This is a genomic window from Allobosea sp. BK604 (assembly GCF_004341515.1).
Lineage (GTDB): Bacteria > Pseudomonadota > Alphaproteobacteria > Rhizobiales > Beijerinckiaceae > Allobosea.
This window is the reverse complement of sequence record NZ_SLZF01000001.1, coordinates 273866-504551: the sequence shown is the minus strand read 5'-3', so window position 1 is coordinate 504551 and position 230686 is coordinate 273866. Positions and strand designations below refer to the sequence as shown.

Below are 230686 nucleotides of genomic sequence, written 5' to 3'. Positions count from 1 at the left end.
ATGCGGATGCCGAGTTGCGGCAATCCGAAGAAGATCATGAAGAGCTGCACCAGGAAGGGCGTGTTGCGCATCAGCTCGACATAGGCGTCGACGACATAGCCGGCCCAGCTGCCCGCCAGGCTGCGGAATGCCGTGAGCAGGATCGCCAGGGCGAGGCCGAGCACGATCGCGCCGAAGGACAGCGCTATGGTCAGCATGACCCCGTTCAGGATCATCGGCCATTTCGAAAGGACTTCTTGGAACAGCAATGGCGCGCTCCTTCGGCCTCAGGGACCGCGTGATACGTTTTGCTGGCGAGGCCGTCTGAGGCGACCGCCCGCGCTTCCAGTGCTTGCGTACCGAAATACGCTCGGCTCCGGTTCTCAGCGGCCGCGCCAGCCAGCTCGCGCCGGCGACATCTCAAACGGTCTCTGAGAGGTCGAGGATGGCCGGCGCGCTGCAACGCGCCGGTCTCCAGGCTACGCGATCAGAAGGTGGGCAGCTGCGGCAGCGGGCTGCCGACCCACTTCTGCGAGATCGCGTCGAGCTCGCCGTTCTGCTTGACGTAGTAGATGAAATTGTTGAGCCACTGGCGCAGCTCATAGGCGTCCTTGCGCATGGTCATCGAGTTCGGCTGCATGCCGAAGACGAACTTGAGTTCGGTCTCGGTCTCGCCGCGCGCCTTCATGGCGGCGTTGGCCTGGGCGTCCGGGCCGGCGATCGCCTCAACCTGGCCGGAGAACAGCGCCTGCATGGTGGTGGCGTCGTCCTCGAAGCGCAGGATGGTGAGGTTCAGCTCCTTCTCGCGGTTGGTGAACTCGCGCTCGACGCTTGAGCCGCGGTTGACGCCGACCTTGCGACCCTTGAGGTCTTCCCAGGTTTTGATGTTGACGTTCTTCTTGGCGTAGATGCCGGTCTGGAAGGCGCTGTAGGGGATCGAGAACATCACGGCCTTGGCGCGCTCGGGCGTCGGGGCCAGCGTGGCGACGAGGAAGTCGACCTTGTTGGCTTCCAGCGCCGGGATACGGGCCGGCGGGGTGAGCTGGACCATGTCGACCTTGACGCCGAGATACTTGCCGATCAGCGCGATGACGTCGGCATCGTAGCCGATGGCGTTACCCTGCGAGTCGACGGAGCCATAGGGCGGGGCGCCGATCAGCACTCCGATGCGGACCGAGCCGCGCTTGATGATGTCGGTGATCGTCTGGGCCGAGGCCTGGCCGGCGCCGGCGATGAGGCTGCCGCCGAGCGCGAGAACGGCCGCGGCGGTCTTGAGATGCTTGAACAGTTTCATGGGTCGTTCCTTGTTTCCCGGCTCATCTTGATTATGGCCCGGCTTCGTGCGTCCGGTTCTGGAGAGCGTCAAGGCGCGATGCGGCCCTGACGCACAACATTCACGCAATCTAATCCTTTTAGACGACGTCCGACGTTGTCGGCGATGGTCTGCTGGCGGCGGCGGATGGTGCCCGTGGTCCAGCCCGACATGTGCGGCGTCATCACCAGATTCGACAGCTCGTGGAAGGGCAGGGCGGAGGGCTGCGGATTGGCGCGGCCCGGCCCCGGATACTGGTACCAGGTGTCGATGATGGCGCCGCCGATCTTGTCCTGCTTCAGGGCGTCGTAGAGCGCGGCCTCGTCGATGGTCGGGCCGCGGCCGACATTGATGACCACGGCGTTCTTGCGCATCCCGGCGAAGGCGTCGGCGCCGACGATGCCCTTGGTCTCGTCGGTGAAGGGCACGGAGACGACGATGGCGTCGGCCGAGCCCCAGAACGCGTCGAGCTGGTCGAGCGTGAAGCTTTGATCGACCAGTTCTGAGGTCGCGACCTTGCTGCGGTTGGCAACGACGACCTTCATCTCGAAGGCTTTCGCGCGAGCGGCGATCGCCTTGCCGATATGTCCGAAGCCGAGCAGGCCGATCGTCGTGCCGGCGATCTCGCCATGGACGCGCTCGGGCGCGCCCGCCCACCAGGTCCACTGGCCCTTGCGCAGGTCGGCATCGGCGGCAGCGAGCGGGATGTTGCGGGCGAGCAGGGCGCTCATCACGTATTCGGCGATGGCCTGCTCGTGGCCGAAGCAGTTGCAGACCGTGGTGGCCGGCGGCAGCGCCGCGAGATCGACCGCGTCGTAACCGGCGCCGGGCACGTGGAATAGCTTCAGCCCGGCCGGCACCGGCAGGCTGGCGTCGAACTTGGTGGCGACGATGACATCGGCCTGCGCGTAGGTCGCGCGGCCAGCGTCCGAGAGCACGTCCGGCAGGACGCTGATCTCGGCCGGGGCTTCGAGCAGCTCGGCGAAGCCGTGGCTGAAGGAGGCGGCGTTCTCGCCGTGGAATACGATACGCATGATGTCAGCAGACTTTCCGCGGGTCAGGCGCCGAGCAGGGGCTCGACGCTACAATCCAAAAGAGCAGGGTCGATCCGGGCCTCCATCGTCTCGAACATGCCGTCGACGAAGGTGATGAGCGCGTCGGAGGCCGCGACGGCGCGATCGACATGGCGATTGGCGACGGCGTTCAGCACCGCGATATGGCAGTCGGTGGTGCCGTCGAGATTGTCGTCGCCCGAGGTGAAGCTGTGGTGGATGAAGCCGATCCGCCGGAAGATCGTGTGCAGCGGCCGCAGCGTATGCTCGAGGAAGGGCTCGCTCGCCGCGGCCAGGATCATGCGGTCGATCTGACGGTCAAGCGCATTGAACTCGGCGAGCGTGAGCCTGTCCTTCTTCTCGCGCAGCAGGCGCTCCATATGCAGCATCTGGTTGCGATGCGACTGGCTGGCGCGCTCGGCCGCGAGCTGGATGACGAAGCGCTCGATGTCACGGCGCAGGCGCAGCAGCATGCGTTCGCGGGCCAAGTCGATCGGTGCGATCTGCAGGCCGTGACGCGGGCGAATGCGGATCAGCGTATCGGCGGCAAGCCGGTTGACGGCGTGGTGGACCGGCGTGCGGCCGAAACCGGTCGCGTCCTGCAGGTCCTGCATCGTGAGGTAGCGCCCCGGCCGAAGCTCGCAGCGCACCAGCATCTCCTCGAGCTTCTGATAGGCGAGCTCGAAGAAATTGATCCGGTTACGGCGCTTGGGGGCAGCGGCTTCGCCGATCTCGACCAGCTGAAGCTGGCTCCGTCCTTTGGCCATGTCACGCTTCCTCTGCGGCTGGGCTCATTGTCCGGCCCGGCTCTTGGCGGGACAATAATCGTATTGTGATATTTTACAAGCGCCCTTATGGTCGTCCCTGTCCGGGCCGCGATTGTCGGCCGATCGGGGCAGCATGACAGAAAACCGAAGCGTCCACAGCCTCAGCTCCGCTGACGAAGGATGCGCGCCGCCAGGGAGGCAGGCATGAAGATCACCGCGATCGAGACGCTGCGAACCGAGGAGTTCGCCAATGTGCTCTGGGTGCGCGTTCACACCGATGCCGGCGTGATCGGCCTTGGCGAGACCTTCTATGGCGCAGGCGCCGTGGAATCGCATCTGCATGACACGCTGGCGATGCGCCTGCTCGGCAAGAACCCGCTGCATATCGAGGCGCTGCATCGCGAGATGACCAACCTGCCGATGGCGCAGGCCTCGACCGGGGTCGAGTCGCGGGCGACCTCGGCGGTCGACATCGCGCTCTGGGACCTGTTCGGCAAGGTCTGCGGCCAGCCGGTGCACCAGATGCTCGGCGGGCTCTGCCGCGACAAGCAGCGCATCTACAATACCTGTGCCGGCTACAAATATGTGCGCTCGCACAATATCAAGCCGGTCTCGACCTGGAATCTCGGCGAGGCGACCGGGCCCTATGAGGACCTGGACGGCTTCATGAACCGGGCCGATGCGGTGGCCGAGAGCCTGCTCGAAAGCGGCATCACGGCGATGAAGATCTGGCCGTTCGACCCGCCGGCGATCGAGAACCAGGGGCTCTACATCACGCCCGAGCAGATGAAGAAGGCGATCGAGCCCTTCGAGAAGATCCGCAAGGCAGTCGGCGACAAGATCGAGATCATGGTCGAGTTCCACTCGCTCTGGAACCTGCCCACCGCGATCAAGATCGCCAAGGCGCTCGAGCCCTACAGCCCGACCTGGTACGAGGATCCGATCCGGATGACCTCGCCGCAGGTGCTGGCGGAATATGCGCGCTCGACCACGGTCTCGGTCTGCGCCAGCGAGACACTGGGCTCGCGCTTTCCGTACAAGGACATGCTCGACCGCGACGCGATGCATGTCGTGATGGTCGACCTGTGCTGGACCGGCGGCCTGACCGAGGGGCGCAAGATCGCCTCGATGGCCGAGACCTATCACCGTCCCTTCGCGCCGCATGACTGCATCGGCCCGGTCGGCTTCGCTGCGGCCGTCCACGCCTCGTTCAGCCAGCCCAATACGCTGATCCAGGAATCGGTGCGCGCCTTCTATACCGGCTGGTACAAGGAACTGGTCACCGAGATCCCGGTGATGAAGGATGGCTTCGTCTTTCCGATGGAAGGGCCGGGCCTTGGCACCGAACTGCTCCCCGCCGTCTTCGAGCGCCCGGACCTGACGGTCCGCCGCACGTCTCTGTGAGGTTTCGCCAATGACCAATCCGCTTTTCGACCTCACCGGCCGCACCGCGCTGATCACCGGCTCCTCGCGCGGCCTCGGCCGGGCCATGGCCGAGGGTCTCGCCAAGGCCGGCGCCAAGGTCCTGATCAACGGGACCGACCCGACGCGCGTCGCGGCGGCCGTCGAGGAGTTCCGCGCCGCGGGACATCAGGCCGATGCGGTTGCCTTCAACGTGACCTCGGAGGCCGATGTCGTGCGCGCGTTCGACGAGTTGGACTCGGCCGGCGTCGCCGTCGACATCCTCGTCAACAATGCCGGAATCCAGTTCCGCAAGCCGATGGTCGAGCTCGACACGGCCGACTGGCAGCGCGTGCTCGACACCAACCTGACCAGCGCCTTCGTCATCGGGCGCGAGGCGGCCAAGCGCATGATCGGCCGTGGCTACGGCAAGATCATCAATATCGGTTCGCTGACCTCGGCGCTCGCCCGCGCCACTGTCGCGCCCTATACCGTCTCGAAGGGCGGCATCAAGCTGCTGACCCAGGCCATGGCGGCGGAATGGGCGGCGAGCGGCATCCAGGCCAATGCGATCGGCCCCGGCTACATGATCACCGACATGAACCAGGCGCTGATCGACAACCCCGATTTCGATGCCTGGGTGAAGGGCCGCACGCCGTCCAGGCGCTGGGGCAAGCCGGAGGAGCTGATCGGCGCAGCCGTCTTCCTGGCCTCGCCGGCTTCCGACTATGTCAACGGCCAGATCATCTATGTCGATGGCGGCATGCTGGCAGTGCTGTAGCGCCGCAAGCCGCGTTAGCTGTTGCTAGAATTGACCCTGTCCCAAGGATGGCCTGTTGCGCCGTGGGCTGCTGATCGCTAACGCGAAAAAGCAGCCTCACGCCGGAGCCACAGGCCATGGCCCTGTTCGAGAACACATTGATCCTGGTGCTGGTGGCGATCGTGCTGCTCCAGGTCTCGCGCCGGCTCGCCATCCCCTATCCGACCATGCTGGCGCTAGCCGGCGTGCTGGTCGCGGCGCTGCCCTGGGCGCCGGATATCGCCATCGATCCGCATCTTGCGCTGGCGCTGTTCATCGCACCGGCGCTGCTCGACGCCGCCTATGATTTCGCGCCGCGCGAGGCGCGCCGCTTCTGGCTGCCTCTCTTCGCGCTCGCCGCGGTCGCGGTGGTGCTGACCACCGCCGCCGTCGCCTGGGCCGGGGTGGCGATCGCCGGGCTGCCGCTCGCGGCTGCGATCGCGCTTGGCGCTCTCGTCGCGCCGCCGGACGCCGCGGCGGCGACGGCGATGCTCGGCCGCTTCTCACTGCCGCGCCGCACCGTGACCGTGCTCAAGGGCGAGAGCCTGTTCAACGACGCGGTCGCGCTGCTGATCTTCAGTGCGGCGGTCGTGGCCGCGACCTCGACGGAGACCTCGACGGTGCAGATGCTCGGTATTGCCGTCGCGGTCCCCGGCGGTATCGCGTTCGGCATCCTGCTCGCGGGCATCTACCTGATCATCGCGCCGTACCTCGCCGGCACGCTCGGCGGCAGGTTGTTCGAGTTCGTCGGCAGCTTCGGAACCTGGATCATCGCCGAGCGCCTGCATCTCTCGGCGGTCATGACGATGGTCGCCTTCGCCATGACTCTGGCGCGCTATGGGCCGGAGCGGCAATCGCCGCATGACCGGATTCATTCCTATGCGATCTGGGAGGCCGTGGTCTTCCTGCTCAACGTGCTTGCCTTCCTGCTGATGGGGCTGCAGGCGCGTGCCATCGTCCTCCGGCACAATCTCGACGACCTCTGGCCGGCGCTGAGCTTCGCCGGCCTCGTACTGTTGATCGCCATCGTTGTCCGGCTGGCCTGGGTCCTCTGCTACAACAGGGTGGTGAATTACTGGCCGCGGCTGGTCGGGCCGCTGACGCCGCCGACCTTGGCGCAAGGCATCCTGGTCGGCTGGTGCGGCATGCGTGGCGTCTTGACGCTCGCCGCGGCGCTGGCCCTGCCCATGGGCTTTCCCGGCCGCGATCTCATCCTGCTCTGCGCGCTCGCCGTGGTGCTGGGCACGCTGATCCTGCAAGGATTGACGCTCGGGCCGCTGATCACGCTGCTGAATTTCGAGCTGGACGAATCCTTCGACGAATCCGTGACCAAGACGCGGCTCGCGCTGCTCGACGCTGCAATCGGCGACCTCGCCGGCAACGAGACTGACGCGGCGCAGAACCTGCGCGCGCTTTACCAGGCCGATCGTGCCACGGTCGAGAAAGGACTGCACCCGCGCGCCGTCGGTGAGATCAACGACCTGCGCCGGGACGGGATTGCCGCCAAACGGGCCAAGCTCGCGGCGATGCGGCGCAATGGCGAGATCGACGACGACGTCTTCCACGCGGTCGAGGAGGAGCTCGACTGGATCGAGCTCGCCGCCTCGCCGCCGGACTGGGTCGAGATCGAGGAGGCTTGACGCCAACCTGTCACTTGCCCCGTCATTGCCAGCGCAGCCTCAGACCCGCGTGCCGCCATCGGCCATGATCACCGAGGCGGTCATGAAGGAAGCTTCGTCCGAGGCGAGCCAGAGGATCGGCCAGGCGACCTCCTTCGGATCGGCCCAGCGGCGCTGGATGTTGTGGTCGACCTTCTCGGTGCGCAGGTCATGCTCGGTCTTGCCGGTCGCGGCGAAGCGGCGGACATGGAACGGCGTCAGCGTCAGGCCGGGGCAGACCGCGTTGACGCGCACGCCGCGATCGGCCTCCTCGAAGGCGAGCGTCTTGGTCAGCGAGATGATGCCGGCCTTGGCGACGTCATATTGCCCCATGCCGGCGCGCGGGTTGTAGGCATGGGTCGAGGAGATATTGACCATCGAGCCCTTGCCCGACTGGCGGAGCGCGGGGAGCGCCTCGCGGGCGAGATATGCGTAGCTCAGCAGGTTGACCGAGAGGATCTTCTGCCAGGTTTCGGCCTTGGCCTCGTCGAGCGGCTCGTAGGAACGGATGCCGGCATTGTTGACCAGCACGTCGAGCTTGCCGAAGGCATCCAGCGTCTCCTTGACGATCTCGGCAGCGGATTGCTCCTTGCCGACGTCGCGCGCGATCTCCAGCACCTGCGCGCTCGGAACCTGCTTGCGGATGGAAGCGGCGACTTCGGCCAGCGCGCCGGCATCGATATCGACCAGCGCGACCTTGGCGCCTTCCGAGGCGAAGACTTCGCCCGTCGCCGCGCCGATGCCGCCGGCGCCGCCGGTGATGATCGCGGTCTTGCCGCTCAGACGTGCCATGTCTTTCGATCCTTCAGTCAGACGATATAACTCTTTGTTTTAGCATCTGAATTTGCCAAAAACCGCAATCCACTTTTCGGGCCCATGCTCTAGCCGATCAGCGTCGCGGTCGTTTCCAGCCCGGACTTGCCGCGGATCACCCGCCAGAGCCAGACGAGGCTGTAGAGCGCCATCAGCGCCCCGCAGAGCGGGATGGCGGCATACCACCAGCCCTTGTCGAGCCGCAGGAAGGGTGTGGTCTCGCCAGACAGCTGCATGAATTCCCAGCCATAGAAGGCGAGGATGAGTGCGAAGGCGAGCATGGCGAGGTTGATCAGGATCTCGAGCGCGCGCTGTGCCTGTGGCGCCAGCAGGTCCTCGAAGATCACGACGCGATAGAGCGCGCCCTCCCGCCAGAGCGCGAGCGAGGTCAGCATCACGATCCAGATGAAGAGCAGTTCGACGATCTCGTCATAGCCCTGGATCGTGAAGAGCGGCGCGAGGCGCAGGATAATGGCCGAGCCGAGCAGGACGAACAGCGCCAGGAAGCAGATGATCGCCACATATTTGCAGAAGAGGGCAACGAAGCGGTCGGCAGCCCTGAGCAGGTCGAGGATCATCGCGCCACTCCGTAGCCAAGGAGGTTGGGCAGCCAGAGCGAGATGGCCGGGATATAGGTGATCAGCATGAGCACGCCGACCAGGGCCAGCACGTAGGGCCAGATCTCGCGGGTGAGGTCGGCGATCGAGACCTTGGCGATCCCGGCAACGACGTAAAGGCACAGACCCACAGGCGGCGTCACCAGGCCGATCATGATGTTGAGCACCAGGATGACGCCGAAATGGACCGGGTCGACGCCGATCTTCAGGATGATCGGCAGAAGCACCGGATAGGCGATGATCATGATGGCGATGCCTTCGATGAACATGCCGAGCAGCAGCAGCACCGCGTTGATGATCAGCAGGATCACCCAGGGCTCGGAGGACATCGAGAGGAAGGCATTGAGGATCGCGTTCGGGATCTGCTGCTGGATCAGCACCCAGCCGAAAGGAGCCGAAACGGCGATGATGAACATCACCTGGGCCGTCTGGCGGGCGGTGTCCCAGAGCACCTCGATGGTCGCGGCCCAATCGAGCTCGCGATAGACGAAGCGGCCGAGCATGAACGCGTAGGCGGCAGCGACGACCGCGGCTTCGGTCGGCGTCGCGATGCCGGTGAAGATCACGAGCAGGATCGTCGGCGGCAGCAGCAGCGCCGGGCCGGCCTTGCCGATGATGCCCGCCGCCTCGCGGAAGGGCGGCAGGGCGTCGCCTCGCGGCAGGTTCATCTGCTTGGCAACGGCCGCGATGACCGCCATCAGCGCCACCGCCATCAGCAGGCCCGGGATGATGCCGGCGAGGAACAGCGCTCCGACCGAGACATTGGCGAGGCTGCCATAGATGACGAAGGGAATGCTCGGCGGGATGATCGGGCCGATGGTGGAGGAGACCGCGGTGATCGTCGCGGCGAAGCGGCCGGAATAGCCGGCCTTGGTCATGGCGCGGTGCTCGATCACGCCCATGCCGGCAGCGTCGGCCACGGCCGAGCCCGACATGCCGGCAAAGATGACGCTGCCGATGACGTTCACATGGGCGAGCCCGCCGCGGATGCGGCCGACACAGAGCTGCGCCACCTGGAAGATGCGCTCGGTGGTGCCGCCGACATTCATCAGGTTGCCGGCGAGGACGAAGAAGGGGATCGCGAGCAGGGGGAACGAGGTTGTGCCGGCATAGGTGCGCTGGATGAAGATGATCAGCAGGTCGGGGCCGACCGTCACCACCATGGTCACCGCAGCGATAAGCCCGAGCGCCACTGCGATCGGAATGCCGAGCAGGATGACGATGCAGACAGAGAGCAGGATCGAGGTGATCAGCATCGGGTGGGCAGGCTCGCGCTAAAGAGCAGGCCGGCGCCGCTCGGGCGCCGGTGGAAAGGCGTGTCTGTTCGCGGGCCTCAGGCGCGGGCGGCCGTGACCAGCTTGGTCCAGGCGTTCCAGGTATCCTCGCCCAGCGCCTTGCGGAGCTGGTCATAGGCCGGGCCCATCTTGTCGCGGAACGGGCCGACATCCGGCCGGGTGATCTCGACGCCGGTCTTCTGCATCGCGGCGAGATTGGCCTCCTCGTTGTCGCGCACGCCCTTGCGGGCGGCGGCGCCGGCCTTGGCGCCTTCCTCGCTGACGATCTTGCGCTGCTCCTCGCTGAGGCGGTTCGACCAGACGCGCGGGTTCGAGCAGAACATGATCGAGGCGTAGATGTGCCGGGTCAGCGCGAGATGCTTCTGCGCCTCGAAGAATTTTGCGGCGAAGGTGGTGCCGACCGGATTGTCCTGGCCGTCCACGACCTTGTTGGCGAGCGCAAGGTAGACTTCCTGGAAGGCGATGGTCTGGGTGCTGGCGCCGAGCGCCTCGAAGGCGGCCTTGATCGCCAGCTCGGGCGGGACGCGGATCTTCAGCCCCTGCACGTCGGCGGGCTGGTTGATCGGCCGGCGGCTATTGGTGACGGCGCGGAAGCCCCATTCGAAATTGGCGATCCAGGTGAAGCCGGCGGCCTTGAGCTGCTCGGCGATCCAGTCGCGCCCGGTGACGTCGAGCGTCTTGTGGGCGTGCTCGTAGCTGTCGAACTGGTAGGGGATGTTGATGACGCCGATCGTCTTCGACAGCGCTTCGATATTGGCCGGGTTGAGCAGCATCATGTCGATGGCGCCGAGCCGGGTCTGCTGCGCGGCTTCGACCGGCGAGCCCAGCGCGTTGTTCGGGAAGATCGTGATCTTCACCTCGTTATTGGTGCGCTCGGCGATGCGCTTCACCATCGCCTCGGCCTCTGTATGCACCGGGTGGGTGACATCGGCCGGGTGGGTCAGGCGCAGCTCGACCGCCGCGCGCGCCGGAATGATGCTCGGCGCGTAGACCGCGAGCGCGGCGCCCGCGCCGATGACGGATCGGCGCGTCAGATTGCTGCTTGAAGCCATGGTTCCCTCCCGTGTCCGCCGCGTTTCGGCGGCTTGTCGCCGCCTGGGCCTCAAGGCCGGCGGCGTCGCGTTCCCTCGCGGCCCGGTTGTACGGGCTCAGCGGGCCGTCTCATGCGGCCTCGGTCAAATCTTGCATGCAAGAAAAGCGGCGGTCAATCCTTTTGAGAGGCGTCGGTGCCGTTCGCGGTCTGCAGGGAGGTGACGAGGCTGGAGAGGCCGTTGCGGACATGCTCGCGCATGGTGCGCGCGAGACGCTCGCCGTCGCGGGTACTGAGCGCGTCGAGGATGAGCTGGTGCTCCTGGATCGCTGTCTTCCAGCGCGTCGGCCAGCGGTTGGAGGAGAAGCGGGCGCGGTCGACCCGGAGCGCCAGAAGCTCCCAGACCCAGACCAGGATCGAGTTGTGCGAGAGCTCGACGATCTTGCGGTGGAAAGCCTTGTTGGCCTCGAAATAGCCGGGCAGCTCGTCGCGGGTGTGGTGCAGCAGCATCTGGTAATGCAGCAGGCCGATCTCGGCGACGTCCTCGTCGGTGACATGGGCGATGGCGAGCTCGCCGGCCAGGCCCTCGATGACCGTGACGACGTCGATCAGCGAGTTGAGTTCGTCCGGGTCGAGCTCCGAGACCACGGCGGAATAGTTGGGCAGCGAGCGCAGCAACCCGTCCTGCGTCAAGGTCTTGATCGCCTCGCGAACCGGAGTGCGGGAGACGCTGAGCTGCTCGCAAAGCTCGCGCTCGTTCAGTCGCGTGCCTGGTGCCAGCACGCCCGTGACGATCATGTTGCGCAATACGGCGACGGTGGTGCTGTGCAGCTTGCCCTTGCGTCGTCCTGGCTCAGGCTCGGGCAAATGCGCCAGCAGGGAAGCCAGCGGCGTGGTGTCGTTGCTCTCGGTCATGGCGATCCCGACGGGTAGATCGCCTATTTGAGCGCCAAAACTCTTGCATGCAAGATGGCGGTGTTGTCGCGGTGCCGCGTGGGCGGGCGATGGACCATTCCGTCATGCTCGGTCTTGTGCCGAGCATCCGCGCCTTGCGACGCTGGGGCCCGGCCTCAAGGTGGCAAAGACGTGGATGGTCGGGACGAGCCCGACCATGACGATTGAGGCCTGAAGCCCGGTCCTCAGCCGCGCCCGGCCCTGAGGATGTCGTCGACCAGGCGCTGCGAGGTCAGTGCTTCCTCGCCGGTCACGATCGGCTCGCGACCCGTCTCGATCGCGTCGAGGAAGTCCGCGATCACGGCGCGGTGGGCATCGTGCGGGAAGTCCATGATGTTGGCGCCGCTGCCGGTGCTGCCTTCCGCCTCGACGACCTCGTTCCTGCCGTCGAGCAAGTCGAGCTGGAGCCGTCCGCCGACCAACGCGGCATGGCCCTTGCTGCCGATGATCTCGATGCGTTCGGGATGGCCGGGATAGGCGGCGGTCGTCGTCATCAGCGTCGCCGGAGCGCCATTGCCGATTTCGAGCAGAGCCGAGACGTAGTCCTCGGTCTCCATCTTGTGCAGGCCGGTGGTGCGGACCTGGGCAGCCACGACCTTGCGGACGCCGACAAGCGAGCGGAACAGGTCGAGCGAATGGATGGCTTGCGTCAGCAGCACGCCACCGCCGTCGCGTGCCATCGTGCCGCGACCGGGCTCGTCGTAATAGGTTTGCGGGCGCCACCAGGGCACGGTGATCGAGGCCGCCTCCAGCGTGCCGAGCTCGCCGTCATCGAGTGCCGCCTTGAGGCGCAGGCTCGCCGGGCGGAAGCGGTGCTGCAAGGTGACGGCGAAGACCTTGCCGGACTTGCGGGCATTGGCGACGAGCTGCTCGCCGCGCGCCACGGTCAGCTCCAGCGGCTTCTCGACCAGGACATGCTTGCCCGCCTCGAGACATTGGGTCGAGGCTTCGAGATGGCTGCTCGGCGGCGTCAGCACGATCGCGGCATCGACCGCGGGATCGGCCAGCGCGGCGGCAATGTCGGTCGTGGTCGGGAAGGGGAACTGCTTGGCATAGGCCGCGGTGCGTTCCTGCGAGCGGCTTACCGCCCAGCGAACGTCGACGCGGTCCTTGAGATCGATCAGGCTCTTGGAATGCGGCAGCGAGGCCGGGCCGAGACCGACGATGATGACTCCGAGCTTGCGTGTCACGTCAAGGTTTCCTCTAGAGCATTTTCGAGCGAAGTGGATACCGGTTCGCGTGAAGAAAATGTGTCAAAACAAAGGGATAGAGAATTTCCGAGATTCGGAGAAGCGCGGAAATGCTCTAGGATGTCTTGCTTCGTCGCTCAGCCGGCCTTGGGCACGCGGACCGCATTGGCCTGCGCTTCCAGCGCGAGACGGCAGACGGTGAAGACGTGCTGCTGCGCCATGGCCGTCTCGGTGCGGTCAGCGATATCGGCCACGAGATTGCGGAAATAGGTGAGCGGCTCCTTCGACGCGTCGATATGCCGGGTGCCGGAACCGTCGACCAGGAAGACATGGTCGGTGCCGGGGCGGCCGGCGATGTCGACATATTTTCGCAGTTCGATCGTGCCCTTGGTGCCCAGGATGGTCAGGCGGCCGTCGCCCCAGGTCGGCAGGCCGTCGGCGGTGAACCAGTCGACGCGGATATAGCCGTTGGCCCGGTCGCTACGCAGCAGGACCTCGCCGAAATCCTCGAAATCCGGGAAATCCGGATCGCCGAAATGGCCGACGCTGGAGGTGACGATCTCCGCATCGTTCGACCCGGTGAAATGCAGGAATTGGTCGATCTGGTGCGAGGCGATGTCGGTCAGGATGCCGCCATAATACTGGCTGTCGAAGAACCAGGGCGGGCGGATCGCCCGGTTGAAACGATGCGGGCCGACGCCGAGCGTCTGCACGACGCGGCCAATGGCGCCGTCGGCGATCAGCTTGCCGGCGACGATCGTGGCCGGGACGATGAAGCGCTCGGAGAAGCAGACCGAGAAGATGCGCCCGGTCTCCTTCACCGTGGCCTCGATCGCGGCGAGCTGCTCGAAGCTCGTGACGCCGGGCTTGTCGACCATGACGTCCTTGCCGGCTTTCATGGCGCGGATGGCGACGGCGGCGCGCTCGGACGGAATCGAGGCACAGGCGATGAGGTCGATCGAGGGGTCGTCGAGCAGCTTGTCGGCATCGACCGGCTTCAGCTCGGGAAAGCGCTCCCTGAAGCCGGTGACCACGCGCTCGTCGCTGGTCACAGGATCGAAGCCGACGCAGGTCGCGCCGGCGGCGATGAGATCGCCGACCATATGGAAGATATGGCGGTGGTCGAGTCCTACTGCAGCGAAGCGCATGTCAGAGCGTGACCGCGAAATGGAAAAGACCTTCGGACGCGCTCATGCGCCAACTCCTTCACTCACAGGCAAGTGGCGGCCGGGCCCGAAGGCCCGGCCGGGCAAGGCTCATTGCGGCGCGTTGTGGCCGACGCCGATTTCCTGGTCCCAGCGGCGGAAGGCGGCGACGAGACGCTCGGGCGTCAGCGGTGGCTTGGTCGGCAGCTTGGTGATCAGCTCGTCATAATGCGGACGGCCGTATTCCTTGAGCACGTCGCGGCTTTCTTGCGAGGCCATGGAGAGCGGCACGTTCTTCACGGCCGGGCCGGGGTAGAAATAGCCCTTGTCATAGGTCGCGGCCTGCGCCTCGGGCGTCAGCATGAAGGACATCAGCGCGAGCAGGACGGCGACCTTGTCGTTCGGCACGCCCTTGGGAATGCACATGAACTGGGTGTCGGGAATCCAGTGCGTGTTGTCGATGACGAAGGTCTGCGCCTCCTTCGGCACGATGCCGAGCACGCGCGGGTTGATGTCCCAGCCCAGCGTCGAGACGATGACGTCGCGAGTGCCTTCGCCGAGTTCCTTCATGGTCGCGGCGGTACCGGCCGGATAGTAGTCGACGCCGCTGCCGAGTTCCTTGAGATAGGCCCAGGTCTTGTCCCAGCCCTTCATCGGGTCGCTCGGGTCGGTATCGCCGAGGATGTAGGGCATGCCCTGCAGGAAGGTCCAGCCGGGGCCGGAATTCACGGGGCGTGCATAGGTGAAGCGCTTCGGGTTCTGCTTGACGTAATCGAGGAATTCCTGCGCGTTCTTCGGCACCTTCTTCAGGCGCTCGGGGGCATATTCGAAGAGAGGGCCGGACGGCGAATAGGCGACGGCGACGCCTTCGTTCTGGCCGAAATTGCGCTGCATCATCAGCGCCTGCTCATGGTAGACCGCTTCCGCCTTGGGCAGCTTGTCGGCATGCGACTTCCAGACGTCGATCCACAGGCCCTGCTGGATGCCGTCGGACATGGCGCCCGGGCCGGTCAGCACGAGGTCGATATCGACACGGTTGGCCTGCTGCTGCGCCTTGATCTTGGCCGGCAGCTCGGGCGAGGGCGCGCGCGAGAAGTTCAGGCGCGAGACCAGCTTCGGATTCTCCTTGGCGAAGCGCTCGAGCGAGACCTGGGTGAGCTGGAGATTGCCGGCGACGTCGATGATGTTGAGCGCGACCGGGCTGGAGGGAAGCTGCACGCCCTGGGCGAAAGCGCCGGCTGCTTGCAGCGCGGCGAGGCTGGACGCGCCAGCAATCACGCCGCGGCGGGTAATATCGACCATGATCTCTCCCTAACGTTAGCCCCTCTTACTTTGCGTCAGCGCGTTGGGGCGTTGCATGCATACTAGTACACCACTCTTTGCCGCGCTAGCCGGGCAGGCTCTGCCCGAGAGGCGATTTTTGAGGCGGCATGCGACGGAAGGCTGAGGCGCCGATGTGGTGATCCCTCAGATTCTGAGTTGCGCACCTCATGAATTCGGTGCCATCATCGCGACATGGGTGTCGATGGGCTGCGCATGACTCTGGTCGATGTCGCAAGGGAGGCTGGTGTCTCGCTCGCGACCGTCGATCGCGTGCTGAATGGCCGGCCGGGCGTGCGCGAGCCGACGGTGACCCGGGTCAGAGCCGTGATCGAGAAGCTCGGCTACCGGCCGGACCCGATCGCCTCGCGCCTTGCCCATGGCGGCAGCTATCGCTTCTGCTTCATCCTGCCGACCGGCTCCAACACCTTCATGACCAATCTCGGCGAGGCGGTGCTGGAGGCGGCGAACCTCATCGCCGGGCAGCGCGCCTTCATCGACATCCGGCGCATCGACGTATTCGATCCGGACGCCTTGGCGACGGCGCTCGAGACCATCGAGAGCCACTATCACGGCGTCTCCGTCGTGGCGCTCGACCATCCGCGCGTCAGGGCGGCGATCGACGATCTCGTGGCCCGCGGCATCGCCGTGGCGACTCTCGTCTCCGATGTGCCGACGAGCCGGCGGCAATGGTATGTTGGCATCGACCACACCGCCGCCGGGCGCACGGCCGGAACGCTGATGGGCCGCTTCGCCGGGGCGCGCTCAGGCCCGGTCGGCGTCATCGCCGGCTCGCTCAGCCTGCGCGACCATGTCGAGCGCCAGTTCGGCTTCGGCCAGATCGTCGGCGACGAATATCCGCAGCTGCGCATCCTGCCGACGCGGGTCGGCCGTGACGACCGCGAGCGCACGCGCCTCGCCGCGCAGGCGATCCTCGCCGAGCACCCCGATCTCGTCGGCATCTACAATATCGGCGCGGGCAATCAGGGCATCGCCGATGCGCTCGAAGAGGTCGGCCGGACGCGGGAGGTCATCCTGATCGGCCATGACCTCACCGTTCACACCCGGCGGCTGCTGCTGCTAGGGGCGATGGACGCGATCATCAATCAGGACCCTGGCCATCAGGCCCGCTCGGCGGCGCGGCTGCTGGTGGCGCATTGTACCGGCGAGCCGGTGTTCGCGGCCCAGGAACGCATCCGCATCGACATATTCCTGCGGGACAATCTCCCGTAGCGGCGGCGCCAACGAGCGACCGCCGGACCAAACGACAACAGATTTGAGGAAACGCTGGGAGGATTTCGAATGCCGACGAATGTGAAGGGCCCGGCCATTTTCCTGGCCCAGTTCGCGGGCGATGCCGCGCCGTTCAACTCATGGGATGCGATCTGCCGCTGGGCGGCCGGCCATGGCTACAAGGGCGTGCAAGTGCCGAGCTGGGACGGGCGTCTGTTCGACCTCGCCAAGGCGGCGTCGTCCAAGGGATATTGCGACGAGATCGCCGGTGTCGCCAGGAGCCATGGCCTCGCGATCACCGAGCTTTCGACGCATCTGCAGGGCCAGCTCGTCGCGGTCAATCCGGCCTATGATTCCGCCTTCGACGCCTTCGCGCCGGCAGCGGTCCATGGCAAGCCGAAGGAGCGGCAGGCCTGGGCGGTCGAGCAGATGAAGCATGCGGCCAAGGCCTCGCGCCATCTCGGGCTCGATGCCCATGTCACCTTCTCCGGCGCGCTGGCCTGGCCTTATGTCTACCCCTGGCCGCAGCGGCCGGCAGGGCTGATCGAGGCGGCCTTCGCCGAGCTCGGCAAGCGTTGGACGCCCATCCTCGACGCATTCGACGAGGTCGGCGTCGATGTCTGTTACGAGATCCATCCCGGCGAGGACATCTTCGACGGCGCGACCTTCGAGATGTTCGTCGATGCGGTCGGAGGCCACAAGCGGGCGGCGATCAATTACGATCCCAGCCATTTCGTGCTGCAGCAGCTCGATTATCTCGCTTTCATCGACATCTACCACGAGCGGATCAAGGCGTTCCACGTCAAGGATGCCGAGTTCAATCCGGATGGGCGGCAGGGCGTCTATTCCGGCTACCAGCCCTGGATCTCGCGGGCCGGGCGCTTCCGTTCGCTCGGCGACGGGCAGGTCGATTTCGGCTCGGTCTTCTCGAAAATGGCGCAGTACGGCTACGATTCCTGGGCCGTGCTCGAATGGGAATGCGCCCTGAAGCATCCCGAGGACGGCGCGCGCGAAGGCGCGGAATTCATCCGCAGCCACCTGATCCGCGTCACCGAGAAGGCCTTCGACGATTTCGCCGGCGGCGAGACGGACACCAAGCAGATCAACGCGATGCTCGGCCTCTGAGGCCGGGACAGCGCGACCATAAGAACGACGATACGGCGGGAGGCCGCGATGGCAAGGAAGGGGCGCAAGGCGCCGACGGGACGAATCCGCCTCGGCATGGTCGGGGGCGGCGAGGGCGCCTTCATCGGCGCGGTGCATCGCATCGCATCGCGGCTCGACGATCGCTACGAGTTGGTCGCGGGCGCGCTGTCCTCGACGCCGGACAAGGCGCGACGCTCCGGCGAGGCGCTGGGGCTGGCGGCGGACCGGATCTATGACGACTTCGCCAGCATGGCCAAGCGCGAGGCCGCGCGGGAGGACGGGGTCGAGGCAGTCGCAATCGTCACGCCGAACCATGTCCATGCCGCCGCCGCGAGCGCCTTCCTGAAGGCCGGCATCCATGTGATCTGCGACAAGCCGCTGACCACCACGCTGAAGGATGCGCTCAAGCTGAAGGCGCTCGCCGAGGAAAGCGGCCGCGTCTTCATGGTGACGCATAACTATTCGGGCTACCCGATGGTGCGCCAGGCGCGCGCCATGGTCGCCGCCGGGGAGATCGGCGAGGTCCGTGTCGTCCAGGTCGAATACGCGCAGGACTGGCTGACCGAGAAGCTCGAGGATAGCGGGCAGAAGCAAGCCGACTGGCGGGTCGACCCGGCGCGTTCGGGCGCGGGCGGCTGCGTCGGCGATATCGGCACGCACGCGCATCATCTCGCCGGTTTTATCACAGGGCTGGAGGTCAAGGAGCTCTGTGCCGAACTGACGACCTTCGTGCCGGGGCGGCGGCTCGACGACAATGTCCAGATCCTGCTGCGCTACGGCAATGGCGCGCGCGGCATGCTCTGGGCGAGCCAGGTCGCGCCCGGCAACGAGAACGCGCTGAAGCTGCGCGTCTACGGGACCAAGGGGGGCCTGGAATGGCGCCAGGAGCATCCGAACCAGCTCGTTTTCTCGCCGCTGGGCAAGCCGGTGCAGACGCTCTCGCGCGGCATGGGCTATGCTGACGGCGCCGCATCGCGGGTAACGCGTATCCCGTCCGGCCATCCGGAAGGTTATCTCGAGGCTTTCGCGACGCTCTACAGCGAGGCGGCGGCGGCGATCCAGGCGGCGCGGACCGGCAAGAAGCCCGACAAGGCGGTGATGTTCCCGGGCGTCGATGACGGCGTCGCCGGCGTCGCCTTCATCGAGGCGGCGGTGAGATCCTCAGGCAAGGGCGCTGCCTGGGTGAAGCTCAAGAGCGCAGGCTGAGCCATGAGTTCCGTCCTCGAAGCCCGCGAGATCGGCAAGTCGTTCGGCCCCGTCGAGGTGCTGCGCGGCATTCCGCTCGCGCTCCAGGCGGGCGAGGTCCATGCCGTGATCGGCGAGAACGGCGCCGGCAAGTCGACGCTGATGCGGATCCTCTCCGGCCATCTCCAGCCGAGCGCCGGCTCGCTGGCGATGGATGGCCAGCCGCTGGTCTTCACCGGCCCGGTCGATGCGGAGAAGCGCGGCATCGTGCTGGTGCATCAGGAGATCCTGCTCGCGCCCGACCTGACGATCGCCCAGAACCTGTTCCTCGGCCGCGAGATGCGGCGCGGGCTCTTCGTCGACGATGCCGCGATGAACCGTATCGCCGCGGCCAAGATGGCCGAGCTCGGCGCGCGGCTCGATCCGCGCATGCCGGTGCGGGAACTCTCGATCGCGCAGCGCCAGCTCGTGCAGATCGCCCGGGCATTGCTGGCGCCGCATCGTGTCGTGATCTTCGACGAGCCGACAGCGACCTTGTCCGGCGTCGAGGCCGAGGCGCTTTTCCTGGCGATCCACCAGTTGAAGGCCAAGGGCGTCGCGGTGCTCTACATCTCGCACCGGCTGCCGGAGGTGAAGGCGATCGCCGATCGCGTCACCGTGCTGCGCGACGGCCGCCATGTCACGACGCGCGACATGGCGGAGCTCGACCCCGCCGGCATGGCACGGCTGATGGTCGGGCGCGACATGGCCAATCTCTATCCGCCGCGCACGCCGGCGCCTGTGGCCGAGCCAGTGCTGGAGGCGCGCGACATCGCCGTGCCCGGCTATGTCGAGACCGCCTCCTTCGCCTTGCAGAAGGGCGAGATCCTCGGCTTCGCCGGGCTGATCGGGGCAGGGCGGACCGAGCTGTTCGAGGCGATCGTCGGCCTCAGGCCGCATCGCGGCGAGGTGCGGCTCGAGGGCAGGCCCGTCGCTTTCCGCGACGCGGCCCGGAGCATGGCGGCGGGCATCGTCTATCTGAGCGAGGACCGGAAGGGGAAGGGCCTGCTGCTGCAGCAGGATCTGCGGGTGAACCTGACGCTGGCCGCGCTTTCGCGCTTTGCCAGGAGCGGTCTCGTGGCGGAGAGCCAGGAATGGGCCGAGCTCGACAAGGCGATCGCCGGCTTCGACATCCGCGCCAGGCGCAAGGAGATGCTCGCCGGCCAGCTCTCGGGCGGCAACCAGCAGAAGCTGCTGCTCGCCAAGATGATGCTGCTGGAGCCGCGCATCGTGATCATCGACGAGCCGACGCGCGGCATCGATATCGGCACCAAGGAGCAGATCTATCGCTTCATTGCCGAGCTCGCCGCGCAGGGCCGCTCCATCGTCGTGATCTCGTCTGAGATGCCGGAGCTGATCGGGCTCTGCCACCGCGTCATCGTGATGAGGGCCGGCCGCATCGCCGGCGAGGTCACCGGAGACGACATCGCCGAGGATCCGATCATGTTCCTCGCCACCGGAGTCCATGAGGAGGAGGTGGCCGAAATGGCTGCCGGCGCGCCATGACCGAGAATGCCGCAACCACGAGCCCGGTGCCCGAGCGGCGCCGCTTCGCCTTCGACCTCAAGGCGGCCTCGCCCTTCATCGCGCTCGCTGCGCTGATCCTGCTTGGCGCCGTGGTCAATCCTGACTTCCTGACGGTCTCGAACCTGACCAATGTGGTGACACGCTCGGCCTTCATCGCGATCATCGCGGTCGGCGCGACCTTCGTCATTGCCAGCGGCGGGCTCGACCTCTCGGTCGGCTCGATGGCAGCTTTCACCGCCGGGCTGATGATCCTGACGCTGAACAAGCTCGGCGGGGCCGAAACCTCGACGCTGCTGATGGCGATGGGCGTTGCGCTGATGGTCGCCGCCGCCTGCGGGCTGTTCAACGGGCTCGTGGTGACGGTGGGCAAAATCGAGCCCTTCATCGTCACGCTCGGCACGATGGGCATCTTCCGTTCGCTGGTGATCTTCCTGGCAGCGGGCGGCACGATCACGCTGCGCGATTCCGGCATGCGCGAGATGTACCGGCCGCTCTATTTCGGCTCGGTCATGGGCATCCCGATCCCGGTCATCGCCATCCTGCTGGTGGCAGGGCTTGGCGCGTTGCTGCTCTACAAGACGCCGTTCGGCCGGCATGTCGTCGCCGTCGGCTCGAACGAGGATGTCGCGCGCTATTCCGGCGTGCCGGTCAGCCGCGTCAGGCTCCTGACCTATGTCATCCAGGGCATCTGCGTCGGCATCGCCGTGCTGATCTATGTGCCGCGGCTGGGCTCGGCGACGCCGACCACCGGCCTGCTCTGGGAGCTGCAGGCGATCACCGCGGTGGTCATCGGCGGCACCGCCCTGCGCGGCGGCGTCGGACGGATCTGGGGCACGGTCGCCGGCGCCGTGATCCTCGAACTCGTCGCCAACATCATGGTGTTCTCGAACTTCGTCTCCGAATACCTCGTCGGCGCGGTTCAGGGCTCCATCATCATCATCGCCATGCTCGTGCAGCGGAGCCTGCAGAGGGCGCGGTGAGTAGACCCGGGGCAGAGCCACCCGGAAACGGCTGATGGCTCACGCAAAACAATGGAGGGAGAAACGATGAAACATACGATGCTGAAGTCGCTGGCAATCGCCGGCCTCGCGGTCGGGCTCGCCGGTGCGGCGCACGCGCAGGAGAAGAAGAACGTCACGATCGCGGTCTCGATCCCGGCCGCGACCCATGGCTGGACCGGCGGCGCCGTCTATCATGCCGAGGAGGCGGCGAAGCGCCTGCAGCAGACCCATCCCGGCCTCAAGGTCATCGTCAAGACCTCGCCGGACGGCGCCTCGCAGGCCAATGCGCTCGACGACCTGATGGCGCAGAAGATCGACGCGCTGGTCGTGCTGCCCTTCAACTCGGACGAACTGACCAACCCGGTCCGCGAGGTCAAGAAGCGCGGCACCTTCATCACGGTAGTTGACCGCGGCCTGAAGGACGCTTCGATCCAGGACATCTACGTCGCCGGCAACAATCCTGAATTCGGCCGCGTCGCCGGCAAGTACTTCGCCGACACCCTGAAGCAGGGCAATGTCGTGGTGCTGCGCGGTATCCCGACCGTGATCGACGACGAGCGCGTCACCAATTTCGAGAAGGCGCTCGAAGGCTCGGGCGTCAAGGTGATCGACAAGCAATATGCCAACTGGAACCGCGACGACGCTTTCCGGGTGATGCAGGACTATCTCTCCAAGCATCCGAAGATCGACGCAGTCTGGGCCTCGGACGACGACATGGCGCTCGGCGTGCTGGAGGCGATCCGCCAGGCCAAGCGCGAGGATATCAAGTTCGTGCTCGGCGGCGCCGGCATGAAGGAGATGGTCAAGCGGGTGATGGACGGCGACAAGATGATCCCGGTCAACGTCTCCTATCCGCCGGCGCTCGTCGCCACCGCGATGAACGTCACCGCGGCGCATTTCTATGGCAACGCCCCAGCGCGCGGAACCTACGTGCTCAACGCCGAACTGATCACCAAGGACAACGCCAAGAACTACTATTTCCCCGACTCGCCGTTCTGATCGACGGCGCCGCGCCCGGACCCCGGGCGCCATGGCTTCGGCCGCCGAGCGTGCCCTGGGCGATCTCGGCGGCCGTTCCGTTTGGAGCGACGCCAGCCGAGGGAAACGGGGCGTCTGTGGATAAAAATTTTTCCGACGTGTGAGTGCTGCGAGAATTCATTGAACCGGTTCAATCGGTGAATGAAATCTTGGGTGCGGCTGATCTCCGGTCATTGCGCGGGCGCGCCATGGGAGGGTGACGCAGTATCGGTCCAGTATGCGAATGAAGAAGCCGGGCGAGATCTGTTGTGTCGTCCCGCGTTCAATCGCCGTAGTGGAGCCAAATAGTCTATACTTTTGGCTCGATGGCGAAGTCAGCTTGAGCCTTGTCTCACTTCATCATGACAGGGGTTCGAACGGCCGGCTAAGGTGCAATTTAGCCGGCATATCACACCTGAAGCTGCGTCACGCGACCGTCATTTGCCGCTCCTACCGAGGCCTCGTTTTCGAGCGAGGCAGGCATGACACGTCGCAACGTCCTACTCATCGTCGTCGATCAGTGGCGGGCCGATTTCATCCCGCATCTGATGCGGGCCGAGGGTCGCGAAGCCTTCCTGAAGACGCCGAACCTGGACCGGATCTGCCGGGAAGGCGTGACCTTCCGCAACCATGTCACGGCCTGCGTGCCCTGCGGCCCAGCCCGCGTCAGCCTGCTCACCGGCCTCTACCTGATGAATCACCGCGCCGTGCAGAACACGGTGCCGCTCGACCAGCGCCATTTCAACCTCGGCAAGGCGCTGCGCACGATCGGTTACGATCCGGCGCTGATCGGCTACACCACGACGACGCCCGATCCGCGCACGACCTCCAAGAACGACCCGCGCTTCCTCGTGCTCGGCGACCTGATGGACGGGTTCCGCTCCGTCGGTGCCTTCGAGCCCAACATGGACGGCTATTTCGGCTGGGTGGCACAGAACGGCTTCGAGCTGCCTGAGAAGCGCGAGGATATCTGGCTGCCCGAGGGCGAGGATTCCGTGCCGGGCGCGACCGACAAGCCCTCGCGCATCCCGAAGGAATTCTCGGATTCGACCTTCTTCACCGAGCGGGCGCTGACCTATCTCAAGGGTCGCGCCGGCAAGCCCTTCTTCCTGCATCTCGGCTATTACCGGCCGCATCCGCCCTTCGTCGCGCCGGCGCCTTATCACGCGATGTATCGGCCGGAGGATATGCCGGCGCTGGTGCGCGCGGAGTCGCCCGAGGCCGAGGCGGCGCAGCATCCGCTGACCAAGTTCTACATCGACTCGATCAAGCGCGGCTCGTTCTTCCATGGCGCCGAGGGCTCGGGCGCGACGATGGATGCGGCCGAGATCGCCCAGATGCGCGCGACCTATTGCGGCCTGATCACCGAGATCGACGACTGCCTCGGCCGGGTCTTCGCCTATCTCGACGAGACCGGGCAATGGGACGACACGCTGATCGTCTTCACCAGCGACCATGGCGAGCAGCTCGGCGACCATCACCTGCTCGGCAAGATCGGCTTCAACGACGAGAGCTTCCGCATCCCGCTGGTGGTGAAAGACCCGCGCGGCGCAGAGGAGCGCCGCGGCGCGATCGAGGAATCGTTCACCGAGAGCGTCGACGTGATGCCGACCATCCTCGACTGGCTCGGCGGCGAGGCACCGCGCGCCTGCGACGGCCGTTCGGTCATGCCGTTCCTGAGCGAGGGCCGTCCTGCGGGTTGGCGGACGGAACTGCACTACGAATACGACTTCCGCGACGTGCATTACTCGCAGCCGGAGCAGGTGCTCGGCCTGCATATGGACCAGTCCAGCCTTTGCGTGATCCAGGACGAGACCTACAAATACGTCCATTTCGCCGCGCTGCCGCCGCTGTTCTTCGACCTGACGAAGGATCCGCACCAGTTCGTCAACCTGGCTGACGATCCCGCCTATGCCGCGCTGGTGCGCGACTACGCCCAGAAGGCCCTGTCCTGGCGGCTGACCCATGCCGACCGGACGCTGACCCATTACCGCTCCAGCCCGCGCGGGCTGGAGGAGCGCGACCCCAACGCCACCCCATCTGGAGACGAAGAATGGTCGGTTCCCTCACGCGTCGCAGCGCAATAGCGCTCGGCGGCTCCGCCCTCATCCTGCCTCGCTTCGCGATCGCCCAGGCCGACAACCGGCCCTCGATCACGATCGCGGTGCAGAAGATCGCCAATTCCAACCAGCTCGACGTGCTGCGCGAGCAGTCCAATGTCGGCGAGCGCATCTTCTTCTCGTCGCTCTGGGAGGGCCTGATCGGCCGCAACTGGCTCGGCGGCCTGGGCGCCGTGCCGGGCCTCGCCACCGAGTGGAAGCGCATCGACGACAAGACCGTCGAGCTGAAGCTGCGCCAGGGCGTGAAGTTCCACAATGGCGATGAGCTGACGGCCGAGGACGTCGCCTTCAGCTTCAGCAAGCAGCGCATGTTCGGCAATACCGAGCCGGTCGTGGGCAAGACGATCTCGGCCGACTTCGTCGTCGGCGGCGGCCGCGCCAACAAGGAGCTGCCGGCGGAGGTGCCTGCGGTGGCGCGCCGCTCGTGGCCGGCCCTGCTCGGCATCGAGATCGTCGACAAGTACACGGTGCGCTTCGTCAACGGCACCTCGGACGTGACGATCGAGGGGCGCATCTCGCGCTATGGCAGCGAGATCATGAACCGGCGCGCCTTCGACGAAGCCGCGACCTACAACGACTGGGCGATGAAGCCGGTCACGACCGGCCCCTACAAGGTCGCCGAGTATCGCCCGGACGTCTCGCTGCTGCTGGAAGCGCATGACGAGTACTGGGGCGGCCGTCCGCCGCTGAAATCGATCCGCTTCGTCGAGGTGCCGGAAGTCGCCTCGCGCATCAACGGCCTGCTCTCCGGCCAGTACACTTTCGCCTGCGACATCCCGCCGGACCAGATCAGCCAGATCGAGCAGAACCCGGCCTTCGAGGTCCAGGGCGGCACGATCCTGAATCACCGCCTGACCGTGTTCGACAAGAACCACGCCCAGCTGCAGAACCCGCTGGTGCGCCGCGCGATGACCCACGCGATCGACCGGCAGACGATCGTCGACTCGCTCTGGGCCGGCCGCACCGTCGTGCCGAAGGGGCTGCAATGGCCCTACTACGCCGACATGTTCATCGAGGACTGGTCGGTCCCGGCCTTCGATCTCAAGCTGGCGCGCGACCTCGTCAAGCAGTCCGGCTACAAGGGCGACCCGATCCCCTACCGCCTGCTCAACAACTACTACACCAACCAGACCCCGACCGCGCAGATCCTGGTCGAGATGTGGAAGGAAGCCGGGCTCAATGTCGAGATCCGGATGGTCGAGAACTGGCAGCAGATCCTCGAGCGCACGCCGACCCGCGCGGTGCGTGACTGGTCGAACTCGGCCCCGTTCAACGATCCGGTCTCCTCGATCGTCGCCCAGCACGGCCCGAACGGCCAGCAGCAGCAGGCCGGCGAATGGACCAATGCCGAGATGAACACGCTCTCGGTCGAGCTGGAGACGTCGACCGACCGCGCCCGCCGCAAGGCCGCCTTCCGCCGCATGCTGGAAATCGCCGAGCGCGAGGACCCGGCCTACACGGTGCTGCACCAGAACGCGACCTTCACTGCCAAGCCGAAATCGATCGCCTGGAAAGCCTCCCCGGCCTTCGCGATGGATTTCCGCGCCGGCAACTGGGGTCGGCAGAGCTGAACCCGACCATCGCGGCGCGTCCCTCGAGGGGCGCGCCGCATTCGCTTTGACGCCGACTCTTGCCTCGACGCCACCAGGAGGGTTCGATGACTGGACTCACACGCCGCCATACGCTCGCTCTCGGTGCAGCCTCCGCCGGCAGCCTGATCCTGCCGCGCTTTGCCATCGGCCAGGCTGACAACCGGCCCTCGATCACGATCGCGGTCCAGAAGATCGCCAATTCCAACACGCTGGAGACGCTGCGCGAGCAGTCCAATGTCGGCACGCGCACCTTCTACAGCTATGCCGAGCCGCTGATCGACACCGACTGGATCGGTGATCTTTCGCTCAAGCCGGGCCTCGCCACCTCCTGGCGGCGGATCGACGACCGGACGGTCGAGATGGTGCTGCGCCCGGGCGTCAAGTTCCACAATGGCGATGTGATGACCGCCGAGGACGTCGCCTTTTCCTATGGCGTCGACCGGATGTGGGGCGGATCGGCCCAGGCCGGCCAGAGCGGGCTGTTCGGTTCGGTCACCGGTGGCGCGGTCGGCAAGCAACCGCCGGCCGAAGTGGTCGCGGTCGCCAAGCGCGCCTTCCCGAGCTTCGAAAAGATCGAGATCGTCGATCCGCAGACCATCCGCTTCGTCAACAAGACGCCGGATGTGACGCTGGAAGGGCGCATCTCGCGCAATGTCGGCATCATCATGTCGCGCCGCGCCTTCGCCGAGACCGCCTCCTGGCTCGACTGGGCCCGCAAGCCGGTGGGTACCGGCCCCTACAAGATCGCCGAGTTTCGTCCCGACCAGTCCCTCATCCTCGTCGCCCATGACGAATATTGGGGCGGCCGGCCGCCGCTGAAGCAGATCCGCTTCGTCGAGGTGCCCGAGACGGCTTCGCGCATCAACGGCCTGAACTCGGGCGAGTATGATTTCGCCTGCGACATCCCGCCGGACCAGATCAGCGAGATCGAGAAGAACCCGCGCGCCGAGGTCTTGGGCGGGCTGATCGGCAACCATCGCCAGACCGTGTTCGACAAGACGCATCCGCAGCTCTCGGATCCGTTGGTGCGCCGGGCGATGACCCACGCGATCGACCGCCAGAGCATCGTCGATGCGCTCTGGAGCGGGCGCACCCGCGTGCCGAAGGGCCTGCAATGGGAATTCTACGGCGACATGTTCATCGCCGACTGGAGCGTGCCGGCCTATGACATGGAAGAGGCCCGGCGGCTGGTGAAGCAGTCGAGCTACAAGGGCGATCCGATCCCCTATCGCCTCCTCAACAACTACTACACCAACCAGGTCGCGACGGCGCAGGTGTTGGTCGAGAGCTGGCGCGAGATCGGCCTCAACGTCCAGATCGAGTCGAAGGAGAATTTCCCTCAGGTGCTCGCCAAGGGCCCGACGCGGGCGGTGCGCGACTGGTCGAACAGCGCCTCCTTCAACGATCCGGTCTCCTCGATCACCTCCAGCCACGGCCCGACCGGCCAGCAATGGCAGGTCGGCGAATGGACCAATGCCGAGATGGGCAAGCTCTCGGACGTCCTGGAAAGCTCGACCGACCGGGCCCAGCGCAAGGCCGCCTTCCGCCGCATGCTCGAAATCTGCGAGCGCGAGGACCCGGCCTATACCGTGCTGCACCAGACGGCGAACTTCACCGCCAAGCGCAAGGACATCCAGTGGAAGGCGGCGCAGTCCTTCGTGATGGATTTCAGCGCGCGTAACTGGGGCGGTATCCGCTCGTGAGCGAGAGACTGGACAGGTTCGGCAGCGTCGAGAGCCCGCTGGTCGATATCCGCGGGCTGACCGTCGCCTTCGATGGGGTGAAAGTGCTGCACGGCATCGACCTCTCGATCGCGGCGGGCGAGGCGGTCGGTCTCGTCGGCGAATCCGGTTGCGGCAAGTCGGTGACCTGGCTCGCGGCGCTCGGCCTGCTGCCGAAGAAAGCCGATATCACCGGCAGCGTCAGGCTCGACAGCACCGAGCTGATCGAGGAGAAGGCCGAGGTGCTCGACAAGGTTCGTGGCGGACGCATCGCCATGATCTTCCAGGACCCGGCAAGCGCGCTCAATCCGGTGATCCGGCTGGGCAAGCAGGTCGGCGAGGCGCTGGCCTTGCATCGCGGGCTTTCGGGCGGCGCGATCAAGGCCGAGGCCAAGCGCCTGTTCGATCTCGTCGGCATCCCCGATGCGGCGCGCCGGCTCGACGCCTTCCCGCATGAACTTTCCGGCGGCCAGAACCAGCGCGTGATGATCGCGATGGCGCTCGCCGGGCAGCCCGACCTGCTCGTCGCCGACGAGCCGACGACGGCGCTCGACGCGACGATCCAGGCGCAGATCCTCGAGCTGCTGACGTTGATCCGTCAGGAGACCGGCATGGCGCTGGTGCTGATCAGCCACGATCTCGGCGTGATCTCGCAAACCTGCGAGCGGGTCTGCGTGATGTATGCCGGCCGGATCATCGAGAGCGCGGATGCTGTCGAGCTGTTCCAGCAGCCGTTGCACCCGTACACGCAAGGACTGATCGCGGCACTGCCGCCGCTCGAGGGCGTGCGCCGCAGGCTCGATCCGATCGAGGGCAATGTGCCCGAGCCCTGGAACCTGCCGCCGGGATGTGCCTTCGCGCCGCGCTGCCCGCGCCATAGCGAGGCCTGCGATGCCGGCGTGCCGCCGCTGGCGATGAAGGCGCAGGGCCGTTTCGCCGCCTGCATCAAGACGCCTCAGGTCCAGTCCACGCGTGCCTCGGAGTTCATCTTCGCATGAACGCGCCCTTGCTTCAGGTCCGCAACGTGGCGCGGCGCTATACGATGCGCCGCGGCTTGCTGGGGCGTCCGGTCGAGGTTCGCGCCGTCGACGGCGTCTCGCTCACGGTCGAGCGCGGCAAGACACTCGGGGTCGTCGGCGAATCCGGCTCGGGCAAATCGACCACCGGCCGGCTCGCGCTCGGGCTGGAACAGCCCGATGCCGGCGACGTGCTGTTCCAGGGCGCGGCCCTGCCGGCGCTCGGCACCGCCGACTGGCGCAAGATCCGGGCGCGGATGCAGATGATCTACCAGGATCCGCTGGGCGCGCTCGACCGGCGGCTCTCGATCCTCGAACAGGTGCGCGAGCCATACGATGTGCACGGCATCGGCGATCCGAAGGAGCGCGACGGCCTGACGTTGAAGCTGCTGCAATCGGTTGGCCTGCGGGCCGATCAGGGCGCGCGCTATCCGCATGAACTCTCCGGCGGCCAGCGCCAGCGGGCGGTGATCGCACGGGCTCTCGCGACCAAGCCGGACCTGCTGGTCTGCGACGAACCGGTCTCGGCGCTCGACGTCTCCATCCAGGCGCAGGTGATCAACCTGCTGGTCGACATCCAGCAGGAACTCGGACTCGGCCTGCTCTTCATCAGCCACGATCTCAAGGTCATCCGGCAGGTCAGCCACCGCGTTGCGGTGATGTATCTCGGCCGGATCGTCGAGGAAGGCGAGGCCGACCTGCTGCTGCAGGCGCCGGCACATCCCTATACCGAGGCGCTGGTCTCGGCCGCGCCCGTGCCGGGCCGCCGCGGCCGGCCGCGCATCGTCTTGCAGGGCGATCCGCCCAATCCCGCGGCGCGTCCCTCGGGTTGCGCCTTCCATCCGCGCTGCCATGCCGCGCGCGATCGTTGCAAGGTCGAGAGCCCGGCGCTGCTGCCGCTGCCGGATGGGCGCCTGACCGCCTGCCATGTCGCGCATGACCAGGCCAATTTCCTGAAGGCGGCAAGCTGATGCTGCGTTTCTTCCTGATCAGGCTTGCCCGTGCGCTGCTCACGGTCGCGCTCGTCGTCACCTTCGCCTTCGTGGTGCTCAGGCTCTCCGGCGATCCGGCCCTGATCATTATGAGTGTCGATGCGCCACCCGAGGCTATCGCGGCCTTCCGCAAGGCCTGGGGCCTCGATGATCCGATCTGGCTGCAATATCTGCGCTATTTCAGCGCGATCGGGCAGGGCGAGCTCGGCCAGTCGATGCGCGACGGCCGTCCGGCGATCCAGCTCGTGGCCGAGCGCATTCCGGCGACGCTGGCGCTGACCTTGCCGGCGCTGGCGCTGAAACTCGGCATCGGCATTCCTTCCGGCATTTACGCGGCGCTGAACCGCGACAGCCTGACCGATCGCATCGTCATGATCACGGCGGTCGCCGGCTTCACCATTCCGAGCTTCGTGCTCGGCCTCGTGCTGGTGCTGATCTTCTCGGTGCAACTCGGCTGGCTGCCCTCGGGCGGGCAAGAGAGCTGGCGCCACGCCATCCTGCCGGTGGTGACGCTCGGCATCGGCGGCGCGGCGGTGCTGGCGCGCTTCACCCGCAGCGCCATGCTGGAGGTGCTCGGCCAGTCCTATATCCGCACGGCCAGCGCCAAGGGCGTGCCCTGGGCCGCCGTCGTGCGTGGACATGCCCTGCCGAATGCGGCGGTGCCGACCGTCACCGTCGTCGGCTTCATGGTCGGCAGCCTGATTGCCGGTGCGGTCGTGGTCGAGAGCGTGTTCTCCTGGCCCGGCGTCGGTCGGTTGCTGGTCGTCGCCGTCTCGAACCGCGATCTCGCCGTAGTGCAATGCATCCTCCTGCTGGTCGCGATCACCATGGTCAGCGCCAATCTGATCGTCGATCTGCTCTATGGCGTGCTCGATCCGCGCCTGCGCAGCGGCGCCAAGGCGGGAGGGCACTGAGATGGCCGATATCACAGCCTCCACCGCCCCGGTCGTCGCCAGCAAGGCCGCGCCCAAACCGAAGAAGCGCATCCCGCTGCTGGTCTGGTTCGGCATCATCTGGATCGGCTTCATTATCATCGTGGCGTTGAGCGCGGACTGGATCACGCCCTATCGCTTCACCGCCTACGACCTGCGCAACCGGCTCTCGCTGCCCTTCCACCCGCTGCACTGGCTCGGCACCGACGAGCTCGGCCGCGACGTGCTCTCGCGGCTGATCATCTCGATCCGGATCTCGCTGCTGGTCGCCTTCGGCGCGACGGTGATCTCGGCGGTGTTCGGCACGCTCATGGGTTTCCTCGCCGCGCATTTCCGCGGGTTGGTCGAACAGTTCGTGCTGATGCTGGCCGATTTCCAGGCGGCGATGCCCTTCCTGATCCTGGCGCTGTCGGTGCTCGCCTTCTTCGGCAATTCGCTGCCGCTCTTCATTTGCCTGATGGGGCTCTATGGCTGGGAGCGCTATGCCCGGATCGCACGCGGCCTCGCCATCTCGGCCGGCGCGCAGGGCTATGCCGGCGCGGTCAGGCAGATCGGCGCCAGCCCCTCACGGGTCTATCTGCGCCATATCCTGCCGAACATCGCCTCGACGCTGATCGTCTCGATGACGCTGACCTTCCCCGAGGTGATCCTGCTGGAAAGCGGGCTCTCCTTCCTGGGGCTCGGCGTGCAGCCGCCGATGACTTCGCTCGGCAACATGGTCGGCTATGGCCGCGAATATCTCACTCGCGCGCCCTGGATCATGCTGGCCCCGGCCTGCACCATCGTCATGACCACGCTGGCCGTCAGCCTGGTCGGCGACTGGCTGCGCGACCGGCTCGACCCGACTCTCCGCTGAGGATCTGCCTATGAACGCCCCAACCAAGCCAGCAGCCGACAAGGTCGTCGTCTGCGTCTTCGACGGCCTGCGCCCCGACTTCATCACGCCGGAGCAGACGCCGAACCTTGCCCGCTTCGCCGGGCAGGGCACCTGGTTCCGCGAGGCGCGCAGCGTCTTCCCGTCGATGACCCGCGTCGCCACGACCTCGATCGCCACCGGTGCGCCGCCGCGCGTGCACGGCGTCATGGGCAACGCCTTCCTGTTCCCAGAGGTCACGCGCGAGCATGTGCTCGATCTCAGCCGGGCCGACGATATCGCTCTCGCGGAGGTGAAGACCGGCGGCCGTTTCGTCGAGGCCGAGAGCTTCGGCGACGTGCTGGCCAAGGCCGGCAAGAGCCTCGCAGTCGTCCATACCGGCTCGGCCGGCTCGGCCTATCTGATCAACCCGCGCGCCAAGGCCAATGGCCACTGGACCTTCTCGATCTTCGGGCGCGAGCATACGCAGACGCCGGAGGCTGTCGACGAGGTGGTCGCGCGCTTCGGCCCGCTGCCGCCGCGCAACCTGCCGCGCTTCGAGGAGACCGACTATGCCGAGCAGGTGCTGCGCGAGCATGTGCTGGAGGTGATGAAGCCGGATGTGGCGCTGGTCTGGTTCAACGAGCCCGACACCTCCTTCCACTATCGCTTCCTGGGTTCGCAGGAGACGCTGAGCGTCCTGAAGCATGTCGACGCCGCCTTCGGGCGCATCCTCGACTGGGTCGCGGCGCAGCCGGATGCCGAGCGTTATGTGGTGATCGCCGCCTCCGACCACGGCCAGATTTCGAGCCGCGATGCGCTCGATCTCGTCGGCCTGCTCGGCGCGCAGGGCCATGCCGGACGCCGCGCCGCCGAGCGCACGCTCGAGGGCGCGAGCTTCTCGATGACCGGCGGTAATATGGGTGAGATCCGCATCCTCGAAGGCGGGGTCGAGAAGCGCGACGCGATCGCGGCCTGGCTGCGCGAGCAGGATCTGCTCGGCATGCTGTTCTCCAAGGCGCGCAACGAGGTCGAGGGCGAGGTCGAAGGCAGCTTCGCGCTGCCGCTGGTCGATCTCGGCCATCGGCGTGAGCCCGATCTCGTTTATGTGCTGCGCTCAGGCAACGAGGTCGACGCTTACGGCAATCCCGGCCTCGGGCTGATCACCAAGGGCGATGTGCCGGTCGGTGGCGGCATGCATGGCGGCCTCAACCACTACGAGCTGAATACCGTGTTGATGGTGCAGGCGGAGGGTTTTGCGCCTGGTCATGTCGAGCATGGCCCGAGCGGCATCATCGATATCGCTCCGACGGTGCTCGGCCTGCTCGGCCTCGCGCCGGCAGCGAGCATGGTCGGCCATTCGCTGGCCGGCGCGAATGGGCTCGAGCCGAGTGCGCGCAGCTTCGAGACCGGCGCGGGCGGTTTCCGTCAGATGGTCGAGATCGTCGATCGCGGTGGCGCCCGCTTCGTCAGGCAGGGTGGGCGCGCGAGCATCTGATCTCGCGACCCTCCGACCTCAGCCCTTGCTTCTGGACGCCGCTTCGCGGCTCCTCAGGACAAGGGCTGAGCTTTTCCAGGATTATCGGGTCTATTGTGGCTGCGCTGCCGCCGCGGCGGCAGCCGCGCGGGCCTGGTCGAGACATTGCGCCATCTCGGGCGAGCCGACCAACATGCCGCGTCCCTGGCATTGCTGGCTCGAGGCGACGAGATCGCCGGTCGGCCGCCGGTCGGGTGCCGATGACGAGGAGAACATGGACGAGACGGTGGAGCAGCCGCCCAGGCAGAGAACTGCAACCGCCGCAACAATCAAACGCATCAATCAGTCCCCATGAGCAAATGGCTTCCCCGCAGCCATGGTGCGGAATCGCGGGCGCAGTTTCAATGCATAGCCGTCCATGACGCAACTGGGCCGAGGAATGAAAAAGCCGGCGCCCCGGGGCGCCGGCTTCTTTCGTTTCGGACCTGCCGCCTCAGCGCTTGGCGCGGGCGACGATCTGCGTCGGGTTGACGAAGCGCAGTGCGATCACCAGCCAGATCAGCGTCGTCACCATGTAGACCACCGCCATGGCGTCGATCGACTGCACGGCGCGCACGCCGGCGGCGAAGACCGCGTAGTAGAGCGCGACGACCAGCGTCTGGCTGGTCGGGCCGGCCGTGAGGAAGGTCAGCTCGAACATCGCGATGGTGCGCACCAGCACCAGCAGCAGCGCTGCCAGGATGCCGGGCATGAGCAGCGGCAGCAATACGTGGATGAAGAGCTTGAAGGTGTTGGCGCCGAAGACGCGGGCCGCCGCCTCGATCTTGGTGTCGATCTGCTCGATGAACGGGATCATCACCAGGATGACGAAGGGCACGGTCGGCACGAGATTGGCGAGCACGACGCCCGACATCGAGCCGGCGAGGTTGAGCCGGTAGAGCACCGTCGCCAGCGGGATGCCGAAGGTGATCGGCGGCACCAGCAGCGGCAGCAGGAAGAGCAGCATGACGAGCTTCTTGCCCGGGAAGTCGCGGCGAGCCAGCGCGTAGGCGGCGGGCACGCCGATCAGCCCGGAGAAGAGCACCACCAGAAAGACGATCTGGAAGGTGACGAAGAGCACGTCATGGAGCTGGAACTCGGCCCAGGCGGCGGAGTACCAGCGTGTCGTCCAACCAGCCGGCAGCCAGGTGCCGAGCCAGCGCGTGGCGAAGGAACTCGTTACCACCGCCGCGATCATCGCGAGGAGGTTGAGCAGGAAGAAGCCGATCAGGAACCAGTTGGCGAAGGCCCAGAGCTTCGTTGAGAGACGCTTGTCTTCGACCATGGCTCAGCCCTTTCCGCCGCCGGCAGGGCCACGATAGAGCAGGCCGCGTGCGGCCAGCACGGCGACGACGATCGCGAGCTGAACCATGCCCATGATCATCGCGATCGCTGAGGCCATCGAGTAATCGTATTCCTCGAAGGCCGCCTGATAGGCCGCGATCGAAATGACGCGGGTCGGGCCCGCCGGGGCGCCGAGCAGCACCGCCGATGGGAAGACCGAGAAGGCCTGCACGAAGCTCAGGCAGAAGGTGATCGCCAGTCCCGGCAGCAGCAGCGGGAAGAGGATGTGCTTGAAGCGCTCCCAGGGGCCGGCTCCCAACGTCGCACCCGCCTGTTCCAGCGCCGGATCGATGCCGGTCAGGTAGGAGAGCGTCAGCAGGAAGGTGAAGGGGAAGCCGGTGATGACCAGCGAGAGCATCACGCCCCAGTAGTTATGGAGCAGCTTGATCGGCGTCGAGATGAGCCCGAAGGTCATCAGCGTGCGGTTGAACCAGCCCTGCGGTCCCAGATAATTCAGCAGGCCCTCGGCGACGAGCACGGTGCCGAGCGTGATCGGGATCACCAGCAGCGTCGTCAGCAGGCGCTGGCGCTTCAGCAGCCGGACGCGGAAGGCAATCGGCACCGCGAGCACGAGCGTCGCGATGGTGACGGGCAGCGCCAGCCAGAGCGTCGTCGCGATCGTGCCGTAGAGGAACGAGTCGGAGAAGAACTTGGCGTAGTTGGCGAATGTCCCGCCTTCCTTCGGCGTGAAGGAGAGGAACAGCCCGTAGAGGAACGGGTAGATGAACAGCGCCAGCACGAAGAAGACCGCCGGCAGGACCAGCATGGTCAACCCGTCGAGCCCGCGCGCGGCGAGCCGCTGCTTCAGGGGAATCTCGACCGCGCTCATGCCTTGCCTCCGGCGAAGACGAGCACGCGGTCGGGATCGGCGCCGAGTGTGACGGTCGCGCCGGGCTGGAGCTTCTCTTCCGCGAGGAAGGAAAGGCTGGTGCCGTCCTCCATCTTGGCGAAGCCGACGAACTCGCGGCCACGGAACTCGGTCGAGACCACCTTGGCCGTGAGGCCGCTCTGACCGGTCGCGTTCGGGTGCAGATCCTCCGGCCGGATCGCGACCCAGCCGCTCTGCCCGACAGCAACGTTCTCGCGGACGCGACCGGTCACGGTCGCGGTGCCCACGGCGATCTGCGCCGTGCCGCCGTTGACGGCGGTGACCTTGCCGGCGACCGTGTTGCGGAAACCCATGAACTCGGCGACGTCGAGATGGTCCGGTCGGGAGAACAGGTCCTCCGGCGTGCCGACCTGGCGGACCACACCCTCGCGCAGCACGACGATGCGGTCGGCGAGCGAGAGCGCCTCTTCCTGGTCGTGGGTGACATAGATCGTGGTGGCGCCGAGCGTGTTGTGGATGCGGCGGATTTCGGCGCGCATCTCGAGGCGCAGCTTGGCGTCGAGGTTGGAGAGCGGCTCGTCCATCAGGACCAGCGGCGGCTCGACGACGATGGCGCGGGCGATGGCGACGCGTTGCTGCTGGCCGCCGGAGAGCTGGCCGGGCAACTTCTCGGTCTGGCCCTGGAGATGGACAAGGGCGGCGGCCTCTGCGACGCGTCGGTCGATCTCGGACTTGCCGACACCGCGCATCTTCAGGCCGAAGCCGATATTCTTGTTCACGGTCATATGCGGGAACAGCGCATAGTTCTGGAAGACCATGCCGAAGCCGCGCTCTTCCGGCCGGAGCTGGTCGATGCGCTTGTCGTCAAGCCAGATGCCGCCGCCGGTCGCCGGCAAGAGCCCGGCGATCAGGTTCAGCGTCGTCGACTTGCCGCAGCCGGAAGGGCCGAGCAGGGCGATGAACTCACCTTTTGTGATCGTCAGCGAGACTTCTTTGAGCGCGTTGAAGGCGCCGAAATCGCGACTGAGTTTGTCGAGCCTGAGCTCGCGGAAATTCGCTGCATGAATCGTCATGGGGCCACGTGGTTGGAACGGTTATTGATGACGTGCCGGGCTGGCGAAGAGGGGCAGGCCGGTCAGGGCCAGCCAGAAGCTAGCTATATAGCCGAGTCAGCGGAGCCTGGCGCGGCCGATCTCTCCGCTTGAACGGCGCGGCCGGGCAGGCGTGACCAGACGGTCTATGGTCGGCTTCTGGGCCATGGTTTCTCCCCTCCTGGCGATCGACGCCGCCTTTTCGGTTCTCGGCCGAGGACAGTCGCAGCGATGCCCTGCCGCGCCGGTCTCGGAAGTGATCCACACCACGACGGTTGACGGCGTGATGTGCTGATAAGTATGCTAGTATACTAGTGAACGAGAGCCTTGCAATGGCCATTTCCACCGCTCGCCAGGGCACCGACCAGATCTACCGCGCCCTGCGCGCCGACATATTGAACGCGGCGCTGCTTCCGGGCGAGGCCATGTCCGAGGCGCGCATGGCCGTGCAGTTCGGCGTCAGCCGCACGCCGGTGCGCGAGGCTTTCAAGCGTCTGGTCGAGGAGGGATTCCTCGTCGTCGTGCCGCAGGTCGGCACCTTCGTCGCGCCGATCGACCTCGCCGCCGTCTATGACAGCCAGTTCGTGCGCGAAACCCTGGAATGCCGCACGGTCTCGCTGGCGGCCGAGCGAATCGACGCAGAAGGCAAGGCGGCGCTCGATGGCCTGATCGCGCAGCAGCGCATGGCGCTCAAGGCCGGCGACCGGCCGAATTTCTTCCGGCTCGACGAAGCTTTCCACACCGAATTGTCGCGCCTCTCCGGCCATCCGCTGGTCTGGAGCCTGATCGAGAGCGTCAAGGCGCAGCTCGACCGGGTGCGCTGCCTATCGCTGGAGACGCCCTCCTGGTCGGACATGATCATGAGCCAGCACGAGGAGATCGCGGCCTGCGTCGGCGCCGGCGACGCGGCTGGCGCCGAGCGGGCGATGCGGGCGCATCTGCGCACCGTCTTCGATGCGATCGAGGCGATTGCCCGCAACCATGTCGACGCTTTCGACAAGGGCGCGGGCGGCGCGAAACACTAGAGCATTTCCGCGTTTCTTCGAATCGCGAAAATGCTCTATCTATTTGTTTTGACGCATTTTCTTCACGCGAACCGGCATCCACTTCGCTCGAAAATGCTCTAGCCTCTCCGCCATTACGAGGAGGCGCAGCCGAGGAAGCAATCCAGCAGGACTGGGTGCCCGGCGGCCCCTGGATTGCTTCGCGGAGCCTGTACTCGGGCTTGCCGAAGGCAAGACCCGGGTGCTCGCAATGACGTTTAGCGCCTCCGGCTCGTCTCGATATGTCGGCTCCAGCGCGAGAGTGCGAAGCAGATCAGCCAGTAGATCGTGCCCGAGAAGGCATAGGCCTCCATATTCATGCCGACCCAGTTGGGATCGGCGAGCGAGGCCTGGGCGATGCCGAGCAGGTCGAGGATCGAGACGACGAGGACGAGCGTGGTGTTCTTCACCAGCGCGATGAACTCGTTGGTCATCGCCGGCAGCGAGATGCGCAGCGCCTGCGGCAGGACGATCAGGCCCGTCGCCTTCCAATAGTTGAGGCCGAGCGCGGTCGCGGCTTCGCGCTGGCCGGCGGGGAGGGCCTGCAGGCCGCCGCGCACGGCCTCCGCCATATAGGCGGCGATGACGAAGCCGAGCCCGATGACGGCGCGCGCCAGCCGGTCGATGCCGATGCCGCCCGGCAGGATCAGCGGCAAGAGCAGCGAGGCGAGGAAGATCACGGCGATGATCGGCACGCCGCGCCAGAACTCGATGAAGATCACGCTGATCAGCCGGATGACCGGCAGCTCGGACTGGCGCCCGAGCGCGAAGGCGATGCCGAGCGGGATCGCGATCAGGCTGGCATAGATCGAGATGAACACGGTCAGCATCAGCCCGCCCCATTCGCGGGTCTCGACCGGCCTGAGGCCGAGGCCGCCGGCGAGCAGCCAGATGCCGAGCAGGGGCAGGGCGACGAGCGCGGCGAGGCCGAGCCGGAGACGCAGGCGCTGCGGCGCGAAGGCGATGGCCGCGCCCGCGACGACGAAGAGGATGGCGGCGAGATTGACGCGCCAGCGCTCGTCCGGCGGGTAGAACCCATACATGAACTGGCCGAAGCGGGCGCGGACGAAGACCCAGCAAGCGCCACCCGGCGCGCAATCGTTGCGTGTCGTTCCGACCCAGGTGGCGTCGATCAGGGCCCAGCGGATCAGCGGGATCGCGACCCAGGCGAGGCAGAACGCGAGCGCGAGCGTGACGAGACCGGTGAGCGGCGAGCCGAACAGGCGCTGGCGCCAGAGCGTGAGGGCAGGGGCGGCCGGGCTCATCGCGTCACCAGCGCGATCCTGGCATTGTACCAGTTCATGAACGCGGAGACGGCAAGCCCGATCACCAGATAGACGGCCAGCGTCATGGCGATGATCTCGATCGCCTGGCCGGTATTGTTCAGCGCCGAGCCCATGAACAGGCTGACGACGTCGGGATAGGCGATCGCCGCGCCGAAGGACGAGTTCTTCAGCACGTTGAGATATTGGTTCGTCATCGGCGGGATCATGATCCGCATCGCCTGAGGGATGGTGACAAGACGCAGGATCGGGCCGGGACGCAGCCCGAGCGCCGAGGCGGCCTCAGTCTGGCCGTGCGGTATCGCCTGAATGCCGCCGCGAACGATCTCGGCGATGAAGCCCGCGGTATAAGTGACGAGCGCCGCGAGCAGCGCGACGAACTCGGGAATGACGACGAAACCGCCGCGATAATTGAAGCCGCGCAGCGCCGGCACATCCCAGCGCGTGGTCAGGCTGGCATAGGTCACGACCAGGATCGGCACGAGGATGACGAGCACGAGCCCGATCGTGAAGACGGGCGCGTCACGGCCGGTCCGCTCCTTGCGGCGCCGCGCCCAGCGCGCCACGACCCATTGCGCCAGCCAGGAGACGAGGATCGCCAGCAGCGCCCAGCGGAAATTCGCGGGGGCGTCGGGCAGCGGGATGGTCAGCCCGCGATTGTTGAGGAAAGCGACGCCGAACAGGCTGATCGAGGCGCGCGGCGCCGGCAGTGCGGCAATCACGCCAAAGTACCAGAACAGCACGAAGAACAGCAGCGGGATGTTGCGGACGAACTCGATATAGGCGCCGGCAAGGGTCGAGAGCAGCCAGTGCGAGGAGAGCCTGGCGATGCCGACGACGAAGCCGAGCAGGGTCGCGAGCACGATCGCGATGACCGTGACCAGCATGGTGTTGGCGACGCCCGCCCAGAACAGGGCGAGGATGTCGTCCTGCTGGGTATAGCCAGTGAGGACGAACGGCACCTCGATGCCGGAGGTTCGCCAGAGGAAATCGAAGCCCGAGGCGATGCCGGCCTTCATCATGTTCTCGGACGCGTTGCGCACGAAATACACGATCAGGCCGACGAGCCCGAGCAGCACCGCGGCCTGGTAGATCACGCCGCGGACGCGCTTGTCGTTGAAGAAGGAGAGGGCTCTGGTCACTGGCGCGCCGTTCGGCTCTCCGCGTCATTCCCGGGCGCGGTCAGGCCGCGACCCGAGAATCACGCGAATGCTGGTTTCCGAGATCGTCGGGTCAAGCCCGACCTCGACGAAACGCTCTCATTGGAACGGCGGGGTGAAGAGCAGGCCGCCCTTGGTCCAGAGCTGGTTCTGGCCGCGCTCCATCTTGAGCGGCGAACCCATGCCGACCGTGCGCTCGAAGCTCTCGCCGTAATTGCCGACCTGCTTGATCGCCTTGTACATCCAGTCGTCCGGCAGGCCCATCATGGCGCCGAAGCCGCCCTCGGCGCCAAGCAGGCGGCGCACTTCCGAGTTCTTCGAATTGGCCTTCATCTCGTCGACATTGGCGGAGGTGACGCCGAGCGCCTCGGCGGCGATCATGCCGTTCAGCACCCAGCGCACGATCAGCTGCCAGCGCTCGTCGCCCCAGCGCGTGACCGGGCCCTGCGGATCGTTCGAGATCGGCTGGGTCAGGATGATGTGGTCGCCGGGGACCTTGAGCTTGACGCGCTGGCCGGCGAGCGCGCCGACGCCGGCGGTATAGGCGTCGCAGCGCCCCGAATCATAGGCGGCGATGGCGTCGTCATTCTTCTGGAAATTGGTGATGGTGACCTTGAGATTGCGCTCGCGGAACCAGTCGGCGGCGTTCTTCTCCTCGGTCGAGCCGGCGGCGACGCAGACCGAGGCGCCGTCGAGATCGGCCGCCGTCTTGGCGTTGGTCGACTTGCGGACGATGAAGGTCTGGCCTTCGTAGAAATTGATGCCCTGGAAGTTCAGGCCGAGCGTCGCATTGCGCGAGAAGGTGATGGTCGAGTTGCGCGAGAGCACGTCGACCTGGCCCGATTGCAGGATCGGCCAGCGCTGCTGCACCGAGGTCGGGGTATACTTGACCTTGTTGGCGTCGCCGAGCACGGCGGCGGCGAGCGCACGGCAGTAATCGACGTCGATGCCGCTCCATTCGCCCTTGTCATTGGCGAAGGAGAAGCCGGGCAGGCCGAGATGCACGCCACATTCGAGATTGCCGCGCGCCTTGACGGCATCGAGGGTCGGGCTGGGCGCGAGCTGTTGCGCCATGGCGGCCGATGCGCCGCCGGCGACGATCAGCGCTGCGAGCAGGTATTTCATGGTGGATTCCCCGGTTCTTCTGATGCGCTTTTGTGCGCCTTCGCGGCGCGACTATGCAACAGACAGGCCGAGGCCGGTAGCAGGCCTAAAGCAGCATTGCGGGGAGAGGCCTGCTGCGCCGCGTGGCGCCCGCAGCCGGTGCCGGCTGCGGGCCAAGCCGGGTCAGGCTACGGACATGTCGAGCGGCGGCTTCACCTCGACGGGGAGCGGCGAGACATAGCCTTCCGCGCCGACGCGGGCCTTGAGATCGGCCTTGGCGGCTTCCATCAGCGCGGGGTCGGCGAGCACGGCGGCGCCGGTCGCGGCCATCGCCTTGGCGACCTGGACCATGGCCTTGTGCGCGGCGGGCGACTTGCCCTGCGCCACAACCTGCCAGGTGTGGAAGGGCGTGCCGATCGCGACCGTCGGCGCATGGGCCTGCACGGTCGGCACGACCCAGCTGACATCGCCGACATCGGTCGAGCCGATCATCGGATTGCGCGGCGCGTCGAGCGGCACGGTGAAATCGGCCAGCGGCGCGTCGCTCTGCGCGAGACCGATCGAGCGCCAGGACGAGGCGATCTCCTGCGGGGACAGCGTCGAGCGGATCTGGCGGGCGAAATCCTTGTCGGCATCGTCGAAATGCGGCGGGCCGAGCTCCTCGAGGATCGTGTGCATCGCCTGTTCGAGCGGCGTGTTGCCGACGACGTTGGAGACGGCGCTGACGATGCGCATCTCCATCTTGGTCTCGGTCATCAGGGCCGCGCCCTCGGCGATCTTGCGGACGCGCTGGACCAGTTCGAGCATGCCCGGAAGGTCGCGGGCGCGAATCGAATAACGCACGCGGGCATGGGCCTGCACGACGTTCGGCGCGATGCCACCGGTGTCGAGCAGGGCGTAGTGCACGCGCGCATCGCTCGGCATGTGCTCGCGCATGTAGTTGACGCCGACATTCATCAATTCGACGGCGTCGAGCGCGCTGCGGCCAAGATGCGGCGAGGCCGCGGCGTGGGCGGCGCGGCCGGTGAAGACGAAATCGGCGCGGGTATTGGCGAGCGAGAGCGGCGGGGTGACCTCCCAGAAGCTCGACGGATGCCAGGAGATCGCGACATCGGCATCCTTAAAGGCGCCGGCGCGGACCATGAAGGCCTTGGCGGCGCCGCCTTCCTCGGCCGGGCAGCCATAATAGCGCACGCGGCCCGGGATCTTGTTCTCGGCGAGCCAGTCCTTCATCGCGGTCGCGGCGAGCAGTGCCGCGGAACCGAGCAGGTTGTGGCCGCAGCCATGGCCGTGGCCGCCATCCTCGATCGGCGAATGCTGGGCGACACCCGCCTCCTGGCTCAAGCCCGGCAGCGCGTCGTATTCGCCGAGGAAGGCGATGACCGGGCCGCCTTCGCCGGCCTCGCCGATCACGGCTGTGGGAATCTCGGCGACGTTCTCGGTGACACGGAAGCCCTGGTGGCGCAATTCGGCGACATGCTCGGCAACCGAGCGGGCCTCGGTGTAGCAGACCTCGGGCATGCCCCAGACCCGCTCACTGAGCGCGATGAAGCGTTCCTTGCTGGCATCGACATGGCGCCAGAGATCGTTTCGATTGTCCATCTTGGTCTCACGATGATGATGATCGCGCCATTTGAGCAATTGGTGTGCCAGTCGTCCAGCGACCGGGAGGCGTAGCGCCCAAGCGTCATGCTGCGGGATTGACGCATTGATTGGCACATGCCTTGCTCTCGGCCCTCGGGGAAAAAAGAGGGCCGAAGCCCTCGCGAGCAAATTTGGTTTTGAGGACCAGCGGAGGGTTCCATGAACGAGCAGAAGCTGCAGAAGCTGATCGAGGACGTGAAGGACGGCGCGCTGTCGCGGCGCTCCTTCATCAAAAAGGCGGTGGCGGCGGGCATGGCCGCGCCGATCGCCAGTCAGCTCCTGGTGTGGAACGGCGTCGCCATGGCGCAGACCAAGGAAGACTACAAGCCGACCAAGGCCGGCGGCGGCGGGCCGCTGAAGATCCTCTACTGGCAGGCGCCGACGCTGCTGAATCCGCATTTCGCCAGCGGCACCAAGGACCAGGACGCCTCGAACATCTTCTACGAGCCGCTGGCCGGCTGGGATGCCGAGGGCAACCTGGTGCCGAAGCTCGCCGCCGAGATCCCGACCAAGCAGAATGGCGGGCTCTCTGCCGATGGCACGACCGTGACCTGGAAGCTGAAGCCCGGCGTCAAATGGCATGACGGCAAGCCCTTCACCGCCGACGACGTCGTCTTCAACTGGGAATACGCTTCCGACCCGGCGACGGCCGCCTACACCACCGGCTCCTATACGGGCATCAAGGTCGAGAAGGCCGACGACCTCACCGTCAAGGTGATCTACCCTCAGCCGCAGCCCTTCTGGGCCGATCCTTTCGTCGGCGTCGCCGGCATGATCATCCCCAAGCATCTCTTCCAGGACTACAAGGGCGCCAAGTCGCGCGAGGCGCCGGCCAACCTGAAGCCGGTGGGCACCGGTCCCTACAAGTTCGCCGATTTCAAGCCGGGCGACATCCTGACCGGCGAGCGCTTCGCCGATTACCACGTGAAGAACCAGCCGCATTTCGACACGATCGAGATCAAGGGCGGCGGCGACGCTGTCTCGGCGGCGCGCGCGGTGCTGCAGACCGGCGAGTTCGACTATGCCTGGAACATGCAGGTCGAGGACGAGGTGCTGAAGCGCATGGAGACCGGCGGCCGCGGCCGCGTGCTGACCGTGCCGAGCGGCAATATCGAGTTCATCATCCTCAACACCACCGATCCCTGGACCGAGGTCGACGGTGAGCGCTCCTCCGTCAAGACCAAGCACCCGACGCTCTCCGATCCGAAGGTGCGCCAGGCGATGAACCTGCTGCTCGATCGTGATTCGGTGCAGAAATTCATCTACGGGCGCGGCGGCACGGCGACGGCGAGCTTCGTCAACAATCCGAAGATGTTCAAATCGCCGAACCTCAAATACGAGTTCAGCATCGACAAGGCGAACAAGATCCTCGACGACGCCGGCTACAAGCGCGGTGCCGACGGCATCCGCGAGAAGGACGGCAAGAAGCTCAAATACGTCTTCCAGACCTCGATCAACGCGCCGCGCCAGAAGACCCAGGCCATCATCAAGCAAGCCTGCCAGCGGGCGGGTATCGACCTCGAGCTGAAATCGGTGACCGCGTCGGTGTTCTTCTCCTCCGACGTCGCCAATCCCGACACCTATACCAAGCTCTATGTCGACATGGAGATGTACACCACGACGCAATCCTCGCCGGATCCGGAGCGCTTCCTCAACCAGTTCGTCTCCTGGGAGATCGCCACCAAGGAGAACAAGTGGCTGGGTCGCAATGTCTCGCGCTATTCGGACCCGGAGGCGGACAAGGCCTACAAGGCGGCCCAGAAGGAGCTCGATCCCGAGAAGCGGGCGGACCTGCTGATCAAGGTCAACGAGATCTTCTGCGAGGCCAACGTCATCCTGCCGCTGCTCTCGCGCAACCGCGTCGCGGTCGCGGCCAATAACCTGGTCCCGAACTACAGCGGCTGGGACAGCGACACCTGGAGCGTGGCGAGCTGGTATCGCAGCTGAGCGCGGCCCGCCCGCGCTCGCGATGCGCAGGTCGCGTCGCGAAGGCGGGTGGCTTCATGGGCGATTCGGCGAAGCCGGATCGCCGCGGGCGGCGGATCCCGCCGCCCGGATACCTGCCGAAGCCTGCGGCGCTTGCCCAACAATAAAGAGATATCTCCATGGCGACCTATCTCATCCGGCGATTGCTCATCGCCATACCCAGCCTTCTGGCGATCAGCCTGATCCTGTTCACGGTTCTGGCGCTGGCGCCGGGCGATCCGTTCGAGGAGCTTGCGACCAACCCCAATGTGCCGCCTGAAGTGCGGATGGCCCTGCGCGCCAAGTTCGGCATCGATGACCCGGTGATGGTGCGCTATGTGCGCTGGCTCGGCGCGATGGCCCAGGGCGACTGGGGCTTCTCCTTCGCCAGCCGCATCAATGTCGACGACCTCATCATGCAGCGCGTGCCGACGACGCTCTTCGTGGTCGGCTCCTCGCAGTTGCTGGCGCTGGCGATCGCGCTCCCGGTCGGCATCTACGCCGCGACCCGGCCCTATTCGATCTTCGACCAGATCGCCAACACGCTCGCCTTCGTCGGCTTCTCGCTGCCGACCTTCTTCACCGGCCTGCTCTTCATCCTGATCTTCTCGATCAAGCTTGACTGGCTGCCCTTCGTCTATCGCTCCGACATCGCGGCCACCGGGTGGCGCTGGTACTGGGAGATGCTGCGGCAGGCGATCATGCCGATCACGGTGCTCGGCCTGTTCCAGGCGGCCTCCTACACGCGCTATGTGCGCTCGGCCGTGCTCGACGTGGTCAGGCTCGACTATGTCACGACCGCGCGGGCCAAGGGCCTCAGCGAGAAGCGGGTCACGATCCGCCATGTCGCGCGCAACGCCCTGATCCCGGTCGTCACTCTCGTCGCGCTGCAGATGCCGGCCGTGTTCGGCGGCGCCATCGTCACCGAGCAGATCTTCCGGGTGCCCGGCATCGGCTCGCTGCTGATCAGCGCCATCCTCTCCAACGACACGCCGGTGGTGATGGCGGTGACCTTCGTCTTCGCCTGCCTCGTCGTCCTGTTCAACCTCATCGCGGACCTGCTCTATGGCTGGCTCGACCCTCGCATCTCCTTCCGCTGAGCCGATCGTGGCCGTGGCTGCGCCCGCCGTCTCGGTCTCGCCGGGGCGCGAGACCTGGCGCCGCTTCCGCCGACATCGCCTGGCGATGATCAGCGCGATCGTGCTGGCGCTGCTCATCCTCGCCGTCGTCGCCGGACCTTGGGTCTGGACCGTACCGATCAACGAGATCGATTTCTCGGCGCAGCTCGAAGGCCCGTCCTGGGCCCATCCGCTCGGCACCGACGATCTCGGCCAGGATATCCTGGCGCGCATGCTCTATGGCGGGCGCATCTCGCTCGCCGTCGGCCTCGCCGCCATGGTGGTGGCGACCGTGGTCGGCGTCATCGTCGGCGCGCTCGCTGGCATGTCGCGGCGCTGGCTCGACCCGTTCCTGATGTGGGTGACTGACCTGTTCCTGTCGCTGCCGCAGCTGCCTCTGCTGCTGCTGGTGATCTACCTGTTCCGCGAGCAACTCAAGGCGCTGTTCGGGCTGGAGGGCGGCGTCTTCGTCCTGATCGTCATCGTCATCGGCGGCCTGCGCTGGATGCCGGTGGCGCGGCTCGTCAGGGCGCAATTCTTCTCGCTGCGCGAGAAGGAATTCGTCGAGGCTGCCCGCGCCTCGGGCGCGACGCGTTTCCGGCAGATGGTCCATCACATCCTGCCGAACGCGATCGGCCCGGTCATCGTCGCCTCGACGATCGAGGTCTCCTCCGCGATCATCGCGGAATCGACCCTCTCCTTCCTTGGCCTCGGCTTTCCGCCGGATATCCCGACCTGGGGGCGGCTGCTATTCGATGCCAAGGACCAGCTGGATGCCGCTCCGCACTGGGCCCTGTTCCCAGGCGCGGCAATCTTCCTTACGGTGCTCTCCATCAACTTCATCGGCGACGGTCTGCGCGATGCGCTCGACCCCCGCCGCGTGATCTGAACCTGAAACGACCGGAAACCCCGCATGACCAGTCCGATCCTCTCCGTTTCCAACCTGACCACGTCCTTCCGCGTCGAGGGATTGTGGCGCCCGGTCGTCAAGGGCATCTCGTTCGACATCAAGCCGAAGGAGACGGTCGCCGTCGTCGGCGAATCCGGCTCGGGCAAGAGCGTGACCGCGCTTTCGATCATGCGCCTGACCCCGCCCGGCTCCAGCAAGATCGAGGGTTCGATCAAGCTCTCCGGCAAGGAACTCCTGACCCTGCCCGAGGCCGATATGCGCCATATCCGCGGCAACGAGGTCGCGATGATCTTCCAGGAGCCGATGACCTCGCTCAATCCGGTGTTGACCATCGGTTTCCAGATCGCCGAGGCGCTGATCCTGCATCGTGGCCTGTCGCGCTCGGAGGCCGAGGCCGAGACGATCCGGCTGCTGGAGAAGGTGCGTATCCCGGCGGCGAAGTCGCGCTTCCACGAATACCCCCACCGTTTCTCGGGCGGCATGCGCCAGCGCGTGATGATCGCGATGGCGCTGGCCTGCAAGCCGAAGCTGCTGATCGCCGACGAGCCGACCACCGCGCTCGACGTGACGATCCAGGCGCAGATCCTGGAGCTGATCAAGGTGCTGCAGGACGAGGAGGGCATGTCTGTCCTCTTCATCACGCACGACATGGGCGTGGTCGCCGAGATCGCCGATCGCACGGTCGTCATGTACAATGGTCAGGCGGTCGAGACCGGGCCGACCGAGGATATCTTCCACCGTCCGACGCACCCCTATACCCGCGCGCTGCTTTCGGCCGTGCCGAAGCTCGGCTCGATGGAAGGCCATAAGCGGCCGATGCGCTTCCCGGTGGTCGACCGCACGACCGGCCTTTCGGACGTGCCGACGGAGACCTCCGATACGGTGGCGGCGGCCGAGCGCCCGGTGCTCGAGGTCAGCAACCTGACCACGCGCTTCGAGATCCGTTCCGGCCTGCTCGGCGGGGTGAAGGGCCGGGTGCATGCGGTCGAGAACGTCTCGTTCAGCCTGCAATCGGGCGAGACGCTGGCGCTGGTCGGCGAATCCGGCTGCGGCAAGTCGACGACCGGCCGCTCGGTGATGCGCCTGATCGAGCCGCTCTCCGGCTCAGTGCTGCTCGATGGCGAGGACGTGCTGAAGCTCGATCAGCGCACGCTGCGCGACCGGCGCAAGCGCATGCAGATGATCTTCCAGGATCCCTTCGCCTCGCTCAACCCGCGCATGAACGTGGGCGCGGCGATCGCCGAGCCGCTGATCATCAACAACCTCGCCACCCGCTCGCAGGCCCGCGACAAGGTCGCCGAGCTGCTGCGCCGCGTCGGCCTGCAGCCGGACATGGCGAGCCGCTTCCCGCACGAGTTCTCGGGCGGCCAGCGCCAGCGCATCTGCATCGCACGTGCGCTTGCGGTCGAGCCGCGGCTGATCGTGGCCGACGAGTCGGTCTCGGCGCTCGACGTCTCCGTGAAGGCACAAGTCATCAACCTGATGCTCGAGCTGCAGGAGCGGATGAAGCTCGCTTATCTCTTCATCTCGCACGATATGGCGGTGGTCGAGCGCGTCAGCCATCGCGTCGCCGTGATGTATCTCGGCGAGATCGTCGAGATCGGTCCGCGCGAGGCGGTGTTCGGCAATCCGCAGCACCCCTATACCAAGCGCCTGCTGGCGGCCGTGCCGGTGCCGGATCCGGCGCGCCGGCTGGAGAAGCGCCCGGTCTCCAACGACGAGATCAAGAGCCCGGTGCGGGCGCCGGACTATGTCCCGCCGGTGCGCCAGTTCCGCGAGGTCTCGCCGGGCCATGCCGTGATGATCTGGGGCGAGGAGTGGGAAAAGAAGGACGAGCCAGCCGTCGCCAAGGTGGCGTGAGCAGCGCATCCCTTCAAGGGAGCCAGATATTTCGACCCGGCACGATCAGTTCGTGCCGGGTTTTCATTTGGCAGATGCTCGCCTTTGCCAATCAGGTCGTTCAGGACGGCTCGTAGCGCGGCCGCACCGGCAATTCGGCTCCGCGCAGCAGCGCCGCGATCTGACTTTGCTGGCGCATGCCGGTCTTCTGGAAGATACGGGCGAGATGCGTGCGGGCGGTCGAGATGCGCACATGCTGTTCCGCCGCAGCCTCGGCCAGCGACAGGCCCGAAGCGAGGGCCGAGGCGAATTTCGCCTCGGTCTCGGTAAGGCCAAAGAGCTGCTGGGCGGCGAGGACGAGATCGGCCGCGGCCTGCAGCGGCCGGATCGCGATCATCGCGCAAGGCGAGGCGCTGGGCAGGCCGTAGCTCGGTGGCACCGGCAGCAGGCAGAGCGAGAGATTGCAGCCTTCGGCCCCGGCTGCCCGGGCGAGCAGATGGATGCGGCCGGAGCCCGCCTCGTGAATGGGGACGAGCGCCTGCACGATCAGGCGCTTCAGCGCGGCCTGGTCCTGCGCGTTGCGTGCGAAGACCCGGCCGGTGCGCAGGCCAAGCGCGCTCTCCGGCTCGGCCAGGAGCTGGCCTGCGATCTCGTTGGCATAGACCAGCCGCAGCTGCGGATCGACGATAGCGATACCGACCGTCAGCCGGTCGAGCGCGGCTCGAGCCATGTCGCGCTGCATGGTCAGGAAGCCGATATGGCGGCGCAATTCGGCAACGCGCGTCATGATCGGCGCCAGTCGTTCGAGCAGCGCGGTGTCCTCGGCGTCGAAAGCCTCTTGATTGCGCCCCCGCTGCACATCGAAGAACCAGAAAGACGGACCGGCCTCGGCCAGCCGGCTGCCGAGCCCGCAATACATGTCCTGCGGCGCCATCCATTCCCGCCAGAACCGGCTGGAGCGCAGCCGGTCCGAGCCGAAGAACTCACGGTCGATATAGGCCTTGCCGACCGGGAGCCGGGAAAGCTCCTGGCTGAAGGCGCTGAACTCTTCGCCGAGATCGCTGCAGAAGCGCTGCTGCATCGTCGCGTCGGGATTGGTGGCGACGGCGTCATTCGGCCCGAGATCCGGGCCCACTCGCGCGAAACAGGCTTTCGAGCCATCGAAGAGCTGCCGCATCCGCTCGATCGCCGCCGGCATCTGATCGGCGTCGTAGGCGGCGAGAAGCAGGCTGTCGATCGTCGCGACGACCGCGTCGAGATTCGCTCGCGCCATAGCCAACTCCAGGGCCGCCGGTCGTGTCACGGCACCCCGCGCGGCTCGCCCTTGCCACGCGGTTTCACCGCTCTCGCCCCGGGTGTGGCCGGGCCGAAGCCTATCGTTAGCGTGACGGCGCTGCCGCGGAAAGTCCAAAAACAATCCAATCGCTGCCAGGCTCCGCTATGCGTGTGCGGCAAGGAAGTCCTGCAACTCAGCGGCGGTCGGAAGCGCCTCGAAGACACCGATACGGCTCGCCACAAGGGCGCCGCAGGCGGCGGCGCGACGTAGCGCTTCGGACAGGGGGAGGCCCGTGACGAGGCTCGCGCTCAGCCCGGCGGCGAAAGCATCGCCGGCGCCAATGCTGTCGCGCGCCTCGATGGCGAAGGCCGCCTGCACGAGCGGCGGCTCGTCCCGCTGAAAGGCGACGGCGCCCTGGGGGCCGCGGGTGACGATCAGCGTGTCCGGGCCGCCTTGCTGGATCGCCTGTGCGAGCTCGTCTTCGGTGATGGCGCCGGAACCGGTTCGGCTGGCCGGCGACAGCGTTTCGGCAAGAGCGAGGGCCTCGCCGGCATTGACGACGAGAATCGAGGTATTGGCCAGGATCTCCGGCTTGATCGAACGGTACGGCGAGGGGTTGAGCAAGGTTCTGACGCCTGCCTGCCGCGCCAGCCGGAAGGCTTCGGCGATCGGCGCATCGTCGATCTCGAACTGCGCCAGCACGAGCTGTGCCTGTTCGATCCTGTCCGCGGCGGCAGCGACATCCTGCGCCGAGAGCAGGAAATTCGCGCCGGGATGAACGGCCAGGCAATTCTCGCCGGTTGCGTCGGTGAAGGCGACGCCGCCGCCTGTCGCGCCGGGAAGGCGTTTCAGCATCGTCAGCGGCAAGCCGGCCTTGCTCAGGGCCGGCGCGGCGAAGGAGGAGAGGAGATCATCACCGATGGCCATCAGCCCGTCGACCGAGGCGCCGAGCCGGGCCGCGCCTACGGCAAGGTTGAAGCCCTTGCCTCCCGGCTCTACCGTCAACATATCGGCGCGAAGCGACTCACCTGCAACCGGGAAGCGTGATACCGTAACCGAGCAGGCAACAACAAAACTGCCTAGAACGAAAATCCTGCCAACCATATCGGCCTAACCCTAACCCGACTGATCCCTTCCAGTGCCGCGCAGAAGCACGCGAATGCAGCCCGACACCGATCGAGCGACTGCCCCGGCGGCAAGGCCCTCCTTGCCGAACCTGATCGCGTTGCGTGACGATACCGCGAAGCCGCTCTACCAGCAGCTCGAGGATCAGCTGACGCATCTGATCGGCGAAGGCGTCCTCCCGGCCGGGACGACGCTGCCGGCGGAACGGCAACTGGCGGAGAAGCTGAAGATCAGCCGCGCCACCGTGCAGCGATGCTACAACATCCTGCGCCAGCGCAAGCTACTCAGCGCGCATGGCCGCCTGGGCTCGATCGTACAGGGCCTGGGCTCGCGGCTTCATCCCGGCATGGACCGGCTGAAGGGCTTCACCGAGGAGATGTACGAACTCGGGCGGGTGCCGTCCTCACGCATCATGGAGCGGTCCGTCGTGTCGGACCGCTCGATTGCCTCGATCTTCGGCCTGTCCTCGCATGCACTGTTCCTCAAGCTCGTGCGCATCCGCAGTGGCGACGACGTGCCGATGTCGCGCGAGGTCGCCTGGTACAATCTCCAGGTCGTGCCGGACCTGCCGCAGGCCGATCTTACGCAATCGGTCTATGCTGTCCTGCAGACCTTGGGAGCGCCGCTCGCCTTCTGTGAGCAGACCATCGAGGCAGCGGCGCCGACGCAGGAGGAATGCGCCGTGTTCGGCTTCGAGCAGCCGGTCCCCTGCCTGCTGATCAAGCGCCGCAGCTATGGCCGCGATGGCGGCATGGTCGAATATGTCGAGGGCCTGTTCCGCGGCGACGCCTATACCTACAAGCTCTCGCTGCGGGCCTGAGCACCGGGTGTTTGGCCAATAATCCCCTTCATGCGGACGGGGCCATGAACCCGGCCGCTTCGTATCAGGTGCTGCGGACCGACTCGCCCGCAAGCGTGCTGCCTCTTCAAGACGAAACCTTATGTGAACTACGTCATAGAGCGCGGGCGCTGGCTGGCCGAGTTGTAGCGCAGGGGCGACGGAAGGTCGTCCCTGAAGGGCAGCCCTGGTCGGACCGATCCTGAGCGATGCCCGCAGACCAGCCGAGGCGTGCTCCCATGACCAAGCAAGGTGTCCAGCAAAAAAATTTCGCGATCGATGAAACCAGATGCCGATCCCGTGAAACCAACCAGTGCAGACTGGATCACGGACACGGACAATGACACTCGCGATCGATTTCCGGCCTCAGCCCGGACCCTGCTTCACAACCATCCGCCCGGGGCGCCACAGCAATGACGATGCCATCAGCGATGGCACGGCGCTGTTCCTGGTCACCGAGGATCTGCGCATCCTCTCGCGCAATCGCGACGCCAGCCGGCTGGTCGGCGAAGGCGTCGTCCAGGACGACCGCTTCAGCACACGCAGCTCCGCCTTCAACGCGCGGCTGCAGGGCTGGATGCGCCGCCATAAATCCGCGGCGGAGATGCCGGAATTGCGGATGGCGCTGGAGACGCGCGGCGAGCGCGCCCTTGCGGTCAGCGTGACGCCGATCGGCTCTCCTGTCGCGGAGACCCAGTCGATCTTCGCCATCGTGGTCCGCGATCATGACCGGGAGATCCGTTCCAGCATCGCCGCGATCAAGGCCTTCCACGGCCTCACGCCCAGCGAGGCCAGGATGCTCGACCTTGTCTGCAAGGGGCTCGACACGATCGCGGCCAGCGAGCGGCTCGGCATCGCCAAGACGACGGCGCGCACGCATCTGCAGCGGCTCTTCGCCAAGACGGGCACGACGCGCCAGAGCGAGCTGGTCCATTTCGTGGTCAGCTTCGTGCCGGGGGCGGAATAGAGCGGGACTGCAATTCCAGCGGGAATCGTCCTGATTTGAGCGTGCCAGGAAACGGCATGTTCAGGTTCCCGCGTTAATTGACGTGGATTGGAGACCGGGCTCGCTACATGCCTCACGCCAAGGCCGCGCCGAGACTATCGCGCTTGCAGAATGAAATTCTCGAGGCGATCGCCCGCGGCGAAGCGCTCCGTGACGTGACCGAGCGGCTTTGCCGGCGCGTCCAGGAGATCACGCCGAGCGCGATCTGCTCCGTGATCGGCGTCGACGGCGAGCGCCGTCTTCGTCCCCTGGCCGCTCCCGATCTGCCGGAGCATTACTCGCAGGCGCTCGACGGCATCGAGATCAGCGCCTGCTGCGGATCCTGCGGCACGGCCGCCTATCGTGGCGAAGAGGTCATCGTCACCGATATCGCGAGCGACCCGCTTTGGGCGCCCTTCAAGGAACTACCTCTGCCGCTCGGCCTGCGCGCCTGCTGGTCGAGCCCGATCAAGGCGCGCGACGGCCGCGTCGTCGGCACCTTTGCCTTCTATTACCGCGATTGCCGTGGCCCGAGCGAGCTGGAGCTCGCCATCGTGCAGACCTGCGTCCATCTATGCGCGGTGGCGATCGAGCATGCGGAAATGCAGTCGCGTGCGCATCGGCTCGCCTATTTCGACACGCTGACCGGCCTCGCCAACAGGGCGCAGTTCGGCGCCGCGTTCGAGCGGATGATCGTAGCAGAGAAGCCCTGCTTCGGCCTGCTGCTGATCGATATCGACCAGCTCAAGCTGACCAATGACACAATGGGGCATGCGGTCGGCGATGCGCTGATCGCGACGGTCGGGCGTCGGCTGCGCCGGCTCGCGATCGGCGGGCTGCCCTGCCGCATCGGCGGGGACGAATTCGCGATCCTGCTCGAAGGCTGCTCGGAGGCCGCGGCACTGCGTGATGCCGCCCATGCGGTGTTGAGCGCCATGGTGACGCCGTTTCAGCATGACGGCCACACCGTCACGCCGCGCGTCACGATCGGCGGCGTGCTCTCCGGCGAGGATGGGCGCGACGCGGTCACGCTCAGGCAGAATGCCGATTTCGCGCTCTATCACGCCAAGGAGCAGAAGCGCGGCGGCTATATCCGCTTCAAGAGCGGCCTGCGCACCTCGATCATGCAGAGGATCCAGACCGTCCGCAGGGTAGACGAGGCTTTATCCGAGGAGCGGATCGCGCCCTATTATCAGCCGGTGGTGCGGCTCGACACGGCCGAGATCATCGGCCTCGAGGCCCTCGCGCGGATGCGCTCGAGGGACGGGCGGATGATCGCGGCAGGCGAATTCCAGGAGGCGCTGACCGATCCCAAGGTCGCCTACCGGCTGACCGGCCAGATGATCGCGGCCGTCGCGGCGGATATGCGGGCCTGGCTCGATGGCGGCTTTCATTTCCAGCAGGTCGGGCTCAATGTCACCTCGGCGGATTTCCAGAAGGGCGATCTTGCCGCCCGCATCGTCAAGGCCTTCGAGAAGGTCGAGGTGCCGCTGCGTCATCTCGTGGTCGAGGTCACGGAATCGGTCTTCCTGGCCGAGCGCAACCAGTCGGTCGCCCGCAATGTCCGCGAACTGCGCAGCCGCGGCGCGCTGATCGCGCTCGACGATTTCGGCACAGGCTATGCCTCGCTGACACACCTGCTGCAATTCCCGGTCGATGTCATCAAGGTCGACCGTTCCTTCGTCGAGAGGGTTCAGACCGACAAGCAGAGCAGCGCGATCGTCGAGGCTTTGATCCTGATCGCCGACCGGCTCGGCATGAAGATCATCGCCGAGGGGATCGAGACCGGCGCGCAGGCCGAGCATGTGCTCGCCATGGGCTGCCGGCTGGGGCAGGGCTATCACTATTCCAAGCCGGTCCCGAAACATCTTGCGTCCGACCTGCTGCGCCGTTTCGGCCAGCGCCCGGGCTCGCGGCGCATCGTGCCGGCACTGCCTTTCGAGGCCTCTGCCGCCTGAGGCCCGGTTCCCCGGTCAGAGGCCCAGGCCGAAGCGCTCGCCCCACAGCCCGAGATTGACGATGCGCCACAGGGTGAAGTCGACCGGCCGTCTGCCGTCGAGCATCTCGGCCGTGAGCGCGCGGACGCCCGGCGCGTTCAGGAGGTCCGGATAGCGCTTGAGCGTGGCCTCGACGCCGTCCTGCATCAGCCCGCGCAACGGACCTCGAAACCAGCTCTGCTCCGGCGTGGCGAAGCCGAGTTTGTCGGAGCGCTGACGCACCGCCTCTGGCAGGATGCCTGCCATGCCGTGGCGCAGGATCCGCTTGGTCTCAGCGCCGACGATCTTATGGTCGTTTCCGAGCGCGAGCGTGAACTCCACCAGCGGATGGTCGAGGAAGGGCACCCGCGCCTCGATGCCATGCGCCATCGCGTTGCGGTCCTGCCAGTGCAAGAGCATGCCGAGATTGAAACCATAGGTCAGCGACAGGCAGAGGCTGCGGATATCGCTGGCCGGGGGTAGGCCGAGCACCTCGTTTGCCAGAGCCTGGGCGCCCCTGGGATTGCCGCGCGTGCGGATCGCCTCGGAGTTCAACCAGTCATGCTGAGTCAGTGCCCGGTGCTGCTGGCGCACGCGCTGGCCGAGCGGGGCGGGCAGGAGCGGAATGAGCGCCTGCGCGAGCTGGCGGCCGATCGGCGCGCCGTGATCGCGCTTGCGGTCCAGGATCGTGCCGACGACCTGGCGGAGCGCGCCCCGCCGCATCAGCCCAGCGAGGTAATAGGGGAAGCTGCCATGATAGCCGGCGAGCTGCTCGTCGGCGCCCTGGCCGTCGAGCATGACCTTGACGCCGGCGCGCTTCGCTTCGGCGAAGACACACCATTGCGCGAAGATCGAGGTCGAGCCGAACGGCTCGTCCTGATGCCAGGTGATGTCGGAGGCGTGCTGGAAGACATCTTCGGCCTTCGGAAAAACGAAATGCGGCAGCGTGCCGGCATGGGCGATGACGGCATCCATGAAGGGCTTTTCGTCGACGCTCTTCTCGGCATAGCAGGCGGAGACGGTGTTGACCTTCGCGTCCGAGCCCAGCATCTGCGCCATCAGGCAGACGATCGCCGAGGAATCGAGACCGCCCGACAGGCAGGAGCCGACAGGAACATCCGAGCGCAGATGCAGCCGGACGGACTCCGTCAGCAGCTCGCGGAATTGCTCGGCGGCTTCGTCTTCGCTCAGCCTGAGGTGGCCCGCACCGGCCGGATACCAGCGCTCCGTCCTGATCTGGAGGGCGGGCCGCGAGGCGTCGACGAGAACCCATTCGCCGGCCCGGACCTGCGCGACGCCATCGAACATCGTCTCGGCCGTATGGTCGGCGATCCCGGAAGCCAGAAAGTCGTGAATACGCGGCAGGTTCATCCGGCCGCTGAGGCCGGGCAGTCCGAGCAACTGCTTGATCTCGGAGCCGACGGCGACGCCGCGCGGCAGAGCTGCCAGATAGAGCGGCTTGATGCCATAGCGATCGCGGGCCGCGAAGAGGCGCTTGTCATGGTCGTCCCAGATCAGGAAGGCGAACATGCCGCGCAGGCGTGTGAGTGCGGCAGGACCCCAGAGCAGATAGGCCCGCAGCAGGATCTCGGTATCGCTGTCGCCAACGAAGACCTCGCCCTTGGCCCGCATCTCCTCGCGCAGCTCGAGATAATTGTAGATCTCGCCGTTGAAGACGAGGTGATAGCGGCCGGACGCATCCGCCATCGGCTGCAGCCCGGCCTCGGAGACATCGATGATCGCCAGCCGCCGATGTCCGAGCGCGACGGGACCGGCCGCGCTGGTGAACTCGCGCCAGCCGCGCCCGTCGGGCCCACGATGGGCGACGATGTCTATGCGCGACGGCTCCGGCTCAAATCCGATCGATCCGAACAGACCGCACATCGCCTGCCTCTACGCGGAAGCCGGAACGCGGCCGTCGCGGCGCGGGCGAGGCTCGCAGGTGCAGGCGATGCCGGCGCGCATCAGCGGGCATGAGCGGCGAAGACGCCGCGCACAACCGCGACCGTATCGGTCACCCGGTAGCGCCAGTCGAACTCGGTCTCCACGGCCCTGCGGCCGTTGCGCCCCATGTCGTCGGCGAGGTGAGCATCGCCGACCAGCGTCCTGACCGCTCCGGCCAGCGCGGCGGGATCGGCCGGCGGGATGACGAGGCCGCATTGATGGGCGCGGACCAGCTCGGCCTGGAAGGGCAGATCGGTGGCGATCACGGGCCGCCCGGAGGCCATGCCTTCGAACAGTTTCAATGGCGCGACGCCGCCGAGATTGCGCGAGCCATGGTTGTCGATCGGGCAGAGGATGACGAAGGCACGCGCGGCCAGGCCGGCAAGCTCGCTGCTCGGCAGATAGCCCGGCGCGATCAGACGCGTCTCGTGCCTGGCTGCCGCACGAACCTCCGGCCCGCCAGGCCCATCGCCGGCGATGACCAGCTTGATGCCCTCTGGCCAATCCTGGTGACGCAGTGCCGCCAGCATGGTGTCGATGCCGTGCCAGGCGACGAGGCCGCCGAAGAACAGGGCATATTGGCCTTCGATCACGGGGCCGCCGGTCGCGGCAGGGTGAAACCGCTTTCCATCGGCGCCGTTCGGCACGAGATGGAGCTTGGCGTCGCTGCCAAGCAGCGAGGCCAACCAATCCTGCAGGCCGGGCGTCACCGCGATGAGCCCGGCCGCCCAGCGATACTGGACGATCTGGAGCGCGTTGAGCAGCTGCGTCACCCCTTTCGGCAGGCGATAGGTGACGCCGATATCCTCCGTGCGGCCGTTGACCTCGTGGATGACGGGCTTGCCGCGCAGGCGGGCGATCAGAGAGAAGACGATCGCGGCCGGATGGGCGCGCAAATAGGCGATATCGGCGTCGTTGAGGGCGCGCAGAGCGCGCCAGGTCAGGTTGACATAGCTCGCCAGCCGCCCCAGCCGCGAGCGCGATGGCTGCTCTGCCCCCGCCTTGACGGCAACCAGGCGGGTCGGCACGCCCTCGGCTTCGAGGCCCCCGGCGATAACGTGGACGTGGGTATAGGAGGCTTGGCTCGGGCGCAGCCGTTCCAGGCTGAAATAGACGACGCGCGGTGCCCGCCCTGGCGAGCGCGCCGGAGCCTCGTGCGAACCGGAAAGCTGGTCGGGCCTTGCGTCCATCAAGCCGCCGCAGCTTTGCCTGTCAGCGCCGAGCGCGCCGCCTCGATGATGTAGGCCTGTGTCGCCTCGTCGAGATAGGCATGCATCGGCAGCGACACCACCTCCTGCGAGACGCGCTCGGAGATCGGCAGGCCGTTGCCGGCCACCGGAAAACCCTTGTAGGCGGTCTGTTGGTGCAGGGATTTGGGGTAGTAGATCGCAGTCGGGATGCCCTTCTCCTTCAGCGCCGCGACGAAGCCGGAGCGCCGCGGCGCGGCGACCCGCAGCGTATATTGCGCCCAGGTCGAGAGGCGGTCCGGAGCGATATAGGGAGTCACCGCGACATCCTTCAGCCCGTCGCTATAGCGCCGCGCCACCGCCTGCCGCGCTTCGAATTCCTCGGCGAAGACGGCAAGCTTCAGGAGCAGCACTGCCGCCTGGATCGTGTCGAGGCGCGAGTTCATGCCGATCCGGACATTGTCGTACTTGTCCTCGCCCTTGCCGTGGACATGCAGCGACCGGATGATCGCGAGATGCTCCTCATTGTGGGTCAGGACCGCGCCGCCATCGCCGTAGCAGCCGAGAGGCTTGGCCGGAAAGAAGCTGGTGGTGGCGAAATGGCCGATCGACCCGGTGATCCTGCCCTTATAGTGCGCGCCGAAACCCTGCGCGGTGTCGGCGATGAGCGTGAGCCCGTTCTCGGCGCAGAAGGCCTCGATCGGATCGTAATCCGCGGGCTGCCCGAAGAGATCGACGGCGATGACGGCGCGCGGCACGAGGCCGTTCTTCCTGGCCGTGTCGAGCGCCGCGCCGAGCCCGGCAGGGTCGAGGTTATAAGTCGCCTCGTCGATCTCGGCGAAGACAGGCGTGGCGCGGATACCGGCCACGACCTCGGCCGTCGCGGCGAAGGTGAAGCTCGGGCAGATCACCGCGTCGCCCGGGCCGATCCCGAGCGCGAGCAGGCAAAGCGTGATCGCATCGGTGCCGTTGGCGCAGCCGATTGCATGCCTGGCGCCGCAGAAGGTGGCGAGCTTGGTCTCGAACTGCCCGACCTGCGGACCGAGGATGTACTGGCCGCCATGAACCGCGGCGAGGATGGCTTCGTCCATGGCGGGGCCGATGCGCCGGCGCTGGGCCTTGAGATCGATGAAGTCGATCGGTCCAGGCGGATTCATCAGACGACCTCCTCCAGCGTGTCCGGCCCGCTCTCACGATAGGTCCGGCCCGTTTCCGGACAAACGAGATCGGGCCCAAGTTTGACGCCAGCATGGCCGACCCAGCCGATTCGCACAGCAGGGACGCCCGCCATCAGAGCAAATGCCGGCACATCCCTGGTGACGACGGCGCCAGCCGCGATGAAGCAATAGCTGCCGAGTTCATGGCCGCAGACGATCGTGGCATTGGCGCCGATCGTCGCCCCGCGCTTGACCAGGGTCTTGCGGAACTGGTGCTTGCGCGAAATCTCGGCGCGCGGGGTGTTGACGTTGGTGAAGACGCAGGAGGGGCCGCAGAAGACGCCGTCCTCCAGCTCCACGCCCTCGTAGATCGAGACGTTGTTCTGGATCTTGACACCGTCACCGATCGTGACCCGTGGTCCGATGGCGACGTTCTGGCCGATATTGCAGTTCCTGCCGAGCGAAACCTCGTCGAGGATATGGCTGAAATGCCAGATCCTGGTGCCCGGGCCGATACTGACACCGGCATCGACATAGGCCGATTCATGGATCGTCACGCCGGGATAGGACGGCGCTTCCGGAGAGCCGGCTGCGGTCCCGTCCTCGGAAAGTCGGCTTTTCATGTCGCCTGTGGCGCGCTCCAGCACCGAGAGCACGGCAAGCGCCTCATGCCCATCGGTGCGCGGGGACGTGCCGTTGGCGATGGCCTCGAGGAAGTGCCGGCATTCCTCCATCAGCGGGTTGCCGGAGCCATAGGGCAGCGGGGCGCCATCGCCCTTCAAGGTCTTCGGGACCCCGTTCGTCCACGCGATCTTGTGATCGTAGAAGCGCAGCTTGCCGGCTGGATCGGCGGCGCTGTCCTCGAACACCGCCATGCCACGCTCGCCGACGACCACGAGGCGCTGCTCCTTGAACGGGTGCAGCCATGAGCAGAAAACATGGCCTTTGATGCCATTGGCGAAAGCGAGCTGGAGCTGCACGACATCGCCAATGCCGGGATGCAGTGTCGGCGCCGAAAAGGCCGCGACCTGCTCGGGAGCTTCGCCGGCAAGCGCGAGGATCATCGAGATGTCATGCGGCGCGAAGGACCAGAGCACGTCCTCCTCATGCCGCAGGGCGCCCAGCGAGAGGCGGTTGGAATAGACATAACTCAGCTTGCCGAGCGCGTCGGAGGCGACGAATTCCTTCAGGGCGAGGAAGGCCGGGTGATAGTGCAGGAGATGCCCGACCATCAGGCATCGCCCCGCCTGCTCTGCCAGCGCGACCAGTTCCTCGCCATCCTCGACCGACAGGGCGAGCGGCTTCTCGACAAAGACATGCTTGCCTGCTGCGAGCGCGCGCTTGGCCAGCGGGTGATGGAGCGCGGCCGGGGCCGCGATGACGATACCGTCGATGGACGGGTCGGCCAGGGCCTCGTCGAGCCCGAGCGCGCGGCAGCCATGGGCGGCTGCCAGGGCGGCGCTGACTGCAGGGTCGACCTCGACGATCGCTTCCAGCGCGCCGAGCGCCTTGAAGTCACGCGCCAGATTCCTGCCCCAGCGACCGCAGCCGACCACGGCCACGCGCGGGACCGCTTCCGTCGTCATTCCGTACCCTTCAGGCGCGACTCGCATCACGCCTTGAATATATGCGATCCCTGCAAGCCGCGATGCGCACAGGCGTTGCGGGTGTCGACCACCAGCTTGGAATTCTCCGTCAGCAGGGCGTAGTCGACATCGTCGTGATCAGTAGCGATCAGCACGGCGTCGAAATCGGCGAGCTGCTCCCTGGTCAGGGGCACGCTCTTGCGGCCGGCGAGCTCGGGATGGTTCCGGGTCGAGGGCATCACCGGGATATGGGGATCGTGAAAGGCCACCTGCGCGCCGCGCTGCTCGATGAGCTCGATCAGCTTGAGCGAGGGGCTCTCGCGCATGTCGTCGATATTCTTCTTGTAGGCGATCCCGATCAGCAGGATGCGCGAGGAGCTGAGGCTTTTGCGCAGCACGGTGTCGACGAGCTCCGCCAGCCGGTTCGCCACGAGATAGGGCATGCCGGAATTGATCTGCCCGGCGAGCTCGATGAAACGGGTGGTGATGTCGTATTCGCGGGCCTTCCAGGTCAGGTAGAACGGGTCGATCGGGATGCAATGCCCGCCGAGACCCGGACCCGGATAGAATGGCATGAAGCCGAAAGGCTTCGTCTTGGCGGCGTCGATCACCTCCCAGATATCGATGCCCATGGCGGCGTAGACGGTCTTGAGCTCGTTCACGAGCGCGATATTGACGGCGCGGAAGATGTTCTCGGTCAGCTTGACCGCCTCGGCCGTCGCGGTCGAGGAGACCGGGACGGTCTTGACCACGAAGGTCGAATAGAGCGCGTCGGCCATGGCCAGCGCGTCGGGCCCATCGCCGCCGACGATCTTGGGAATGGTCGAGGTGCCGAAATGCTGATTGCCGGGGTCCTCGCGCTCAGGCGAGAAAGCCAGGAAGAAATCCCGGCCACTGACGAGCCCGCTCGCCTGTTCCAGGATCGGCCGCATGACATCGTCGGTGGTGCCTGGATAGGTCGTCGATTCCAGCACCACGAGCTGGCCCTCGCGCAGGCAGGCCGCGATCGCCTCGGTCGTCTTGACGACATAGGAGAGATTGGGCTCGCGCTGCTTGGTCAGCGGTGTCGGCACCGCGATCAACAGGGCATCGGGCTCACTGAGCCTGCTGAAATCGCTGGTCGCGATAAACATGCCGGATTGCACGCCGGCCACGAGCTCATCGGTCGGGATGTGCTTGATCGCGCTGCGGCCGGAGTTGAGGTCATCGACACGCGGCTGGCTGATGTCGAAGCCGATGACCTTGATGCCCTGGCGCAGGACAGCGAGCGCGAGTGGCAGCCCGACATAGCCGAGGCCGATAATACCGACTGTGACGGAGCGGTCGCGAACGCGATCGATGAAATTCCGCGCTGCGTCCGATGTCACGAAGCCACCCTGAGCTCTCGGCGACCGAGGCCGCCCTTTCCGGGAGCGTCGCTTTTTCCAGAGATGGCCGAGCCCGTCAACACGAGGACGGGCCGGCGCTCAGGGCGGCCAATTGCCGCTATTGCGCTTCGATCTTGATCGAGGCCTTGGCCGCGACATCCTTCCAGCGCGCGATATCCGCGGCCAGGAAATCCCGGAACTCGGCGGGCGAATTGCACACGGTCTCCCCGCCGAGAACCGCGAGTTTCTCCTGCACTTCCTTGTCGGCGCAGGCCTTCACGACTTCGGCATGCAGCCTGTCGATGATCGGCTGGGGCACGCCTTTCGGTCCGAGCAGGCCGAACCAGGCGACGGTCTCGAAACCCTTCACGCCGGACTCGTCGACGGTGGGAACATCAGGGAGTGCCGGCGCCCGCTTCATGGTGGTGACGGCGAGCGGCTTGATCTGCCCGCCCTTCACCAGCCCGATCGCCGGCGGCAGGTTCACGGCCATGAACTCGACCTGGCCGGAGACGATGTCGTTGAGCGCCGGGCCGGCGCCGCGATAGGGCACATGCGTCGCTTCGATGCCGGTGAGCATCTTGAGATATTCGCTGCTCATATGGGCCGAGGAGCCGGCGCCGCCCGAGGCGAAGCTGAGCTTGCCGGGATTGGCCTTCGCGTAGGCCACAAGCTCCTTCATGTTCGCGACCGGCAGCTTCGGGCTCGCGACGAAGATGTTCGGCGAGCGGTAGATCAGCGAGACCGGCGTGAAATCGTTGAGCGCGTCATAGGGGATGTTGACGTAGATCGCCGGGTTGATGCCGTGCGAACCGGCATTGGCCATGATGAAGGTGTAGCCGTCCGGCGCCGCCTTGGCCGCCGCGGTCGAGCCGACCACGCCGCCGGCCCCGAGCCGGTTCTCGACGACGAAGCCCTGGCCCAGCGCATGCCGCAGCTTCTCGCCGATCAGCCGCGCCGCGATGTCGGAGCCGTCGCCCGGCGCGCTTGGCACGATGATCGTGACCGGCCGCTCCGGCCAGGCCTGAGCCAAGCCTGGCCCCGTCAGCGCGAGAGTCGCCGCAGCCGCGCGGAGAAGGCGGCATCCCCAGTCCCATAGTTTCACGCTTATTCTCCCATATGATCAAATCAGAGAATATTTTTCGTTGACACCAGTCATTATAGTAGGTCTTTGATCAAATCAATGAGGCGAATCCGCGCTGACACCGTCAAGGACCAGATTCGGGGAGAGATCATCTCCGGCGCGCTCGCCTTCGGCGCGCGCTTGCGCATCGACGAACTGGCGAGCCGCTATGGCGCCAGCCACATGCCGATCCGCGAGGCGCTGAGGAGCCTTGCCGGCGAGGGGCTGGTGGTCACTGAGGCGAACAAGGGCGCACGCGTCGTGACGATCGACGAGCGTCATGTCGCGCATCTCTTCAGCGTGCGCATTGCGCTGGAGGTGACGCTGGCGCGCGAGGCTGTCGCGACTATTGCCGAAGCGGATCTCGCCGAGATCGAGACGCTCGAACGCGAGCGCCTGGCGCTGGCCGACGAGGGCCGCTTCGGCGAGGCCGTCGAGACCAACCAGCGCTTCCATCGCCGCATCTACGAAATCCCGGGCAATGCCGAGGCGCTCTCGGTGCTCGACCGGCACTGGTTGCTGCTGGCCGCGCTCTGGTCGCGCTTCGGCTATCGGCCGGAACGGCTTGGCGGCGTTGCCAGCGACCACGACCACATCATCCGCGCCCTGCGCCAGCACGATGCCGAGGCGTGCGGCGCCCTGACGGCGGCCCATGTCACCAAGACGCGGCAGGACCTGATCGCGCAAATGGCCCTCGCAACGAAAGCGCAAGCATGACGATCAGCGCAGACGATCCGATCCTCCGCGTCCGGCTGCAACTCGCCAGGATCAGCCCCAAGACGGTCTGGGCCTTTCTGCGTGTCGGCTACGCGTCCGGCATCGAGGGTATCGGCGAAGCGAGTCTCAATGGTCGCGAACGGGCGCTGATCGACGTCGCCACGCAGCATCTGCCGCGCTGGATCGAACGCGGCGTCGGTGACGAGCCGCTTGCCGGCCTGGCGCTGCCCGTCGCGGCGCTGCGCACTGCCTTCGACGTCGCCTGCCAGGACGCCGCCGCCAGGCGGGCCGGCACGACTCTCGCTGTCATGCTTGGCGGCAACGGCGCTGCCGCGATCCCACTCTACGCCAATATCAATCGCCGCACGGCCGATCGCTCGCCCGAGGGCTTTGCCGCCAGTGCGGCACATGCCGTCGCGCGTGGTTTCGAAGCCTTCAAGATCGCCCCGTTCGACGAGGTCACGCGCGAGCGCTGCGCTGCGGGCGAGGGCAGGGCCGCGATGCAGGCGGGACTTGCGCGCATCGCAGCGACGCGGGAGGCGATCGGCCCGCAGCGCCGGCTGATGGTCGATTGCCATTGGCGCTTCGACGAGGCCATGGCGAGCGAGCTGGTCGAGGCCGTCGCACCTTTCGGCCTGCACTGGCTGGAATGCCCGATCCTCGAGAACCAGGACACGATGCCGGCGCTGCGCGCCCTGCGCTCGCGCCTGAATGCGCGCGGTACGCGCCTCGCGGGATTGGAGGAATTTGTCGGGGCCGAGGCCTTCCTCGCCTTCGCGCGGGCTGGTGCCTATGACGTGATGATGCCGGACATGAAATATGTTGGCGGTGTCGACGAGATGCTACGGACGGCCGAGGCGCTGCAGGCGCTCGGCGTCGAAGTCTCACCTCACAATCCGACCGGGCCGATCTGCCATGCCGCGAGCCTGCAGGTCTGCGCGGCGCTGCCCGGCTTCACCATGCTGGAAATGCAGCTCGACGAGACGCCGTTGTTCTGGGAGTTGGCCACGCCAGCCCTGCCTGACGTGGCCGGCGGCCGCTCGGCCGTGCCGGGCGGTTCGGGGCTGGGCGTCGCGCTGGACGATGCCCGCCTCGCCGCGCTGCTTTGCGTCGACCTGACGATCCCGGTCTTCGCGGCGGCCTAGAAGCCACAGCCCCGGGGGCTGTGGTATCCCGAGCGGGCTACCGCTTTACTTCCAGTTCGGCCGCCAGGCGGCAAAGGCAGCCTTGGTCGCCTCGTTGGCGGGATAGAGGCCGAAGATCGAGTCGCCGGCGCGCACGCGCTCCTCGACATAATCCTCGTAGGCGGTCTGCTCATAGGCCTCTTCCGCGACCTCGTTGGCGAGGTGGGCAGGGACGACGCAGACGCCTTCACCGTCGCCGACGATGATGTCGCCGGGATAGACCGCGACATCGCCGCAGGCGATCGGCAGGTTGAGATCAACAGCGTGATGCCGGATCAGGTTGGTCGGGGCGCTCGGGCGATTGTGATAGGACGGGAAGGGCAGGGCGCCGATATCCGGCGAATCGCGGAAGCCGCCATCGGTGACGATGCCGGCGACGCCGCGCTGCATCAGCCGCGTCACCAATATCGCGCCTGCCGAAGCCGCGCGCGGGTCCTTGCGGCTGTCGATCACCATGACATGGCCAGGCGGGCAATCCTCGACGCCCTTGCGCTGCGGATGCTCCACGTCGGCGAAGACGCCGAGATGGTCGAGATCCTCGCGCGCCGGGATGTAGCGCAGCGTATAGGCCTCGCCGACCATGCGCGGAGCGTTCGCTCCGACCGGCCTGACATCCTGGATGAAGGCGTTGCGGAAGCCGCGCTTGAACAGGGCGGTGGTCAATGTCGCCGTTGAGACGCGCTTGAGCTTCTCGCGGTTCTCGGGGGTCAGGGCGGTCATAGGCTCTTCATCTCCATACGGCTCGCATCGTCACGCCGCGCTATTTCGGAACGCGTCATCCCGGACAAGCGGCGCAGCCGCGCCGTTCCGGGATCCATCATAGAGCGGAGAGCCATACGATGGATCCCGGCGCTCCGCTTCGCTACGGCCGGGATGACGGCGCAGGAAACGGGTCTCGTCGTGCGCTCACTCGATCTTCACGTTGGCCTTCTGCGCGACCGCGGCCCAGCGCTTGGTCTCGTTGGCGATATGCGCCGTGAACTCTTCGCTGGTCGAGCCGACCGGGTCGACGCCGAGCTTCTTGAGCTGGTCGATCACAGCCTGCTCGCGCATGATGGCCTGCGTCTCGGTCGAAAGCCGGGCCACGATATCCTTCGGCACGCCCGACGGCGCGAAGAAACCGTGCCAGGAGCTCGCATCATAGCCGGGGATGAACTCGGACAAGGCCGGCATGTCCTTGGCGACCTCGAGCCGCTTCGGCGTCGCCGTCGCCAGCGCCCGGATCTTGCCGGCCTCGACATGCGGCCAGGCGATGGTGATGTTGTCGAAAGTCAGCTGGATCTGGCCGGAGAGCAGGTCCTGCGTCACCTGTCCGCTTGAGCGGTAGGGGACGTGGACCATATCGGTCCCGGTCTCGACCTTGAACAGTTCGGCCGCCATATGCGTCGAGGTGCCGGCGCCCGAGGAGCCGAACGAGTATTTGCCCGGGTTCTTCTTGAGCAGCTCGATCAGCTCCGGCACCGTCTTGGCCGGCAGGTCGACATTGACCATCAGCAGGTTCGGCACGCTCGCCACCTGCGAGATCGGCGCGAAGTCCTTGATATGGTCATAGGGCATCTTGGCGTAGACGCCGGGATTGATGGCGTGGCTCGAGACCGTGCCCATGGTCAGCGTGTAGCCATCGGGCTCGGCCCGCGCGACCGTGGCCGCGCCGGTATTGCCGCCCGCGCCGACGCGATTCTCGACGATGAACTTGCCGCCCATGCGCGCCGCCAGCCGCTCCGCCAGGATGCGGCCGAGCAGGTCGGTCGTGCCGCCCGCGGCGAAAGGCACCACGATGGTGACGACCTTGGCAGTCGGATAGGCCGGCTGGGCGAGCACCGCCGGAGCGGCGAGAAGGCTGGCGCCGCCGGCAAGCACGGCGCGTCGGGTCAAGTGGCTCACATTGTCCTCCCTCAGATTGACCGGCGGCGCGGTGCGCTGCCGGAACGGCCCTCCCCGGGGCCTCTTGGAGTGACGACATAGCACAGGCTTTTGGATTTGAAATCTGAAATTTCAGGCTTGCCTCGGCTTGATGTTTTGGTGTTTGCTGGCGATGCAGGAGGTGTTGCTCGGGCGGGGATTCCGATCGGGCGGGCCAGCCTGCTGGAACCATGATGCTCGACCCGAACACGATCGAACCCGTCGCTCCTCATTTGCTGCGCTCGCTGCGCGAGCATGTGCATGAGCGCCTGCGCCGGGCCATCGTCGCCGGCAATTTCCGCAATGGCGAGCGGCTGAACGAGCGCCAGCTCGCCGAGATGCTCGGCGTCAGCACGACGCCGGTCAAGGATGCGATCCGCAAGCTGGAGAGCGAGGGGCTGGTGCGCACCGAGGCGCGCCGCGGCGTCTTCGTCGAGTTCTCGGCCAGGCAGGCACTGGAAATGGCGCTCGGCCGCGCCGCGCTCGAAAGCGTCATGACCCATATCGCCGCCAACCGCATCAACGACGGCGAGATCGCCGAGATGGCGCGTCTCATCGACGAGATGGAGCACGCGACCGATCACAGCGCGCTCGAGGACCTCGTCAACCTGAACGAGGCCTATCACGGCATGATCCACCGGATTTCCGGCTGCGCCTATCTGGAGCGGCGGCTCGACGGGCAACGCATGTACGACCACGCCCAGCGCATCGCGCTGCTCGCCGTTACGACCGAGCGACGCCAGGGCTTCCTGGAGCACCAGGGCATATTCGCGGCTTTGTCGGCGCATGATCCGGCGCTGGCCGAGCAAAGGATGAGAAGCCACATCGTGCGCTCGGCCAAGAGCCATGTGCGACAGGTGTTCGGCGCGGAAGCGGAGGGTTTGGCCTATGACGAATGATCGTGTGCGCAAGGCTTTGCGCGGTATCTCCGGTGTGCATGTCACCGCCTGGGGCGCCGATGGCGAGGCCGATTGGGCCGTCACCGGCAGGATCGTCCGGCGCATCGCCGAGGCCGGCATCCACAATATCGTCTCGGCCGGCAATACCGGCGAGTTCTACCCGATGACGACCGACGAGGTCGTGCGCAGCCATGCGGTTGCCGCCGAGGCGGCCGGCGGCAAGGCGCTGGTCACCGCCGGCATCGGCCGCTCGTTGCGCGAGGCGGTCTCGACCGGCAAGCTCGCCGCCAAGGCGGGCTGCGACGCGGTGATGGTCCATCACCCGCTCGACCCGTTCGCGGCGCCGCAATCTCAGGCGGACTACATCATCGCCATCGCCGAAGCGCTCGACATCCCGCTCGTCGCCTATATCCGCTCGGATGCGATCGGCGTGAAGGACCTCACCCGCGTCGCAACCCATGCCAATGTCGCCGGCGTCAAGTTCGCCTCGACCAATGTCATGCTGCTGGCGGAATGCGTGCGCGCCACCGAGGGTACCAGCGCCAACTGGATCTGCGGGCTCGCCGAAGGCTGGGCTGCGCCCTTCCATGCGCTCGGCGCGCGCGGCTTCACTTCGGGCCTCGTCAATGTCGCGCCCGAGCGCTCGCTGGCGATCTGGCAGGCGCTGGAGGATAATGATTACGACCGGGCCCGCTCCCTGGTCAGCGAGATCGCCGGCTTCGAGACCATGCGCACGAAATATGGCAACGGCGCCAACGTCACCGTGGTCAAGGAAGCGCTCGGCCTGCTCGGCACTCCGGTCGGCCCGGTCCGCCTGCCGGGCTTGCCCGAGCTCAACGAGACCGAGCGCGCGGAACTGCGCAAGATCGTGGCCGGCTGGAGCGCCCAGCGCGCCGCGGCGGAGTGACGGCAACCGTCATTCCCGGCCGGAGCGCAGAGCCGGGAAACTCGTGACGAGCCAGCTTGTTTCCGAGATGGTCGGGCCAAGCCCGACCATGACGCGGCGCCGACCGCGCGCACATTAGAACACGAAGACTTCGAGGAATCTCCCATGACCCACCCCCGCAAGACGCCCGATACGCTGCGCTCGAAGCGCTGGTTCGGCGCGAGCGATCTGCGCTCCTTTGGTCACCGCTCGCGGGCGCTGCAAATGGGCCTCAACCATGACGAGTTCATGGGCAAGCCGGTGATCGGGATCATCAATACCTGGTCCGAGATCAACCCGTGCCACACCCATCTGCGCGACCGCGCCGAGGCGGTGAAGCGCGCGGTCTGGGCTGCCGGCGGCTTCCCGGTCGAGATTCCGGTGATGTCGGCCTCGGAACAGTACCAGAAGCCGACGACCATGCTCTACCGCAACTTCCTGGCGATGGAGACGGAGGAATCGATCCGCTCCCACCCGCTCGACGGCGTGGTGCTGCTCGGCGGCTGCGACAAGTCCACGCCGGCGCTGATCATGGGCGCCTGCAGCGCCGGCCTGCCCTTCATCTTCGTGCCGGCCGGGCCGATGCTGCGCGGCAACTGGGCCGGCAAAGTGCTCGGGTCCGGCGCCGATGTCTGGAAGTACTGGGCCGAGAAGGAAGCGGGCAACATCTCCGACGACCAGTGGCGCGACATGGAGAGCGGGATCGCGCGCTCGCACGGCACCTGCATGGTGATGGGTACCGCCGCCACGATGATGAGCCATGCCGAGGTGCTCGGCCTCACCTTGCCGGGCGCTTCCGCCATCCCCGCCGCCGACGCCGCCCATCCGCGCATGGCTGCGGCCGCCGGCAAGCGCATCGTCGAGATGGTCTGGGAAGACCTCACTCCGGACCGCATCCTGACGCGAAAGAGCTTCGAGAACGCACTCATCGTCCATATGGCGGTGGCAGGCTCGACCAACGCGATCATCCATCTCATCGCCATGGCGGGCCGTGCCGGCGTGCCGCTGACGCCCGAGGATTTCGACGCCTTCTCGCGCAAGGTTCCGGTCATCGCCAACCTGCGTCCATCAGGGGATTTCCTGATGGAGGATTTCTTTTATGCCGGTGGCCTGCCGGCGCTGCTGAAGCAGCTCGAGAGCAAGCTCCACACCGACGCCATGACCGTGACCGGCAAGCCGATCTCGGAGACGATCGCGCTCGCTCAGGTCTATGACGACAACGTCATCCGTCCGCTCGATAAGGCGGTCTCGACCGCGAACGGACTGGCGGTGTTGAAGGGCAACCTTGCCCCCAATGGCTGTGTCATCAAGCCGTCCGCCGCCGAGCCTCGCCTGCTCAAGCATCGCGGCCCGGCGCTGGTCTTCGAGGATTACGACGCGATGATGCGCGCCGTGAACGATCAGAGTCTCGACGTCACCGCCGACCACATCATGGTCCTGAAGAATTGCGGGCCGGTCGGTGGTCCCGGCATGCCGGAATGGGGCATGCTGCCGATCCCGAAGAAGCTATTGAAGCAGGGCGTGCGCGACATGCTGCGCATCTCCGACGCGCGCATGTCCGGCACCAGCTACGGTGCCTGCGTGCTTCATGTCGCGCCGGAGGCCTATGTCAAAGGCCCGCTCGCTGCCGTGCAGACCGGCGACATCATCGCCGTGGATGTCGAGGCGCGCAGCATCTCGGTTGATCTCACGGACGCGGAGATCGCCGAGCGCCTGGCCACGTGGTCACCGCCGAACCGCGACTATGCCCGCGGCTACGGCAAGATGTCGGCTGCCCATATACAGCAGGCCGACAAGGGCTGCGATTTCGACTATCTCGAAGGCACCGCAAAAGTAGCCGAGCCGGAAATTCATTGATCGTTTCCCGGTCCATTGGCCAAATCCGCGTGAGCTTGAAGCGTTAGACCTTGTCAGGGTGTCGGGCGTCCGCCACCGCGTACCTTCGGTCGCCGCCACTGCGCACGAACAGGCGACCGCAGCCGGCAGAGATGATGACGAGGGGTATTGCCCATATCCCTTGGCCGCCAGTGGCGAGGCAGCCGGCGATGGCCAGCACGGCCAGCAAAGCGATGGCGAGGAAAGCGTTCATCGCAGAGCCTCACGCGAAGTTCGGAGCCGGCCGCTTCTTAGCAGTTCGCTGCCGACGTTTTGCCTGGCTCTGCCCCTTCGCAGGGCGACGACGCTCTGCTGGCAACCGTGGAGGTTGAAGGTCGCAGGCTTCGGCGCTCTCAACCGTGGCTCGCATCGGCTGCAGCATCTGAAACGGGTCGAGCAAGCCGCTCACGGCTCGCTGGCGGACGTTCTCCTGCGTCCTGACATACTCCCGCGTCTGCTCCTCGATCTGCTTCGCGAACGCTTCGAACAATCCAAACATCGAATTTCCTCTGCGCCACATAGCTGCGGCCTCAGAGATTCGAACGCGCGAGCGACGATATGGTGCCGTAGCATCGGCGGATGCGCTCGATCTGAGCCGCTGCGACGAGCCTCAACAGCCGGCGTGGCCGGCCTCCTTAGCGGTGGGCATTGCTCGCGACGCCGGGCGTTCGGACGCTTGGTGCGGGCTCGATGAAAGCCAAGAGCGCTGTCAAATCAATCTACCGGCACGCTTTCCATTCTTATGCGCCTTTCCGAGTTGAGGTCGTCTGGCCGCCAACCCGTCGCCTTGAAGGGACGCAGTCCAGTACAGACCGCGCCTCAAGGGCGAAAGGATGGATTATTACTTGCCGGTTGCGTCGCTATCTTGCGGGCTATTGATCAGGCGTTCCATGATGTCATGGAGGGCCTTGTCGAGGGTCTTCCCTGAAATCGAGTCCCGCAAACAATCGCGCCATTCTTCCCTGGCTGCTGGGTCTTGTAAGAGGGCTAAGATTTGATCCGCCCACGCTTGATCGAATGGGGGCTGCAAGATTGGTCTGACATCGGCTCCCAAACCACGTATCCCGACGGGTGTTGTCAAGACGGGCTTTCCCAATGCTACCGCTTCCAACGTCTTGATTGAAACGCCGGTGCCGCTCAGGAGCGGAACGATGACCAACTTGGCAGCAGCATAGAGTGGTCGCAGATCGCCCACATAACCGAGGACGTGAAGTCCCGGCGCGGCAGGAAGGCCTGCCGCCGGTCCAGCTGCTCCGGCAATGACAAGCCTGACTCCGCGTGCCGAGAGGTAGGGTATGAAGCAATCGCGTACAAACGCAGCAATTCCAGCGCAGTTCGGAGGGTGTGCGCTACCTACGAACAGGAGATCAATCTCAGAGCTGGTTATGGAGGGGTCGGGGCCGCCAACGGTGTTCGGTGCATTTTGCTCTTCGTGGGGCGACGGTGATTCTGTATTGATTTCGGTGCTCTCGTCGGTTCCGTGTAAATTGAGATTATCGTAGCGATCGAGAAGCGTCGGTAGACCGGTATAGCAGGGAAATTTCGGTGCAATTGCTGTTATGCGCGCCGCTTCATCTTCATTTAAAGCGAGTCTCAGCCTATTTTGATGCAAAATCGCGATCATTCGCGGCGTTTCTGCTGCCGCCATCCAGTCGTGCAGTACGAGAAGCTGACGGTGTCGTGATACAAGGGAATCGGCCGCCGACAGCCCAGACACGTAGTTGCAAATGACGCCAGCGTAGCGATCTCGCGCTGATGCCGACAGCGCTTTCACGCAGCTGGCATCCGAGATCGCGAGGTCATCTTCTATGGACCAGATGCCGCGAAGCCTGGTCATTACAAGTTTAATGATTGCCAACCAGCGCTTTGGGTCGCTCCATCCGATGTCAACGAGCCTGATGTCATCGAACCCCATTGCCTTTGCTGCTCGCATCAAGCTCTCGCGTCGCTGCTTGCGCTTGCGGATAGACCACGACAAATGCGGTGCTATCAGTATTAGATCGGTGGCAAAGCCATTTGTCTTCAACCAGGAATTTTGTAGTTCCAGCACTTGCGCGGCGCCTGCGCCGTCAAGCAGATGCTTTCCAGGAAACACGAGCGCGATCCGCGCTTTGCCGAGCAGACCCACCGTTTGGATATCTCCGGCCTCCGAGGGACGGATCTCCTCCGATATCATGAAATTTCGAACCTGGTGCGACGAGGCTCGACTTGGCCGGCCAACTCAGCGCTTTCACAGAGGGCTTTGACGAGATTGGATCCGGTATGGAAATCTCGCCAAATCTGCGCTTGGCGTTGCGCAACATCGGAGAGCGACGCGTAGGATTCGATCGCGATCGCGACGGCCCGGTTAAACTCATCCGAAGTGGAGAATTGGACAGCTGCGCCTGGCGGAGCGGAATCGGCAAGCCAAGTCTGCGCCGGTACCACTACCGGTTTGCCGGCCGCGAGGGCCTGAACGAGGATGCCGGAGCTTCTGCGCCGATACTTCTCGGCGTCATAGGGAAAGATAACGATGTCTGCTTGCGCCAGCAGCGCATTGAAATCGCTGACGCTTAGCGGATTGACGATCAGCTCGACCTGGCTGGCCGGATAGCGCGCGAGCCCTTTCCTTGCGCGGATGATCGGCTGGTCTTCCATGCTCATGGCGGCGTTCGATTGCGCAACGAGCCGGGCTGTCCTGCCGTCGAGCAAGGTCGTGCCCAACTCGGCCATCAGGCCGGGCAGGAGATGGTAACCCTTCTCCAGGCGCGCGTCGCCGACATAGGTTATCCGCAGCGGGCCTGGCTTCCTGTCCTGTCCGAGCAGGGCAGGCTCCGATGGCGGGTACGGTACGGGCAGGACCCGGAAGGCGATCCCTGGTGCGATCTCGCTATACTGTGCGGAAAGGCTCGTACTATCGGTGTAGAATGCCACGCGTTCCGCTAGGGCCGCGTCGCCCTCGACGCGGGCGAAGGCGTCCGCGGCAGTGGCCCAGTGGCCGGACCTGATGCCGGGTTCGTCCGCGTCCCGCCGAAGCACGACATGGAGCTTGGGCCCAGCGCTCCAGCCGGCAAGCGCGGCCAGGGCGGAATTGAGTTCCGCCATGCTGACGGTGTGGATCAGCACATGGTCGTGCCGCTGGAAAGCTTCCCGGATCAGATAGGATTTCAGCGCTTCGCCAAAGACCGGCAAGGCGGCAGGCGCGGCCGTGCGCTGCCGACGCAGCAGCGGGGAGGCAAGGGCGATGAGTGGCGCGCGCACCGTCGAGGGCAGCCTGATCGCCAGACCGCGCGCCATGCGGAAGAAAGGCGACTTGTCGGCATCGTAGAAAGTCTGGCTGAACCAGGGGATTGCCGATATCGATCCAAATGCCGCGAAATGGTCGAAGCTCTCATGCGCCAAGACCGAGGCGGACAGGTGGTGTTGGGCGGCGCTTTGGGCAACAGCGAGATCATATTCGAAGTGATGCCCGACCAGATCTCGCAGCGACTGGTCGACGATCAGGAGACGCGCGGGCGCTTGTTCTGACATCACAAGGGACCTGCAGCGCCGGCCTTGCCGGCTCCGGGCTTTCGAAGGCGAGCCTGTGCGGCGCCACCATGATTGGCCGTTCGCGAGGCGTTCGACCGGACCGGGCCCTGAAAGCATGCCATCACAGCCGCCCGCTCGCCAGCAGTTCCTCGATCGCCACGGCCGCATTCTCGCGAACGCCGACGGAGAAGGGCTTTCGCCATGCCGGCGCCTGGTCCGCCAGGGCCTTGATCTCGGCCGCACCATGCCCGGTCCGTACCAGGAAACCGCCGGCGAGGCCCGCCTGTGCTCCTGCCGAGATGTCCGATAGCTTGTCGCCGATGATCCAGGACCGTTCCAATGCGATCGCATGCTGCTCGGCCGCGTAGGCGAGCATGCCGTCATTGGGTTTGCGCCAGGGATGGTCGGCCACGGCGAGCGGGCCAGACCCGACATTGTGGTAACCGCACGCCAGCACGAGGTCGAGCTCGGCACCGACCTCGGCAAGCGCGGCACAGATCGCCGCCTGGACCTTGCCGAAATCCTCCCAGCCATAAAATCCCCGTGCGATGCCCGCCTGGTTCGTGACCAGGATGACGGGAACCGAGCGGGCATTCGCCTTGGCCACCGCTTCGGCGACACCAGGAACCATGGCGACGTCCTCGACGCGACCGAGATAGTGGGTTTCCTCGACGATGACGCCGTCGCGGTCGAGAAACAAGGCAGGCTTGTGCGCCAGCTCGTTCAGGGTTCGACGCTCCGCCCAAAGGCCGATTCCGTCGATAAGGTGCAATTGATTCACGGGCTGCGTCCTCAATTCCGGTCGGTCCCGGACGCTTCGGGAGCGGGCGCGGAAGCCCCTCCCACCTCCCGCGGTGCGAACGTCTTGGCGAGGATCTCCGACCAGGCATTGCCCGCCAGCTCGGCCTGGGCGAAGGCGGCGGCCGCAGCGGAGCGTTCGGCATAGCCATCGCGTTCCGCGATGCAGCCGGAGAGGGTCGCTGCGATCGCTTCCGGCGTGGCGGCTGCGGTGATCCAGCCGGCCGAGCCATGGTTGATTTGCTCTGTTAGCGCGCCGGATGGCGTAACCAGGCTCGGCATGCCGGCATAGAGCGCCTCGACAATGGAACCGGACTGGCTCGCATCGCGATAGGGGCAGATCATGATGTCGTGGCTGTCGATCAGGCTCTCGATCTCATCCTCCTCAAGCCAGCGCAACCGCGTCAGGTCGACATTGGCCATCCCGCCGAACCAGGAGAGGACCTGCTCGCGCTGCGGCCCGTCGCCGGCGATTGTCAGCCGCCAATCGGCATCTGGCGGCAGCAGGGCGAGGGCCTGGGCAAGCAGGTCGAGCCCCTTGTAGTGGAGCAGGCGGCCAACGAAGAGAAAGCGCAACGGACCGTCGGGATTGGGCCTGCCGCCCCGCCTTGGCGAGCGGGCGAGCATGTGCAGAGGCACGACATCCAGGCACCCCGGCGAAAGGTCAGGATGGAGCTCGAGCAGCCGCTCGGCGACATGCCTGGACATGGCCACGACGCGCTGCGACCGCGCGATCAGCCAGCGCTGGGTCATGCGCTGCCAGCCAGGTGCGAAATCGCCGGAGTGAGGCTCCGCATCATGGACGAAATAGATGAGCTTGCAGCCGAGCAGGCGTGGGATCAGAGCCAGCGGGCAGGCAAGGGCAAAATTCATCGGAATGATGACGACCCGGGGGCGATGGCTCAGCAGCGCAACGAACAGGCGTAGAGCTCGCCATGGCGCGGAGAGCAGCAGGCGCAGCTTGGCGCCGTGCCCGGCTGCACCAGAGACCGTGAAGACGGAATATCCCGCAGCCCTGCCTGCAGCGAGGAAATCGTTGTCGCGATGAATCAGCAAGGCGGTTGCGGGGGCTCCGAAGGTCTCGGCAAGGCGACCCGCAACCCGGATCATGACCCGCGAGCCGGCGCCTCCCGTTCCCCAGAACCAGACGGCGCTTTTCATTCGATCGGAAACCTTGTTCATGCTCTGCACGCGCCGTGGGCGGATGTCCGCGACGATCCGGCTCTTGCTATGGGGCGTGGCGCAGCTGGGCGAGGTGGGTCAAGACGAATTCGTCCGCCCGCGCGACCGCCTCGGGCGTGCCGATATCGATGAACGGCGCTTCGGCGCAGCGCACAACCTTGAGCGTTCGGCCTGCTGCAAGCATTTCGGGGATGAGATCCCGTTCCAGGCTGGATGCTCCCTGCCGGCGTAGCGGTTCGAGGATCGACTTGCGAAACAGGTAGATGCCGCTGTTGACATAGCCGGTCCCCGGCTGCTTTTCGCGGAAGCGCAGCAGGCGACCTGCCTCGTCGCTGTCGAGGCTGCCATAGGGCGAGGTATCGGCGACATGCACGCCGATCAATCCACCATCGACCTCAGGTTCGTGGCGCAGGGCAAGGAGCGCGTCGATGCCGGTCATGCACAGTCCGTCGCCGTTGGCGACGAGGAGCCAGTCGGCGGCATCGTCGACGCAGTTGAGCAGGCCGCCGCCTGTCCCGAGCGGCTGGTCCTCATAGACGCTGATGCGACGGCAATCGGGAAAGGCGCCGTTGCGGCACCAATCCGCGATCTGGCTGCCCTTGTAGCCGGTAGAATAGACGAAGCTGCGCAAGCCCGCCGCCGCAAGATAGGCGGTGAGCCAGTCGAGGAAGGGCCGGCCGGCCACCGGGATCAGGGGCTTCGGCACGTCGGGGAAGAGAGCGCGGATGCGGGTGCCCTGTCCGCCGGCGAGAATGACGGCGGTGACATTCTCCACCGGAGTGGCTGCGGCCTTGGCGTGCGTGGCGTCCGTCAGCGTCATCGTCCAAGCATGGCGGCTTCAACGTGCTCGCAGATATAATGGTAGAGGACGATATGGACCTGCTGGATCAGCGGCGTCGAGCGCGAGGGTACGTCGACCAGCACGTCGCTATGGGCGGCCATGGCGCCACCGCCCTCGCCGGTGAGGCCAATCGTCTTCATGCCGAGCGCATGGGCGGTCTCGAACGCCTTGATGATGTTGGCGGAATTACCGGAGGTGCTGAGGCCGAGCACGACGCCGCCAGCTTGGCCGTAGGCCTCGACCTGGCGCGAAAACACGGTCTCGAACGAATAGTCGTTCGACCAAGCGGTCAGGACGCTGGCATTGCTGGACAGGCAGATGCAGTTCAGTGCCTTCCGCTCTTTCAGGAAGCGCCCGACCAGCTCTCCGGTGATGTGCATGGCGTCCGAGGCCGAGCCGCCATTGCCGCAGACCAAGAGGGCCTTGCCGGCGGCGAGCGCCTCAATGATCAGCGCGACCGCTCCATCGACCGCCTGGACGCCGGGATGGCTCTCGCTGGCCGCGATGACACGGCGCGACTCTTCAAGATAGGACAGGATGCTCACGGTGACTGCTTTCGCTAGCGCGGGACGCCGCGGACATACTCGCCGTCCCATCAGCGCGCCCGGTTAAACGCCCTTGAAGGGTGCCGTCAAGGCCGAGGGATAGCCAAGGCGGAGGGGTTGTGGTCATTTCCCCCTTTGTTTAAAGAGCCGGTGCGCTGCGGACCAGACTCGATGGCTGGCCGTGAACGATTCAAGGTCGAGGCTTTATAGATGGCACAGCGTATTTTGGTGACCGGGGCGGCCGGTTATATTGGCTGCATACTCATCCCCGATTTGCTCCGCGAGGGGCATCAGGTCATTGCGCTGGATACTTATAACCGTAACGACACCGTGCTGGCACAGCTGTGCGCCGATCCAAATTTCGAGCCGGTGCGTGGTGATGCGCGCGATGAAGGCCTGATGAAGTCACTGGTCGCGCGCGCCGACGTCGTGATCCCACTTGCGGCTCTGGTCGGAGCGCCGCTGTGCAAGCTCGACCCGCTGAACGCGACGACGACCAATCTCGATGCCGTCCGCCTGGCGGTGAACCTGCTCAGCTCGTCGCAGCGCATCATCTATCCGACGACGAATTCGGGTTACGGCGTCGGCGCCAAGGACGCGTTCTGCACCGAGGAGACGCCGCTCAACCCGATCTCGCTCTACGGCACGACGAAATGCGATGCCGAGAAGGCCGTTCTCGACAGTGGCAACGGCATCACCTTGCGGCTCGCGACCGTGTTCGGCATGGCCCCGCGGATGCGCATCGATCTGCTGGTCAACGACTTCACCTATCGCGCGGTTACCGACCGTGCCGTGGTGATCTTCGAGGGCAGCTTCAAGCGCAATTACATCCATGTGCGCGATGTCTCGAAGGCGTTCCGCCACATGCTGGCGAGCTACGACAAGAACAATAACAACGCCTTCAACGTTGGGCTATCGGACGCGAACCTGTCGAAGATCGAGCTGTGCGAGCGCATCAAACGCTACGTCCCACAGTTTACCTATCTGGAATCGCCGGTCGGCGAGGATCCCGACAAGCGCGACTACATCGTATCCAACGCCAAGATCGAGGCGACCGGCTGGGCCCCTGACCATTCGCTCGATGCCGGCATCCAGGAACTGATCCGCGGTTACCACATGATTCGAAACAGCAAGTTCTCGAACGTCTGATCATCCGGGAAGCTAGGATGTGCGCGGCTTCGGGCGCGCCTGCGTCGGGGCCAGGAACGCACAATGCTCATCACTTCGCGGACTCCTCTGCGCGTCAGCTTCTTCGGCGGAGGCACCGATTATCCCGAGTATTTCTCGCGGTTTCCCGGTGCCGTGGTCGGTATGGCCATCAATAAGTACATCTATATCAGTGCTCTGCGCCTGGCGACCTTCATCGACTACAAGTACCGCCTAAGCTACAGTCGCCTCGAGAACACTAAGACGCTCGACGAGATCCAGCATCCGGTGATCCGGGAGGTGTTGAAGTATTACAGCGTCGACGATGCGCTCGACATGAGCGTGATCGCCGATCTTCCGGCGAGCAGCGGGCTCGGCAGCTCCTCGTCCTTCACCGTCGGCCTGATCAACCTGCTCAAGGCGTTGAAGGCGGAGCCGGTAACCCGGCTCGATCTCGGGCTGGCCGCGATCCATGCCGAGCGCGAGCTGCTCAGCGACAGCGTCGGCGTGCAGGACCAGTTGCATGCCTCCTTCGGCGGCCTCAACCGCTTCGACTTCATCGACGGCCGCATCCGCATCTCTCCGGTGCAGATGCATTCCGAGAGCCAGAATGTTCTGCTCTCGTCGCTGGTGCTGATCTATACCGGCATTCAGCGCTCGGCCTCGGCCACGGTGAAGGAGCAGATGGAGCTGACCAAGCAGCGCAAGGTCGATCGCGAGCTCAGCGAGCTCTTGGCGCTGACCGGGCAAGCGGTCGAGGTGCTCGAGGGCAGCGACCCCGAGCTGATGCTCAAGACTTTCGGCGCCATGATGCACGAAGGCTGGATGATCAAGCGTAGCCTTTCGAGCAAGGTCTCGAACCCGATGATCGACGAGCTCTACGACGCTGCGATCGCTGCCGGCGCCTATGGCGGCAAGCTCTGCGGGGCCGGGGGCGGCGGCTTCCTGCTTATGGTCGTGCCGCCTGCGCAAAGGGCGGCTTTCAACGAGCGGATGAAATCCGCCTTCTTGATCCCGATCGATATGGACCGGCAAGGTTCGGTCGTGTTGCAGAACTGATAAGGCAGCTATCTAATTTTCGGCGTCCGTTGCCGGGTAGCGGAGGGCCGTTGAGCGGTCGCTTCCGGGTTAAGCTATGCAATAATGGTTGCAATACGCTGCAGTGCACGCCAAAAAGTCTTGGGGAGGGGGCGGTCGCGTGGGAATATAATCGTCCTGACTTGGACAGCACGCATCTCGCTCGCGAAACATTCAACTTGCACAAGGGCTCCCCGAGCATATGAACAACCGTGAGAAGATCGAAGCCGGACAGCCGTTGATGCGCGTCGCCGCGAGCGGCGCTCATGCGGGCCTGGATGTCGCGGCTTTCGACGGGACACGGCGGGGGCGCCGTGTCCTGATCACCGATACCGATATCTACAAGACGGTCGGCGGCGGCCAATCGAGCTATCGTAAGCTCATCGAGCAATCGCCCGAGAATACCTATTTCTATTTCCTTCAGGACGAGCCGGTTTCGGCGCCGCGTCCGGCGAATGCGGTCGGGATTCCGCTGGAGCGGATCTATTCGGCCAATCTCCGCAATCTTCCAGCCGAGACGCTGCATCTGTACTGGGACTATCTGAAGGCTTGGCAACTTGCCGCAGCCGTCGAGAACGCCCTCGGAGCATGCCAGTTCGACGTCGTCGATACGCCCGACTACTACACCTACGGCCTGTTCATCCGCGGCGCCCTTGAGGCGCATGGTATTCGCATCGGCACTGTGGCGCTGGCGCTGCACGGCACGATCTCCAGTGCGCTGAACGATATCTGGCCGCATAGCTCGGCCTCGAGCCGGCGCCTGGCCGAGCTGCGCATTCGCGAACGCTTGCAATATCGCAGCGTCGACGCGCGTTACGCGCTCAGCGGCCCCTATGCTGCTGAGTGGGAGCGGCGCACGGGCCTTACGGCGCGCATGATCGACCCGCTTCACATCATCGGCGCGACGGAGCCGGTGCAGGCACCTATCACCGGCGAAAAGCCGGACGTCGCCTTCATCGGCCGCCGCGAGCGGCGGAAAGGCCCCGATATCTTTGCCGATATCGCCTGGTGCCTCGACCCCGCATCCTATCGCAACGCCATGCTGGTCGGCTCGGAAGTCGTCGACCCCACCGGCATTGGCTCGGCCGCGACGATCGAGGCGATGGCGCGGCTGCGGCAGGTCACGCTGCAATCGGTGGAGCCTTGGACTCCGGCCCAGCTGAGCGAGTTCTTTCGCGGCAGGAGCCTCGTCGTGCTGCCCTCTCGCTACGACCAGTTCAACCTCGTGGTGCTCGAGGCGCTCCGCCATGGTTGCCCCGCCTTCATCTCGCGCCGGGCGGGCGCGGCGGGCTGGATCGAGGAGCATTATCCGGAGCTGTCCGATCTCGTGATCGACATCGATTGCAGCCGTTCTGCGGCAGATCGCATCCGGACGGCACTCGCCGATTACGACGGCACGCGCCGCCGCATCGTCGATACCCTGCTGGCGCGACCCATGCGGGCGGACGACCGGGCGCTGGAGATCATGTACGAGCCCTTGGGGAACAAGGACCGTGCGGCGGTGCGAAGCGTCGCGGAATTCCGCCATCGCTTTGACAACTTCAATCGGCCGCATCGTCCCAACGATCGCAGTCTTCTCGGACGGGCCCGCCTTGTGGCCGCCAAGAACTTGCCTCCCGAAGTGAAGCGCAATTTGCGGCAAGTCAGGCTCAGGCTCGGATCGGCCAAGCGCACTCTCAGCGGGGCACAGCCCTGGCAGCACGCGCTCGCGCCGGTCAAGGACCTCGTTACCAAGGCGCTGACCAAATACGCCGACCTTGACGCGGCGAGCCTTGTCCAGATCCGCTCGGCGGCTGCGGTCGAGGGGACGCGGAAGCGATTGCTCAGCCTCGCCGAACGCACCGACAGCGACATCGTCAAGAAGCTTGGCCGCGTTTCCTCCGAGCTCGGCTCGATCCGGGTCGCCCGGGCGCAGATCACCCGCGACATGGCTCGGCTCGAGCTGCAGCGCGGCGGCGACCTGATCGCGGCGACCTATTGCCTGCGGGTCATGCGCTGGCTCGGCAAGGATCAGTTCGATGATCTCGATTTCGTGGCGGAGACGCTGCGCGGCGCGGGCTATGTACGCGAGGCCGAGGCGGCCGAGGCGATGTTCGGCCCCGAAGAGCATGCGCTGGAGCGCTCTCGCGCCATCCTCGACGAGCAGTATCGCCGCAATCTGACGAAGCCGGACCTTCCGCTCGCGCTGCTGGACGACCGCAGGCCAGCCGGCGGCAGCCCGAAGGTCTCGGTCATCGTCTCGCTCTACAATGCCGAATCCAAGCTGCGCACACTGCTCGACAACATCTCGGCTCAGTCGCTGACGCGGGCGGGGCAGGTCGAGGTCGTGCTGGTCGACAGCGCCTCGCCGACCGAGGAATATGAGGTCTTCAAGGCCTATTGCAGCGAGCGGTCGCTGCCGATCGTGTTCGCCCGCTCGGAGAAGCGCGAAACCATCCAGGCCGCCTGGAATCGCGGCATCAAGCTGGCGCGCGCGCCCTATCTGACCTTCCTAGGGGCGGACGAGGGGATGCATCCCGACTGCCTCTCGATCCTGGTGGAAGCACTCGACCGCGACCCGAAGGTCGACTGGGTGATGGCCGATTCGATCGTGACCGAGGTCGACAAGGCCGGCATCTTCAACCACGATGTGATGGTCTATGACCGCACCGGCTTCGATCCCTCGCTGATCCGCCTGGAGACGTGCTACCTGAGCTGGGTGGCCGGGGTCTACCGCAAGTCGATCCACGAGCGCTTCGGCTATTACGACGAGGATTTCCGGGCCGCCGGCGACACTGAGTTCAAGGGCCGCGTGCTCACCCATATCAATACGCTGCACGTGCCCAAGCGGCTCGGCGTGTTCAACAATTATCCGGAGGAACGGACGACGCAGAATCCGCGCGCCGAGATCGAGGATCTGCGGGCGTGGTATTTGCACCGGACCGAGGCCGGTATCGCCTACAGCTACGATGCACATCCTGTGGCGGAGGCGGAGGAGTTGTTCCGCCGCGCGCTGACCTATCGCAAGTCGTATTGCTACCATTACAGCACGGATTTCGATCTGGCGGCCGCGACCGCGGCCTATCTGAACCGCCGGGGCGAGTCCGGAGCCTTCGCCGAAGCGGCACTGCGCTCGAGCGGGCGCCTGCTTGGTGCCGCCAAGCAGACCGATGAGCTCAACCTGCAGCTCGGGCCGCGGAAGCGTCAGCTCCAGCTGATGCGGATGCTGTTAAAGCTGCAGGACTGGGAGCGGGCGGATCAGGTCGAGTTCGGCCTGCCGCAGCGGCCGCACTACAACCTCTTCAACGATAACCGACATGAGCAGCACTGGTGGTCCTGGAGTACGTGAGCTCCCTCGACGGACGAGACCGCCGACGAACACCGACAGATGGATGAGACCTGACAAGATGACCTCGCTGGGTATCGCTTGCCGCAGTTGCGGATCGAAGGACGTGGAGCTGTTTCTGGACCTTGGAGATCAGCCGCATTGCAATCGCCTGATTCCGCCAGGGCTCAAGGATCAGCGCGAGCCTTATTATCCGCTTCGCGTCGGCTTCTGCCGGAGCTGCACCTTGGTGCAGATCGATCATACGATCCCGAAGGAAAGTATGTTCACGGACTATCCCTACGTCTCCGGCACGACCAAGACCCTGGTCGCGCATTTCAAGGAGACGGCGGAGCGTCTGACCCGAACCTATGGGCTGAAGCCAGGCGATCTCGTCGTCGATATCGGCGCCAATGATGGCTCGTGGCTGGCGCAGTACCAGCCGCTGGGGCTGCGCGTGCTCGGCATCGATCCGGCCGCCAACGTGGTCGAGCTGGCGCTGAAGCGCGGCGTGCCAACCTGGGTGCGCTTCTTCAACGATACGACTGCCGAGGAGATCGTCAGCAAGGAGGGTAAGGCCTCGCTGGTCACGGCGGCAGGCGTGTTCTTCCATCTCGAGGAGCTACACAGCGTCATCGAAGGCGTGAAGAAGCTCCTGACTGATGACGGCGTCTTCGTCGTGCAGGCGATCTATCTCGGCGGCATGCTCGAGAATCTTGCCTTCGATCAGGTCTATCACGAGCATCTGGTCTACTACACGCTGAAGTCGATCGAGGCGCTGTTCGCGCAGCACGGGCTCGAGGTCTTCGAGGCCGGCATCGTCGACATCCACGGGGGCTCGCTGGAGATCCACGTGGCGCCGAAGGGCAAGCGTCCGGTCGGCCAGTCGGTCCTCGCGATGCGCGCCGACGAGGCGGCCAAGAAATTCGGCGAGTTCGAGACCTACGAGACCTTCGCCAAGAACGTCTGGAAGCTGCGCGACGATCTCGTCGCCCTCCTCCAGCGCTACAAAGCCGAGGGCAAGAGCGTCTACGCCTATGGCGCGCCTGCCAAAGGTGCGACGCTGGTCAACAGCTTCGGTATCGGGCCCGAGTTGGTCCAGCAGGCGACCGAGAAGAACCCGATGAAGGTTGGCTACATGATGCCGGGCTCGCGCATCCCGATCATCGCCGAGGGCGAGAAGCGGCCCGATGCCTATCTTGTGCTGGCCTGGAACTTCCTGTCGGAGTTCATCGCCAAGGAGCAGGACTATTTCGCGTCGGGCGGAGAGTTCATCGTGCCTGTGCCACAGCTGCAGGTTATCGGCAAAGATGCGGTGAAATGAGCGGGCTGCCGTCCGCCGTCGTCCTGTTCGGCGCCAGCGGCTTTGTCGGCCGGAATCTGGCACAGGCGCTGTCCGGCCGCGTCGAACGGTTAATCGGGGTCACCGGCGGCACGCGGACGGTGCCGGGCTGCACGCAGGTGGTGCCGTTATCGGAACTTGCGACGCTGCCGGTGTTGCCGCCGGACACGGTCGTCATCCATGTCGGGGCTTTCCGCTACGATTCCGGGCGCTTCGACCTGGCGCAAAGCGACATCGTCCTCAACAATGTCCAACTGAACACGCAGGTCTATCATTTCTGCGCCGAGCGGAAGATCTCCGAGGTTCGCCTCGCCAGTTCGGTCGCAGTCTACGAGGCCGGGCTGGGGGTGATGGATGACGCTGTCCCGGTCGACCTCAACGCCCCGCCGAACCCCAACGAGGCCTTCTACGCCTGGTCGAAGCGCTGGGCCGAGGTCATCGCCGGACTCTACGCTCAGCGCTTCGGCGTCAACAGCGTGGTCTTTCGCCTGTCCAATCCCTATGGCGCCCATGACAGCGTGACGCTGACCAAGGCGCATGTCGCGCCGGCCTTCGTGATGAAGGCGCTGAACGACGATCCGGTCTTCGCCATCAAAGGCGATCCGATGGTGGAGCGCGATTTCGTCTATGTCGGGGATGTGGTCGAGGCCTTCAGCCGCTCGCTGGCCTGGCGGGGCCGCAACGAGACCTACAACCTTTGCACGGGACACACCACGACACTGCAGGATCTGGCGACGACCGTGCTGAAGGTAGCCGGGCGGGAGAAACCGATCGAGGCCGGGAAGCCGGGCGCCTTCGGCCCGGCCAAGCGGGTCTCGACCTCGCAGCGCATCCGTGAGGCTCTCGGGCTCGATTTCGCCAGCCTGGAAGAGGGCATGAAACCCACCGTTGCGTGGTATCGCCTGGAATGGGAGCGACATGGCTTCAACCCCTGACAACGGCACGACGCTGATCCTCGGTAGCGACGGCTTCCTCGGCCGAAACTTTGTGCGCTATTTCAAGGAACGCGGCTGGGCCTATCACCCGGTTGGCCGCTCGGCGGGAGACCTCTCCGATTCCGAAGTCGCGCTGCGTGTCTTCAAAGCTGCGCCGAAGGTCGAGCGCATCCTCCATCTGGTCACGCGCCAGCGTACCGGGCAGGTCCAGTACGGCATCCAGGGCGAACTGATCGCCATCAACGCCCGCATCCACCTCAACGTGCTGGAGGCCTGGCGGCTGCACCAGCCCCAGGCCAAGCTGATCTCGACCGGCAGCTCCTGCGCCTTTCCCGAAAGCGACAAGCCCATCGTCGAGGGTGAGTTCCAGTCGGGGCCGATGCATCAGAGCGTCCGTGGCTACGGACTGGCCAAGCAGCTGCTGGCGGTTGGCAGTGAGACCTACGCGTCGCAGTACGGTCTGCGCTATCTCCACCTCTTCCTCGCGACAGTATACGGGCCCGGCGATCACAAGGCACCGGAGCGGACGCATTTCATGACCGGCATGATCGACAGGGCGGTGAAGGAAATGCGCGACGGCGCCGCGGCCTTCACGGTCTGGGGGGAGCCCGACACGGTGCGCGACCTGCTCTATGTCGATGACCAGATCGCGGCCATCCTCGCGGCCGATGGAGCCTTCGAGAACGCCATGCTGAACTGTTCGTCGAACGCCCCGGTGACGATCGACCAATCGGCGCGTGCCGTGGTCGAGGCCCTGGGGTGGAAGGCGGCGATCACCTACCCGCCCGGCACCTTCAAGGGAGCTTCCTATAAAACGCTGGACGCAAGCCAGTTTCTGAGCACGACGGGTTGGCAGCCGAAGGTTGGCCTCGTCGAGGGCGTGCGCAGGGTGCTATCGAGCGATTACGGAATTGCCTGACGTTGCGGGGGCTTCGATGCAGTTGAGACAGCGGTTGATGAACGGCGCGCGTCGCTATCTGGGGTTGGCCAGGGCGATGGCGGGTCAACTCCAGGACATCAGCCAAGCGGTCGGACATCTGCGCGAGCGCGTCGGCGCCCTCGAAGCAGCGGTTTCCCGCCAAGATCCAAGTTTTCAGGCGCCGGCGGCCAAGCCGTTCGAAGCACCGGTCGTCTATCAGCCTGCCTGGAGTGACCCGATGAGCGAAGCCCACGCCGCCGCCAGCAGCTTCCCGATTCCGAAATTCTGGGAGCCGAATTTTTGGGAGGCGATGGTCCAGATCGCGCTCCGCGACTATTGCAGACCCGGCGACATCGCCTTCGATGTCGGAGCCAATGCCGGCGCCCTGGCGGCGATCATGTCGCGACACGTTGGGCCGCGCGGGACGGTCTGCGCCTTCGAGGCGAGCCCGCGCATCATCGACAAGACGCATTACAATCTGGTCCAGGCAGGCTGCAGCAACGTGTCGCTCTATTATCGCGCGGTCTATCACACCTCGCATGAGATCGTGACGCTCTATCCGGGCGATCACCTCAACGATTCGATCTACAACAATCTCGGCGCCGAAGGCGGTGCCAGCTACCGCGTCGAAACGCTGGCGCTCGATGATTTCGTCACCGCGACCGGCCTGATGCCGCGCATCATCAAGATGGATATTGAGGGCGCCGAACTCGACGCACTGAAGGGCGCGAAGCGGATTCTAGCCGAAGGCAAGCCCATCCTCATCCTCGAGCAGAGCCCGAACGACATGGCTTGTCACGAGTTGCTGACGGCAGCCGGCTACGTTGCGGTCGATCTGTCGAATTATCGCCGCATCCGCTCGGTGGAGGATTTCGACGCCGGCATCACTATCGCCAACATTCTTTTTGTTCACGAGAGCGAAGCGACTTCGGACCGGTATTTCAATGCAGGCGAACCTGTCGAGGTGGCACGGCTGACGCCGGAGATGTTCAACATCGCGGCTAATGGCAATGTCGCCCTGAAGGCACATCTCGAACTGCCGGCCGGCCGCTACGTCTGCCGCACCGAGTTTACGGCGGATGGGCGCGACAACGAGATCTATGCCGGTATCGATACCGATCGCGGCCGGGTGCAGCGCTATCACACCTATAGCAGGTTGATGGCGGAGACCTATCGCGACTGGGCCTTCAACATGCGCGTCGCTGGCAAGATCACGCCCTATATCGAATTCATCAGCGGAGCTGACCCCACTTTCCGCTGGAATGGCGCGGTGATCTACCGTTATGCGGGCTTCGACGGCATGCAGCCACCGGTGGTGTTCTAGATCGACTTCGACGGCCCTGGCTCCTGCCACTTCACGCCATGCGGAATCCCGAGCATGTCTGAACTGAAGCGTCTGGCCCTTTCCGTTCCGATGATCCGCTGGCTGCGTGAAGGCCCGCTTTGCGAAGCTGCGCTGCGCCGCTTCGTCGGCACCTTCGCCTTCGTGCGGCCGGGCACGCCGGACTGGCGGACGATGCCGCTGGAGCAGGCGGCGGGAATTGCGCAGGAATTGGGCTGGCGTGCGCTGGTGCGCGGCAGGCTCGACGCGATCATGGCATCGCAGACCGATGCCTGGTTCAGGGTCAAGCTGAATGGCGTGCCGATGACCCTGCCACGCTACACACTGATGACCATGCGCAACTGCATCGGCGCCAGTTCCGACCATTCCATCGAACTCATGGTCGAGACCGGCCATTCGGACCGGATGAAGGCCGAGCTGATCGACGGAGCGCTCTTCCTCGATGTGGGCGCCGCAACCGGCGCGATGACGGTGCCCTATGCCCTGTCGCTCGACAAGCAGGTGAGGCTCGTCGCCTTCGAGCCGTCGCTGCGCGCGAGGGACTATCTGGAGGCGACGCTCCAGCGCAACGGCGCCAAGGGCGTCACCGTGCTGCCCTACGCGCTCTCGGATGCAGAAGGCTCTCTCGCGTTCATGGAACTGCCCGAGGACGAGGTCGGTGATACGCCTTTCCTGCCGGAAGGCTCGCGGCTGCAAACGGCCGAGGAGCAACTATACGAGGGCGCGAAGCCCTTGACCGTCGCCGTCACCACCCTGGACAAGCTCGCGGACCAGCTCGACTATGCCAGCGCGAGCAGGATCGTCATCAAGATCGATGTCGAGGGGTTCGAGGATAAGGTCCTGCTCGGCGCGCGCGCGATGCTGGAGCGCTACAAGCCGTTCCTGTCCATCGACATCCATGAGCATCCGGGCTCGATGAAGCTCACCGACGAAGCCTGCGAGGCCATTCTGGTGCCCCTCGGGTACAGGATCGAGCGGATGGGGCATGTGATGCTGGCGCGGGCAGGGTGATCCGGCTCACGGCTTGTGCGTGAACCACATCGCTCCGCCGCCGCGCCAGCCGTCATTGAATTTGCCGAGATCGACGAACGGATTGGCGAGCTCTGCCTCGAAGGCGCCGTCGCGGCAGATATAGCCTGTCGGCATCAGCGGGTCGATGCGATGCTGGTTGCCCATCATGTAGACGGCCAGCATATAGGCCTCGTTCCAGTACCAGTTCTTGAAAAAGTTGTCGTAGTCCCAGGGCAGCGCGATGTCGTGGATATGCACGATCACGCCGGGCTTGATGCGGGGCAGGATGTCGATGAAGAACACCGTCACGTCCGAGTTCATGAAGGTGCGGTGCGAGCCGTCGAAGAACAGGATGTCGCCGGCCTCGAGTGTGTCGAAGATCGCTAGGTCGCAGGTCTCGAGCCCGTCGCGGACGATCTCGTCGCAAATGGCGTCGATCTTGGCGCGCGGCTCCGGATCGATCGAGGTGATCTTGGTGTCAAGACCGCCATCTTTGACGGCGAGCCTGGCGTAGCAGGTGGTGATGCCGGAGCCGATCTCGAGATAGCGCTTCGGCTTGTGGGTGCGCACCATCGTGTAGAGCGTCAGCCCGTCGAAGGCGCAGTAGGGCACGCCGGCCCAGGCCGGAAGAGGCAGGTTGGCTTCGCTGAATTCGAGCGGTATCCGCGCCAGTTCGGGCGCATGGGCCCGCATCTGCTGCATGAAGGCGGTGTAGTCGGCCGCATGGCCGCGAAACCAGGTATCGAGCGAGGGAATGCGCGGCTTGCTGTAGCCCCAGCGCGGCTGGAAATCGCGCGACGGCAGATACTCGATCGGCACGGCGTAGCGGGAGTAGGGGGTGCCCTCCAGCGTCTGCAGGGCCGCGCCGGATCCGGCGGCGAGCCCGACGCCGCTGCGCGCCGCGGCGAGTTCGCGCTGCGCGGCCGTCAGGTCGGCCTTGGCCTGGTCGCGCTCGTTCTGAAGTCGACGAATCTCGGGGACGGCCAAGGCCAGGGACTTCAGCAACTGACGCATCGTGCAGGCCTTTCACGCGGTCCGAGCCTCATCGGTGGTGGAGGCCGGATGCAGGATAAAGATGGTGGTGCGAGTTAATCCGCCGCGCCGACGAGCACAAGTCCAGCGCAGGGCTCTAACGTATGATCTTGATCTTCGGCGCCGCACGCCGAAGCGAACCGTCCGCCATCCCTGCTTTCAAGCGCTCGATGAACGCCGGTACCAGGGAATAATCGCGGATCGGCCCAAACGCGGCGAGATCCCAATCCCACCAGGCCAAGCGCAGCAATTCGTCGTACTGCTCCTGCGGCAACCGATGGCGCAAATGACGCGCCGGGACGCCGCCGACGATCGAATAGGGCTCGACATCCTTGGTGACGACGGCCCCGGCGGCTACCACCGCGCCGTGGCCGATCGTGACGCCACCGAGAATCATGGCGCGCGTGCCGATCCAAACGTCGTGACCGATCGTGACCCGGTCGGCCCTCATGTCGCGAGGCCCTTCAGCATGCGTGAGAGCAATTGCGTGATAATCCGGTGAATCTGACATGCCAGCCGAAACCCCGCTGGGGTCACTGGCGAAAGGATGGGTGGAGACCCAGTTCAGCGGATGGTTGCCAGGGTTGATGATGACCTCTTCGCCGATCGAGCAATATCGCCCGATCGTGGTCCAGCTCATGTCGAGCGAGCCGTTGACATAGCTGAACATGCCGATCGCGCAGTCTCCGCTGAAACGGGTGCCGCCAATGACGAACGGGATTTCCGCGACCAGACGACCGGTCGGTGGCCGCTTGCGGCCGAGCATGATGGCGATCTTCCGCCGGAGCGAAGCAAGGCTTCTGGTTCGCATAACCGTCTTTCAACTACCGCGACGCCGAACCCGCTCCTTGTCTGGATCTCAGCGGTGGGCAGCAGGATCACGTATCGGAACTATTGGTCCAGTCGCCGGATTACGCCGCCTCGGTTGCCATGTACTCGCCATAGAGCCCGAACATCTCCTCGACATCGCCGTAGCCGACGAGCTCGCCCCCCTTCAGGAACATCGCCTTGTTGCACCATTGCCGGATGATGGCTTCCGAATGCGAGGCGAGAACCAGGATTTTCGTCTGCTCTACAAAACGCTCCATGCGTGCGCGCGCCTTCGAAACGAAGGTTGCGTCGCCGGCCAGCATCCATTCGTCGAGCAGCAGGATGTCGGGTCTGATGCTGGTCGCGATCGCAAAGGCGAGCCGCAGCAACATGCCGGAGGAGTAGGTCCTGGTCGGCATGTCGAGATATTCGCCCAGCTCGGTAAAGGCAGCAATCTCGGGGGCCAAGGCCTCGATCTCTCTTGCGCTCAGGCCAAGGTAGCGGCCACGCAGGCGGATGTTCTCATGCCCGCTGATATCGTGGTTCATGCCGAGGCTCAGGTCGAGCAGCGCCATGACGCGTCCCTCGGTATAGACCGAGCCGCGGGTTGGTTCATAGATTTCAGCGATGGCGCGCAGGAGCGTGGTCTTGCCGGCGCCATTGGGGCCGATCAGCCCGACGCGGTCTCCAGCCTGCATTGCACCCGAGATATCCGACAAGGCGCGAACGACGGGTGCAGCCTTCGCATCCTGCAGGATCATACCGCCGGTGGCGCGCGCCAGCATCGTTTTCTTGAAAGATCGATGGCCGGTATGAAGGATCGGAAATTCGATCGATAATTGATCAAGCAGAACAACGGACATCATCAAATCCAGTACACGATCTGCTTGCGGGCGCGGATGAACAGCCACGCGGTCAGGCCTCCACCGACAAGCAAGCAGAAACAGGCCATTGCCAGGACTTTCGCCGTAAGTGGTTCGCCCATGAGCGGCGCGCGAGCCAGTTGAATCAGCGCATAGAAGGGATTGAGATCGACGATCCAGGACGGCGCATGCTGGGTTCGCGGGTTCCAGATGATCGGCGTGAGGAAAAAGCTGAGCTGCAGGACGCTGCCGACAATCTGCGTCACATCCCGGAAGCGGGCGCAGACAATGGCCAGCAAGAGGCCGATCCAGAACGTGTTCGCAAGCAAAAGCAGCAGGCCCGGGAAGACCAGCAGCATGTTGGCATTCAAGCTTAGCTCACAGTACCAGAAAACGCCCACATAGATCGGTAGAGTATGGAGCAGGATAATAAAGTTTCGGGCCAGAATCTGGAAGATGAAGAATGTTCGCGGCAGCTTGATCTGCTTCATGATCGAGGCGTTGTCGAGCATGCCGCGGCAGGATTCGTTTATGACGCCGGTTATAAAGGTCCAAATGAGCAGCCCGATCGCCATGAACGGCAAATAGGTTTTGACGTTGAGACCAAACAGGGTCGAATAGAGCGGCCCAAGCCCGAAAATGAACACGCCCGAGCTGATCGTCAGCCAGAACGGGCCGATAAGCGAGCCCCGGTAGCGCTGCAATATGTCGCTCCAGGCCAGGTTCATCCAGAAGCCTGTTGAGCGCAGGGAAGCCGTCAGATCGGCAATCGCCAACTGCCGTGGAGTGGGGCGGGCGCGGGGAGAAACAGCGCTATTCAAACTAGTCACCATATACGCCGAACGATGAGGCTTAGCCTAAGTGGCCGAATTCGCAGGTTCGTTCACAGGCCAGCCGATGGGCTGCCTTCAAGCACAGTACGCCGAACGCTGTCTAGGGATGCCGACATATCGCCTCGACTTCAAAGCGCTACGTCGTGGAGCACCGCACTTTGAAAATGTGGCTTGCCTATCCTCGCCGGAGGTGGTGTGCATCGGAGGCCAACGCGGCGGGCGCCGGTTTGAGACTCATGTTCTACGCGGTCGTAGTTGATCGCGATAGCGATCGCGTGGTGTGCCGGAAGTCTCCGTTTTCGCCAACTCGCGCCGCGCCTCGGTAGCAAAGTGACCTATTGAGACCATCTCGCCGAACGAGATGGCCTCAATATGCCAGTCCTGGGACTCAGGCGCGTGCTTCGCCGCAGGCGGACCTTTCGGCTCGGGTCGCTTCAGACCGAAGCCTTCTTGATCTGCTCCAGCACGTCGCCGCCGAACTTGCCGACGAATTCCTTCTCGACCTCGACCTGGACGATCTTGGCGAAGGCGTCACGGTCTGGATTCTCGACCGCCTGCATGCCGGCTTTCTTGAGGGCGTCGAGGCTGCCGGCCTCGGTATCCTCGTTCATCTGGCGCTGCTGAACGGCGCAGGCGGCCGCGACCTCGACCAGGATCTTCTGGAGATCGGCCGGGTGCGCGTCGAACTTCGTCTTGTTCATCACGACCGGGCCGGTGGTGAAGGCGTGGCGGGTCAGCGAAAGGTGCTTCTGAACCTCGTTGAACTTGGCGTTCAGGATCAGCGTGACCGGGTTCTCCTGACCGTCGACGGCGCCGGTCTCGAGCGCGGTGAAGAGTTCGGTGAAGGCCATCGGGGTCGGCACGGCGCCGAGCAGCTGGAAGGCGCGGATATGGGCCGGGTTCGGGGTGGTGCGGATCTTAAGACCCTTCAGATCAGCCGGAGCGGCGATCGGGCGCTTGCTGTTGGTCAGGTTGCGCCAGCCGATTTCCCAGGTCGAGAGCGCCTTCAGGTTCGAGCCCTCGAGATCCTTGCGCAGGCCCTCGCCGATCGGGCCGTCCATGACAGCGCCGGCATGCTTGCGGCTCTGGAACAGGAAGGGCAGGTCGAGCACGTTGAGCTTGGGGGCGAGGCCGGTGAAGAACGGGTTGCCGGTCAGGCAGATGTCGAGCGAGCCGCCGCGCACCGCGCTGATGGTCTGCGAGTCGGAGCCGAGGGCGCCGTTCGGGAAGACCTGGACCTCATACTTGCCGCCGGTGCGCTTCTTGACCTCTTCGGCGAAGATCAGCGCGGCCTTGTGCCAGCTGTCGGATTCCGGATGCGGATGGGCGAAGCGCAGGCGGGAGGCCTGGGCGAGCGCAGGGTTGCCGATCGAAAACAGCGCGATGCCGGCGCCGGCGCCCTTCAGGGCGGTTCTACGGGTCAGTGTCATCTTGTCTCTCCTAAACTTCCGGGTGAACTCAGGTCGAAGGACGGGGAGGCGCCGGCGAAACCGTCAGCGCCCATAAAAGAACTTGGCCGGGATGGTCACCAGCTCGGGAATGAAGATGAGCAGCGCCAGCACGGCGATCTGGGCGAGCAGGAAAGGCATCACCCCCTTGATCACCTTGTCCATGGAGATGTTGCCGACGGCGCAGACGACGTTCAGCACCGTGCCGACCGGTGGGGTCAGCAGGCCGATGGCGTTGTTCACGATGAACATGACACCGAAATAGACCGGGTCGATGCCGGCCTGCTTGACGATCGGCATCAGCACCGGCGTCAGGATCAGGACGGTCGGGATGAAGTCGAGCGCCGTGCCGACGACGATGACGAGCAGCATCATCGCCAGCATCAGCAACGTCTTGTTGTCGATCAGCGGGCCGAGCAGCCTGGCGACCTCGCCGGGGATGTCGGCGATGGTGATGAGCCACGCCGAGACCAGCGCCGCCGCGACCAGGAACATCACCGCGGCCGACGTCTTTAGCGCCGCGAGCATGGCCGGGCGAATATCCTCCAGCTTGAGCTCGCCATAGATGAAATAGCCAACCAGTCCGGCATAGACCGCGGCGACGACCGCTGCTTCGGTCGGCGTGAAGGCGCCGGCCTTCATGCCACCGATGATCAGGATGGGCAGGGCGAGCGCCCAGACGCCGTCGATGGCGGTCTTGGCGACCTCGCGGATGCTGGCGCGCTCGGTACGGGCGACCGGCTCGTCGCGCGCGATGACGTACCAGGTGATGACGAGCGCCAGGCCCATCAGGATGCCGGGGAAGATGCCGGCGAGGAAGAGCCTGGTGATCGAGACGCCGGCGGCGACGCCGAAGACAACGAAGCCGATCGAAGGCGGGATGACCGGGGCGATGATGCCGCCGGCAGAGATCAGGCCGCAGCAGCGGTCGAGGCGATAGCCGGCTTGCTTCATCATCGGCAGCAGGATGGCGGCGAGCGCCGCGGTGTCGGCGACGGCCGAGCCGGAGATGCTCGCCATGACCAATGCGGCGATGACGGCGACATAGCCGAGCCCGCCGCGGACATGGCCGATCAGGGAGACGGCGAGCGCGATGATGCGCTTTGACAGGCCGCCGGCATTCATCAGCTCGCCGGCAAGCATGAAGAAGGGCACCGCCATCAGCGGGAAGCTGTCGGCGCCGCTGACGAGGTTCTGTGCGAGGATCTGCGCATCGAACGTATCGAGCTCGATCATCAACGCGACGCCGCAGACGAGCAGGGCGGTGGCAATCGGCATGCCGATCGCCATGGCGCCGAGCAGCGAGCCGAGGAAGACGAAGACGGTCACTTGCTCCGCTCCTCGGCCTGCTTGGCTTCGAAGTTCGTCAGTTCCTCCGATTCCGCGCCAACCACGAGGGCGGAATCAGGCATGCGGCCGGTGACGAGGTCGAACAGCGCGATCAGGTTGAGCGCGCCGATGCCGATGCCGCAGACGAAACCTGCCGCGTAGATCACGGCGACGGGGATACCGGTCACGGGGGCGGCATTCTCGATATTGATTGCAGTTTGCGTCCAGCAGCCGATGACGACGAGCGCCATGCAGAAGAGAGACAGGCCTTCGGCCGCGAGTCGGCACCACCAGCGGCCGTTACGGCCGAGCATGGCGACAATGCTGGTCATGCCGAGATGGCCGCCATCCTTGGCGACGAGGAAGGCGCCGCCGAAGGTGAGCCAGACGAAGATCATGCGCGAGACCTCTTCCGACATGATGATGCCGGAGTTGAAGCCGTAGCGCAGGACGACATTGCCGAAGACCATCGCGATCATCACGGCGAAGCCGGCGATCAGCAGGTTCTCGACTGCCCGCAGCAGCCATGCTTGCAACGTCATGCGTGTTCTCCCGCGCCGCGGGATGGCTCGAGGCCGTACCAGCGGGCTGCATTGTCGTGAAACAGCGCGAGCCTTTCCTCAGGCTTGCGCGAGCGGGTTGCCGCCTTGAACACGTCGAAGATCGTGCCGAAGGAGGCGGTGAGGCCGTCGACGGGGAAATTGCTGGCGAAGGCGCAGCGCTCGATGCCGAAGGCGGCGATGACGCCGTCGATGACCGGCTGCTGCAGCTCCAGCGTCCAGGGTCGGCCGGGCACGCCAATGCCGGAGATCTTGGCCCGCGTATTGGGCTCGGCTGCGAGGCAGTCGAGTGCGGCGCGCCAGGCCTTGAGCGCCTCCCGGCTGCGGTCGGAAGGCAGGCCGGCATGGTTGAGGATGATCGTGGTGTCGGGGAAATCCCGCGCCAGCTCCGCGGCCTCGGCGAGATGCCACCAGAAGACCTGCAGGTCGAAATGCAGGCCGGCGGGGCCGAGCCGGGCATAGCCGTCGCGCCAGCGCTGATCCCGCATCGAGCCCTTTGCGGCGAAAGCGGCCGTATGGGCCTCGCGGCTGGTGGCCGCCGGCTTGTGGCGGACGCTGCGCACTTTGGGCATGGCGTGATAGGCCGCGACGACCTCGTCGACATCGGCGCGGTCGAGCCAGATCTGCCCGATCAGTCCGGCGGCCAGGCCGTCGGCATCGAGCCCACTCGCCCAGCGCATCTCGCCGATCGGATCCTTCGGATCCCACTCGCCTTCCATCAGCACGCTGCCGACGACGCGGTGGCCGGCCGCCGCCTGCCGGTAGTCCTGCGGCATGAAGTTGCGGCACAGCGCCGAATAATCGCCGTAGCGGAACGTGCTCAGCCGATGGTCGCTGAGCCAGGGATGATAATTGTGGTCGAGGTCGAAGAAATGATGGTGGGCGTCGATGATCGGCAGGTCGGCATCGTCACCCGACGCAAGGAAGCGCGCGCGCTGTTCAGCTGACACCATGGCGACCGAACCCGGCCTAGCCTGCCGACCGCGCCAGCAAGGCGGACCCGGCAACAGTGATGGAGAGCGAGCGAGCGGCTAAGCGATCTATGCGCCACAAGCGTGCAGCGGGGCACGACATCGCAATCTCCTGGCGTTCCTCAAAGGCTTCCGTGGTGCGGTTACGTTGCGCCACCTTATTTTTTTGTATGCTGCATACTGCACATCGGACATCGCGAGTCAAACTCCGGCCGCGCCAAATCGGCGCCGCCGACAGGGAGATGAGGCGGCGCTGGACGCGGGCGATGTCGCTGGTTTGAAGCTGTGCCGGGTCGCTCAGCCGGCCACGCCGTAGAACTCGCGATACCAGGCGACGAAGCGGGCGATGCCCAGCTCGATCGGGGTATCCGGCCGGAAATCGGCGCGCGCGGCGAGGTCGCGGACATCGGCATAGGTCGCCGGCACGTCGCCGGGCTGCATCGGCAGATGCCGCTTGACCGCGTTCTTGCCGCAAGCCTGCTCGATCACGGAAATAAAACGGTCGAGCCCGACCGGCGTGTGATTGCCGATATTGTAGATGCGGAAGGGCGCTGCCGCCGAAGCCGGATCGGGCGAGGTCGTGTCGAAATCAGGATTTGGTGCCGGCGGCAGGGAAGCAAGGCGCACGATCGCCTCGCTGACATCGTCGATATAGGTGAAGTCGCGGCTCATCCCGGCCTCGGCATAGACATCGATCGGCCGGCCTTCGAGGATCGCCTTGGTGAACTTGAAATAGGCCATGTCCGGCCGACCCCAGGGGCCATAGACCGTGAAGAAGCGCAGGGCTGTCGCCGGTATGCCGTAGAGGTGGGCATAGGAATGGGCCATCAGCTCGTTGGCCCGTTTGGTCGCGGCGTAGAGCGAGACCGGGTGGTCGGCGCTGTCGTGCTCGCTGAACGGGACCTTGGCATTGGCGCCATAGACCGAGCTCGACGAGGCATAGATGAGATGGCTGACCGGATGCTGTCGGCAGGCCTCCAGCACCGAGAGAAAGCCGTCGAGGTTGGCATGGGCATAGGCGCGCGGATTGTCGAGCGAGTAACGCACGCCCGCCTGCGCTGCGAGATGGATCACCGCGTCAGGCTTGTAGGCCGCAAAGCTGGCTTGCAGCGCGTCGTAATCGGCGATGTCGATCGGTTCGAATGAAAAGCCGTTGCGCGGCAGCAGCTGGTCGAGCCGGGCCTGTTTCAGCGCGGGGTCATAATACGGCGTTAAATTATCGATTCCGAGGACCTGGATACCTTGATTCAGAAGAGATTCGGTGACGTGGAAACCGATAAAACCAGCCGCGCCCGTGACGAGCGCGCGTCGGGCCGGGGCATTCGTCATGGCAGATGGCGCTGTCGAGGGAGGGTAGAAAACGACCATGTATGAACCGCCGCCAGTGAGTACATCAATGTGCCTTTCTCGATAAAAGCGGTTTTATCCGATTCCACGCTTTCGAGGCCTATAAGATATTGTTGACTGGCTTCACAGGTAGCTCGCAGCGCATAAATGGTTGGTGGGGCTGAGTGAGCACGTGCTTTTTTCACAACGTGATAGCGGTGAAAATGGATTGTGTTGACCGATCCCACCGAGCAGGGCACTCATTGCGCAAAACTGAGCGAGCTGCAGGCCGAGTGCGTCAGTAGGAGCCTCCTGCGTACCGTTTCAGCAGGTTGAGTTTCGGTAATCGCATTGGGTGTTTCACTGGGGATCGTTCAGTGGTGAGTTTTTTTAAGTATAAATCCGATACTAAAATAAGCGGCGAGGAGATAAGAATAGCGATATCATCGATTACGGCTGAGGGCGGTGATCGTATTTATGAAAATTATAGAGAATTTAGTGATAAATTTAGTTTTCTCCTGTCGATTGACCCTGGAGATATCGATCAAATAGACGTTTATCACGGCGCGTTGAAGCACGCATTTGACTACTATTACTGGAAGTGGGATCGCCGTGCCGTTGAGCATCACCGTGTTCTTGGTAGAGCGATTGAAAAGTGGCTCGCTGCAAGCGGAAATAATATTGGCCTTGTTTGCGATCTAATTGATTTTTTCTTCTTCGTGGTGTGGTGCTTCGGCGACAGCAACACTAAGCAGTGCGAGTTCGCTGTTGGGCCTATGCGAGCAGCGTCTGCTGCTTTGTCGCGGTCGGGGCGGATTCGTTTACTCCCCTCCCTGCCCAAACATGGTCCCGCCACGAAGATCGTCTGGCTCGCCATGTTCGCGGACAGCGGCAATCCGATGAGTACCGCGCTTCAGCATTTTGCCAAGGCGCTCGAGGGATCGGGTCACAAACTCAGTGTTTATGCCTGGCGCTTCCATGACGAGGCTTTCGCAACCCGATTGCGGGAGATGGGTGGTGATTGCTGCGTCTTGGCTCGGGACACGCCTGCCGAAGCACTTGCGGCGATCGAGGGGCAACTTGCGATCGACAAGCCGCACGTGATCATTTCGGACATGAATAATGCAATTCCAACGGTTCTGTTTTCGCGCCGTGTCGCTCCAGTTCAAATCTTTCTGCAAGCGGGCATGCCCGCTTGGCCAATTCGAAATCTCGACGCGGTTTTCAACAGTTTCGGAATTGCCCCGGAGATCGCGGGCTGGGGCAATGCCAGAATGCTTGATTTCAATCCTCCCTGGGATCTGTCGACGCTAAATCAGGCCAGGTCTCCGGATCTCATCGCGCAAAGCCGGGCACGGCTTCCGGACGCTACGAAGTTGATCGGGAGCTACGGTCGACTGGTAAAGGTCACTCGTCCCTATCTCGAGGCGGCTGAGCGCATCCTGCAAAGCTGTCCGGATGCGGCTTTGATCATTGGCGGCACGGGAGACGATAGCGACATCAGGGCTTTCATCGCGGCCAGCGCGGTCGGTGGCCGCATGCACGTCGAAACGGGTTGGGTCGATGGCCATGTCTGGGGCCGGCTGATCGATGTATTCCTCGACACTTGGCCCGTGACGGGGGGCGAATCGAGCCGCGAGATGATTGCGAAGGGGCGCCCGGTGGTGACGCTTCACAGTGAGGAGATGCCCGCCATCGTCGCGCAGCGGGATTCGTCTCTGGTTGCTGCGAACTGGGACGAATTCTGCGAGATCGCCACGCGACTTCTGAATGATAGGGCTGAGTATGAGGGCGCCTGCAGGCGTTCACAGGCACTGGCCGAGCGGATGAGCGATACAAAAGCCTTTGCCAAAAAAATCATAGCAGATATTTCCACCGTCGTTGCCGACGCTCGGCGACGGCCTATCGGGTTCCGATTTTTCGGGCGTTGAATCGAAGAGTGAAGTGAGAGCGGTCCTTAGTATGGCAGCCTTTTCCGATGGCCGAGACGACTTCGATGCAGCCCTCATTCCCGGCATGCGGACGCGGCTCGAAGAGGGATATCGCCGCTTTCGCGCGGCGGAGCGAGTTGCCATGGCTCAGAATGCGCCGCCCGCTGCCGGCGGGCTGACCGGAAACTACTTCGAACGCAATTGTCCGAATTGTGCTGCGCCTGCGCCTGGAGAGGCTGCTCTGCAGGCGCACGGTCTTGACGTCATCAATTGCCCCTCATGCCGGATGACCTATACCCGCCAGGTCATGGATGAGGCCGCCGATGCGGTCCGGTACCAGGCGTCCGAAATTGACGACGAAGCCATGAATCTGCACTCGCTCGGTGCCTTCCTTGAGCTCGAATCGACCCGCGCGCGCTATTACCTCGACCGGATCGGCGGGCTGAATCCGCAAATGGGCTCCATGCTCGAGATTGGCTGCGGATCGGGCACATTCATCGTTGAGGCAGGGAAGCGCGGTTGGGATACCCTCGGCATAGAACCGAGCACTGCGGCTGCCGCTCTGGCGCGGCGGCGTGGCGCGAAGGTTGTCGAGGGCTACTTTCCGCGCGACGTCCCGGCGGATCGTCGCCTGTTCCAAACGATAGCGGTTCTCGACGTTCTTGAACATTTTGCCTATCCGCGTCGCTTGTTGGCAGCGGTTAGGGACTACCTTGAGCCAGGCGGACGCCTTTTCATTCAAGTTCCCAATTGGGACAGCCTTTTGGTTCAATTGGAGGGCGCGACCAGCAGCACGGTTTGCCCTGGACATTGGTCGTACTTCACCCCGCAGACGCTGGCCGACATGCTGGCTCGCGAGGGCTATCGGGCCGTGTTCGTCGAGACCGTCGTGAGCGAACTCGACCGTGTCGCCCATTTTTCCAAGGCCGAACAACTGGCGACGATCAAGCGACTGCGTCCCTCTGCCGAAGTGACACCGCCGGCTGGTGGCAGCAATTTTATGACAGAAGTGGTTCTCACGCCTGCTCAGCTCCACGGCCTGAAACTCGGGTACAAGTTGATTGGGCTCTTTGAGCGGTCTTGAGCGAGGGGGGCGGCGTTGCGTCTGCCGGTCCAACGCTGAGGGCCGCTCGGGCATGAGCAGAGTTTTCCAGGCACGAGGTGGCAGGCAATGTCGATGAAGCGAGTCGCGATTATTCAGTCATGTTACATACCCTGGATCGGGTTTTTCGACATGATAGGACGATGCGACGAGTATATCATTTTCGATCAGGTTCAGTTTGTGAAGCGCCATTGGCATAATCGCAACAAGATCAAAACTCCGAGGGGTGCGGAGTGGTTGACGGTCCCGGTCATTTCGAAATCGCGATCAGATCAACCGATCGAGGAAGTCGAGATTTCCGAGCCTTGGGCCGAGCGGCATTGGCGTTCGATTGCGGTAAACTATCAGAAGGCTCCGTTTTTCGCAGCCGAAAAGGAAAAGGTGCGCGGCTGGTTCGATGCCGTTGACGGCATGAAGCGGCTTACCGAAGTCAATACCTTCCTGCTCAAGGAGTTGGTTGGCTATCTCGGGCTGAGCGTAAGCGTCGTCAGCGATCGGATCTACCAAGCTGACGGGCGTAGCAGTGAGCGCCTCCTCAATCTCTGCCGGGCGGCGGGCGCGACACACTACGTGAGCGGGCCGAGTGCGAAGAGCTACCTCGACGAGACTCTCTTCGAGCAGGCCGGTGTTACGGTAGAATGGATGAACTATGGCCCGTACGAGTCCTATCCACAACTGCACGGCGAATTCGATATTGCGGTTACGATTTTGGACCAGATTTTCAATCGCGGTCCGGACCTTTTGAAAAGCCCGAGCATCCGGTCGGGTGGCTTCAACACTGAGCGATTAGTTGGCTCGATGACAAACTAGTGCGGGATGCGGGAAAATGGTTCCGCATTTCCGCATCGTGCTCTAGACGTTTAAAGCCGTGCATCAGCGAATGGAATACGCAATGTCCGATCCTGTCTCTGCTCAGATTCTCTCGGAGGTCGGACAGTACTACACGAACAAGCTGCGCACATTCGGCGCGACACCCAATGGAGTCGACTGGCGGGATGAGGCCAGCCAGCATCAGCGCTTCGCACAATTGCTGCGTCAACTCGATCGCTCTCAACCTGTGTCGATCGTCGAAATCGGTTGCGGCTATGGTGCTTTGGTGGAGTATCTTCGTCTGAGCGGCCTACAGTTCAGCTATGTGGGCTGTGACATCTCGCCCGATATGGTCGCTGCGGCTGAGGCCGCCTATGCGGACGACCCTGCCGTCTCCTTTACCCTTGGCACGGAAGCAGCCGAGCCTGCGGATTACGTTTTGGCGAGCGGGATTTTTAATGTCCGTTTCGGGTATGACGATGCAGTGTGGACCGATTTCGTCCATTCGACGCTTGACGCGATGGCTGCGAAGGCGCGACGCGGCTTCGCATTCAACGCGCTGACAGGGTTCTCGGACGCTGATCGGAAGGAAGCCCGGCTCTGGTATCCCGATCCCGGCCAATTGTTTAATCACTGTGTCGCACGCTATGGACGCAATGTTGTTTTGATGCATGATTATCCGCTTTACGAGTTCACGATCTCTGTAACGACGGCCAAGCTATGAAACCGCTTATCATCTTCGGCGCCGGCGATATCGCTGAACTGGCCGATTTCTATTTCCGCCGTACGCTGGACCGCGAGGTCGCGGCGTTCGTCGTCGATGCGGCCTTTCTTAAGGGAGACACGTTGCATGGTCGTCCGCTGATCGCGCTTGAAGAGGTCGCAAAGGCTTTTCCGGCTGATGGGCACGAGGCATTCGTTGCCGTCTCCTACGCGAAGATGAATCGCCTGAGAGCCGACAAGGCGGCCGCCTTTCGCGAGGCCGGCTATCGGCTTGCGAGCTATGTCAGCCCGAAAGCCACTGTGCTGACCGAGACGATTGGCGAGAATTGCTTCATTCTCGAGGATAATACGCTGCAACCGTTTTGCCGGATCGGCGACAATGTCACCCTCTGGAGCGGCAACCATATCGGCCACCATTCGGTCATCGAAGACAATGTCTTCATCTCGTCGCACGTCGTTGTGTCGGGTGGCGTGACCATTGGCGCCAATAGCTTCATCGGCGTGAACTGCACCATCGTGGACCATATTGCGATCGCGCCGTTCACCCTGCTGGGGGCCGGTTGCATCGTTCAGGCGAATACCGACCCCGAGGGCGTATATTCTCCGGTAGCGACGATCGAGAAGCGCAAGGTGCCGTCGACACGTTTAAAAATCTGAACGGGGCGGCGATGGCTCAGATCTGGCGACCACTGGGGCGTGTGGTTGCTCCTATCTCGAACGGCTCCTGGTGGCATTCCCATGCGTCCTACCCAACGCCGCTGGCGCGCGACGATGGCAGCGTGAGGGTGTTCTTTTCGGTTCGGGACGCGGCGAGCCGATCGTGCCTTGCGAGCGTGGATATCGCTCTCGACGGTGCCGAGTTCTCCGTGCAGGGCGCGGTTCGCGGCCCGCTCTTCACCCCGGGCGCACGCGGCGCCTTTGACGGCGACGGGGTCACGGTGACCAGCATCGTGCCGGATGGCGATCGCCTGCTTGCCTATTACTTGGGCTGGATGGTTGGCGCATCGGTGCCTTTCTCGAACTTTATTGGCCTTGCCGTCGGGGACGCCGAGGGGGAGCGCTTCGAGCGCGCGAGCGTGGTTCCCGTGATCGGGCGCACGCCCGCAACTCCCCTGACCCTGGGATACCCTTGGGTGCTGCGGAACGACCAAAGCTGGCGCATGTGGTTCGGCAGCCATTTGTGCTGGGGCGCGCAAGGCCTTGAGATGGTTCACGTCATTCAGCAGGCGACCTCGCCGGATGGCCGTGTCTGGTCGCCGCAGGACCGCATCGTGATTCCGCTGGCCGGCGAGAACGACCCGGCCGAGTTCGCCGTGTCTCGCCCCGCCGTCCTTCGCGAAGAGGATGGAACGTTCTCGATGTGGTATGCCAGGCGCAGGCCTGGCTACGAACTCGGCTTCGCTGCTTCGGCCGATGGTCTGCACTGGCAGCGAAGCGATGACAATGTCAGATTTGCCGGCGCGGCAGGGGATTGGGAGGATGCTGAACGCACCTATCCGGCCGTCTTCGATCATCACGGGCGGCGCTATATGCTCTACAACGGCAACGGCTATGGCCGTACTGGCTTCGGAATTGCCCTGCTGGAGCGCTGAGTGGACACTAGATGATCCAGCCTCCCGTGCTTCAACTTCGACGAACACACTTGTTGTTGCGCTCGCCAGTCTCTAAGGCGTTTGCAATGCCCGGGTGCTTCCGTCGGTCAGGGGATGCTCGGATGGTCTTGTTCCTGGATGTGATTTTGGCGAGATAAGCTATTGATTGCGGATACCAAAAGAACACTGCAGGATTCGGCTTTGCTACCCATGCTCGCTGTATTCTGTATTACCATAGCCGTCATTTTGTTTGCTCCAGTACAGATTTTTCCGCCGCCGGGTTGGGTCGATCCGGCGATGTATATCGGCTATTTTCTGGACTATCGGAATCTTCTGGCTGAATTCGGCCAGAGCTACCACTCGGCGAGGTTGCCCTTCGTTTTGACCGGCAGCTTTCTCTATGGAGTTTTTGCGCCGCGTATCGCGGGCGAGCTGTTGGTTATCCTATTCTCCTGCCTTGCGATGGCGGGTTTCTATGGGGTCGTCGCCAAATTTCATGGCCGCCTTCCCGCGATTTTCATCTGTTGCTGGCTGGCGCTCAATCCGCTCTGGATCGCCACTATGGCGCGTGGCTACGTTGACGGTCCCGCCATGTCTTTCGTTTTATTGGCTCTCGCCCTCATGGCGTCGGCGGGGGGGACACGTACCTGGAGGTTTATCGCCGCCGGCGCCCTGATCGCGCTTGGTGCTGCGACGCATCCGATCACTGTGCTGCTTTCCGGATGTGGGGTGCTGGCGCTGCTCGCGATGTCGTGGCGGTCATGGCGGGACTCAGGGATCGCGATCCTCGCATTGGGCGCGGGCTTCACCCTGGCGCTCGCGGCGCTGGGTTTCGTCAGCCTCGCGTTGGGCGGGAAATTCCTGTTCGTCCTGGCTGACCAAAATGCGATCACGCGCTCGTTCAAGGGGTTCGGCTCGAATTACCAGCTCCGCTGGGGCGAATGGGTGCCGATGAACTACCGGGTCCTTGGGCCGGTCTTCGCGCTTATCGTCGCGGGCGCGACGATTCTCCATACCCGCCGCCTCGGAGGAACGCCGCAGGCAACTTGGCTCGGCCTCGCGCTGTTGCTCGGCCCGGTCGCATTCCTGCTCTATTGGGATTTCGTCATCGGGGGCGCGGCGCTTCAATCATCGTTCTACACCGGCTACCTTTTGCCGGGACAAGCGCTCATTCTCGCAGGCGCTGCCAGCGTTGTGACGCGGTTCGATCCGGAACAGAAGTCCTCCTCATGGAAGGCGATCATTCTCCTGCTTGGTGGCGGCGCGCTTCTGGCGATCAGCCTCGCCCCGCATTTGTGGAATCTCGAGGCCTCCGTCGTCCAATACCGCTACAAGTGGCTCTTTCTCTTCAGCAGCCTGGCTCTGCTGCTGGGGGCCCTCTTCATGTTGCGCTGGCGCCCGGCTCTCGCTGGGCTGGGTCTTCTATTCATCCTGCTTGCCGTCGTGAACAGCGACACGCGCCGCATCTTCCGGCCGGCTGGAGCCCCTGATTTCGGCGCCTATCTCACGACGACTGCTCGCGTCAGCAGCTTCGTCAAGGGGCTAGGGTTGGGCGACCGGCGGCTCCTGTTCTGGTTCGACCGCGAAAGCTATTCCGACACCAGTCCACATCTCGCCTTCTGGACGGATTATTCGCTGCGTTTCGGGACGACGATCCTGCGCCTGAATTACTGGGACAGCCTGGCCTCCGCCTGGTTGTGGGACAGTTCCATGCTGGGGGCAGAGATGCCCAGTTTCGACGCCCACGCAGGCAATATGCTGCAGGCTTCTGCGTCTCCAACTTCGGTCGCGCTTCTGTGCCGGGTCGCAATTGAATGTGATGCGGGGCGCGATAGGCTGGAGCAGCGGGGCTATCGATTGCAGCTGCGCGGCCTCACGCCAGTCGAAGAGCCCGGGATCTCCCCGTTCTTCATTCGCGTCTACGATCTCGACGGCCCCCAGCCCGGGGCGCAGAGCTGATCGGCCGCTGCTCGGGTCAGCCGAGTCGATGCTCCATGAAGCAATGCGTATAGGGAAAACGTAGGTAGTCGTGGTGGATGAAGGTCTCCACCTGCGGGAAGATGCTGCGCGACAGCATGGCATAGCCCATCTCGTCGCGCACGTTGCGGCCGGAATCGTTGCGGATGAGAAAGCGCGCGATGGCCGGCTGGTTCTCGATGAAGACCGGGTCGACTGTCAGGAAGCGGCCGTTCGGCCCGATCACTGAGCGGACCAGCTTCAGCAGCGACCTGACCTCGTCATCCTCAAGATGATGCAGCAGTCCGAGCGCGAGCACGAGGTCATAGGGTTCGGCGCTGAGGCTGGCAGCAGCGCTGAAATCGCCAGCGTGAAACAGCCCGGCCTCGCCATGGCTGGCCTTGGCCTTGGCGATATGGCGTGGATTATGGTCGATGCCGACATAGCGCACATCGCTCGGCAGGTCGGGCAGGATGGCGGCGCTGCCGCAGCCGAGATCGAGGATGCGACTACCCGGCTCCGGCCTGATGAATTCCCGGACCAAGCGCTTGCGGCCCTTCGCGGCGCCGAGCGCGTCCTGGAACGCGGCATAGAATTTCGGCATTCCGACAAGGCGATAGATACCGCTCGTCCATTCCGCCATGGCCGTTCTCCCAAGGACGCCGCCAAGCCGGCTGGGCGTCCAGCGCCCGGCAAGCCATCTGAGACCGCCGCTGTCAAGCGCCGCGGCTTGTTCGCCGCCGACCCAGCGTGTAAGAGATCGCGGGCTCGAACTGCTTTGTCCGGCGAGATAATCAATTGAACGCTCTTAGCAAAGACGAAATCGCCCGGATCGTCGATAAATACCAGGCTCGATTGTCCGAGCATGGTTTCGACGTTGCGGCGCTCAAGTCGGGCGGCGCTCCGAAGCAGTACATCCGTCACAGTCTTCATGCGGGAATTTTTGACCTGGCCGGCCGTCGTGTCCTCGATGTCGGCTGCGGGATCGCGATGTTCTATCGCTTCCTGCGTAATGCCGGCATCGACATTGCCGCCTATGTCGGTATCGATATCGTCGAACCGTTCCTGGACTATGACCGCAAGCTCTTTCCCGAGGCGCAATTCCTCGCGCGCGACATCTTCCAGGAGCCGGTCGACGATCTGGCTCCCGATGTCGTCTTCATGTCGCAGCTGTTCAATGCGCGCTACGAGGCGGATAACAATGAGAGTGTCGCCAGGGAGGCGCTGGCGCGGATGTTTGCTGCCGCGCGCGACGGCGTGGTGGTCGATTTCATGACCAGCTATGTCGATTATCGCGAGCCGGAGCATCATTATTTCGAGCCTGAGGAGATGTTGCGCTACGCCAAGACGCTGACGCCCTTCGTCTCGCTGCATCATGATTACCTGCCGTTCGAGTTCACCCTCGCGCTGCGGCACAGGCCGCGCCTGGAAACGCCACCGGCCGACGATATCCGCGCCTATGACTGACGGATCACAGTCTCCTTCCACCGGAGACGGGGGCGGGCTTCATGCCAATTCCAGCTGGCGCGACGCCTTCGTAGCCTTCGCCGTCGCCCGCACCGGTCTTCCGACCACACGCGTGCGGCAGGTCGTCGAGACCTGCGCGGCCGAGGTCGAGGTGGGCTTGCGCCTGCTCGGAGGATACCTGCGGCCGGGTATCCGACTTCTCGATGTCGGCGCTGGAATTGGCTTGCTCGCCTTCGAACTGCGCCGGCGTGGCTACGAGATCGTCGCGCTCGAACCCGGCGCCAACGGCTTCGGTGACAGTGCCCGCATCGGCGAGGCGCTGCGTGCCTTCGTGCCGGAGCATGACGTCGCGGTGATCGACCGCGAGGCAAGCGGACTCGATCCGGTGAGCGATGGCGTCTTCGACCTGATCTTCTCGGTCAACGTGCTTGAACACATCCCCGATCTCGAGGTGAACCTCGCAGCCATGCTCGGTGTCCTCGCGCCGGGCGGTCAGATGCTGCACACCTGCCCGAACTATCATGTCCCCTACGAGCCGCATTACGCCATGCCGCTGGTGCCGGGCTTTCCCCAGGCGGTGACCTGGCTGCGCCCGCAATTGCGCGAGGACGAGGTTTGGCGTTCGCTGAACTTCATCACGACGAGCCGGGTCCGCCGCTTCGCCGGATCGACCGGCCTGAGCGTCGCCTTCGAGCCTGGCCTGCTGCACGCCACGATCAGCCGTATCGACACCGATCCGAGCTTCAGCGCCCGTCATCCCGGCCTGGTGCCGGTTATCTACCGGGTCATGCAGCGGCTCGGGCTGATCGGCCTTCTGCGTCATTTGCCACCAGCGCTGGCCACCCCGATGAGTTTTCGCCTCTGGCGCACCTCGACTGGACAGAACTCATGAGCCCGGCGGACACGCCCGACACGATTCGCGTTGCCGTAACGGGAATGGGCAACCCGCTCGGCCAGAACATCTTCAAGGCGCTGAAAATGTCGCGCCTGCCGCTCGAATTATTCGCGCTCGATTCAAACCCGTTCTCCGCGGGCTTCTTCGGCGGGGCGACGCCTATCCTGTGTCCGCGCGCCGATGCGTCGGGCTATGTCGAGGAGCTGGTCGCTTTTCTGCGGCGAGAGCGCATCGCCATCGTCTTCTTCGGTACTGAGGCTGAGCCGGCAAAATTGCGCGGTGACAAGGCGCGGATCGAGGCCGAGAGCGGCGCCGTCCTGATGCTCAACGACAGCGCCGTGCTCAACGTCGCCGACGACAAGTACCTGACCGCTTGCGCGCTTGCCGCGGCTGGCCTCGACCATCCGGCCTCGGCTCAGGCCGAGGACAGTGAAGCGGTCGAGGCACTGATCGCGCGGGTCGGCTTCCCGCTGATCGTCAAGCCGCGCAAAGGCTCAGCCTCCCGTGGTCTTGCCCGCATCCGCGGGCGCGACGAGCTCGCGGCACAATTACGGCCCGGCGCGGTGGTGCAGGAGTGCTTGCTGCCGGATGATGCCGAATACACCGTCGGCATCTATCGCTGTGGTGACGGCCGGATTGCGGCCACGACGGTGATCCGGCGCGATCTCGATTTCGGCCTGACATACCGTGGCGTGGTGCTGCAGCATGATGCCATCGCCGCCTATGCCGGCAAGGTCGCGACCGCGCTCGACGCCAAGGTCTCGTGCAATGTTCAGCTGCGGCTGACGCCGCGCGGCCCGGTCTGTTTCGAGGTCAACCCGCGCTTCAGCAGCACCACCCCCGTCCGGGCTCATTTCGGGGTCAACGAACCCGAGCTGGCGATTCGCGAATACGTGCTGGGCGAGACCTTGCCGCCGATCAGCGCCCGCTCCGGCGCAGTCATGCGCGAATGGCGCGAGGTCTATCTCGAGGCAGACGAGTTCGAGGCCGCTTTGCAGCGTGATCTCTCGACCTGGAAGGGCAGGCCATGACACGGCTGGGGCTGATCGCCGACGTCCACGGCAATCTGCCGGCGCTGGAAGCGGTGATCGCGGCCGCTGGCCCGGTCGATGCTTGGCTCTGCGCCGGCGACATTGCCGGGCACCTGCCGCTCGTCGACGAAGTTGCGGCGCGTCTGCGCGCGCTGGGGGCGCATTGCATCAGGGGCAACCACGATATGGCGCTGTTGGAGGGGTTCGGCATTCCCGGCAGTTCGGCCGCGACGCGCGCCCTGCAATTGCAGCGACGCTATGTGAGCGAAGAGACCCGCGCCTGGCTCGCCAGCCTGCCGGAGCGGCTCGACCTGACATTCGATGACTGTACTCTGACGGTGCTGCATGGCGGCCCGGATTCCCCCCTTGAGCAGAAGGTCACAAGTGTGACCGAGGCCGTGCGCGCCTTCGCCAGCGGCCGTGTGCTCGTGCTCGGCCATACCCACCATCATCTCCATGAAGTCGGCGACGATTACGCGGTGCTCAACCCGGGCCCTGTCGGTTTGCCGGCCGACGGCGTCGCCTGCGCCCGCGCCATGGTGCTCGATCTGCCGGCGCGCTCCATGCACGAGATCGCAGTCCCGTACGATGCAACCCCGGTCCTCACCCGGATGGCCGAGCTCGGTTATGACGAGCGATACGCCAATTGTCTCGCCAGCGGGCGCTGGAGCGGCTTTTCTGGCAAGGCCCCGCCCGTGCCGCTGATCATCGTCGGTGCGTCGATCTACGGCGAGATGGTCGCCGAACTTGCCGCGGCGCATCCGGGTATCGCTCTCATCGGTTTTGTCGATGACGCGCCCGGTCTCGCCGGACGCTCCGTTGGCGGCGTGCCTGTGCTTGGGCGCCTCGCTGATCTTGCTGCGCTCGCCGACGAGCACGGAGTAACCGACGTCGCCGTGGCGATCGGTGACAACGACGCGCGCCGGCGGGTGGCGGAGACAGTCAAGCGTCAGGGAGTCAGGCTGGCGCGGCTGGTCCACCCGCAGGCGACCGTGTCGCCGAGCGCCCGTCTGGCCCAGGGCGTGATCGTCGATGCGCAGGCCTATCTCGGTCCCTATTGCGCAGTTGGCGAGGGCGTCTCGATCTGGCCGGGGGCCACGATCAGCCACCATACGCGGATCGGCGCTTATGCAGCGGTGAAGCCGGGGGCCTCGATCGGCGGGCACAGCGTGATTGCCGAGGAGGTCAAGATCGAGCTGGGGAGCGTGACGCCTTCCTATTCGACGGTGGGTGGCAGCCCGGCCTGAGTTCCGGTCTCGGAAAAGCAGGAAAGCACCGCAATGCCGGCTGGCGCCAGTTTGGCGCGAATCTGGTCGTTATAGCGCGCGTTCACAGTCAGCAGCACCGCGTCGACCGGGCTCCCCTTCAGGACGTCAGGATGATGAACCGGGATGCCGTGCTTGATTGTTCCGATCTTGTTGGGGTCTTCGTCGAGGCACATCACGATGTTCGCCTCGCCGAGGGCGGTGTGGCACATCAACAGGCTCAGCACCTCGGCGGAGCCATACACGGCCAGGGAGTGGCCGGAAGCCTGGGTCAGCAGATCATCGACTCTGGCGAAAATGCCCAGCCAATAGTCGCGATTGGCGAACTGCATCTTGCGCCAGCCCGCGAATTCCGACCCATTCTCCGGTTCTGCGACCGATTCTGCCACCCTGCAGGCGAAGAGCGCCGCACCCCGGTTGACCGGGTGATGGGATTTCACCTCCTCGATCGAGAGACCGTGGCGCCGAAGCACGCGCGCGACATGGCCGATCGAGAAATGCCAGACATGCTCGGCGAAGAAGAGGTCGTAGCCGCCTTCGTCCTGGATCGGGAGGCCGAAGATGATGCGACCGCCGGGGCGGCAGGCGCGCTTGAGGACGGACAGAAAGGCATCCAGATCCTCGACATGCTCCAGGACGTTGTAGGAGAAGAGAAAATCGGCCGTTGGCAGGCTCTGGTCCGACGACAGGATCAGGTCGTTGCGAACGTCGAGGCCCTTGGCCCGCGCCAGCCCGGCGGCATGCTGGCTGCCTTCAAAACCAACGACCTGCAGATCAGGGCCGGCTTCCTGAAAGCGCCGAAGCACGTTGCCTTCACCGCAGCCGATCTCGACGATTGTCGTGGCATCGCCTGGGAGGAGCGTGGCCAGCCAGTCGAAGATGACCTTCGAGCGCGGTACGGGACCGTCGGCCGTATAGAACAGGTGCTCTTCGCGACCATAGGTGTTGAGCTGGTAGGCCTCGCCATAGAGCTCGCGCAGCTCGTCATCGCTCAGGGCGCGGGCATTCGCGACCACGCCGCAGGAGGCGCACACGATCTTGGCCAGATGGCCGGGCGCGATCCGCTGGTCGCCGGTCAGGAGGCGACCGCTGCGCGACTCGTAGAATGGCTCCCATGCCGTACCGCCGCAGGAGGGGCATTTCCGGCTCATGCCCGTTTCCCCTTCGCCGGCAGCGCGTCCGGCACCGGGCTCGCCCGCAGGATGTCGCGGGCTGCGTCGCCGCACCAGAGCAGGGTGTCGAGGCTGGAAAGGTGGCTGACGAAAGCATGCCCGCCCTGATCATAAGGCTGTGGCCGGTAGTTCTGGAACACGACCTCGATGCCGGCGGCGCGGAAGCGCTCGATATCGATGAAATCCGCCGCCACCGCCCCATCATAGAGCACGGTCGCGCCGTGATGCAGGCAGAGGTCGATCAGGCGCTGGTTCTTATCGGTCGAGACAATGCCCGCCTCCGAACTCCGGGTGACTGGTGTCCTGATGTCGTAGGCCTCAACCAGCATCGCCATGATCTCATAGTTCAGGTCGACAAGGAGTTCGTGCCCTCCCTCGAGGATCGCCTGCAACCGGGGCAGATAGCGCTTGGTGTGGGGAGCGCGCGCATACCAGGGCTTTAGCTTGTTGATTATCTTGCGAGCCCAGCGTGGGTCGTCGCTGATTCGGACATCCTTGATCGGGAGCTTCTCCGCCTGGGCTCGGACAGGCACGGTGAGATATTCGGGTTTGCCGGTGGCATCGAGCACGCGGTTTCGATTGCGCCAGTCTTGACCGGTGTATTTCACGTCGTCGAGATAGACGAAGATATCGGCTAAGGCCATTTGCTCGAGATAACCGAGCCAGGGAAGAAAACTGGGTTGGATGGTCACCAGGATCATACTGTCGCCTGTTCGAAGAAGTTATTGATGATCGTAGCGGTGCGATCGACCATCGCCTCATCGGTCGAGTGATCGACCCAGAGATTGACGATTCTGGCCGCGAACCGCTCGGCCTCGGGGTAGAGGCTGCGCGACTCTGGCGCAAACATCCGGTTCACCGGTGGATACCAAGTGCTGGCGCTCAACCCAATCTGCCGCAGCCGGGCGACGAGTGCATCGCGGCGTTCGGGCGGGACCAATAGCGAATGGCGCCAAACCGCCTCGCCTTGCCGTGCGGGAGCGTGGGTGACGCCCGGCGCGCGGATAGTGGCGCGGTAGCGGGCCGACAGCAACCGGCGGCGGGCAATGTCCGCCTCAAGCTGGTCGAGCCCGGGAGCGAGACGCGTGGGCCAGCTTGCGTCAACGCGAAACAGCGCTTGAGGCCGGTACCGGGCATAGGCGCCGCGCTGCGCCGCCTCATCGCCAGCCTGCCGCGCAACGCGCAATGTGGCTTCCAGTTCCGCGATGGCCGCCAGATGCCCGGTGTCGGCAAGTGGCATTTCGGCGATCGCGGCAGCGACACGCCCGCGCAGCGCTGGGTCGCGGATGCTGATTGCGCCGCCATGCCCGACATCGAGGATCTTGCCGCCATTGAAGGAATACAGAGCGGCATCGCCAAAGCTACCGAGCGGCTGGCCGTTCCAACTGGCGCCGAGTGCGTTGCAAGTATCCTCTACCAGGATCAGGCCGCGCTGCTTGGCAAAGCTGCAGAACGCGTCCATGTCGATTGGCCGGCCGAAATTTGCCACTGCGAGCACGAAGCGGCAATCGGAACTGTCGACCGCTTCGAGATGCGCGATCTCGGCATTCCCGTGCGCTGCGCTGACATCGTGGAATACTGGCCGCATGCCGGCCCAGATGATTCCGGCTACCGCGATGGCGCAGAGATTCACCGGTACGAGCACGCCGGAACCTGGCGGAGCGGCCTCGCGCAGGAGCGCGACCAATGCCGCCGTGCCCCGCCCGGTCCAGAGCAGATCGGGCGGCAGCGTCGGCCCCTCAACCGCGACGATCATAGCGGGCGCCATAGACGAGTTGGCGGAAGCGCAGGTTTGTGTTGATGCGTTCGAGCTTGTAGGCGATCACGCCCATCAGGCAGAACTGCAGTCCGACAACGGTCAAAAGCACGAAGAGCAGCAGGAGATTGGTGCCGAGCGCCTGCTGCCGAACGATGCCGTCGATGGTCATGCCGACCAGGCCGAGCCCACCCAGCATCAACGACAGGCTGCCGAGCCCGATCAATGTGAGGATCGTACGCGTTCCGCCCGAGAAATTCAGCAGCGCCAGCAGCAGAATATGCACTAGCGCCGCCAGGGTGTAGCGACTGCGACGGCCCGAATCGGGGATGTCGAGCTCGATTTCCTGTACGTGCAGGCCCAGCAGTGCCGTCAGGATCGGCAGGTTCTGGGCGAGGATGTCGGCCTCGACGATCGTCTCGACGACATGACGGCGATAGAGCCGCAAGGGCGAGGCCGGGTCGCGCAGGCCCGCACCCGTCAGGCGGTTGACGATGAAGGACACCGCGTTCGAGCCGAGCGACCGGTACATGGTCTTTGACCGGTTGCTGCGGATACCGCTGACGATATCGAGCCTCTCGTCGGCCTGCGCCGCCGCATGCAGCAGGACCAGGCTCGGCAAGGCGGCTTTCAGATCGGCATCGGCGAGGAAGACGAAATCACCGCGCGCCTCGCGCAGACCAATGAATGTGGCGACATGCTGGCCGCTATTGATGCGCAGCGAGATTGGCCGCAGTTCAGGGAATTCCTCGGCCAGCTTTGAGAGCTCGCGCGCGGTGTTGTCGCGGCTGCCGTCGTTAACGACGATGATCTCGAAGCGGTCGTCGATGCCCGCCAGCACGGCATGGGCTTCCCGAACCAATGCCTCGATACCGCTTTCCTCATTATAGGCAGGTATGACCAGGGATATCCCGACACCTCCCGGCGCCGCGGCACCTGTCCAGCGGTCAGAGGAAGCGCTGGAACTCGGATTGCTCGACAATGCTCTCGATCTCCTTGTCGAATGAGCGCTTCGGCCGCCAGCCGAGGGCGTTCAGTCGTGCCGAGTCAATGCTGTAGCGGCGATCCTGTCCGAGCCTGTCTTCGGTGAAGCCGAAGGCTTTGGTCTCGGGCACGCCAATGATCTGGGCCAGGCGCCGCACGATCTCGATATTCTGAAGATAATCAACGCCTCCGGCATTGTAGATCGTGTTGGCGGCGCCCTTCTCGATGACGGTAAGCACCGCGTCGACCGTGTCCTCAACATGCAGCCAGCAGCGGACATAGCTGCCATTGCCATGGAGGAGAGCGGGGCGGCCACGCTTCAGGCGCGCACAGGATTTCGGAATAAGTTTCTCAGGATACTGATGCGGCCCATAATTATTGGTCGGCCGAACGATGTTGCAATCCAGATGATAGGTCCTGGCCCAGCTCATCACCAACATGTCGGCTGCCGCCTTGGTCGCCGAGTACGGATTAGAGGGTCGCAGGATGCTGGTCTCGTGATGCGGGCCGTCAAGCGCCTCACCATAGACCTCGTCGGTGCTGATATGGATGAAACGTGGTCGGTCGGCCGGCTGCTTCACCCGCACGAGCTCAAGCAGGCGCTGGACGCCAAGAATATTGGAGAGGCAGAACTTGGTGTTGTCCGAGATCGAATTGTCGACATGCGACTCCGCGGCGAAGTTCACGATCACATCGCATTCGCTGAGGTGATCCAGCGCCGCGATATCCTGTTCCTGCACGCGGTAATTCGGATGCTTCGCAAACTCTGCCCGCACCAACCGGTCGGCGGCGTAGTTAACGCGATCGACATTAATGATGTGATGGCCGGCCTCGAGGCAGCGCCGTATGAAATGCTTGCCGATGAAGCCGAAGCCGCCGGTGACGAGAATTATGCGACCAGAGCCGTTTGCGAGGTTCAGCCGTTCGGCGATCACATGATTATGAGCAAAATCCGGCTCGCTCAAAGTGTCGCTCCCAGCAAAATCCTTCGCGAGCCGCCGCACGGAAGCGAGTTCGCATCACCGTTCAAAATCAAGCGTATCCCCTCGTCGGACTGGGTCGATTGAATGGTTTTTTGCAGCATAGGCATTCAATTCAAAGCCTAGAGAAGAACGCGGTGCACCCATATCCGAAGTGCTATGAGGCATCAAGCGGTGTCACATTTGGGATGGATTTACGCAGTGCACGCCGCCGAGCGTAGCGAGTAGGCCCTTTGGGCAGCTCGTTACGAATTTGGCTGTAGCTAAATTGCCATATCCGGTATCCCACGGCTCGAAATTGCAGGACAAGGCTTGAACTGTGGACTCGTTAAGACCAGTAAGGCATCGGATTTGATGACGCTCATCAGGTGCCAAAAATGCTTGATATGACGGCAATGCGCCTTTGCTTTTGTTGTGGTAAAGAGACGCCCTTCGGCTTGGGCGAGCCTGCCCTTCCATTGGGGTGGGTCTGCGAGAGCTGTGGGCACGCGCTCCAGGAGCGTGACGGCATCCCGCTGACCGCTCCAGCACTTGCCGATACGCTGACCGGTTTCGACCCGGCCGATTTCACCTTCCTCGCCACGGCGGAACTCGATCATTTCTGGTTTGCCGCTCGCCGCCGCCTCATTATCGGGCTCGTCGATGCATATTTTCCCGAGGCGACGCGATTTTGCGAGATCGGCTGCGGGTCCGGCAATGTCATCGGCGCACTTGCCGCCAGCCGGCGCTGGAGCCGTATCGTCGGGACCGAGATCCACACCGCGGGGCTTTCGCTCGCCCGTCCGCGCCTGCCCGGGCAGGTCGAGCTCCTGCAGGCCGACGCCCGCAGGATGCCCTTGCGTCACGCCTTCGATCTTGCCGGCTGCTTCGACGTGCTGGAGCATATCGATCGAGACGAAGAGGCTATTGCGGGGATCGCGGCAGCGCTGGTTCCGGGCGGCGGCTTTATTGCCACGGTGCCGCAGCATCCCTCGCTCTGGAGCGTCTCAGACGACATAGCGCATCATCAGCGCCGCTATGTTCGCGGCGAACTGGAGGCCAAACTGGAGCGTGCCGGCTTCGAGGTCCTGTTCTCGACGAGTTACACTGTCCTGCTGCTGCCGATGATGGCGCTAGCGCGGGTGCGCTCACGCAAGGCGGCCCCGGACCAGGACCCACGCGAACTCGCTCGGCGGGAATTCAATATTCAGCCCAGGCTCAATCGCATCCTGCAGGGGATCCTCGACGTTGAGGTGAAGCTCACGCTGCGCGGTATGAGTTGGCCGATTGGCGGAAGCCGGGTAGTGGTCGCCAGGAAGCGTGCAGAAACGGGCAGCGGCAAGGGCACGAGTGTCGCTCCTCCGGCACGAAACACTGTTGCGGCTTAGCCGAAAGGACCAAGGATGGCGCAGATTACGAAGGGGGTTCGGGCTGTCCTGTCGCACCCCGCGGTCTATGATTTCGCTCAGACATTGATGGGCGCCAGCCGTAATCGCCGTTGGATGCAGGATGCATACTTCAGGGCGCGGGCCGGCGATCGCGTGCTCGATGTCGGCTGCGGCACTGCCGATATTCTAACCGTCCTGCCGGAGGTCGACTATGTCGGCTACGATGTCAGCGAGCCCTATATCGAGAATGCGCGAAGTCGTTGGGGGACGCGCGGCCGCTTCTTTGCCGCCCTGCTCGACAGCGACGCCATGCGCAGTCTGGGCGAGTTCGATCTGATCCTTGCGACTGGCCTTCTTCATCATCTGGATGACGATGAGGTCGAGAATTTATTCAAGATACTCGTACCTGGCCTCAAGCCGGGCGGACGGATCGTCACGGTGGATGGCACGTTCGTTCCCGGCCAGAACGCGGTTGCTCGCTGGATCATCTCGAAGGATCGAGGCCAGAACGTGCGCGCGCCGGACGCCTATGCTCAACTCGCCCGTAGCGCGTTCTCGGATGTCAAAGGACACCTGATCCACCGGAACTGGTTCCCCTATACCTACTGGATTATGGAGATCAGTGCGCCGATCGAAGGTCAGCGCGGACCGAAAACCCCTTCCTCTGCGTCAGAAACATTATGATCTCCAGCGGCAGCGCCCGCGACCTGTCCGTCGTGATTCCGATCTATGGCTGCGCAGGCGCAATCTTCGAACTGTACGAACGGCTGACGCGTGCGTTGGTCGGCATGCAGGTCGATTATGAAATCATCTTCATCGACGATGTTTCCCCGGATGGCTCATGGGATCTCCTGCTTGAAGCCGTCGCCGGCGATTCCCGGGTCACGTTGCTGCGCCTGGCACGCAATCACGGCCAGCATATCGCGATTACGGCCGGTCTGGCGGAGTCCTGCGGCGAAAAGGTCATCGTCATGGATGGTGATCTGCAGGATCAACCTGAAGCCATTCCCCTGATCTACGAAAAGGCCAGCGCGACCGAGGCTCCCGTTGTCTACGCCAAGCGAAAGGCCGATCACCAGAAAGGCTCGCGCGTCCTGTTCGGCAAGCTTTACTTCAGATTGCTCGAATGGATCGCCGGACGGAAAATCGATCCCGAATACGGCACCTTCACACTGATAACCCGGCCAGTCGTCGAGGCTTATCTGTCGTTGAAGGAGTCCAACAGGCACTATCTTTTTATCCTGTATTGGCTCGGTTTCGCCCATGCCGAGATAGAGTTCGCGCGCGACAAGCGCTCGCATGGCCGGTCCTCGTATAATTTCATGCGCCTGCTGTCCCATGCCTTCCAGGGCATGAAATTCTACGCCGCGTCTCTGCAACGACTGCTTCTGCTCGCCACTGGCTTGGCAGGGCTTGCGGGCGTGGCGCTTCTCCTGATTGCGCTGCTGGGCTTTGACTTCGCGGCCGACGGGGTTGTCCGCAGGGCCGTTCTCGCGCTCGGCTCGCTGATCGCGATCGGCTGCAGTTCCGCGCTGGCGCTTGTCGGCGTGCTTGCATTCCAGGCTTTCGAGGAGGCCAAGGACCGGCCACTTTACATTGTTCACAAGCGCATTCGCGGCGGTGAGATCAATCGTGCGATCACGTCGCGCGCGAGTGCGGGCGTGCATATGGCGCGCACCCAGCCTTAACCAGCACGGCCTGATCATATTCTGGTCGTCAATCGCGCCAAGCTTCAGGACAGGGTTCGGATATGAAGGGGATCATACTAGCGGGCGGAAGCGGGACCAGGCTTCATCCGATGACAATGGTCATGTCGAAGCAGCTTTTGCCGATCCATGACAAACCGATGATCTATTATCCGCTCTCGGTGCTGATGCTGGCCGGAATCCGCGAGATACTCATCATCTCGACTCCGCGCGATCTGCCGCATTTTCGCGATTTGCTCGGCAGCGGCAGCGATTGGGGGCTCTCCCTGTCCTATGCCGAGCAGCCGCAGCCCGAGGGGCTGGCTCAAGCCTATATTATCGGCGCCGATTTCGTCCGTGGTGGTCCGTCCGCGCTGATCCTCGGCGACAACATCTTCTATGGCGCCGGATTGTCCGGCCTGCTTGCGCAGGCTGTGGCGCAGCCCACTGGCGCGACAGTGTTCGGCTATCGAGTCACTGACCCGGAGCGCTATGGCGTCGTGGAATTCAACAAAGAGCGCCGCGCGGTCTCGATCGAGGAGAAGCCGCTCAAGCCGCGCTCGAACTGGGCCGTGACCGGGCTTTATTTCTATGACGAGGACGTCGTCGAGATAGCTGCCTCGATCAAGCCCTCTGCGCGTGGTGAACTCGAGATCACCGATGTGAATCGACACTATCTCGAGCAAAACCGGCTCCGCGTCGAACTGATCGGGCGGGGCTTCGCCTGGCTTGACACCGGCACACCCGATTCGCTGACTGATGCCTCTCATTTCGTTCAGGCTCTGGAGCGGCGTCAGGGGACGCGGATTTGCTGCCCCGAGGAGATCGCCTTCGACCGCGGCTTTATCGACGCTGCACAGTTGCGCGCGCTCGGAGAGCGCGTTGGGAAGAGCCCTTATGGTCGTTATCTCATCGCCCTTGCCGACGGTGGATATTAGAGCGCGTCGGTCAGGGCCGCCCAGGGCAATCTCGGGGATTTAGGGTTGCCTACAGACGAGAAACACTTGAACAAGCGCTAACAACCCTGTTCTGGGAGAATTTGAGATGTCAGACGAAGCCTTCCCGCGCTATGGCGTCCGCGAGCAAACGCTCTCGGAAACGGCCGTCGACCATGCGATCGAGCAATTGCGCCTCCTCGGCTATGCGATTGTTGATGGAGGATATTCCAGCGCGGAACTCGTGCAGCTGTCGCAGAAATTCGATGCCGCGAAGGGGCAGATGGAGGAGCGCTTCGGGCGCGACAATCTGGTGGCGATCGACGAGCACAACACGGTGCGCGTACCGATGGTTTATGACCGGACGTTTTTGGACCTCGCGCGCAACCCGGTCGTGGTTGAGATCTGCCGGCGGCTGATGGGCGAGGCCTTCCTGCTCAACCAGCAGAATGGTGTGATCAATCCAGGCCGGGCGCAGCGCTACAATCAGAGCGCTTATCACCGCGACTTGCCCTACCAGCATTATGTCTCGTCGCGGCCGCTGGCGATCAACGCGCTGTTCTGCATCGATCCCTTCACACTCGAGAATGGCGCGACCCATGTCGTGCCGGGCAGCCACAAGCAGGAGGCCTTTCCGTCCGACACCATCGTCAAGGCGCTGGAAGTACAGGCGGTCGCGCCCGCCGGCTCCTTCATCGTGCTCGACTGCATGGTCTATCATGCTGGCGGGGTGAATCGGACCGAGACGCCGCGCCGCGCCGTCAATCACGTCTATACCATCCCGATGATGAAGCAGCAGGTCGACATGCCGACGGTTCTCGGCGACGACTTCACGCAGGACCCCTACGAGCGCAAGCTTCTCGGGTACGATTATCAGGTTCCGGTCAATGTCGAGGCCTATTACGCGCAAAGGCGCGCCAAATCCGCCAAGTAGGCGCGCAACGCGCCCGCCGCCGCCCAGGTCCGCCGCCGTTTTTGCCAACGTTGTGGTGCAGCGCTGCATTTGTTAAAGCGGCGGCGTGATCGTCGAGTGGAGCCAGTGATTCCGCACGCACCCCCGGGCCGTCGGGTGGCGATCAGGAACTCGAAGGGCCGGTCCGGAACGTTTGATGATAATTCGCTACGCCCGCCATCTCTGGCCGTACGTTCTCGCAGCGCTTTGTTGCGGAGTCGCACTCTATGCGTTCGACTGGCGCGCAGTCGGATCCGTCATTGGCAGGGCTGACTGGGCGGCGCTCGGGCTGAGCGCGGTCCCGATCCTTCTCATCATCTTCGGGCTCGGCACCGTCCGATGGCTGGCAGTGACGGGCCAGCCGGTGCGGTTCGCCAATGTCGTCGACATCTATCTCTATATCGCGGTGGTGATCGCGGTTGCCTCGCAGACGCCGATGCAACTCGGTGAATCGCTGAAGATCAAGTTCGCCCGCCGTTCGCACGTCACGTTCACGACGTCGACCATGGGCTTCCTGCTTGAGCGTATCGTCGATCTCGTGATGGTGTTCTGGCTGGCGGCGCTCGGCTTGGCCTGGCGCGGCGATTTCGGCGCGCTCGCAGGGATTGCCGCCGGGTGCGCCCTGCTCGGCACGTTCGCGCTGCCCGCCCTGCTGCGCTTTATCGCCTGGCGCTTCGCCGATACCCGTATCGGCAATCTCCTGCGGGCTCTGTCGAAGGACGCGCTGCCGCCGTCGCGGTTCGCGGTCCTGATCGCATGTACCGCTGGCAAGTGGCTGTTGGTGGCGGCCTTGTGGCGTGCGGCGATTCAGAGCGTCGGCATTGGTATCGATTTCCCGACCAGCATGTGCCTGGTCTCAGTGGTAACCGTCGTCGCGACCTTGTCGATGGTGCCGGGTGGGCTCGGGGTCTCGGAACTGTCCATCCGGGCTCTGTTGATCAGTTTCGGCAAAGAGCCGTTTCAGGCCGAGGCGGCGGCGATTGCGGTCCGGCTGTTGACGCCGGTGATGATCGGCCTCGGGCTGATCCACCTGCCGATCCTGATGCTCTTGCGCCGCATCCAACCCGCGCCGAACGCGGCCGACAGCAAGGCTGGGCAGGCCTCGGGCCAGGCCCAACCGGCCGGCGCCAAGATCACATGAGGCTTGCCGGACAAGGCGGCCGACTCGGGCCTGGGCGGCCTGTTCTCCCGCTCTTGCGCACAACGCGGCCTGCTCCGGATCCGAGCGGCTCGCGATGGCAGGCATGGCTAGGACTGGCTGCGTCCAAAGATCCCACTGGCAAAGAGTGGATGGCAAATAGCTGGATGGTGCTTCCAGCGATCATGCTCCCGTTGGTCATGCTGATTGCGGTATCCGGCTGCATTGGTTTCGCGCGTAGCGGCGCGCCGCCGGCGTCGGTGCTGCAACTGCTGGAGGGGCTGCTTTCCGGTTTCGCGCGGCCGGCACCGTCACTAGATCGAATGCTGCTGGGGCCGCTGCTGGCGCTGGAACAATCCCGGGCGCTGACGCCGGCCGGGGCGGCTCTGCTCGTCGCCGTGGTTCTGCAGGTTGTCGCCTGCGCCGCCGCCTTCGCCTGTGCCGCGCCGCGCTCGACAACTCTCATGGGTTTGTTCGCTGCCCTGGCGCTGGGCTGCAATCCGGCCTGGCTCGTATTGCTCGCTCAGGCACCGGGCATGGCGGCAGGGCTCGTGGCTATCCTCATCGGCTTGGCCCTGACCGGGACGATCTGGCGGATTCCCGCCTTGTTTCTGACCGTGGCTTCAGTCATGGGAATCGCGTTGCTCGCTGGCGTAACGGGCTGGATGAGCGTCGGCGCTGTCGACGCGATGGCGCCACTGCTTCTGGCCGGCGCAAGCTTGGGCCCTTTTCTGGGCATCCTGGCGCTAGGCTCCCGCCTTGGCGAGCCAGCAACTGCGAAAGTGCTCGCCCTGGGCATGCTGGCGCTCAGTCTCATCGCCTCCTTGCTCGCGATCGGCGCACCGCCTCCCACTTCGCGCCGGCAGATTGCGGCGGAACAGGCGAGGGGCATGACACAACGCGCCTTTCAGGACCTGCTACGCCCCTTCGTCCGCCGAGCGGGACACGTCGTGCTTTGGGACCAGACCCAGCGCGTGGCTCAATTCGGGGCAGTGACGCAATTGCCGCGCCGCGCCGACATCTCGCTTTTTGAGCTTTCCTACGCGCTACGCCACGCCAGCGCCCCGGTCGTCGTGGTCATCGCCTGCGAGGAACGTTCTGATTGCTCTGCCGCGCATGAAGTCCTCGATGCGATCGAGTTCGAGACCGTGGTTCTGCTTAGCGGGGGCAGGGTTTCGGTCGGCGGCAAAGACTTGCACTATACGGTTGTTCAGTCCCTGCCGACGAAACCCGGATCTTGAAGCCGGGTTTCGGCTCAACTCGGTCTTGTCGCCGGCCTCGGGCGGGAGGCCATCTCGATGATGACGAGGTGAACGATCGGAAGATCGGGTATTTCGATCCGTGTGGTCAGCCGCTCCGACACGATGAGCGATGGCTCAAGTGCGAGCTGGAGAGCGCCCCGCCGGCACTCCGCCGCGTCGATGCAGAGGAGAACGGCGGCGGTTGGTCGCTTGGCAAGCATAGCCAGCTGCCGGTAGAGCGCGCCCTCCGGCTTCGGCATTTCGAAGCCGAGCGAGGTCAAATCCCATCCCATGCTGGCGGTCGCGCCATCGAACAGCGAGAATTTGTAGGTCGTTCCAGCAAAATACAGTCGATACGACGAAACCGCCCTTGAGCTGGTCGCGCGTTCTGCGCTCTCGCGATTAAACCAGGTTACGATGCGCTGGTCCGAGACACCGGCCGCAATGACTGCATCGTGGATTCTAGCCGCGAACTGGGCCTGAAGACGTGGCTTCGCTGGATTGTTGACGGTGAGCGTCTTGGCTAGCTCCCCATCCGTCACGACCGCGAGGCTCAGCACCGAAACAGCCGCCAACAGGCCCATGCGGGCGCGACGCAGAGCGAAGGCGATCAGAGTCAGGAGGCAGCCGCCAAGAAGCAATGCCCAGACGACATCGAACGAAACACTTGCATCCCACCGCCAGATCAGAAGCAGGAGGAGGGCCAACGCCGCTGCGAGCGCGGCATCCTTTCGGGAGTTGGCATCCCGTCCTGCGCCGACCAGCAAGGCACAGAATGGGATAAAGATCACCAGAAGATAGCTCGCATAAAAGCGAAACTGCAGAGGGCCGCGCTGATGAACCTCTGCCAGCGCGACGATGCCCAGGGCGAGGCAGCTGACGAGCAAAAGGCCATAGACCCTCCGATCTGGTCCCACGCCCCGGCGAAGCAGGGCCGCAGCCATAACGACCACCAGCGCAAGCGGTGCAAGAATTGCCCGAGGGCCTTCGTGCACCCACGCGGAAAGCGGCAGGACGAAGCTGGAACCCGACGCATTGAGTCCGCGCGCGCCCGTTTCGGCGCTAGGCAGAAGGAAGAGGAAGGGGCCGCCCAGCCATGACGACACCAGACCGAGGAAAACGAGGCTGGCGAGGCCGCCGCAGAATGCGCCCAGCAGCGCGATCGACAGGCGACGCCAGCCCGTCGCGCCGGCTATGAAGATCATGAAGATGGCGGCGCTGGCAAAAACACCCGGCACCGGATGTGTCGCGACGGCAAAGGCTGCCGCGGCGCCGGCGGCAGGTCCACGCACAGCCTCGGATCCATCGAGGCGCTTAGATAGGGCGGCAGCGATTCCAAGTAGCGCGAAGGCGATGGCGAGGCCGTCGACGTAACCTTCGACGAAGCATCGGACCCAGATGGGGCTCAAGGCGATAGCCAATACGAAGACCAGTCGCAGGGCCGGTCGAGCGATGCTCGCGCGGGCCACGCAGAGCAGTGACGCGAGTCCGATCAGATAGCACAGGTTGGCAAGCATCTGCTGCGCCAGAACGGGCTCGAAAACCCGGTAGCTCAACCAGCCCAGAAATATAAAGGGAATACGTGTGCTGTGGTAGTTCGCGCCGTAATCGGCGATGTTTTGGGCCGGATTCAGAAAGTTGAAGATATAGAGGCCGGGATCGACCCAGCCCATCGGCGGAAACAGGTTGTACAGGCCCGAATTCAGCGCAAGCAGGCAAATCGCTGCCAGCGCCGCAAACTCACCTAGCCATGGTGTATCGAGAAGGCGCCGATCGCTTCGAGGGGAAGCTGGCGGGTGCGGAAGCGCCTCATCGGACGAAGTCTCAAGCCGCACGAGGCGCCTGTCCGAAAAACTCATGAATACGATCGCAGACCCGGAGCGTTGCGGCTTCGGGGAGATCAGACCAGACGGGCAGGCGCACGAGGCGGTTCGCTTGATCGCATGTGACTGGCAGATCGCCATGAGCACGCCCGAAACGCATGCCGGCTGGCGAGGAATGCAGCGGCACATAATGGGTCGCCGTATCGATCTCGTGCTGCTTCAGCCAGTTGCGCAGATCGCGTTGCTGCTCATGCGTCTCCGTGAGCAGATAGTAGATGTGGCCGTTATGGGCGCAATCATCGGGCACCCCGGGGCGGCGCAGGAGGCCGCGCTGTTCCAGTGAGGCCAGAGAATCGTTGTAGGTGTTCCAGATCGCCAGCCGCCGCGTGATGAGGTCTTCCCCGCTTTCGAGCTGGGCCAGAAGAAAGGCCGCGATCATCTCGCTTGGGAGATAAGATGATCCGATGTCCATCCAAGTGTATTTGTCGATCTGACCGTTGAGGAATTCCGTTCGGTTCGTTCCCTTCTCGCGAATGATCATGGCACGCTTCACAAGGGCGGGATCGTTGATCAGGAGCGCTCCGCCTTCACCTGAGACGATGTTCTTGGTCTCGTGGAAGCTGAGCGTGCCCAAGGCGCCGAACGTACCCAGCTGCTGGCCGCGATAGCTGGCGTGGTGAGCCTGCGCCGCGTCTTCGACCACAGCCAACCCGTGCCGCTTCGCAAGGGCCATAATCGAGTCCATCTCGCAAGCAACGCCGGCGTAGTGAACCACGCAGATCGCCTTTGTCGCCGGAGTAATGGCGTCCTCAATCAGGCGCTCATCGAGATTCATAGTATCGGCGCGAACATCGACAAAAACCGGGATCGCTCCTCGTAACGCGAAGGCGTTCGCCGTCGACGCGAAGGTATAGGATGGCATGATGATTTCGTCGCCGGGTCCTGCGTTCACCAGGATGGCAGCCATTTCGAGAGCAGCCGTACACGAATGAGTCAACAAGGCCTTGGAGGTTCCGGTCGTCCGTTCTATCCATTTATGGCATTGTTCTGTAAAATATCCATCACCGGATATGCGGCCATTCTCAATGGATTCAAGTATGTACTTAAGGGATTTCTCGGTCTTTGGGGGCTTGTTGAAGTAAATCCGGTCGGATGGCATGTCGCGCTCTTCAGTCAGATCTCGATGGTTGCTGGTACAGTGCTATTTTTCTCGTGCGCACATTCGTTCCTGCAACCCACAGTGGCGGGTCCCTCAACATGGATAAGGGGGATATCGAAAAACCGCAATACGGCAGGCCCCTGCCTTCCAACGCGGAGCATCCGCGTGTCCAGTCGACTAAGCCGCTGCCTCTCGATTCAGGTGCTATTAAATTTCAATTAATGATGATATTCGTATATTCAAACGTATTTTTCCAGGCGCAATTATTAAATTTTATATTATTCTGTCATATTTATTGACGGTATATTTTCCCTCGGTGTATTGAGCGTAGTTTTTTTAGTTTCCGAAATGTATTCGACTTTCTATTTTTGCCGGAATCGTCGAGCCTGGCCGGAGAGACGTTTCATCCCGCTCGTACCTCTCCAGAGTTTGGCAAACCGTACCGCGTGACTGTATTGTCCGCGGCGTGAGTCAAATTATTTGCGTGCGTAGACATCCTCGAGGCGAACGATGTCGTCCTCACCGGTATAGCTACCCACTTGTACCTCGATCAACTCCAGATCGATCTTGCCCGGATTGCGCAGGCGGTGGACGCAACCGACAGGCAAATAAGCCGATTCATTCTCATGCACGAATCTCGTCTCGTCGTCGACCGTGACCTCGGCTGTGCCCGAGACGACAACCCAGTGCTCGGCCCTGTGGAAATGCTTCTGCAGGCTGAGCAGCCCGCCGGGCTTGACGTTGATGCGCTTCACCTGAAAGCGCTGGCCGATATCGATGCGCTGGTACCAGCCCCAGGGCCGGTAGACCTTGAGATGCTCGCTCGCCTGCGGGCGGCCCGCGGTTTTCATGTGCTGAACCAGCGTTTTGACGTTGCCGGCCGCCGCCATCGAGGAAACCAATACGGCATCGCGGGTCGCAACCACGACGACGTCGTCAAGGCCCAGCACCGTGACCAGCAAATCGTCGCTGCGCAGATAGTTGCCGTGACTATCGAGCGCGACCACGTCGCCTTCAAGCACGTTGCGGTCGGCGTCCTTCGGCTTGATCTCGTAGACCGAATCCCAGGTGCCGATATCGGACCAATCGAAGGTCGCCTCGACAACTCCCCCGGCCTCGGTCCGCTCCATCACAGCATAATCGATCGAGATCTTGGGAGCGCGAGAGAAGGCTGATGGATCGAGACGCAGAAAATCAAGATCGCGAGCGGCTCCCGCAACCGCTGCGGTTGCCGCCGCCAGGGTTTCCGGAGCGTGTCGCGACAACTCCTCCCGCATCGTCGCGGCGGCGAATAGAAAATTGCCGCTGTTCCAGAGATAGCCTTCTTCCAAATAGCGCTTGGCGCGGTCGAGATCGGGCTTCTCGACAAAACGCAGCAATCTGCTAGCGCGCGGAGCGTCCAAGAGTTCGCCACGGGCGAGATAGCCATAGCTCGTAGCGGGATGGGTCGGCGTGATGCCGAGCGTCATGATCAAGCCGGAGGCTGCGAGCTCGGCCGCGATCGCGCAGTCAGCGTGAAAGGCGTCGGTGTTTTGAATGATGTGGTCGGCCGCAAGGGCGACGCAGATCGCATCGACACCGCGCTGCATGGCCAGGACAGTGCCGACTGCGACTGCGGCAGCAGAATCGCGCCCCTCCGGCTCGAGCACAATCTCACCCTTGATGCCGATAGCGAGCATCTGCTCGGCAGCGATGAAGCGGAAGTCGTTGTTCGTAATCACGACCGGCGCTCCAAAGCGCGGATCGGCGAGGCGCTGCAGCGTTGCCTGAAACGTGGAGCGCCCGTCATCGAGCAGCGGGAGAAACTGCTTCGGCAAGGTATCGCGCGAAAGTGGCCAGAGCCTGGTGCCTGAGCCGCCGGCCATGACAAGCGGAACGATCTTGGTGAGGTTCATCGCGGGCGCTCGTTAAAAAGGCGTGCTGTATCGGTCAATGCGACGTCGTACAGCGAAAGCGGATAATCGAACGAAGCCTACCATCCGGTGAACGTCGGTCCCACCTCTCGAGGCAGATGGCTGGCTCCCGTCCGCGGGACGACGCCAAGGAGACGTGGGTTATCCGGCGACACCCACGTGGCGCTGGGCAACCCTCCCTTGAATGCCGGCACTCATCGGGGACCATATGTGTTTGACGTTGGAGCCATCATTCCCGGCCGATCGGCATCGTGACCCGGTCCGGGATCTATTGAACGGTCGCATGACGTCGCGCCCGATCCAAAGGCGCTGACCGAACTGCAGCCGCTATCGGTCGCTCGATAAAGTGGAGGCAGAACGAGGATAACCCCAACGCGATCAAGATCAGAAGTGAAGCGCTTTCAATGCCGAATTTGCCGTTTCCAATTACGATGACCGGTACGTGGAGCAGGAACAGGGGATATGAAAGATCGCCAAGGTACATCATGAAGCGCTCCGGCAGGCGGGCTCTCCATCGCGATAGGCTGGACGCAGCGATGACGACGACTGTCAAGACAAAGACTTGGCGCGACCACACCCCGCCTTCCAAATTGAGCCGCGTGAGCAGGGTGACGCCCAACAACGAAAATCCAACCATCGCGAGCCAACTGGGGAAGCGGTAAAAATAGAAGGCACCGCCCCATGCCCAAAAGAGCGATGCGGCCGACAAGCCGTAGAAGTTGCCGGGGAACGTTCCGATGCCGAGGGCCTCGTTAAACCAATAGAGCGTGGCAGACGCGGCTATTGCAGCAAGGAGAGCAGGGCGCGGCATGAGCGCAATAAGCGGCGTGAGTACATAAAATAGCATCTCAACCGCGAGCGACCAGGTTGGCCCAAGGAAAGACCCGTGTGTGATGCCGTTCAGCGCCAGGAATGGCGCTATCAGATCCGGGATTGGCGGCATTCCTGCCAAGACGCCGCCGGTCGTCTGAATTGGCCCCCAAGCGAGTAGTCCGGCGGCATAAAGCGCAATCGCGAATCCGAGGGTCGGGAAGATCCGAACCGCACGGCGCAGATAGAAGCCAGTCGGTGCGACCGAATAACTGTGGGCTATGCTGAAGCCGGATATGGCGAGGAATCCGATGATCGCCGCGAGTGGACCCAAGCGACGCCCGAATCTATAAAGATCGGGCAGATCGAAGAACGACATCCCTATCGGGTAGATCATCCCAATATGCGCGTTCACAATTATGAGCGCGAGGAAAAACCTCAATGCCGCAAGTGCAGCCCACGTCGATGATGAAGTGTTTGGCTTGCGCATGGGCTTCTTACGTAGCACGCTGTTGACGGAATTCAGCGGCCACGACCGGGCGGCTATTCATGGTGTTCGGCTATCGGCTCCGCTTCGGAACGATTACGAGTACCAATAATGTAACCACGATCCAAGCCCGCAGCCAAATCCCTTTCACGCGCTTGCTGAGCCACTTTCCCGCCCCGGGCGCATTGCGTTCTGAGCCGTATGCGGGACATGTTTTCAGCCACAGCGGCTTCTCCCCGCTTGATTCCCTGGGATACAGCTCCTCACCGTGCCATTCGCTGGTCGCGTTGACGCTCGCCGCGCGGCCGGGAAGTGACGTGGCGCGATCAACTGCCATGCGAGCATATCATGGCACGCGTGTCATTCTAACCAGAAGTTGTGTGTGAAGTTGATCGGAAGATGGCCTAAGCTAGGCAAATGTGTGAGCGATTCCCCTCCAACTGCGCCCGTGCCGGTGATGGCCGTTAGAGTGCCGATTTCTTGACCTACGCCTTTTCAGATAGCGATCCGATTCGAGAAATGATCACCTTTTTGGTGGTCGTGCTCCTGTCAGCTGCGTTTGTAGGCTTGGTGCGCCGTCGGGGTACGGCAGATGCGACCTTGCTTACGGCGCTGGCCGGGCTCCTGCGGAGAAGGGGGGTGTTCGCGCGACAGGATTTGATCTCCGATCTTGCCATCATCGATATTGCCCGGATCGCTGTCGGGGTGCTGGCGACGATGCGATATGGGGAGATCCTCGTTGGCGGCTGGATGGTCGGGAATACGACAACGCTCGCGCTAACCGGGGCAACGGTACTGATTGCTGTCTGCGTCCTGATTGGCTTCATGGCGCCCGTTGCAATTTTTTTGCTCATGGCCAGCGCGAACATCCTGGTCGACAACATGCTGGGCGCTTCGACGCTTGGCTCCATGGTTATGTCGATGGTGCTGCTGCTGCTCCTGCTTGCGCCCGCGGGACGGCGCATCTCCGTCGATTCCCTGCTTGTAACCGGTGACGGGGCGCTCTCGCGGATCGTCGCGTGGCTCTGGCGCATCACGGGCACGCCTGATCCGGACCGTCTTCTCGTTGCGAAGGCCGCTGCGCTCTTCGCCTATTTCTGCGTCTGCCTCTATTCGGTCTCGTGGCACCTCAATGACGAGGCGTGGCAATCAGGCATGGTGATCGCCTGGGTCATGCTCTCGCCTGCCTCGAATCCGGCGCTCCACGAACAGGCGTGGGATCTTTATCAGTCGAGTCCATGGCTTTTCGTGAACTTGAGCCGGGTTTCGATCTACGGGATGTACGTCTGGTACGTCCTGGTGCTTCCTGGGCTCTTCATGGGGCGTCTGGTCCGCAGCTTCGTGATCGGATGGGGGCTGGCCTTCTTCCTCATCAGCACATTTGTGCTGCCGCTGCAGTTTCTGGGCTGGTACGAGCTCGTATTCTGGTTTGTGTTGTTCTTCCCCGCGCGATGGCTCATCGGACGAGAGGCGGTCTCGATTGCCGTGCTGTTCGACGATCGCTGTAATCTCTGTGACCGCACGGTGCGAACCATTGCATGGCTCGACATTTTTGGGCAGGTCGAGTTTCGTCCGATCCGCCGCAATTTGGCGTTTGCCGAGCAGCATGGCGTTACACTCGATCAGGGCTTGATCGATCTGGTCGGTATCGACCTGCGCAATAGCCGACACTTTATCGGATATGCCCTTTACGAAACGCTTTCCCGACGCCTGCCGTTGCTGTGGCCGGTCTTCATTCCACTCATGCTCGGCCGATGGTTTCGGGTCGGCATGTGGTGCTATCGCTTTGTCGCCGATCGTCGCATCCGACTGTTCGGCGTCTGCACAGCCTCGGCAATCCCGGATCGTTTCGTTGGTGCGCGACAAGCGTTGACACCCTCCATTTTCGGGTCTCGGCCGGTTCAGGTCTGGACCACAGCCCTGTCCAGCGTTTTTTTGGCGCTTGCCGTTCTATCCGCGGCCTTCCTCGCAAGGCTTCCGCTCGGCAGTACTGACGGCGATCTTGGCCCGGTGGGGCGTTTCTCGCGGACTATTGTGGGCGCTGCCCCGCTTGGCTTCGGAATAGGTAAGATCAATGTTTTCAACGAAGCCGATTTGAGCGCATTTCATACTCATTTATCGAGATACTTTGTCGAAGAAGATAGGCAATTTCTAAGCTTAGATGCCGAAAAGCGCCTGGAGTTTTACAAGAACGATAAGGGTATATACAAATTTACTGCTAATTTTCGTGCAATGTCGAGAACAAATATCGGGTGCGAGCCGAGTTATATTTCAAAGATGGCGGGTTTATATCAGGATTTTGTTCAGTTTTCTGAAGAAGGTGATGAAAAAGATTATATGGTGGTGAGTCTTATTCTGAACTCATGGCCGAGTTACGACGATTTTTTAAAATATGAACCTATCGAGCCTGCTTCCTTTGTTCTGTGCCGGGCTACGTTCGATTTGACTGCGGGGAGCCTGGTGGCGCTCGAATTTGATCAAGAGGGGGTCGACGAAGCCCTGCATCGAGCGAAGCTTCCGCGCATCTTTTCCGCCAGCGGGATGCCGCTCAGTTTGTCCTATCCCTGTCGGGCCGATGCCGGCTGGATCAACACTCTCGTTCAATCGCAGCAGCCCTTCGCAAGCAATCGCGAGCTGGTCGCTGCCGCACTCGAACTGCTGCCGGAACGCTATGGCGAGTTCCAACTCGCCTGTGCGGCGCGTGCGTATGCTGTGATCAAGCGAGAGCCGCGCCTTGCCGATCCCAATGCGCTCCGCGGCAATGCCGCAAGTTGCGGCGCGGGCTTGGCGCTGTTGCATGAGCTGGAAGCGGCCACCTCCGGCAGCGAGGAGATCCATGAGGACATCAAGGTCGGCCTGGCTCGGGCCGAGGCGGCGCAGGCACGTGGCGATGTGAGGGGCTGCGTGCGTGCTGCCGCTCTAGGGCGCGCCCGTTTTTCGCAAGCCATCTTGTCGACAACAGCGGCTCAGGCCGTTATGCCGCCGCCCAGCATTGTCCCGCCCGAAGCTGGGCCTCTCGCCATCGCCTATCCGTGCCTGGCCGATGCGGGCTGGATAAACACGCTGGTGGAGTCTCAGCAACCCTTCGCAAGCGATCGTGGCTTGATGACCGCCGCACTCGATCTGTTGACCGATCAGTCGCTGGGGGGGAGTTGGTCTGCATTGGGCGGATCCATTCGGTCATCCAGCGCGAACCGGGCCTGGCTGACCCCGATGCACTTCCCGGTAGCGATGCGAGCTGCGCTGCAGGGGTGTTCCTATTACGGGAACTGCGAAAAGCAGCATCGGCTTCAGCCGCTGTGCAAGAGGCTCTCGATACGAATCTCGCCTTGGCCGTGGCCGCACGTGCCGACGGTACTACGAGGGCCTGTACCCGCTATGCAGCAACCGGACGCGCCCTCTTTTTGCAAGCCATGGTGGCCGGAACGTCAGCTGCGCCGTGAGCGGATTCGCGGCCGATGCCGTGGAAGACGGCATCGGCCGGATCCTCGAAACGAGATGGGTCAAGCATCCGTGTCTCTTGAAGCGGGTGCTATACGGTCGGATCGTCAGGCTGGCTAGGGCCATGCGGCACAAGCCTTGGTTGGCTTGGGCCATTCAGCCCAAAGTCAATGTCAGAGAAGGCCGGCGCCCGCCTTCCGGTCGCCAAGGTTTGGCTATGTGGGTGCGACAAAAATTGACGTCGCTGCGCGCGGCCGGCCAGGGTTTCGATCCTGCGGCCTGCCAGGTGCAAGGATTGGGAAAGCAGCCTTTCCCGCCTCGATATGGAGCGCGAGGCGATGGCCGGCCCATTTCAGCTCGAAGAGCAAGTCGAGGCCAATACCGATTTCGACACGAGCTCGGTCGGGCAGGGCTCAATCCGATCCGGCGTGGGATTGGTGAAGAGCGAGGGCTGGCATGGCTCGTCCCGTCGCGCGTCGCAGGGCTTTGCAACGCGGCGGCGGCGGGGCGAACAAAATCGAGAGCTACGCGTTGCCCGGCGGAACGTCGGAGCCCCGTCAGCCAGGAGGCGATGCCATGAAGACCGAAAGGCCTACGCTCACTGAGGACGAGAAGGCGGAAATTGAGTATCAGGCAAAGCTGCAACGTATCAGAGAGCTTGAGCAAAGCGAGCCGAGCAGCAAGGAGCTGGAGGCGCTTAGGGCCTCTCTGACGGAGTATGAGACCAAGCTCGGACGTGACTACGCCAAACAGTAGCGACAGGTGCGAGTTGCCTAGGCTCGCGTTCGCGCAACATCCGTTGCGCCATGACCTCCGCCTCCGATGCAGTGGCCTTGTGCTTCGATCCGGCTGAAGGCCCCTGCTTCGGCAAAACGCCGCTTATCGTTCGAATGACGATGTTGGTAGCAAATTCCAGCTTCTCCAGAAGGATGAGGGGGCCTTTCACGCGGTATGGCGCATGTTGGCTGATCGCTCATGCCCCTGGACGGTGAGCGCCTGGTTCCGACCAGCAACCACATCGCTCGCGCTGATGTGCTGATGAACCTCAGAGAAGCGCAGCCCAAAAAGCCGGCGGCACCCCAGAAGGAGTGCGCCAGCCTACGATATCAGCGTCGCTCAGGCGAAGATCAATTGCCCGGCGAGCTGCGCGACACTGAAGTTGGTCAGGATGATGCCCCCGGAACCGCCGAGCGCCGCGGTGCTGATGACGACGCTGCCGCTGACGTCGGTAAACGAAAGCTGGTCTGAAGTGATTCCCTCAAAACGCAGATAGTCGACGGTTTCGTCCGTGTAGGCGAAATCGTTGATGACGTCGAATACGCCGGGTTGAAAATCAGCGGCCAGAAACCAGAACTGATCGTTGCCAGCACCGCCGGAAAGGTAGTCCGCGCCCGAGCCGCCGAGAATCTGGTCCGATCCATTGCCGCCGTAGAGCTGATCGGCTCCACCTTGACCGTAGAGCCAGTCATTGCCGTCCTGACCAAAGAGGACGTTCTCTCCCGCATCTCCAATCAGAAAATCCTGGAGGGCAGAGCCAATCACCCCTTCGATATTGACCAATGTATCGCCCTGAGCCTCGCCGCCGACGCCCATGCCGACATCGAGCCGGACCACAACGCCTTTGACCCAATTGGTGTAGATGGCATAATCAAAGCCAGTCCCACCATCGATCCAGTCGGCTCCCTCAGCCGCGCGAAGAAAGTCATTTCCGCCCCCGCCATACAGGAAGTCATTGCCCTGCCTTGAGTAAAAGGTGTCGTTGCCCTCGCCACCGAACATCGTATCGATGCCGCCGCCGCCATCAAGCTCGTCATCCCCTGCACCGCCGTCGAGGTAGTTGGTGCCGCTTATGACAGAGAGGACGTCATTGCCATCTTGCCCAAAGAGGCGATCGGCTCCGGTGCCTCCCACCATAAAATCGTTGCCCGCTCCGCCCAACAGCGTGTCGTTTCCGCCATAGCCGAATAGGTTATCGTCACCGTCGCCGCCAGACAGATAGTCGTCTCCAGCTATCTCTGAATCGCCATATAGCGAGTCATTCCCGCCATCACCGTATATCTCGCCGTAAGCGCCAGAGTTCCCTCCGAACTCCAGACGGTCGTCGCCGTCCTTCCCAACAACGACGTACATTCCCGAATACGGCGACACGTAGATCCAATCCGCCTCATCCGTTCCCATTAGCTGCACAGGCATCGGCTTCATCCAATTCAGGCTGCAAGGTGCAATAGAATACTCTGCAACTAAACCGTGTGCAGGCTGGAGGTCAATGGTCGGGACCGACGAACGCACGGACCGGCTACCCCGCAGGATCGCGCCGGCCCGCGATGTACGTTCGCTCAGGCGAAGATCAGCTGATCGCCAAGCTGAGGCACGCTGAAATGGGTGAGGATGATGCCGCCTGAGCCACCGAGCGCCGCAGTGCTAATGATGACACTGCTGCCGCTCTGATTGAACGTGAGCTGCGCGGGGTTGATGCCTTCGAACCGAAGATAGTCGAAATTGTTGGCGGTCTCGCCAAAACCATCGACCACGTCGAAAACGCCAGCCTGAAAGTCAGCGGCCAGGGTCCAGTACTGGTCGTTGCCGGCGCCCCCGGCCAAGTAGTCGGCGCCGGCGCCGCCGAGCAGCTGGTCCGAACGGTCGCCGCCGAAGAGTTGGTCGGCACCACCCTGACCATAGAGCCAGTCGTTTCCGCCCTGACCGTGCAGGGTGTTCGCTGCACCATCGCCGATCAAATAGTCCCGCTGGCCGGAGCCGATCAGGCCTTCGACGTCGATGAGCGTATCGCCTTGGGTATCGCCGTTAAGGCCCATTCCGACATCGAGACGCACCACCACACCGCCTAGCGAACCATCATAGCGTGCGTGGTCGAAGCCTTCCCCTCCATCGAGCCAGTCGGCCCCGGCACTCCCATCCAGATGGTCGTTGTCCGCCCCTCCGAGCAAGGTGTCGTTGCCGCCGTTGCGCCGACATGTTGGGGACCCGGAAGCAAGATGCAGGTCACCCACAGCTCTTGTGTTTACGCCTGAAATCTGGCCCCATCGGATCGCGCCGACGAGGCCAAGTTTCGTTTGGGTCGAGCTCAATCATGGCAAGAGCGGGCGCGCATAGATCGCCTGCACCAAGGTTGCTGCGTGATTGCGGGCGCTCTGCATCTCAGTCTGGTTCAAAATCTTGCAGTCATTGATCATGAGCGAGAGGTCGTCCTCGTCGACCTGCGGGTAGACGGCCGCGGCGACGACGATCCGCCACGAGCAGCCGGCGATTGGTTCAGCCTGAACTGCGCCATCGCATCCCGAGACGAGGCATAGCGCGACTTGACGCAGCGCCTTGACATCCCCCTTGATGGCGAGCGGGAAAACCTGTTCGAACGATGCCTTTGAATTGGCGCAGGCTTCGTTGCTCACAGGGCAGGCGCGGGTAAAATCCTGCGCGGTCTGTCCATAAGCTCGAACGGAAGCGATCAGCAGAACCGCCGCTGCGAGGGTTCCCAAAGGTCTCATTCCAACTCCCTCCGATTATTGCCAGCGATAGTCGATCCGGTGTCAGAATGGAATCTCTGGTCCTGTTTGCGCTTGCGCCCCCCTGGAGGATCAATGCGCCGCTGGCTGGCGAGTCCGCAGCGTGCGGGGGGGCGTCGTGTTCTGCGATCCAGGCCGGTCGCGGCGACGGTCAAGTTATCGCCGGCTTGGCGTCCTTGGGGCCATGACCGGACCGCGCGTGCCGACCGTCACGCATGACATCGTTCGAGTTGGGCCTCGAGAGCGCGATTCTCGACGGTGTGGCCGTAGCTCGCGAGATGCGCGTCGGATCTCAGAGCGGCGCAAAAAACGCGCGTGACCTCCGAGTTCATCGGCGGCAACGATTTGTGGAGATAGAAATCAAGGGTTCAAAGCTATCTCGCGAAGCCAGATAGCAATCGCGCTGCTTTCCCATCGCTTTTTTGAGATGGCAATCGGGCGTTGGGCTCGTCGCGTCAAGCACTCGGCCCCGAAGAAAGCGTAATGCCGAGCAGGCTCCAAGTGGCGTTCGTCGCCTGATGGCTATTGACGTCAGATAGCGCCAAATACGCGCAATATTCCGAAGACCAGCGAACCGACGCTGACGAATTGCAGGGCCTGCCAGCCAATACCAATGCCGGCCATGAACGTCGTAACAGCCGCAACCCAAAAGGCCGGCCAGAAGCGGCCGGTGGACATCCAGATGCCGATAAACACGCCTCCGCCATTGGCGATCTTCAGTACCCAGCGAGGAAGAAGTCCGTCGTTCATCAAGGCGCTCGCCGGTGTGGTAGTCGGGTAGGCTTCGTCTTTGTCCATAGCGTTCTTTGTGTCGCAGGCCCGTGTTTCTCCTGCCTATCCTAGTCCTGCCCGGTCCGCAATCCGAGCCATGCGATGGACTCGCGCATGTCCAAACCTGGAGCATCGGGATGAACAGCCGCGACGCGTAAGCGACCGCAGTACGTGTGTTCGACCGCTGCGTCAGCTCACCAGATAATATTGCTACCAGCGTAGCTGACAGGCTGGGCACCGAAGGTCGGTGATAGGAGGTGCTCGGGCTTCGGCGCGACTGCGCCGATGACAATACGATCTACGTGGTCGAGCCTTGGGCAACGTCGCCGGACGATTGATATCGAGCCAGGCTTCCGAGGGGGCTGCTCCGACCATTTCGATCGGGCCGATGTTACGCCTCATTTTGGGAAGGCTTCATCGCTCACGATTTCCTTGATGACCTCGGCGTATCGGCGGATGATATCGCCCTAGGGGCCTGTGATCGATTGATCTGCTACGCCATTCAGGATGCTCAGACTGTCCGCCGTTCACCAGAGCCGCGTATTTTTCGAAGGATTGGATTGCCTTAAAAGGGGGAGCGGGTGAGCGGCCAAGTTCTTGTCAGCGGCGGAAATGGCCGACTTGCGCGCGCATTGGCGTCCGTTGGCGGAGTTCGCGTGCACGCGCTGTCGCGTGCTGAACTGGATGTAACGGACATCCCGGCCTTCAAAGCGGCACTGGCGCGGCTACGCCCGGCAGCTGTCATCAATGCGGCGGCCGTTAGCAAAGTGGACGTTTCCGAGGCGGCGGCGAATCAGGTGAACGCGGTCAACGCTGTGGCACCCGGTTACATGGCGAAAGCCTGTGCGGAGGTGGGCGTACCGTTCATCCATATTTCGACGGATTACGTATTCGGGGACGCCATTGATCGTCCGTGGCGCGAAGCTGACCCCGTTTCGCCCATCAATAACTATGGTCGCTCGAAAGCCGAAGCCGAGCGAAACGTCCTTGCCGTCGACGACGGAATCTGCGTCGCGCGCGTTGCGTGGCTGTTCGGCGATGGCGAGGATTTCATCAGCCACCTTCTCCGCAGCCCCGGTGATATCGCCAAGGTCGGAAGCGACCAGGTCGGGTCGCCAACTCCAATCTTTGCGCTCGCCGGTCGATTGCTTGAATTGGCAGGACGCATGAAGGCGCGGGAGGCCGTGCCGCGCATCCTTCACCTGGCGGGCTCGCCAGCAGTATCGCGAGCGGATTGGGTCGCTGCGGCGTTCCGGGTGCTGGAGGCAGCAGGACGGCGGACGCCTCGTATCGAGCGGGTCGCCATGGCCGATTTTGCCTTCGCCGCTCCGCGGCCTCACTACAGCGCCCTTGATTCCAGCCTCGCGTCCGCCTTGTTTGGTGGAGAGCTCGATTGGCGCGTTACGGTCGCTCAACCAGAGACCTTTGCAGCAGCCTTCAATAGCTAGAGGCAAATCGTAGACCTACGCGGGAGCTTATTGAGCACTCGACGGCCGGATCACCCGCACCGATCCAAAGTCATCGCCGCAAGGCTCGCTGTTCTAACCGGAGGCTATACCTGGACACTCGGCGAAGGAGTTATCACCGTGCGAGAATTCGTTACTGCAGCCAGGGATGCACTTGCCGCCAGAAACCACTACGCGGCGCTGACGCTCGCGCTCACGCTGCCGGACATGGCTTGCAGCCTTGAAAGCCCGGACGGACGCACCAGCGGGGCGCAATATGCGACTTGGTTTGATCGATGGGTTGGGCCGCGTTACCGGAAGGTTCTCGATGGTTCGGACTGTTACGCGCTACGGTGTGCGCTACTCCATAACGGGGTCGATGGGATCGAAGACCAGAAGGCAAGGCGCGTACTTCAACGCTTCGTTTTTACCACCGGTGCGGGAAACCATAAGAAGTTGTTGGACAAGGTTGTTCTGCAATTGAACGCGAGGAAATTCACGCTCGACATTTGCGAAGGTGTCGAAGCTTTTCTAAGCGCTTGTCCGATTAGAGCGCGCACGATGACCATCATCGATGCCCCGCACGGGCTCTTGATCTCTTCAGATCCGGACGGAACCCTGCGGATATTCGCTTCGCCTCCGAGGCCCACGATGGGAAGAAAACGAATGTCGCAGGCGGGCCTCGATCCATCACAGGACCCCTGGTGAGCCGCAGCTGGCGGCTACAGGCACATGAAGCGGGTTCGCGAGTTGATGATCAGCGGTTCCTCGGTGGTCGACATCCGGCAAGTGCAGGTGACGAAGGATCCTGGCCAAGGGTCGACCGTCACGATCAAGGACTTTGGCGATCGATAGTCCTCGGATCGAGTGGTAGCGGGAGAGGGACTCGAACCCCCGACACGCGGATTATGATTCCGCTGCTCTAACCAGCTGAGCTACCCCGCCCCGAACTCCGGGCGCCGCAAGGCGGCGTCCCATCGAGATGGCGCGGTATAGGGGGAGGGGTGCGGACCGTCAAGCCTCAAGGGCGAGCGGTTCACTGCCATTTGTCGTTTGCGCCGCGGCCGAGACGAGCTTGCGCAGCCTGACCACCCGGAAATAGCCGCGCCCGACATGCACCGTCTCGTAGCGACCGGTGGCGGCGGCCCAATCGGTCAGGCGGCTCACCTTGAAATCGGCGCTCCAGCCGACCGCCTTGGCGAGCGGGGCGACGGCGCGCCAGAGCGGGGCGGCGAAGTCGCGATCGTCGACGAGGCGGCTGGCGATGACGATCTCGCCGCCGGGCTTGAGCACGCGGTCCATCTCGGCCAGCGCCTGTTCCGGATCGGGCACGAGCGTGATCACGAATTGCGCGGTCACGGCGTCGAAGCTTTCGGCGGCGAAGCCGAGCCGGCAGGCATCCATCACCATCAGCCCGAGGACATGATCGAGCTTCTGGCTCTCGACCTTGCGAGCCGCCATCCTGAGCATGTCGAGCGAGAGGTCGACGGCGATGACACGGGACTCGGGCGTGAAATATTGCAGGGTCAGGCCGGTGCCGACGCCGATCTCTAGAATATCGCGCCCGCATGCGCAGGCCGCCGCAACGGATTCGCGCTGCGGCCGCTCGAGCATGCCCTGGTAGACGCGGTCATAGATCTTCGCCCAGCCGGCATAGACCCGTTTCTGGCTTTCCAGATCATATGTCACAGGCATGGCGCGGCTCGGTCGGAACGGGTTGATCGGCGCGGCAATTCAGGACGCGAGTGCGAGATCGGGTCGCGCGACGCCTGCGCGGGTCGGCGACAGGATCGTGCCGCCGCCGAGGACGCGGGCGCTCGGGCCGGCATTTTCGTAGATCACGCAGGCCTGGCCGGGCGAGACGCCCTCCTCGTCGCCGGCGAGCACGACCTTGAGACCAACCTCGTCGCGCAGCAGCCTGGCTTCCCGCGGAGCCCGGGTCGAGCGCACGCGCACCGCGATGTCGAGCCCGTCCTCGGGGAGCGCATCGAGCGCGCTATCGCCGAGCCAGTTGAGATCGCGCAGCCTGATTTCGCGCACGCCGAGCGCCTCGCGCGGGCCGACGATGACGCGGGCAGTGTCGGCGTCGAGCCTGAGCACATAGAGCGGCTCGGTGGCGCTGAGTCCGAGTCCCTTGCGCTGGCCGACCGTGTAGCGCAGCACGCCTTCGTGGCGGCCGAGCACGCGGCCGTCGAGATGGACGATCTCGCCGGGACGGGCGGCGCCGGGCTTCAGCCGCTCGATCACGTCGGCATAGCGCCCGTTCGGGACGAAGCAGATATCCTGGCTGTCGGGCTTGTCGGCAATGGCGAGGCCGAGCTCGGCCGCGAGTGCGCGGGTCTGCGTCTTGTCGATGGCGCCGAGCGGGAAACGCAGCAGATCGAGCTGTTCCTGCGTCGTGGCATAGAGGAAATAGCTCTGGTCGCGGCTCTCGTCGGCGGCGCGGAACAGGCCGCGATGGCCGTTGCCGAGCGCGTGGCTCGCGACGTAATGGCCCGTGGCCAGCGCATCGGCGCCGAGTTCCTGGGCCAAGCCCAGCAGGTCGCGGAACTTCACCGTGCGATTGCACTCGACGCAGGGGATCGGCGTCTCGCCGGCGAGATAGCTCTCGGCGAAGCGCTCGATCACGGCGTCGCGGAAACGGCTCTCGTAATCGAGCACGTAATGCGGGATATCGATCGCCTCGGCGACGCGGCGCGCATCGTGGATGTCCTGCCCGGCGCAGCAGGCGCCGGCGCGGTGCACGGCAGCGCCATGGTCATAGAGCTGCAAGGTGACGCCGATGACGTCATAGCCCTCGCGCTTCAGCATGGCCGCGACCACCGAGGAATCGACGCCGCCCGACATCGCCGCGACGACGCGCGTGGCCGCAGGCGGCTTGGCGATGTCGAGGGAGTTGAGCACGGTCATGATGGGCGGCGCGGTCCTGTAAAAAGCGGTATGTGGCGGCTCTATACCGGCTTTGCCAGCCTGCTGCCAGCCGCAAGCTCGGCAATTCCTGCCGCGTGGGCGCATGACGCCCGGTGCTTCTTGCCGGGACGATGCCGCATCTTTCGCGCTAACAGATTGAAATCAAAGACTCTGGACGCTGGCTTGGGACTTGCTCGACGCGAAGCGGGTGCGTTTCCTGCCCGCAATCCGGATGTGCCGATGTCTGCCGTCTCCGCTCCGTTCCCGATGCCCAGCCCCGAGCCGGCCGCGCCGCGCCGCCGCGCAGCGGAGGCCGATGCCGGCCGCGAGGCTGCTCCGTTCAGCCTTGCCAGCAAGCCCGCCGCCGAGAAGCAGCCGGCGGTTGCCGAAAAAGCTCCCGAGGCGAAGGCCGGCGAGCCCACGACGCAAAAGCCGGGACAGCAGGACGGCGGCGCATCCGAGCCGAAACCTGCGGAAGCCGCTCCGGCAAAGCCGGCGGCAGTGCAGGGGCCCGCCCAACCAGCTCCCCTCGAGACCCCGGCACCCGTCACCATCCAGCCCAAGCCGGATGTCGGCGCCCTGGTCGCCATCGCGGAGGCGGAACAGGCTGCCACGAGCGAGATCGGCGAGACGGTCGCCAAGCCGAAGAAGGCGGAGGGCGAGGGCGAGGCCGACACCGAAACGAAAACGGATGCGGCCGGCGCCGATGGCGGCGATATCGTCGCCGCGCTGCCGCTGCCCGTGCCTGATCCGGCTACGGCGACATCCGCTTCGACGCCGCCGGCATTGTCTGCGGCCGGGAAGGGGACTGCGCAGCAGCCAGCTGCGGCCGCCGATTCAGCGTCCGCCGGCGCCTCCGCCGAGGTGGCCGCGGCGGGAACACAGGGCGCGGGTGGCCAGCAGAGCGGTATCCAGCTCGAAATGGTGCCTGTCGTGACCGTACCCGAGTTGCCGCCCGGACCGCCTGGCCCAGCACCGGCAGGCGAGCCTGCTTCCGAACAGGCGTCGGCCCCGGCAACCGCACCCGACAAGGCGCTGCGGCTCGATGCCGTCAATAAATTGCCGATTGATCTGGCAGCGCTCGGGCTAACCGGTACGAGCTCGCCCGGCGCCGAGGCGCCCGTCGCGAAAGGGACAGGCGAGGCGAAGCCCACTGACGCCGCCGGCACGAGCCATACCAAGGCAGCCAAGGGCGAAGATGCGGATCCATCCACGGCCACGGCGGCCACGACCGCGCCCGGCGAAATCGTCAAGCCGGCTGAACAGGCGCCGCAGCAACCTGCGACGCCTGCGATTCATCCCGTTGCCCTGGCCCATGCCGGCAAGCCGGACAGCGTCGCGGCACCAAATCTCGATCAGACCGCCGCAGCCAATGCACAGCAGCAGCTCACCAACGGCCAGCACAGTGGGGCCGACGGGCAGCCGACGCCGCTGCATGTCGTCCCGATCGAGATTGGCCTGCGGGCGCTCGCTGGCAGCAAGCGCTTCGACATCAGGCTTGATCCGGCCGAGCTTGGGCGCGTCGACGTCAAGCTCGAGATTTCCGACAAGGGCGAGGTCAGCGCCAAGCTGGTAGTCGACCGGGTCGAGACGCTGCATCTGCTCCAGCGCGATGCGCGCACGCTCGAGCGGGCTTTCGAGCAGGCCGGCCTGAAGCCCTCGGATGCCGGCGTCGACATCACGCTGCGTGATCAGGGCGACCAGTCGAGCTTCCGCCAGAGCAGGCAGGACGAGCAGGCGCAGCGTCATGGGCGCTCCGCGCCCGAGCCCGAGATCGACGACGTTTCCATCGCCATCGCCGCTCAACCCACGCCGATTCGCCGCTTCGTCAGGCTCGGCGGCGTCGATCTCAGCATCTGAAGGGTCAGCAGCCATGACCATCACGAACGGACCCGGCGCAACCACCAGCACGAGCGGTAGCAGCAGCTCAAGCAGCTCGAGCAGCAGCTCGTCGATCGCCGGGAATTTCGACCAGTTCCTGCTGCTGCTGACGACGCAGCTCCAGAACCAGAGCCCGCTCGATCCGCTCGACACCAACCAGTTCACCGAACAGCTGGTGCAATTCGCGGGCGTCGAACAGCAGCTCAAGACCAACGAGACGCTGAGCACGCTGCTCAGCATCAATATGGCGACGACGGCGACCAATGCGGTCGCCTATATCGGCTCGACCATCACCGCCGACGGCGCCTCAAGCCAGCTCAAGAGCGGCAAGGCCGAGTGGAGCATCAATGCCGCCAAGGGCGGCACCGCGCAGATCACGATCAAGGACAAGAATGGCAGCGTCGTCAGGACGATGACGCAGAACCTCGTCGCCGGTGACCAGAAATTCACCTGGGACGGCAAGACCTCGATCGGCGGCACGGCGGCGGATGGCGAATATCAGATCACGGTCGACGCGGTCGACGTCAACGGCCAGCCGATCACGACCAAGACCCAGATCAAGGGTGTGGTCGACGGCGTCGATTTCAATGGCCTCATCCCGGTGCTGAAGATCGGCGACATCTCGGTTGCCATCGACAAGGTCAAGAGCGTCGTGCGGGCCGAGGGAGCATGACGGTGATAGCGAAAGGCAGCGCTATCGCTTTAGGCAATTCTTAAAGCGCCGGGCTTATGGTCAACTCATATAGGTCTGTTGAGTTGTGTGAGTGTATCATGACCGAGCCTTTGCGACCGCGGGTGAAGTACGTGATCGGACCGGATGGAAGTCCGCTGACGATCGCCGATCTCCCGCCGATGAATACGCGCCGCTGGGTCATCCGGCGCAAGGCCGAGGTGGTTGCCGCCGTCCGTGGCGGTTTGCTCAGCCTCGAAGAAGCCTGCCAGCGCTACACCCTGACTGTCGATGAATTCCTGAGCTGGCAGATGTCGATCGACCAGCACGGTCTTGCCGGCCTACGGACGACCCGCATCCAGCACTATCGCCAGTGAGCCTGAGGCTCCGCGGCGGTCTCCGCTCTTCCGGGCGCGCTGAAAGGCGCGCCCGTTGCAGTTTAAAGCCAGGCCGATGGCCGTCGCTGTGACGATGCGGATGGCCTTGCGCGGATTTACAGCTTCCAACTGTCATGCGTCTCGTGCCAGTGAAGCGGCGTAACGATCGCGCCGGATTCACTGGGCGGAGGGGGTTGAGGGTGTCATGGCAGGAGGCAGGGCCTTGCGGCGCGTAGCTATCACCGGCGGATGCGGCTTCATCGGCTCCGCCCTGTGCCGGCACCTTGTCGGCGCGGGCCACGACGTGATCAATATCGACAAGCTGACATATGCCGGCAATCCGGAGTCGCTGCGCGAGATCGCCGGCTCCGAGCGCTACCGCTTCGCCAAGCTCGACATCTGCGACGGCGAAGGAGTCGGGGCGCTGCTGCAGCGATTCCAGCCCGACCAGATCATCCATCTCGCTGCCGAGAGCCATGTCGATCGCTCGATCGCCGGCGCCGGTGAGTTCATCGAGACCAACATCGTCGGGACGTACAGCCTGCTGCAGGCCGCGCGCTTCTATTGGGAGAAGCTGCCGGCGGAGCGCCGCGACGCCTTTCGCTTCCTGCATGTCTCGACCGACGAGGTCTATGGCTCGCTCGGCGAAACCGGCCTGTTCAGCGAGGCAACGGCCTATGATCCGAGCTCGCCCTATTCGGCCTCGAAGGCCGCATCCGACCATCTCGTCACCGCCTGGACGCGGACCTACGGCTTTCCGGGCCTGATCTCGAACTGCTCGAACAATTACGGGCCTTATCACTTCCCGGAGAAGCTGATTCCGCTCGTCATCCTGAACGCGCTGCACGGCAAGCCGCTGCCCGTTTACGGCAAGGGCGAGAATATCCGCGACTGGCTCTTCGTCGAGGATCATGCGCGGGCGCTGGATCTGATTGTCAGCAAGGGCCGCATCGGCGAGAAATACAATGTCGGCGGCCGTAACGAGCGGCGCAATATCGATGTGGTCCGCAGCATTTGCGGCCTGCTCGACCGGCTGCACCCCGCCGTTCGGCCGCACGACCAACTGATCACCTACGTCACCGACCGGCCGGGTCATGACCAGCGCTACGCCATCGACGCGACGAAGCTCGAAGGCGAACTGGGCTGGCGCGCGCAGGAGAGCTTCGACACCGGCATCGAGAAGACGGTGCGCTGGTATCTCGATAATGAATGGTGGTGGCGGCCGCTGCGGGACAAGGTCTACGCGGGCGAGCGGCTCGGGTTGCTGAAGCAAGCCGGCTGACCATGAAGATCGTCGTCACCGGCACCAAAGGTCAGGTCGTGACGGCGCTGCGCGCTCGCGCGGCCGTGATTCCCGGAATATCGCTCGTCGCGATTGGCCGGCCCGAGCTCGATCTTGCCGATGCCGGAGGCGTTTTCGACGCCATCCGCGCCCAGTCGCCCGATATCGTCGTCAATGCCGCCGCCTATACGGCAGTCGATCAGGCCGAGAGCGAGCCCGAGCTGGCAATGGCGGTGAATGGCGTCGGGGCGGGCGCCGTAGCGGCAGCGGCGCGAGCGGCCGGAGCGCTGATCGTCCAGATCTCGACCGATTACGTCTTCGACGGCAGCAAGGCCACGCCCTATCTGGAAAGCGATCCGGTCGCACCGGTCAATCTCTATGGGCGCAGCAAGCTCGCGGGCGAGGAGGCCGTGGCCAAGGCCAATCCCGACCATGTCATCTTGCGCACCGCCTGGGTCTATGCGGCACAGGGCAAGAACTTCCTGCGGACGATGCTGCGGCTCGCCGAGAGCCGCGACGAGATTTCCGTCGTAGCCGATCAATACGGCTGCCCCAGCTATGCGCCCGATATCGCCGATGTCGTGCTCGGTATCTGCCAGCGCCTGCAGTTCGAGCCCGATACGGCCCTGCGCGGCATCTTTAACGTCGCGGGTACAGGCGAGACGAGCTGGGCCGGCTTTGCCGAGGCGATTTTTGAACTCGCTGCCGAGCGCGGCCTGCCGCATGCCCACGTCAGATCGATCGGCACAGCCGATTACCCGACGCCTGCGCGGCGACCGTCCAATTCCCGCCTCTCCTGCGACAAGCTCCACCGGGCATATGGCCTGGCCATGCCGGGATGGCGCGATGCGCTCGGGCGCTGCATGGACGAGCTCGTCACGGAAACGAAGTCGTCACGATGAAGGGCGCGATACCGACACGGCGGATCTGCCGACAGACGCCTCGACCTTGGTGCGTATGATTGGGAAGCGCGGACCCTGCGGATTTGCTGTCCAGAGGAGATTGCCTGGCCGAAGGGGTTCATCATCACCGATCAGCTCAAGGTGCTGACGATCAGATCCAGCACGAGCATTACGGTATTATTCAAGTCAACCAGTGATCCGGTTTTGACAGTCCAAGAGGCGCTAGATGAAGATCCAAACCCTGCCACTCGATGGTCTTCTCCTCATCGAACCGACCCGTATCGGAGATACGCGCGGCTTCTTCTCGGAGACGTTCCGTGCGGACCGATTCGAGGGCGTGGTAGGGCCAGTCCATTTCGTCCAGGACAACCATTCAGCAACCGTGAAGCAAGGTACGATCCGCGGCCTTCATTTCCAGAAGCAGCCGCGCGCGCAAGGCAAGCTCGTGCGTGTAACCAAGGGCGCGATCCTCGACGTCGCCGTCGACATCCGCTCCGGCTCCCCGACTTTCGGCAGGCATGTCATGACTGAGCTATCGGCTCAGAATTGGCGGCAGCTCTGGATTCCCGTCGGTTTCCTGCACGGGTTCTGCACGCTCGTCGATGATGTCGAGGTCATCTACAAGGCAACCGACTACTATAGTCCCGAGCATGATGCCGGCGTACGCTGGGACGATCCCGAGATCGGGATCTCCTGGCCCGCATCGGCTGACGCGGCGCAACTTTCGGGCAAGGACCGCAACGCCCCGCTACTGAGCGAGATCGGCCCGCAATTCGCGTTCTCGAAATAACGTGATCGGGAATGGTCTCGGCGGTTCCCGAGATCCTCGTTTCTGGGTTCAACCGCGCAAATCCGGAATCGCAGTCCAGACTTGCAAGGATGATCGAGCGGCTCAGGCAAGCCTTGCTGCAGGCTACGCGCTGAATCAATCCAGCTCGAAGCTTTCCTTGTAGTCGAGCTTCAGGCTCGGATCCTGTTCTTCCTTGCGCAGCACGCTGTTGCCAAGGACGAGCAGCTCGATCTCCGAGCCCATGAAGCAGCGGAAGGCGTCGGTCGCGGTGCAGACGATCGGCTCGCCGCGGACGTTGAAGCTGGTATTGACCACGACCGGGCAGCCGGTCAGCGCCTTGAAGCGGCTGATCAGCGCGTGATAGCGCGGGTTGGTGTCGGCATGCACCGTCTGGATGCGGGCGGAATAGTCGACATGGGTCACGGCCGGAATGGTCGAGCGCGGCACGTTGAGCTTGTCGATGCCGAACAGCGCCTTCTCGCTCTCGCTCATCTCGCGGCGCAGGCCCTTCTGCACATCGGCGACGAGCAGCATATACGGCGAATCCTCGTTGATCTCGAACCAGTCGGCGACGTCTTCACGCAGCACCGAGGGAGCGAAGGGACGGAAGCTCTCGCGGTACTTCACCTTGAGATTGAGCGTCTTCTGCATCTGCGGCGAGCGCGGGTCGCCGAGGATGGAGCGGCCACCGAGTGCGCGCGGGCCAAATTCCATGCGGCCCTGCATCCAGCCGACGGCCTTGCCGTCGGCCAATGCCTGTGCGGTCGTCTCGATCACGGCGGCATCGTCAAGCGTCTCGAAACGGGCACCGGCGGCTTTCAGCTCGGCCTCGATCTCGCCTTGCGAGAAGCTGGGGCCGAGATAGCTGCCCTGCATGGCGTCACCCTTGCCCGAGCGGGCAGGGCGCTCATGGCCGGCGTAAAGGTGATAGCCGGCCAGCGCCGCTCCCAGCGCGCCGCCGGCATCGCCCGCTGCCGGCTGGATCCAGATGTTGCCGAAAATATCTTCGCGCAGCAGCTTGCCATTGGCGACGCAGTTCAGGGCGACGCCGCCGGCGAGGCAGAGGTTCTTCTGGCCGGTTTCGGCGCGGACCGAGCGGGCGAGGCGCAGCACGATCTCCTCGGTCACGGCCTGGATCGACGCGGCCATGTCCATGTGGAACTGGGTGAGCAGTTGCTCCGGCTTGCGCACCGGCTCGCCGAAGAGCGCGGCGAAGCGCTCATTGGTCATGGTCAGGCCGGAGGCGTAGTTGAAATAGCTCTGGTCGAGATGGAAGCTGCCATCCGGCTTCAGGTCGATCAGCTTGTCGAGCATCAGCCTGGCGAAACGCGGCTCGCCATAGGGCGCCAGGCCCATGACCTTGTACTCGCCGGAATTGACCTTGAAACCGGTGTAGTAGGTCACGGCCGAATAGAGCAGGCCGAGCGAATGCGGAAAATGCAGCTCCTTGTGGATCTTCAGATCCTTGCCGCGGCCGACGGCCAGCGTCATCGTCGCCCATTCGCCGACCCCGTCCATGGTCAGCACCGCCGCCTCGTCGAAGGGCGAGGGGTAGAAGGCCGATGCCGCGTGAGAGAGATGGTGCTCGGTAAAGAGCAGCTTCTCGGCGTCGAATGAGGGCGCAAGCTTGCGCAGCTCCTTGCCCAGAATGCTCTTCTGGAACAGCTTTTCGCGCAGCCAGAGCGGCATCGCCATGCGGAACGAATTATAGCCGCGCGGCGCGACCGCGAGATAGGTTTCGAGCAGCCGCTCGAACTTGATGAACGGCTTGTCGTAGAAGACGACGGCATCGAGCTCGTCGAGGCCACAGCCCGCGACCGAGAGGCAATACTCGACCGCCCTGGCCGGGAAATCGGCATCGTGCTTCTTGCGGGTGAAACGCTCCTCCTGCGCCGCGGCAGCGATCGCTCCATCGACGACCAGCGCCGCGGCGCTGTCATGGTAGAGGCCCGAGATTCCCAGGATGCGCATCGGCAGGAGCGCTCTAGAACAGCGTGTAGACGAAGGGGGCGACAGCGCTGCCATGGGTCAGCACCAGCAGGCCGCCGAAGAGCAGGCTGATCAGCAGGATCGGCACCAGCCAGAACTTCTTCCTTGCCGCCATGAAGCGGAAGAACTCTCGCAAAAACGACATCAGGGGCGCCCCATCAGAATTGATCTTTCATCGAGGCCGGCTCCGGCCCCGGCGGATCGCGACTGATCCAGTAGGTCTTGGCCTCCGGCTTGCGCTTCAGGCCGAGGAAATCCTTGCCGAGCAGACGCGCCAGCGCGCCGATCGGCGTGAAGACCAGGAAGAAGAGCAGGCCGAGCACGATCGGATTGACGATGGCGCCGAGCAGGAGGCCGAGCCTGGTCCAGAGCTTGTTGAGCGGGGCCAGCAGCGAGGCCTTGATCAGGGCGATGGCCAGGAACAGCGCCGCGAGAGCGATCAACCACGGCCAGGCGCGACCGGCATGCCAGCCGTTATAGGCGGCGAGAAGCGTGAAGAAGCCGGAGAAGACCAGGCCGAACGACCGGTCGCTCGATGCTTCCACCGCGCCATGGCCCGGCTGGAATTCGTGATGCACGCCCTTGCTGGCCACGCGATGCTCCGTTTCCGTCGCGCGCTCTCTAGACGATAACGCCCGAATGCAAAACAGCTTATCCGGGCGGCCTCGTGTCACGCCCTCCGGGCTTGCGTGTCCCTGCGCCATTGCATGGCGAATTGCTCGGCGCTCTCCGTCAGCATGCCGAGGCGCGCGGCCATGTCCTGGGCGGAGGCGGCGACCTGCCCGGCGCGACCACTGACCTCGACGGCATTGCTGAGCATGGCGTCGAGCGTCGCGGTCAGGTCGGTGGTGGTGCGCTTGGCCTGCTCGGTCAGGCTGGAGCCGTCGCTCGCCTTGGCGGCGTCGGCCTCGACGGAGCTGCCGAGCGCGGTCGAGGCCTCGTCCATGCTGGAGACGGCATCGGTGATCGTCGCCATGGCGCCGAGCACGCTGGCGACGCCGATGCGCATCGCCTGCGCGCGCTTGGCGATCTCGGCAGTCGCTGCGCTCGTGCTGACCGAGAGCGCCTTGACCTCGGAGGCGACGACCGAGAAACCGCGCCCGGCCTCGCCGGCACGGGCGGCCTCGATGGTCGCGTTGAGCGCGAGCAGATTGGTATGGGCGGCGATGCCGCCGATCATGCCGACAGTGCTCTCGATCTCGTCTGCCGCCCTGGCGAGCTGGGCCGCGATCGCGTCCGTGCTGGCGGCCTCGCCGGCGACCACCTGGGCACTCTGGGCGATGGCACCGACGGCGCGCCGCGTGCCGATGATCGAGGAGAGCAGGTTCGAGGATGTGACGGAGGAGACGGTGACGCAGTCGCGCAGCTTGTCGACATTCGTCGCGCCACCGCGCGCCATGAGCTCGGCCGAAGTCGCGAGCGTGCTGAGCTCGCCGGCGGTCTGGCGCAGCGCCTCCGCGATGATCGCGGCATGGGTCACGGCGCTGTGGACATCGCTCTCGAAACTCGCCGCCATCGCCGCCAGCTCGTTCTGGTGGGCCGAGCGGTTCTCGTCGAGGGCATGCGCCAGCACCCGCTCCGCCTCGCGGCTGTCGCTGAGATTGGCGAGCGCACCGGCGATCATGCCGATCTCGTCCTTGCGCTCGGTACAGGGGATGCTGCTGCGTTCGCCGCCGGCCGCCATCTTGCGAATCGCGTCGGTGAGCTTGCGCAGCGGGCGCAAGGTCGAATGCAGCATCGCCCAGATCAACAGGGCGGCGACGGCGCAGCCACCGAGCGCGAAGAGCAGCACCAGCGTGCGCGAGGTGGCGTGGCTGGTGGCGAGAATGGCGTCGACCGAGCGGCTGATCTCGAGCAGCCCGCGCACATCGCCCTCGCGCCAGCCGACCTTCGGAGACAGGGCGGGGTCGTTGTGGCAGCCGAGGCAGCTCTGCTTCAGCCGATCGCCGACGGCCATGCGGACGAAATCCTTGCCGCCGATCGTCTCGCGGCGGACGAAGGGTTCGTCGGGTTTGGCCTGAAGTGCGTCCCAGGCCGCCTGCTGGAAACCGTCGAGCTTGCGCTCGGCCCGGTACGGAAAGGGATAGGGGCTGACGAAGGCGGCCTTGGTGTCGCCATCGCTGATCAGGCCGAGATAGTCGCTGATGAAGGAGGCCTGGAACGGCACGCTCGCAGCCTCGTTGCGATAGTTCGGCGAGACCTTCATCGTGCCGTGCTCGGTGACCTTGTTGACCACTGTCTCCAGATAGAAGCTGCGCAGGGCGAGCGTCTGCTGGGCCTTGGCGAGGTTCTGCCGCGTCGCTTCCTCGAGGATCATCTGGTCGAAGGCTGGCGGCAACAGAAAGATGACCGCCGCGATCAAGGTTCCGATGCCGAGGACCAGCGGCCAGACGACGCGCAAGACCAGAGATTTCTTGAACATACGTAGTCCGTTGCTGAATCTCGGATCGAAATTTTGACGGCTATCTATAGCCGGCTCAAATATGCCGGCACCGCGCCCGTCGAATAGCTGAAGGTCTGCTAAGGAAAGCTTAGGATCATCACCGAAACAGGCCATCCGCCGGACTGGCCAGGTTTATTCGGCAATTCCACCGCATCCCGGCAGGTCGTTAACGGGTTGCTAACCATGCACCGGGAAAAACTTGCCTAGTGAGCCGCACCTTGCGCGCGGCCATGACGGCTTTGTGGAACGGATAGCGGCGTGAACAGCATCGTCGAACAGTTCAGGAGATTCGGCGCGGCGCGGCTGGCGGCCATGCTCGCCGTCACGCTCACGCTCGTCGGCTTCTTCGCCTTCGTGATGCTGCGCATGTCGCAGCCTGCGATGAGCGTGCTGTTCAGCGACCTCTCGACCACCGACACCAATGCCATCCTGAAGGAGCTCGACACGCGCGGCGTCAAATACGAGCTGCGTCGCGACGGGCAGACGATCCTGGTCGCCGCGAACGACGTGCCACGGTTGCGGCTCGATCTCGCCGGCAAGGGCATCCCGGCCGGCGGCGGTGTCGGCTACGAGATATTCGACAAGGGCGACGCATTCTCCTCGACCAGCTTTGTCCAGAATATCAATCATCTGCGGGCGCTCGAGGGCGAGCTGTCGCGCACCATCCGCTCGATCGGCCGGGTCCAGGCCGCGCGCGTCCATCTCGTCATTCCCGAGCGGCGCCTGTTCGAGCGCGACCGCGAGCCGCCGCGCGCCTCGATCGCGCTCAAGCTCGCCGGCGAGCTTGATCCGACCCAGGTTCGCGCCATCCGTCATCTCGTCGCCTCGGCCGTCGATGGGCTGAAGCCGGAGCGCGTCTCGATCATCGACGAGCGCGGCCGATTGCTCGCCGATGGCGCGCAGGGCGAGCAGGGCCTGGTCGGCCTCGGGCTCGACGAGCGCCAGTCGTCGATCGAGAAGCGGGTCAAGAGCCAGGTCGAGGAGATCGTCGCCAGCATCGTCGGACAGGGCCGGGCGCGGGTACAGGTCGCTGCCACGCTCGAGACCAATCGTGTCGAGAGCCGCTCGGAGACCTTCGATCCGGAAAGCCGCGTCGTCCGCTCCAGCCAGAACCGCACCGAGGCTTCCGCCACCAACGAGCAGAACGGCGCCGTGACGGTCGGCAACGAATTGCCCGGAGCGCAGCAGAACCAGGCCCAGCAGGCCGCGCGCGACAGCAACAACAAGAACGAGGAAGTCGTCAATTACGAGATTTCGCGCACGACCCGCACCGAGGTGAACGAGGGCGGCCGCGTACAGAAGCTCTCGGTCGCGGTGCTGGTCGACGGCACCTATAACCGCAGCCCGACCGGCGAGCTCGCTTATCAGCCGCGCCCGCAAGAGGAACTCGAGCGCATCGGGCAGCTCGTGCGCACCGCGGTCGGCTTCGACCAGGCACGCGGCGACAAGGTCGAGGTCGTCAACCTGCGCTTTGCCGATGCGCCGCCGGCAGCGGTCGACCTGACCGAGCCGACGCTGATGCAGCAGCTCATGTCGTTCACGCGCGAGGATCTCGTGCGCTTCGCCGAGCTCGGCGTGATCTCGCTGCTGACGCTGATCGTGCTGATGACGGTGGTGCGGCCGCTGCTGAAGCAGGTGCTGGCCTCCGACAAGGCGCGGCCGGTGCCGTCCTTCATGCGCAACGGCGTGGTGATCGAGGGCGAGAATACCGGCGACCCGGCCGGTCCGCGCGCAGCGCTCGCGGCGATCGGCGAGGCGGGCACGGTCGAGGTCGACGCGCCGTCCGAGCGGATGCTCGCGATCGCGCAGATCAAGGGCCAGCTCAAGGCGCAGTCGGTCGAGAAGATCGGCGCGATGGTTGCTCAGAACCCGGGGGACTCGGTCGCGGTGCTGCGCGGCTGGATCCACGAAAAAGCTCCGGCATGATGGGGACCTGAGCCGTGGCATTGGCTGCACGCGCCATCGCGACACGAAATACAGGGCGCGATTCCGGCGACTTCGACCTGCCGTCGGAGCCGATGACCTATGCCGGGATGAACGGGCCGCAGCGCGCGGCCGTGATCCTGCTCGTGCTCGGCGAGGAGCACGGAAGGGCGATCTGGGAAGAGTTCGACGACGAGGAGATCCGCATCATCACGCGCGCCATGGCGGAACTGGGCACGGTCGATTCCGAGATGGTCGAGAAGCTGATGCTGGATTTCGTCAGCAAGCTGTCGAGCGCGGGCGCCATCACGGGCTCGTTCGACCGCACCGTCTCGCTGCTGGAGAAGATCCTGCCGGCCGATCAGGTGGCGCTGATCATGGAAGAGATCCGCGGCCCGGCCGGGCGCAACATGTGGCAGAAGCTCGGCAATATCGACGCCGTCGTGCTCGCGAACTTCCTCAAGAACGAATACCCGCAGACCATCGCGGTGATCCTTTCGCGCATCCGTTCGGAGCACTCCGCCAATGTGCTGCGCAACCTGCCGAACGAGCTTTCGATCGAGGTGGTCGGGCGGATGTTGCGGATGGAATCGGTGCAGAAGGAAGCGCTAGACCATATCGAGAACACGCTGCGCACCGAGTTCGTCTCGACCCTGACGCAGACGCGCCGGCGCGATCCGCATGAGCAGATGGCCGAGATCTTCAACAGCTTCGACCGGCAGACGGAGACGCGGTTCCTGGCGGCGCTCGACGTTGCCAACCAGGATTCTGCCGCGCGCATCCGTGCCCTGATGTTCACCTTCGAGGATCTCGGCAAGCTCGACCCTGCCGGCCTGCAGACGCTGATGCGCGTCGTCGACAAGGATACGCTCGCCCGGGCCCTGAAGGGTGCCAACGAGACGATGCGGACCTTCTTCTACGGAGCGATGTCGCAACGCGCCGCCAAGAACCTGGCGGACGACTTGCAGAGCCTCGGACCGATGCGACTCAAGGAGGTCGACGAGGCCCAGATGAAGATGGTCGCGCTCACCAAGGACCTCGCCGACAAGGGCGAGATCGTCATTGGTAAGGGCAATTCCGAGGACGAATTGGTCTACTGACGATGAGTACCGCCAAGAAATTCATGTTCGGCACCGATTTCCGCGAGGGCGGCCGGCGTGCCGCCAGCGATGCGGATATCGCCGCGGCGCGGGCGGAGGGCTTCAGCGCCGGCCAGGAACAGGGTCGTCGCGAGGCCGAGAGCCAGTTCAACGCGCTGGTCGGCAAGCTCGTGCGGTCGACGGACAAGCTGATCGCCGACGAGCAGAGGCGCGTCGCCGAGATCGAGGAGCAGGCCGCCCATGTCGCCCTCGTCGCGGCCCGCGGGCTGGCCGGCGCGGCGCTGGCGCAGCGCCCGCTCGCCGCGCTCGAACAGGCGGTGCGCGAATGCCTCGGCCATGCCCGGCAGGCGCCGCACCTGGTCGTGCGTGTCAATGAAAACGCAGTGGAGGCCGTCGAGAGCATGCTGGCCGGGTTGGCGCGCGAGACCGGCTTCGCAGGAAAGCTCGTCGTGCTCGGGCAGCCCGATATCGCGCCCGGCGACGGGCGGATCGAATGGGCCGATGGTGGCTTCGTCATCGACAGCGCCCGGCTGGAGCAACTGATCGAGCAGGCGGTCGCGAGCCTCTTCGGTCACCATCAGTTCGGCAGCGCCGAGCGGAGATAACAATGAGCCAAGAGAACGACCTCAATCTGCCTCCGCTGAATCCGGCCGATCTCTCCTTCGATCCAAATTCGGGTTCGATGGCGCGCTCGGGTCCTGTGCCGGTCAAGACTGCGGAGGATCTGGAGCAGGTCTTCGACGTGCCGGTCACAGTCTCGGCTGTGCTCGGCTCGTCGCGGATCGCGGTCGGCGACCTGCTCCAGGTCGCGCCCGGCACGGTGCTCGAGCTCGACCGGCGCGTCGGCGAAGCGATCGACATCTTCGTCAACGAGCGCCTGGTTGCGCGCGGCGAGGTCGTGGTCGTCGAGGACCGGCTCGGCGTGACCATGACCGAAATCATCAAGGCCGACCGCTGATGCGCGCCGGCCCCATTCCAGAATCAGGGAGAACCTGAGCCATGCGTCTCATCATCGTCGGCGGCCTCAAGGGCGCGATCATCACCGCGGCCAAGATCGCGGTCTCGCATGGCGCGGCCGTGACCCATGCGGAGAGCATCGACCAGGCGCTCGCCGTGCTGCGTGCCAAGGGCGGCGACCTCCTGATGGTCGACGTCGCCCAGCCGATCGCCAAGCTCGTCGCCGCGCTGGAGGCCGAACGCATCCGCACTCCGGTCGTCGCTTGCGGCACCGCGACCGACACCCGTGCGGCCGTAGCCGCGATCCAGGCTGGCGCCCGCGAATACGTCCCGCTGCCGCCCGATCCGGAGCTGATCGCGGCCGTGCTGGAGGCGGTCGCGGCCGACCAGTCGAGCCTGATCGTCCGCGATCCGGCTATGGAACGGGTCGTCCAGCTCGCCTTGCAGATCGCCCGCTCGGAAGCGCCTGTGCTTGTGACCGGCGAGAGCGGCACCGGCAAGGAGGTGATCGCGCGCCACCTGCATCAGAAATCGCTGCGCAAGGACAAGCCCTTCGTCGCGGTCAACTGTGCGGCCATTCCTGACAACCTGCTCGAATCCGAACTGTTCGGCCATGAGAAGGGTGCCTTCACCGGGGCCGTGGCACGGCGCATCGGCAAGTTCGAGGAGGCTCATGGCGGCACGCTGCTGCTCGACGAAATCTCCGAGATGGATGTGCGCCTGCAGGCCAAGCTGCTGCGCGCCTTGCAGGAGCGGATGATCGACCGTGTCGGCGGCACGCAGCCGGTCAAGGTCGATCTCAGGATAATCGCGACCTCGAACCGCAATCTCGGCGAGGCCGTGCGCGAGGGCTCCTTCCGCGAGGACCTGTTCTACCGGCTGAACGTTGTGCATCTGCGCCTGCCGGCGCTGCGCGAGCGGCCGGGCGACATCCTGGCGCTGGCCGACCATTTCGCCAAGAAATATGCCGAGATCAACGGCTTGCCGCTGAAGCCGATCGCGGCCGAGGCGCGCAAGGTCCTGCTCGCCAATTCATGGCGTGGCAACGTGCGCGAACTCGAGAACACGGTCCATCGCGCCGTGCTGCTGGCGCAGGGCGCGGAGATCGGGGCTGAGGCGATGATGACGCCGGAGGGCGAGACGCTCGGCCCGGCTTCGGGGCGCGATCCGGCTGCGCGGGCGGCTCAGACCGCAGAGGCCATGACGCGCTCGCTGGTCGGGCGCACCGTGGCCGATGTCGAGCGCGATCTCATTCTCGATACGCTCGATCATTGCCTCGGAAACCGCACGCATGCGGCGAAAATCCTTGGCATCTCGATCCGGACGCTGCGCAACAAGCTGAGCGAGTACACAGCGTCCGGGATTGTCGTGGCGGAGCCCGGTCAGGCACGCATCAGCGCGGCCTGACCGGAAAGCGCGCTACCGGATCTCAATAATAGTACCGCCGACGATAGTAAGGTCTGGCGTAGTAGCGCGGCCGTACATAGTAGGGCCGACGATAGACGCCGTAGGGACGATAGTAGGGCCGGCGATAATAGCCATAACGGCGATAATAAGGGCGGCGATAATAGTACTGGCTGAACTCGGTGTCGGCGCCGTCGAGGCCCTGCTTCACCTCGGCCGAAACCTCGCCTTCGCCGGTCGGCGGTGTCGGCTCGGGAGCGGTCTTGGCAGGTGCAGGCGCTGCTTCGGCGATAGCGACGCCGCCGAGGCTCGCTGCGGCGAACCCGCCGATCAAGGTCGTAATGAATGAGCGTCTATCCACGGCATCCTCCGGGACATGGTTTCGTCCACTGTTCCGCGTCGGCTCCCGACCCGAAACAACACTGAACAATAACGCAGTTTGGGGCGATTTGTTGCAAGGTGCCCGAATTCCTCGCCGTATGGCTAAAAGGGATAGTGCGGATCAATCGACAGCGTTCAGCGGCCGCGTCACGGCTTCGAGCGAGCGCCGTTCGGCCTTGACCGCGTAGAGCGCTGCGATAATCGCTGCGCCCAGCATCAGCGCTGCGCCGAGCAGGTAGCCGGCGAAGACGCTCATGCGCGAGCCGGTGTCGATCAGGATGCCGAAGAGCCAGGGGCCGGCAATGCCGCCGGCGCCGGTGCCGATCGCATAGAACACGGCGATGGCGAGCGCGCGCATCTCGAGCGGGAAGGTCTCGCTGACCGTCAGATAGGCCGAGCTGGCGGCGGCCGAGGCGAAGAAGAAGACGACGCTCCAGCACAGGGTGAGCTGCGTCGCGGTAACCAGTTCCTTGGCGAAGAGCCAACCGGTTCCGGCGAGCAGCAGGCCGGAGAGCGCATAGGTCGCGGCGATCATCGGGCGCCGTCCCAGCGTGTCGAACAGGCGGCCGATCAGCAGCGGCCCGAGGAAATTGCCGGCGGCGAAGGGCAGGATGAACCAGCCGATCATGCCCGAGGGCACCTGATAGAAATCGGTGAGGATCAGCGCGTAGGTGAAGAAGATCGCGTTGTAGAAGAAGGCCTGCGCGACCATCAGCGCGAGACCGACCAGCGCGCGCTGGCGATGCACCACGAAGAGCGAGTTGAAGACCTCGCCGAGCGGGGTGGCAGTGCGGGGGCGCAGCCTTATCCTCTGCAGGTTTTCGTCGGGGCTATAGGTGACGCCGGATTGGGCTTCGATGCCGGCGACGATCGCCGCCGCCTTGTCGGGCTGGCCATGGCTCATCAGCCAGCGCGGGCTTTCCGGAATCCAGAGCCGCAGGATCAGGATGACGAGGCCGAGGATGGCGCCGATGAAGAAGGCGAGGCGCCAGCCGATCTCCGGATCGATCAGCCCGGCATCAAGCAGGATGATGGCGCCGATCGCGCCGAGCGCGGCGCCGATCCAGAAGGAGCCGTTGATGACGAGGTCGGTCCAGCCGCGCACGCGCGCAGGCACCAGCTCCTGGATGGTCGAGTTGATCGCCGTGTATTCGCCGCCAATGCCCATGCCGGTGAAGAAGCGGAAGATCATGAAGCTCGCCGCGTTCCAGGAGAAGGCGGTGGCGGCGGTCGCGGTCAGGTAGACCAGCACGGTGATGGTGAAGAGTTTCTTGCGGCCGAGCCGGTCGGTCAGCCAGCCGAAGAACAGGGCGCCGACGACGGCGCCGGCAATATAGGCGGCGCCGGCCATGCCGATCTCGGTATTGGTGAAGCGCAGCCGCGGGCTTTCCTTGAGCGCGCCCGAGACCGAGCCGGCAAGTGTCACCTCGAGCCCGTCCAGAATCCAGGTGATGCCGAGCGCGATGACGACAAGGGTGTGGAAGCGGGACCAAGGCAAGCGGTCGAGCCTGGCGGGGATATCGGTCTCGATAACCTGCTGCTGACCCGGCGCTGGCGCTGTCATCGCATCCCTCCTTGCGGGTAATACAACGATGTCGAAGCCTTCCGGTTGCCTCTTGAGCCATAAAAAAGGCGGCCTTCCGATGGGAAGGCCGCCTCTTGATGCTCTAACTGAAAATCGAGGCGCGTCTTAGCGAACGATCACGACCGGACGACGGCGCACGACGACCGGGCGGCGAACGACCACGGGACGGGTCACGACGACAGGGCGGCGGACGACGACCGGGCGGCGCACGACCACCGGACGGCGGTAGACCACCGGACGGCGGTAGTAGACCTGGCTGTATTCGGCATCGGCCTGATCGAGAGCAGCCTTGGTGGCTGTGTCGACCGAAGCGGTCTCGGCAAGAGCCGGGGCAATGTCAGTAGCGGCCTGTGCGATCGCGGCGCCGCCCAGCCCGGCAGCCGCGAGACCACCGAAAAGGCTCAAAACAAAAGAACGTCTATTCATCAGATTCCTCCGAAAGGCATATCCAAACCAGTCTGTCGACCCGCGTTCGAAATGCGAGGCGGAATTGGGCCGAATCGCGGCGGGTCGCTGACAACCTGTTCAGGTACACCCTTCAAGTCGAGTTTTTTTGACGGTCTTAACCACTCGTTCACCATACGCCCGGCAAGAATTGCCCAGTGCCGCAAGGGCATAACGGCATATCGGATCGCGCCGAGCGCGCGGCTGCGGAGAGCGGGCTGAGGCGATGACCGATGTGACGGCAGGGGCGGGCGGCGGCTTCAAAATGCCGAGCCGCGGAACGCTCGGCAGCTTCCTCAATCGGCCTGACCTGTTCCTCGCCATCGGCGTCATGGGCATCCTCGTGGTGCTCATCTTCCCGCTGCCGGCGCTGCTGCTCGACCTGCTGCTGGCGCTCTCGATCATCCTCTCCGTGCTGGTGCTGATGACCGCGCTCTTCATCGAGGAGCCGCTGGAATTCTCGGCCTTCCCGACAGTGCTGCTGATCGTCACGATGTTCCGGCTGGCGCTGAATCTCGCCTCGACGCGCCTCATCCTTTCGCACGGGCACGAGGGCACGTCGGCGGCCGGCCACATCATCGAGGCCTTCGCGAATTTCGTGATGGGCGGCAATTTCGTGATCGGGGTGATCGTCTTCACCATCCTGATCATCGTCAACTTCGTCGTCATCACCAAGGGTTCGGGCCGCATCGCCGAAGTCGCGGCGCGCTTTGCCCTCGATGCCATGCCCGGCAAGCAGATGGCGATCGACGCCGACCTGTCGGCCGGGCTGATCGACCAGGAGGTCGCCAAGGTCCGGCGCAAGGCGCTGGAGGACGAGGCGAATTTCTTCGGCTCGATGGACGGTGCCTCCAAGTTCGTGCGCGGCGACGCGATCGCCGGCCTGCTGATCACCTTCATCAACGTGCTCGGCGGCATCATCATCGGCGTGGCGCAGCAGGGCATGAGCTTCGGCGACGCCTCGCATAATTATACCCAGCTCACCGTCGGCGACGGCCTGGTCAGCCAGATCCCGGCGCTGATCGTCTCGACCGCCGCCGGCCTGCTCGTCTCGAAATCGGGTGTGCGCGGCGCCGCCGACAAGGCGCTCGGCAAGCAGCTCTCTAGCTATCCCAAGGCGCTCGGCATGTCGGCGGCGGTGATGCTGCTGATCGCGCTGCTGCCCGGCATCCCGATGCTGCCCTTCCTGCTGCTCGCGGGCGGCTCGGCCTATCTGGCGCGGCATTTCGGCCGCCTGGCCAAGGCCCGCGAGACCGAGCAGGCGGCAGGCGGCGAGGCCGGTGCCCAGGTCTCGGCTGACGGCACGCCGAAGGAGGAGACGCTCAACGACCTGCTCAAGCTCGACGAACTCAAGATCGAGATCGGCTACGGGCTGTTGCCGCTGGTCAATGCCGCCGGCGGGGCCGACCGGCTGACCGATCAGGTCCGGGCCCTGCGGCGCCAGCTCGCGGCGGAACTCGGCTTCGTGATGCCGGCGGTGCGCATCGTCGACAACGTCCAGCTCGAGGCGAACCACTACTACATCAAGATCAAGGAGATCGATGCGGGCCACGGCATCGTCTATGCCGGCCAGTACATGGCGATGGACCCGATGGGCGGCCAGGTGAACCTGCCCGGTCACAACGTGCTGGAGCCGACCTTCGGCCTGCCCGCGACCTGGATCGACGCCGCGCTTCAGGACGAGGCACAGCTGCGCGGTTTCACTGTGGTCGACGCCGCCACGGTGATCTCGACCCATCTGACCGAGGTGCTGAAATCGCATATGCCGGAGCTGCTCTCGCATGGCGAGGTGCAGAAACTCCTGCGCGAGCTGCCGAAGGATCACGCCGATCTCGTCAAGGAGATCGTGCCGCAACAGATCTCGACCACCGGTATCCAGCGCGTGCTGCAGATGCTGCTCACCGAGCGCATCTCGATCCGCGATCTCGCCACGATCATCGAGGGGATCGCCGAGGTCGCCGGCGTGCTCAAGAACCCGCGCGACATCGCCGAGCATGTGCGCTCGCGCCTCGCCCGGCAGATCTGCGCGCAATTCGCCAACCATAATGGCGACCTGCCGATCATCACGCTCTCGCCGGCCTGGGAAAGTATTTTTGCCGAGTCGATCGTCGGCAATGGCGACGAGCGCCATCTCGCGATGCAGCCGAGCCGCCTGCAGGAATTCGTGCGGCTGGTGCGCGAGAAATTCGAGGATGCGGCGCGGATGGGCGAGATGCCCTCGCTCGTCACCTCCGGCATGACCCGCCCCTTCGCGCGCCAGATCATCGAGCGCTTCCGGCGCGAGACACCGGTGCTCTCGCAGGCGGAAATCCATCCGCGGGTGAAGCTGAAGACGGTCGGGACGATCTGATCCGGCTCAGCGCCGGATCACCACGACGACGTAATGGACCGGCCCGGGGCCGGGATTATGGAAGGCGCAATCCGCTGGCGGTCCGAGCTCCAGGCAATCGCCAGCCTCGAGCCGTGTCGTCTCCTCGCCTTCCTGGAAATCCAGCGTGCCGGACTGGACCCAGATCTGCTGGCGGATGAAGGCATAGGAACTGGCCGGATAGGAAATCCGGGCGCCGGCCGGCAGCTCGGCCGCGACGAGCTCGAGCCCGGCCTCGCCGGTGGGCGAGACCGCGCGGCGGGTGAAGCCGGTCTGCGGATCGCGCCAGATCGGCTGGTCCCTGAGACGCCGCACCCGCTCGCCCTGCGTCTCCGCCCGTGCCAGGAGGTTCGACAAGGTGAGGCCGAAAGCACCGGAGAGCTTGCCGAGGAGGATCGCCGTCGGGCTCGCCTCGCCGCGCTCGATCTTGCTGATCATGGCGCGCGAGACGCCGGAGCGCTCGGCGAGATCGCTCAGGCTCCAGCCACGCAATTCGCGCTCGATGCGCATGCGCTCGGCCAGCCTTGACGTTAGTTCGTCCACTATCATAGCGTCGTATCTTCTATAGTGGAATGATCGGGACGCAAGCGATCTTCCGTGCATGAGCCTTTCGCCAAACCGGCATTGGCCGAAAGGCCCGGCCCTGACTAAGCCCTGAGCCATGTCGCGCAACGCCTTCCTCTTCGCCGTGATGTGCCTGGTCTGGGGCCTGACCTGGCTGCCGTTGAAGGTCGGCGCGAGCCATGTGCCGCCGGTCTTCCTGGCGGCCGTGCGCTTCACCTTGGCCGGTGGGCTGATGCTGCTCTGGGCCGGCAGGGACGTGCTCGCCGTGCCGCGCCCGGCCTGGCCGCGGCTGGTCCTGACGGCGCTGTTGGTCAATACCGGCAACTACACCTTGCTGTTCTGGGGCGCGACCCATGCCACGACCGGGCTCGCCGCCATCGTCAATTTCGCGACCATTCCGATCTACACGCTGCTCGCCAGCCGCATGATCGAGGGCAACAGGATCACCCGCCGGCAATTGGCGGCGATCGCGCTCGGCACGGTCGGCCTCGCCCTGCTCTTCGCGACGCGGGCGTTGGGCGGCTTGAGCGCCTCGCATGGCGACCCGCTCGAATTCTGGGGGCTGGTCGCCGTCGCGCTCGGCACGGTGTTCTATTGCTTCGGCGCGGTCCTGTCGCGGCGCATCGCCGGCTCGATGCCAACGTTGACGCTCGCCGGCTGGCAGACCCTGATCGGCGGCATCGGGCTGGCGCTGATCTCGTTGCTGGCCGAGCCGATCGGGGTTCAGCAATTCCAGGCCCTGCTGCAATGGCCGGTCTGGCCCTGCGTGCTCTTCCTCGTCGTCGGCGGCTCGCTGATGGGCTTCACCATCTATATGCGGCTGCTGCGCGACTGGGGCGCTTTCCATGCCGGGCTCTACGCCTTCATCAGCCCGGCCATCGCGGTCGTCGTCGGCATGGTGGCGCTGAACGAGCCCTTCGGTTGGACCGAGGGCGCCGGCGCGCTGCTGATGTTCGGCGCAGCGGCGATCGCGATCAGGCGCTAGATCATCAGACCGGATATCGTACCCGGTGCGATGATCTAGCTTCTTGTTTTCGCATCGGCTTATCCGAAAACCGCAATCCACGTTTCGGGGCCCATGCGCTGGCGTGACCTCAGGGAGGCGGCGCGATGCGCGTGTGCTTCTTGAGCTGGCCGCGCTCGAAGGCGAGCACGATCGGCAGCGAGATGACCAGCGGCAGGATCAGGTAGAACAGCCGCCAGATCAGCAGCGCGGCGAAGACCGCGGGCGCGGGCATGCCCGGCATCACCGCCAGGAAAACCGCCTCCATGACGCCGACCCCGCCCGGGACCTGGCTGAGCAGCCCGGCCGAGAACGAGAGCAGGAAGGCGCCGAGCACGATGAAGAAGCCGGGATTACCCTGCTCGGGCAGGGCGAAATAGATGATGCCGGCTGCGCCTGCGAGCTCGAGCGGCGCGGCAAGATATTGCCGTGCGACGACCCGCAGGCGCGGATAGATGACCTCGAACTTGCCGATCTTCAGGGGCCTGAACTGGAGCCAGGACCCGACCGTGTAGAGGGCGACGAAGGCGAGCAGGCCGAAGCCGATCAGCCGCGCCTGCGCATCGCCGATGCCGAACCATTCGGAGAGCCGGCGCAGCGGGCGCAGGATCTGCGGCTCTCCGACGAGGACGATGCCCATCAGCAGCAAGGTGCCGAAGGCGAAGGTGAATGAGGTGAGCGCGACAAGGACCGCGACCTCGGCCGCCGTCAGCCCCTTCGCGGTATAGGCGCGGTAGCGCACCATGCCGCCGGAAAAGACCGAGGCGCCGATATTATGCGAGAGCGCGTAGGTCACGAAGGAGCAGAGCGAGATATAGAGCCAGGAGATGCCCTTCTCCTTGCCGAGATGGATCAAGGCGATGCGGTCGTACCAGGCGAGGGCGGCATAGGCGACGAGCGTCGCCAGCGCGGCGTGAAGGAAGGATTCCGGTGGAATCACCGCGATTTTCTGGCCAATGCCATGGGCGACGATCTTGATCGCCTCCCACAGGCCCGCCTGTTCGAGCCTGGCGCTCACGGCCTCGTTGGTCAGCGCCTCGGCTTTGAGCTTTTCCCAGAGCAGATCGACCGACCAGATGACCGCGACGAGGCCGACGATCGGCCAGATATAGTCGAGATAGCGTTTCATGAGGGCAAGCGGGCTGCGAGGGGCTGGACGAGGTAGCGCGGTGCGCGTGGAAGCACGGGGAGTGCCAGCCGGAGCGAACCCGCGACCTCTGTGCCAGCGGGCACGCCCAAGAGCAAGGGCAAGCGGCGTATCCGCCGCTTGCCGCGCTGTGAATGGCTATTTGCCGTTCTTCTTCAGCCAGTCGCGCATCTGGGAGATCTCCCGTTCCTGATCGGTGATGACGCTTTCCGCGAGCTTCTTCAGCTCGGGATCCTTGCCATGGGCGAGCACGACCCTGGCCATGTCGATCGCGCCCTGATGATGCGGGATCATGCCGCGGACGAAATCGGCATCGGCATCGCCGGAATAGGCGATGTCCATGTCCTTGTGCATCTTGGCGTTGGCGGCCTTGTAGGCGGTCGTCGCCGCCGAATCCCTGGCATTGGCGGGAGCCATTCCGCCATGGTTCATGCCATGGCCCTGGTGCTGCTGCGCCAAGGCGACACCGGCCAATGCGAGGAGCCCGATCAGGCCGGCGGCAAGTTTCAAGCTTTTCTGTCTCATCGAAATATCCTCGCGATACGGCGTCCTGCGACCGCGCAGGTCCGGACAGGGCGCCCAAAAGGGTTAAGTCTCGGGGCGAGGGTCAGCTTGGTCGTGGCGGACGTTCGGCGGGCTCGATCTTCGCGCCTTCAGCCGACCAGGTCGGCGGCGGGCCGAGCTTGTGGCCGATCGCGACAATGCGGGGCAGGGCGATCTCCGGCCCGAGGCCGATCACCCCGCAGCCGATGATGCAGCAGGGCGGTTTCATCGCGGCGGCAGGCTGATCCGCGCTGGCCTGCTCGTGACAGGGCGCCGGGGCGGCGACAGCTCCGGAATGGTCATGCGCCGCGGCTGCAGGAGGCTCCGATATCGTCACGGCGAGCGAGCCCATTCCGTGCAGCATCGAGGCGGCGAAGGTGACATGCGGCAGCACGGCCAGCAGCATGACAGCGAGTGCGGCCAGCAGGGCGCGATAACGCCGGGACGGCGATTGCGATCTGCGAAGCGGGGGCGGCCTATGCGTCATCTGGGCGTGATCTTACGACCCCGATCGTGTCATGATCGCGGCGATCCCGGCAATCGTGCCGCTTCAAGTACCCGGACATGAGCGACAGCCTTTCAATCAGCCTCACCGGCATCACCGATCTGCCGCCCGGCAAGATCGCCGCCATCGTCACCTCGCTCGAAATGTTCGCAGCCCCGCCGGTGCGGCCCGATCCGCCCGGGCTTGACGGGTTCTCGCTGGAGCCGATCGGCCGCGACGACACCACGCGCTATCTCGCGATCTATCGCCTGCTTGGCGAGCGCTGGATGTGGTTCAGCCGCCTGGTCAAGCCGGTCTCCGAGATCGAGGCGCTCCTCGCCGATCCGGCGATCGAGTTCTACGCGGTGCGCCATGAGGGGCAGGATGTCGGCCTGCTCGAGCTCGATTTTCGCGTCGTCGGCGAGGGCGAACTCGCCTTCTTCGGGCTGGCGGATCATGTCGTCGGCAAGGGCGGGGGGCGCTGGCTGATGAACCGGGCGCTGGCCAAGGCCTGGGCCAAGCCGATCTCGCGCTTCTGGGTTCATACCTGCACGCTCGACCATCAGGGCGCGCCGGAATTCTATCAGCGCTCCGGCTTCAAGGTGTTCAAGCGCAGCGTCGAGGTCGACGACGACCCTCGGCTCAAGGGCCATATGCGGCTCGATTCAGTCGCCCATCACCCGGTGATCGCATGAAAAAGGCGGGCGGCCATCGGCCACCCGCCTGAACGTCCGGTTCTGCTTGCGCGCTTAGGCGCGCGAGCGCAGGCCGATCGAATCCATCATCTGCTGGTCGCGGGCCTGATCGGCGGCGCGTTCGGAGGCGCGCTCGCGGTCGTCGAGGATCTCGACCTTCTTCATGTCCTCGAAGGCTTCCTGCAGCTCGGCCTTGGCCTCGTCGAGCTGGCCTTTCAGGTTATCGGCCGACTGGCGCAGGTTGTCGCGCCGGCCGAGCGCCGCCTTGGCATAGGTCGGGTAGGCGAAATGCGCCGGGTCGGAAATGCCGGCCCGCGCTTCCTCGCTCTGGATTTCGCGGTCGAGATCGGCCGCCATCCGGTGGAACTCGGCGATCATCATCTCAATCTGGCTCACCCGTCGACGCTTCTCGTCGACCTGGAAGCGTTTGAGACGCAAAAGGGTCTCCCGCGACTTCATGTCGTGTCCAACTCCTGATTTTACGCATGGCGGCGAACCGACCCCTCGGCGCGCCGCCGGAAACTCCATCCGCGAGACGAAAAGCACAATGGCCCAAGGAGGTTGACCGTTCCTTACCGGAAGGATGCGCTTTCGATGCATATTGTGGCTGCGTTGGCGGCTGCTGACGCGCGCTGTCCGGAATCTGTAGTTCTTCGCTCGACTCATCGCGGTGAATCGCCGCGCCTTTCCCGTCCGGACTCTTTCTCTTGCCCGCCTTGCCCCGCTTTCCCGAGCATTGGCTGCTGCTCTGCGGCCTCGTGCTGACCCGGATCATTGGCTGGGGCTCGACCTATTACGCCCCCTCGGTACTGGCGAGCTATCTTGCCCGCGATCTCGGATTGAGCGGCGAGGTCGTGTTCGGCGGCATCACCATTCTGCTGATCGTCGGGGCTACGGCGGCGCCGGCGATCGGCCGCCATCTCGACAGCCATGGCACGCGCCGTTCGATGTGCTTCGGCGCCGTGGTCTGCGCGCTGGGCCTGGCGCTGCTCTCCTTCGCGCAGGGGCCGATCTCCTATCTCGCGACCTGGTTCGTCATCGGCATCGGCCACGCGCTGATGCTGGCCAATGTCGGCAACGTCACGGTCGCGCAACTGATGGGCGAGCGCACGCGCCGGGTCATCGGGGTGATGATGCTGGCGACCGGACTGGCCTCCAGCGTGTTCTGGCCGCTCACCGCCACCTTGTCGGCCGCTTATGGCTGGCGCCAGACCCTGCTGATCTTCGCCGCGATCCAGATCCTCGTCGTGCTGCCGATCCATCTGATGATCCCATCGTGCCGCGCGAAGCTGCCGGCGCCCGGTCAGCCCGTCTCGACGATTGCCGAGGAGGGCAGGGTGCCGCCGGTCCATCGCCGCACCACGTTCTGGCTGCTCGCCACCGCCTTTTCCGCCAGCGGCGTCGTTTCCTGGGGGCTGCCGCTGCATCTGATCGGGCTGATGCAGGGCTCGGGCATGAGCCAGGCAACGACGGTCGCGATCGCGACGCTGAACGGGCCGGCGACCCTGATCGCCCGGCTGGTCGATGTCCTGGCCGGCGAGAAACTGCCGGTCGAGCGGGTCGCGCTGGCCGGCCTGCTGCTCGGGCCGCTCGCCTGCCTGCTGATGGCGGCCGCGCCGGGCTGGGCGCCGGTGGCGATCGCCTTCTCCTGCATTTTCAGCGCGGCGATGGGCGTCATCTCGGTGGCGCGCGCGACCTTGCCGCTCTCGCTCTTCGGCCGGCGAGCCTTCGCGACGATGCTGGGAAAGCTGACCGTGCCGCAGAATCTCGCCTTCGCGACGGCGCCGCTGCTTTTCGCCGTGCTGATCGAGCGCTTCGGCGCAACGATCACGCTTTTGCTGTCGGCCGCCATCCAGGCGATCGCGTTCATCGCGATGCTGGTGCTGGTGCGACGCCTGGTGGCGATCGAGAGCTCTGGTTCATCGGACCGCATACCGTATCCGACTCTCAACCATTGATAGAGATCGCGTGATCCGTTCTGATCGCTGCGCGATCAGAACGGCGCGTGCGCTAGCTCGACATGATCTGCGCGAGCCGCGCGTACGCCTCCTTCAGCGAGGTCTTCTCGTCCTTGGCCTGTTTCAGGAAAGCCTCGAGCGCCGGGTTGAGCCGGATCGCCTCGTCGACCTCGGCCGAGGCGCCCTGTCTGTAGGCGCCGAGCCGGATCAGCTCCTCCATGTCGGCATAGGTCGCGAGCGTGGAGCGCGCCTTCTGGACGACAGGGTAGAAGGCCGGGTCGCAGGAGCGCGGCATCGTGCGCGAGACCGATTTCAGGATGTTGATCGCCGGGTAGCGGCCGCGCTCGGCAATCGAGCGCTCCATCACGATATGGCCGTCGAGAATGCCGCGCACGGCGTCGGCGACCGGCTCGTCATGGTCGCCGCCATCGACCAGCACGGTGAACAGGCCGGTGATGGCGCCATCGCCCGTGCCCGGGCCGGCGCGTTCCAGCAGGCGCGGCAGTTCGGCGAAGACCGTGGGCGTATAGCCCTTGGTGGTCGGCGGCTCGCCGGCGGCGAGGCCGATCTCGCGCATGGCCATGGCGAAGCGCGTCACCGAGTCCATCAGGCACATCACCTGCAGGCCCTGGTCGCGGAAGAACTCGGCGAGCGTCAGCGTCGTCATCGCCGCCTGCTTGCGCATCAGCGCCGGCTCGTCGGAGGTCGCGACCACGACGATGGAGCGCGCCAGGCCCTCGGGGCCGAGATCGTCCTGGAGGAATTCCTGGACCTCGCGGCCGCGCTCGCCGACAAGGCCGATGATGTTGACGTCCGCGCGCGCATAACGCGCCAACATCGAGAGCAGCACCGACTTGCCGACGCCGGAGCCGGCAAAGATGCCCATGCGCTGGCCGAGGCAGCAGGTCAGGAAGGAATTCAGCGCGCGCACGCCGAGATCGAGCGGCGGGCCGACGCGCCGCCTGGCATGGGCCGGCGGCGGATCGCCGCGGAAGGGCGAGAGATGCTCGCCCTGTGGCAAGGGCGGGCCGCCATCCACGGGCCGCCCGAGCGCATCGACGACGCGGCCGAGCCAGGCCGTGGTCGGCCTGATGCCGGGCGCGGCGCGGTCGACATAGGCGGGGCAGCCGCGGCGCACGCCGTCGAGCCCGCCATAGGGCATGACCAGCGCCTTATCCCCAGAAAAGCCGACGACCTCGCAGGGAACGCGCGTGCCCGGCGCGATCTCGATCTCGATGCGTCCGCCGAGGCTCATCGCCCCGATCGGACCGGAAACTTCGACCATCAGGCCGCGCACGGCGGTGACGCGGCCATAGATCGCGACCGAATCGAAGCCGCCAATCGTGGCGGCCAGGTCACTGAGCCTGCCGCTGCCGCGTTTTAGGTTGGTCATGAGCCTTTCCGTCAACCTTTCGTTTACCTGTGTGATTAACACTGTCTTTCGAGGTTGCTGCGCGTTGCGGGGTGAATTTAACCCCGTTCCCGAAGCGAGCCTCCGCGAAAGGCGATTTCGCGGGCGACAGTTTGCCGATCCGTGTCAATTTCGACTCACCTCGACAAGGATCGTAACTTTCTCCCGTTAAGCGCTTGCGCTCGGGAATCACGGTTTGTTAACCATTTCCCCGTAGCGTGTCGCGTGGCGTTTCATCGGGCAAGCGCGCCATCGTCCAGGGCCATGGGGGCTGGGACGGAAACTGGCGGTCCAGCTTGCTCTGGGCGAATTGGGGACGAGACATGCGGGTTCTGCTGATCGAAGACGATAGCGCAACCGCCCAAAGCATCGAACTCATGCTCAAGTCCGAGAGCTTCAACGTCTATACGACGGATCTGGGCGAAGAGGGCGTCGATCTCGGCAAGCTCTACGATTACGACATCATCCTGCTCGACCTGAACCTGCCCGACATGTCCGGCTACGAGGTGCTGCGCTCGCTGCGGGTCGCCAAGGTCAAGACGCCGATCCTGATCCTCTCCGGCCTCGCCGGCATCGAGGACAAGGTCAAGGGTCTCGGCTTCGGCGCCGACGACTACCTGACCAAACCCTTCCACAAGGACGAGCTGGTCGCCCGCATTCATGCGATCGTGCGCCGCTCGAAGGGCCATGCCCAGTCGGTGATCACGACCGGCGACCTTGTGGTCAATCTCGACACCAAGACCGTGGAAGTGGACGCCGCCCGCGTGCACCTCACCGGCAAGGAATACCAGATGCTGGAGCTGCTCTCGCTCCGCAAGGGCACGACGCTCACCAAGGAGATGTTCCTCAACCATCTCTATGGCGGCATGGACGAGCCCGAACTCAAGATCATCGACGTCTTCATCTGCAAGCTGCGCAAGAAGCTGGCGAACGCGTCGGACGGCAAGAACTATATCGAGACCGTCTGGGGCCGCGGCTATGTGCTGCGCGAGCCGAGCGAAGCCGACGAGCGGATTCCGGCCTGAATTCGTCATTCGCCGGTCATGATCGGATGAGATAACAGCATTGACCTGATCGTCGGATGTACACGACAGGTTAACGGGACCCCGCCGCGAGGCGGGGTTTTTGTTTTCCTGGTCATTGCGAGCGCAGCGAAGCAATCCTGGGGCCGTTGAGCGAGACCTCCAGGATTGCTTCGCTGCGCTCGCAATGACGAGGGGCGCTCAGATATGCGAGCCGCTTTCGACCAGGCTCCTCGGCGGCCGGTCGAAGGCGAAGCCGAGATTGGGGGCCTGGCCCCTGCTGGAGCGGCTGTCGCGATAGAGGCCGCGATGCTGCTTGTCCGGCACGATGGTGGTGGTGATGCCGATCACCGTCTCGGCTGCGCCGAGGACGAAGGCGCCGTCCTGGGTCAGCCGCTGGGCGAGCGCCGCCATCACCCGCGCCTTGGTCGGCACGTCGAAATAGATCAGGACGTTGCGGCAGAAGATCACGTCGAACTGGCCGAGATGCTCGTTGGGTTCCAGCAGGTTATGGGTCTTGAGCTCGACCATGTCGCGGATCCGCTCGGTGAGCCGCCACTTGTCGCCCTCCTGGCGGAAATATTTGAGCAGCAGCTGGATCGGCAGGCCGCGCTGGACCTCGAACTGGCTGTAGAGCCCAACCCGCGCGCGGTCGATGATCTCGGCCGAGATGTCGGTGCCGATGATCTCGATCCGCCAGCCGGCGAGGCGGGGCGCCATCTCGTCGAGGATCATCGCCAGCGAATAAGCTTCCTGCCCGCTGGAAACGGCGGCGCACCAGATACGGAGCGAGCGCTTGGCCGCATTGGCCAGCAGCTTCTCCGGCAGGATCACCTCGCGGAACATGTCGAAGGGCATGCGGTCGCGGAAGAACAGCGTCTCGTTGGTGGTCATGGCCTCGACCACCGCAGCTTCGAGTTCGCGGTCATTGTCGAGCCTGAGACGGCGCACAAGCGCATCCAGCCCGGAAATGCCACGGCGGCGGCAGAGGATGCCGAGCCTGCTCTCGACCAGATAGCGCTTCTCGAGGCTGAGCGAGAGCCCGGAGCGCAAATGCAGCAGGCTGCGCAGGAAATCGAAATCCGCCTGGGTCATGCGCCATGTCCCCCGCGGACGAGGGAGCGGATGGCCGGGCCGATGCCGTCGAGCGCGATCACGGCGCTGGCATGGCGCGCGCGCACCACGGAGCCGGGCATGCCCCAGATCGTGCTCGACATCTCGTCCTGCGCGATGACGGCCGCGCCGGCGCGGCGCAGGGCGCCGGAGCCGTCGGTGCCGTCGCTGCCCATGCCGGTCATCACCAGCCCGAGCGCGGCCGGGCCGAGATGGCGGGCGGCGTCGGCGAAGAGCACGTCGACGGCGGGGCGGCAGAAGCGCACCGGCGGGCCGTCGCTGATGCTGGCGACGATATGGCCGAGCTTGCGGTCGATGCCGAGATGGCGGCCGCCGGGCGCGACATAGACGGTGCCGCGGCTGAGACGCTCGCCGTCAAACGGCTCGCGCGTCGGCACGCCGATCTGCGCCGAGACCTGCTCGGCGAAGGAGGCCGTGAAAAGCGGTGGCATGTGCTGGACCACCAGCGTGATCAGGTCCTGCAGGCCCTCGTCGATATCGGCCAGCACCTTGGCGACCGCGCGCGGGCCGCCCGTCGAGGCGCCGATCAGGAGGTAGCGCGGCATCACCGAGATCAGCGGCCTGAGATCGACGATGCCGGCGGGAAGGGCGGTTTCCGGCGTGTCCGCCAGGTCCTGCGCATGCGAGGATTGGGCGATGCTGCCGAGCTTGTTCAGGAACTCGCTGCGGAAATCGAGCGAGAGCGTCATGCCGCTGCGGCTCTCTGGCTTGGGCAGCACATCCATGGCGCCCATGGTCATGCATTGCAGCGCGAGCCGGGCATTGCGCTCGGTCAAGGTTGTCGCGAGAAGGATCGCGGTCTTCGGGCTCTCCTTGACGATTTTCGGCAGGGCCGTGACGCCGTCGACGCCGGGCATGTCGAGATCCAGCACCATGATATCGGGCTGGTAGCGGCCGGCATGCTCGATCGCGGTCTCGCCGTCGCCGGCGACCGCCACGACATGGAATTGGCCGCTCTCGCCGAGCCAGCGGGCAAACAGCCCGCGAACGACGACCGAGTCGTCGGCGATGACGACGGTCTTGGGGCGCAGGGCCGCGCTGCCGGAAAGGACGCCGATCATGCCGCGCGCATCCGCTGCGCTGCCATCGGGACGTGGGTCGAGAAAAAGTGCATCGAGACAGTCGCGACGATCCTTGCCGCCGCGTCGGACATCAGAGCAGCCCGACCTGATGGAATTTCGAGGCGACGATCTCCTTGTCGAACGGCTTCATGATGTACTCGTCGGCACCGGCATGCATGGCGCGCGCGATATGGGCGATGTCGTTCTCGGTGGTGCAGAACACGACCTTCGGCTTCTTGCCGCCCGGCATCTGGCGCAGCGTGCGCAGGAAGTCGTAGCCGTCCATGATCGGCATGTTCCAGTCGAGCAGAACCGCGTCCGGCATCTCGCCCTTGCAGGCGTCGATGGCGCGGGCGCCGTCCTCGGCCTCGGCGATGCGGAATTGCAGACCCTCGAGAATGCGGCGTGCGACCTTGCGGATCACCGCGGAGTCGTCGACGACGAGGCAGTATTTCATGGTGCTATCTCCAGATCGGATGACGCCGTCAGGCTGCCAGGGGTATGTCGATTTTCAGGATCGCATCGACGTCGAGCACGACGAGGAGACGATCTTCGAGACGGTGGACGCCGGCCGCGAGCGTGGCCCAGATGCGATCGAGATGCACGGGAACGGGCTCTAAGCTGGAATGGTCGAGCCGCATCACCTCGCCGACCGCATCGACGATCAGCGCGAAGGCCTCGCCGCCGTGGTCGATGCCGACGGCGGTGAGCTCGTATTTGCCGTTGCAATCGGTCTTCAGCGAGAGCGGGCGGCCGAGACGCTTGTTCAGGCAGATCGCGGTGACGACACGGCCGCGCAGGTTGAGCAGGCCGACGATCTCCGGCGGGGCCAGCGGCACCGGCGTGATCCGGTTGGCGATGAAGACGTCGTGGACTCGGCCGATCGGCAGGCCGAGCAGCTGCTCGCCAATGGTGATCGTGACATAGTCGAGCGACTCGCCGTAGCTCGGCGCCGCATCGGTCATGACGCGCTGGTCGATGCTGCCGCTCATGCCGCCTGCCTCATGCCGGACCTGTGCTCGGTAAGCTCCGCAAGCAGGGCGCGACGGTCGAATTTCGTGACGATCCCGTCGAACTGCGCCTGCTTGGCTCGGGCGTGCAGCTCCGGCGTGGCGAAGGTCGTCATGCCGAGGATGCGCAGATGCTGGCCATTGGTGCCGGCCCGCAATTCGCCGGCGAAGGCGAGGGCGGCGTCGGCCTTGCGGTCGAGATCGATCAGCACGCCGCTGAGACCGCCCCTGCCCGCAAGGCGCCGCGCCTCGTCGATATCGGCCGCCTGGGTGATGCGCAGGCCGGACGCCTTCAGGACCGGCGCCAGCATCTCGCGCAGGAAGTCGGAGGGCTCGACCATCAGCACATGCGGGCTCGCCGCCGCGCTCTCGCGCCGGCTTAGACGAAGCCAGTTGGGATCGCCCATCGGCAGGTAATGGGCGAGGTCGAGGATCTCGGTCGCGCGGCCGCGGATGATCGCGGAGCCGACCACGCCCTGGTCCAGCATCGCCTGCAGCTCGACATCGAGGATCTCGTCGACGATGTCGACGATCGCGTCGACGGCCAGGCCCATGGTCAGGTCGCCCTCGGAGATGATCACGAGCGGCTGCAGCCCCTCGCTGCGGATGCTGGCGTCGCCGACCGGGACGATCGGCATCAGGCGGCCGCGATAGTTCAGCAGCAGGCGCCCGCCGCTGGCCTGGAACTCATGCGCTTCGACCTCTTCCAGGCGCGTGACCAGCGAGAGCGGCACGGCCTTGATGCTGTCGGAGCCGGCGCGGAAGACCAGCATGGTGGTGCGTTCACCGGCCGGCGAGGCGCCGGAGGCGATCTCCTCGCGCTCGGGCGTATCGTTGGACACGGTCGCGCCAACCAGCTTGGCGACGCCGTTGGGGTCGACGATCAGCACGACCGCGCCATCGCCAAGGATGGTGTTGCCGGAGAAGATCGGGATGTGCCGAAGCTTGCTCGACATCGGCTTCACCACGATTTCCTCGGTGTGGAAGACGCTGTCGACCAGGATGCCGAACTGGCGCTCGCCGATCTGGGTGACGACAATGAAGCCGTCATCGGCGGCCTTGGCCTCGACGCCCATCACGCCGGCGAGGGGGATGATCGGCAGCAGCCGCCCGCGCAGCCGCAGCACGGGCGCGCCGTTGATCTGTTCGACGCGATGGTCGGCGCCGGCCTTCACCCTGACGAGCTCGCGCACGACGATCTGTGGGATGGCGAAGCGCTGCTCGCCCGAGGCGACGATCAGCGCCGAGACGATGGCGAGCGTGAGCGGGATCTTGATGGTGATCGTCGTGCCCTGGCCGGACGCGGTCGCGATGTCGATCAGTCCGCCGATCGCATCGACATTGACCTTGACCACATCCATGCCGACGCCGCGGCCCGAGACGGCCGTGACGTTCTCGGCGGTCGAGAAGCCGGGATGGAAGATGAAGCGGCTGATCTGCGCATCGCTCATGCGCTCGATCTCGGCCTCCTGCGCCAGCCCCTGCTGGATCGCCTTGTTCCTGATCCTGGTGATGTCGAGACCGCGTCCGTCATCGGCGATGGCGATCGTGACCGAGCCGCCCTCGTGATAGGCCGCGAGCCGGATCGTGCCGTGCTCCGACTTGCCGGCGGCCAGGCGCTCGGCCGGCGCCTCGATGGCGTGGTCGGCGCAGTTCCGCACCATATGGGTGAGCGGGTCCTTGATCAGATCGAGGATCTGCCGGTCGATCTCGGTGTCGGCGCCTTCTGTGACGAGCTCGATGCGCTTGCCGAGCTCGCCACTGAGATCGCGCACGATGCGCGGCAGCTTCGACCAGGCATTGCCGATGGGTTGCATGCGGGTCTTCATCACCCCGTCCTGCAGTTCGGCGGTGATCAGCGAGAGCCGCTGCAGCGGCGCCTTGAGCGCGGCGTCCTCCTGCCGGCGCGAGATCTCGAGGAGCTGGTTGCGGGTCAGCACCAGCTCCGAGACCATGGTCATCAGATGCTCGATCGTGTCGACATTGATGCGCAAGGTCGCCGGCCCGGCAGGGCGGGTCTCGCGCATGGTGGTGTCGTCCGAGTTCGCGTCAAAGCGCGGCGCGGTGTCGAGCCGCCCGTCGCGGCCACGCTCCGGCTCGGGCGCGCTGCGGAAGACCAGGTCGAGCCCGTCCTCCGCCCCGGACTGGGCGGCATGCTTGGCAAGATAGACGGCGACGGGATCGCTTGGCGGCGCTTCGCTCAGTTCCTGGCGCGCCCGGGTGGCGAGCACCTGCAATTCGCCGATCAGGATCTCGTCGCTGCCGGGCGGTTCCTGGCCCTTGTCGGCAAGCTCCGCCATGATCTCCTTGACGCGGTCGATCGTCTCCAGGATCGCGGTCACGGCGCTGGCGGTGACGGTCGCTCCATCGCGGAACTGGCCGATGACCGATTCCGCCGCATGGGTCAGGGCTTCCAGCCGGGGCAGGCCGATGAAGCCGCAGGTGCCCTTCACCGTATGGACGAGGCGGAAGATGTTCCGCAGGATGTCGCGGTTGTTCGGCTCCTGCTCGAAGCGCACGAGCTCACGGTCGACCGTATCGAGATGTTCACCGGTCTCGCCGAGGAACTCTTGCAGCAGTTCGTCCATGCCGGAGACCATGACCCACGCAACTAACGCTGGCCCAATCTATGCCGGGCAAGGGTTTATGATCGGTTGAGATCGGTCGGAAAGCGCGACGGTTCGACGCTTTCCGGGTTGTCATGCCGCCTTGGCCGCGGTGATGGTCACGGTCTCGCCGTCGATGGCGAAGGCGATGCTCATCCCCGCGGCGCGGGCGACCATGCCGGTATAGAGCGGCTGGACGGCATGGGCGTCGATCGTGCCGGTCTCGGAGCGGCCGGCGATCAGGTCCTCGACATGGGCGGGAATGCGGGCGTGGGAGCCGGTGGCGCTGACCTGGAAATGACCCTGCTCGCCCTCGACCGTGGTGCGCGAGACCAGCTTGCCGCCGCGCGGCACCGCCTGGGCGGCGAGCACGAGCAGGTTGAGCAGCAGCTTGACCTGGTTCTTCGGCAGCAGGGCGCGCGGCGCCTCCCAGTCGAGCGAGAGCTTGTCGTCGTTGAGGAAGCCGTTGGCGACGGTGCCGGCATCGCCGAGATCGATCATCGCGCCGGCCGAGCCGGCGGCGCCGAAGGCGAGGCGAGCGAATTGCAGGCGGGCGGAGGCACTGCGCGCGCTCTTCTTGATCAGCTCGAGCGCGAAGTCGCGCATCGAGGGATCGTCCTCCTCCAGGACCTCCAGCGCATTGACAACGGCGCCGACCGGGCTGATCACGTCATGGCAGACACGGCTGCACAGCAGCGCGGCCAGGTCGAGAGGCTCGAGCGAGATGGCGGTCATGGCAAATGTCCTGGGGTCAGCGTTTGGGGCGCTCGCAAACCGGCCGAGCCGCCATTAGATCAAGATATGGTGCGATCTTGGTTTGCATGTGGTTAACCGTATCCGGGCGGCCGGACAGCGCGAGGGCGCAATGATCTCTCCAAACGATCCGCGCCTTGCCGACCGCAACGCTCTCGCTCTTTTGCTGGCCGAGGCTGCACGCCTGACCGGGGCGGTGCTGCTCGCCAAGCGCGCGGCGAAGGATGTGCGGCTGAAGGCCGATGGCTCGCCGGTCTGCTCGGCCGACATGGCAGCGGACCACACCGCCAAGATCGCCCTGGCGCGGCTCCTGCCCGATATCCCGGTGACCAGCGAGGAGAGCGTCGAGGCCTCCGTCGAGGCGCCGGTCTTCATCCTGCTCGACCCGCTCGACGGAACGCGTGAATTCCTTGCGGCGGGCGGCAGCTATTGCGTCGCCATCGCGATCATCCGCGGCGGACGCCCGATTGCCGGCGCGATCGCGGCGCCCGAACTCGGTCGCCTCTGGTTCGCGGGCGACGAGGCCTTCACCCAGCGTATCGGTCCGGACGGCGCCGCCATTGGCGAGGCCGAGCCGATCAAGGTGCGGGCCCTGCCGGACGATGGGCCGGTGACGCTGATCAGCCGCTTCCACCACGATGCGCTCAGCGAGGGCGTCCTTGGTGCACTGTCGAGCAATGGCCAGTTGCCGGTATCCTCGGCGGTTAAATTCGGCATCATCGCGGCCGGCGAGGCAGATCTGCACGTGCGCGGCGGGCAGACGATGGAATGGGACATCGCGGCGGGCGACGCGATCCTGACCGCGGCGGGCGGCGTCGTCAGGCTGCTCGATGGCGGGGTGCCGCATTACGGCCGGCCGGGCGGCGATTTCCGCAACCCGCCCTTCGTCGCGGCGAGCAGCGAGGACCTGGCTCAGCGCGCCATCACCGTCGCGAACGGCTTGCCGCGGAGCTAGAGCGCTTGTTGGTCTGACGGATTCTCTCTACGCGAACCGGCCACTTCGCTCGAAAATGCTTTGGTCAGCGCGCGATCTGGCGGCTGACCTCGGGCCAGTTCGCCTCGGCGGAAGCTCGCAGCGCCGCCTCGGCGACGAAACGGCTGCGGCTCTCCTCGGTGCGGAACAGGAACAGGCGCGAACCGAGAATGGCGAAGCGCCGCGGGTCGCTCTCGACCGCACGGCCCTGTGTCACCGCAAGCGGATCGAAACCGGCGAAGGCGGGTTCGTAGACCTCCGGCGCATCTCGGAAGGCCTCGCGATTCGCTGCGGTGGCGAAGCGCCAGACGACGCCGCGATAGTTCAGCTCGTAATCCGGACGGCCGGCCAGCGCCCGGCCTTCCGCCTGATAGGCGACGGGATCGTAGCCGCTGAGCGCCAGACCGGAAAGCGGGTCACGCTGCATCTCCTCGCCGAGACCCGGCAGCGCGGGCAGGCCGGGCGGCAGCGCCACCGGCTGGGCCAGGACAGGCTGGGCCAGGACAGGCTGAGCGAGGACAGGCTGGGCGAGGACAGGCTGGAGCGCGAGCACGAGCGCGGCGCCGCCGACCGCGATCGAGATCCAGCGCTGCCATGTTACGGCCTTCATCGCGGCAAATCCTTGATTGAAAGACGTGTCGGCGGACCCGCACCGCCTCCGCACGATCTTCACGGGTTGGATACTCTTGGGGCGTATCAAACTGGTTACCGAAACGTCGCGCATTAGCGCGATTCCCGCGCCCGCTGCGCGCTCTCGGGCAGAAGCCCATTGTCGCGCCCAGCCCGGAGATGACGTATGAAACTTTCACGCCGCAGCTTTCTCGCCGGCAGCGTTTCGCTTGCCAGCATGAGCATCAGCAGCCTCTCGGTCGCCGCACAAAGCCAGAATTCCTTCTCGCAGAACGAGCTCGTCGGTTCAGGCCACCAGTTCTTCGGCAATGTCTCGCGCGGCCTCGCGCTCGCCGTCGAAGAGGCGGTCCGGCGCTGGGGCGAGCCCAATGGCTATGTGCTCGGCCAGGAGGCGTCGGGTGCCTTTGTCGGCGGCCTGCGCTATGGCGAGGGCACGCTGTTCACCCGCAATGCCGGCGACCGCAAGGTGTTCTGGCAGGGCCCCTCGGTCGGCTTCGATTTCGGCGGCGAGGGCGCGCGCACGATGATGCTGGTCTACAACCTGCCGAGCGTCAGCGCGCTCTACCAGCGCTTCGTCGGCATCGACGGCTCCGCCTATTTCGTCGGCGGCTTCGGCTTCACGGCGATGGCGGCCGAAGGCGTGATGCTGGTGCCGATCCGCACTGGCGTCGGCTGGAGGCTCGGCGTCAATCTCGGCTATCTCAAGTTCACGCCGGAGGCGACCTGGAACCCATTCTAGGACTTGGAACCCGTTCCAGACTGCCTAGATAGATGACTGCCTGGATACATGGCGTTTACTAGCCATGGCGGGGGGATCGTGGCAGGTTCCACTCTCTGAAGTGCCTTACGACCGGAGCCCGATGCCTTGATCGAAGCCGTCATGCTCATTGCGCTCGGCTTCCTGTCGGCGACTTTGCTGGCGCTGGCGGCGCTGCCGGCGCTCGCGCGGCGGGCTGACCGGCTGGCGCGCAAGCGGGCCGAGGCGGCCTTTCCGCTCTCGCTGGCCGAGATCGCCGCCGACCGCGACCATTTGCGGGCGGAGCTCGCCCTGCAACTTCGCCAGCTCGAACAGAAGGCCGAGAGCGGCTTTGCCGCCAAGGCCGGGGCGATGGGCGAGATCGGCCGCCGTGACATGACGATCGGGCGGCTCGAGCGCGAGCGCGACGAACGCGATACGCGGATCGGCGGGCTCGAGGCCGATCTGTCGACGACGCGCACCGCGCTGGCGACGACACGCGATAAGCTCACCGAGGAAACCGCCGCCCATGCCGGCACGTCGAAAGCACTCGAGGGCCGCGTCAGCGATCTCGCCGCGCTGGAGCGGAACCTGGCCGAGGTGCGTGCGGCCCTGAGCGGTACCGGCTCGGATCTTGCCGCGCGGACCAACGAGCTCACCGAATCGCGCGCGACACTCGGCCGGGTCGAGACGCTTCTGGCCGAACGCGAGAAGGAACTCGACCAGCTGCGCCGCGACTATGACGGGCTCAAGGTCGCGCAGGTCGAGAGCCGGACGAAGATCCTGGTGCTGGAAGGCAAGCGCGACGAGCTCAGCGACCGGCTTGCCACGAAGGCTCGGGGGTTCGACGAGACCTCCGCGGCGCTGAAGGCGATGACCGTCGACCGTGACAGCGAGCGCCTGCGTGCCGACGCGCTCGACAGCCGCACTGCCGAGGCCGAGGCTGGCCTGGCGGCGGCATCGGCCCGCAGCAGCGAGATGACGGCCGAGGTCGCGCGCCTGGACGCTGTGATCAAGGAGCAAGACAAGGCACGCGCTGCCGAGGAGCATGACAGGCAGTCGCTGGCCGGCGAGCTGACCCAGGTCAGGGCGGTGTCCGAGGCCGAGCGCCAGCACCTGAAGGAGGAGGCCGCGCAGATGCGGGAGGATCTTCGCGAGCGTGAGGGGCGGCTGGAAACCGTCCATGCGGAGCTGTCGACGCTGAAGGGCGCGCTGGCGCAGGTGCGGGCCGATCTGGCGCGCTCGAAGCGCGAGCTGTCGCAGCTGCGCAAGCAGGAGCGCAGCGCCCGAGAGGCCGGTGCGCAGGACGACAATGCCGCGCTGCGCCAGGAGATCACCAGGATCGCCGAACGGTTGATGAACCTGCCGCCGAAGCAGGAAGCGGCGGAATAGAGCGTTCCGCCTGCGCATCCCGGCGAAAACCGCTTCGCACTTTCCGTGCTGATGCTCTAGGAAGGCCCATCGGCTCCCGCCGCCCAGCGCCCGCCCGAGATGGTTCCCTCCTGTGACTGACACGACAATCGACATCCTTTGCATCGGCGAACCGCTGGGCGAATTCAACGCGACGCGCGGCGAGGCCGGCTCGTTCCGGTTCGGCCATGGCGGCGATACCTCGAACTGCGCCATCGCGGCAGCGCGGCAGGGTGCGACAGTGGCCTATGCCGGGGCGCTCGGGGATGATGCGGCCGGCCATTCCTTTCGCAAGCTCTGGGCCGAGGAAGGCGTCGACGACCGTTTCGTGCCGACGCATCCGACCGCACCGACCGGCCTCTATTTCGTCGATCACGGGCCGCAGGGCCATGTCTTCTCCTATTTGCGGGCCGGTTCGGCCGCGAGCCTCTACGGCCCGCGCGACCTGCCGCGCGACCTGATCGGCAAGGTCAGGATCGTCCAGGCCTCCGGCATCAGCCAGGCGATCTCGGCGACCGCCTGCGATGCGGTGTTCGAGGCCTTCGCGCTCGCCCGCTCGCAGGGCGTGCTGACAGCCTATGACACCAATCTGCGGCTCAAGCTCTGGCCGCTGACCCGGGCGCGCGCGATCATCCACGCCGCCTGCGCCATGGCCGATATCGTGCTGCCCGGACTAGACGACGCGATCCAGCTCACCGGCCTGAGCGACCCCGACGCGATCGTCGATTTCTATCTCGGGCTCGGTGCCAAGGTCGTGGCGCTGACGCTGGGCCATCAGGGCTCGCTGGTCGCGACGCCGGAGCGACGCCAGCGCTTCGTGCCGATCAAGGTCGATGCCATCGACGCGACCGGGGCGGGCGATTGCTATGACGGCGCCTTGCTCGCCGAATATATCCGCACCGGCGATGCTTTCGTCGCGGCGGCCTATGCCAATGTCGCGGCGGCGCTCTCGACGCAGGGCTATGGCGCTGTAGCGCCTCTGCCGCGGCGCGCAGATGTCGAGGCGCGCATGGCGAATGAGGCCAGGGTCGCGCAGGCATGATTCCGAAAAGTGGAGACCGGTTTTCGGACGAAATCATGCCTCAGATAAGCAGCGTTCCGATCCTGAGCGAGGCGGGCAAGCTCTTCGCCCGCTATGACCTGCTGATCAGCGATGTCTGGGGCGTCGTCCATGACGGCGTGCTGGCGCTCGGCCCGGCCTGCGCGGCGCTGACGCGATTCCGGGAAGGCGGCGGCGCCGTGGTGCTGCTCTCGAATGCGCCGGGTCCCTCGGAGCAGGTCGCAGGCGTGATCGACGGCAAGCGCGTGCCCCGCACGGCCTGGGACCGCCTGGTCACCTCGGGCGACGTCACCAGGTCACTCATCGCCGAGAGCCATGCCCGAAAGATCTATCATATCGGCTGGAAAGAGGATCGGGCGGTGTTCAAGGGGCTCGATGTCGAGCTCGTGGGCGAAGAGGACGCCGAGTTGGTCGTAGCGACCGAGTTGAACGACTACCGGCGTGAGATGCCCGAGGATTATCGCCCGCTGCTGACCCGGCTCGCGGCGCGCAAGCTGCCCTTCATTTGCGGCAATCCCGATCTCGTCGTGCATGTCGGCGAGGATCTGCTGCCCTGCGCCGGTGCGCTGGCCACGATCTACGAGGAGCTTGGCGGTGTGGTCGCCTGGGCCGGCAAGCCACATCGTCCGGCCTATGATCTTGCGCTGGAGGCTGCGCGCGAGGCGCGCGGCGGCCGCGCGATCGAGCCCGAGAAGGTGCTGGTGATCGGCGATGCCGTGCGGACCGATCTCGCGGGAGCGCGGCTGATGGGCTTCGACAGCCTGTTCGTCGCCGGCGGCATCCATCGCGACGAGACGATCGTCGAGGGCAAGCTCGATCCGGCCGGCATCGCGCGCGTGCTGGCGGGGCAGCCAGCGATCCCGGTCGCGGCGATGGCGGCGCTCGCCTGAGCTAGGCCCGGCTGGCTCAAACCGGCGGCTTGTAGCGCGCCTTCACAAGCTTGCCGATATCGGCATAGAGCCCCTGGAAGGGACGGAAGACGAAGCGGATCGTCGAGCGGCCGGGCGGGACCGCGACCGCGCGGAACAGCACATTCGCCCGCAGCAGCTCCGCCGGCTTGCCGTCGACCTCGACCTGCCACCAATGATGCCAGACGTCGTTGAGCACGACATAGCCGCCGCGCGGCGCATCGGTGGCGAGGTTCACCTCCGTCGTGCCGTAATCGACGATGCGGACCGAACCGGCCTGCGCCGACCCGGTCGGCAGCGGCGGCGGGTCGCGTTCGAGCAGCACCGTGTTGCGCGGGTCGAAGCCAGTGGGCCATTGGCCGCTCGCGAGGATCGCACCGAAATCGACCTTCTGCGCCTGCGTCACCAGGAGCACGCGCGGCAGGGCGCGCGGGTTCTCATAGACATAGGCATCGGGCGTCCTGGCGATCTGGACGAGGTCGCCGGGTTTCAGCCGCCTGTCGATCTGTTCGGCCGGGACGCCGGTCGCGATGAAGCGCAGTCCGAGCATGTCGGTGAGCAGCGAGCGATAGCCCGGCATCAGCCGCGAGAAGGTGCGCTGGTCGGGAAGGGCGACATGGTCGCCGGCGCCCGTCGCCTTGCTGTAGAGGCCGAGCCGAAGCGGGTTGTAGCCGAGCGTATTGTCGAGCTCGTGGACGAGGCTGGCATTGGGCCAATCGAAGCCGATGGCGGCGAGTTCGATGCGGTCGCGCCGGTCGGGAGACGCGGTGCGGGCGGTCTCGCGCTTGAGCAGCGCGATCGTCTCGTTCTTGCTGTCCGGGCGCAGCATCTCGAAATTCTTCGAGGGCAAGGCGGTGGACTCGTTCGGGCCGTTATTGGTCGAGAGATCGACGACCAGCGTCGCCGCCAGGACGATCGCGGCTGCGCGCGTCGAGCCCTGGAGCGAGAGCCCACGCGCTGCGACGAGCGCGCCCATCGACAGCACGGCACAGAGCAGGGCGGTCACGATCGGGACGGTGACGAGCTGAAGCTTGCCCACCGTATGGGCCAGCCAGATGGCGAGCGCGAGCGCCCCCAGCAGCAGCGCGGCTTCGAGCAGCTTCTGCCAAAGCCGGCCGCGCGGCGCGGCGTCGGCCACCACGAGATGGGTCAGATAGCCGCCGAGGATCGCCAGCAGCGCGCCAAGGATGAAGAGCGCATCGGCCGGGCGGCGGTAGAAGCTTGCTCCCGGCATGATCTCGAACAGCAGATGGAAGCCGGGCGTGTAGCGCCCGAGCGCATAAAGCAGCACGAGGAAGGCGGCGATGGTCAGCGCCACGATCTCGCGCCGGAACAGCGCGCCGCGCACCAGGCCGATCGTCAGGATCAGCAGCATCGGCAACAGGCCGAGATAGAGCTGGCCCATATTGCGGGCGAGGAAGAGGTCGAGCGGGCCGAAGCGCTGCTCCCAGGCCGGGCTCGGCGCCCCCCAGAAATTCTCGAGGGGACCGGAGGCGCCATAGAGATTGGCGATCAGCCCGGTGAGCAGCGAGGCCGGATGCAGCGAGCCCTTCTCGGCGCCGAGAAGGTCGATCTCCGGTCGGTTGGATTCCTGCGCCAGCACGAAGGTGAACAGGATCGGCACGGTCGCGACGAGGATGGCGCCGAGCGAGCCGGCAAGGAGCGGGCCGAGGCTGCGCAGCAAGGCCCGCAACGGCTGCTGCGCCATGGCGATCGCCGCGATCGTCAATCCCGCGAGGACATAGACGCCGAGCAGAGCGACCTGATCGCGCCCGAGCACCATGAAGCCGGCGGCCAGTCCGGCGCAGAAGCCATAGACCAGCGAGCGGCGTTCGAGCGCCCGCGACAGAAGGAGCAGCGTCACGGCGAAATAGCCGAGGCTGAGCACCTGCCCGACATGCTGGATACGCCAGGCGGCGGAGGCGCCGAAGGCGAAGGCGAGCGCGGCCACGACGGCCCCGGCCGGGTGCCAGTTGCGGTCCCTGAACAGCAGGACGATGGCGATCCCGCCAATGAGGAGCGTGCCAAGCTCCGCCCCGTCGCTCCAGCGGAAGCTGGGCGCCGGGTTCAGCGCCGCGATCAGGGCATAGGGCGGCGAGAAGATCAGCGATTGCGGATCGGCGATCTGCGGCGAGCCGGAGAAGACGTAGGGGGTCCAAAAGGGTGAGAGGCTGCGGTGCCAGGCTGTCGCCAGGAACTGGAGCTGTGGATAGAAATGCGCCTTGGCGTCCCAGGGTATCGTGACGATGCCCGACAGCCAGGGCCAGGACAACGCCAGCCAGGCGCAGAACACGATGCAGACCACGCTGGCGAGCGGCCAGCGCGGTGCGGATGATGAAGCCTCTGTCTGATCGGGCTCGGACATGTGAACGGTCTGCCCGAAGCCGGACGGGCGATCAATCCTTCGGCGCGGCCCGCGCCATCAGCGCGTCCATGTCGATTATATGGCCGGCGCGGTCGCGCTTCGAGGTGAGATAGCGCACATTATGCGCGGTCGGGCGGCCGAGCACGCGCTGGGTCGCGGCGACTTCGAGGCCGGCGGCCTTGATCGCTCCGACCTTGAGCGGGTTGTTGGTCAGCGCGGTCACGCGGCTGACGCCGAGCTGCTTCAGCATCGCGGCGGCGAAATCGAAATGGCGCTGGTCGAGATCAAAGCCGAGCACCTCGTCGGCATCGTAGGTGTCCCAGCCCTGGCTCTGCAGCTTGTAGGCGCGCATCTTGTTGGAGATGCCGTTGCCGCGGCCTTCCTGGTCCAGATAGAGCAGGATGCCGCCATCGTTCTGCGCCATCCATTGCACGGTCTCGCGCAGCTGGTCGCCGCAGTCGCATTTCAGCGACCCGAACAGGTCGCCGGTGAGGCAGGCCGAGTGCAGGCGCACAGGCACGGCGCTCGCGAGGTCGGGCTTGCCGACGATGATCGCGACCTGGTCACGCAGGCCTTCGCCGCCGCGGAACACGACAAACTCGGTTTCCGGCGCGCCTTCGAGCGGCACCGGAGCGCGCCCGACGATCTTGAGCGAGGCCGCCTGCTCGGAGCGGTAGGCGTTGAGCGCGTCGATCCCGACCTCGACCAGCGGCTCGCCGGCGACTGCCTCGGCGGTCACCGGAACGAGGATGGTCGCCGGCAGAACCAGCGAGAGGCGGGCGAGCTCGAGCGCGGCCGTGTCGACGGCATCGGCGGGAGCGACAGGCGCGTCGACCTTGGCCTCGACCTTGAGCGCCAATGTCTCGACGCGAGCGAGATCGATCGACGGCATCGCCAGGATGCCGGCCTCGCTGCGTGGCTTGGCGCCGATGCGGCGCAGGCGTGCCGCGCTGAGCACGAGATGGGCCTGACCCTGGGCGAGTTCGTCGAGCCCCTGGGCGAGAGCCTCGTCGGCAAGCTCGGCCGACAGCGCCAGCGCCAACCGCTCGCCGTCGCGCAACAGCACCGGGCGGCCGGCGCGGAATTCGGCGATGGCGCGGTCGACGGTGATCAGGCACGTCTCGTGAGGGCGGCCGAACAGCGTACGCGACTTGGTGATCGGCAGCTTGGGCATAGAATGGTCCGTCAGATTGCGCCGGGAGTTGGCGAGGAGCCTATCGTTTACGACCGGGATGTCGATACGGATGCACGTCCGGTCCCGGAACTGGAAACAAATCCGGGCTGCGGATGGTTCCAGTTGTCAAAACCTTGTCGTGGACCGAACCTGACAATGATCCAATCTGTTGCCGTCCGCTGTATAGGTACATCCGATTGAACATCAGATGAATGTCTACCAGCGACAGGACGGGCAGGCGACATTCGAGCAGCGCGGAGGGGATGGTGCAGGAGCATGACCCGGTTGCGGCGCCGAAGGCCTATAGCGGCGTGGCGCGCAGCTTCCACTGGATCACCGTTGCCGCCGTCTTCGTCATGGTGCCGGTCGGGCTCACCATGAGCTATCGCGGCAACACGCTCGATCTCTGGGACGACCTGACCAACAACCTCTACAGCAGCCATAAGCTTCTCGGCTTCCTGCTGCTCTGGTGGATCGTGCTGCGCCTGACCTACCGCCTGATCCACGGCGCGCCGGCCGACGAGCCGACGCTGGAATGGTGGCAGAAGGCCGGCTCGCATCTGGTGCATTGGCTGCTCTATGCCTTGCTGCTGATCGTGCCAGTGCTGGGCTGGATCGGCGTCTCGCTCTACCCGGCGCTCGATATTTTCGGCCTGTTCAACCTGCCGGCCCTGGCCGCGCCGAACGAGGATATGGCGAAGCGGGTGCTCAATATCCATGGCTGGCTCGCGCTCAGCATGGCGCTGCTGATCAGTGTGCATATCGCGGCGGTGCTCTATCACGCGCTGATCCGCAGGGATGGCGTGTTCAGGCGGATGTGGCCGCGAGCCTAACTTTTAGAACTGTTAGCCGTCAGCCGGCACCCGTTCCGTTGCGTGAGCCTGCTGCCGCTGATCGTCCCGGCACGCAACGACAGGCCGATCAGGCAGCCCAACTGGAATAGTCGGCGCCATCGCCGCCCGAGGCGGCGTGATGGTGGACAGATCGGGCGATTTTCCGCAAAATGACGCCGTTCAGAGCTTTGACAACGCTAGGCTTGATCTAACCCGTCGGGATAGTCGCGGCGCGAACTCTCCCGATCGGGGTCTGGAAGTGCTCCTCTACCGTTCTGCAATACGATAGCCTCGCGGCTAGCGGTTCTAGTAGGCTCATGTCAGGAGTTGATCGGAGCAAGCTTGGAGCAGATCGAAGGAATTCCGAGGTCTATTGACCTCAACGCCGTTGCGCAAAGCTTGCAGGTGGCAGTCATCGGCTGCGGGGCCTGGGGCAGGAACCTCGTTCGTTGCTTTGCCGAGCTGGGTCATCTTGGTGCTGCTGCCGATCACCACCCCGCGACACTCGATGCCGTCATCGCTCGACACGGCAGCCGCGCCCTGTCTTTCGAGCAGATCCTGGCCGAGCGATCGATCGAAGCGGTGGCGATTGCGACGCAGCCATCGAGCCATCACGACCTCGCCAGGCGCGCGCTTCTGGCCGGCAAGCACGTCCTGGTCGAAAAGCCGCTCGCACTCGAACTCGCGCATGCCGAGGATCTGATCGACCTGGCGCGGCGCCTCGACCGGCGGCTGATGGTCGGCCATATCCTGCGTTACCATCCCGCCTTCACCAGGCTCCAGAGCCTCATCGCGAGCGGCGCTATCGGTCGCATCCTGCGGCTCCAGGCCAACCGGATGAATCTCGGGGCGATCCGAAACGAAGAGGATGTGCTCTGGTGCCTCGGACCGCATGACGTCGCCGTCATCCTGGACCTGGTGGGTGCAGAGCCGAGCGAGGTCCGGGCGGTCGCGGGCTATCACCTGCGCAATGCGATAGCCGATGCCGTCACCCTTCACCTCGCCTTTCCGGCCGGCGAGAGTGCCCAGGTCAACCTGTCCTGGCTGCATCCGGTCAAGGAGCACCGGCTCACCGTCATCGGAACGGAGGCCATGGTCGTGCTCGACGATGCCGCGCCGTGGGAGCGCAAGCTACTCCTCTATCCCCACATCGTGAACGTGACGGGGGGCATCGCGGCGACGACCCGGGCGGATCCTGTTCCAATCGCGGTGGATGAGAGCGAGCCGCTCAAGCGCGAGTGCCAGCATTTCATCGACTGTGTCGCCGAGGGACGCGACCCGATCACGGATGGTGACGAGGGGTTGCGTGTGATGCGGGTGCTGGCGCAGGCCAGCGCGGCGATGACCCGGAGCGACCGCTTGCCGGGGAACTGATCCCTGCCGGAGCGGGGAGCCGGCTCAGACCGGCCGCGCCCAGAGATCGAGATGGCCGATCATGCAGGACTCGGAGTCGCGCCTGGCGGCGAGCCACTCTGTCACGCTTGCCTTATCGAGATGGCCGGTCTCCAGCACCGCCCCGGCACTGCCCTCCGCCAGGGCCAGCAGCAGTTCTCGCTGCTTTTCGCCGAGCAGCCAGGGGCTTTCGCCAATGGAGACGGCGAAGCCTGCCTTGCGGAAGGCTTCGGCCGAGATTTCCGTGGCATTGGGGCCGACGGCCGGGCCAAAGCCCTTGTCGCTATGCTGGTGATGATGGAAGGCGGCGAGCACGCGGGCATCGGTGGCATGTTCCGGCTGCCATTTCTCGCGGCCGTCATAGGTCAGCACCGTGTAGAGCGGCAGGCGCTGGCTGGCGAGTGCTGCGGCGAAGCGTTCGAGCCAGCGCTTCGAGGCGAGGTCGAGCAGGGCGGCGGCGGTGATCAGGTCCGGCTGCCAGCCGAGGATCCATTCGAGGTCCTTGTTGAGATCGGCCTGGCGGGTATCGACGGTGATGATCTTCTCGCCCTTGGTGAGGACGAGCTCCTCGCCCTGTTCCTGGGTCTCGTCGGCCCAGGCGGCGAGGCGCTCGCGCGCGACCTGCAACAGCTTTTCGTCGTGATCGACCAGGGTCCAGTGCTGGCGGTTCGGCAAGGTGGAATAGCTGCCGCGCAGGTTCGAGCCGGCACCGCTGCCGAGGTCGACGATGGTGAGCGAGTGCCTGCCGGCAAAATAGGCACCGACGGCGGAAAGCAGCTCGGGATTGCGGGCCGCGTGGTCGGCCGGCTCGCGCAAGGCCAGCCAGTCCGGGGAAAAGCCGCTCATTCACAATACCTTTCGGCAGGTCTCGGCGACGATCGTCGCAGTCTCGCGCCAGCGCGGCAGCGTGGCGGCGCTCGCCCATGCGGCATCGGCCATGCGCAGCCGGGCTTTCGGTTCATCGAAGAGATGTTTCAGGGCTTTGGCAAGCGCCGGCGCGTCGCCGGGCGCAACCTTGAGCGCAGCGGCATCGGGCACGGTTTCCGCCGCGGCCCCGCCGGTGGTGCACAGGATCGGCAGGCCGCGCACCAGGGCTTCCGTCAGCACCATGCCATAGCCCTCGAAGAGCGAGGGCATGACGAAGAGATCGGCTGCGTCGTAGGCGCGCGCCAGATCGGCATCGCCGACGGCGCCTGCCAGCGTGATCCTGTCGTGCAAGCCGGCCGCCTCGATTTGCGCTGCGATCGCGCGCGCCGTTGCCGGCGAGCGGTCGGCCGCGCCGATGATGGTCAGGTGCCAGGGCCGATCCGCGAGCGCGACGAGCGCCTCGATCAGGACGCCGTAGCCCTTGCGCGGCACGAGCGAGCCGACCGCCAGCAGATGCAGGGCCTCGCCGGACTGCCCGCCCGCTGCCCGCTTCGCCTGGTCCGTGCCGGGCTCGGCCACCGCGATACGCGCTTCGGGAACGGCGAAATCCGCCGCCAGCAGCCGCCTCGTCGCCGGGCTGGTGGCGATGACGGCGGTGGCATAGCGCAGGGCCGCCGTCTCGCGCGCCACGAAAGCCGCCGCCTGTTCGGGCGAGAGGCCGGTCTCCAGGCCGAGCGGATGATGCACCAGCGCGACGACACGGCCGGCAAGCCCTGCCGCGATGCTCTCGGGAAAGGCGCCATAGGCGAGGCCGTCGATCAGCAGCACGGAGTCGTAAGGCTGCGACAGGATCAGCCGGCCGGTCTCGGCGAGATCCGCCTCGGTCGGATAGGGGAAGGTGCCGGGCAGGGCGAGGTGGCGGGCAACGATGCCCATCTCGCGCCATTCCCTGAGCAGCCTGCGGTCATAGCCGTAGCCGCCGGTCGGCAGGTCGAGCTCGCCGGGAATGGCGAAGACGATCTCGTTCACGCGAGCGCGCCCTCATAGGCGGCACGGGCGAGATCGGTCTCGTGCAGGGTGACGCGGATCTTGCTGAGGCCCTTGCCGTCCTCGCCGAGCGCGCCTGATCTTGCCGCGGCCGCAACGGCGTCGAAAATGTGTTTGCAGAGGAATTCGGTCGTGGTCAGCACGCCCTTGAACTGCGGCAGGGCATCGAGATTCTGGTAATTCAGCGGCTTCAGCGTCTTGTTCAGCACATCGAGCGCCGCGCCGATATCGACCACGACGTTCTGGCGCGTCAGCGTCTCCCTGAAGAAGGCGACATCGACGACGAAGGTCGCACCATGCATGTGCTGCGCAGGCCCGAAGAAGGGGTCGGGCAGGGAATGGCCGATCATGATGCGGTCGCGGACTTCGACGGAAAACATGCGGGAGCGGCTCCGAACAGGCCGGCGCAAAAGCCGGCGGGCGCCCATGTCTAGGCTGGCGCCCCCATGTCAGGTCAATAGCGCAGTACGCCGGTCAGCCCCGACCAGCCGCTGGAGAGAAGATCAGGCAGCTTTTCGGGCGCTTCCGTGAAAGGAATTTCTGTGGTGATCAACGCATCGAGCCGTTCGTCGGCGAGCAGGGCCATCGCGGCTTCCGCTCTTCTGGCATAGCTCCAGCGCGGCCGGCGGGAGGGCGCGACCTGCCCGACCTGCGAGGAGATGAGCTGCAATCGCTTCGCATGGAAGGCGCCGCCGAGCGGGGCGGGAACCGCGCCCTCCCCATACCAGCTCAGCTCGACGATGCGGGCTTCGAACCCGGCCGCGGCAATGGCGGTGGCGAGGCCGGGCGCCGTGGCGCTGGCATGGAAGACGAGATCGGCATCGCCGGGGGCGTCTGCGGGCAGCGCGAAGCCGAAGCCGAGCGTCGCGGCGATCTCGGCCCGGCGCGGATCGATATCGACGAGCGTCACATCGGCACCGGGAATTTGCGCCGCGATCCAGGCCACCAGCAGGCCGAGCACGCCGCCGCCGACCACCAGGATGCGGTCGGCCGGGCCCGAACCTGCATCCCAATGCGCGTTGAGCGCGGTTTCCATATTGGCGGCCAGCACGGCCCGGCGCGGCGGCACGCGCTCCGGTATGCGCAGCACGCGGTCGCGCGGCGCGACGAAGCGATCCTGATGCGGATGCAGGCAGAAGACGGTCGCGCCGAGTAATTCGGCCGGACCGGCTTCGACCTCGCCGACGGCGCAGTAGCCGTATTTCACCGGGAAGGGGAAGGCGCCCTCCTGAAAAGGCGCGCGCATGCGCTGGTATTCGGAGGGCGGCACGCGGCCTTCGAAGACGAGCCGCTCGGTGCCGCGGCTGATCCCGCTCCAGAGCGTGCGGATCACGCAGTCCTGCAGGCCTGGCCTGGGCAGGTCGACCTTGTTCAGGGCGCATTCAGCCGGTGCGACATACCACAATGCCGTCGCATGCATCCGGTCCGCATGGTCAAGCGTAGCTGCTTCGGTCATAGAGGCTGGCTTTACATCCACTGGTCTTTCCTCCGCTCCCGCCTGCGCCTGTCAGCGAGTTCTCATGAACCAGCGCCCCGCTCCGACCATGTTCCAGCCGGCAGCGCAAGGGCAGGGCAGCGACCACGCCCTGACACCCGCAGGCCTGCAGCCGCTCGCGCTGCTGCGCAAGCGCCGGCTGCTCGTGCTTGCCCTCAACCTCGCGACGTTGGCTGGCTTGCTCTACGGGCTGGCGCAGGTGCTCGGCGCCGGCGGCTGGACGCTGACCGATATCGTAATCTTCGGCGCATTCCTGTTCGGCGCGCCCTGGACGGTGCTGGGCTTCTGGAACGCCGTGCTCGGCCTCTGGCTGCTGCACGGCGTCAAGGACGGTCTCGCGCGGGTAGCCCCCTTCATGACGGCGGGGAGCGCGGCCGAGCCGCTCCAGATCCGCACCGCGATCCTGATGACCCTGCGCAACGAGGATCCGGCGCGCGCCTTCCGGCGCCTGCGCGCGGTCAAGCAGAGCCTCGATGCGACAGGCGAGGGCGTCTGGTTCGATTATTTCGTATTGTCGGACACGAACCTGCCGGAGGTTGCCGAGGCAGAGGAGAGGCTCGCAGCGGAATGGGCTGGTGAGATCGGCGAGCCGGCGCGTCTCACCTATCGCCGCCGCGGCGACAATGCCGGATTCAAGGCCGGCAATCTCCGCGATTTCTGCGAGCATTGGGGCGAGCGCTACGAGGTGATGCTGCCGCTCGATGCCGACAGCGTGATGTCCGGCGAGGCCATCGTCAGGCTCGCTCGCATGATGCAGGCGCATCCCAAGCTCGGCATCCTGCAGAGCCTGGTCGTCGGCATGCCCAGCAAATCGGCCTTCGCCCGCGTCTTCCAGTTCGGCATGCGCCAGGGCATGCGGCCCTATACGATGGGCTCGGCCTGGTGGGGCGGGGAGTGCGGACCATTCTGGGGCCATAACGCCATGGTCCGGATCGCGCCCTTCCGCGATACCTGCCATTTGCCGGTACTGCCCGGCGGGCCGCCGCTCGGCGGCGCGGTGATGAGCCATGATCAGGTCGAGGCGACCTTGATGCGCCGCGCCGGCTATGAGGTGCGCGTGCTGCCGGAGGAGATGGGGAGCTGGGAGGAGAACCCGCCGACCATGCTCGACTTCGCCAAGCGCGACCTGCGCTGGTGCCTCGGCAATCTGCAATATCTCAAGCTGCTCGATCTGCCCGGCCTGAAGCCGATGAGCCGCTTCCAGCTGATCTGGGCGATCCTGATGTTCCTGGGCCTGCCGGCCTGGACGCTGATGATCGCGCTCGTGCCGGTCAAGGTGCTCGAGGATGGCGGCATGGCGGGCTATCCGGCCGGGCTCGCAGCCACGCTCTACCTGCTGTTCCTGGCGATGTATCTGTCGCCCAAGCTCGCCGGGCTGGCGGATATCGCCCTGACCCGTGGTGGCGTGCGCCGCTATGGTGGCGCGGCTCGTTTCGCCGCCTCGGCCTTGATCGAGATCGTCTTCGCCTTCCTGCAGGGTGCGGTCTCGTCGTTCCGCTCGACGCTGTTCATGAGCGGGCTCGCCTTCGGACAGGTCAGGATCGGCTGGAACGGCCAGGCGCGCGACGTGCATTCGCTGTCCTTCGCCACGGCTTTCGCCGGGCTCTGGCCGCATCTGCTGTTCGGGCTCTATATTTTTGGCGCGCTCGCGCTGCTTTCGCCCTCCGTGTTGCTCTGGTCGCTGCCGCTGACGGCAGGCTATCTGCTGGCCATTCCCTTCGCCGTGGCGAGCGCTTCGCCCGCGCTCGGCAGCTGGTTCGTCCGCACTGGGCTCTGCGGCATTCCCGAGGATTTCGATCCGCCCGCGGTGCTCGCCGCGATCGACAGCGAGGCGCGCCGGTGAATGCGGCCGTCTACCCCAAGGGTACCGCCAAGGCGCTGTCGCGCTCGCTGCGCGTCTACCATGGCGATGCGGCGCGCAACGCCGCGATGGACGCGCTCTACGGCAATTTCCTGAAGCCGGGCGACCTTGCCTTCGATATCGGCGCCCATGTCGGCGACCGGACCTCCTGCTTCCGCCGGCTCGGAGCGCGCGTGGTGGCGCTCGAGCCGCAGCCGGGGCCGGCACGGGCCCTGCGGCTGATCCATGGCCGCGATCCGCAGGTGACGCTGATCCAGGCAGCCTGCGGCGACCGCGAGGGCTCGGTCGCGCTCAGGATCAACAGCGCCAATCCGACCGTCTCGACCGCCTCCGCCGCCTTCATTGGTGCTGCGCACGGTGCCGGCGGCTGGGAGGGGCAGATCTGGGACCGGGAGGTCGTGGTGGCCTGCACGCGGCTGGACACGCTGATCCAGCGCCATGGCCTGCCCGATTTCGTCAAGATCGATGTCGAGGGCTTCGAGGCACATGTGCTGGCCGGGCTGACCTATGCGCTGCCGGCGGTCTCCTTCGAATTCACCACGATCCAGCGCGATGTCGCCGAGGCCTGTCTCGCACTGCTGGAGACGCTCGGCCCCTACCGTTTCAACCTTGCGCTCGGCGAGGACCAGCGCCTCGTCCTGCCCGAATTCGTCGAGGCCGAGGCGATGGGCGCCTATATCCGCGCCTTGCCGCACGAGGCCAATTCCGGCGATGTCTATGCTGTATTGCCCGGCTAAGATTTCTAGGGCGGCCTTCACAAATCTTCACTAAAGTTGATCTCAGATTTCACAAATTGAATATTGCCCACTAGCTGGGGTTCCCTTAGAGGAGCCCTCCCTTTCGGACGCCATGTGTCCTGGCTCGTCGAGATCAGGCTGGCGCGCGCCGCTCTGCGGATGGTGTGTTCCGTGTTCGGAAGGTTGGCTGCGTAGCTCAGTGGAAGAGCGCCCGAGAGATCGGGAGGTCGGCGGTTCGAATCCGTTCGGAGTCTCCAGGAACTAGCTCAGACGGTAGAGCACAAGACTGAGGTTCTTGTTGTCGAAGGTTCGAATCCTTCGTTCCAGACCATTCGCTTGCCAAAGCGAATTCAAAACCGGGAAGCCGATCTGCTTTCCGCGCCGTGACGATCCGATCCGCAGCCTCGGCCGCGGTGAGGGCTGAAGCGGCAAGCGAGCCCGGTGCTCCGCGTCATGGCGGATACCGGCTGTCGTGACCGCCGTCGACACGGCGCGGCAAACTCCCACCTGCGGGTGGGAGGGCGCTGCCTGTTGTCTCGTGCGCGAATGCCGGCCTCAAGCCATGACCCGCAACGGGCCTGCTGGAAAGCGGGTCGGTGACCCCTTCGATTTGCCGCCGCGACAATGGCGTCGAAGCGGTCGCGACGGCTTTCCGCGGCAGGGCTGCGGACGGCCCGGCTATGGAGGTGACGATGACCCATAAGCTCTTTCGCCTGACGGTGAAGATCGCCGAGAACCAGCGCGGTTTGCTGCGGCGCGACGGCCGATTCGAGCGCCTGCTCGCGCCGGGGCGTCATGTTCTGTTCGACCCGTCGAACCGGCTGAGCGTGGACATCGTCGCCATCGTCAACGGCGAGATGTCGGTCGACCAGCTCGCGGTGTTCGAGAAGAGCCATCCCGCGTTCGTGGCCGAGCATCTGAAGGTCGTGCGCACCGGGCCGGGCGAGGTGGCGATCGTCTCGCTCGACGGCCAGCCCAGGCACTTCCTCGCGCCGATGACGACGCGCGCCTTCTGGACCTGCATCACGCAGGTCGAGAGCGAGCTCATCGACATCAAGGCGGTGCTGAAGGTCGAGCCGCGACTGCTCGACAAGCTCGATCTGGCGCGCTCGCCCTCGGTGGCGCTCGCCATCGTCGAGGCGCATGAGCTCGGCCTGCTCTTCGTCGACGGCGTACTTGTCGAGGAGCTGGCGCCCGGTCGCCATGCCTTCTGGCAGGTGGGTCGGACGGTCAAGATCACCAAGGTCGATCTTCGGCCCCAGCCGGTCGAGATCACCGCGCAGGAGATCCTGACCAGGGACCGTATCGCGCTGCGGGTGACGCTGACCGCCTTCCATCGGGTCACCGACGCGCGGAAGCTGGTCGCTGCCACGAACGACCTGACGACGACGCTGTACCGTCTGGTGCAGTTCGCCGTTCGTGAGGCGATCGCGACCCGGGCGCTCGACGACATCCTGGCGGCCCGCGCCGCCATCGATGCCGAGATCAAGACCTTCGTGCGCGAGCGGATCGGCGCCTTCGGCGTCGAGGTCACCGAGATCGGCATCAAGGACGTGATCCTCCCGGGCGAGGTGCGCGAGCTGCTCAACAAGGTCGTGGAGGCGGAGCGGGTGGCGAAGGCCAACCTGATCCGCCGGCAGGAGGAGACCGCGGCGACGCGTTCGCTCCTGAACACGGCCAAGCTGATGGAGGATAACCCGCTGCTCGTGCGCCTCAAGGAGCTCGAGGCGCTCGAGAAGCTGGTCGAGAAGGTCGGCCGTATCGAGCTGCATGCCGGCCAGGGTGCGGGCCTGGAGGCTTTGCTCCAGGGCCTGTTCAAGCTCGGCAACAAGCCGGCCGTGATCGAGGCTGAGCGGGCTGGCTAGGCCTCGTTGCCTCGCCGAACCGACAATGGGCCACGCGCTTTCACCGGCGCGTGGCCTTCTTTATGAAGCGCGTGGAACAATGCGGCGCCAGCCAGCTTGCGTTCATTTCACCCCGCCCAGAATGCGGTCCGAGCCCGAATCGGGCAGCCGATATCCGGAACCCAAGGATGGTCATGCGCAGTCTCGCCCGCACGCTCGCCGTTTCGCTCGTCCTCGCTGTCTCCGCGACGTTCGCCCATGCCACCGGCGACGTCGCCGTCGAGGTGAAGAACGAATCCGAGCCGGTGCTCTGTGCGGAGAAGGACAACGTCACGATCAAGGCGATCTCGCCGCAGGTCAGGCGCTTCCAGATCGAGGCGGCGCATCCGGCCTATATTGCCGGGCTCGTCCGCGACAACTGGGATGCCGACTGGACCGCCTGCGACATGACCGGCGATCCCGCCTTCAGGGCGCCGGTGCCGCCGCAGCGCACGACCTTCTACGAGAGCATCGAGTACTGGCTGGTCGGCTACACCTTCTCGACCTTCTGGCGCCCGGCCGACACGACCTTCAAGGTCGGCGACCATGTCGAGAAGGGGCTGCACCTCGTCCAGCTCTGGAAGCTCGGCAAGGACAAGTCCTACGAGGTGCTGGTCATCTATCCGCAGGATGGCTACTGGCGGGCGCGGCCGCTGCCGCCGCAGCATCTCGGCTATTCCTCCTATGGCTCATCCTTCCTGTTCGGGCCGATCGAGCAGGATGGGGCGCGGCCAGTCGTCAACATCAAGGAAATCGAGTTCGACCCGAAGACGCTCTCCTTCAAGCTCGCTTTCAAGGACGGCTCATCCGGCACCCTGCGGCTCGACGATGTCGACGAGAACCGGATGGTGCTCGACGCCGTACTCGACAAGCCGGTGACCGGCGGCAAAGCCTTCCTGGCTCTGCGCTCGATGTATGTCACCGAGTTCAACAACGACGTCGCCCGCATCGCCGTCCGCGAGCCCGGCGCCAAGGGATGGCGCGAGGAGGCGCTGATGTCCTACGATGGTGGCAAGGCGACCGATATCTGGATGGGGCGGACCACCCATTCGCGCCACAACACCTCCTCGCCCGATATGGTGTTCCGCAATTTCTCGAGTGATCCGAATCTGCCGAAGAAGGCGGAGACGAAGTAAGCGCATTGTGCGTTCCCGTCATTGCGAGGAGCGTAGCGACGAAGCAATCCAGCGGCAGTGGGGTACCCCGTCGCCTGGATTGCTTCGCTGCGCTCGCATTGACGGAGCAGGGAACGCATCGCCTCATTTTGCGTTGGGCCGTGACGGGGCTGGCTCCTCGCGCTAGCTTGCCGGCCTTCGATCCAGTCCAGAGGCCGACATGCCCCGCTTTGCTGCCAATCTCTCGATGATGTTCAACGAATGGGAGTTCCTCGACCGCTTCAAGGCGGCCGGCGACGCCGGTTTCGAGGCGGTGGAATTCCTGTTTCCCTATGAGCATCCCTCGGAGAAGGTCGGGCTGGCGCTCGATGGGGCCGGGCTGGAACAGGCCTTGTTCAACCTGCCGCCGGGCGACTGGGCCAAGGGCGAGCGCGGCATGGCGGCGATTCCCGGCCGCGAGGAGGAGTTCCGGGCCGGCATCGAGACGGCGCTGGCCTATGCACATGAGACAGGCGTCAAGCGCCTGCACATGATGGCCGGCCATGCCGATTCGAAGGACCCGGCGGCGCAGGCCGCCTACCGCGCCTCGATCGCCTATGCTGCCGACAAGCTCGGCGAGCACGGCATCGACCTCCTGCTCGAGCCGATCAACGGCAAGGACATGCCGGGCTATTTCCTGAACGATTTCGACATGGCGGCCGCCTATGTGCGCGAGGCCAACCGGCCGAACGTCAAGCTGCAATTCGACATGTACCATTGCGAACTGATCCATGGCGACGTCTCCGCCAAGCTGAAGGCGCTCTATCCGCTGGTTGCGCATGTGCAGATCGCCAGCGCCAATGGCCGGCACGAGCCGGATGCATTCGGCCCGAACTATCCGCAGCTCTTCGGCGAGCTCGATGGGCTCGGCTATGCCGGTTTCGTCGGCTGCGAGTATCGGCCGAAGGCCGGCACGCTCGAAGGTCTCGGCTGGTTTTCCGAATACCGGAAGCAGGCCTGAGCGATGCGCGCCGGCTCCTTCGCCTATCCCGCCCTGGTGGCCGATATCGGCGGTACGAATTGCCGTCTCTCGCTGGTCGCGGCGGCCGGGGCGAAACACGAGCCACTCGCCCGCATTCCGACCGGCAACCATCCGACGCCGGAGGCGGCCTTCGACTCGGTGCTGTCGACGCTGACCGAGCGGCCGCGCTCGGCCGTGCTCGCCGTCGCCGGGCCGCTCGACGGGCGTAGCGCGCAATTGACCAATGCCAACTGGCATTTCGACGGGCCGCGCCTTGCCGGCGCGCTCGGCTTCGAGCAAGGGCTGCTGGTCAATGATTTCGAGGCGCTCGCCGCGTCGCTCGCGGTGCTGGAGCCGAAGGACCTCAAGACGCTGGTGCCAGGCAAGCCCGAAGTGGAGGGGCTCAAGCTGGTGCTCGGCCCGGGCACCGGATTCGGCGCTGCGGCACTGGCGACACGGGCGGGCAGGGGCGTGCTGATCCCGACCGAATCCGGCCATATCGGCGTCGGGCCGGAGGATCCGACCGAGGAGAAGATCTGGCCGCTGCTGGCTGCCGGCCAGCCGCGGGTCACGGTCGAGACCTTGCTCAGCGGCGACGGGCTGGTGCGGTTGCACCGCGCGATCGCGACCGGATCCGGCATGCTCGAGCCCAAGGTCAGCGCCGCCGACGTAACGACGCTCGCGCTTGACGGTGACCCTGCTGCGCTGAAGGCGGTGATCTCGTTCTGGCGTCTGCTGGCGCGCGTCGCGGGCGATCTCGCGCTCGCCTTCAAGGCGACGGGCGGGGTCTATATCGCCGGCGGGATCGTGCCGCGCCTGCTGCCGCTCGCCGACCATTCGGCGATCCACGCCGTCTTCGCCGGCAAGCCGCCCATGGAGGACCTCGCCGGGCGCTTCGCGCTGCATGTCATCACGACGCATGACGCGACCGAGCGCGGGCTCGCGGCGATCGCGGCCGCGCCGGAGCGTTTCGGTCTCGACGATCCGGCCCGGTTGTGGTTTGGCTGACGAGGCGAGCCCTCATCCTGAGGAGACTGCCGCTGCGGCCACCTCAGGATGAGGGCTGAGTGTCCTTCCAGCCAATCCCGAGACGTAGCTTTCCTTGTACCAGCTCTACGGCATTCAGGTCCTGCGCGCTTTTGCGGCCTTCATGGTCGCCGTGCATCATGTCCAGCCGGATGCGGCGGTGCTGGCCCAGCGCTCCGGCGCGAGCTTCACGCCCTCGCATCTCCTGCCCTGGATGGCGGGCGTCGACATCTTCTTCGTCGTCTCCGGCTTCATCATGGTGCATTCGTCGGAGAAGCTCTTCGACACGGTGGATGGACCGCGCCTGTTCCTGCTGCGCCGGCTGGCGCGGATCGTGCCGCTCTACTGGGCGACGACGACGCTCTTCCTGCTCGTGGCGCTCGCTCTGCCGGCGACATTGAATTCCGGCGCGCCGAGCTTCCTGCAGATTGCCAGCTCCTACCTGTTCTGGCCCACGCTCTCGACAGAAGGTCAGGTCCAGCCGATCTATTCGCTCGGCTGGACGCTGAACTACGAGATGCTGTTCTACGCCCTGTTCGGCCTGGCGCTGTTCCTGCCGCGCCCCGTCGTGGTGCAGGCGGTGACCTTGGCGCTGATCATGCTCGTCGGCGCCGAGCGGCTGGCGGGGCCGCTGCCCTTGCCGTTCGGCTTCTGGGGACAGCCGATCGTGCTCGAATTCGCGGCCGGGATGGGGCTCGCCCTGCTGCGGCAGCGCGGCTTTCGCCTGCCGGGCGAGTATCGCTGGCTCGTCGCCGGGCTGGCGATTGCGATCCTGCTCATCGCCGCGCCCCTGGCCGGCACGCTGACGAGCTGGACGACATTTCTCTTGCACGGTTCGGCTGCGGCGCTGCTGGTCCTGGCGGCCGCGTCCGGCAGCGGCCAGTCGGCGCCCTCGGCCATGGTACGCGGGCTGGCCGAAGTCGGCGACGCATCCTACGCGCTCTACCTCATCCATCCCTTCGCGATTCGGGGTCTGCGCGAGGTCTTCCTGCGCGTCGCGCCGGGCTGGCCGCTTCTCTTCGTGCTGGTCGCGCTCAGCGCCGCGGTGATCGCTGCGCTTCTAGTCTATCACGGCTTCGAGCGGCCGATGACGCGCCGGCTCCGGACCTGGCTACGCGTCTGAGCGCTTGCTGCGCAGCCCTTTCAGCGATTGCGCGACGATGCCTCCCGCCTTCCGCCGTTCCGGGCGCCTGGCGATGATGGCCGCGACATGCTCGGGCTGGGGAAAATAGCCGCGCTCCAGGATTTCGAGCGTGTATTCCTCATAGGTGAGGCCGAGCTCCTCGGCACGCTCCTGGCGACGCAACGCGATCGCTGGCGGCTTCTTCCAGGCTTTGCGGTAGGCCGTGCGCCAGTCGAAATAGCGGCCGATTTCGCCCTTGCCCCATTCGGGCTCATGCAGCGGCGGATCGTCGAGCGGCGGGCCGCCATTATCACCGAAGCGGATGGGCTTGCGACTGCGGGATGAGGTTCGCGCCACGCTCGTCAATCCAATAAACGATACAATTTGTATCCTATAGTGGATTCGAGGTGAGGCAAGAGCGTCATGCGCAAGGCAGGGCGGCGTGACAGTCCGGCCCCACTGGTCTATCCCCGCGGCACCTCACTCCTGACGAATGATCCATGGCCGCTCCTCTGCTCCATCTCCGCGACGTTGCGCTCACCTTCGGCGGCCAGCCGCTGCTGGAGGCGGCCGAGATCGCGGTGGCGCCTGGCGAGCGCGTTTGCCTTGTCGGGCGCAACGGCTCGGGCAAGTCGACCTTGCTGAAGATCGCGGCCGGCATCGTCGAGCCCGATAGCGCCGAGCGCTTCCTGCAGCCGGGCGCGACGGTGCGCTACCTGCCGCAGGAGCCGGATTTTACCGGCTTCAAGACAGCGCTCGCCTATGTCGAGGCGGGGCTGGGACCGGGCGATGACCCCTATCGCGCCCGCTATCTCGTCGAAGAGCTCGGTCTCAGCGGCGAGGAGGACCCGGCCACCATGTCCGGCGGTGAGTCCCGCCGGGCCGCCCTGGCGCGCGTGCTGGCGCCCGAGCCCGACATCCTGCTGCTCGACGAGCCGACCAACCATCTCGACCTGCCGGCGATCGAATGGCTGGAGGAGGAGCTGAAATCGCTGCGCTCGGCCCTGGTGCTGATCAGCCACGACCGGCGCTTCCTCACCTCGCTGTCACGCGCCACGATCTGGCTCGATCGCGGTCGGACCAAGCGGATGGAGCGCGGTTTCGGCGAGTTCGAGGCATGGCGTGACGAGGTTCTGGCGCAGGAGGAGGTCGACCGGCAGAAGCTCGACCGCAAGATCGCGCGCGAGGAGGACTGGCTGCGCTATGGCGTCAGCGCCCGGCGCACGCGCAACCAGCGCCGGCTCGGCGAGCTGTTCGCGCTGCGCGAGCAGCGGCGTACGGCGCGGCGCGCGGTCGGCGACGTCCGGCTGGAAGCCAGCGAAGCTCAGACCTCCGGCAAGCTCGTGATCGAGGCGCTCGACGTCTCCAAGGCCTATGACGCCCACCCGATCGTCAAGAACCTGTCGCTGCGCATCGCGCGCGGCGACCGGATCGGCATCGTCGGCCCCAATGGCGCCGGCAAGACCACGCTGATCAACCTGCTGACCGGCAATCTCGCGCCGGATAGCGGCAAGGTGAAGCTTGGCACGTCGCTGGAGATGGTGACGCTCGACCAGCGGCGCGAGAGCCTCGATCCGGCGACACCGCTCGACGATGCCCTGACCGGCGGCGGTTCGGACCAGGTCATGGTCGGCGGCCAGCCGCGCCATGTCATCAGCTACATGAAGGACTTCCTGTTCCAGCCGATCCAGCGCGGCACGCCGGTCGGCGCGCTCTCGGGCGGCGAGCGCGGGCGACTGATGCTGGCGCGCGCGCTGGCACGGCCATCCAACCTCCTGGTACTGGACGAGCCGACCAATGATCTCGACCTCGAGACGCTCGACCTGCTGCAGGAATTGCTGGCCGATTATCAGGGCACGGTCCTGCTGGTCAGCCACGACCGCGACTTCCTCGACCGCGTCGTCTCCTCCGTGCTGATCTCGGATGGCGACGGCGTCTGGACCGAGTTCGCCGGCGGCTACACGGATATGCTGGCGCAGCGCGGGCGCGGCGTCGGCGCCAAGGCGCGGGCGATCGCAGTCAAGCCCGCTACCGAACCCAAAGCTGTCCCAGTGGCGGTGCCGGCCGCTGCCAGCAAGCGCAAGCTCTCCTTCAAGGACAAGCACGCGCTGGAGACCCTGCCGCAGCAGATCGAGACCTTGCAGGTCGAGGCGGCCAAGCTGAACCAGGCGATCGCAGGCGATCTCTACACGCGCGATCCCGGCCTTTTCGCCAAGGTGACGGCGCGGTTGGAAGCCGTGACGCGGGAGATCTCGGAGGCGGAGGAGCGCTGGCTCGAGCTGGAATTGCTGCGCGAGGAGATCGGGTAGGGCTATTCCTTCTCCTCTTGCGTGGCGCAAAGCGCCGGATGAGGGGTCGCGCTGCGCTTTCCGATTGTCGTGCCTTCTACGCGCGACGCTGCAATCGTCCCGCGACCCCTCATCCGTCCCGGCTTCGCCGAGCCACCTTCTCCCGCAAGGGGAGAAGGAGGGGCCCGCAAAAATCTCATTTAGTTCTGCCGGCAAATCGCTCCAGAGTGCCGGCCATCACAAGATGACGGGGAAACCTCCATGAGGCTGAAAGGCAAGACGGCGCTGGTCACCGGCGCGGCGCAGGGTTTCGGGCTCGGCATCGCCGAGACTTTCGTACGCGAAGGGGCACGCGTCGCCGTGCTCGACATCAACCGCGAGAAGGCCCAGGAGGCGGCCAAGTCGATCGGCCGCAAGGCCTTCGCCATCGCCTGCGATGTCGGCAAGGCCAAGAGCGTCAACAGTGCCGTCGAGCGCATCCTCAAGCGCGTCGGTCGGCTCGACATCGTCGTGAACAATGCCGGCATCACCCATCGCAACCAGCCGATGATCGATGTCAGCGAGGAGGAGTTCGACCGCGTCTTCGACGTCAATGTGAAGTCGATCTTCCTGATGGCCAAGGCGGTGGTGCCGCATTTCCGCGAGCATGGCGGTGGCGTCATCCTGAATATCGGCTCGACCGCTGGCCTGCGCCCGCGCCCGGGCCTGACCTGGTACAATGGCTCGAAGGGCGCGGCGAACCTGCTGTCGAAGTCGATGGCGGTCGAGCTCGCGCCGGACCGCATCCGCGTCAACGCGATCGCGCCCGTCGCCGGCGAGACGCCGCTGCTCGCGACCTTCATGGGCGAGGATACGCCGGAGCGCCGCAAGGCCTTCACGAGCACGATCCCCTGGGGCCGTTTCTCGACGCCGCAGGACATCGCCAATGCGGCGCTGTTCCTGTGCTCGGACGAGGCGGAGATGATCACAGGCAGCGTGCTGGCCGTCGACGGCGGGCGCTGCATCTGAAAGCGCCTGCGAACCCACCAGCGCGGCCGCCTGACGCGGCGGTCTGCGCTTCCGGTGCTCACGGACCGATGTCCGCTCCGCTCCGGTTCTCGACCACCACGCCACTCGACTCGCGCTGGCGAATTCTCAGGCTCTTTGAGGGCGTCGCGGGAGCTAAACCGCCTTCGCCCGCAGCGCGATTTGCTGGCGCATGATCACCGTGCCGTCGGGCTCGAAGCCGCGCTGCTCGACGCTGATCATCGGTGCGTCGGCATCGCCCTCGATCTTGAACAGATGCCAGGTCGCCCTCTCGCCATGGCCGAGCGGACCAATCGAGGCCGACGGCACGCCGACGATCGGGACGTCATGCTCCGGCCCCGGCCGCCAGGCCAGCGAGAAGGTGTGGTTGTGGCCGTGCAGGACGAGATCGGCCCCATGGCGCTTCAGCATCGCCTCGAAGGCCTCGGCGTCGACCAGTTCGCGGCCGCGCTTGGCGCCGCCGAGATAGGGCGGATGGTGGATCAGGACGACGCGGACCAGGCCTTCCGCCTTGGCGCGGTCGAGCAGGACCTCGGCTCTGGCGATCTGGTCGCGACCGATGCGCCCCGTCGCCATCAGCGGCAAGGTCGGGACACCCGAATTCAGGCCGATCAGCGCGACATTGCCGCGCTTGCGATACCAGGGATAGCCGGCGGCGCCGACATCGTCGGCGCACCAGGGGCCGAGCAGGCTCGCCAAAGGCTTCAGCGAGGATTGCGCGTAGGCATCGTGATTGCCCGGCACGAAGCTGACCATCTCGCGCGGGCCGAGCGTGTCGAGGAAGGTGACGGCGGTCTTGAACTCGTTGGGCAGGCCGATATGGGCAACATCGCCGGTGCAGGCGATATGGTCGGGCTGCTGCGCGCGGATATCCGCGACGATCAGTGCCAGCACTTCCATATCATGGGCATGGCGGCGCTTGCGGCGCCAGTTCACATAGCCGGTCGCGCGCTTGCCGAGCAGTTCGTGCAGCGAGAACTTGGCGAGCGGGCCAAGATGCGGGTCGGACAGGTGCGCAAGTTTGAACACCCCCAGCGCTTGCCCTTAGAGCAGGGCAGACGTCAAGCGCCGCAACGCCGCGCCGGCGTTGCGGTTGCGCAGGACGCTATGGGCGGAACCTTGCTCAGTTGAACGAGCCGGTCAGTTCCGAGACGATGCGCGGATCGGTGAGGGTGACGGCGGGCTTCCAGACGTAGGCGCGCTTGGCCCTGATACGGGCGGTGATGAAGGCGAGAAGCATGATATTGGACCCCAGCAGCGAATAGCCGCTCTGATCAGCCTCATATGGGGCGCGTTTGTGACATTGCGACAGGGGATATGACAGGTTCGTTATGCAGCTATTGCATAGACAATTAAGCCTTCCTTTGGGTTCGCTCCGCGCATGAGCAAAACCGCTCCTCCCCACCCTACGAGCGAGAAGGGCATGCCGAGGCCATTGCGGCGGCTCCTGCACCTCTATTTCTGGCTGTCGCGGGGCATGACGCTCGGGGTGCGCGCCGTCGTGCTGCGTGACCAGCGCGAGGTCTTCCTGGTGCGCCACACCTATACCGCGGGCTGGCATCTGCCGGGCGGCGGCGTCGAGCGCGGTGAGACCTTGCTGCAAGCCTTGGAGAAAGAGTTGCGCGAGGAGGCCTGCATCGGGCTCGCCGGGCCGCCGCTGCTGCACGGCGTCTTCTTCAACCGGGCGATCTCGCCACGTGACCATGTCGCCGTCTTCATCGTGCGCGATTTCACGGTGCAGGAGGCGAAGCAGCCGGATCGCGAGATCGCTGAGGCGCGCTTCTTCCGGCTCGACGACCTGCCGGAGGGAATGACGGCGGGGACGCGACGGCGGCTGGACGAGGTGCTCGCCGGAAGGCCCGCGACGCAGGACTGGTAGAGGATCGATGCCCCTGATGTCGCCACCGGGACACGGCGGCGCCGGTCCCGGAACAAGTCTGCGTTTCTTGGGGTGCTAGTTGGCGCTCCTGGCGAGCGTGCTGAAGTCGGTATCGAGCCTGGCCAGCGAGATATCGATCTTCGCCCGCTTCTGCTTGATCCAGTCATCCTGCTGCGCAAGCCTCTGCCTGGCTTCGCCGAGCATGCGCTCCATCTCGGCCGGCTGTGGGCCGCCCGCCGTGGCGCGGCTTTTCACGATCGCCACGGGATCGAGCGCGCCGCGGAACTCCTCCTCGCTCATCGGAAGCTCCTGGCCGGGCGTGCCGCCTTCGGCCGAGGCCTTGCGGAAGATCGCCTTCGCCTCGGCATAGGGGAAGTCGGTCGGCTTGATGTTGTTGGCCTTGGCGAAATCGACGATCTCGGATGCGAAATGATGCCCGGCGCGGAAGGGCAGCTTGTATTTGCGCATCAGGAGATCGGCGAGTTCCTGGGAGGCGGTCCAGTCGCTGTTGAGCTCCTCCAGGGCGCGCTCGGGATCGATCACCAGTGCCGCCAGGATCCGGTCCAGGTCTCGCAAGGCCGTGATCGCGCTCTCGACCATGGCGCTGTTGGCCTTGACGTCCTTCGCGTCGGCCATTCCGGGCGTGATGTTATGTGCCTTGATGACGGGCCCCAAGGCCAGGGTCATCGCCGTGGAGGCCGCTTCGCGCGTGCCGTTGAGCAGGCCGGGATTGCGTTTCTGCGGCATCGCGCTGGAGACATAGGTGTTGCCGCCGCCTTCGCGCAGCAGGATCCAGGGGCGCGATTGCGCATATTGCGTCATCACGTCCTCGACGAAGCCGCCGGTATGCAGCGCGATGCCCGTCACCACGGCGGCGGTCTCGACCGGCAGATCGCTCGACGCGATCTGCGAAGCGTCATAGGCGTTGTCGACGAGCGCGGCGAAGCCGAGATAATCGGCCATGCGCTGGCGGTTCAGCGGCCAGCTCGTGCCGTTCAGCACCGTCGTTCCCATCGGCGAGCGATCGACGCGGGCATAGGTCTCGCGAATCCGCTGTGCGTCGCGCTCGAGGCCCGCGGCATGGCCGAGCAGGTAATGGCCATAACTGTTCGGTTGCGCCGCGACGCCGTTGGTGTAGTTCGGCACGATCGTTCTGGCGTGCCTGGCCGCAAGCTCGACGAGCGACGATGAGGTCTTGTTCAGCTGGCTCGCGAGCTTGAGCAGGTTGTCGCGCAGGATGGCGGCGCGATAGGTCGCGTGCATGTCCTGGCTGGAGCGGCCGGCATGGAGCAGCGTCACCTCGACACCGGCCGCCTCGATCAGGAGCGGCTCGAAGGTGATGACGCTGGACGGGCGTTTCGCACCTGGCTTGCCGCCGGCTTCGATGACCTTGGCGATGCCCGCAGCCACCTTTGGCGCGAGCGCCGGGTCGAGCAGGCCCTCGTCCCGGTTGATGACCGCGCTCGCCTTGTTGATCTCGCCGAGCCAGAAGAATTCGTCGCGGGCGGGCGCTTGCTGGGCCTGGGCCGGCAGCGAGCAGGCCCAGAGCAGCAGCGCGCCGATCGCGGCACGCGTTCTTATCGTCGCATGAGGTCTTGCCATTCGCGTCCTCCGCCTGCCCCGGATTGCGATCTGTCGTGCTGTGACCGGCCTGGTTGGCGCTGAAGAGCCGCTGCCGGTCGGGGGCTTGGTCAGGCAGGGAAGGCCAATCCCGCAAGGCTGGCAAGCCCGCTCGCTCGCCATGACCGAAACGCTGTGCCGGCCGAGATCGCCGATAGACGCCCGCCTAAGCCTCTGCTACAGGCGCGCCATGGCTGACCGGCAAGACGTTTCCTTCCTGCGACGACCGACGCGCTGAACGCGCCTTTCCGCTCGGCTGCCGTGCTGGCTGACCGGGCCTCTCCTTGCCTCGCTGTCCGTCCGCAGGTCTGCCGTCATGACGTCGCTTCCGCTTACCATCCGCCACGAACTTCCCGCCGATTCCGCCGCGATCGAGCGGCTGCACGAGCGTGCCTTCGGGCCCGGCCGCTTCGCGCGCACGGCGTTTCGCCTGCGAGAGGGCGTGCCTCAGGATCCGGCCCTGTGCTATGCCGCCCATGTCGGCACGTTCCTCGTCGGCTCCGTGCGCGTGACGGTGGTGGAGGCGGGCGGCTACCCGGCGCTGATGCTCGGGCCGCTGACGGTCGATCCCGCCTTCGAGGGCAGGGGCATCGGGGCGGCGCTGATGAACGCCTCGATCGAATCGGCGCGGAAAGCCGGCCACGACCTGATCATGCTGATCGGCGATGCGCCCTATTATGCGCGCTTCGGCTTCAAGCCGATCGCGCCCGAGCAGCTCATCCTGCCCGGGCCGGCCAATCCGGCGCGTTTCCTGGCGCTCGAGCTGCTCGAGGGCGTGCTCGCCCAGCGGCGCGGCGCGGTCACGCCGTGGCGTCGGGCTTCCGCCTGAAGCTGCGGCCGGTCTCGCCGAGCCAGCCCGCCACCAGCGCGCCGAAGAGCAGCGCCAGCCCGATCAGCCCGATGAAGAGCGGCGAGATCGAGACGCCGCGGACGATGCCGGAATCGCTGATGCGCAGGCCGATCCAGTCCGCGCCGGCGAAGGACGAGCCCGAACGCACCGGCACGATGCGCGGGATGTTAACGGCCGAGCCGCTCTCCTGACCGATACGGCGCGAGGAGCCGCCGGTCGCTTCCGCCAGGGCTTGCAGCTTGGACGGATCGCTGACGACCTCCATCAGCTCGCGCGGGTTCTCCGGGCCGACGCTGGCGAAGGCCGTCAGGTTGTCCGCGGAAATCCGATGCAGGCCGAATTCGCTGGTCTGGACGCGGGCGCTGAACAGGCCGGGGCGGCCGGGCTCCAGCGGGACGGAGCGGGAGGAGCCGTCGGGGCCGGTGACGACGACCGGGGCGGGATTGTCGCCGAGCGTCTGCCGCTCGATCTCGATGGTGCGGCCGCGGGCCGAGGCACGCAGCGCCTCCTCCTCGAGCTCCGGCTCTTTCATCAGCCAGTGGCTCAGGCGGCGCAGCAGGTCGAGATAGGGTCCGCCGTCGCGAAAGCCGCGGGCCCAGAGCCAGGCATGGTCGGAGAGGAAGAGCGCGACGCGGCCTTTCTGCTCGCGCGACAGCATCAGCAGCGGGCGCTCGCCCGGGCCGGTCATCACGGTCGAGCCGGAGCGGGCGCGAGCGCCGACCATGCGCAGCCATTCGCCCCATTGCGGCGGCTGGACCTCGGAGCCCGGCAGGTCGCGGGTGACCGGGTGGCGCCGGCCGGGATCGCTGACCTGGGCACGATAGGCCTCGTCGATGACGGTGCCGTCGGGAAGGGCGGGCAGAATCTGGCCGAGCGGGGTGCGCGAGAGCGACTGCGCGCCGGAATATTCGGGGCCGGCCGCGACCAGGAGAGCGCCGCCGTCGCGGACGTAGCGGACGATGTTGTCGAAATAGAGCAGCGGCAGGATCGACTGGTTGGCGTAGCGGTCGAAGATGATCAGGTCGAATTCCTTGATCTTGACCTGGAACAGCTCGCGCGTCGGGAAGGCGATCAGCGAGAGCTCGTTGATCGGCGTGCCGTCCTGCTTCTCCGGCGGGCGCAGGATGGTGAAATGGACGAGATCGACATTGGCGTCGGCCTTCAGGAGGTTGCGCCAGGTGCGCTCGCCCGGATGCGGCTCGCCCGAGACCAGGAGCACGCGCAGCTTGTCGCGGACGCCGTCGATGGTGATGACCGCGCGGTTATTGGCGAGCGTCAGCTCGTTCTCGAGCGGCGCAGCCTCGATCTCGACGACGTTCGGGCCGCCGCGGTCGATCCGGACCGGCACCTGCACGGTCTGGCCGGCAGTGACCTCGCGGCGCGTGATCACCTCGCCGTCGCGGCGGATGGTCAGGCCGGCGCGACCGGGGCCGCCCTTTTCCAGGACCTGCAGGCGGATGATCTGGTCCTTGCCGACGATGCCGAAGCGCGGCGAATCGAGCAACACGATGCGGCGGTCGATCTCGGCATTGCGGCCGGTGGTCAGCACGTGCAGCGGCGCGCGCAGGCCGAGCGCCTCGGCATTGGCCGGGGTGTCATGGGCGAGACCGTCGCTGATGACGATGGCGCCGGCGACGCGCTCGGTCGGTACGTCGGCGACGCTGGCTGCGAGAGCCTCGAACAGGCGCGTGCCGTCGCCCGAGCCCTGCGCGTCGGTGACCTCGACGATGCGCGGCTCGATGCCGCCGACGCCGCGCAATTGCCGCTCGACCTCAGCCTGGGCGGCCTGGGTCTGGGCTGTGCGGTCGGCGAGGCGGTTCGAGCCGGAGCGGTCGATCACCACCGGGACGACGTCCTTGACCGGCTCGCGATCCTCGAACACGAGCGAAGGATCGGCCAGCGCCACGGTCAGCACGATCAGGGCGAGCGCACGCAGGATGGCGCTGCGGCCGGCGAGCACCAGCGCGACACCGGCCGCCACGGCCGCGAGCAGCGCGAGCCCGATCAGCAGGGGCAGCGGCACCAGCGGGGCGAGCGAGACACTCCACATCAGCTTACTGTCCCAAACCTATTGTCCGAGCCGCTCGAGCAGGGCGGGGACATGGACCTGATCCGCCTTGTAGTTGCCGGTGAGCGCGTACATCACGAGGTTGACGCCGGCACGCAGCGCCATTTCGCGCTGGCGCGGGTCGGAGCCGGACATCGGCACGAGGCCTTCGCCGCGGCGGTTGACGGCCCAGGCGGAGGCGAGGTCGTTCGAGGTAATCACGATCGGCGAGACGCTGTCGCCGGCCCGCGCCGGACGGCGACCATCCTCGCCGGCCGGCGGCAGGATCTCGACCCAGGTCGTGCCGGTGTCGTAGCGGCCGACGAAGCCGTCGAGGATGTAGAAGGTCTTGGTCAGGACGTGGTCGCGCGGGATCGGCTCCAGCTCGGGAATGTCGAGCGTCTGGAGCATGCGCTTGAGCTGGTCGCCCTCGGGCGTCGTGCCACCGCCGGGCCGCGCGCTCATCGCGTCGCGGGTGTCGAAGATCACGAGCCCGCCGCCCTTCATATAGGCTTCGAGCTTGCGCAGCGTCTCTGCCGATGGGATCGGCCGGCCGGCGACCACCGGCCAGTAGAGGATCGGGAAGAAGGCGAGCTCGTCGCGCGCGACATCGACGCCGACGGCCTCGCCGGGCTCGAGCGCGGTGCGGGCGCCGAGCACGATGTTCAGGCCGGCGAGCCCGGCCTTCGACATGTCGTCGACGGACTTGTCGCCGGTGACGACATAGGCGAGCCGCGTAACGGCGCCGGCGGCGAAAAGCTCGCGCGGGATCGGCGGGCGGGTATCGGGCGCGGCGGCGGGAACCGGCTGCGACTGAGCCAGGGCGGGCGTGCCGCTCGCCGCGAGGACCAGGCCCAATCCGAGGCCGAAGAGCAGCGCCGCCGCAGCGGCGCGGCCGGGACGCGCGAAGCGCAGCCGGCCGCCGAGCCAGAGCGTCGCCAGCGTGTCGGCGACGAGCAGCAACAGGGCGAGCACCAGCAATTGCGGCCGGATATCCTGGGCCACCGGCCGGTCGACCGGCAGGATCGGAGCGCCGAGGCTGGCGAGGTCGAGCGCCTTCAGCGTGTCGGTGGGGTTGAGCGCGTTGACCGCGAGCGAACCGTCGGTCGGCCCGTAAATGCCGGGCGGATGGGCCAGCGTGGCGCGGCCGGTGAAGCTGCGGGCGACGGGCTGGGCCGTGGCCGGGGGCGAGCGGAAGATGCCCCTGCCGTCGAGCACCCTGGTCGGCGAGAGCGTATCCACGCGTGCATCCTCTGCTTGCGCTTCCTGCGGGCCGGTGCCGGCGAGCGCCACGACCTTGCGCAGCATTTCGACGAAGAGGCCCGAAAGCGGCAGGTTCGACCAAGTCGTATCGGCCGTCACATGCATCATCGCGATCACGCCGTCACCGCGCCGTTCGCCTGTGACGACGGGGGTGCCGTCTTCGAGTGCAGCCCAGGTCTTACGCGCGAGATCAGCCTCCGGTTCCGCCAGGATCTGGCGGGAGACGCGGACATCATCATTGATCGGCGTACCGAAGAACGGGCTCTCGCGGGTGAAGGGCGCGAGCTTGCGCGGCGTGTCCCAGGACAGGCCGCCGCCGAGCGTGCGGCCGCCGCGGCGCAGGCGCACCGGGGTGAGATCGTCGGTGGCTGCGGCGAGGCGCGCGCCGGCGAAGCGCAACAGCACGCCGCCGCGCTCGATGAAGGTCGAGATCTTTGCCGCTGTGTCGCGGTCGAGCGCACCGATATCGGCGAGCACCAGCACGGAGAGGTTCTGCGCCAGCAATTCACCGATCGGATCGCTCGAGCCGGCGCGTGGCTCGCGGATCTCGGCGAAGGGCGAGAGCGCGCGCGAGACGTAATAGGTCGGCGAGAGCAGCGGCTGGGCGGTGTCGGTGGTCGTGCCGGAGACGATGCCGACGCGGCGGCGCTTGGCGCGGTCGTCGAGCAGGGCGACTGCGCCGGCGCTGGCTTCGCCGACGACTTCCAGCCGCGAGACGGCGTTGCGGACCTCGATCGGCAGGGTCAGGCGGGCGATGGTCTGCGTCTCGGTCGGACCGAAGACGAAGGGCGCGTCGCCGAGCGGAAGCCCCTTGAGGTCGAGCGCGCGGACCTGGCCGCTGGCCGCGGCGCTGGTCGTCGGGCGCAGCACCTTGACGTTGAGCGCGCCGGCGAGGTTCTCGGCTGCGGTGAGGGCACGCTGGTTGGGCGGGCTGGCATGAATCGAGAGGCGGCTCGCGCCGGCCTCCTGCTTCAGGCGGGCGAGGAAGGCGCCGTCATCGGCGATGCTGAGCCCGTCCGAGATCCAGACGGTCTCGGCGTCGCGCGAGTTGTTCAGGAAGGCGTCGATGCGCGGCAGATGGGCGACGCGGTCTGGCGCATGCGGCTGCAGGGGCAGCGCGCGCAACCGGTCGAGCGCGGCGCGTGGTTCGGAGAGCGTGATATCGCCAGGCGTCTCGGCGAGGCCGACAATGGCGACCGGGCGGCCTTCGCGGCCAGCCGCGGCAACGCGATTCTCGGCAATGGCGAGACGCTCGGGCCAATTGGTCGCGGCGCCGAAACCGTTATCGACCAGCAGCAGCAGCGGGCCGCGCAGGGCCGCCGTCTCGCGCTGCGGGTTCCAGATCGGACCGGCGACGGCGAGGATGACGAGCGCGGCGATCGCCATGCGCAGCGCCAGGAGCCACCAGGGCGTATGCGCCGGCAATTCGCGCTTGGCGACGAGGTCCGCCATGATCTTGAGCGGCGGGAAATCGATCCGGCGCGGCCGCGGCGGCGTCACCCTGAGGATCAGCCAGAGCGCCGGCAGCAGCGCCAGCGCGGCCAGCGCCAGCGGAGCGGAAAAGGCGATCGGCAGGGAGCTCAGCATGATCGCGATTCTCCTAGCGGCCGATGCCGCGCGCGGCGGCGATCAGGCTCGCCACCCTAAGCACGGCTTCGCTGGCGGGCCGGTCGGTGCGGTGCAGCGTCAGCGTCCAGCCAGCGCGGCGGCAGGCTTCCTTGATCGCGTCGCGATGAGCCTCCAGCCGTTGGCGATATTCCTCGCCCCAGGCGCCGGCATCGCCCACGCGCAATGACAGCCCGTCCTCGAGATCGAAGAGCTCGGCCTGGCCGCTGAACGGGAAGGTCTCCTCGATCGGGTCGGCGATCAGCAGGATATGGCCGCGTGCGCCGCTCGACGCCAGGGTCGCGATGCGCTTGGCGAGCGAGCTCGCCGGCGAGACCCCGTCGGTGATGATAATGGCGTCGGCGAGGCGCGGCAGCGGCTCGTCCGGCGGCAGATCGAGATCGCCCTTCTTGTCGATGACGATCGCCTGGGCCAGCAGCTCGACGATGCGGCGCGAGGCGAGCGCGCGCGTCAGGCCGAGATGGCCGACCCGCTCGCCGCCCTCGACCAGCGTCTCGGCCAGCGCGAAGCCCGCGACCAAGGCGCGGTCGACCTTGCTGGCCTGCGCCAGCGAGGAGGAAAAGCCCATCGAGGCCGAGCGGTCGATCCAGAGCCAGATCGCATGCGAGGCCTCCCATTCGCGCTCGCGCACGAAGAGATGGCCGTCGCGGGCGGAGCGGCGCCAGTCGATGCGCGAGGCGGCCTCGCCAGTGACGAGCGGCCGGTATTGCCAGAAGGTCTCGCCGGGACCTGCCCGCCTGCGGCCGTGGATGCCGTGCACGCTGGCCGAGACGCGCCGCGCCTCCAGGATCAGCCGCGGCAGGCGCGCGGCAAGATCCAGCGAGGCCGAGATGACCGGCCTTGCCGGCTGGCGTTCGGACGGGTTCAGGACCCGCGTGCGCAACATCAAACCGGTCCTATCCCAACCGTTCGACAAGTTTGGCGATGACGCCCTCGACCGTCTCGCCATCGGCGCGGGCGGCGAAGGTGAGCGCGATACGGTGCTTCAGCACCGGCGCCGCCAGCGCCGCGACATCGTCCACGGACGGCGCCAGCCTGCCTTCGACCAGCGCGCGGGCGCGCGCGGCGAGCGTCAGAGCCTGGCTGGCGCGCGGGCCGGGGCCCCAGGCGAGCTTGCCGGTGATCGCCGGGTCGCCGTCGCCCGGGCGGGCGGAGCGAACGAGATCGAGGATCGCGTCGACGACATTCTCGCCGACAGGCAGGCGGCGCACCAGCCGCTGCGTCGACATCAGGGTCTCGGCGGTCATGGTCTGGACCGGGACATGCTCGGTGGCGCCGGTGGTCTCGAGCAGGATGCGGCGTTCGGCCTCGCGATCGGGATAGCCGACATCGATCTCGAGCAGGAAGCGGTCGAGCTGGGCTTCCGGCAGCGGGTAGGTGCCTTCCTGCTCGATCGGGTTCTGGGTCGCCAGCACATGGAAGGGCGCCGGCAGGTCGTAGCGCTCGCCGGCGACGGTGACATGGTGCTCCTGCATCGCCTGCAGCAGGGCCGACTGGGTGCGGGGGCTGGCGCGGTTGATCTCGTCGGCCATCAGGAGCTGGGCGAAGACCGGGCCCTTGATGAAGCGGAAATGGCGCTTGCCGTCGGGGCTCTCGTCGAGAACCTCGGAGCCGAGAATGTCGGAGGGCATCAGGTCGGGCGTGAACTGGACACGGCGGGCGGAGAGGCCGAGCACGGTACCCATCGCCTCGACAAGCCTGGTCTTGGCGAGGCCGGGCACGCCGACGAGCAGGCCATGGCCGCCGGCAAGCAGCGTGATCAGCGAGAGATCGACCACTTTCTGCTGGCCGAAGATGACCTGACCGATCTCGGTGCGGGCCGCGCCGATGGCTCCCAGCGCAGCCTCAGCCGCCTCGACAATACCGGTATCCAGATTGATCGGCGGGTTCTCGCTGCGGGCTTGCGCCACCATGTCGATCTCCTTCACCCTCATCGGGGCGGACTACGTTGCCTTGAGTGTGGACGGGCGGCCCGGCCGGCTCAAGTACTGTAGGCTTCCGTGCACAGAACTCGGCTTCACGATTATGTGGAGTTCAAGGCAGAAGGGTGATGCAACCAATATGCCGCAGACGGCGGGAACGGGCGTTTCGATGGATCAACCGGCGCAGGCGATGGACAGGCTGCTCAGCGCGCTGCGTGAGGGGAAGACGCGCGGATTGCCGCCTGTCGAGCGCTGGAACCCGCCTTTTTGCGGGAATCTCGACATGCGCATCGCTGCCGACGGCACCTGGTTCTACCTGGGAACGCCGATCGGCCGGCCGGCCCTAGTCAAGCTGTTCTCCTCCGTGCTGCGCCGCGACGAGGGCGATTACTTTCTCGTGACCCCGGTCGAAAAAGTCGGCATCACCGTCGAAGATGCGCCGTTCCAGGCAGTCGAGATGGCGGTGGAGGGCGAGGGCGACGCGCGTTCGCTCGCCTTCCGGACCCAGGTCGACGATGTCGTCAGCGTCGGCGAGGAACATCCGATTCGGTTCGAGCGTGCAGCGAAGGACGGGCTGAAGCCCTATATCCATATCCGGCGCGACCTCTGGGCCAGGGTGACCCGGGCACTGACCTATGACCTCCTGGCGCTCGGCGAGGTTCGCGCGGTCGAGGGGCGGGAGATGTTCGGCGTGGCCGCGGCGGGCGTGTTCTATCCGGCCGTTCCGGCGAGCGAGATCGAAGGGTTTTGATGCAGCCTCTCAAATTGACGGCGGAGATGATCGCCGAGCTTGCGCGCGAGCGGCTGCGGCCGGAGCCGCCCGACTATGGCGACCTGATCAGCCGCCCGCGCGGCGACCATGATCTCCAGCCCGAGCCGATCGCCCCGCCTGACGAGAAGGCGGCGGTGCCTGCTGCCGTCCTGATTCCGATCGTGCTTCGTGAGGACGGGCCGACCATGCTGCTGACGACGCGCGCGTCGGGGTTGCGCAGCCATTCGGCCCAGGTCGCCTTTCCGGGCGGACGGGTCGATGCGGTCGACGGCTCGCCCGTCGTGACTGCGCTGCGCGAGACCGAGGAGGAGATCGGCCTGGCACGCGAGCATGTGCAGACCGTCGGCTTCCTCGATGCCTATCTGACGGGCACGGGCTACCGGATCGTGCCCGTGGTCGGGCTGATCGCGCCGCCCTTCGATCTGACGCTCAATCCGCATGAGGTCGATGACGCCTTCGAGACGCCGCTCGCCTTCCTGATGGATCCGGCCAATCACCATCGCGAAGGGCGCGAGTGGAAAGGTCGCTACCGCACCTACTATGCGATGCCCTTCGGCGATCGCTATATCTGGGGCGCAACCGCCGGCATGATCCGCAATCTCTACGAGCGGCTGGCAGGATAAGAGCTGGGAAAAGCGCCGATGCTGCGTTCGATCATCGAAGAGGTGCTGCTCTTCGTCCTGCCCTTCTGTCTTTTCGCGGGCTATCTCATCGTGAACCGGCGCAACCCGCTCGATGTCGAGCATTGGGACGGGCACCTGTTCTGGCTGACCGTCGTCGGGCTGGTGCTCTGCATCGCCGTCTTCACCTATACCGGCTGGATCGCGCCGCGCAATCAGGGCGCCTACGACCCGCCGCATATGGAGAACGGCCGGCTCGTGCCCGGCCATTTCAAATGACCGAAGGCGAGCGGGCGCGCATCGCCGCGTTCCTCGATCGGCCGGGAGTCGTGGCGGTTCTTGCCGCACTGAACGGCAAGGGCGAGGAGACGCGGCTCGTCGGCGGAGCAGTGCGCAACCTGCTGCTCGGCGAAGCCGTCAATGATGTCGACCTCGCGACCACAGCGGTACCGAGCGAGACGATCAGGCGCGGCAAGGCCGCGGGCTTCAAGGCGGTCCCGACGGGAATCGAGCACGGTACGATCACGCTCGTCGCCAATGGAGAGGCCTTCGAGGTCACGACGCTCAGGCGCGATGTCGAGACCGATGGCCGCCGCGCCACGGTCGCCTTCGGACGCGATTTCGGCGAGGACGCGCTCAGGCGCGACTTCACGATGAACGCGCTCGGGCTCGATCGGGACGGCGCGCTTCATGATTACTGCGATGGGCTGGCCGATCTGGCGGCGCGACGCATCCGCTTCATCGGCGATGCCGGCGCCCGCATCCGCGAGGATTATCTGCGCATCCTGCGTTTCTTCCGGTTTCATGCCCGCTATGGCGAAGGCGAGCCGGATGCGGTCGGGCTCGCAGCCTGCATTGCAGGTCGGGCGGGGCTTGCCGGCCTGTCGCGCGAGCGGATCCGGGCGGAATTGCTGAAGCTGCTGGTCGCTCCGCGTGCTGTCGAAGCGCTCGACGCGATGGCGGGGGGCGGGCTGCTCATGCCGGTGCTGGGCGGCGTGCCCTATCCCTCGCGTTTTGCCGCGATCGCTGCAGAGCTGGGCGGGCAGGCGGTCTATCCGGCGTTTCGGCTGGCGGCGCTGGCGGTTACGGTTCGCGAGGACGCGTTGCGATTGCGCGAAAAGCTCAAGCTCTCGAACGAGGAGTTCGATCGGATCGAGCGGGTTGCGCTCGCGCTCGAGGGGCTATCGGGTCATGCCGAGCCGATGAGCATCGCCGAACTGCGGCATCTCGCTCACCGCGTCGGCTCGGATGCGGTCGCCGGCGGGCTCGTTCTGCTCGCGACGGGGACGGACGGCGCGGCGGTGCAGGATGCGATCGCCGCACTTGGCCGGACTCCGCCTTTCCTGCCGGGCGGACGCGACGTGATGAAGCGCGGCGTGCCGGCGGGGCCGGATATCGGGCTCGTGCTCGACCGGGCGCGTCATGCCTGGATCGAGGCAGGCTGCCCGGCAGGGGAGATGGAGCAGATCGGCTTCGTCGAAGCTGCCATCACCGGGCTCAGGGCCACCTGACCGTCGGCGGCATCGAGGACAGGATCGAATCGACATTGCCGCCGGTCTTGAGGCCGAAGATCGTGCCGCGATCGTAAAGCAGGTTGAATTCGACATAGCGGCCGCGCCGGACCTGCTGCTCGTGGCGGTCTTCCGCGGTCCAGGGCGTCGCCAGGTTGGCGCGCATGATCTGCGGGTAGATGGCGAGGAAGGCCTCGCCGACCGCCCTGGTGAAGGCGAGATCGGCCTCCGGATCGCCGGTCCAGACATAGTCGTAGAAGATGCCGCCGATGCCGCGCGGCTCATTGCGGTGCTTCAGGAAGAAATACTCGTCGCACCAGCTCCTGAAGCGTTCGTAATCGGCGACCTCGGGATGAGCCTCGCAGGGCGCACGCATCGCCTCATGGAAGGCGCGCGAATCGGGGTCATCCTGCGTGCGCCGGCGCACCAGCACAGGCGTCAGATCGGCGCCGCCGCCGAACCAGGGCTTCGTCGTGACGACGAAGCGCGTGTTCATGTGCACGGTCGGCACGTGCGGGTTCCAGGGATGGGCGATCAGCGAGATACCGGTCGCGTGGAAGCGCGGGTCTTCGGCCGCGCCGGGGATCTGGCCGGCGAATTCGGGCTGGAAGGTGCCGAACACGGTCGAGCAGTGGACGCCGACCTTCTCGAAGACGCGGCCCGTCATCATCGACATCACGCCGCCGCCGCCGGGCTGGCCATCATGGTTGGTCCGCTGCCAGGGCGTGCGGACAAAGCGGCCGGGGACCTGAGTCTCGGGCGGGAAGGGGCCCGTGGCCTCGTCCTCCAGCGCCTCGAAGGCCGAGCAAATCCGGTCGCGCAGGCTCTCGAACCAGGCGGTGGCGCGGGGCTTCATGGCCTCGGCCAAGGCCAAACTGGAAGGGGAAATGGGTATCTGCTGATCCTGCATCGTTCTCATCCGCGCTGTCCGCCTTCAAAAGGCGCGGGGAACCTTCTCCTTACGGGAGAGGGGTTCCCTGCGGCTCTTTCGAATAACCATCCAACTGCCGCAAGGCTTCTCCCATGATCATCGCTGCTGCGATGGCGACATTGAGCGAGCGCAAACCGGCGCGCATTGGCACATGCACGCTGGCATCGGCCGCCGCGTAGACCTCCGGAAGGACGCCGGCCGATTCGCGTCCGACCATGACGATGTCTCCCGGCCGGAAGGCGAAGGCGGTATGCGGCGTTAGGCCGTCGGTCTCGGCCAGGATCAGCCGGTGGCCGGCGCCGCGCCGCCAGATGTCGAAGGCCGTGAACGAATCATGGCGCGCGATCGCGGCGCGCTCGATATAATCCATGCCGGAGCGCCGGAAATTCCGATCGGAAACGTCGAAGGCGGCGGGCTCGACGATGTCGATGGCGACGCCGAGACAGGCGGCCATGCGGATCATCGTGCCGGCGTTCTGCGGGATGTCCGGCTGGTAGAGGGCGAGGCGCAGCATGCGCTGCTGTCATGCGGTGACGCCGGCACATGCGTCAAGGCTCTGGCCGCGATGGGCCGAAGGCACCATATGACGCCAAGATTTCGACGCCATGCCGGTCCAAGGAGGGCGGTACGTCATGTTCGCCGCCTTGTTCCGTTTTCTTGAGAGCCGCGTCGACGTCTTCGCGCCCTTTAACGAGAGCGAGACGCCGCCCCATGGCGTCTGGCCCTTCATGTGGCACCACATCAAGGGCGTGAAGGGCTGGCTCGCCCTGATCATGCTCACCGGCCTCGGCTTCAGCGGCATCGAGGCGGCGATGTACCTGATGGTCGGCTGGTTCGTCGATCTGCTGACGACGCAGTCGCCGGCGACGATCTGGCGTGACCATGGCCTCGTCCTGATGGGCGCGGCTTTCCTGCTCGTCGTGGTCAGGCCGCTGATCTATTTCGCCAATCACGCCATCGTCGACCAGGTCGTGGTGCCGCAGATCACCAACCAGATCCGCTGGCGCAACCATGTCTACACGCTCGGCCACGCGCTCTCCTATTTCCAGAACGATTTCGCCGGGCGGCTTTCGGCCCGCGTCATCCAGGCCGGCCAGTCGATCCGCGGCGCGACGATCGAGGTGATCGACGACCTCTGGTACGCGCTGGTCTTCGCCTCGGTCGCGATCGGCTTCTTCGGCTCGACCTCGATCTGGCTCGCCATGCCGGTCGTCGCGTGGCTCGGAGCTTACGTCGCGCTGCTGATCTATTTCGTGCCGCGCGCCAAGACGCGTTCGGAGGCGAATTCGCTGGGGCGGTCGACCACGACGGGCCGCATCGTCGATTCCTACACGAACATCCTGACGGTGAAGCTCTTCGCCCGCTCCGACGCCGAGCGCTCGGCGGTGCGCGATTCGCTGACGCGCTGGAACGACTCTTTCCTCAACCTGTCGCGGCTGATCACCGGGGTCAGCGTCATCCTGCAGGCGATGAACAGCCTTCTCGTCGTGGTCACGGCCTGGCTCTGTCTCTGGCTGTGGAGCCATGGCGAGATGACGCCGGGCGCGGTCGCAGCTGCGGTCGGCCTGTCGCTGCGGCTGGTGCAGATGTCGACCTGGCTGATCCATCTCGTGCGCGGGGTCTTCGAGAATATCGGCTCGGTGCAGGAGAGCATGGAGACGATCGCCAAGCCGCATGACCTGACCGACGCGCCGCAAGCCGTGCCGCTTCATGTCGGCAAGGGTGCGATCAGCTTCGAGAATGTCCGCTTCAACTATGGCCGCAAGGCCGGGCTGTTCGAGGATCTCGACCTCGTCATCCAGCCCGGCGAGAAGGTCGGGCTGGTCGGGCCGTCCGGCGCCGGCAAGTCGACGCTGGTCAACCTCCTGCTGCGGCTCTACCCGCTCGATGGCGGGCGCATCCTGATCGACGGGCAGGACATTGCCGGCGTCACCCAGGATTCGCTGCGGGCTCAGATCGGCATGGTGACGCAGGACAATTCGCTGCTGCACCGCTCGATCGGCGACAATATCGCCTATGGCCGGATCGGCGCGACGCAGGACGAAATCGTCGAGGCGGCCAGGCGCGCCTCGGCCGACGATTTCGTGGCGCTGCTGAGCGACCAGGACGGGCGCAGGGGCTTCGACTCGCGCGTCGGCGAGCGCGGCGTCAAGCTGTCCGGCGGCCAGCGCCAGCGCATCGCGATCGCGCGCGTGCTGCTCAAGGACGCGCCGATCCTGATCCTGGACGAGGCGACCTCGGCGCTCGATTCGGAGGTCGAGGCGACGATCCAGGAGCAGCTCACGCAGCTGATGCAGGGCAAGACCGTGATCGCGATCGCGCATCGCCTCTCGACCATCGCAGCGCTCGACCGGCTGATCGTGCTCGACAAGGGCAGGATCGTCGATACCGGAACGCATGCCGAGCTCGTCGCACGCGGCGGGCTCTATGCGCGGCTGTGGTCGCATCAGTCGGGCGGCTTCCTGGCCGTGGCCGACGAGGAAAAAGTCCCGGCCTGAAACGCTCCGGCCCGTACCCCGAGGAGCGGCGAAGCGGCGTTTCGAAGGGCGTCCCGGAGCGCGCGCGACCATCCTTCCAGACGTGATCCTGTGGATCGCTCTTCAGGATGAGGGCCGAGATTCCTGCCGGCTTTGTGCCCTGTCCGCGTCAGGTCGCCGCTATGCGCCGGAGCGTGGTCCGGAACAGTAGACTTCGTCCAAACTGCATGCCAAAGAGCGCGGCGGCGACGCGCCGCCGCATTGCGGCTGCGAAGGGGCGCACCTATGAGGGGCGTCAGGCGACATTCTTACAGCCTTTCCAGGCTGGACGTAGAGCAGAGGAATTCGATCGTGGCTCACGCGACCGAGACGACAGGCACAACCCGCCGCGATTTTCTGATGCTGGCTACCGGCGCGGCCGGCGCCGTCGGCACTGCAGCCGTCATCGTTCCGCTGATCAGCCAGCTCGCTCCCGATGCGCAGGTCATCGCCGCCGGCGCGCCGATGGATGTCGATCTCGGCCCGATCGCGGAAGGCCAGGCGATCAAGCTGTTCTGGCGCGGCAAGCTGATCTTCGTGCGGCACCGCACCAAGAAGGAGATCGACGAGGCCCTGGCCGTCGATATCGCCACGCTGCGCGATCCGCAGACCGACCAGCAGCGCACCAAGCCGGGCCACGAGCAGTTCCTCATCATCTACGGCAACTGCACCCATCTCGGCTGCGTGCCGCTCGGCAACGCCCCCGGCGACCCGAAGGGTGATTATGACGGCTGGTTCTGCCCCTGCCATGGCTCGCACTACGATTCGTCCGGCCGCATCCGCAGGGGGCCGGCGCCCCTGAATCTGCCCGTGCCGCCCTACGCGTTCACCGCGGACACCAAGATCAAGATCGGCTGAGCGAATCGCTCAACCGGAATCTCCTATGGAATTTGAGACAGGCTCGAGGCATTCGGCATGAGTGGTCATAGCTCCTACGTCCCGAAGACCGGCATTGAACGCTGGCTGGACGCTCGCCTGCCGATCGTGCGGCTGGCGCACGATACGGCGGTGTCCTACCCGGTGCCGCGTAACCTGAACTACCTCTGGACGTTCGGCGGCATCCTCGCCTTCATGCTGGCGGCGCAGATCGTCACCGGCATCATCCTGGCGATGCACTATACCCCGCATGCCACGCTCGCCTTCGCCTCGGTCGAGCACATCATGCGCGATGTGAATTTCGGCTGGCTGCTGCGCTACCTGCACTCCAACGGCGCCTCGATGTTCTTCGTCGCCGTCTATGTCCACATCTTCCGCGGCATCTATTACGGCTCGTACAAGGCCCCGCGCGAGGTGCTCTGGATCCTCGGCGTCGTGATCTTCCTGCTGATGATGGCGACCGCCTTCATGGGCTACGTGTTGCCCTGGGGCCAGATGTCCTTCTGGGGCGCGACCGTCATCACCAACCTGTTCTCGGCGCTGCCGGTGATCGGCGAGACGATCGTCACCTTCCTATGGGGCGGCTACTCGGTCGATAACCCGACGCTGAACCGGTTCTTCTCGCTGCACTACCTGCTGCCCTTCATGATCGCGGGCGTCGTCGTCCTGCATATCTGGGCGCTGCATGTCGTCGGGCAGAACAACCCGACCGGCGTCGAGGTGAAGAACGTGCAGAAGGACACCGTGCCCTTCACGCCCTACGCGACCATCAAGGATATCTTCGGGATGGTCTGCTTCATCTTCGTCTTCTCCTATTTCGTGTTCTACCAGCCGAACTTCATGGGCCATGCCGACAACTACATCCCGGCCAACCCGGCGGTGACGCCCTCGCATATCGTGCCGGAATGGTACTTCCTGCCGTTCTACGCGATCCTGCGCGCCATTCCCGACAAGCTCGGCGGCGTGCTCGCCATGGGCTCGGCCATCGTGGTGCTCGCCTTCCTGCCCTGGATCGACACCTCAAAGGTCAAGTCGATGAGCTATCGGCCGATCGCCCGCCAGCTGTTCTGGGCCTTCCTGGCCGTCTGCATCGGCCTTGGCTATCTCGGCGCCATGCCGGCCGAAGGTGGCTACGTCACCGCCTCGCAGATCTTCACGGTGCTCTATTTCGGCTTCTTCGTCGCGCTGGCCCTGGTCGGCATCTTCGAGAAGCCGCGGCCGCTGCCGAGCTCGATCGCCGACTCCGTGCTGGCCAACATCAAGGGGGCCTCGGGCGTGCAGCTCGCGACCGCCGCCGCCGAACCGAACGTCAAGGGCTGAGACGAGAGATGAAGACCACCAGCTTTCGCCTCGCGCTGACTGGCCTCGCCACCGGCCTGGTTCTCGCCACCGCCGCCGTTTCGGCCCGGGCCGCCGAAGGCGGCCCGAAGCCGCCACAGCAGAAATGGTCGTTCTCGGGTCCGCTCGGGACATTCGACCGGGCTCAGCTCCAGCGCGGCTTCAAGGTCGTCAAGGAAGTCTGCGCCAACTGCCACGCGATGAATCTCGGCAACGCCGTGCGCATGCGCAACCTGTCGCAGCCCGGCGGCCCCGAGTTCACCCCCGGTCAGGTCGCGGCCCTGGCGGCGACCTACCAGGTCACCGACGGCCCGAACGATCAGGGCGAGATGTTCCAGCGTCCGGGCCGCCCGGCCGATACCTTCCCGGCGCCGTTCCCGAACGAGCAGGCGGCGCGCGCGGCCAATGGCGGCGCCTATCCGCCGGACCTCTCGGTGCTGGCCAAGGCCCGCACCTATGAGCGCGGCTTCCCGAAGTTCATCTTCGACATCTTCACCCAGTATCAGGAGCAGGGCCCTGACTACATCGTGGCGCTGCTGAACGGCTACACCAAGCCGCCGGAGGGCATGACCCTGCTGCCGGGCCAGAACTTCAACACCTATATGCCGGGCCACCTGATCGCGATGCCGCAGCCGCTGCAGGACGGACAGGTCGAGTATCCGAAGGGGCCGGACGGCAAGCCGCAGGTCCCGGAGACGATCCATCAATATGCCGAGGACGTCGCTGCCTTCCTCGTCTGGATGGCCGAGCCGCATATGGAGGCGCGCAAGCGCCTGGGCTTCCAGGTGATGATCTTCCTCGCGATCTTCGCGGGCCTGCTCTACTACACCAAGAAGAAGATCTGGGCCCGGATGCCCGACGGCTCCCCGGCGCACTGATCGCCCATCGCGTTAGGAAAGGGCCCCGGCAACGGGGCCTTTTTCGTTTGACGACCGAGACGGCTGCCGCTGCAGCCTTTGTCGGTTCGTCACAGAAGCCTGCTCCAGCTTCTGTTCCGGCCGGGCATGTTCCGCAAAAGTGGCTTGCACGTTTGCGATAAGATCATGCTCAAAAGTGAAATCTGGCGCGAATTCTCTCCGTTCGACCGGCAACAGTCGGCCGGAAAGCGCGCCGGCGAAAGGAATCATCATGAGCGAAGCCGTGCTTGGAATCATCGGCGGGTCGGGAATCTACGACCTGCCCGGCCTGACGGAGCTGCGCGAGGAGCGCATTGCCAGTCCCTGGGGCGAGGCCTCGGACGCGTTGCGGATCGGGCGCCTGGGCAAGACCAAGGTCGTCTTTCTGGCGCGTCATGGCCGGGGCCATGTGCTGCCGCCGTCGGAGATCAATTACCGCGCCAATATCGACGTGCTGAAGCGCGCCGGCGTCACCGATCTCGTCTCGCTCTCGGCCTGCGGCTCCTACAAGTCCGAGCTCTATCCCGGCCTCTTCGTGCTGGTCGACCAGTTCGTCGACCGGACCGCCAAGCGCGTCAGCTCCTTCTTCGGCAAGGGCTGCGTGGCGCATGTCTCGCTGGCGCATCCGGTGGGCCCCGGCCTGCAGGCGCGGCTCGCCGAGGCGGCCACGGCGGAGGAGGTGCCTTTCGTGCGCAACGGCACGCTGGTGACGATGGAAGGCCCGCAATTCTCGACCTACGCGGAATCGCTGACCTACAAGAATCTCGGCTACGATCTGATCGGCATGACGGCGATGCCGGAGGCCAAGCTCGCCCGCGAGGCCGAGATCACCTACGCCACCGTCGCCATGGTGACGGATTACGATTGCTGGCATCCGGAACAATCCTCGGTAGATGTCGCCTCGGTCATTGCCGTGCTGCATGACAATGCCGAGAAGGCACGCCGGCTCGTCGCAAGGCTCGCGGCCGATTTCCCGGCCGAGCGTGAGCCGTGCCCGGCCGGTTCCCATAATGCACTCGACAACGCCATCATCACCCCGGCGGAGTTCCGCGATCCGGCGTTGCTGGCGAAGCTCGACGCGGTTGCCGGGCGGGTGCTGAAGCCCGCAGCCTGAGCGGGACCGGTACGGTCATTCGCGGTTCAGGCAGGGAGGCGTTTCATCGCGCCTCCCGATGGACCGCAGGAGACCGTTCCATGAAGACCGTCGCTGCCTCGATCCTGCTCGCGACCTCCTTCTGTGCCGGCGAGGCCTTCGCCGGCAACACCTCGTCCAATTCGAGCTCCAACTCCTCGAACGGCATCCATACCCGCGTCGACACGATCATCAGCGACGATGGCCGCGGGCGACGCAGCTATTACGAGCGCCGCATCTATCGCGACGAGCGCGGCCCGCGCGAGCGCCGGCGCTACCGGTCCTGGTGACGGCAGGGGAGCGGGTGCTCGCGCGCCGCAGTTCCCTTTCGCCCGTTGCAAGGCTAAGGAAGCGCGTTGCCGCACGAGCTTTCCGCGCATGGACCAACGTCACTCCCTCGACCTGAAGAACGCGATTCGCGCGATTCCGGACTATCCGAAGCCAGGTATCGTCTTTCGCGACATCACCACGCTGCTCGGCGATGCGCGAGCCTTCCGCCGATCCGTCGACGAATTGGTGCAGCCCTTCGCCGGGTTGAAGATCGCCAAGATCGCCGGCATCGAGGCGCGCGGGTTCATCCTTGGCGGCGCGGTCGCGCATCAGCTCTCGGCCGGCTTCGTGCCGGTGCGCAAGAAGGGCAAGCTGCCGCATCAGACGGTCAGCATGACCTACCAGCTCGAATATGGCACCGACGAGATCGAGGTGCACAAGGATGCGGTGAAGCGCGGCGAGCGCGTGCTGCTCGTCGACGATCTCGTCGCCACCGGCGGCACGGCCGAGGCGGCGGTGAACCTGCTCTCCTCGCTCGGCGCCGAGGTCGTGGCGGCCTGCTTCATCGTCGATCTGCCGGATCTGGGCGGCGCCGATAAAATTCGCCGGCTCGGTGTCCCGGTTCGCACTCTTGTCGCTTTCAGCGGTCACTGAAGCCGGATGAAGATCAACGGGCAGGCTTATCGCACGATCTGGGTGGCACAGGATGGCTGGCGCGTCGGCGTCATCGACCAGACCAAGCTGCCCTTCCGCTTCGAGACCGTGACGCTCGGCAGCGCCGAACAGGCAGCCGAGGCCATCCGCTCGATGGTGGTCCGTGGCGCGCCGCTGATCGGCGCGACGGCCGCTTATGGCGTGGCGCTGGCGATGCGGGTCGAGGCGACGGACGAGGCGCTCGAGGCGGCGCTTGCCCTGCTTGGGGCGACCCGGCCGACGGCGGTCAACCTGCATTGGGCCTTGGCCCGGATGAACGCGCATCTGGCGCCGCTCGCTCCCGACCAGCGCATGGCGGCCGCCTATGAGGAGGCTGCCGCGATCTGCGACGAGGATGTCGCGCTTTGCCGCTCGATCGGGGAGCACGGGCTCGGCGTCATCCGCGAGATCGCGGCGAAGAAGACGGCGGGAGAGCGCATCAACCTGCTGACCCATTGCAATGCCGGCTGGCTCGCCACCGTCGACTGGGGCACGGCGCTGGCGCCGATCTACCTGGCGCATGATGCCGGCATCCCCATCCATGTCTGGGTCGACGAGACCCGCCCGCGCAACCAGGGCGCTGCGCTGACCGCCTATGAGCTCGGCGCCCATGGCGTGCCGCATACCGTGATTTCCGACAATGCCGGCGGGCACCTGATGCAGCGCGGCGAGGTCGACATGGTGATCGTCGGCACCGACCGGACGACCGCGACCGGCGATGTCGCCAACAAGATCGGCACCTATCTCAAGGCGCTGGCGGCGCATGACAATGGCGTGCCCTTCTATGTGGCGCTGCCGTCGCCGACGATCGACTGGCGCTTGCGCGACGGGCTCAGCGATATCCCGATCGAGGAGCGCTCGGCGCGCGAGGTCACGCATCTGGCGGGTCTTGGCGAGAATGGCGAGGTCGGCGCATTCCGCGTCGTCGCGCCTGGCAGTGGTGCCGCAAATCCGGCTTTCGATGTCACGCCGGCTCGGCTCGTCACCGGGCTGATCACCGAGCGCGGCGTGGCGCCGGCGAGCGCCGAGGGTCTCGCCAACCTGTTTCCGGACCTGGCGCGCGGAGCGACGGAATGAGCGAATTGAGGCTGCGCGAGGAGATCGTCGCGGTTGCGCAGGCGATCGACAAGGCCGGGTTCTGCCCGTCGAAATCCGGCAATGTCTCGACCCGGTTCGAGGACGGCATGCTGATCACGCCGTCGGGGCTGCCCTATGCGCAGACCAAGCCCGAGGACCTGATCCGGCTCAAGCTCGACGGCACCGTGGTCAGCGGCAGCCGCAAGCCTTCCTCGGAATGGCCGTTCCATGTCGAGATCTACAAGGCGCGGCCCGATGCGCAGGCGATCGTGCATACCCATTCGCCGCGCGCCACGGCGTTCTCCTGCGCCCGGCGCGGCATCCCGGCCTTTCACTACATGATCGCGCTCTGCGGCGGCGCTGATGTGCGGTGCGCCGAATATGCGACCTTCGGCACGCCGGAGCTGGCCGAGAACGCGGTGAAAGCGCTGGAGGGCCGCAAGGCGGTGCTGCTCGCCAATCACGGCGTCATTGCCCTCGGCGGAAGCCTTGCCGGCGCGCATACGATCGTCGCCGAGGTCGAGAACCTCGCCGGCCAGTATCTCGACCTGCTTGCGTCCGGCCTCGAGCCGGTCATTCTCGATGCGGCCGAGATGGAGCGGGTCTCGGCCAAGTTCGCGGGCTACGGCAAGGTCGGCTGATCAGCCTGCCTTGCGCTCGATGAAGACGCAGCCCTCGAAGCTGAAGACCTCCTCGCCATGCTGGTTCACACCGGCGTTGCGGTGGAAGAACAGGCCCCATTGCGGGCGCGAGGCGCTGGCGCGCGTCGCCGAGACCGTCGAGCTGTAGGTGATGCGGTCGCCGGCGAAGACCGGCTTGCTCCAGCGCAGATTCTTGAATCCAGGTGAGGGACCGAGCCGTGGCGCCCGTCCGGGCGTCACCGCGATCTGGCGCTTGCGATGCGACACCATCGTTGCCATCCAGACCGAGGCGGTCTGCCAGCCAGAGGCTGCGAGCTGCCCGAAGGAGCTGCCGCGCGCTGCCGCATCGTCCATGTGGAAGGGCTGCGGATCGAAGGAGCGGGCGAAGGCGGTGATCTCCGCCGGCGTGAAGACGAAGCTGCCGAGCTCGAAGCGGCGTCCGACCTCGAGATCCTCGAAGAAGCGCGCCGCCTCCGGTGCCTCGGCGGGCATTTCGAGCGGGGTTTCCGGCACGGGCCGCTGATAGTGCGGCGGATGGGCGAGCCAGTCGCCCTGCGGCAGAGCGAAGGGGAAGCCCCGGCGCACGAACATGATCCAGTTGACCTGCTCGAGCACCGGCTGGTCGTCCTGGTTCAGGAGCTCGAAGCGGAAGCGGACAAGGCCCATCTCGGAACGGGAGCGCGATTCCTTGGTCTCGATCACGGTGCGGCGGGTGCGCAGTGTATCGCCAGGCTTGACCGGACGTAGCCATTTCACCTCCTCGATGCCGGGCGCGCCCATGGCGGCGGCGTCGAGCAGGAAATCCTCTGCGATCAGCCTCATCTGGATCGAGCAGCTATGCCAGCCGGAGGCGATCAGCGTGCCGACAAAGGTCGCCTTGGCCGCTTCCGGATCGATATGGAAATCCTGGGCGTCATAGCGCGAGGCATAGGCAATGATGTCATCCTGCGAGAGGGCGATCTCGCGGGTCGTCTTGACCTCGCCAAGGGGGAAGTCCTCGAAATAGCGCATGGCTCGCCGATACTCCGGGGTGGGGCGGATGGCGACCGTGCGGCGCGCGGGCCGCCCCTACCGTGATTGATGTCACGTATTGGCAGCATGCCTAGCGTCTGGCGGCAGGCTTGCAAATGCGTCAGTTGGCAAAGCGGAAGTGCAGCACGTCGCCATCGGCGACGATGTATTCCTTGCCCTCGAGCCGGAACTTGCCGGCCTCGCGCGCCCCGGCCTCGCCCTTGTTTGCGACATAGTCGTCATAGGCGATGGTCTCGGCGCGGATATAGCCCTTCTCGAAATCGGTATGGATCACACCGGCCGCCTGCGGGCCTTTGGTGCCCTTCTCGATCGTCCAGGCGCGGGCCTCCTTCGGGCCGACGGTGAAATAGGTCACGAGGTTGAGCAGCTTGTAGCCGGCGCGGATGACGCGGTTGAGGCCGGGCTCCTCAAGGCCGACGGCTTCGAGATAGTCCTTCTGCTCGTCCGGCGGTAGCACGGCGATCTCGCTCTCGATCTTGGCGGAGACGACGACCGCGACCGCGTTCTCCTCGGCGGCGCGGGTCTTGACCTGCTCGGAGAAGCTGTTGCCCTTGTCGGCGCTGGCTTCCTCGACATTGCAGACATAGAGCACGGGCTTGGAGGAGAGCAGGCCGAGCATCTCGAAGGCCTTGCGCTCCTCGGCGGCGACCTGGACGAGGCGGGCGGGCTTGCCCTCGCGCAGCAGTACGAGGCAGCGGGTCATCAGGTCGGCCAACTCCTTGGCCTCCTTGTCGCCGGACTTGGCCTTCTTCTCCAGCGGGATGACGCGCTTCTCGAGGCTTTCGAGATCGGCCAGCATCAACTCGGTCTCGATGATCTCGATATCGTTGATCGGCGCGACCTTGCCCTCGACATGGGTGATGTCGCCATCCTCGAAGCAGCGCACGACATGGGCGATGGCGTCGCATTCGCGGATATTGGCGAGGAACTGGTTGCCGAGGCCTTCGCCCTTGGAGGCGCCGCGTACCAGACCGGCAATGTCGACGAAGGTCAGCCGGGTCGGGATGATCTCCTTCGAGCCGGCGATGCCGGCCAGCTTCTCCAGCCGGTCATCGGGCACGGCGACGTCGCCCACATTCGGCTCGATGGTGCAGAACGGATAGTTGGCGGCCTGCGCCGCCGCGGTCTGCGTCAGCGCGTTGAACAGGGTCGACTTGCCGACATTCGGCAGGCCAACGATACCGCATTTGAAGCCCATGATGACTGGTCCATTGCGTTGCCGCCTCACAGGGGCGGGCGCGAGATGATCGCTGTGAATTGCTCCCGCGCCTTATTGGGTGCCGGGCGGCAAAAGACAAGATGGCGGCGGGTCTGGCGGGCTCACGCGAACGTGC

The 230686-nt window shown here is 65.3% G+C and carries 207 protein-coding genes and 3 tRNA genes (1 of these 210 only partly in view); 109 read left to right on the top strand and 101 right to left on the bottom strand.

The features are described 5' to 3' along the window. The 4 genes from EV560_RS02510 to EV560_RS02495 all read right to left on the bottom strand — a co-directional run. A protein-coding gene (locus tag EV560_RS02510; RefSeq protein WP_131854701.1) for an amino acid ABC transporter permease crosses the window boundary here: on the bottom strand, positions 1-215 show its beginning. Its footprint begins 445 nt before the window's first position; the window shows 215 of its 660 coding nt (coding positions 1-215); its start codon is at positions 213-215; the stop codon falls past the left edge of the window. Positions 216-466: 251 nt separating this feature from the next. Further along, positions 467-1273, bottom strand: a complete 807-nt coding sequence (locus EV560_RS02505) for a transporter substrate-binding domain-containing protein (protein ID WP_131853670.1) — start codon at positions 1271-1273, stop codon at positions 467-469. Positions 1274-1341: 68 nt separating this feature from the next. Continuing rightward, complete coding sequence (locus tag EV560_RS02500; protein WP_131853668.1) at positions 1342-2325, bottom strand: 2-hydroxyacid dehydrogenase; 984 nt, start codon at positions 2323-2325, stop codon at positions 1342-1344. A gap of 23 nt (positions 2326-2348) precedes the next feature. After that, positions 2349-3110, bottom strand: coding sequence for a GntR family transcriptional regulator (locus EV560_RS02495; protein ID WP_131853666.1), 762 nt, complete (start codon positions 3108-3110; stop codon positions 2349-2351). A 204-nt stretch (positions 3111-3314) separates the two neighbouring features. Here EV560_RS02495 and EV560_RS02490 point away from each other — a divergent pair, with 204 nt between their 5' ends. The 3 genes from EV560_RS02490 to EV560_RS02480 all read left to right on the top strand — a co-directional run bounded on the left by EV560_RS02490 (position 3315) and on the right by EV560_RS02480 (position 6950). Further along, on the top strand, positions 3315-4514 hold the full coding sequence (locus EV560_RS02490) for a mandelate racemase/muconate lactonizing enzyme family protein (RefSeq protein ID WP_131853664.1): 1200 nt from the start codon (positions 3315-3317) through the stop codon (positions 4512-4514). 10 nt (positions 4515-4524) lie between these two features. Then, positions 4525-5292, top strand: a complete 768-nt coding sequence (locus EV560_RS02485; protein WP_131853662.1) for an SDR family oxidoreductase — start codon at positions 4525-4527, stop codon at positions 5290-5292. A 116-nt stretch (positions 5293-5408) separates the two neighbouring features. Continuing rightward, entirely contained in the window at positions 5409-6950 is a 1542-nt protein-coding gene (locus tag EV560_RS02480; protein WP_131853661.1) for a cation:proton antiporter, read from the top strand. Positions 6951-6989: 39 nt separating this feature from the next. On the opposite strand, the gene EV560_RS02475 is transcribed toward EV560_RS02480, so the two are convergent. From EV560_RS02475 to EV560_RS02440, 8 genes are all read right to left on the bottom strand, one after another. After that, positions 6990-7760 (bottom strand): SDR family NAD(P)-dependent oxidoreductase, encoded by a 771-nt coding sequence (locus EV560_RS02475; RefSeq protein WP_131853659.1) that lies wholly within the window; start codon positions 7758-7760, stop codon positions 6990-6992. An 89-nt stretch (positions 7761-7849) separates the two neighbouring features. After that, the gene (locus EV560_RS02470) at positions 7850-8359 is read right to left on the bottom strand and encodes a TRAP transporter small permease (protein ID WP_131853657.1); all 510 of its coding nucleotides are present in this window, start codon (positions 8357-8359) and stop codon (positions 7850-7852) included. Beyond that, a complete protein-coding gene (locus tag EV560_RS02465; protein WP_131853655.1) occupies positions 8356-9654 on the bottom strand; it encodes a TRAP transporter large permease in 1299 nt (432 codons plus the stop codon). Before EV560_RS02465 ends, EV560_RS02470 begins: the two co-directional genes overlap by 4 nt. 77 nt (positions 9655-9731) lie before the next feature. Beyond that, entirely contained in the window at positions 9732-10745 is a 1014-nt protein-coding gene (locus EV560_RS02460) for a TRAP transporter substrate-binding protein (RefSeq protein WP_131853653.1), read from the bottom strand. Between the two features lie 152 nt (positions 10746-10897). Beyond that, positions 10898-11638, bottom strand: a complete 741-nt coding sequence (locus tag EV560_RS02455; protein WP_131853651.1) for a GntR family transcriptional regulator — start codon at positions 11636-11638, stop codon at positions 10898-10900. Positions 11639-11862: 224 nt separating this feature from the next. Beyond that, the gene (locus EV560_RS02450; protein WP_131853649.1) at positions 11863-12867 is read right to left on the bottom strand and encodes a Gfo/Idh/MocA family protein; all 1005 of its coding nucleotides are present in this window, start codon (positions 12865-12867) and stop codon (positions 11863-11865) included. Positions 12868-13004: 137 nt separating this feature from the next. Then, positions 13005-14015 (bottom strand): Gfo/Idh/MocA family protein, encoded by a 1011-nt coding sequence (locus EV560_RS02445; protein WP_131853647.1) that lies wholly within the window; start codon positions 14013-14015, stop codon positions 13005-13007. A 108-nt stretch (positions 14016-14123) separates the two neighbouring features. Further along, positions 14124-15314 carry an extracellular solute-binding protein gene (locus EV560_RS02440; protein WP_131853645.1) on the bottom strand — a complete coding sequence of 397 codons (1191 nt, stop codon included), beginning with the start codon at positions 15312-15314 and terminating at the stop codon, positions 14124-14126. 234 nt (positions 15315-15548) lie between these two features. Here EV560_RS02440 and EV560_RS02435 point away from each other — a divergent pair, with 234 nt between their 5' ends. The 14 genes from EV560_RS02435 to EV560_RS02370 all read left to right on the top strand — a co-directional run bounded on the left by EV560_RS02435 (position 15549) and on the right by EV560_RS02370 (position 33204). Further along, a complete protein-coding gene (locus EV560_RS02435; RefSeq protein ID WP_248311855.1) occupies positions 15549-16565 on the top strand; it encodes a LacI family DNA-binding transcriptional regulator in 1017 nt (338 codons plus the stop codon). A 69-nt stretch (positions 16566-16634) separates the two neighbouring features. After that, on the top strand, positions 16635-17690 hold the full coding sequence (locus tag EV560_RS02430) for a sugar phosphate isomerase/epimerase family protein (protein ID WP_131853641.1): 1056 nt from the start codon (positions 16635-16637) through the stop codon (positions 17688-17690). Between the two features lie 48 nt (positions 17691-17738). After that, positions 17739-18917, top strand: coding sequence for a Gfo/Idh/MocA family protein (locus EV560_RS02425; RefSeq protein ID WP_131853639.1), 1179 nt, complete (start codon positions 17739-17741; stop codon positions 18915-18917). A gap of 3 nt (positions 18918-18920) precedes the next feature. After that, a complete protein-coding gene (locus EV560_RS02420; RefSeq protein ID WP_131853637.1) occupies positions 18921-20441 on the top strand; it encodes a sugar ABC transporter ATP-binding protein in 1521 nt (506 codons plus the stop codon). Continuing rightward, the gene (locus EV560_RS02415; RefSeq protein WP_131853635.1) at positions 20438-21442 is read left to right on the top strand and encodes an ABC transporter permease; all 1005 of its coding nucleotides are present in this window, start codon (positions 20438-20440) and stop codon (positions 21440-21442) included. The genes EV560_RS02420 and EV560_RS02415 overlap by 4 nt, the downstream gene beginning before the upstream one ends. Positions 21443-21508: 66 nt before the next feature. Further along, positions 21509-22462: an ABC transporter substrate-binding protein gene (locus EV560_RS02410; protein WP_131853633.1), complete on the top strand. Its 954-nt coding sequence runs from the start codon at positions 21509-21511 to the stop codon at positions 22460-22462. 500 nt (positions 22463-22962) lie between these two features. After that, on the top strand, positions 22963-24567 hold the full coding sequence (gene pehA, locus EV560_RS02405) for a phosphoric/sulfuric ester hydrolase PehA (RefSeq protein WP_131853631.1): 1605 nt from the start codon (positions 22963-22965) through the stop codon (positions 24565-24567). Continuing rightward, positions 24534-26171, top strand: coding sequence for an ABC transporter substrate-binding protein (locus EV560_RS02400; protein ID WP_131853629.1), 1638 nt, complete (start codon positions 24534-24536; stop codon positions 26169-26171). The genes pehA and EV560_RS02400 overlap by 34 nt, the downstream gene beginning before the upstream one ends. Positions 26172-26257: 86 nt before the next feature. Continuing rightward, on the top strand, positions 26258-27895 hold the full coding sequence (locus EV560_RS02395; RefSeq protein WP_131853627.1) for an ABC transporter substrate-binding protein: 1638 nt from the start codon (positions 26258-26260) through the stop codon (positions 27893-27895). Then, the gene (locus tag EV560_RS02390) at positions 27892-28911 is read left to right on the top strand and encodes an ABC transporter ATP-binding protein (protein ID WP_248311854.1); all 1020 of its coding nucleotides are present in this window, start codon (positions 27892-27894) and stop codon (positions 28909-28911) included. Before EV560_RS02395 ends, EV560_RS02390 begins: the two co-directional genes overlap by 4 nt. Continuing rightward, positions 28908-29900, top strand: a complete 993-nt coding sequence (locus tag EV560_RS02385; RefSeq protein ID WP_131853625.1) for an ABC transporter ATP-binding protein — start codon at positions 28908-28910, stop codon at positions 29898-29900. The genes EV560_RS02390 and EV560_RS02385 overlap by 4 nt, the downstream gene beginning before the upstream one ends. Next, positions 29900-30835, top strand: a complete 936-nt coding sequence (locus tag EV560_RS02380; protein WP_165923285.1) for an ABC transporter permease — start codon at positions 29900-29902, stop codon at positions 30833-30835. The genes EV560_RS02385 and EV560_RS02380 overlap by 1 nt, the downstream gene beginning before the upstream one ends. A gap of 1 nt (position 30836) precedes the next feature. Beyond that, complete coding sequence (locus EV560_RS02375; protein ID WP_131853621.1) at positions 30837-31709, top strand: ABC transporter permease; 873 nt, start codon at positions 30837-30839, stop codon at positions 31707-31709. A 10-nt stretch (positions 31710-31719) separates the two neighbouring features. Next, positions 31720-33204, top strand: a complete 1485-nt coding sequence (locus EV560_RS02370; RefSeq protein ID WP_131853619.1) for an alkaline phosphatase family protein — start codon at positions 31720-31722, stop codon at positions 33202-33204. 90 nt (positions 33205-33294) lie between these two features. On the opposite strand, the gene EV560_RS02365 is transcribed toward EV560_RS02370, so the two are convergent. The 4 genes from EV560_RS02365 to EV560_RS02350 form a co-directional block, all read right to left on the bottom strand. Continuing rightward, complete coding sequence (locus EV560_RS02365; RefSeq protein WP_131853617.1) at positions 33295-33522, bottom strand: hypothetical protein; 228 nt, start codon at positions 33520-33522, stop codon at positions 33295-33297. Between the two features lie 154 nt (positions 33523-33676). After that, the gene (locus tag EV560_RS02360) at positions 33677-34507 is read right to left on the bottom strand and encodes an ABC transporter permease (protein ID WP_131853615.1); all 831 of its coding nucleotides are present in this window, start codon (positions 34505-34507) and stop codon (positions 33677-33679) included. 3 nt (positions 34508-34510) lie between these two features. Next, positions 34511-35395, bottom strand: a complete 885-nt coding sequence (locus tag EV560_RS02355) for an ABC transporter permease (protein ID WP_131853613.1) — start codon at positions 35393-35395, stop codon at positions 34511-34513. After that, positions 35392-36468: an ABC transporter ATP-binding protein gene (locus EV560_RS02350; RefSeq protein WP_131853611.1), complete on the bottom strand. Its 1077-nt coding sequence runs from the start codon at positions 36466-36468 to the stop codon at positions 35392-35394. The genes EV560_RS02355 and EV560_RS02350 overlap by 4 nt, the downstream gene beginning before the upstream one ends. A 350-nt stretch (positions 36469-36818) precedes the next feature. Between EV560_RS02350 and EV560_RS02345 the strand changes: the two genes are divergently transcribed. After that, positions 36819-37511, top strand: a complete 693-nt coding sequence (locus EV560_RS02345; RefSeq protein ID WP_131853609.1) for a GntR family transcriptional regulator — start codon at positions 36819-36821, stop codon at positions 37509-37511. A 236-nt stretch (positions 37512-37747) separates the two neighbouring features. Here EV560_RS02345 and EV560_RS02340 read toward each other — a convergent pair whose 3' ends face one another. The 4 genes from EV560_RS02340 to EV560_RS02325 all read right to left on the bottom strand — a co-directional run bounded on the left by EV560_RS02340 (position 37748) and on the right by EV560_RS02325 (position 42678). Further along, positions 37748-38794 carry an amino acid ABC transporter permease gene (locus EV560_RS02340; RefSeq protein ID WP_131853607.1) on the bottom strand — a complete coding sequence of 349 codons (1047 nt, stop codon included), beginning with the start codon at positions 38792-38794 and terminating at the stop codon, positions 37748-37750. Further along, positions 38791-39954, bottom strand: a complete 1164-nt coding sequence (locus EV560_RS02335; protein ID WP_131853605.1) for an amino acid ABC transporter permease — start codon at positions 39952-39954, stop codon at positions 38791-38793. Before EV560_RS02335 ends, EV560_RS02340 begins: the two co-directional genes overlap by 4 nt. 117 nt (positions 39955-40071) lie before the next feature. Next, the gene (locus EV560_RS02330; protein ID WP_131853603.1) at positions 40072-41097 is read right to left on the bottom strand and encodes an amino acid ABC transporter substrate-binding protein; all 1026 of its coding nucleotides are present in this window, start codon (positions 41095-41097) and stop codon (positions 40072-40074) included. Positions 41098-41259: 162 nt separating this feature from the next. Further along, on the bottom strand, positions 41260-42678 hold the full coding sequence (locus tag EV560_RS02325; protein WP_131853601.1) for a M20 family metallopeptidase: 1419 nt from the start codon (positions 42676-42678) through the stop codon (positions 41260-41262). Positions 42679-42879: 201 nt separating this feature from the next. On the opposite strand from EV560_RS02325, the gene EV560_RS02320 reads away from it, so the two are divergent. The 4 genes from EV560_RS02320 to EV560_RS02305 all read left to right on the top strand — a co-directional run bounded on the left by EV560_RS02320 (position 42880) and on the right by EV560_RS02305 (position 48573). Next, complete coding sequence (locus tag EV560_RS02320; protein ID WP_131853599.1) at positions 42880-44667, top strand: peptide ABC transporter substrate-binding protein; 1788 nt, start codon at positions 42880-42882, stop codon at positions 44665-44667. 158 nt (positions 44668-44825) lie between these two features. After that, entirely contained in the window at positions 44826-45785 is a 960-nt protein-coding gene (locus tag EV560_RS02315) for an ABC transporter permease (protein WP_131853597.1), read from the top strand. Further along, a complete protein-coding gene (locus EV560_RS02310) occupies positions 45751-46692 on the top strand; it encodes an ABC transporter permease (RefSeq protein ID WP_131853595.1) in 942 nt (313 codons plus the stop codon). Before EV560_RS02315 ends, EV560_RS02310 begins: the two co-directional genes overlap by 35 nt. 24 nt (positions 46693-46716) lie before the next feature. Further along, a complete protein-coding gene (locus EV560_RS02305) occupies positions 46717-48573 on the top strand; it encodes an ABC transporter ATP-binding protein (protein WP_131853593.1) in 1857 nt (618 codons plus the stop codon). 100 nt (positions 48574-48673) lie between these two features. Here the strand turns inward: EV560_RS02305 and EV560_RS02300 are convergent, their stop codons facing one another. Continuing rightward, a complete protein-coding gene (locus EV560_RS02300; RefSeq protein ID WP_131853591.1) occupies positions 48674-49825 on the bottom strand; it encodes a helix-turn-helix transcriptional regulator in 1152 nt (383 codons plus the stop codon). A gap of 165 nt (positions 49826-49990) precedes the next feature. Then, positions 49991-50932 carry a ribokinase gene (locus EV560_RS02295; protein WP_131853589.1) on the bottom strand — a complete coding sequence of 314 codons (942 nt, stop codon included), beginning with the start codon at positions 50930-50932 and terminating at the stop codon, positions 49991-49993. Positions 50933-50987: 55 nt separating this feature from the next. Here EV560_RS02295 and EV560_RS02290 point away from each other — a divergent pair, with 55 nt between their 5' ends. From EV560_RS02290 to EV560_RS02280, 3 genes are all read left to right on the top strand, one after another. Next, positions 50988-51773: a GntR family transcriptional regulator gene (locus tag EV560_RS02290; RefSeq protein ID WP_131853587.1), complete on the top strand. Its 786-nt coding sequence runs from the start codon at positions 50988-50990 to the stop codon at positions 51771-51773. Between the two features lie 358 nt (positions 51774-52131). After that, positions 52132-52758: a helix-turn-helix transcriptional regulator gene (locus EV560_RS02285; RefSeq protein ID WP_131853585.1), complete on the top strand. Its 627-nt coding sequence runs from the start codon at positions 52132-52134 to the stop codon at positions 52756-52758. A gap of 143 nt (positions 52759-52901) precedes the next feature. Continuing rightward, complete coding sequence (locus EV560_RS02280; RefSeq protein WP_248311853.1) at positions 52902-54734, top strand: putative bifunctional diguanylate cyclase/phosphodiesterase; 1833 nt, start codon at positions 52902-52904, stop codon at positions 54732-54734. 15 nt (positions 54735-54749) lie between these two features. Here EV560_RS02280 and asnB read toward each other — a convergent pair whose 3' ends face one another. The 6 genes from asnB to EV560_RS02250 form a co-directional block, all read right to left on the bottom strand. After that, positions 54750-56636 (bottom strand): asparagine synthase (glutamine-hydrolyzing), encoded by a 1887-nt coding sequence (gene asnB / locus EV560_RS02275; protein WP_131853581.1) that lies wholly within the window; start codon positions 56634-56636, stop codon positions 54750-54752. An 80-nt stretch (positions 56637-56716) separates the two neighbouring features. Next, positions 56717-57886 (bottom strand): glycosyltransferase family 4 protein, encoded by a 1170-nt coding sequence (locus tag EV560_RS02270; protein WP_131853579.1) that lies wholly within the window; start codon positions 57884-57886, stop codon positions 56717-56719. Next, positions 57886-59040: a DegT/DnrJ/EryC1/StrS family aminotransferase gene (locus EV560_RS02265; RefSeq protein ID WP_131853578.1), complete on the bottom strand. Its 1155-nt coding sequence runs from the start codon at positions 59038-59040 to the stop codon at positions 57886-57888. Before EV560_RS02265 ends, EV560_RS02270 begins: the two co-directional genes overlap by 1 nt. Beyond that, complete coding sequence (locus tag EV560_RS36625; RefSeq protein ID WP_131853576.1) at positions 59040-60626, bottom strand: Gfo/Idh/MocA family oxidoreductase; 1587 nt, start codon at positions 60624-60626, stop codon at positions 59040-59042. Before EV560_RS36625 ends, EV560_RS02265 begins: the two co-directional genes overlap by 1 nt. A gap of 26 nt (positions 60627-60652) precedes the next feature. Then, positions 60653-61993, bottom strand: coding sequence for a nucleotide sugar dehydrogenase (locus EV560_RS02255; protein WP_131853574.1), 1341 nt, complete (start codon positions 61991-61993; stop codon positions 60653-60655). Between the two features lie 118 nt (positions 61994-62111). Then, positions 62112-63026, bottom strand: a complete 915-nt coding sequence (locus EV560_RS02250) for a Bug family tripartite tricarboxylate transporter substrate binding protein (RefSeq protein WP_165923284.1) — start codon at positions 63024-63026, stop codon at positions 62112-62114. Positions 63027-63176: 150 nt separating this feature from the next. Here EV560_RS02250 and EV560_RS02245 point away from each other — a divergent pair, with 150 nt between their 5' ends. Both EV560_RS02245 and EV560_RS02240 read left to right on the top strand, forming a co-directional pair. Then, on the top strand, positions 63177-63833 hold the full coding sequence (locus EV560_RS02245; protein WP_131853570.1) for a GntR family transcriptional regulator: 657 nt from the start codon (positions 63177-63179) through the stop codon (positions 63831-63833). After that, on the top strand, positions 63830-64978 hold the full coding sequence (locus tag EV560_RS02240) for a mandelate racemase/muconate lactonizing enzyme family protein (RefSeq protein WP_131853568.1): 1149 nt from the start codon (positions 63830-63832) through the stop codon (positions 64976-64978). The genes EV560_RS02245 and EV560_RS02240 overlap by 4 nt, the downstream gene beginning before the upstream one ends. 45 nt (positions 64979-65023) lie before the next feature. On the opposite strand, the gene EV560_RS02235 is transcribed toward EV560_RS02240, so the two are convergent. Both EV560_RS02235 and EV560_RS02230 read right to left on the bottom strand, forming a co-directional pair. Continuing rightward, on the bottom strand, positions 65024-65737 hold the full coding sequence (locus EV560_RS02235) for a ribonuclease activity regulator RraA (RefSeq protein ID WP_131853566.1): 714 nt from the start codon (positions 65735-65737) through the stop codon (positions 65024-65026). A gap of 186 nt (positions 65738-65923) precedes the next feature. Next, positions 65924-66901, bottom strand: a complete 978-nt coding sequence (locus EV560_RS02230) for a Bug family tripartite tricarboxylate transporter substrate binding protein (RefSeq protein ID WP_131853564.1) — start codon at positions 66899-66901, stop codon at positions 65924-65926. A gap of 212 nt (positions 66902-67113) precedes the next feature. Between EV560_RS02230 and EV560_RS02225 the strand changes: the two genes are divergently transcribed. The 3 genes from EV560_RS02225 (at position 67114) to araD (ending at position 70600) form a co-directional block, all read left to right on the top strand. Next, positions 67114-67818 (top strand): GntR family transcriptional regulator, encoded by a 705-nt coding sequence (locus EV560_RS02225; RefSeq protein WP_248311852.1) that lies wholly within the window; start codon positions 67114-67116, stop codon positions 67816-67818. Continuing rightward, on the top strand, positions 67808-68725 hold the full coding sequence (locus EV560_RS02220) for a dihydrodipicolinate synthase family protein (protein WP_131853562.1): 918 nt from the start codon (positions 67808-67810) through the stop codon (positions 68723-68725). Before EV560_RS02225 ends, EV560_RS02220 begins: the two co-directional genes overlap by 11 nt. A 144-nt stretch (positions 68726-68869) precedes the next feature. After that, complete coding sequence (araD, locus tag EV560_RS02215) at positions 68870-70600, top strand: L-arabinonate dehydratase (RefSeq protein WP_131853560.1); 1731 nt, start codon at positions 68870-68872, stop codon at positions 70598-70600. Between the two features lie 43 nt (positions 70601-70643). Here the strand turns inward: araD and EV560_RS02210 are convergent, their stop codons facing one another. The 8 genes from EV560_RS02210 to EV560_RS02175 all read right to left on the bottom strand — a co-directional run bounded on the left by EV560_RS02210 (position 70644) and on the right by EV560_RS02175 (position 77494). Next, entirely contained in the window at positions 70644-70832 is a 189-nt protein-coding gene (locus EV560_RS02210) for a hypothetical protein (RefSeq protein ID WP_131853558.1), read from the bottom strand. Positions 70833-70841: 9 nt separating this feature from the next. Then, entirely contained in the window at positions 70842-71117 is a 276-nt protein-coding gene (locus EV560_RS02205) for a hypothetical protein (protein ID WP_131853556.1), read from the bottom strand. A gap of 342 nt (positions 71118-71459) precedes the next feature. Further along, positions 71460-72746, bottom strand: coding sequence for a glycosyltransferase family 4 protein (locus EV560_RS02200; RefSeq protein ID WP_165923283.1), 1287 nt, complete (start codon positions 72744-72746; stop codon positions 71460-71462). A 44-nt stretch (positions 72747-72790) separates the two neighbouring features. Continuing rightward, positions 72791-74128, bottom strand: coding sequence for a glycosyltransferase (locus EV560_RS02195; protein WP_131853552.1), 1338 nt, complete (start codon positions 74126-74128; stop codon positions 72791-72793). Between the two features lie 121 nt (positions 74129-74249). After that, positions 74250-74909, bottom strand: coding sequence for a D-glycero-alpha-D-manno-heptose-1,7-bisphosphate 7-phosphatase (locus tag EV560_RS02190; protein ID WP_165923282.1), 660 nt, complete (start codon positions 74907-74909; stop codon positions 74250-74252). Positions 74910-74920: 11 nt separating this feature from the next. Beyond that, positions 74921-76087 (bottom strand): glycosyltransferase family 4 protein, encoded by a 1167-nt coding sequence (locus tag EV560_RS02185; protein WP_165923281.1) that lies wholly within the window; start codon positions 76085-76087, stop codon positions 74921-74923. A 67-nt stretch (positions 76088-76154) separates the two neighbouring features. After that, a complete protein-coding gene (locus tag EV560_RS02180) occupies positions 76155-76928 on the bottom strand; it encodes a sugar phosphate nucleotidyltransferase (RefSeq protein ID WP_131853546.1) in 774 nt (257 codons plus the stop codon). Continuing rightward, entirely contained in the window at positions 76925-77494 is a 570-nt protein-coding gene (locus EV560_RS02175) for a D-sedoheptulose-7-phosphate isomerase (RefSeq protein WP_248311851.1), read from the bottom strand. Before EV560_RS02175 ends, EV560_RS02180 begins: the two co-directional genes overlap by 4 nt. A gap of 210 nt (positions 77495-77704) precedes the next feature. Between EV560_RS02175 and EV560_RS02170 the strand changes: the two genes are divergently transcribed. The 8 genes from EV560_RS02170 to EV560_RS02135 all read left to right on the top strand — a co-directional run bounded on the left by EV560_RS02170 (position 77705) and on the right by EV560_RS02135 (position 88570). After that, entirely contained in the window at positions 77705-78643 is a 939-nt protein-coding gene (locus EV560_RS02170) for an NAD-dependent epimerase/dehydratase family protein (RefSeq protein ID WP_131853542.1), read from the top strand. Between the two features lie 63 nt (positions 78644-78706). Then, positions 78707-79699, top strand: a complete 993-nt coding sequence (locus EV560_RS02165; protein WP_131853540.1) for a GHMP family kinase ATP-binding protein — start codon at positions 78707-78709, stop codon at positions 79697-79699. Positions 79700-79919: 220 nt separating this feature from the next. Continuing rightward, positions 79920-83045, top strand: coding sequence for a glycosyltransferase (locus EV560_RS02160; RefSeq protein ID WP_131853538.1), 3126 nt, complete (start codon positions 79920-79922; stop codon positions 83043-83045). A gap of 43 nt (positions 83046-83088) precedes the next feature. Next, complete coding sequence (locus EV560_RS02155) at positions 83089-84345, top strand: class I SAM-dependent methyltransferase (protein ID WP_348982179.1); 1257 nt, start codon at positions 83089-83091, stop codon at positions 84343-84345. Continuing rightward, entirely contained in the window at positions 84342-85298 is a 957-nt protein-coding gene (locus EV560_RS02150; protein ID WP_131853536.1) for an NAD-dependent epimerase/dehydratase family protein, read from the top strand. The genes EV560_RS02155 and EV560_RS02150 overlap by 4 nt, the downstream gene beginning before the upstream one ends. Further along, complete coding sequence (locus EV560_RS02145; protein WP_131853534.1) at positions 85282-86217, top strand: NAD-dependent epimerase/dehydratase family protein; 936 nt, start codon at positions 85282-85284, stop codon at positions 86215-86217. Before EV560_RS02150 ends, EV560_RS02145 begins: the two co-directional genes overlap by 17 nt. A 37-nt stretch (positions 86218-86254) precedes the next feature. Next, the gene (locus EV560_RS02140; RefSeq protein ID WP_165923280.1) at positions 86255-87541 is read left to right on the top strand and encodes an FkbM family methyltransferase; all 1287 of its coding nucleotides are present in this window, start codon (positions 86255-86257) and stop codon (positions 87539-87541) included. 54 nt (positions 87542-87595) lie between these two features. Beyond that, positions 87596-88570, top strand: a complete 975-nt coding sequence (locus EV560_RS02135; RefSeq protein WP_131853530.1) for an FkbM family methyltransferase — start codon at positions 87596-87598, stop codon at positions 88568-88570. A 6-nt stretch (positions 88571-88576) separates the two neighbouring features. Here EV560_RS02135 and EV560_RS02130 read toward each other — a convergent pair whose 3' ends face one another. The 9 genes from EV560_RS02130 to EV560_RS02090 form a co-directional block, all read right to left on the bottom strand. Continuing rightward, positions 88577-89575 carry a class I SAM-dependent methyltransferase gene (locus EV560_RS02130; protein ID WP_165923279.1) on the bottom strand — a complete coding sequence of 333 codons (999 nt, stop codon included), beginning with the start codon at positions 89573-89575 and terminating at the stop codon, positions 88577-88579. Positions 89576-89699: 124 nt separating this feature from the next. Further along, positions 89700-90368, bottom strand: coding sequence for a CatB-related O-acetyltransferase (locus EV560_RS36620; protein WP_282568828.1), 669 nt, complete (start codon positions 90366-90368; stop codon positions 89700-89702). Positions 90369-90513: 145 nt separating this feature from the next. Continuing rightward, a complete protein-coding gene (locus tag EV560_RS02120) occupies positions 90514-91323 on the bottom strand; it encodes an ABC transporter ATP-binding protein (protein WP_248311850.1) in 810 nt (269 codons plus the stop codon). Beyond that, positions 91278-92096 carry an ABC transporter permease gene (locus EV560_RS02115; protein WP_165923278.1) on the bottom strand — a complete coding sequence of 273 codons (819 nt, stop codon included), beginning with the start codon at positions 92094-92096 and terminating at the stop codon, positions 91278-91280. Before EV560_RS02115 ends, EV560_RS02120 begins: the two co-directional genes overlap by 46 nt. A 446-nt stretch (positions 92097-92542) precedes the next feature. Continuing rightward, positions 92543-93538, bottom strand: coding sequence for a TRAP transporter substrate-binding protein (locus EV560_RS02110; RefSeq protein WP_131853522.1), 996 nt, complete (start codon positions 93536-93538; stop codon positions 92543-92545). Between the two features lie 63 nt (positions 93539-93601). Next, the gene (locus EV560_RS02105; protein WP_131853520.1) at positions 93602-94885 is read right to left on the bottom strand and encodes a TRAP transporter large permease subunit; all 1284 of its coding nucleotides are present in this window, start codon (positions 94883-94885) and stop codon (positions 93602-93604) included. After that, a complete protein-coding gene (locus EV560_RS02100; RefSeq protein WP_131853518.1) occupies positions 94882-95427 on the bottom strand; it encodes a TRAP transporter small permease in 546 nt (181 codons plus the stop codon). The genes EV560_RS02105 and EV560_RS02100 overlap by 4 nt, the downstream gene beginning before the upstream one ends. Next, positions 95424-96398: an amidohydrolase family protein gene (locus EV560_RS02095; RefSeq protein ID WP_131853516.1), complete on the bottom strand. Its 975-nt coding sequence runs from the start codon at positions 96396-96398 to the stop codon at positions 95424-95426. The genes EV560_RS02100 and EV560_RS02095 overlap by 4 nt, the downstream gene beginning before the upstream one ends. 315 nt (positions 96399-96713) lie before the next feature. Beyond that, on the bottom strand, positions 96714-97745 hold the full coding sequence (locus EV560_RS02090) for an NAD-dependent epimerase (RefSeq protein ID WP_131853514.1): 1032 nt from the start codon (positions 97743-97745) through the stop codon (positions 96714-96716). 377 nt (positions 97746-98122) lie between these two features. Between EV560_RS02090 and EV560_RS02085 the strand changes: the two genes are divergently transcribed. From EV560_RS02085 to EV560_RS02055, 7 genes are all read left to right on the top strand, one after another. Beyond that, positions 98123-99673, top strand: a complete 1551-nt coding sequence (locus tag EV560_RS02085; RefSeq protein ID WP_131853512.1) for a tetratricopeptide repeat protein — start codon at positions 98123-98125, stop codon at positions 99671-99673. Positions 99674-99704: 31 nt separating this feature from the next. Next, the gene (locus EV560_RS02080) at positions 99705-100757 is read left to right on the top strand and encodes a class I SAM-dependent methyltransferase (RefSeq protein ID WP_131853510.1); all 1053 of its coding nucleotides are present in this window, start codon (positions 99705-99707) and stop codon (positions 100755-100757) included. 87 nt (positions 100758-100844) lie between these two features. Then, positions 100845-101585 (top strand): WbqC family protein, encoded by a 741-nt coding sequence (locus EV560_RS02075; RefSeq protein ID WP_248311849.1) that lies wholly within the window; start codon positions 100845-100847, stop codon positions 101583-101585. 82 nt (positions 101586-101667) lie between these two features. Then, a complete protein-coding gene (locus EV560_RS02070) occupies positions 101668-102309 on the top strand; it encodes a methyltransferase (RefSeq protein ID WP_131853508.1) in 642 nt (213 codons plus the stop codon). Continuing rightward, on the top strand, positions 102306-102965 hold the full coding sequence (locus tag EV560_RS02065) for an acetyltransferase (protein ID WP_131853506.1): 660 nt from the start codon (positions 102306-102308) through the stop codon (positions 102963-102965). The genes EV560_RS02070 and EV560_RS02065 overlap by 4 nt, the downstream gene beginning before the upstream one ends. An 11-nt stretch (positions 102966-102976) precedes the next feature. Beyond that, entirely contained in the window at positions 102977-103900 is a 924-nt protein-coding gene (locus EV560_RS02060; protein ID WP_131853504.1) for a glycoside hydrolase family protein, read from the top strand. A 162-nt stretch (positions 103901-104062) separates the two neighbouring features. Continuing rightward, positions 104063-105859: a hypothetical protein gene (locus EV560_RS02055; RefSeq protein ID WP_131853502.1), complete on the top strand. Its 1797-nt coding sequence runs from the start codon at positions 104063-104065 to the stop codon at positions 105857-105859. 16 nt (positions 105860-105875) lie between these two features. On the opposite strand, the gene EV560_RS02050 is transcribed toward EV560_RS02055, so the two are convergent. Continuing rightward, positions 105876-106499 carry a class I SAM-dependent methyltransferase gene (locus EV560_RS02050; RefSeq protein WP_131853500.1) on the bottom strand — a complete coding sequence of 208 codons (624 nt, stop codon included), beginning with the start codon at positions 106497-106499 and terminating at the stop codon, positions 105876-105878. 155 nt (positions 106500-106654) lie between these two features. Here EV560_RS02050 and EV560_RS02045 point away from each other — a divergent pair, with 155 nt between their 5' ends. From EV560_RS02045 to EV560_RS02030, 4 genes are read left to right on the top strand one after another with little or no spacing between them, the layout of a single operon-like run. Continuing rightward, positions 106655-107323, top strand: a complete 669-nt coding sequence (locus tag EV560_RS02045) for a class I SAM-dependent methyltransferase (protein WP_131853498.1) — start codon at positions 106655-106657, stop codon at positions 107321-107323. After that, positions 107316-108215, top strand: coding sequence for a class I SAM-dependent methyltransferase (locus tag EV560_RS02040; protein WP_165923277.1), 900 nt, complete (start codon positions 107316-107318; stop codon positions 108213-108215). The genes EV560_RS02045 and EV560_RS02040 overlap by 8 nt, the downstream gene beginning before the upstream one ends. After that, positions 108212-109249: an ATP-grasp domain-containing protein gene (locus EV560_RS02035; RefSeq protein ID WP_131853494.1), complete on the top strand. Its 1038-nt coding sequence runs from the start codon at positions 108212-108214 to the stop codon at positions 109247-109249. The genes EV560_RS02040 and EV560_RS02035 overlap by 4 nt, the downstream gene beginning before the upstream one ends. Continuing rightward, on the top strand, positions 109246-110496 hold the full coding sequence (locus EV560_RS02030) for a metallophosphoesterase family protein (protein ID WP_131853493.1): 1251 nt from the start codon (positions 109246-109248) through the stop codon (positions 110494-110496). The genes EV560_RS02035 and EV560_RS02030 overlap by 4 nt, the downstream gene beginning before the upstream one ends. Here the strand turns inward: EV560_RS02030 and EV560_RS02025 are convergent. From EV560_RS02025 to EV560_RS02005, 5 genes are read right to left on the bottom strand one after another with little or no spacing between them, the layout of a single operon-like run. Continuing rightward, complete coding sequence (locus EV560_RS02025) at positions 110466-111740, bottom strand: methyltransferase domain-containing protein (RefSeq protein ID WP_131853490.1); 1275 nt, start codon at positions 111738-111740, stop codon at positions 110466-110468. The two genes, EV560_RS02030 and EV560_RS02025, sit on opposite strands and share 31 nt — an antisense overlap. Continuing rightward, a complete protein-coding gene (locus tag EV560_RS02020; protein WP_131853488.1) occupies positions 111662-112387 on the bottom strand; it encodes a WbqC family protein in 726 nt (241 codons plus the stop codon). The genes EV560_RS02025 and EV560_RS02020 overlap by 79 nt, the downstream gene beginning before the upstream one ends. Beyond that, on the bottom strand, positions 112384-113442 hold the full coding sequence (locus tag EV560_RS02015; RefSeq protein ID WP_165923276.1) for a DegT/DnrJ/EryC1/StrS family aminotransferase: 1059 nt from the start codon (positions 113440-113442) through the stop codon (positions 112384-112386). The genes EV560_RS02020 and EV560_RS02015 overlap by 4 nt, the downstream gene beginning before the upstream one ends. Next, entirely contained in the window at positions 113426-114424 is a 999-nt protein-coding gene (locus tag EV560_RS02010) for a glycosyltransferase (protein WP_131853484.1), read from the bottom strand. The genes EV560_RS02015 and EV560_RS02010 overlap by 17 nt, the downstream gene beginning before the upstream one ends. Continuing rightward, positions 114390-115391, bottom strand: coding sequence for a dTDP-glucose 4,6-dehydratase (locus tag EV560_RS02005; RefSeq protein WP_165923275.1), 1002 nt, complete (start codon positions 115389-115391; stop codon positions 114390-114392). The genes EV560_RS02010 and EV560_RS02005 overlap by 35 nt, the downstream gene beginning before the upstream one ends. Before the next feature lie 392 nt (positions 115392-115783). On the opposite strand from EV560_RS02005, the gene EV560_RS02000 reads away from it, so the two are divergent. The 7 genes from EV560_RS02000 (at position 115784) to EV560_RS01970 (ending at position 122724) form a co-directional block, all read left to right on the top strand. Then, a complete protein-coding gene (locus tag EV560_RS02000; protein WP_131853480.1) occupies positions 115784-116773 on the top strand; it encodes a class I SAM-dependent methyltransferase in 990 nt (329 codons plus the stop codon). 15 nt (positions 116774-116788) lie between these two features. After that, positions 116789-117457: a class I SAM-dependent methyltransferase gene (locus tag EV560_RS01995; protein WP_131853478.1), complete on the top strand. Its 669-nt coding sequence runs from the start codon at positions 116789-116791 to the stop codon at positions 117455-117457. After that, entirely contained in the window at positions 117454-118461 is a 1008-nt protein-coding gene (locus tag EV560_RS01990; protein ID WP_131853476.1) for a glycosyltransferase family 2 protein, read from the top strand. Before EV560_RS01995 ends, EV560_RS01990 begins: the two co-directional genes overlap by 4 nt. 62 nt (positions 118462-118523) lie before the next feature. After that, positions 118524-119396: a glucose-1-phosphate thymidylyltransferase RfbA gene (rfbA, locus tag EV560_RS01985; protein ID WP_131853474.1), complete on the top strand. Its 873-nt coding sequence runs from the start codon at positions 118524-118526 to the stop codon at positions 119394-119396. Positions 119397-119502: 106 nt separating this feature from the next. Continuing rightward, complete coding sequence (locus EV560_RS01980) at positions 119503-120327, top strand: phytanoyl-CoA dioxygenase family protein (RefSeq protein WP_131853472.1); 825 nt, start codon at positions 119503-119505, stop codon at positions 120325-120327. A 175-nt stretch (positions 120328-120502) separates the two neighbouring features. Next, the gene (locus EV560_RS01975; protein WP_131853470.1) at positions 120503-121486 is read left to right on the top strand and encodes a lysylphosphatidylglycerol synthase transmembrane domain-containing protein; all 984 of its coding nucleotides are present in this window, start codon (positions 120503-120505) and stop codon (positions 121484-121486) included. 149 nt (positions 121487-121635) lie between these two features. Next, positions 121636-122724, top strand: a complete 1089-nt coding sequence (locus EV560_RS01970; RefSeq protein ID WP_131853468.1) for a hypothetical protein — start codon at positions 121636-121638, stop codon at positions 122722-122724. A 14-nt stretch (positions 122725-122738) separates the two neighbouring features. On the opposite strand, the gene EV560_RS01965 is transcribed toward EV560_RS01970, so the two are convergent. From EV560_RS01965 to EV560_RS01950, 4 genes are all read right to left on the bottom strand, one after another. Beyond that, positions 122739-124583, bottom strand: coding sequence for a hypothetical protein (locus EV560_RS01965; RefSeq protein WP_131853466.1), 1845 nt, complete (start codon positions 124581-124583; stop codon positions 122739-122741). Beyond that, a complete protein-coding gene (rffA, locus tag EV560_RS01960) occupies positions 124549-125706 on the bottom strand; it encodes a dTDP-4-amino-4,6-dideoxygalactose transaminase (protein ID WP_131853464.1) in 1158 nt (385 codons plus the stop codon). The genes EV560_RS01965 and rffA overlap by 35 nt, the downstream gene beginning before the upstream one ends. Positions 125707-126182: 476 nt before the next feature. After that, positions 126183-127601 (bottom strand): mannose-1-phosphate guanylyltransferase/mannose-6-phosphate isomerase, encoded by a 1419-nt coding sequence (locus EV560_RS01955; RefSeq protein ID WP_131853462.1) that lies wholly within the window; start codon positions 127599-127601, stop codon positions 126183-126185. Between the two features lie 286 nt (positions 127602-127887). Further along, on the bottom strand, positions 127888-128919 hold the full coding sequence (locus tag EV560_RS01950) for an acyltransferase family protein (protein WP_131853460.1): 1032 nt from the start codon (positions 128917-128919) through the stop codon (positions 127888-127890). Between the two features lie 477 nt (positions 128920-129396). Between EV560_RS01950 and EV560_RS01945 the strand changes: the two genes are divergently transcribed. Further along, on the top strand, positions 129397-132477 hold the full coding sequence (locus EV560_RS01945) for a thiol-disulfide oxidoreductase DCC family protein (protein ID WP_131853458.1): 3081 nt from the start codon (positions 129397-129399) through the stop codon (positions 132475-132477). A gap of 336 nt (positions 132478-132813) precedes the next feature. After that, positions 132814-133113: a hypothetical protein gene (locus tag EV560_RS01940; protein WP_131853456.1), complete on the top strand. Its 300-nt coding sequence runs from the start codon at positions 132814-132816 to the stop codon at positions 133111-133113. 360 nt (positions 133114-133473) lie between these two features. Here the strand turns inward: EV560_RS01940 and EV560_RS01935 are convergent, their stop codons facing one another. From EV560_RS01935 to EV560_RS01920, 4 genes are all read right to left on the bottom strand, one after another. Further along, entirely contained in the window at positions 133474-134550 is a 1077-nt protein-coding gene (locus EV560_RS01935) for a calcium-binding protein (RefSeq protein WP_282568827.1), read from the bottom strand. Positions 134551-134693: 143 nt separating this feature from the next. Next, positions 134694-135365 carry a calcium-binding protein gene (locus EV560_RS01930; protein ID WP_165923274.1) on the bottom strand — a complete coding sequence of 224 codons (672 nt, stop codon included), beginning with the start codon at positions 135363-135365 and terminating at the stop codon, positions 134694-134696. A gap of 78 nt (positions 135366-135443) precedes the next feature. Continuing rightward, positions 135444-135860 carry a hypothetical protein gene (locus EV560_RS01925; RefSeq protein WP_131853450.1) on the bottom strand — a complete coding sequence of 139 codons (417 nt, stop codon included), beginning with the start codon at positions 135858-135860 and terminating at the stop codon, positions 135444-135446. Positions 135861-136409: 549 nt separating this feature from the next. Next, positions 136410-136676: a hypothetical protein gene (locus EV560_RS01920; protein ID WP_131853448.1), complete on the bottom strand. Its 267-nt coding sequence runs from the start codon at positions 136674-136676 to the stop codon at positions 136410-136412. Positions 136677-137230: 554 nt separating this feature from the next. Between EV560_RS01920 and EV560_RS01915 the strand changes: the two genes are divergently transcribed. Further along, positions 137231-138097 (top strand): SDR family oxidoreductase, encoded by an 867-nt coding sequence (locus tag EV560_RS01915; RefSeq protein ID WP_131853446.1) that lies wholly within the window; start codon positions 137231-137233, stop codon positions 138095-138097. Between the two features lie 138 nt (positions 138098-138235). Next, positions 138236-138802 carry a hypothetical protein gene (locus tag EV560_RS01910; protein ID WP_131853444.1) on the top strand — a complete coding sequence of 189 codons (567 nt, stop codon included), beginning with the start codon at positions 138236-138238 and terminating at the stop codon, positions 138800-138802. A gap of 160 nt (positions 138803-138962) precedes the next feature. On the opposite strand, the gene EV560_RS01905 is transcribed toward EV560_RS01910, so the two are convergent. The 3 genes from EV560_RS01905 to mnmA form a co-directional block, all read right to left on the bottom strand. Continuing rightward, positions 138963-139039: transfer RNA gene (locus EV560_RS01905), tRNA-Met, on the bottom strand. Between the two features lie 69 nt (positions 139040-139108). Next, a complete protein-coding gene (locus tag EV560_RS01900; protein ID WP_131853442.1) occupies positions 139109-139789 on the bottom strand; it encodes a class I SAM-dependent methyltransferase in 681 nt (226 codons plus the stop codon). A gap of 39 nt (positions 139790-139828) precedes the next feature. Continuing rightward, positions 139829-141004: a tRNA 2-thiouridine(34) synthase MnmA gene (mnmA, locus tag EV560_RS01895; protein ID WP_131853440.1), complete on the bottom strand. Its 1176-nt coding sequence runs from the start codon at positions 141002-141004 to the stop codon at positions 139829-139831. Positions 141005-141244: 240 nt separating this feature from the next. On the opposite strand from mnmA, the gene EV560_RS01890 reads away from it, so the two are divergent. The 6 genes from EV560_RS01890 (at position 141245) to rfbC (ending at position 146906) form a co-directional block, all read left to right on the top strand. Then, positions 141245-142864 carry a flagellar hook-length control protein FliK gene (locus tag EV560_RS01890; RefSeq protein WP_165923273.1) on the top strand — a complete coding sequence of 540 codons (1620 nt, stop codon included), beginning with the start codon at positions 141245-141247 and terminating at the stop codon, positions 142862-142864. Positions 142865-142877: 13 nt separating this feature from the next. Beyond that, complete coding sequence (locus EV560_RS01885) at positions 142878-143558, top strand: flagellar hook assembly protein FlgD (protein WP_131853437.1); 681 nt, start codon at positions 142878-142880, stop codon at positions 143556-143558. A gap of 98 nt (positions 143559-143656) precedes the next feature. Next, on the top strand, positions 143657-143932 hold the full coding sequence (sciP, locus tag EV560_RS01880; protein WP_038359348.1) for a CtrA inhibitor SciP: 276 nt from the start codon (positions 143657-143659) through the stop codon (positions 143930-143932). 223 nt (positions 143933-144155) lie between these two features. Beyond that, on the top strand, positions 144156-145214 hold the full coding sequence (gene rfbB / locus EV560_RS01875) for a dTDP-glucose 4,6-dehydratase (protein ID WP_248311848.1): 1059 nt from the start codon (positions 144156-144158) through the stop codon (positions 145212-145214). Between the two features lie 2 nt (positions 145215-145216). Continuing rightward, the gene (gene rfbD, locus EV560_RS01870) at positions 145217-146116 is read left to right on the top strand and encodes a dTDP-4-dehydrorhamnose reductase (protein WP_131853433.1); all 900 of its coding nucleotides are present in this window, start codon (positions 145217-145219) and stop codon (positions 146114-146116) included. Between the two features lie 226 nt (positions 146117-146342). Next, a complete protein-coding gene (gene rfbC, locus EV560_RS01865) occupies positions 146343-146906 on the top strand; it encodes a dTDP-4-dehydrorhamnose 3,5-epimerase (RefSeq protein ID WP_131853431.1) in 564 nt (187 codons plus the stop codon). Positions 146907-147041: 135 nt separating this feature from the next. Here the strand turns inward: rfbC and EV560_RS01860 are convergent, their stop codons facing one another. From EV560_RS01860 to EV560_RS01850, 4 genes are all read right to left on the bottom strand, one after another. After that, the gene (locus tag EV560_RS01860) at positions 147042-148877 is read right to left on the bottom strand and encodes a carbamoyltransferase family protein (protein ID WP_131853429.1); all 1836 of its coding nucleotides are present in this window, start codon (positions 148875-148877) and stop codon (positions 147042-147044) included. Between the two features lie 13 nt (positions 148878-148890). Continuing rightward, positions 148891-149040 carry a DUF5989 family protein gene (locus EV560_RS35655; protein WP_165923272.1) on the bottom strand — a complete coding sequence of 50 codons (150 nt, stop codon included), beginning with the start codon at positions 149038-149040 and terminating at the stop codon, positions 148891-148893. A gap of 13 nt (positions 149041-149053) precedes the next feature. Next, positions 149054-149488 (bottom strand): SxtJ family membrane protein, encoded by a 435-nt coding sequence (locus EV560_RS01855; protein ID WP_248311847.1) that lies wholly within the window; start codon positions 149486-149488, stop codon positions 149054-149056. A gap of 77 nt (positions 149489-149565) precedes the next feature. Beyond that, positions 149566-151317, bottom strand: coding sequence for a methyl-accepting chemotaxis protein (locus tag EV560_RS01850; RefSeq protein WP_165923271.1), 1752 nt, complete (start codon positions 151315-151317; stop codon positions 149566-149568). A 279-nt stretch (positions 151318-151596) separates the two neighbouring features. Between EV560_RS01850 and fliF the strand changes: the two genes are divergently transcribed. The 5 genes from fliF to flbD all read left to right on the top strand — a co-directional run bounded on the left by fliF (position 151597) and on the right by flbD (position 156725). Beyond that, the gene (fliF, locus tag EV560_RS01845; protein ID WP_131853425.1) at positions 151597-153264 is read left to right on the top strand and encodes a flagellar basal-body MS-ring/collar protein FliF; all 1668 of its coding nucleotides are present in this window, start codon (positions 151597-151599) and stop codon (positions 153262-153264) included. Between the two features lie 92 nt (positions 153265-153356). Continuing rightward, positions 153357-154361, top strand: coding sequence for a flagellar motor switch protein FliG (fliG, locus tag EV560_RS01840; RefSeq protein WP_131854694.1), 1005 nt, complete (start codon positions 153357-153359; stop codon positions 154359-154361). A 2-nt stretch (positions 154362-154363) separates the two neighbouring features. Continuing rightward, complete coding sequence (locus EV560_RS01835; protein ID WP_131853423.1) at positions 154364-154966, top strand: FliH/SctL family protein; 603 nt, start codon at positions 154364-154366, stop codon at positions 154964-154966. Positions 154967-154968: 2 nt separating this feature from the next. Then, positions 154969-155319 (top strand): flagellar motor switch protein FliN, encoded by a 351-nt coding sequence (gene fliN, locus EV560_RS01830; protein WP_131853421.1) that lies wholly within the window; start codon positions 154969-154971, stop codon positions 155317-155319. A 41-nt stretch (positions 155320-155360) separates the two neighbouring features. After that, a complete protein-coding gene (flbD, locus tag EV560_RS01825; RefSeq protein ID WP_131853419.1) occupies positions 155361-156725 on the top strand; it encodes a sigma-54-dependent transcriptional regulator FlbD in 1365 nt (454 codons plus the stop codon). A gap of 22 nt (positions 156726-156747) precedes the next feature. On the opposite strand, the gene EV560_RS01820 is transcribed toward flbD, so the two are convergent. From EV560_RS01820 to EV560_RS35650, 3 genes are all read right to left on the bottom strand, one after another. Beyond that, positions 156748-157083 carry a hypothetical protein gene (locus EV560_RS01820; protein ID WP_131853417.1) on the bottom strand — a complete coding sequence of 112 codons (336 nt, stop codon included), beginning with the start codon at positions 157081-157083 and terminating at the stop codon, positions 156748-156750. A gap of 141 nt (positions 157084-157224) precedes the next feature. Next, entirely contained in the window at positions 157225-158667 is a 1443-nt protein-coding gene (locus EV560_RS01815; RefSeq protein ID WP_131853415.1) for an MFS transporter, read from the bottom strand. Positions 158668-158793: 126 nt separating this feature from the next. Continuing rightward, the gene (locus EV560_RS35650) at positions 158794-159114 is read right to left on the bottom strand and encodes a hypothetical protein (RefSeq protein WP_165923270.1); all 321 of its coding nucleotides are present in this window, start codon (positions 159112-159114) and stop codon (positions 158794-158796) included. Positions 159115-159358: 244 nt separating this feature from the next. On the opposite strand from EV560_RS35650, the gene flhA reads away from it, so the two are divergent. Next, the gene (gene flhA / locus EV560_RS01805) at positions 159359-161482 is read left to right on the top strand and encodes a flagellar biosynthesis protein FlhA (RefSeq protein ID WP_131853413.1); all 2124 of its coding nucleotides are present in this window, start codon (positions 159359-159361) and stop codon (positions 161480-161482) included. 6 nt (positions 161483-161488) lie between these two features. On the opposite strand, the gene EV560_RS01800 is transcribed toward flhA, so the two are convergent. Continuing rightward, complete coding sequence (locus EV560_RS01800) at positions 161489-162049, bottom strand: helix-turn-helix domain-containing protein (RefSeq protein WP_131853411.1); 561 nt, start codon at positions 162047-162049, stop codon at positions 161489-161491. Positions 162050-162161: 112 nt separating this feature from the next. On the opposite strand from EV560_RS01800, the gene EV560_RS01795 reads away from it, so the two are divergent. Further along, the gene (locus EV560_RS01795; protein ID WP_131853409.1) at positions 162162-163049 is read left to right on the top strand and encodes a DMT family transporter; all 888 of its coding nucleotides are present in this window, start codon (positions 162162-162164) and stop codon (positions 163047-163049) included. A gap of 109 nt (positions 163050-163158) precedes the next feature. Here EV560_RS01795 and EV560_RS01790 read toward each other — a convergent pair whose 3' ends face one another. The 3 genes from EV560_RS01790 to EV560_RS01780 form a co-directional block, all read right to left on the bottom strand. After that, the gene (locus tag EV560_RS01790) at positions 163159-164196 is read right to left on the bottom strand and encodes a lysylphosphatidylglycerol synthase transmembrane domain-containing protein (protein WP_131853407.1); all 1038 of its coding nucleotides are present in this window, start codon (positions 164194-164196) and stop codon (positions 163159-163161) included. Positions 164197-164352: 156 nt separating this feature from the next. After that, positions 164353-164739 carry a CopM family metallochaperone gene (copM, locus tag EV560_RS01785; RefSeq protein WP_131853405.1) on the bottom strand — a complete coding sequence of 129 codons (387 nt, stop codon included), beginning with the start codon at positions 164737-164739 and terminating at the stop codon, positions 164353-164355. 82 nt (positions 164740-164821) lie between these two features. Then, complete coding sequence (locus EV560_RS01780; RefSeq protein ID WP_131853402.1) at positions 164822-165244, bottom strand: hypothetical protein; 423 nt, start codon at positions 165242-165244, stop codon at positions 164822-164824. 77 nt (positions 165245-165321) lie between these two features. Here EV560_RS01780 and EV560_RS01775 point away from each other — a divergent pair, with 77 nt between their 5' ends. Beyond that, positions 165322-165936, top strand: a complete 615-nt coding sequence (locus EV560_RS01775; protein ID WP_131853399.1) for a GNAT family N-acetyltransferase — start codon at positions 165322-165324, stop codon at positions 165934-165936. Positions 165937-165990: 54 nt separating this feature from the next. Here EV560_RS01775 and fliJ read toward each other — a convergent pair whose 3' ends face one another. After that, positions 165991-166395: a flagellar export protein FliJ gene (fliJ, locus tag EV560_RS01770; RefSeq protein ID WP_131853397.1), complete on the bottom strand. Its 405-nt coding sequence runs from the start codon at positions 166393-166395 to the stop codon at positions 165991-165993. A gap of 248 nt (positions 166396-166643) precedes the next feature. Between fliJ and EV560_RS01765 the strand changes: the two genes are divergently transcribed. Continuing rightward, positions 166644-167894 (top strand): MFS transporter, encoded by a 1251-nt coding sequence (locus EV560_RS01765; protein WP_165923269.1) that lies wholly within the window; start codon positions 166644-166646, stop codon positions 167892-167894. 52 nt (positions 167895-167946) lie between these two features. Here EV560_RS01765 and fliI read toward each other — a convergent pair whose 3' ends face one another. Next, entirely contained in the window at positions 167947-169287 is a 1341-nt protein-coding gene (gene fliI / locus EV560_RS01760; protein WP_131853393.1) for a flagellar protein export ATPase FliI, read from the bottom strand. Positions 169288-169628: 341 nt separating this feature from the next. Here fliI and ctrA point away from each other — a divergent pair, with 341 nt between their 5' ends. After that, positions 169629-170330, top strand: coding sequence for a response regulator transcription factor CtrA (ctrA, locus tag EV560_RS01755; protein WP_089174306.1), 702 nt, complete (start codon positions 169629-169631; stop codon positions 170328-170330). A gap of 198 nt (positions 170331-170528) precedes the next feature. Here the strand turns inward: ctrA and EV560_RS01750 are convergent, their stop codons facing one another. From EV560_RS01750 to chpT, 6 genes are all read right to left on the bottom strand, one after another. Then, positions 170529-171422 carry a CheR family methyltransferase gene (locus EV560_RS01750; protein WP_131853391.1) on the bottom strand — a complete coding sequence of 298 codons (894 nt, stop codon included), beginning with the start codon at positions 171420-171422 and terminating at the stop codon, positions 170529-170531. Next, on the bottom strand, positions 171419-172522 hold the full coding sequence (gene cheB, locus EV560_RS01745) for a chemotaxis-specific protein-glutamate methyltransferase CheB (protein ID WP_131853389.1): 1104 nt from the start codon (positions 172520-172522) through the stop codon (positions 171419-171421). Before cheB ends, EV560_RS01750 begins: the two co-directional genes overlap by 4 nt. Positions 172523-172613: 91 nt before the next feature. Continuing rightward, the gene (locus tag EV560_RS01740; protein WP_114829411.1) at positions 172614-172979 is read right to left on the bottom strand and encodes a response regulator; all 366 of its coding nucleotides are present in this window, start codon (positions 172977-172979) and stop codon (positions 172614-172616) included. 28 nt (positions 172980-173007) lie between these two features. Continuing rightward, complete coding sequence (locus EV560_RS01735) at positions 173008-173514, bottom strand: chemotaxis protein CheW (RefSeq protein WP_248311846.1); 507 nt, start codon at positions 173512-173514, stop codon at positions 173008-173010. Next, positions 173511-176120, bottom strand: coding sequence for a hybrid sensor histidine kinase/response regulator (locus EV560_RS01730; RefSeq protein ID WP_131853387.1), 2610 nt, complete (start codon positions 176118-176120; stop codon positions 173511-173513). Before EV560_RS01730 ends, EV560_RS01735 begins: the two co-directional genes overlap by 4 nt. A 111-nt stretch (positions 176121-176231) precedes the next feature. Further along, on the bottom strand, positions 176232-176873 hold the full coding sequence (gene chpT / locus EV560_RS01725) for a histidine phosphotransferase ChpT (protein WP_131853385.1): 642 nt from the start codon (positions 176871-176873) through the stop codon (positions 176232-176234). 130 nt (positions 176874-177003) lie between these two features. On the opposite strand from chpT, the gene EV560_RS01720 reads away from it, so the two are divergent. Continuing rightward, complete coding sequence (locus EV560_RS01720) at positions 177004-177846, top strand: 3'(2'),5'-bisphosphate nucleotidase CysQ family protein (protein ID WP_131853383.1); 843 nt, start codon at positions 177004-177006, stop codon at positions 177844-177846. A gap of 64 nt (positions 177847-177910) precedes the next feature. Here the strand turns inward: EV560_RS01720 and EV560_RS01715 are convergent, their stop codons facing one another. Continuing rightward, positions 177911-178474: a YHS domain-containing (seleno)protein gene (locus tag EV560_RS01715; protein WP_131853381.1), complete on the bottom strand. Its 564-nt coding sequence runs from the start codon at positions 178472-178474 to the stop codon at positions 177911-177913. Positions 178475-178711: 237 nt separating this feature from the next. Here EV560_RS01715 and EV560_RS01710 point away from each other — a divergent pair, with 237 nt between their 5' ends. From EV560_RS01710 to EV560_RS01695, 4 genes are all read left to right on the top strand, one after another. Beyond that, positions 178712-179233 carry a DUF1134 domain-containing protein gene (locus EV560_RS01710; RefSeq protein WP_465246973.1) on the top strand — a complete coding sequence of 174 codons (522 nt, stop codon included), beginning with the start codon at positions 178712-178714 and terminating at the stop codon, positions 179231-179233. A gap of 126 nt (positions 179234-179359) precedes the next feature. Then, positions 179360-180622, top strand: a complete 1263-nt coding sequence (locus EV560_RS01705) for a coiled-coil domain-containing protein (protein WP_131853377.1) — start codon at positions 179360-179362, stop codon at positions 180620-180622. Positions 180623-180734: 112 nt separating this feature from the next. Continuing rightward, complete coding sequence (locus tag EV560_RS01700; RefSeq protein ID WP_211201133.1) at positions 180735-181682, top strand: sugar kinase; 948 nt, start codon at positions 180735-180737, stop codon at positions 181680-181682. A 35-nt stretch (positions 181683-181717) separates the two neighbouring features. Then, positions 181718-182590: a TIGR01459 family HAD-type hydrolase gene (locus tag EV560_RS01695; protein WP_131853375.1), complete on the top strand. Its 873-nt coding sequence runs from the start codon at positions 181718-181720 to the stop codon at positions 182588-182590. Between the two features lie 16 nt (positions 182591-182606). Here EV560_RS01695 and EV560_RS01690 read toward each other — a convergent pair whose 3' ends face one another. Continuing rightward, entirely contained in the window at positions 182607-184973 is a 2367-nt protein-coding gene (locus EV560_RS01690; protein WP_131853373.1) for a glycosyltransferase family protein, read from the bottom strand. Positions 184974-185004: 31 nt separating this feature from the next. Further along, positions 185005-186147 carry a GTP cyclohydrolase II RibA gene (ribA, locus tag EV560_RS01685; protein ID WP_131853371.1) on the bottom strand — a complete coding sequence of 381 codons (1143 nt, stop codon included), beginning with the start codon at positions 186145-186147 and terminating at the stop codon, positions 185005-185007. Positions 186148-186413: 266 nt separating this feature from the next. Here ribA and EV560_RS01680 point away from each other — a divergent pair, with 266 nt between their 5' ends. Beyond that, positions 186414-186980, top strand: coding sequence for a cytochrome b (locus tag EV560_RS01680; protein WP_248311845.1), 567 nt, complete (start codon positions 186414-186416; stop codon positions 186978-186980). A gap of 342 nt (positions 186981-187322) precedes the next feature. Continuing rightward, entirely contained in the window at positions 187323-188354 is a 1032-nt protein-coding gene (locus tag EV560_RS01675) for a Gfo/Idh/MocA family protein (protein ID WP_165923268.1), read from the top strand. 24 nt (positions 188355-188378) lie between these two features. Here the strand turns inward: EV560_RS01675 and EV560_RS01670 are convergent, their stop codons facing one another. The 4 genes from EV560_RS01670 to EV560_RS01655 form a co-directional block, all read right to left on the bottom strand. Continuing rightward, entirely contained in the window at positions 188379-189218 is an 840-nt protein-coding gene (locus EV560_RS01670) for a class I SAM-dependent methyltransferase (protein ID WP_131853365.1), read from the bottom strand. Beyond that, a complete protein-coding gene (locus EV560_RS01665; RefSeq protein ID WP_131853363.1) occupies positions 189219-190268 on the bottom strand; it encodes a glycosyltransferase family 4 protein in 1050 nt (349 codons plus the stop codon). It lies immediately after the preceding gene. Continuing rightward, positions 190265-190666 (bottom strand): 6-pyruvoyl trahydropterin synthase family protein, encoded by a 402-nt coding sequence (locus tag EV560_RS01660; RefSeq protein WP_131853361.1) that lies wholly within the window; start codon positions 190664-190666, stop codon positions 190265-190267. Before EV560_RS01660 ends, EV560_RS01665 begins: the two co-directional genes overlap by 4 nt. Before the next feature lie 74 nt (positions 190667-190740). Beyond that, a complete protein-coding gene (locus tag EV560_RS01655; protein ID WP_248311844.1) occupies positions 190741-191742 on the bottom strand; it encodes a zinc-dependent alcohol dehydrogenase in 1002 nt (333 codons plus the stop codon). A 64-nt stretch (positions 191743-191806) separates the two neighbouring features. On the opposite strand from EV560_RS01655, the gene mdoH reads away from it, so the two are divergent. From mdoH to EV560_RS01610, 9 genes are all read left to right on the top strand, one after another. Continuing rightward, positions 191807-193624 carry a glucans biosynthesis glucosyltransferase MdoH gene (gene mdoH / locus EV560_RS01650; protein WP_131853359.1) on the top strand — a complete coding sequence of 606 codons (1818 nt, stop codon included), beginning with the start codon at positions 191807-191809 and terminating at the stop codon, positions 193622-193624. Further along, on the top strand, positions 193621-194379 hold the full coding sequence (locus tag EV560_RS01645) for an FkbM family methyltransferase (protein ID WP_248311843.1): 759 nt from the start codon (positions 193621-193623) through the stop codon (positions 194377-194379). Before mdoH ends, EV560_RS01645 begins: the two co-directional genes overlap by 4 nt. Before the next feature lie 185 nt (positions 194380-194564). Then, positions 194565-194636, top strand: a tRNA-OTHER gene (locus tag EV560_RS01640). Beyond that, positions 194635-194710: transfer RNA gene (locus EV560_RS01635), tRNA-Leu, on the top strand. The genes EV560_RS01640 and EV560_RS01635 overlap by 2 nt, the downstream gene beginning before the upstream one ends. Before the next feature lie 265 nt (positions 194711-194975). Further along, entirely contained in the window at positions 194976-196244 is a 1269-nt protein-coding gene (locus tag EV560_RS01630) for a slipin family protein (RefSeq protein WP_248311842.1), read from the top strand. Between the two features lie 167 nt (positions 196245-196411). After that, entirely contained in the window at positions 196412-197398 is a 987-nt protein-coding gene (locus EV560_RS01625) for a hypothetical protein (protein ID WP_131853357.1), read from the top strand. Between the two features lie 199 nt (positions 197399-197597). Next, positions 197598-198377 carry a 2-oxo-tetronate isomerase gene (gene otnI, locus EV560_RS01620; RefSeq protein ID WP_131853355.1) on the top strand — a complete coding sequence of 260 codons (780 nt, stop codon included), beginning with the start codon at positions 197598-197600 and terminating at the stop codon, positions 198375-198377. Positions 198378-198380: 3 nt separating this feature from the next. Next, positions 198381-199385 carry a glucokinase gene (locus EV560_RS01615; RefSeq protein WP_131853353.1) on the top strand — a complete coding sequence of 335 codons (1005 nt, stop codon included), beginning with the start codon at positions 198381-198383 and terminating at the stop codon, positions 199383-199385. 94 nt (positions 199386-199479) lie between these two features. Beyond that, a complete protein-coding gene (locus EV560_RS01610; protein ID WP_131853351.1) occupies positions 199480-200526 on the top strand; it encodes an acyltransferase family protein in 1047 nt (348 codons plus the stop codon). On the opposite strand, the gene EV560_RS01605 is transcribed toward EV560_RS01610, so the two are convergent. Next, entirely contained in the window at positions 200515-200883 is a 369-nt protein-coding gene (locus tag EV560_RS01605; RefSeq protein WP_131853349.1) for a hypothetical protein, read from the bottom strand. The genes EV560_RS01610 and EV560_RS01605 overlap by 12 nt on opposite strands. Positions 200884-201026: 143 nt before the next feature. On the opposite strand from EV560_RS01605, the gene EV560_RS01600 reads away from it, so the two are divergent. Both EV560_RS01600 and EV560_RS01595 read left to right on the top strand, forming a co-directional pair. Then, positions 201027-202835, top strand: coding sequence for an ABC-F family ATP-binding cassette domain-containing protein (locus EV560_RS01600; protein ID WP_131853347.1), 1809 nt, complete (start codon positions 201027-201029; stop codon positions 202833-202835). A 240-nt stretch (positions 202836-203075) separates the two neighbouring features. Next, complete coding sequence (locus EV560_RS01595; RefSeq protein ID WP_131853345.1) at positions 203076-203822, top strand: SDR family oxidoreductase; 747 nt, start codon at positions 203076-203078, stop codon at positions 203820-203822. Positions 203823-203975: 153 nt separating this feature from the next. Here EV560_RS01595 and EV560_RS01590 read toward each other — a convergent pair whose 3' ends face one another. Beyond that, positions 203976-204869 carry a metallophosphoesterase family protein gene (locus tag EV560_RS01590; RefSeq protein ID WP_131853343.1) on the bottom strand — a complete coding sequence of 298 codons (894 nt, stop codon included), beginning with the start codon at positions 204867-204869 and terminating at the stop codon, positions 203976-203978. 394 nt (positions 204870-205263) lie between these two features. Here EV560_RS01590 and EV560_RS01585 point away from each other — a divergent pair, with 394 nt between their 5' ends. Next, positions 205264-205719: an NUDIX domain-containing protein gene (locus tag EV560_RS01585; RefSeq protein WP_131853341.1), complete on the top strand. Its 456-nt coding sequence runs from the start codon at positions 205264-205266 to the stop codon at positions 205717-205719. Positions 205720-205794: 75 nt separating this feature from the next. Here the strand turns inward: EV560_RS01585 and EV560_RS01580 are convergent, their stop codons facing one another. Then, complete coding sequence (locus tag EV560_RS01580; protein WP_131853339.1) at positions 205795-207321, bottom strand: argininosuccinate lyase; 1527 nt, start codon at positions 207319-207321, stop codon at positions 205795-205797. Positions 207322-207655: 334 nt separating this feature from the next. On the opposite strand from EV560_RS01580, the gene EV560_RS01575 reads away from it, so the two are divergent. Beyond that, positions 207656-208168, top strand: a complete 513-nt coding sequence (locus tag EV560_RS01575) for a GNAT family N-acetyltransferase (protein ID WP_131853337.1) — start codon at positions 207656-207658, stop codon at positions 208166-208168. Here EV560_RS01575 and EV560_RS01570 read toward each other — a convergent pair. The 4 genes from EV560_RS01570 to EV560_RS01555 are packed head-to-tail and all read right to left on the bottom strand — an operon-like array spanning position 208140 to position 215035. Then, positions 208140-210239: a hypothetical protein gene (locus EV560_RS01570; protein ID WP_131853335.1), complete on the bottom strand. Its 2100-nt coding sequence runs from the start codon at positions 210237-210239 to the stop codon at positions 208140-208142. The two genes, EV560_RS01575 and EV560_RS01570, sit on opposite strands and share 29 nt — an antisense overlap. A gap of 18 nt (positions 210240-210257) precedes the next feature. Further along, positions 210258-213083: a DUF4159 domain-containing protein gene (locus EV560_RS01565; protein WP_131854688.1), complete on the bottom strand. Its 2826-nt coding sequence runs from the start codon at positions 213081-213083 to the stop codon at positions 210258-210260. Between the two features lie 16 nt (positions 213084-213099). Continuing rightward, complete coding sequence (locus tag EV560_RS01560) at positions 213100-214011, bottom strand: DUF58 domain-containing protein (protein WP_131853333.1); 912 nt, start codon at positions 214009-214011, stop codon at positions 213100-213102. A gap of 10 nt (positions 214012-214021) precedes the next feature. Beyond that, entirely contained in the window at positions 214022-215035 is a 1014-nt protein-coding gene (locus EV560_RS01555; protein WP_465246972.1) for an AAA family ATPase, read from the bottom strand. Positions 215036-215186: 151 nt separating this feature from the next. Here EV560_RS01555 and EV560_RS01550 point away from each other — a divergent pair, with 151 nt between their 5' ends. The 4 genes from EV560_RS01550 to EV560_RS01535 are packed head-to-tail and all read left to right on the top strand — an operon-like array spanning position 215187 to position 217950. Continuing rightward, positions 215187-215798, top strand: a complete 612-nt coding sequence (locus EV560_RS01550) for a DUF1285 domain-containing protein (protein WP_131854687.1) — start codon at positions 215187-215189, stop codon at positions 215796-215798. Then, positions 215798-216442 (top strand): CoA pyrophosphatase, encoded by a 645-nt coding sequence (locus EV560_RS01545; RefSeq protein WP_207907933.1) that lies wholly within the window; start codon positions 215798-215800, stop codon positions 216440-216442. Before EV560_RS01550 ends, EV560_RS01545 begins: the two co-directional genes overlap by 1 nt. A gap of 18 nt (positions 216443-216460) precedes the next feature. After that, positions 216461-216718 (top strand): DUF6111 family protein, encoded by a 258-nt coding sequence (locus EV560_RS01540; protein WP_131853329.1) that lies wholly within the window; start codon positions 216461-216463, stop codon positions 216716-216718. Beyond that, complete coding sequence (locus tag EV560_RS01535) at positions 216715-217950, top strand: CCA tRNA nucleotidyltransferase (RefSeq protein WP_131853327.1); 1236 nt, start codon at positions 216715-216717, stop codon at positions 217948-217950. Before EV560_RS01540 ends, EV560_RS01535 begins: the two co-directional genes overlap by 4 nt. On the opposite strand, the gene hemF is transcribed toward EV560_RS01535, so the two are convergent. Beyond that, the gene (hemF, locus tag EV560_RS01530; protein ID WP_131854685.1) at positions 217937-218860 is read right to left on the bottom strand and encodes an oxygen-dependent coproporphyrinogen oxidase; all 924 of its coding nucleotides are present in this window, start codon (positions 218858-218860) and stop codon (positions 217937-217939) included. The two genes, EV560_RS01535 and hemF, sit on opposite strands and share 14 nt — an antisense overlap. A 49-nt stretch (positions 218861-218909) precedes the next feature. Then, entirely contained in the window at positions 218910-219395 is a 486-nt protein-coding gene (locus tag EV560_RS01525; RefSeq protein ID WP_131853325.1) for a tRNA (cytidine(34)-2'-O)-methyltransferase, read from the bottom strand. 118 nt (positions 219396-219513) lie between these two features. Between EV560_RS01525 and EV560_RS01520 the strand changes: the two genes are divergently transcribed. The 9 genes from EV560_RS01520 to EV560_RS01480 all read left to right on the top strand — a co-directional run bounded on the left by EV560_RS01520 (position 219514) and on the right by EV560_RS01480 (position 228320). Continuing rightward, positions 219514-221379, top strand: coding sequence for an ABC transporter ATP-binding protein (locus EV560_RS01520; RefSeq protein WP_131853323.1), 1866 nt, complete (start codon positions 219514-219516; stop codon positions 221377-221379). A 330-nt stretch (positions 221380-221709) separates the two neighbouring features. Continuing rightward, the gene (petA, locus tag EV560_RS01515) at positions 221710-222255 is read left to right on the top strand and encodes a ubiquinol-cytochrome c reductase iron-sulfur subunit (protein ID WP_282568825.1); all 546 of its coding nucleotides are present in this window, start codon (positions 221710-221712) and stop codon (positions 222253-222255) included. Between the two features lie 57 nt (positions 222256-222312). Beyond that, a complete protein-coding gene (locus EV560_RS01510) occupies positions 222313-223593 on the top strand; it encodes a cytochrome b (RefSeq protein ID WP_131853318.1) in 1281 nt (426 codons plus the stop codon). Between the two features lie 8 nt (positions 223594-223601). Then, on the top strand, positions 223602-224489 hold the full coding sequence (locus EV560_RS01505) for a cytochrome c1 (protein WP_131853316.1): 888 nt from the start codon (positions 223602-223604) through the stop codon (positions 224487-224489). 250 nt (positions 224490-224739) lie between these two features. Then, positions 224740-225621 (top strand): S-methyl-5'-thioadenosine phosphorylase, encoded by an 882-nt coding sequence (locus EV560_RS01500; RefSeq protein WP_131853314.1) that lies wholly within the window; start codon positions 224740-224742, stop codon positions 225619-225621. Positions 225622-225701: 80 nt separating this feature from the next. Then, positions 225702-225929: a hypothetical protein gene (locus tag EV560_RS01495; RefSeq protein ID WP_131853312.1), complete on the top strand. Its 228-nt coding sequence runs from the start codon at positions 225702-225704 to the stop codon at positions 225927-225929. Between the two features lie 88 nt (positions 225930-226017). Further along, entirely contained in the window at positions 226018-226563 is a 546-nt protein-coding gene (locus EV560_RS01490) for an adenine phosphoribosyltransferase (RefSeq protein WP_131853310.1), read from the top strand. A 6-nt stretch (positions 226564-226569) separates the two neighbouring features. Beyond that, complete coding sequence (mtnA, locus tag EV560_RS01485) at positions 226570-227679, top strand: S-methyl-5-thioribose-1-phosphate isomerase (RefSeq protein ID WP_131853308.1); 1110 nt, start codon at positions 226570-226572, stop codon at positions 227677-227679. Beyond that, positions 227676-228320: a class II aldolase/adducin family protein gene (locus EV560_RS01480; RefSeq protein ID WP_131853306.1), complete on the top strand. Its 645-nt coding sequence runs from the start codon at positions 227676-227678 to the stop codon at positions 228318-228320. Before mtnA ends, EV560_RS01480 begins: the two co-directional genes overlap by 4 nt. Here the strand turns inward: EV560_RS01480 and EV560_RS01475 are convergent, their stop codons facing one another. Continuing rightward, the gene (locus EV560_RS01475) at positions 228321-229331 is read right to left on the bottom strand and encodes a MaoC family dehydratase (protein ID WP_131853304.1); all 1011 of its coding nucleotides are present in this window, start codon (positions 229329-229331) and stop codon (positions 228321-228323) included. Positions 229332-229452: 121 nt separating this feature from the next. After that, a complete protein-coding gene (ychF, locus tag EV560_RS01470) occupies positions 229453-230550 on the bottom strand; it encodes a redox-regulated ATPase YchF (RefSeq protein WP_131853302.1) in 1098 nt (365 codons plus the stop codon). Positions 230551-230686: the final 136 nt, after the last annotated feature.

Bases quoted from the DNA above. Each gene is read 5' to 3' on its own strand.
- EV560_RS02505 (WP_131853670.1), bottom strand. From the start codon at position 1,273: ATGAAACTGTTCAAGCATCTCAAGACCGCCGCGGCCGTTCTCGCGCTC.
- EV560_RS02500 (WP_131853668.1), bottom strand. From the start codon at position 2,325: ATGCGTATCGTATTCCACGGCGAGAACGCCGCCTCCTTCAGCCACGGC.
- EV560_RS02495 (WP_131853666.1), bottom strand. From the start codon at position 3,110: ATGGCCAAAGGACGGAGCCAGCTTCAGCTGGTCGAGATCGGCGAAGCC.
- EV560_RS02490 (WP_131853664.1), top strand. From the start codon at position 3,315: ATGAAGATCACCGCGATCGAGACGCTGCGAACCGAGGAGTTCGCCAAT.
- EV560_RS02485 (WP_131853662.1), top strand. From the start codon at position 4,525: ATGACCAATCCGCTTTTCGACCTCACCGGCCGCACCGCGCTGATCACC.
- EV560_RS02480 (WP_131853661.1), top strand. From the start codon at position 5,409: ATGGCCCTGTTCGAGAACACATTGATCCTGGTGCTGGTGGCGATCGTG.
- EV560_RS02475 (WP_131853659.1), bottom strand. From the start codon at position 7,760: ATGGCACGTCTGAGCGGCAAGACCGCGATCATCACCGGCGGCGCCGGC.
- EV560_RS02470 (WP_131853657.1), bottom strand. From the start codon at position 8,359: ATGATCCTCGACCTGCTCAGGGCTGCCGACCGCTTCGTTGCCCTCTTC.
- EV560_RS02465 (WP_131853655.1), bottom strand. From the start codon at position 9,654: ATGCTGATCACCTCGATCCTGCTCTCTGTCTGCATCGTCATCCTGCTC.
- EV560_RS02460 (WP_131853653.1), bottom strand. From the start codon at position 10,745: ATGGCTTCAAGCAGCAATCTGACGCGCCGATCCGTCATCGGCGCGGGC.
- EV560_RS02455 (WP_131853651.1), bottom strand. From the start codon at position 11,638: ATGACCGAGAGCAACGACACCACGCCGCTGGCTTCCCTGCTGGCGCAT.
- EV560_RS02445 (WP_131853647.1), bottom strand. From the start codon at position 14,015: ATGCGCTTCGCTGCAGTAGGACTCGACCACCGCCATATCTTCCATATG.
- EV560_RS02440 (WP_131853645.1), bottom strand. From the start codon at position 15,314: ATGGTCGATATTACCCGCCGCGGCGTGATTGCTGGCGCGTCCAGCCTC.
- EV560_RS02435 (WP_248311855.1), top strand. From the start codon at position 15,549: ATGACTCTGGTCGATGTCGCAAGGGAGGCTGGTGTCTCGCTCGCGACC.
- EV560_RS02430 (WP_131853641.1), top strand. From the start codon at position 16,635: ATGCCGACGAATGTGAAGGGCCCGGCCATTTTCCTGGCCCAGTTCGCG.
- EV560_RS02425 (WP_131853639.1), top strand. From the start codon at position 17,739: ATGGCAAGGAAGGGGCGCAAGGCGCCGACGGGACGAATCCGCCTCGGC.
- EV560_RS02420 (WP_131853637.1), top strand. From the start codon at position 18,921: ATGAGTTCCGTCCTCGAAGCCCGCGAGATCGGCAAGTCGTTCGGCCCC.
- EV560_RS02415 (WP_131853635.1), top strand. From the start codon at position 20,438: ATGACCGAGAATGCCGCAACCACGAGCCCGGTGCCCGAGCGGCGCCGC.
- EV560_RS02410 (WP_131853633.1), top strand. From the start codon at position 21,509: ATGAAACATACGATGCTGAAGTCGCTGGCAATCGCCGGCCTCGCGGTC.
- pehA (WP_131853631.1), top strand. From the start codon at position 22,963: ATGACACGTCGCAACGTCCTACTCATCGTCGTCGATCAGTGGCGGGCC.
- EV560_RS02400 (WP_131853629.1), top strand. From the start codon at position 24,534: ATGGTCGGTTCCCTCACGCGTCGCAGCGCAATAGCGCTCGGCGGCTCC.
- EV560_RS02395 (WP_131853627.1), top strand. From the start codon at position 26,258: ATGACTGGACTCACACGCCGCCATACGCTCGCTCTCGGTGCAGCCTCC.
- EV560_RS02385 (WP_131853625.1), top strand. From the start codon at position 28,908: ATGAACGCGCCCTTGCTTCAGGTCCGCAACGTGGCGCGGCGCTATACG.
- EV560_RS02380 (WP_165923285.1), top strand. From the start codon at position 29,900: ATGCTGCGTTTCTTCCTGATCAGGCTTGCCCGTGCGCTGCTCACGGTC.
- EV560_RS02375 (WP_131853621.1), top strand. From the start codon at position 30,837: ATGGCCGATATCACAGCCTCCACCGCCCCGGTCGTCGCCAGCAAGGCC.
- EV560_RS02370 (WP_131853619.1), top strand. From the start codon at position 31,720: ATGAACGCCCCAACCAAGCCAGCAGCCGACAAGGTCGTCGTCTGCGTC.
- EV560_RS02365 (WP_131853617.1), bottom strand. From the start codon at position 33,522: ATGCGTTTGATTGTTGCGGCGGTTGCAGTTCTCTGCCTGGGCGGCTGC.
- EV560_RS02360 (WP_131853615.1), bottom strand. From the start codon at position 34,507: ATGGTCGAAGACAAGCGTCTCTCAACGAAGCTCTGGGCCTTCGCCAAC.
- EV560_RS02355 (WP_131853613.1), bottom strand. From the start codon at position 35,395: ATGAGCGCGGTCGAGATTCCCCTGAAGCAGCGGCTCGCCGCGCGCGGG.
- EV560_RS02350 (WP_131853611.1), bottom strand. From the start codon at position 36,468: ATGACGATTCATGCAGCGAATTTCCGCGAGCTCAGGCTCGACAAACTC.
- EV560_RS02345 (WP_131853609.1), top strand. From the start codon at position 36,819: ATGGCCATTTCCACCGCTCGCCAGGGCACCGACCAGATCTACCGCGCC.
- EV560_RS02340 (WP_131853607.1), bottom strand. From the start codon at position 38,794: ATGAGCCCGGCCGCCCCTGCCCTCACGCTCTGGCGCCAGCGCCTGTTC.
- EV560_RS02330 (WP_131853603.1), bottom strand. From the start codon at position 41,097: ATGAAATACCTGCTCGCAGCGCTGATCGTCGCCGGCGGCGCATCGGCC.
- EV560_RS02325 (WP_131853601.1), bottom strand. From the start codon at position 42,678: ATGGACAATCGAAACGATCTCTGGCGCCATGTCGATGCCAGCAAGGAA.
- EV560_RS02320 (WP_131853599.1), top strand. From the start codon at position 42,880: ATGAACGAGCAGAAGCTGCAGAAGCTGATCGAGGACGTGAAGGACGGC.
- EV560_RS02315 (WP_131853597.1), top strand. From the start codon at position 44,826: ATGGCGACCTATCTCATCCGGCGATTGCTCATCGCCATACCCAGCCTT.
- EV560_RS02310 (WP_131853595.1), top strand. From the start codon at position 45,751: ATGGCTGGCTCGACCCTCGCATCTCCTTCCGCTGAGCCGATCGTGGCC.
- EV560_RS02305 (WP_131853593.1), top strand. From the start codon at position 46,717: ATGACCAGTCCGATCCTCTCCGTTTCCAACCTGACCACGTCCTTCCGC.
- EV560_RS02300 (WP_131853591.1), bottom strand. From the start codon at position 49,825: ATGGCGCGAGCGAATCTCGACGCGGTCGTCGCGACGATCGACAGCCTG.
- EV560_RS02295 (WP_131853589.1), bottom strand. From the start codon at position 50,932: ATGGTTGGCAGGATTTTCGTTCTAGGCAGTTTTGTTGTTGCCTGCTCG.
- EV560_RS02290 (WP_131853587.1), top strand. From the start codon at position 50,988: ATGCAGCCCGACACCGATCGAGCGACTGCCCCGGCGGCAAGGCCCTCC.
- EV560_RS02285 (WP_131853585.1), top strand. From the start codon at position 52,132: ATGACACTCGCGATCGATTTCCGGCCTCAGCCCGGACCCTGCTTCACA.
- asnB (WP_131853581.1), bottom strand. From the start codon at position 56,636: ATGTGCGGTCTGTTCGGATCGATCGGATTTGAGCCGGAGCCGTCGCGC.
- EV560_RS02270 (WP_131853579.1), bottom strand. From the start codon at position 57,886: ATGGACGCAAGGCCCGACCAGCTTTCCGGTTCGCACGAGGCTCCGGCG.
- EV560_RS02265 (WP_131853578.1), bottom strand. From the start codon at position 59,040: ATGAATCCGCCTGGACCGATCGACTTCATCGATCTCAAGGCCCAGCGC.
- EV560_RS36625 (WP_131853576.1), bottom strand. From the start codon at position 60,626: ATGACGACGGAAGCGGTCCCGCGCGTGGCCGTGGTCGGCTGCGGTCGC.
- EV560_RS02245 (WP_131853570.1), top strand. From the start codon at position 63,177: ATGAGGCGAATCCGCGCTGACACCGTCAAGGACCAGATTCGGGGAGAG.
- EV560_RS02240 (WP_131853568.1), top strand. From the start codon at position 63,830: ATGACGATCAGCGCAGACGATCCGATCCTCCGCGTCCGGCTGCAACTC.
- EV560_RS02235 (WP_131853566.1), bottom strand. From the start codon at position 65,737: ATGACCGCCCTGACCCCCGAGAACCGCGAGAAGCTCAAGCGCGTCTCA.
- EV560_RS02225 (WP_248311852.1), top strand. From the start codon at position 67,114: ATGCTCGACCCGAACACGATCGAACCCGTCGCTCCTCATTTGCTGCGC.
- EV560_RS02220 (WP_131853562.1), top strand. From the start codon at position 67,808: ATGACGAATGATCGTGTGCGCAAGGCTTTGCGCGGTATCTCCGGTGTG.
- araD (WP_131853560.1), top strand. From the start codon at position 68,870: ATGACCCACCCCCGCAAGACGCCCGATACGCTGCGCTCGAAGCGCTGG.
- EV560_RS02210 (WP_131853558.1), bottom strand. From the start codon at position 70,832: ATGAACGCTTTCCTCGCCATCGCTTTGCTGGCCGTGCTGGCCATCGCC.
- EV560_RS02205 (WP_131853556.1), bottom strand. From the start codon at position 71,117: ATGTTTGGATTGTTCGAAGCGTTCGCGAAGCAGATCGAGGAGCAGACG.
- EV560_RS02195 (WP_131853552.1), bottom strand. From the start codon at position 74,128: ATGTCAGAACAAGCGCCCGCGCGTCTCCTGATCGTCGACCAGTCGCTG.
- EV560_RS02185 (WP_165923281.1), bottom strand. From the start codon at position 76,087: ATGAAAAGCGCCGTCTGGTTCTGGGGAACGGGAGGCGCCGGCTCGCGG.
- EV560_RS02180 (WP_131853546.1), bottom strand. From the start codon at position 76,928: ATGACGCTGACGGACGCCACGCACGCCAAGGCCGCAGCCACTCCGGTG.
- EV560_RS02170 (WP_131853542.1), top strand. From the start codon at position 77,705: ATGGCACAGCGTATTTTGGTGACCGGGGCGGCCGGTTATATTGGCTGC.
- EV560_RS02165 (WP_131853540.1), top strand. From the start codon at position 78,707: ATGCTCATCACTTCGCGGACTCCTCTGCGCGTCAGCTTCTTCGGCGGA.
- EV560_RS02160 (WP_131853538.1), top strand. From the start codon at position 79,920: ATGAACAACCGTGAGAAGATCGAAGCCGGACAGCCGTTGATGCGCGTC.
- EV560_RS02155 (WP_348982179.1), top strand. From the start codon at position 83,089: ATGAGACCTGACAAGATGACCTCGCTGGGTATCGCTTGCCGCAGTTGC.
- EV560_RS02150 (WP_131853536.1), top strand. From the start codon at position 84,342: ATGAGCGGGCTGCCGTCCGCCGTCGTCCTGTTCGGCGCCAGCGGCTTT.
- EV560_RS02145 (WP_131853534.1), top strand. From the start codon at position 85,282: ATGGCTTCAACCCCTGACAACGGCACGACGCTGATCCTCGGTAGCGAC.
- EV560_RS02140 (WP_165923280.1), top strand. From the start codon at position 86,255: ATGAACGGCGCGCGTCGCTATCTGGGGTTGGCCAGGGCGATGGCGGGT.
- EV560_RS02135 (WP_131853530.1), top strand. From the start codon at position 87,596: ATGTCTGAACTGAAGCGTCTGGCCCTTTCCGTTCCGATGATCCGCTGG.
- EV560_RS36620 (WP_282568828.1), bottom strand. From the start codon at position 90,368: ATGCTCGGCCGCAAGCGGCCACCGACCGGTCGTCTGGTCGCGGAAATC.
- EV560_RS02110 (WP_131853522.1), bottom strand. From the start codon at position 93,538: ATGACACTGACCCGTAGAACCGCCCTGAAGGGCGCCGGCGCCGGCATC.
- EV560_RS02100 (WP_131853518.1), bottom strand. From the start codon at position 95,427: ATGACGTTGCAAGCATGGCTGCTGCGGGCAGTCGAGAACCTGCTGATC.
- EV560_RS02095 (WP_131853516.1), bottom strand. From the start codon at position 96,398: ATGGTGTCAGCTGAACAGCGCGCGCGCTTCCTTGCGTCGGGTGACGAT.
- EV560_RS02090 (WP_131853514.1), bottom strand. From the start codon at position 97,745: ATGACGAATGCCCCGGCCCGACGCGCGCTCGTCACGGGCGCGGCTGGT.
- EV560_RS02080 (WP_131853510.1), top strand. From the start codon at position 99,705: ATGGCAGCCTTTTCCGATGGCCGAGACGACTTCGATGCAGCCCTCATT.
- EV560_RS02075 (WP_248311849.1), top strand. From the start codon at position 100,845: ATGTCGATGAAGCGAGTCGCGATTATTCAGTCATGTTACATACCCTGG.
- EV560_RS02070 (WP_131853508.1), top strand. From the start codon at position 101,668: ATGTCCGATCCTGTCTCTGCTCAGATTCTCTCGGAGGTCGGACAGTAC.
- EV560_RS02065 (WP_131853506.1), top strand. From the start codon at position 102,306: ATGAAACCGCTTATCATCTTCGGCGCCGGCGATATCGCTGAACTGGCC.
- EV560_RS02060 (WP_131853504.1), top strand. From the start codon at position 102,977: ATGGCTCAGATCTGGCGACCACTGGGGCGTGTGGTTGCTCCTATCTCG.
- EV560_RS02050 (WP_131853500.1), bottom strand. From the start codon at position 106,499: ATGGCGGAATGGACGAGCGGTATCTATCGCCTTGTCGGAATGCCGAAA.
- EV560_RS02040 (WP_165923277.1), top strand. From the start codon at position 107,316: ATGACTGACGGATCACAGTCTCCTTCCACCGGAGACGGGGGCGGGCTT.
- EV560_RS02035 (WP_131853494.1), top strand. From the start codon at position 108,212: ATGAGCCCGGCGGACACGCCCGACACGATTCGCGTTGCCGTAACGGGA.
- EV560_RS02030 (WP_131853493.1), top strand. From the start codon at position 109,246: ATGACACGGCTGGGGCTGATCGCCGACGTCCACGGCAATCTGCCGGCG.
- EV560_RS02020 (WP_131853488.1), bottom strand. From the start codon at position 112,387: ATGATCCTGGTGACCATCCAACCCAGTTTTCTTCCCTGGCTCGGTTAT.
- EV560_RS02015 (WP_165923276.1), bottom strand. From the start codon at position 113,442: ATGATCGTCGCGGTTGAGGGGCCGACGCTGCCGCCCGATCTGCTCTGG.
- EV560_RS02000 (WP_131853480.1), top strand. From the start codon at position 115,784: ATGCTTGATATGACGGCAATGCGCCTTTGCTTTTGTTGTGGTAAAGAG.
- EV560_RS01995 (WP_131853478.1), top strand. From the start codon at position 116,789: ATGGCGCAGATTACGAAGGGGGTTCGGGCTGTCCTGTCGCACCCCGCG.
- EV560_RS01990 (WP_131853476.1), top strand. From the start codon at position 117,454: ATGATCTCCAGCGGCAGCGCCCGCGACCTGTCCGTCGTGATTCCGATC.
- rfbA (WP_131853474.1), top strand. From the start codon at position 118,524: ATGAAGGGGATCATACTAGCGGGCGGAAGCGGGACCAGGCTTCATCCG.
- EV560_RS01980 (WP_131853472.1), top strand. From the start codon at position 119,503: ATGTCAGACGAAGCCTTCCCGCGCTATGGCGTCCGCGAGCAAACGCTC.
- EV560_RS01975 (WP_131853470.1), top strand. From the start codon at position 120,503: ATGATAATTCGCTACGCCCGCCATCTCTGGCCGTACGTTCTCGCAGCG.
- EV560_RS01970 (WP_131853468.1), top strand. From the start codon at position 121,636: ATGGCAAATAGCTGGATGGTGCTTCCAGCGATCATGCTCCCGTTGGTC.
- EV560_RS01965 (WP_131853466.1), bottom strand. From the start codon at position 124,583: ATGAGTTTTTCGGACAGGCGCCTCGTGCGGCTTGAGACTTCGTCCGAT.
- rffA (WP_131853464.1), bottom strand. From the start codon at position 125,706: ATGCCATCCGACCGGATTTACTTCAACAAGCCCCCAAAGACCGAGAAA.
- EV560_RS01955 (WP_131853462.1), bottom strand. From the start codon at position 127,601: ATGAACCTCACCAAGATCGTTCCGCTTGTCATGGCCGGCGGCTCAGGC.
- EV560_RS01950 (WP_131853460.1), bottom strand. From the start codon at position 128,919: ATGCGCAAGCCAAACACTTCATCATCGACGTGGGCTGCACTTGCGGCA.
- EV560_RS01940 (WP_131853456.1), top strand. From the start codon at position 132,814: ATGGCTCGTCCCGTCGCGCGTCGCAGGGCTTTGCAACGCGGCGGCGGC.
- EV560_RS01935 (WP_282568827.1), bottom strand. From the start codon at position 134,550: ATGCCTGTGCAGCTAATGGGAACGGATGAGGCGGATTGGATCTACGTG.
- EV560_RS01925 (WP_131853450.1), bottom strand. From the start codon at position 135,860: ATGAGACCTTTGGGAACCCTCGCAGCGGCGGTTCTGCTGATCGCTTCC.
- EV560_RS01920 (WP_131853448.1), bottom strand. From the start codon at position 136,676: ATGGACAAAGACGAAGCCTACCCGACTACCACACCGGCGAGCGCCTTG.
- EV560_RS01900 (WP_131853442.1), bottom strand. From the start codon at position 139,789: ATGCCTGTGACATATGATCTGGAAAGCCAGAAACGGGTCTATGCCGGC.
- mnmA (WP_131853440.1), bottom strand. From the start codon at position 141,004: ATGACCGTGCTCAACTCCCTCGACATCGCCAAGCCGCCTGCGGCCACG.
- EV560_RS01890 (WP_165923273.1), top strand. From the start codon at position 141,245: ATGTCTGCCGTCTCCGCTCCGTTCCCGATGCCCAGCCCCGAGCCGGCC.
- EV560_RS01885 (WP_131853437.1), top strand. From the start codon at position 142,878: ATGACCATCACGAACGGACCCGGCGCAACCACCAGCACGAGCGGTAGC.
- sciP (WP_038359348.1), top strand. From the start codon at position 143,657: ATGACCGAGCCTTTGCGACCGCGGGTGAAGTACGTGATCGGACCGGAT.
- rfbD (WP_131853433.1), top strand. From the start codon at position 145,217: ATGAAGATCGTCGTCACCGGCACCAAAGGTCAGGTCGTGACGGCGCTG.
- rfbC (WP_131853431.1), top strand. From the start codon at position 146,343: ATGAAGATCCAAACCCTGCCACTCGATGGTCTTCTCCTCATCGAACCG.
- EV560_RS01860 (WP_131853429.1), bottom strand. From the start codon at position 148,877: ATGCGCATCCTGGGAATCTCGGGCCTCTACCATGACAGCGCCGCGGCG.
- EV560_RS35655 (WP_165923272.1), bottom strand. From the start codon at position 149,040: ATGTCGTTTTTGCGAGAGTTCTTCCGCTTCATGGCGGCAAGGAAGAAG.
- EV560_RS01850 (WP_165923271.1), bottom strand. From the start codon at position 151,317: ATGTTCAAGAAATCTCTGGTCTTGCGCGTCGTCTGGCCGCTGGTCCTC.
- fliG (WP_131854694.1), top strand. From the start codon at position 153,357: ATGACCTATGCCGGGATGAACGGGCCGCAGCGCGCGGCCGTGATCCTG.
- EV560_RS01835 (WP_131853423.1), top strand. From the start codon at position 154,364: ATGAGTACCGCCAAGAAATTCATGTTCGGCACCGATTTCCGCGAGGGC.
- fliN (WP_131853421.1), top strand. From the start codon at position 154,969: ATGAGCCAAGAGAACGACCTCAATCTGCCTCCGCTGAATCCGGCCGAT.
- flbD (WP_131853419.1), top strand. From the start codon at position 155,361: ATGCGTCTCATCATCGTCGGCGGCCTCAAGGGCGCGATCATCACCGCG.
- EV560_RS01815 (WP_131853415.1), bottom strand. From the start codon at position 158,667: ATGACAGCGCCAGCGCCGGGTCAGCAGCAGGTTATCGAGACCGATATC.
- EV560_RS35650 (WP_165923270.1), bottom strand. From the start codon at position 159,114: ATGAATAGACGTTCTTTTGTTTTGAGCCTTTTCGGTGGTCTCGCGGCT.
- flhA (WP_131853413.1), top strand. From the start codon at position 159,359: ATGACCGATGTGACGGCAGGGGCGGGCGGCGGCTTCAAAATGCCGAGC.
- EV560_RS01800 (WP_131853411.1), bottom strand. From the start codon at position 162,049: ATGATAGTGGACGAACTAACGTCAAGGCTGGCCGAGCGCATGCGCATC.
- EV560_RS01795 (WP_131853409.1), top strand. From the start codon at position 162,162: ATGTCGCGCAACGCCTTCCTCTTCGCCGTGATGTGCCTGGTCTGGGGC.
- EV560_RS01790 (WP_131853407.1), bottom strand. From the start codon at position 164,196: ATGAAACGCTATCTCGACTATATCTGGCCGATCGTCGGCCTCGTCGCG.
- copM (WP_131853405.1), bottom strand. From the start codon at position 164,739: ATGAGACAGAAAAGCTTGAAACTTGCCGCCGGCCTGATCGGGCTCCTC.
- EV560_RS01780 (WP_131853402.1), bottom strand. From the start codon at position 165,244: ATGACGCATAGGCCGCCCCCGCTTCGCAGATCGCAATCGCCGTCCCGG.
- EV560_RS01775 (WP_131853399.1), top strand. From the start codon at position 165,322: ATGAGCGACAGCCTTTCAATCAGCCTCACCGGCATCACCGATCTGCCG.
- fliJ (WP_131853397.1), bottom strand. From the start codon at position 166,395: ATGAAGTCGCGGGAGACCCTTTTGCGTCTCAAACGCTTCCAGGTCGAC.
- fliI (WP_131853393.1), bottom strand. From the start codon at position 169,287: ATGACCAACCTAAAACGCGGCAGCGGCAGGCTCAGTGACCTGGCCGCC.
- ctrA (WP_089174306.1), top strand. From the start codon at position 169,629: ATGCGGGTTCTGCTGATCGAAGACGATAGCGCAACCGCCCAAAGCATC.
- EV560_RS01750 (WP_131853391.1), bottom strand. From the start codon at position 171,422: ATGACCCAGGCGGATTTCGATTTCCTGCGCAGCCTGCTGCATTTGCGC.
- cheB (WP_131853389.1), bottom strand. From the start codon at position 172,522: ATGATCGGCGTCCTTTCCGGCAGCGCGGCCCTGCGCCCCAAGACCGTC.
- EV560_RS01740 (WP_114829411.1), bottom strand. From the start codon at position 172,979: ATGAAATACTGCCTCGTCGTCGACGACTCCGCGGTGATCCGCAAGGTC.
- EV560_RS01735 (WP_248311846.1), bottom strand. From the start codon at position 173,514: ATGAGCGGCAGCATCGACCAGCGCGTCATGACCGATGCGGCGCCGAGC.
- EV560_RS01730 (WP_131853387.1), bottom strand. From the start codon at position 176,120: ATGGACGAACTGCTGCAAGAGTTCCTCGGCGAGACCGGTGAACATCTC.
- chpT (WP_131853385.1), bottom strand. From the start codon at position 176,873: ATGACCGCCATCTCGCTCGAGCCTCTCGACCTGGCCGCGCTGCTGTGC.
- EV560_RS01720 (WP_131853383.1), top strand. From the start codon at position 177,004: ATGATCTCTCCAAACGATCCGCGCCTTGCCGACCGCAACGCTCTCGCT.
- EV560_RS01715 (WP_131853381.1), bottom strand. From the start codon at position 178,474: ATGAAGGCCGTAACATGGCAGCGCTGGATCTCGATCGCGGTCGGCGGC.
- EV560_RS01710 (WP_465246973.1), top strand. From the start codon at position 178,712: ATGAGCATCAGCAGCCTCTCGGTCGCCGCACAAAGCCAGAATTCCTTC.
- EV560_RS01695 (WP_131853375.1), top strand. From the start codon at position 181,718: ATGCCTCAGATAAGCAGCGTTCCGATCCTGAGCGAGGCGGGCAAGCTC.
- EV560_RS01690 (WP_131853373.1), bottom strand. From the start codon at position 184,973: ATGTCCGAGCCCGATCAGACAGAGGCTTCATCATCCGCACCGCGCTGG.
- ribA (WP_131853371.1), bottom strand. From the start codon at position 186,147: ATGCCCAAGCTGCCGATCACCAAGTCGCGTACGCTGTTCGGCCGCCCT.
- EV560_RS01670 (WP_131853365.1), bottom strand. From the start codon at position 189,218: ATGAGCGGCTTTTCCCCGGACTGGCTGGCCTTGCGCGAGCCGGCCGAC.
- EV560_RS01660 (WP_131853361.1), bottom strand. From the start codon at position 190,666: ATGTTTTCCGTCGAAGTCCGCGACCGCATCATGATCGGCCATTCCCTG.
- EV560_RS01655 (WP_248311844.1), bottom strand. From the start codon at position 191,742: ATGACCGAAGCAGCTACGCTTGACCATGCGGACCGGATGCATGCGACG.
- mdoH (WP_131853359.1), top strand. From the start codon at position 191,807: ATGAACCAGCGCCCCGCTCCGACCATGTTCCAGCCGGCAGCGCAAGGG.
- EV560_RS01625 (WP_131853357.1), top strand. From the start codon at position 196,412: ATGGTCATGCGCAGTCTCGCCCGCACGCTCGCCGTTTCGCTCGTCCTC.
- otnI (WP_131853355.1), top strand. From the start codon at position 197,598: ATGCCCCGCTTTGCTGCCAATCTCTCGATGATGTTCAACGAATGGGAG.
- EV560_RS01615 (WP_131853353.1), top strand. From the start codon at position 198,381: ATGCGCGCCGGCTCCTTCGCCTATCCCGCCCTGGTGGCCGATATCGGC.
- EV560_RS01600 (WP_131853347.1), top strand. From the start codon at position 201,027: ATGGCCGCTCCTCTGCTCCATCTCCGCGACGTTGCGCTCACCTTCGGC.
- EV560_RS01595 (WP_131853345.1), top strand. From the start codon at position 203,076: ATGAGGCTGAAAGGCAAGACGGCGCTGGTCACCGGCGCGGCGCAGGGT.
- EV560_RS01585 (WP_131853341.1), top strand. From the start codon at position 205,264: ATGCCGAGGCCATTGCGGCGGCTCCTGCACCTCTATTTCTGGCTGTCG.
- EV560_RS01580 (WP_131853339.1), bottom strand. From the start codon at position 207,321: ATGGCAAGACCTCATGCGACGATAAGAACGCGTGCCGCGATCGGCGCG.
- EV560_RS01575 (WP_131853337.1), top strand. From the start codon at position 207,656: ATGACGTCGCTTCCGCTTACCATCCGCCACGAACTTCCCGCCGATTCC.
- EV560_RS01570 (WP_131853335.1), bottom strand. From the start codon at position 210,239: ATGTGGAGTGTCTCGCTCGCCCCGCTGGTGCCGCTGCCCCTGCTGATC.
- EV560_RS01560 (WP_131853333.1), bottom strand. From the start codon at position 214,011: ATGTTGCGCACGCGGGTCCTGAACCCGTCCGAACGCCAGCCGGCAAGG.
- EV560_RS01550 (WP_131854687.1), top strand. From the start codon at position 215,187: ATGCCGCAGACGGCGGGAACGGGCGTTTCGATGGATCAACCGGCGCAG.
- EV560_RS01545 (WP_207907933.1), top strand. From the start codon at position 215,798: ATGCAGCCTCTCAAATTGACGGCGGAGATGATCGCCGAGCTTGCGCGC.
- EV560_RS01540 (WP_131853329.1), top strand. From the start codon at position 216,461: ATGCTGCGTTCGATCATCGAAGAGGTGCTGCTCTTCGTCCTGCCCTTC.
- EV560_RS01535 (WP_131853327.1), top strand. From the start codon at position 216,715: ATGACCGAAGGCGAGCGGGCGCGCATCGCCGCGTTCCTCGATCGGCCG.
- hemF (WP_131854685.1), bottom strand. From the start codon at position 218,860: ATGCAGGATCAGCAGATACCCATTTCCCCTTCCAGTTTGGCCTTGGCC.
- EV560_RS01525 (WP_131853325.1), bottom strand. From the start codon at position 219,395: ATGCTGCGCCTCGCCCTCTACCAGCCGGACATCCCGCAGAACGCCGGC.
- EV560_RS01520 (WP_131853323.1), top strand. From the start codon at position 219,514: ATGTTCGCCGCCTTGTTCCGTTTTCTTGAGAGCCGCGTCGACGTCTTC.
- EV560_RS01510 (WP_131853318.1), top strand. From the start codon at position 222,313: ATGAGTGGTCATAGCTCCTACGTCCCGAAGACCGGCATTGAACGCTGG.
- EV560_RS01505 (WP_131853316.1), top strand. From the start codon at position 223,602: ATGAAGACCACCAGCTTTCGCCTCGCGCTGACTGGCCTCGCCACCGGC.
- EV560_RS01500 (WP_131853314.1), top strand. From the start codon at position 224,740: ATGAGCGAAGCCGTGCTTGGAATCATCGGCGGGTCGGGAATCTACGAC.
- EV560_RS01495 (WP_131853312.1), top strand. From the start codon at position 225,702: ATGAAGACCGTCGCTGCCTCGATCCTGCTCGCGACCTCCTTCTGTGCC.
- EV560_RS01490 (WP_131853310.1), top strand. From the start codon at position 226,018: ATGGACCAACGTCACTCCCTCGACCTGAAGAACGCGATTCGCGCGATT.
- mtnA (WP_131853308.1), top strand. From the start codon at position 226,570: ATGAAGATCAACGGGCAGGCTTATCGCACGATCTGGGTGGCACAGGAT.
- EV560_RS01480 (WP_131853306.1), top strand. From the start codon at position 227,676: ATGAGCGAATTGAGGCTGCGCGAGGAGATCGTCGCGGTTGCGCAGGCG.
- EV560_RS01475 (WP_131853304.1), bottom strand. From the start codon at position 229,331: ATGCGCTATTTCGAGGACTTCCCCCTTGGCGAGGTCAAGACGACCCGC.
- ychF (WP_131853302.1), bottom strand. From the start codon at position 230,550: ATGGGCTTCAAATGCGGTATCGTTGGCCTGCCGAATGTCGGCAAGTCG.